This window comes from Streptomyces guryensis, from assembly GCF_021261325.1.
Classification (GTDB): Bacteria; Actinomycetota; Actinomycetes; order Streptomycetales; family Streptomycetaceae; genus Streptomyces; species Streptomyces guryensis.
In genome coordinates this window covers 1-179,912 of record NZ_JAJSBI010000023.1, presented here as the reverse complement: position 1 = coordinate 179,912, position 179,912 = coordinate 1, and the positions used below count along the sequence as shown (strand labels likewise).

The following is a 179,912-nucleotide window of genomic DNA, read 5'->3' as shown; positions in this document are numbered from 1 at the left end:
GTCTCAAGCGCCACCGGGCCGTCGCCACTCGTTACGACAAACTCGCCGTCCGCTTCGAAGCGACCGTGCTGGTCGCAGCCATTAACGAGTGGCTGTGACCAGCACTTTCGCAACAGGCCCTAGGGCCCCACCCGTCGCCAGTCCGTCACAGGGCCGGGGTCTGTGTGGTCCGCAGGGGTGACCCAGAAGGCTTTGCCCAGCTCAGCGCTGAAGTGGGCGCCTGTTCGGCCGTCCCCGGAGGAGCGGCCCGTCAGGCGGCGGCCGATCCACGGCAGCAGGTGCTGCCGGGCGAAGCGGACGTCCGCCACCCGACGGCTGGCCCACCCCGGGGGCGGCGTCATCGCCAGCGGTGTGCGCCACTCCGCGTCCTCGGGGTCGTAGCCAAGCGTCTGCCAGACGGCCTCGGCGACCCTGCGGTGCCCCTCCGCCGTCAGGTGCAGCCGGTCGACGTCCCACATCCGCGGGTCGGCGAGCGACGGAGCCCCGTACAGGTCGACGACCACCGCGCCGTGCCGTTCGGCGAGCTCGTCGACGGTGGCGAAGAGTTCCTCCATGCGGGGCCGGAAGCGCTCCAGGACCGGTCCCTGGCGGCCCGGGCTGCGCATCAGCACCAGTTGCTCGCAGGCCGGGGCCAGCCGCTCCACGGCCTCGGTGAGCAGGCCCCGTACCCTCCCCATGTCGCATTTGGGCCGCAGCGTGTCGTTGAGGCCGCCCACCAGCGTGATCACGTCGGGCCGCATGGCGGCCGCCACGTCGACCTGCTCGTCGACGATCTGCTTGATCAGTTTGCCGCGGACGGCGAGGTTGGCATACCGGAAGCCGGGCGTGACGGCCGCCATCCGGCCGGCGAGGAGGTCGGCCCAGCCCCGGTAGGAGCCGTCCGGAAGCAGGTCCGACATGCCCTCGGTGAAGGAGTCGCCGAGCGCGACCAGGCTGGTGTGTATGGGGTTCTTCTGCATGGCGGAAGAGATGGTATCCCGGATGCATACCCGTCGGTCGGTCGGCCCGGCTCTCCCGCCGGACGGTTCAGGCCCGCTGCCCGAACAGCTCCTGCAGCACGTCCTCCATGGTCACCAGCCCGGCCAGCCGGCCGTCGCCGCCGAGCACCGCCGCCAGGTGGGTACGGCTGCCCCTCATCGCCGTGAGCACGTCGTCCAGCGGTGTGCCCTCCCGTACCCGCGCGATGGGCCGCATGTCCCGGACGCGGAACGGCACGTTCCGGCCGGGGGCGTCCAGCGCGTCCTTGACGTGCAGATAGCCGACGATGCGGCGACCCTCGTCCACCACCGGGAAGCGGGAGAAGCCCGACTGGGCCGACAGCCGCTCCAGCTCCTCCGGCGTGACGCCCACGCGCGCGTGGACGACGCCTTCCAGCGGGAGCACCACGTCGCGCACGGGACGACGGCCCAGTTCCAGAGCGTCGTGCAGCCGCTCCAGCGCGCGGTCGTCGATCAGTCCCGCCTCGCCCGAGTCCCGCACGATCCGGGCGAGCTCGGCGTCCGAGAAGGTGGCCGCGACCTCGCCCTTGGTCTCCACGCGCAGCAGCTTCAGAAGGGTGTTCGCGAAGGCGTTGATCGCGAAGATCACCGGGCGCAGCGCCCGCGCCAGGGCGACCAGCGGCGGCCCGAGCAGCAGCGCGCTGCGCACCGGCTCCGCGAGCGCGATGTTCTTCGGCACCATCTCGCCGAGCAGCATGTGCAGATACGTCGCCAAGGTCAGGGCGATCACGAAGGACACCGCATGGCCCGCGGACTCCGGGACGCCCACGGCGTGGAACACCGGCTCCAGCAGATGGGCGATGGCCGGCTCCGCGACCACGCCCAGGACCAGGGTGCACAGGGTGATGCCGAGCTGCGCGGCCGCCATCAGCGCGGACACGTGCTCCAGGCCCCACAGCACGCTCTTCGCCCGCCGGTCGCCCTCCGCGTCTCCCTCCACATACTGCTCGATCTGTGAACGCCGTACGGAGATCAGCGCGAACTCGGCGCCGACGAAGAAGGCGTTGACGACGAGGGTCGCCAGGCCGATCAGCAGCTGTACGGCGGTCACTTCGTGCCCTCCCGGTCCGTCGTCCCGTCCTCGGACGGCGCGTGCATCAGCACCCGCGCGGCCCTGCGCCCAGCGGCGTCCACCACGTCGAGCCGCCAGCCGCCGACCTCGACGGAGTCGCCCACGGCCGGGATGTGGCCGAGTTCCGCCGCGACGAGGCCGGCCAGCGTCTCGTACGGCCCCTCCGGCGCCCTGAGCCCGACGCGCACGAGCTGGTCCACCCGGGCCGAGCCGTCGGCCGAGTACAGCGTGCGGCCCGCGTCGTCGCTGCCCGCCGGGGCCAGGTCGGGCGTCTCGTGCGGGTCGTGCTCGTCCCGTACCTCGCCGACGACCTCCTCGACGATGTCCTCCAGCGTAGCCACGCCTGCCGTGCCGCCGTACTCGTCGATGACGACGGCCATGGTGCGTTTGCCGGACAGCCGGTCGAGCAGCCGGTCGACGGTCAGCGTCTCGGGGACGAGGAGCGGTTCACGCATCAGTTCGGAGACGTGGGTGTGTCGGCGCCGGTCGGCCGGTATCGCGAGGACGTCCTTGATGTGCGCGGTGCCCACGACCGAGTCGAGGCTGCCGCGGTAGACCGGGAAGCGGGAGAGCCCGGTCGCCCGGGTCGCGTTCGCCACGTCCTCGCAGGTCGCCTGGACTTCGAGGGCGATGACCTGGACGCGGGGCGTCATCACGTTCTCCGCGGTCAGGTCGGCGAGGTTCAGGGTCCGCACGAACAGCTCCGCGGTGTCCGCCTCCAGGGCGCCCTCCTTGGCGGAGTGCCGGGCCAGCGCGGCCAGCTCCTTGGGGCCGCGCGCCGAGGCCAGCTCCTCGGTGGGCTCCAGACCGAAACGGCGTACCGCGTGGTTCGCCGTGTTGTTGAGGTGGCTGATGAAAGGACGGAAGGCCGAGCTGAACAGGCGCTGCGCGTTGCCCACCCGCTTGGCCACGGCCAGCGGTGAGGAGATCGCCCAGTTCTTGGGCACCAGCTCGCCGACGACCATCAGGAACACGGTCGACAGGGCGGTACCGAGTACCAGGGCGAGTGAGCTCGCCGTGGAGTCCGGGATGCCGAGCGCCTCCAGCGGGCCCGCGATCAGCTTGGCGATCGACGGTTCGGAGAGCATGCCGACGACCAGGTTGGTGACGGTGATGCCGAGTTGCGCGCCGGAGAGCTGGAACGTCAGGCTCCGTACGGCCTTGAGGGCGCCGGCCGCACCCCGCTCGCCGCGCTCCACGGCCCGCTCGAGGTCGGCCCGCTCGACGGTGGTCAGCGAGAACTCGGCCGCGACGAAGGCGCCGCAGGCGAGCGACAGCAGGATCGCCACCAGCAGGAGGAGCACTTCGGTCATCGGGTCACCTCCGTCCCATCGTCGGACAGGGGCGGGAGGAACGCGCGATGTCGTGTGCTGCGCGCACTACTGGGAGGCTCGCCCATGGGCGGACGCTCACACCTTTCATCGGAGGGCCGGAAGGGACCCGGATACTGTCCTCCAATAGTAAAGGACCGGCAAAGGTGGTCAGGGTGTGAGGTGCTTCGCCCAGCGCCGCCGGTGCTCCTCAGGCGTGTACCCGGCCGGCCGCCAGGCATGCTGCCCGGTCTCGTTGCGCACGAGCACCACCGTGTCCCCGCGCCGTCCCCCGAGCCGCACGAACCGTTCCTCGGCCGCGGCCGGCAGGGCCGAGCCGATGCCCTGGCGGCGGCGGTCCGGGCCCACCGGCAGCCTGCCGGTACAGATGGCAGCGCCAGCCGTCGAATGCTTGCTGCTCACAAGATCGCCTACAGCGGCTTGACCCAGCGTCGCCAGTGGTCCTCGCGATGGTAGCCAGCCGCGGCCCAGGTGTGGTGGGCCTGCTCGTTGGCTTCCAGGACCATGGCATCGACGCGTCGTCCGCCCAGGGTGGCGAAGCGTTGTTCAGCTGCTTCCAGCAGGGCGGTGGCGATGCCTTGCCGACGGTGGTCCGGGTGTACGGCGAGTCGGTAGGCGGAGCATCGCCATCCGTCGAAGCCGGCTATGACGGTTCCGGTGAGGACGCTGTCGCGCTCTGCGAGGAGCAGGGCTTCGGGGTCTCGTGTGATGAGTCGGGCCACTCCGTCCTGATCGTCACTGATGCTCGTTCCTTCCGCGGCGTCGCGCCAGAACTGCAGCACGGTATCGATGTCCGAGAGGGTGGCGCAGCGGATGTGAAGATCGCTCATGGGGTGAGCCAAGCAGAGCGCCGGCCTGTCTGGCGAACGGGTTTCCGTGCCGGGGAACCGAGAGAGGGACGGAGTTGCTTCCGGGGTCGTACAAGCCACGAGCCGTCCCGACGAGCACAAATAAGGTCACCTCGACCTGAGTTCGTGGCAGAGGCTGCGCAGCCAGGGCTCGGCGAAGGCGGGCTCCGGGCGGAAGGTCCGAACGAGACGCCGCCGCACCGTTCGTGTCCGCCCCGCCTCGACCAGAGCGAGGGCGGTGGCGAGGGCGCGCGTGGGACCGTCCCCTCGGACGGGCACGCTCACCGAGTCGTCGTGCCAGCGCTGGGGCGGGAAGGAGGGTGCGGTCTTCGGCTCGTGGTCTCCCAGCAGGTGCCACACACTCTGGTCGAGGGAGACGTTCTGTACCGCCCTCGTCGGCAGATCCGTGGTCCAAGGGTGGTGCTGCCGCCAGCGCCAGGTCTTGGGGCTCGTCCTGGTGCGCGCGGTGATGCCCAGATAGCGAAGCCTTCTCCGAATGACCGGCCAGGGCTCCCTGGACTCCTCGACCCAGTCGCGTAGGACCGTGTGCAGGGTGGTGAATGTACGTCCGGCCCAGACCAGGTCGACCAGGGCCAGTGGGCGCCGCCGTCGCGCCAGGTCGCACGGGGCCATCCCCGCAGCCGCGAGGTGCTCGCGCATCCGGCCCACGTCACGCCGCGACAGCTCCGCTGTGCCACCGGCGCACGACAGCGGCAGGCGACCGAGCCGCCCGGACCAGGAGGTCTCCGCGAGCGCACCACCGAGCAGGTCGAAGACACTGTCCGCCGACCGTCCGACAAACCGCAGGTCCGCCCCACCGGAGCGGGCGACGACCTTCGCCGCACACACCGTCAGCTCGTCCAGGTACCAGAGGTCCGGCTGTTCAACGCCATCCAGCAGTGTGCCGAGCTGGTCAGGGCGCAGCAGGTCCCAGCGGTGCGGCTGGGGCGGATTGCTTGTGGACATGCCTACCAGTTCAGCATCGGCAGGCCGCTGGTCACACCCGGTTTTCCCAAGCCCGCTGTTGCCTTCGCGTGGGTGCGCGGCGAGCCTGTCGCCACTGCTTGCCGTCGCGTCGTCGGACAGGTCCGAAGCCACCAGGAAGCCCGGTCCCGGCCTGCACCGGGACCGAGCTCATGGGCCGTCTGGCCGTTACGGACGAGGTTGTCAGCAGGCGCAGGGTCCCAGCCCGGCCCGGTGCGCACGTATGCCATGTCCGCCACCCAGAGCTGGTCGGGCCTGCTCGCGCCCGGAGCGGCCGGGATCCCGGTGGTGTTCTTCACCGTGACGTAGCTGTCGTTCCCCGCGCTGCGCCAGGAACCCGAACTGAATCGAGGGACACCTTCACCGGTTTGCCCCTGCGGGCGTAGAGCGTCACCGATGTTCTGCCCGACACGTTCACGACCCGTGCGCCGATGGTGTCGGTGCCCAGGCCGGTGGCGGCGCTCTCGTACTGTCGGTCATCGCGAGGCAGCGCCCCGACGGCAGGCTGATCCGCTTGCCGGACGTGACGCTGTACTTCTCGCCGGAAGGTATGGCGAGGACGGTGACCGTCGTCGCGACCTTGGCGCCGTCCCGGCCCGGCGTGCTGACGGTCAGTGAGCCGACGCCGCTCGGGCGGACGCGCGGGAACGAACAGCGGCGCCGGCGCGGCCACGCCGACGAAAGCGAGCGACATCCGGACGCGCGCTCATCAACCTTCACTCCGGACCTCCGAAACCGGCCAATCGCAAGCCCTTTCAACCGCCGCCCGTCCTTTCAACTGCCGCTTCAGTGCGTGGGGTTCAGGGTGACGACGGCAACTTGTTACCCGGGCGTAGCGGATGTCCATCCGTCACCTCTAAGCTCTGCACGTCCACCGAGCACCATGAGAGGGATCTGACATGCTCATGATCCGCCGAAGGATCCAGGCTGCACTTCTGACGGCTTCGGCCGTGCTGCTCGGTGCGGTGGCGATGCCCGCCGCGCACGCCGGCGACGTCGGCGGGCAGACGCTGGCCGGGGTCTCCGGCACGGGCATCCACAACACGTACAACGACAAGTCCCCTTACACCTACCTGGCCGACGCCCTGGACACCGGCACCTCCCTGGTCGAACTCGACACCTGGCACAACGTGTTCAACGGCAAGTGGGACGTGAGCCACAGCAACCCCCTGGGCAGTGACAACAACTGCGTGCAGGCGAGCACGGCCGCCGACCTCCACACCGGCGACCGCAACCAGAACCTCGACAGCTGCCTCGACGACATCCGGATCTGGCTCCAGGCTCACCCCACGAGCCACCCGGTCATGGTCAAGATCGAGATGAAGAACGGGTTCTACAGCACCCTCGGCATGACGCCGACCACCTTCGACAGCTACGTCAAGACGCACCTCGGCAGCGTCCTCTACACGCCCGCCGACCTGCTCACCAAGAGCGACGGCTCGCAGTACGCGGATCTCGACACCGCAGCGAAGGCGAACAACTGGGCGGGCTACGGCTCGCTCGCCGGCCGGGCGATCGTGGAGATCATCCCCGGCACCTTCGAGCAGGCCGTCAGCCCCGCCTCCTCGTGGTCGGACGTGGTCTACGCCCAGCACCTCAAGGACCTGGCAGCCGCGGGGAACATCAGTCAGGCGGCGGTCTTCCCGAGCGTCCTCGGCGCCCAGGCCGTCGACCCGCGCACCCGCTACAGCGACACCACGCTGCGCCCCTGGTTCGTGGTGTTCGACGCGGACGCGGGCGCCTGGGTCGGCGACGGCAACACCGAGTGGTACCACACCAACCACTACCTGACGGTCGTCACCGACGCCTACGACGTCTCGCCCGCGCTGAGCTCCTCCGCGCCGTCACTGGCCGACGCCGAGGCCCGGGTCGCCCTGCTCGCCGCCGACGGGGCCTCGTACATCTCCTCGGACTGGATCACCGCCCCGGCCGACGGCGTCCTCAGCGACGTACTGCTCCGTGGCTGACGCCCGGCGCCCGCGCGCGCTCCTGCGAATCCTCACCACGGGTGCCGCGGCCCTCGCGCTCGCCGTGTCGGGCCAACTGGCCGGCGCGGCGGGGGCCGTGGCCGCGACCGATCCCGTGTCGCTGGTCAACCCGTACATCGGCACCGGCGGCAACGGTGACTTCAGTGCCGGGAACACCTTCCCGGGCGCCGACGTGCCGCACGGCATGCTTCAGTGGTCGCCCGACACCTCGTCACGCCCCAAGGGCGGCGGATACAACTACTCCGACTCGGCCGTCTCGGGCTTCAGTCTCACCCATGTCTCGGGCGTCGGCTGCGACGCGGCCGGGGACCTGCCGATCCTGCCCGTGGTCGGTTCGCTCGGCTCGGACCCCGCCTCGACGACCGAGTCCTTCGCGCACTCCGACGAGACGGCCTCGCCCGGCTCCTACTCCGTCAGCCTGGGCAACAGCACCAGCGTCGCGCTGACCACCGGCACGCATGCCGGCATCGGCCAGTTCACCTTCCCGTCCTCCACCCAGGCGAGCCTGCTCCTCAAGGTGCAGGACACACAGACGCCGTACGCCTCTTCGACGCTCGGCCTGTCCGGCGGCGACACCGTGACCGGGTCGATCACCAGCACCGGCTTCTGCGAGGACACCACCCCGATCACACTCCACTACGCGATCACCTTCGACCACCCCTTCACCGCCACCGGCACCTTCACCGGCGGCGAGTACCTGACGTTCGACACCACGAGCAGCAGGACGGTGGAGGCCCGGGTCGGCATCTCCTACACCTCGGTGGCGGAGGCCGCGGCCAACCGGGACGCCGAGGTGACCGGGAAGACCTTCGCGGCCGTCAAGTCGGCGGCGTCTTCGGCGTGGAGCGCCGAGCTGTCGAAGATCGCCGTCACCGGCGGCACCCCGGACCAGCAGGACGTCTTCTACACCGCGCTCTACCACGCCTCGCTGTTCCCCGCCGTCATCAGCGACGCGGACGGCTCCTACCGGGGCTTCGACGGCGCGGTGCACAAGGTGGGCACCGGTCACTCGGCGAAGTACGCCGACTTCTCCACCTGGGACACCTACCGCTCACAGGCCCAACTCACCGCGCTGCTGGACCCGTCGGCCGCGTCCGACATGGCACAGTCGGTCGTCGACGACTACCAGCAGGGCGGCACGCTCACCAAGTGGGGTATGGAGACCGCCGAGACGCACATCATGGTGGGCGACTCCGCCGTACCGCTGCTCGCCGGCTACCACGCCTTCGGCGCGCGGAACTTCGACACGGCGACGGCCCTGTCCGCCATGGTCAGGGAACAGACGACCGACACGGACGTCACCCCCGGCGTGACCTACCTGGACTCCTTCGGCTACCTGCCCACCAACTCGCCCTACGGCTGCTGCCACGAGTACGCCACGACATCCACCCAACTCGAATACGACACCGACGACTTCGCGCTCTCGGCGTTCGCGGGCGCGCTCGGTGACACCGCCACACAGAAGAAGTTCCAGGACCGGGCCCAGGACTGGGAGAACATCTACAACTCGTCCTCCGGCTACCTCCAGCCCCGGCACTCCAACGGCCGCTGGATGGACGGCTTCAACGCCAAGCTGATCACCGGCACCTCGTCCAACGACTTCGCCGAGGGCGACGCCTTCACCTACACGCCGATGATCCCCTTCAACCTCGCCAGGCTGGCGTCCCTGGAAGGCGGCAACGCGTCGATGGCGTCGTACCTGGACAGCGTGCTCAGCGGCTACCAGGGCCTGGGCAGTGTCATCGGCACCCAGTCCAACATGGGCAACGAGCCCAGTATCGGTCTGCCCTGGGAGTACGACTGGGTCGGGAAGCCGTACAAGACGCAGTCCACCGTGCGGGCGGTCCAGGACCAGCTGTGGACCAACACGGCGGGCGGGCTGCCCGGCAACGACGACCTCGGCGAGATGAGCGCCTGGTACGTGTGGTCCGCCCTCGGCCTCTACCCGGAGATCCCGGGCACCGCCGACCTGGCCATCGGCAGCCCGCTGTTCACCTCGGCTGTCGTCACGGCCGGCGGACACACTCTCACCGTCAACGCCCCTGCGGCGGCGGACGGTTCGCCCTACGTCCAGTCGCTGAGTCTCAACGGTGGCTCCTGGAACAAGGCGTACGTACCTGCGTCGTACCTGAGCGGCTCCGCAGAGCTGGACTTCACCCTCTCCAAGTCCGCCAACACCTCCTGGGCCGCGGCCGGTTCCGCTGCTCCGCCGTCCTACGACGGCACCCCGGGCACCGGAGTGGCGCAGCCCAGCGGCGCGCTCACCGAGACCACCACCGGCAAGTGTGTCGACGACGCCGGCTCCGGCACCTCGAACGGCACCGCCATTCAGATCTACACCTGCAACGGCACCACCGCGCAGACCTGGAAGGTCGCCCCGGACGGCACCCTCCAGGTGCTCGACGACTGCATGGACGTGGCGGGCGGCGCGACCACCTCCGGCACGAAGGTCCAACTGCACACCTGCAACGGCACCCAGGCCGAGCAGTGGCGGGCGAACTCGTCCGGCGAGATCCTCAACCCGGCCTCCGGCCTCTGTCTCACCGACGCGAGCAACGGTGCCGCCGACAAGACCCAGCTGACCATCGCCACCTGCACGGGTGGTGCCGGTCAGCGCTGGACGGTTCCGTCGTCCGCGTGACGCGTGTTGAAGAAGTGCCAGAAAACACCCGGCGTGTGGTGTCAGCGGTTCCGGCGTTGTGCTGCGATGGCCGACGCCGGAACCGCTGCCGCTTCGGGCCCACCCTCGCTCTGCGCCAGCGCAAGCGGTTCCGCGAAGACGCCATGCTGTTCGTGGACGGCACCGTGGTTCCCACCCGCGACCACGGCATCGCCGAGCGTTCGAAGAACTACCGGTACTCCACCAACCACCAGGTCGTTATTGACACCGGCCCCCGGCTAGTCGTCGCCGTCGGCCGGCCCCTGCCAGGGAACCGCACGACTGCAAGGCACGGGAGCTGTCCGGCGCGGAGGCCGCCGTTTGCAGGACAACCGTGATCGCTGACGGCGGTTACCGCGGTGCCGGCCTGGTCATCCCGCACCGCCGTGAACGGGATCAGGCCGGACTAGGCAAGGACTGGTCGAGAGTGCACGCGCAGATGCGGCCTGTTGGCTTTACAGGGATGGACCAGGGCCTGTCCGGTCGGCGGGGAGGAGACCGGACGGGCCCTGGTGGATTCAGGCGGTGCGCAGCCAGACCGTGGTGTCCGGGGGCAGCAGCCCGTCCTGGTCCAGGGGCCCGGAAGCGAGGAGCAGGTCGTGGGCTTCGGGGAGAGCCATGGGCCGGTGGGAGAGGTTGACGGCGCACAGCAGTCCGTGGCCGCGTTCGAAGAGGAGTGTGCCGTCGGGGCTGTCGAGCCAGCGGAAGTCCTCGCCGCTCAGGGCCGGGGCGGTGCGGCGCAGGCGCAGGGCGTCCCGGTAGAGGTGGAGCATGGAGGCGGGGTCGGCCTGGTTGGCTTCGGCGGTGTACGACTTCCAGTTCTCGGGCTGGGGGAGCCAGGGGGTGGAGCCGGGTGGGCCGAAGCCGAAGGGTGGGGTGTCGCCGCTCCAGGGCAGGGGGACGCGGCAGCCGTCGCGGCCGCGGGCCGTGTGGCCGGAGCGTTCCCAGGTGGGGTCCTGGAGGACGTCGTCGGGGAGGTCCTCGACTTCGGGGAGGCCGAGTTCCTCGCCCTGGTAGATGTAGGCGCCGCCGGGCAGGGCCAGCATGAGCAGGGCCGCGGCGCGGGCGCGGCGGGTGCCCAGGTCCAGGTCGCAGGGCTGGGTGTGGTCGCGCAGCGGGGCGGTCACACCGGTGTGGGCGCGGCCGTAGCGGGTGACGTGGCGGGTCTCGTCGTGGTTGGACAGGACCCAGGTGGCGGGGGCGCCGACGGCTGCGAGGTCGGTGATGCTGCGGTCGATGACCGTGCGCAACTCGTCGGCCTGCAGGGGGCATTTGAGGAAGTCGAAGTTGAAGGCCGTGTGGAGTTCGTCCGGGCGGAGGTAGCGTGCCAGGCGTCCGGGGCGGACGTGGGCCTCGGCGACGAAGACGCGGGGGTCGGGGTAGCTGTCGGCGATGGCGCGCCAGCCGCGGAAGATGTCGTGGACGCCGTCGCGGTCCCAGTGCGGGTGGTTCGGCCGGTCCTCGTGGGCGATGACGGAGAACTCCGGCAGGCCGAGGTCGGGGAGTGCGGGGTCCTTGGCCATGCCGTGGGCGACGTCGATGCGGAAGCCGTCGACGCCGAGGTCGAACCAGAAGCGCAGGATCGACTCGAACTCGGCGCGGACCTCGGGGTTGTCCCAGTTCAGATCGGGCTGCTCGGGGGCGAACAGGTGTAGGTACCACTGGCCGTCGGCGGTGCGGGTCCAGGTGGGTCCGCCGAAGGCCGCGTGCCAGTCGTTGGGGGGCTCGGATCCGTCTTCGCCCTTGCCGTCGCGGAAGACGTACCTGTCGCGCTCGGGCGAGCCGGGGCCGGCGGCGAGTGCCTCCTTGAACCAGGTGTGCTGGTCGGAGGTGTGGTTGGGGACGATGTCCAGGATGACGCGCAGGCCGAGTGCGTGGGCCTCGGCGATGGACTGCCGGGCCTGGTCGATGGTGCCGTAGGCCGGGTGGATGTCACGGTAGTCGGCGACGTCGTAGCCGCCGTCGGCCAGCGGGGAGGGGTACCAGGGGGTGATCCAGATCGCGTCGATGCCGAGGTCGGCCAGGTAGGGCAGGCGGGAGCGGAGGCCGGCGAGGTCCCCGGTGCCGTCGCCGTCAGCGTCGGCGAAGCTGCGTATGTAGACCTGGTAGATCACGGCGGAACGCCACCAGCTGTCGGGTGTTGTGCTCACGGTGTGCCGGGTTCCTGACTGTTCGTTGTGCAGGTGGGGGGTGTCGCCGGTGAGAGCCTCGTGGCTCGGGTCAGCCCTTGACGGCGCCGCTGGTCAGGCCGCGGACGAAGTACCGCTGCAGGAACAGGAAGACCGCGAGCGGGACGAGGACGGAGAACAGGCCGGCGGCCGTGACGAGTTCCCAGCCGGTGCCCTGCTGGTTCAGCAGGTTGCTGACGGCGATGGTGACCGGCTGCTTGTCGCCGGGGCCCACGAAGACCAGGGCGACCAGGAGGTCGTTCCACACCCAGAGGAACTGGAAGATCGCGAAGGAGGCCAGCGCGGGGGCCGACATCGGCAGGATCAGCCGGTGCTCGGCGACTGGGCGGGAGCCTCCGGTCAGGTCGACTGGATGCCCGACGGGCACCCCCGCGAACGGGTGGAGACCGTGCTCGACGGACTGCGCGCCGTAGTCCCCGCCGACTGGACGGTGACGCACACGCGCGGAGCCGACATCGAGGTCCTCGTCCCCGACCCCCGGGGCTTCTGGCCCGACGGCCTGCCGCGGCCGCCCATCTTCAGCCCCGCCCCGACCGATGAGGCACAACTCCGCCAGGCCGTCACCGACGCGGAGGCCGCCGACTACGCCGTGGTCGTCGTGGGCGACACCCTCGCCCTCACCGGTGAGGAGAAGTCGACGGCCACACTGGACCTCCAGGGTGGCCAGATCGCTCTGCTCGACGCGATCGCCGCCACCGGCACACCCATGATCGTCGTCCTGATCCAGTCCAAGCCCAGCACCCTCCCGGACTCCGCGCTCAACGCGGCAGCGCTCGTCGAGGCGTTCAACCCGGGCATGCGCGGCGGCCGCGCCATCGCCGAACTCCTTCTCGGACTCATCGAGCCCAGCGGACGCCTGCCGATCTCCTTCGCACGCCACGTCGGCCAGCAACCCGTCTACTACAACCAGGTACGCGGCCAGCACGGCACCCGATACGCCGACCTCACCCAGGACCCGCTGTTCGCCTTCGGCGAGGGCCTCAGCTACACCACCGTCACCTACTCCGCCCTCACCGTGCGCGACCAGGACGTTCCCGCCGACGGCACGATCCATGCGACAGTACGCCTCACGAACAACGGCAGCCGCCCCGCCCTGGAAACCGTCCAGGCCTACGTCAGCGACCTCACCACCAGTGTCACCTGGGCCGAGCAGGAGCTGAAGGCGTTCGTCCAGACCGAGATCCTCCCGGGCGAGAGCGTCGACGTCGGCATCGCCATCCCCGCCTCCCGCTGTTCCCTCGTCACTGCCGGCAACCAACGAGTCGTCGAACCCGGGGAGTTCGAACTACGCGTCGGGCCCAGCTCACGGCACCAGCACCAACTCACCGCGCGCTTCCGCCTCCAGGATTGAACGCCCACCCCTGGAATGCGCCGTCCTGGGGCGGGGCCCCTGTATCGATGATTGGCTGGGTCGGTTCGACGGGGTGACCGTTCCGGACACTCCCGCGCGCGCCTACCTCAGCACCAGCTTGATCTCCCCGGGCGGCATGCTGTGCTTCAGCTCACGTATGGCGACACTGTGAGCTGGGGATCTGCGCGGTGTCTCACGTCGTTTGCGGCCATGTGGTCTCATCGCCGGGGTCGAAGGGACTGTAAGACGTTCGGTGTAACTCCCGATCATGGAAGATGCATCGATGACCAGTGAGAACGCAGCAGGCCGAGGATGCCGGCCTGCCGCAGATCGGCCCGATCGATGTGCCAGGTTCGGTGGCGGGCGACCTCGCGGGTGGACCAAGTGACCGTGTCAGGCGACCAGCCGGTCGCGGTCGATGTCGCCCCGTTGGCCATGATGCCTGCTCACAACGTCACGCCCGCCCGTCCCGGACCCGGATCCAGCATCCGGACGGACCGGAGTGTCAGCGGCCGCCCAGCTCCGCGATGACCGGCGCGAAGGCCTCCATGTACGGCTCCAGGACCGTCAGATACGTAAAGCCGTACCGCTCGCGCTGGGCCAGCACCTGGGCGACGATCTGCTCCACGGTGCCGACCAGCAGGATCGGCAGCTCCAGTGCCCCCTCCACGGTCGCTCCCGGCACCCGCTCCACCAGCGGCCGGACCGCGGCGGCACGATCGTCGGTCACGGTCACCTGCTGGATGAGCAGGTTCAGTTCGGCCGGTTCCTTGCGGCCCTCGGCCAGTCGCCGATAGCGCGCCACGCTCTCCTGGAGTTCCCCGGCCCCGACCGGCAGCAGCTGCCCCGTACTGCTGCCCGGCACCAGGCGCGCACCGGTGAACGCCGCGATGTCCGCGTGCTCGGCGGTGAGCCTCAGCGTGCGGTCGCCGTTGCCGCCGATCAGCAGCGGCACCCGTTGCGAATGGGGGAGTTCGCCGGAGCCGAGCAGCCGGTCCAGCTCCTCGATCGTGCGCTCCAGACGGTCCACGCGCGCCCGTGGAGAGCCGAACGGCAGCCCCGCCCTGTCGTGTTCGGCCTGTACGTAGCCGGTGCCGAGCCCGAGTTCGAGGCGGCCGCCGGTCAGGGCGTCCGTCGTGGCCACCTCGCGGGCGAGCAGCGTGGGGTTCCAGAAACCCGCGTTGAGCACGGCCGTGCCCAGCCGTGGCCGTTCGGTGACCGCAGCCGCGGCGACCAGCGCCGGGAACGGCGCGACCATGCCGAGGTGGTCGGGAACCTGGATCACGTCGTAGCCGAACTCCTCGGCCCGGCGGCACCTGGCCTGCCACTCCCCAGCGGGAGCCGGGTCGAGCAGGTTGACACCGAAACGGAACGGACGCGGCATGAACTCTCCTCAGCAGTAAGCGACTTGAGCCTCTGCCGCGATTCCATCACTCGTGCGCGATGGCCGCCAGCACATTCATGCGGGATGCACGCAACGCGGGCAGCAGCGCCGCCACGATGCCCACCACCGCGGAGCCGATCACCACCGCGACGATCGTGGTCCAGGGGATCGCCAACGCCTTCATGCCCTGCAGGGCCAGCACCTGCTGGGTGCACACGCCCCAGACCAGGCCGAGCGCCAGCCCGAGGACCGCGCCGAACACCGCGATCACCACCGACTCCAGCCGGATCATCCGGCGCAGCTGACGCCGCGCGAGCCCGATGGCCCGCAGCAGGCCGATCTCCCGGGTCCGCTCCACCACCGACAGGGCGAGGGTGTTGACCACGCCCAGCACCGCGATGATGATCGCCAGCCCCAGCAGCGCGTACACGAGGTAGAGCAGCACGGCGATCTGGTCGTGCACCAGCTTCTTGTAGTCGGCCTGGTTGCGTACCTGGACCTGTGGATACGGCTTGAGCGTGTGCTCCAGGTCCTTGCGCAGCCGCTCGGCGCTCGTGCCGGAGGCCTTGTCGACGTACAGCGCGGAGTCCTGCCCGCCGGGTACGTACTTCTCGACCGTCGCGATCCCGAAGAACAGCCCGCCCTGCATGCCGAAGCCCTCGGCCTGGTCCTGGTCGGTGAGGGCGCCGACCTTCAGCTCGGTCCGCCTGCCGGCCGGGAACTCGACGGGGATCGTGCTGCCGATCCTCACGTCGTGCGTCCTCGCGAACTTGACGTCCATGCCCATGCTGCCGCCCGCGAGCGCCGCCGCCGTGTCCCCGGCCGCGTACGTCACGTGGGCGACGTCGTCGACCCGGTCGTCGTAGCCGGCGGCGGTGGTCTCGATGCGCCTGCCGTCCGGGAGGTGTACGGCCACCGGTGCGAACCGCTGTCGTACGACGAGGCCGACGCCCTGCGTGGAGCGCACCTTGTCGGTGACTTCCTTCGAGAACGGCACGAAGTTGGTGTTCTGGACGATGAAGTCGGCGCCGAGCGTCTTGTCGATCTGCTGGTCGAAGGACTTCGACATGGAGGCGCTGGCCACGGACATCCCGCCGACCAGGGCGAGACCCACCATCAGGGCGGCCGCGGTGGCGCCCGTGCGGCGGGGGTTGCGCAGGGCGTTGCGCTGGCTCATGCGGCCGATCGAGCCGAAGAGAGCCGGGAAGGCGCCGCCGAGGACCCGGATCACGGGCCGCACCAGGAGCGGCCCGGCGATGACGGTCGCGATCAGCGTCAGCAGCACGCCGAGGCCCAGCAGTGAGGCAGACGTGGCCGTCCTCGTCGCCGTGGCGCAGCCGACGAGGGCCGCCGCGCCGAGCACTCCCACGACCGAACCGACGATCGCCCGCACTCTCAGCGGCTTGCCGATGTCGGCGCTCTCCGCGTCCGCGAGCGCCGCCATCGGCGAGACGCCCGCCGCCCGCCGGGCCGGCAGATAGGCCGCCACGAACGTGACACCGAGGCCGACGACGTACGCCGCCACGGGGGTTCCCCATCCGACGACCATCTCCGTGGTCTTCAGGTTCATCCCGAACACGCTCATCAGCTTGATCAGCCCGGCCGCCAGTCCGATGCCCGCCGCCAGGCCCAGGGTCGAGCCGACGAGTCCGAGCATGACCGCCTCGGTGAGCACGGACCGCCGCACCTGCCGCCGGTCGGCGCCGAGAGCCCGGAGCAGGCCCAGCTCACGGGTGCGCTGGGCGATGAGCATGGAGAAGGTGTTGACGATCAGGAAGACACCGACCAGCACGGCGATCCCGGCGAAGCCGAGCATCACGTACTTGATGACGTCCAGGAATCCGCCGAGGTCCGAGGCGGCCGACTTGGCCTGCTCGTCGGCGGTCTTCACGTCGTAGGTGCCGGTGCCGACCACGGGGGCGATCCGGCTCTTCAGCTGGGCGTCGCTCACGCCTCTCGCCGCGTTCGCCTGGATGCTGGTGGCCTTGCCCGCCGAGCCGAGCAACTGGGTCGCCGCCGTCTTCGGGTCGAGGAAGACGAGGGCGGCACCCGGGTTGGTCGTGGTGAAGGTCGCGATGCCGACGATCCTGACCTTGAAGGTGCCCGGTTGGGCGAGCACGGTCAGGGTGTCGCCGATCCTGACGTGCTTCTTGTCGGCGGTGTCGGCGTCCAGGAGCGCCTCGCCGCCGCCCTGCGGCGCGTGGCCGGAGGTCAGCTTCACGGGGCTGCGGTCGGTGAGGTACCAGTCGGAGGCGATGGTGGGCGCCCCGGTGGTGGGGCCGACCGACTTGTTCCTGCTGTCGACGACGGTGATGTTCTGGACGCTCACGTCCGCGTGGGCCGAGGCCACCCCGGCGACCTTCGCCACCCGGGCCACGAGCGAGGCGGGCACGGTCTCGGCCGCCCCCGTGGGCACCTGGGACCTGAGGTCCTGCTTCGGCTCCACGGTCACGTCGGCGGAGGTGGAGTGGAAGAGCCGGTCGAAGGTGCGGGTGACCGTGTCGGAGAAGATCAGGCTGCCCGCGACGAACGCGACGGACAGGACGATCGCCAGCGCGGAGAGCAGCAGCCGCCCCTTGTGGGCGAGGAAGCTGCGGAGCGTCGCCTTGAGCACGGTGTCAGTCCTCCTCGGCGGGAGCGGCGCCCTCGTCGAACTGGTCGCGGACCACGTCGAAGCCGGGAGTCTGGGTGTTTCCCCCGGCAAAGAGGCGCATCCGTTCCAGAACCGCTTCCGCCGTCGGGTGCTCCATCTCGTCGACGATCTTGCCGTCCCCGAGGAAGACCACAAGGTCGGAGTGGGCGGCGGCGCCGGGGTCGTGGGTGACCATGACGACGGTCTGGCCGAGGCTGTCGACGGCCTCGCGCAGGAAGGCGAGCACCTCCAGCCCGGCCCGTGAGTCGAGGTTGCCGGTCGGCTCGTCCGCGAAGATCAGCTCGGGCCGGGAGGCCAGCGCCCGCGCGCACGCCACGCGCTGCTGCTGACCGCCGGACAGCTGGGACGGCCGGTGCTTGAGCCGGTCGCGCAGCCCGAGGGTGTCGATGACCTGGTCCAGCCACTTCTCGTCGGGCTTCTTGCCCGCGATGTCCATGGGCAGGGTGATGTTCTCGGCCGCGTTCAGCGTCGGGATGAGGTTGAACGACTGGAACATGAACCCGATCCGGTCCCGGCGCAGCCGGGTCAGCTCCCGATCCTTGAGCCCGGTGATCTCGGTGTCGCCGAGCCACACCTGGCCTGCCGACACCGAATCGAGCCCCGCCAGGCAGTGCATCAGCGTGGACTTCCCGGACCCCGACGGTCCCATCACCGCGGTGAAACGGCCGCGCGCGATGTCCACGTCCACCGAGTCCAGGGCCAGCACGGTCGTCTCGCCCGAGCCGTACGCCTTGGTCAGACCGCGGGCGCGGGCCGCGATCCCGTCGGCCGACGCATGGTCGCGGGCGTGCTCCGCAGCAGGTGTGGACAAGGCTGCCTCCTCGCTCACGTGGACGTACCGACTTCTTCGTCCCGGCCGAGCCTAGTGTGATCCCGCCCACACCGGATATCCGCCGAAGGTCGTGGGTGGTCTCCGCCGCAGGTCGGGTCCCTGATTCCGGTGTAAGGGACACGCTCCACCCGTAGGAGGAGCTCTTGTCGTGCTAGCGTTTCGGCGCTAGCTTCGACGTATGGCGAAGACCCAGCTGAACGTGAGAGTGGACGAGGGTACGGCCCGTGCCGCTCGCGAGCGCGCTCTGGCCCGCGGCATGAGCGTCAACCGCTACATCGAGGAACTCGTGAGACAGGACACCGGGGAGGTCGGCCAGACGTTCGTCGACGCCGCCGCCGACTTCATGAAGCAGTACGAGGCGGTCTTCGCCGAGGAGTTCGCCGGTGAGGACGAGAGCGCGCGCGAAGGTCGCCGCTGATCCCTTGAGCAACCTCAGCATCGATCTCGCCTGGCTCCTCATGCTCGCCGAACAGAAGACGCCCGGAGACCCCCAGGTCACCGACTGGGGCGCGCTCGTGGCGGCCGTCGCGCGCCACGAGGCCGAGATATTCGACGTCCCCGTCTACGACGACCCGCACGCGCGCGCGGCGGCCCTGCTCCAACTCCTCATCCACATCCCCGCGCTGGAGCGCTCGAACGCCCTCTTCGCCTCGGCCGTCGCGTACGCCTACCTCGTCGCCAGCGGCCTCAGGGTCACCACTTCGCCGGTGCAGGTGCGCGACCTGGCCCGCCTGGTCAAGAAGGGCAACGCCACGGTGTACGACATCGCGGCGGAGCTGCGCGGCTGGACCATGTGAGCAGGGCGTTCAGGTGTCCGTCCCGGCGGGCTCCGGCCGCCACGCCGTACCCAGCACGCAGTACGAGGTGGGCAGCCTCGGCCCCGTCTGAGGCATCAGCATCCGCCGGTAGGGGCCGAGCTCGAACCCGGCGTCGCGCAGCGCGGCGACCGGGTCGCGGGCCAGATGGCAGCCGCCGTTGAGGGGCGGCCACAGTGTGCGGTCCAGGGCGCGCTGGGTGAAGGTCATCGCCGGTCCGCCGCCCCGGCCGTGCTCGAAGAACCGCACCTCGCCGCCCGGCCGCAGCACCCGCCGGACCTCCGCGAGCGCGCGCGGCACGTCCCGCACGCTGCACAGCACCAGCGAGATCACCACCGCGTCGAACGCCTCGCTCTTGACGGGCAGCGCCTCGGCGGCGCCAGGAGCGACATCCACGGGCACCTCGCAGCGGCGGGCGGCGTCGAGGGCCAACTGCCGCAGCCGACGCTCCGGTTCGATCGCCACGACCTCCGAGACGGTCCTCGGATAGTGCGCGAAGTTCAGTCCGTTGCCCGCGCCGATCTCGATCACCCGGCCGGACAGTCCGGACAGGAGCCGGTCGCGGACGCCGCCCATGCCCATCCGGGTCTCGGCGGCCACGCTGATCCGGGCGTAGTAACGGGCGAACAGCGGATGGTGCACGGGATCCCGCGCCACCTTCGTGGCGCCCGGGGACCGTAGCGGCATGAGGACCTCCTCGGCAGGACGGGCCTACCTCGATTCTCCCCCGTACGGGCCCCGCGCACCCCCGCTGGTTCAGGCGCGGCTCATGCGATGAAGTTCCGCACCTGCTCGTACACGCCGTGGTCGTTGTTCATGTCGGTGTGCGAGATGCAGCCCGCGTCGACGTTGGTCGCGCCGGTCAGGAGCGCCGAGCTGTTCGGGACGACCGCGGCGTCGCAGTCCGACCAGTAGCTGGCGTAGGACACGGCGCCCGGTGTCTCGTCGCCCGAGTTCAGGGCGGTCAGGTACGAACTGCCGGTCTGCATCTCCTTGCAGGACGTGTACAGCCACGCGCACCACGAGGCGACGGACGTGCCGTGGTTCACCCCGGCGACCGAGACGAAGTCGTCGACGTACGACGTTCCGCCGAGGTTCTTCAGGTAGTACCGGGAGCTGAGCACCCCCATCGAGTGAGCGACGATGTCGACCTTGGACGCACCGGTCTTCGCCAGCACGCTCTTGACCTCGGTGGCCAGCTGCTGCGCCGTGGTGGCGTTGGACTGCCCCCAGTCGTAGGACCAGGCGTACAGCTCGGAGGACGAGTAGCCGTCAGCCTCGAAGTCCGCGATCCAGTCGTTCCAGCCGCTTGCGTCACCGCTCAGGCCGTGCACGAACACGATCGGGTCGTGGGTCGCCGCCCGAGCGGGGGCGGCGGCCAGGGAGAGGGACAGCAGGAGCGATGCGACCAGGGCCGGGAATGCCGTGGCGATACGACGCTTGTGGCGCTGCATGATGCCTCCTGACAAGGGTGGGGTCGCCAGGAGTGTCAACTCGGGTCTACGCGCGACGCATCGGCGAAATCGCCGGTCTTTACGGTTCAAGTAACCCACCAGTAACGTCAGTTGAGTGGTGACTCCGGTGAACCCCCCGCCTCTCGACCGCACTTCGCCACCGCGGCGCACGGCGTCCGGGCTTCCCGAGGGCGTCCGTGTGCGGGTCCTGTACGCCGTGTACGGCGATCCGCGCGCCGCCGCCGAACTCGTACCGCTGCTGACCGACCGCCAGTCGGCAGGCCTCGACCCGCTGCCGACGGAACCGTCGGAACTCGCCCCCGATCTGCTGCGTTCGCACCGCGCGGAGATACGGGCCCTCCCGGACGGCGCTCGTCTGCTCCTGCTGCTCGCCGCGGCGGACCAGTACCCGGTCGCCACTCATGCCTTCCTGCGCGCCGTCACGGCCGTCCGCCTGGACACCCGCCCGCTGGAAGCCGCCGAGGCGGCCGGGATCGCGCAGGCGGGAGCGGGCGGCGTCGTCTTCCGGGACGCCTGGACGAGGATCGCGGCGTACGAGACGGGCTCCCCGGCGGACCGCCGTGACGTCCACCGGCTGCTGGCACGGGTCCTGCACGGCGCCGGTGAAACACCCCGTCGCTCCTGGCACCGGGGAGCGGGCGCCCTCGGCCCGAGCGCCCGCCTGGCGGCGGAACTGGGCGCCGCGGCGGAGCAGGCCCGCGCCGCGGGCCAACTCACCCTGACCCGCGCCCTGTTGGAGCGTGCCGCCCTTCTCAGCCCCACGCCGTCCGAACAGTCCCGCCTCCGCGCCCGCGCCGCCACGGCCGCCTGGCACGCGGGCGCCCCGGACCACGCCCGCCGACTGGCGGCCACGGCGACACCCGACGACGGGCTGACGGGCCTGTTCGCACTCCGCGCGGGCAACGCTGCGGAGGCCTTCGACGCGCTGCTGACGGCGGTGGTCGAGGGCGGTGACGGGGAGGCCGGCCAAGGGAGCGGGAACGGACTCGCGGACGCCCGTCACGAGTCCCGGGGCGCCGTCTCGGAGGAGGGCGCGCGAGGTGGGCGCGGCGGAGGTGTGCCGGGACGCGGAGAGCGCGGTGGCGCCGGTGCGCCGGGATCGAGAGGGCAGGGCGGTGCGGGTGCGCCGGGATCGGGAGGGCTGGGCGCCGTCTCGGAGGAGGGCGCGCGAGGTGGGCGCGGCGGAGGTGTGCCGGGACGCGGAGAGCGCGGCGGCGCCGGTGCGCCGGGATCGAGAGGGCAGGGCGGTGCGTGGGCGCCGGGCGGCGTGAGTGTCTGGGGCAACCGGCAAGCCTCGGGGACCGCGGCAGTGCCGGGCGGTCCGGAGCGCCGTGAGGGAGCGCCGGGAGCGGGTGGCGACGCGGGGTTGCGCGACGGTGCGGGAGGGCGTGGCGCTGCGGGGATACGCGGCGGTGCGGGAGCCCCCGGTAGTGCTGGAGCGCCTGGCGCGGACATGCCGGGCGCCATGTCCGCGCAGGCCGGCCCACGTGCCGCAGAGGTGGGAGGAACGCCGCGCAGCGCGGGGGCGGTTCGTGGAGCCGTGCCCCCAGCCGCCGCTGCGGACGTCATCTCCGCGCCCGGCCTCCACCTCCTCGCCCGGGCCACCGAAGCCGCGATCTACACCGGTGACCTGCGTCGCTGCCGGGAGGCTGCCGTGGTGGCCGGGCGGCTGGGGGCCGGGATGCCCGGCACGTTGGGCGGGCTCGCCGCCGCCTTCGAGGGACGGTACGAGGATGCGAGGGGGCTGCTGGAGGCGGCGGCCGGCAGGTGTGGGCCGGGAGGCGACCCCACCCTGCTCGTGCACGCCGGTATCGCGGCGCTGATGCTCGGCGACCACACCCGCGCCGCCACCGCCACCGTCCGGGCGGCCGCCTCGGCCCGGGCGCGGGGCGCGACCGCCACCGTGGCACAGGCGCTGGAGTTCCGCGCCTACGCCGACTTCTGGACAGGGCGCCCGCAGGCCGGCGCGGCCACCGCCACGGACGCCCTGCGGCAGGCGTACGCCACCGGGCAGGACAACGGCGCCTGCCATCTGCAGGCCGCCCTGGCGATGTTCGCGGCGGTCACCGGAGACGCCGACGCCTGCCGCGAACGCGCCGCGACCGCACGGTCGTACGCCCTCGCCCGCGGCCTCGGCCTGCCCGCCGCGCTCGCCCAGTGGGCGCTCGCCTTCCTCGACCTCGCCGACGGCCGCTACGCCGGCGCCGCGGCCCGGCTGCGGGCCCTCGCCGGCTTCGGCCCGGGCCACGGCCACCGAGCCATCCGCCACCTGGCCACCCCGCACTACGTCGAGGCCGCCGTCCGCACGGGCGACACCCGCGTCGCCCGGGCCGCCCACGCCGACTACCACCGCTGGGCGAGTGCCGTGCGAAGCACCGACGACCTGGCCCTCAGCGCCCGCTGCCGCGCCCTGCTCGCGCCCGGCGCCGAGGCCGTCGAGCACTACCGCACGGCACTCGACCTGCATGCGCGGGGCGACCGCGACTTCGAACGCGCCCGCACGGAGCTGCTGTTCGGCAGCGCGCTGCGTCGGCTGCGCCGCCGCACAGAGGCCCGCGACCGGCTGTACAGCGCCCTGGAGGCGTTCGAGTACTTCGGCGCCCCGCACTGCGCGACGCAGGCCCGCGTCGAACTCCGCGCGCTGGGCGCGCCCGCCACCCCGGCGCGCGGCCGCAGCGACGATCCCGTCACCCGCCTGACGGCACAGCAGCTCCTGATCGCCCGTATGGCCGCCGACGGAGCCACCAACCGGGAGATCGCCGCCCGCCTCGCGCTCAGCCCCCGCACGATCGACCACCATCTGCGAGGCGTGTTCAGCCGGTTGGGCATCCGCTCACGGATCGAACTGGTACGGCTGCTGGGCGACGACGGGCAGGTGCGATGACGCTACGCCGCGGATCCGTGAGAGGCAGTCGGCCGTCTGCGGCATCGTTGTGGCTGGTCGCGTGCCCGCGGCGGTGCCGCATACCGATACCGCCCCGCGCCCCTGTGGGGCGCCGACGAACCCGCTGCGGACCACACCGGGGCCGCTTGACCGGCGATGCAGCGGATTTCCGGGTGGCCGCACGGGGGCCCGTACGCCCGCCACCGCCGCGTCCGCGGGGGTCAGGCCCGACCGGCAGGGACAGCGCTCCTCGCAGCTGCGGAGCGAGCGTCACCAGGTCGGTGAAGGAGAGGCGCCCGGCGTCGGCGAGCCGCAGACAGTGCCGCCCGCCGCGCAGGTTCTCCGGGGACGCGGCCGAGGAGTCGTCCGTGTTCAGGCCGTCGTGGACCGCCGTGTCCATCTTCACGAACGGCCGGTCGAGGCCGCGCTCGACCACCGGCCCGAACAAGCGGCCGTCCAGGTTGCCCCGGCCCGCACCGGGGCGTCCAGATCCAAGACGACCGCTGCCGCCGCGCGCCCCGCGAGCCCCGAGCCGTATGGATGGCCGGCCGTGACCACGGTTTAGCCCCATGACACGAGTTGCTCGGCGAGGAGGGTGCTGAACGCGCGGTCCTCGGCGTAGCCCGGCGAGTAGAGGAGCCCGGGGCGGAGGCTGCCCCGGGCCGCGGGCCCCGCGGTGTGCGTCGTGGCCGGCGCGAAGGCGGCCGGCGGGCCGCCGTAACGCGCCTTCAGCGCAGCCTCGGAGCCCTCCTGCTGCCACGGCGGCCGCGGCTCCCCCGAGAACCGATCCCTGGTCCGATGCGGGACAGCAACGTGAGCGGACGGCCACCGTGACCTTGTCCGGCGACCGAGTGTCCGGCCGCGCGATGCAGCCGGCGAAGCGGCTCGCCCGGATACGGGAGCGGTGGCCGCGACGGGGACGATGCGGCGTCGGCGGCCAGTGCTCCGGGACCACCGGCCAGCAGGGCACGGCGAGTTGGGCGAAGGGCCGCGACAGTGGCCAGTCCCGCAGCCGCACCCCTCCGAGCCCGCGGCCGCCCAGCCGACAGCTCATCCGAATGGCGGATATGTTGCTAATTGTCATGATTTCAATACAGGCTGCGGCGATCTTCGCGAAATACGCTGCCCTTCGCGAGCGTGTGGACACGCCGCGCCACGACGGTTCACTCGAGGAACGACGAAGGGCCGCGACATGACAGACCCAGGCCGCTCGGTGCGGCGTCCGTCCCGGATCGTTCTGGGTTCACTCGCCGCTGCGGCCGCGCTGCTGGCGGCCGGCCTGCCGCAGTCGGCGCCCGCCGCCGCGGCACCGTCCACCGCCGTCACGGCCGCCGCCGCGGACGGCGGTGCTCCGGCCGACGACGTCAGCACGCTCTCCACGGGATGGCAGACCCCCTGGGAAATCAAGTTCATGCCCGACGGAGGCTCGGCGCTGGTGACCGAGCGGCTCACCTACCAGGTCTACCGCCTCGACCGGGACGGCACCAAGAGGCTGGTCGGCGAGGTGCCGAACACCGTCCCCGAACCCTATGACGACGGCCCCGGCGGCCTGTTGGGCGTCGCTCCGTCACCGACCTGGAACGGCACGACCGACAAGCAGGTGTTCTTCGTGCACACCACGAGGACCCGCACCCAGGTCGTCAGAATGGACTACGACGGCAGTTCGCTCTCGAACTACAAGGTGGTGCTCGGCGGAATCAAGCGGGTCGGCAATCACAACGGCGGCCAGATCGCCTTCGGCCCCGACGGCTACCTCTACGTCACCACCGGCGACGCCTACCAGCCGAAGCTCGCGCAGGACAAGAAGTCGCTCAACGGAAAGATCCTCCGCATCACCAGGACCGGCGCCGCCGCCCCCGGCAACCCGTTCGGCACCCGCGTCTACAGCTATGGCCACCGCAATCCGGAGGGCCTGGCCTGGGACCGCAACGGCCGTCTGTGGGAGACGGAGGTCGGCGATCAGACCTGGGACGAGATCAACCTGATCAAACCGGGTGCCAACTACGGCTTTCCCGCCTGCGAGGGCGGCTGCGACGTCAAGGGCATGACCACCCCCAGGGTCGTGTTCCACCCGGAGTGGGGCGTGCCCGCCCAGCTCGTCGTCGTGGACAACGTCATCTACGTGACATCGCTGCGCGGCAAGCGGCTGTGGCGCATCCCGATCGACGGGAACAGCGAGTTCACCGGCACGCCCGTCGACTTCTACCCCGGCCGGTTCGGCCGCCTGCGCGCCATCGCCAAGGTGCCCGGCGCGGACGAACTGTGGGTGGGCACCAGTGACCTCGGATACGGCAAGGACAAGATCCTCCGCGTCTCCCTCAAATGACCCTCCCTGCACACCCGGACATCCCACCAGAGAGGACGTACCACCCATGAACGAAGCCACGGAACAGCTCAAGCCGGTCGAGCAGACCGCCTCGAAGGAGACGGACAGGGCCACCTGGCAGGCGCCCGCCTACGAGGTCGTCGACACCGCGCTCGAGGTCACCGCCTACTCCCTCAGCTCCCGCTAGCCGACGCCATGCTGCTGCTGGTACTCGGCACTGCCGCCGGCGGCGGCATCCCCCAGTGGAACTGCGCGTGCTCCGGATGCTCCGGGGCACGCACCCACCCGGGCCGACGCCGCCGTCACGCCTCCCTCGCCGTACGGACCGACGACGGCCGCTGGTACATCGTCAACGCGACACCCGACATCGGCGACCAGATCGAATCCCGGCCCGAACTCCACCCGGGGCCCGGCCCCCGCCGGACGCCGGTCGCCGGACTGGTCCTCACCGACGCCGAACTCGACCACACCCTGGGCATCGCACGGCTGCGCGAGGCCGACGGCCTCCAGGTGATCACCACGGCCCCGGTCCGGCAGGCGCTCCTGGACCGTCTGCACCTCGGCGACGTGCTGGCGCCGTACACCTCCCTCACCTGGCGGCAACTGCCGCCGCGCGGCGCGGAACCGCTGGACCGAGACGCCTCGGGCCTGCGGATCAGCGGCATCCCGGTGTCCGGCAAGCGCCCGCGGTACGCCGCCGACGCCCCGGACGACGACGCATGGGTGGTGGCGCTGCGCCTGTACGACCCGGCCTCCGGCGCCACCGCGCTCTACGCGCCCGCCCTGGCCGCCTGGCCGGACCGCTTCCAGGAGGCCGCCGCCGAGGCCCACTGCGTCATCGTGGACGGCACGTTCTGGGACGACGAGGAGCCCCGCCGCGCGGGCATCTCCGAACGCACCGCCACCGGCATGGGCCACCTGCCCATCGAGGGACCGGAGGGCACCGCCGAACGCCTTGCCCGCCTCTCCGCCCGCTGCCTCTACACCCACCTCAACAACACCAACCCCCTCGTCGACCCGGCCGCGCACCAGCACAAGCGGCTCGCACGGCTGGGCCTCGAGGTGGCGTACGACGGGATGGTGATCGACCTATGAGCACGACAGCACTGAATTCGACCGCCCTGAACAGGGCACCCGACCCGCTCGCGGAGCCCTGGCGCCCCGCCGAGTTCGAGGCACGACTGCGCGCGGTGGGGGAGGAGCGGTACCACGACAGCCACCCCTTCAACCTCCGTATGCACAGCGGCGATCTCAGCCAGGACGAGCTGCGCCGCTGGATCGTCAACCGGTTCCACTACCAGCGCCACATCCCCGTCAAGGACGCCCTGATCACGGCCAAGCTGGACACCCCGGTGCTGCGCCGGATGTGGCTGCGCCGCATCCAGGACCACGACGGGCTGCAGGACCGCGAGGGCGGCATCGAGCGGTGGCTGCGGCTGGGTGAGGCGGCCGGCGTGCACCGTGAGACGCTGCTCTCCGGTGACAGCGTGCTGCCGGGCGTACGCCTCGCGGTGGACGGATACGTCAACTTCTGCCGGCTGCGCACTCCCCTCGAAGCCGTCGCCGCGTCGCTGACCGAACTGTCCGCCCCGGATCTGATGCGCACGCGCATCGAGGCCTTCCAGCGCCACTACCGGTGGATCGAACCCCAGGGCCTCGCCTACTTCCGCACCCGGGTCTCCCAGGGCCGCCGCGACAGCCGCGAGGCACTGGACCTGGTGCTCGACTGGGCCCGCAGCCGGGACGACCAGGAACGGGCCGTGGCCGCACTGCGCTTCAAGTGCGATGTCCTGTGGTCGCTGCTCGACGCCGTGGACCAGGCGGGCCGCCGGGAGCAGGAGTGACGGCGACGTCGGTGACCGACTGGCGGCCCGTGCCGGCCCCCGCCGTCCTCCTGCGCCACGACCACACCCGGGACAGGGACCTGCTGCTCCTTCCCGAACGTGTCGTCGTTCTGCAGGGCGGGGCCGGCACGGTCGTCGGCCTGTGCGACGGCGTCCGCAGTGTGCGCGACATCGTCGACGAACTGGCCGAACGCTTCCCCGGCGCCCCCGTGGCCGCCGACGTGCCTCCCTTCCTCGAACGGCTGCGGCACAAGGGCTGGCTGCGATGACCCTCACCGATCCGGCCGCCCCCGCCGCTCCGGCTCCCGCTCCGGCCCGCCCCTGGGCGCTGCTGGCCGAACTCACCCACGCCTGCCCGCTGCACTGCGGGTACTGCTCCAACCCGCTGGAGCTGACGCGGCGTTCACACGAGCTGACCGCGGAGCAGTGGACGGACGTGATGGGCCAGGCGGGAGAGTTCGGTGTGGTGCACACCCATCTGTCCGGCGGTGAGCCGCTGCTGCGCCGGGATCTGGAGCGGATCGTCGCCGCGGCCGAGGCCGCCGGGGTCTACACCCAGCTGGTCACCAGCGGGGTGGGCCTGGACGGGAAGCGGCTGTCCGCGCTCACCGCCGCCGGCCTGCGCAGCGTCCAGCTGTCCGTCCAGCACGCCGACCCGCGCGCCTCCGACCGGATCGCCGGACGCCGCTCCTTCGGCGAGAAGGAACGGGCCGCCGCGCTCGTACGGGCCGCAGGCCTTCCCCTGGGCCTCAACGTCGTCCTGCACCACGAGAACCTCGACGCCGTCGACGCAGTCGTCGAACTCGGCCTGTCCTGGAGCGTGGACCGCATCGAACTCGCCAACGCGCAGTTCTACGGCTGGGGTCTGCTCAACCGCGCCGCGCTGCTCGCCACCCGCGACCAGCTCGCCCGCGCACGGGACGCCGTCGAGCGGTGGCGGGAGCGGCTCACGCCGGACGGCCCCGAGCTGGTGTGGGTCGTCCCCGACTACTTCGACGGGGTGGCCAAGCCGTGCATGGGCGGCTGGGGCGCGATCTCGCTCACCGTCGCCCCGGACGGCACCGTCCTGCCCTGCCCGGCCGCGGCCTCCCTGCCGGATCTGGACCCGCCGAACATCCGCGACCGTTCGCTGGCCTGGATCTGGGACCACTCCCCGGCGTTCAGCCGCTACCGCGGCACCGACTGGATGGCCGACCCCTGCCGCACCTGTTCCCGCCGCGAGGAGGACCACGGCGGCTGCCGCTGCCAGGCCTACGCCCTCACGGGCGACGCAGCCCGCACGGACCCCGCATGCCGGCTCTCCCCCGACCACGGACTCGTCCGGGCCCTGGCCGAGGACAGCGCCGACGAGAGACCGGCCGTCAGACAGCGGGCACCGGGCCGGCCGGAGAAGGCACGGCGGCTACCCTGACCGCGGCGTGAGACCTTGCCGAGGGCTACGTTGGCTTCATGTACTCGTCGCAGGTCTCACGGCACATGCAGGCCGCGCCCCGGGCGGTCTACCGGGCACTGCTGGACGCCGACGCGATCGCCGCATGGCGTGTGCCGGACGGTATGAGCAGCCATGTGCATGAATTCGATACGCGCGAAGGCGGGCGGTTCCGCGTCTCGCTCACCTACGACGCGCCGGCCGGCACCGGCAAGTCGGCCGTGCACACCGACACCTACCACGGCCACTTCGCGAAGCTCGTGCCGGACGAGCAGGTCGTCGAGGTGCTCGAGTTCGAGACCGAGGACCCAGCGCTGCGCGGCACGATGACGATGACCACCACGCTCACCGCCGCGGACGGCGGCACCGACGTCCTCGTCGTGCACGAGGGGATCCCCGACGCCGTGCCTGCCGCCGACAACGAGACGGGCACGCGCATGGCGCTGGCCAACCTCGCCCGGCTCGTCGAGGCGAACGAGCACTCCGGCTGAACCATCCGGCCTGCGCCGTCGCGTCTACGGCGCCTCCCGCCCCCGGAACGCCTCCGCGTCCCACGTCCCGTCCAGCCGCGGCGCCAGCCAACTCGATGCCGCCGTACGGAAGTCGGCGGGGGCCAGTGAGCCCGCTCCGGCGGGCAGGGCGCCCAGCAGAGGTGCGTCGGCCACCTGCGGCAGGTCCGCCACGTTGCAACGGGAGGCGAGGTCGGGGGTGTCGGGCCAGCTGCCGATCACGATTCCGGCCAGGTCGAGCCGCCGGGAACGGAGTTCACGTGCCGTCAGTTCCGTCGTGTTCAGCGTGCCCAGGCCCGCCGACGCCACCACCAGCACCGGCGCCTTCAGCGCCTCCGCCGCGTCCGCCAGCGTCCCGCCCGCCGGGTCGAACCGGACGAGCAGTCCGCCCGCGCCCTCCACCAGCACCAGGTCGTGCTCGGCGGCCAGCTTGGCGGCGGCCTCGGCGACGTCCTGCGGACGCACCGGGGCCATGCCCGCCCGTCGCGCGGCCGTCTCCGGTGCCAGCGGCTCGGGAAAGCGGGCGATTTCGGCCGTGGTCACGGCGCCCGCGAGCCGGGCGACCTCGGCGGCGTCCCCGGGCTCGTCCGGCCGTACGCCCGTCTGCGCGGCCTTCAGCACGGCCACCGACCGGCCGGCCGCGAGGGCACAGGCGGCGACCGCGGCGGTCGTGACCGTCTTGCCGACCTCCGTGCCGGTGCCGGTGATCACCAGGACCGTCATGCTCATCCCTCCCGCGCCGCCGCGCACACCGCGCGCGCGATCCGTGCCACGTCGGCGTCCCCGGTGACGTACGGCGGCATCGTGTAGATCAGGTCGCGGAACGGCCGCAGCCACACGCCCTCGCGCACGGCTGCCTCCGTGGCGGCCTTCATGTCGACGGCGTGGTCCAGCTGGACGACGCCGATGGCGCCGAGGACGCGTACATCCTGCACGCCCGGGACCTCGCGAGCGGGTGCCAGCCCCTCCCGCAGTCCCGTCTCGATCCGCTTGACCTCGCCGAGCCAGTCCTGGCCGAGCAGCAGCTCGATCGAGGCGCAGGCGACGGCCGCGGCGAGGGGGTTGCCCATGAACGTCGGGCCGTGGGCCAGGACCGGCACCTCGCCCTGCGAGATGCCGTCGGCCACACGGGACGTGCACAGCGTCGCCGCCATCGTCATGTAGCCGCCGGTCAGCGCCTTGCCCACGCACATGACGTCGGGCGTCACGGCCGCGTGGTCGGCCGCGAAAAGGGCGCCCGTACGGCCGAACCCGGTCGCGATCTCGTCGAACACCAGCAGGACGTCATGCGCGTCGCACGCCTCGCGCAGCACCCGCAGATACGCGGGGGAGTGGAAGCGCATCCCGCCCGCGCCCTGCACCACCGGCTCGACGATCACCGCGGCCAGTTCGTGGGCGTGCCGCTCGATCGCCGAGCGCAGCTGCTCCGCGTACGACTCCTCGTACTCGGCCGGGGGCGCGTCCACGAACACCTGGCGCGGCAGTACCCCGCTCCACAGTTCGTGCATCCCGCCCTCGGGGTCGCACACCGACATGGGCTGCCAGGTGTCGCCGTGATAGCCGCCGCGCCAGGTCAGCAGCCGCTGTTTGCCGCTCCGGCCCAGCGAACGCCAGTACTGCAGGCACATCTTGGCCGCGACCTCGACCGACACCGAACCGGAGTCGGCGAGGAAGACATGCTCCAGACCGTCCGGCGACATGTCGACAAGATGCTTCGCCAGCCGGACGGCGGGCTCGTGGGTGAGCCCGCCGAACATCACATGGCTCATCCGGCCGAGCTGGTCACGGGCGGCCTCGTTGAGCACCGGGTGGTTGTAGCCGTGGATGGCCGACCACCAGGACGACATGCCGTCGACCAGCTCCCCCGAGCCGTCCGCCGGCCGCAGCCGCACCCCGCTCGCCGACTCCACGACGAGCGGTTCGACACGGCCGGGCATCGGCCCGTACGGATGCCACACATGCCGCCGGTCGAGCTCCAGCAGCTCGGACACGGGCAGATCAGGCATTGGGTGCGAGATCCGTACCCACGCCGCGGTGGCGCATGGCGACCAGATCGGTGCGGGGCTCGGCCGACGGCGCCGAGGCAGCCGTACCGCAGACACCGCCGTCCTCGTGCGACCCGCAGCCGCCGTCCTGGTGGGACCCGCAGCCGGCCCCGGCGTGCGAACCACAGCCGCCGCCCGACGTGGCCCGGTGCTCCGGCAGGGTCACCTCGCCCGCGCCCTCCACCTCGAACCCGGCGTCCGCGATCATCTCCAGGTCGGCCTTGCCGGCCTGGCCCTCGCTGGTGAGGTAGTCGCCGAGGAAGATCGAGTTGGCCAGGTTCAGCGCCAGGGGCTGCATCGTGCGCAGGTGGACCTCACGGCCGCCCGCGATACGCACCTCGACGTCCGGGCACACGAACCGCACCATCGCCAGGATCCGCAGGCAGCGCTGCGGGGTGAGGTGCCACTCCTTGGCGAGCGGAGTGCCCTCCATCGGGATCAGGAAGTTCACCGGCACCGAGTCCGGGTCCAGCTCGCGCAGCGAGAAGACCACGTCCACCAGGTCCTCGTCGCTCTCGCCCATGCCCGCGATCAGACCGGAGCAGGCGGACAGACCGGCCGCGTGCGCCTTGGTCACGGTGTCCACCCGGTCGGCGTACGTGTGCGTGGTCGTGATGTCCCCGTACGTCGCCTCGGACGTGTTCAGGTTGTGGTTGTAGGCGTCCGCGCCCGCCTCACGCAGCCGCTCCGCCTGGCCGTCGGAGAGCAGACCGAGGCAGGCGCACACCTCGACGCCCTCGTTCTGATCCTTGATCGCCTTGATGGTGCCGGCGACCCGGTCCACGTCCCGGTCGGTCGGCCCGCGCCCGGACGCCACCAGGCACACCCGCTTGGCGCCTCCCGCCAGTCCGGCCGCCGCGGCCTGCGAGGCCTCGTCCGGCTTGATCCAGGTGTACTTCAGGATGTCGGCCTTGGAACCGAGCCGCTGGGAGCAGTACGAGCAGTCCTCGGGACACAGTCCGGACTTCAAGTTGACGAGGTAGTTGAGTTTCACCCGTCGGCCGAACCAGTGCCGGCGCACCTTTCCGGCCGCGGCCACCACATCGAGCACGTCGTCGTCGGAAGTGGCGAGGACGGCCAGAGCTTCTTCACGGGTCGGCAGCTCGCGCCGAAGCCCCTTGTCCACCAGCGTGTTCAGCAGGTCCATGAGAGCCGATCCTGTCTTACGGAAGCGCTCCCGGCCAAGGAGAGAATGAACAACAGCGGCACTTCGTCGTGTGTGTATTGCCACACCATGGGGTGCGGCCCGTCCGGCTAGTGTCTGTCCACTGCCTACAAAAGCCCCGGAGGAGCAATGGCGTTCGGCTGGATGGACGAACAGGCGGAGCTGCGCCGCCGCGCCGGACTCGTACGGACCCTGCGCCCGCGCCCGGCCGACTCCCCGCTGCTGGACCTCGCGAGCAACGACTACCTGGGCCTGACCCACCACCCCGAGATCGCCGAGGGCGCGGCCGAGGCCGCGCGGACCTGGGGCGGCGGCTCGACCGGTTCGCGGCTGGTCACCGGTACGACGGAACTCCACACCGAGCTGGAGCGCGAGCTGGCCGGCTTCTGCGGCTTCGAGGCGGCACTCGTCTTCTCCTCCGGCTACGCGGCCAACCTCGCGGCGGTCACCGCGCTGGCCCCGCACGGCTCGCTGATCGTCTCCGACGCGGGCAACCACGCCTCCCTCATCGACGGCTGCCGGCTGGCCCGGGGGACCACACAGGTCGTCGGGCACGCCGACCCGGAGGCGGTGCGCAAGGCGCTGCAGACACACGAGGACAGCGCGGCCACGGCGGTCGTTGTCTCCGACACGGTGTTCTCTGTCGACGGGGACGCCGCCCCGCTGGCAGAACTGGCCGCCGCCTGCCGGGAGCGCGGCGCCGGACTGCTGGTCGACGACGCCCACGGCCTCGGCGTCCTCGGCGAAGGGGGCCGCGGCGCCGCGCACGCGGCGGGCCTCGCGGGCGCCGACGACGTCGTCGTGACGGCCACGCTGTCCAAGTCGCTCGGCAGCCAGGGCGGGGTCGTCCTCGGCCCGGCCCGGGTCATCGAGCACCTCGTCAACGCGGCCCGCACCTTCATCTTCGACACGGGACTCGCCCCGGCCGCGGCGGGGGCGGCTCTCGCGGCGCTGCGGCTGCTGCGCCGCGAGCCGGAGCGGGCGGCACGCGCGCGTGCGGTCGCCGCCGAGCTGCACGCACGCCTGACCGCCGCGGGTCACGAAGCGGTACGTCCGGACGCCGCGGTCGTCTCCGTGCGCGCTCCGTCCCCGGAGGGGGCCGTGCAATGGGCGGCCGACTGCCGTACGGCGGGCCTCGCCGTGGGCTGCTTCCGTCCTCCTTCCGTGCCCGACGGCATCTCACGGCTGAGGCTGACCGCCCGCGCGGACCTCTCCGAGGCACAGATCGAACGCGCTGTACGTGTGATCGGCGAGACGCGACCATGAGTCGGCGTGACACGGCCGTGTGCCGCACGATGCGGAACTGATCAGGACTGATCAGGGTCGATCGAACTGATCAGGACCTGAATGCGGCCGTGAAGTCCGTCCAGCTCTCGGGGGAGAGGAGCAGGGCGGGCCCGGACGGGTCCTTGGAGTCGCGCACGGCGAGCAGCCCGGCCCAGGGGCCGGAGCACGGCCGTGCCGTCTCGACACAGTTGTTCGCACCCGTGCTGTAGCTGCTGCGCAGCCACCGCACGTCGTGCAGATCGGTACTGGAAGGTACGTTCCGAGGCAGTGCGGACATGGTGCCTCCTTACGCGCCGTCACCTATCCCGGCGATGTAATCCAACGAGTCCTCGGGCGAAAGGGCGTGGATCTGAAGGGCGTTGAAGGCCTCGGTGTAGGCCCGGAGGTCTTCTTTCCGTTCGAGGTAGAGGCTACTCGTCAAGTGGTCGAGAACAACCACGTCCAGATCAGAAGTGCTCGAAAATGAGAAGATTACGAAAGGCCCGGTGACGCCGACATGCGCCCCGGCCGCGAACGGCAGTACCTGAAGCCGCACTTGAGGCAGACGCGCCGCTTCGAGGAGCCGATCGAGCTGCTGCTCCATGACGCCGGGTCCGCCGATCTCCCGGCGCAGCACCGCCTCGTCCAGCACCGCGCTCAGCTCCAGCGGCGGATCCGCACGCAGCACGTCCTGCCTGGCCAGCCGTACTTCGACCAGGGCGTCCAGCCGCTCGTCGTCCAGTCCGCCGACCGCTGCCCGGGTCACCGCACGCGCGTATGCGGGCGTCTGCAGAAGGCCGGGCACGACGGATGTCTCCAGCGTGCTCATCGCGCTCGCCTGGGACTCCAGACTGATGAAATCGCGGTAGGTCGGCGGCAGTACCCCGCGATAGGCGTGCCACCAGTGGTGCCGGCCGCCTCCCTCGTCGGAACCGGCCAACACCAGCAGCAACTCACGGAGTTGGGCGTCGGCCACGGCGTAGGCGTCCAGGAGTAACCGCACATCGGCCGGTTTCACCCCGCTGGCGCCCGTCTCGATCCGGCTCACCTTCGACTGGTGCCAGCCCACGAGCCGGGCCGCCTCACCACTGGTGAGCCCCGCGCTCGTGCGCAACGCACGCAGTTCGGCGCCCAGCTTCCGACGGCGCACCGCGGGACCGTGTTGCATGCGCTTCTCCTTACTCCTTCCGGGCCACCCAAATACGGTCTCCCGTCGCAGAGTTCACCGCTTTGAGCGACAGATATATGCACATCTTGGTGGATCGCCACCCGTGACGGGCGCGGTAATGGCAGTCTGGCGACGAAGCACCAGTCCGGGACCGTACTCGAACCATCCGCTTCGTGTCGGACTCCGGTCCCGTGGGAAAGGGACGACCGCGCCATGGCAGACCATCTGGAAGCATCCGTCACTCTGCCGAGCGATCCCGCCTCGGTCTCCGCGGCCCGCGGCTTCGTGGTCAGCACGCTGGCCGAGTGGGGGCTGCCGGCGGACACGGAAGCCGCCGAGACCGTCCGCCTCATCGTCTCCGAACTCGCCACCAACGCCGTACAGCACACCTTCGGTCAGTCACCCACCTTCACGGTGGACATCGACCTCCACCGTGACGAACGGCTCCGCATCGGCGTCACGGACAGCCACCCCCGCTTCCCCAAACGCCTGCCGGCGGCGGTCCAGCAGGACAACGGCCGCGGCATGGTGATCATCCGGTGGCTGGCCGCCGAATGCGGCGGCCGACTTCATGTCCGCCCCACCCGCGAGGGCGGCAAGACGGTCACGATCGAACTTCCGTGGACGGTGCGGGGGCAGCCGGTGACGGCTGCGGGGCAGCAGGAGCCGTAAGTCGCTCAACAATGCCCGGAGTGCGAGGTGCCGTCGGTCGTCTGTGGAGTCGTCGTGGCCGGTCGCGCAGTTCCCCGCGCCCCTTCAGGGGGGCTCTGATGGCCGTGTAAGGCCCCGCGGGGGCGGCGGCGTGTCAGGTGCCGGCGCCCCCGCGGGAGAGTCAGCTGACCCGGCCGTACCAGACGCTGGAGGTCCAGATCTTCTGCAGCTTCACGACGTCCCCGGTCTTCGGGGCGTGCCAGATCTTGCCCTTCCCGGCGTAGATGCCGACGTGGTAGACGTTGGAGCCCGAGTGGAAGAACACCAGGTCTCCGGCCTCCCGGTTCTTCGCGGAGATGTGCCGGGTCTTGTTGTACTGCTGGGCCGCCGTACGGGGCAGCGTCTTGCCCGCCTTCTTGAACGAGTACAGCGTGAGCCCTGAGCAGTCGAACCGGCGCGGTCCCGAGGCGCCCCACTTGTACGGGGAACCCTTTTTGGAAGCCGCGATCTGGAGCGCCTTCGTCGCCGACGTGGCGGCCGCGGCGTCGGAGGCGACACCCGGGACCACGATGGAGCCGCCCACTGCGGCGATGGTGAGAGCCGAGGCCGTACCGGCCCGGACCATCAGCGACGGGACACGATTGAGCGCAGTCATGCGCAACCCTTCGTCAGCCGCCTGTGAAGGATGACCTGTCGGATTCGGGCTGGCGAAGTTGCCCGGCCGCTGCTGCGGCTTCACCCCAAGGGCTGCTCGGCCCGGTCATGGCGTGACCGTTCCGGCGACCCGTCTTGCTCGGGTCCTCCACTCCTGCCGATCCACTCCTGTCGACCGGTCATCCGGGCGGCGGCAGGACTCGGCGTCCGCCCGGATCGCCCCGCCGCTGCGGCGGGGGCTTGTCGTCAGACAGGGATCTTCGCCCACACAAGTCCGAAAATCCCAATGGAACCGGGGGTTTGTGTCGTTACTCACCACTCACCCGTTCGGGTGGACACCCCTGTGTTCGAGGGAGTGTTGAGGCCCCCGAGGAGCCTCGGACCAGCGGTGGAGCGCTTCATTCCGCCATTGGGGCAGGCGCGTTGCGCAACCCTGACGGTCGCGAAAAAGGAGCCGCGGCTACGCCAAAAGGGGGTACGCCATTTGGTCCGTTTGAACTCCGGCCCGGACGCTCCGCCGACGGGGCGGGAGGCCCGGACCGGCCGCAGGTGCGTCAACTGTTGGACTGCGGCGGCATCGTGACCCGGGCGGTGCGCCGCTCCCCGTCCAGCACCCGCAGGGCGCGCCCCAGCGTCGGGGCGTGCAGTTCGGTCTCGCCCCGCTGGTGCATCAGCGCCAGGGCGTCCCGCAGCTGTGCCGCCTTGCTCACCAGTGCCTGCGCGGCCCGCAGCCCGCGATACGTGTCGCCGTGCTGCGCCGGGTTGATGCGGCCGAGCAGGTCGACCACGTCGAGGTAACGGTCGATCAACTCGCCCTCGGCGCGCGTGAGGGCGGGCAGCGGCGGAAGTTCGGGTGGCAGCACCGGCCGCTCACCGCCCGGTGGGCGGGGTGAGAGTGGACTTGCGGCTGGGGATGATCCGGTCCACCAGTCCGTACTCCACGGCTTCTTGGGCGTCCAGGATCTTGTCCCGCTCGATGTCGGCGCTCACTTGCTCGGGGCTGCGTCCCGTGTGCCGGACGAGCATCTCCTCCAGCCGGGCCCGCAGCCGGCCCAACTCCGCCGCCTGGATGGCCAGATCGCTGGCCTGTCCCTCGACGGGCTCGGCCAGGAGCGGCTGATGGATCACCACGCGCGCGCCCGGCAGCGCGAACCGCTTGCCCGGCGTGCCCGCCCCCAGCAGCACCGCGGCGGACGAGCCGGCCTGCCCCAGGCAGATCGTCTCCACGTCGCAGCCGACGTACTGCATCGTGTCGTAGATCGCCGACATGGCGGTGAACGAGCCGCCCGGGGAGTTGATGTAGAGCGAGATGTCCCGGTCCGGGGCCTGGTACTCGAGGTGCATGAACTGCGCCATCACATCGTTCGCCGAGGTGTCGTCGATCGGTGTCCCGAGGAAGACGATCCGTTCCTCCAGCAGCTTGGAGTACGGATCCATCGTCCTGGTGCCGGAGCTCGTGCGTTCGGTGAACTCGGGCAGGACGTAACGGGCGGACGGTCGGGTCATCGGTACCCCTCCTTCTGCGTCTGTAAAAAATGTACAGGACGTACATGACGTTATGATGGGGGTATGGCCTACGAGATTCCGGTGACGCAAGCCAGGGCTGAGCTCGCCGACCTGATCAACCGGGTGGTGTACGGCGGTGAGCGCGTCGTCGTGACACGGCACGGAAAGCCCCTCGTCGCCCTGGTCTCCGCCGCTGACCTGGAACGACTGGAGGAGCTCCAGGAGCTGCCGGAGCCTGCCGAGGAGCAGGTGATCAGCTCGGTCTCCACCGTCCGCGAGGTGGCGTCCGCTCCCCGCGAACAGCAGCGTTTCGGCATCGCGGCGCATCATCGGGGCACCGGCGCGTCGTAGGGAAGACGAAGACCGTGCATCCCCGTCCGCTACAGGGGGGTGCACGGTCGCTTCGGTGTGACGGCGGTCAGCCGACGGGGGCGAGGTCCCGTTCGGGGACGGGCTCGGTGGCCTTCCCGCGTGCCTTCAGCACGCGGCCGAGCAGTACCGCGCCAAGGCCCAGCAGGGCCCACCAGGAGAGCGTCAACGCGGGGCCGGTCGCCGCCGCGCCGTCGAAGAACGACACCGAGCGCAGCAGGGTCGTACTCGCCCCCGGCGGCAGCCACTGGCCGATCGTGCCGACAGGCTCGGGCAGCATCTGCGGGGCCGAGGGCGCACCCGAGAAGGGGTTGCCGAAGAGCATCACGGTGCCCGCGGCGATGCCGAGCCCGGCCCGGCCGAACAGGGCGGCGAGTCCGGCGACGGCGGCGCTCACGGCCAGTGTCGCGAGGCCCAGAACGCCGGCCTCCGCCCACCAGTTGCCCGCGAGCACCCCGAGCCAGCTGTGCGCGATGCCGGCCGCGGCCGCGCCGACCGGCGCGGCGGCTCCGATGAGCGCGGCCACGGCACGCGCGCCGCGCAGTCCGGTCATGGTCACCAGCGAGCCCGCCGCGATCCCGGCCAGGGCCAGCGGCAGCACACTGGCGTTCAGGGCTGCGCCGCGAGGGTCGGTCGCCGGGGCGGCCACGACGTCGACCGTACGGATCTGCGCGCCATGGGCGGCTGCCTGCCGCGCGACCGCCTGCTGGAGCAACTGTGCGACCGTCGGGCTCGCGGCCGACGCGGTCAGCAGTTCGGGGCCCTGGGGCGTCACGACGACCGCGCCGTATACGGCCCGGTCCTTGATCGCGTTCCGGCCGGCGGCTTCGTCGGCATAGCGGTGGATCTCGAACGCGCCCCTCTTCTGCTCCAGCTGCTTCTCCACCTGAGCCGCCGCGGCCGGGGGGCCGGCCACGCCGAGCGGCAGGTCGCGGGGCGCGGTGCGGGCGGCGGGCCAGGCGAAGGCCCACAGCGCCAGGGCGGCGAGGAGGGGGGCGAGGACGGCGACTGCGACCAGGCGGCGGGTGGGCATGGGAACTCCCTGACGGGTGCGATCAAAAAGAAGGATCGTTCGTTTTAGTTGTACGGCCACCGTCCTGCGACACGGCCTTCTTGTCAAGAAAGAACGTTCGTTTTACTGTGGGAACCATGGCCCGCGTATCCCAGGAACACCTCGACGCCCGCCGCCGGCAGATCCTCGACGGCGCCGCACTGTGCTTCGCACGCAATGGCTTCCACGCCACGTCCATGCAGGACGTGCTGAAGGAGGTCGACCTCTCCGCGGGCGCCGTCTACCGCTACTTCAGCGGCAAGGAGGAGCTGATCGCCGCGATCGTCGCGGAGGTGCTCGGTCAGGTCCACGACGGCTTCGAGGAGGAGGCCCGCAACAGCCCGCCCCCGCCCCCGGACATCCTCGTGGCGTCGGTGCTGGGCCGCGTCCTCGCCACCAAGGAGTCGCTGACCGTGGACGGGCGGCCCGCGTTCCCGCGGCTGGTCGTCCAGGTATGGACCGAGACACTCCGCAACGACGAGCTCGCGGGCCTTCTGCGTGAGGGCTACGGCGCCGTGCAGGCGACCTGGACGCGGATCGTGGAGGCGTACCAGGAAACCGGGATGATGAGGCCGGACGTGTCACCGGACCGCGTGGCCCGCACGATGATGGCCGCCGCGATGGGCTTCCTCGCTCAGCAGGCCCTGTTCGGACCTGCGTCGGCCGAGGTCCTGGGGGACGGTCTGCGCGCCTTGATGAGCGTGCAGGATCACAGCTCGGTTAACTTGCTTGAAACTCGGTCCAACTAGCCTGCCGATCCACGCCACCAGGGACTTTGCCCCGTGGCCGCGGCAACCGGACCCCGCACGGTCCGGGTGAGGACTGTGAGGTGGGACGTGCAACTGACCCCGCACGAGCAAGAGAGGCTGCTCATCCACGTGGCGGCCGACGTCGCCGAGAAGCGCCGGGCCCGCGGGCTCAAGCTCAACCACCCCGAGGCGGTCGCCCTCATCACGTCGCACATCCTCGAAGGCGCCCGTGACGGCCGTACGGTCGCCGAGCTGATGGCCTCCGGGCGCAAGATCCTTACCCGGGACGACGTCATGGAGGGCATCCCCGAGATGATCCACGACGTCCAGGTCGAGGCCACCTTCCCGGACGGCACCAAGCTCGTCACCGTCCACGACCCGATCGTCTGAGGAGGCCCCGATGATTCCCGGCGAGATGCTGTTCGCGGACGGGCCCGTTGTGTACAACGACGGCCGCGAGGTCACCCGGCTGACCGTCCTCAACTCCGCCGACCGGCCCGTCCAGGTCGGCTCCCACTACCACTTCGCCGAGGCCAACCCCGGCCTGGACTTCGACCGCGCCGCCGCCCGCGGCAAGCGGCTCAACATCGCCGCGGGTACGGCCGTGCGCTTCGAGCCCGGGATCCCCGCCGACGTCGAACTCGTCCCGCTCGCCGGCGCCCGTGTGGTGCCCGGGCTGCGCGGGGAGACCGGAGGTGCCCTCGATGCCTGAGATCTCGCGTGCCGCGTACGCCGACCTGTTCGGCCCCACCACCGGCGACCGCATCCGGCTCGCCGACACCGACCTGATCGTCGAGATCGAGGAGGACCGTTCCGGCGGGCCCGGACTCGCCGGCGACGAGGCCGTGTTCGGCGGCGGCAAGGTCATCCGCGAATCCATGGGCCAGTCGCGTGCCACGCGAGCGGAGGGCACCCCGGACACCGTCATCACCGGCGCGGTGATCATCGACCACTGGGGGATCGTCAAGGCCGACGTCGGCATCCGCGACGGCCGGATCACCGGCATCGGCAAGGCCGGCAACCCCGACACCATGGACGGCGTCCACCCGGACCTGGTGATCGGCCCCGAGACCGAGGTCATCGCGGGCAACGGGCGGATCCTGACCGCCGGCGCCATCGACGCACACGTCCACTTCATCTGCCCGCAGATCGCCGACGAGGCGCTGTCCGCAGGCATCACCACGCTGGTGGGCGGCGGCACCGGACCGGCCGAGGGCTCCAAGGCGACCACGGTGACGCCCGGCCCCTGGCACCTCGCGCGGATGCTGGAGGCGATGGAGCAGTACCCGCTCAACATCGGCTTCCTCGGCAAGGGCAACACCGTCTCGCACGAGGCGATGCTGTCGCAGATCCGCGGCGGGGCGCTGGGCCTGAAGCTGCACGAGGACTGGGGCTCCACGCCCGCCGTCATCGACGCCTCGCTGACCGTGGCGGACCGGACGGGTATCCAGGTCGCCATTCACACGGACACCTTGAACGAGGCCGGGTTCGTCGGCGACACCCTTGCGGCGATCGCCGGGCGCGGCATCCACGCCTACCACACCGAGGGCGCGGGCGGCGGGCACGCGCCGGACATCATGACCGTCGTCTCCGAGCCGCACGTACTGCCGAGTTCGACGAACCCGACGCGGCCGTACACCGTGAACACCGCCGAGGAACACCTCGACATGCTGATGGTGTGCCACCACCTCAACCCGGCGGTGCCGGAGGACCTGGCGTTCGCCGAGTCGCGGATCCGGCCGTCCACCATCGGGGCGGAGGACATCCTGCACGACCTGGGCGCCATCTCGATCATTTCGTCGGACGCCCAGGCGATGGGGCGCGTCGGCGAGGTCGTCATGCGGACCTGGCAGACCGCGCACGTGATGAAGCGGCGTCGCGGAGCGCTGCCGGGTGACGGGCGGGCCGACAACCGGCGGGTACGGCGGTACGTGGCCAAGTACACGATCAATCCGGCGCTCGCGCAGGGGCTTGCGCGGGAGGTCGGGTCGGTGGAGACCGGCAAGCTCGCCGATCTCGTGCTGTGGGAGCCCGCGTTCTTCGGGGTCAAGCCGCATCTCGTCGTCAAGGGCGGGCAGATCGCCTACGCGCAGATGGGCGACGCCAACGCGTCGATCCCGACGCCGCAGCCGATCCTGCCGCGGCCGATGTACGGGGCGATCGGGCGGGCGCCTGCCTCGAACTCCTTCAACTTCGTGGCGCCGCTCGCCATCGAGGACGGGCTGCCGGAGCGGCTCTCGCTCGGGAAGCGGTTCGTCGCGATCGAGTCGACGCGCGGGGTGACCAAGGCCGACATGCGGGAGAACGACGCGCGGCCCCGGGTACAGGTCGATCCCGACAGTTTCGCCGTGCACATCGACGGGGAGCTGGTCGAGGCGACGCCCGCTGCCGAACTGCCCATGGCCCAGCGGTACTTCCTGTTCTGATGACTCTTCCGGTGACTCTTCTGACGGCGTGGTCGTGATGTCGAGGGCAGCTCTTCTCGTTCTGGCCGACGGGCGCTTTCCCGCCGGAGGGCATGCGCATTCCGGCGGGGCCGAGGCGGCCGTGAAAGCCGGGCGGATCACTGGGGCCGCGAGCCTTGAGGCCTTCTGCCGGGGGCGGCTGCACACGGCGGGGCTGGTCTCGGCCTCGCTCGCGGCCGCTGCCGTACTCGGTGTGGATCCCGCGGCGTTGGACGCGGCCGCGGATGCGCGGACACCGTCGCCCGCGTTGCGGATCGCCGGGCGGAAGCTGGGGAGGCAGCTGATGCGGGCCGCCCGGGCCACCTGGCCCTTGGGTGAACTCGAAGCTCTGGCACGGGAGTTCCCCAAGGGGGCGCATCAGCCGGTGGTGCTCGGGCTTGCCGCTCGGGCTGCGGGGTTGGAGGCCGTGGATGCGGCCTACTGCGCGGCGTACGAGAGTGTGAGCGGGCCGGCGAGTGCGACGGTGCGGTTGTTGAGCCTTGATCCGTTCGATGCGACGGGGGTGCTGGCTCGGGTGGCACCGGAGGTGGATCGTGTCGCGGATCGGGCGGTCGAGGCGGCGCGGCGTGTCGTCGACGGCGGGGTTGATGCCTTGCCTGCGGCTTCCGCGCCGTTGCTGGAGATCTCTGCGGAGGTGCATGCCGCCTGGGCTGTGCGGCTGTTCGCGTCGTAGGGGGAGTCTCGCCCCCGCCGCCCCTTCCCGTTCCCGACCCTGGGGGCTTTGCCCCCAGACCCCCTTATCGGCCTGAACGGCCTCGTCCTCAAACGCCGGACGGGCTGGAGGGCGCCGGACGGGCTGACATCTTGGAGCCATAGTCATGCATCTGGAACACCACCACGACGGTCCCGGTGCCGTCAGTGCCGACGCTCGCCGGCCCGACGGTGCGCGGCGCGCGCTGCGGATCGGGCTCGGGGGGCCCGTGGGGTCCGGCAAGACCGCCACCGTCGCGGCGCTGTGCCGGGCCCTGCGCGACGAGCTTTCCCTCGCCGTCGTCACCAATGACATCTACACCCGCGAGGACGCCGAATTCCTGCTCCGCGAAGCGGTGTTGCCGCCCGAGCGGATCACCGCCGTGGAGACGGGGGCCTGTCCGCACACCGCGATCCGGGACGACATCTCCGCCAACCTGGAGGCGGTGGAGGATCTGGAGGACGAGGTCGGGCCGCTGGATCTGATCCTGGTCGAGTCCGGTGGGGACAATCTCACCGCGACCTTCTCCAAGGGGCTCGTCGACGCCCAGATCTTTGTCATCGATGTGGCGGGTGGTGACGACATTCCCAGGAAGGGCGGGCCGGGGGTGACCACGGCCGATCTGCTCGTCGTCAACAAGACCGACCTCGCGCCGTACGTCGGCTCCGATCTGGAGCGGATGGCCGCCGACGCCAAGGCTCAGCGGGCCGAACTGCCCGTCGTCTTCCAGTCGCTCAGGAGCGAGGCCGGGGTGGCGGACGTCGCCGGCTGGGTGCGGGCGCAGCTCGCCGCGTGGACGGCGTGACCATGAGCGGGGTGCGGGCCACCGCTCGGATCGTCGCCAGGGACGACGGGAGGGGCGGTACGGCCCTGCCCGTGCTGGAGGGGGACGGGCCGATCGCCCTGCGGCGGACACGGGGCAGTGGTGCCGAGGCGCGGGTCATGCTCGTCGGGGCGATGAGCGGGCCGCTCGGCGGGGACGAGTTCGCCGTCGAGGCCGAGGTGGAAAGCGGGGCCCGGCTGCGGGTCGGGTCGTCCGCCGCCACCATCGCGCTGCCCGGGCAGGCGAAGGGGGAGGCACGCTACGACGTGCGGCTCCACGTCGGCGACGGCGGTGAACTGGAATGGCTGCCCGAGCAGTTGATCTCCGCGCAGGGGAGCGATCTGTATGTCAGGACCAGAGTGGAGCTCGGCGGCACCGCTCGGCTCGTGCTGCGCGAGGAGCAGGTGCTCGGACGGGTCGGGGAGCAACCCGGGCGGCTGAGCAGTCGTCTTACGGTGTGTGTCGAGGGGCGGGCGCTCCTCGACCAGGAGCTGGCCTGCGGGCCCGGAGCCCCGGGCGGGTGGGACGGTCCGGCCGTGCTGGGCGGGCATCGCGCCGTGGGGCAACTGGTCGTCGTACGGCCCGAGTTCGGGATGGAGCCCATGGCGGCCCGGGTGGTGGGGGAGGGTGCCGTGGTCATGCCGCTCGCGGGGCCCGCCGTGCTCGTCAGTGCCGTGGCGGCCGATGCCCTGCGGTTGCGGCGACTGCTGGACGAGGCGCTCGCCGCCGTAGCGTGAGTTTCCGATGAGCGGGACAGGCTCACCGTTTATCGGATTGGTAAAGAAGGTCAACGCCCCCTGTTCTCGGCATGTACACAGCCGAAAGGATCGCCCCTGACAATCGCAATGACGTTGGGGGAGGTCCCACTTGAGGGATATGAGACGAAAGAAGCGGGCCACCGCGCTCGGCTCGGCCGGAGTGCTCGCCGCGGCCACGCTGATAGCCGGTGCCGTCGCGGCGCCGAGTGCCAGCGCGACCGCGGGCTCCCGGCCCGGGCAGGACCGCGAGGCCCGCGGTGCCGCCATCGCGGCCGAGCGCGCCGCGAAGGCCGGCATCGACTGGCAGGACTGCCCCGCCGACTGGGGGTTCGCCAAGCCCATCCAGTGCGGGTACGTCAGCGTCCCGCTCGACTACGCCAGGCCGTACGGCAAGCAGATCAGGCTCGCCGTCGACCGCATCGGCAACACGGGGACCAAGGAGGAGCGCCAGGGCGCCCTCGTCTACAACCCGGGCGGCCCCGGCGCGTCCGGTATGCGCTTCCCGACGCGGGTCACCAACAAGAACCCGATCTGGGCCAACGTGGCCAAGGCGTACGACTTCGTGGGCTTCGACCCGCGCGGTGTCGGCCACTCCGCGCCCATCTCCTGCATTGACCCGCAGGAGTTCGTGAAGGCCCCCAAGGCCGACCCGGTGCCGGACTCCGAGGCCGACAAGCTGGCGCAGCGCAAGCTGGCCGCCGAGTACGCCAAGGGCTGCGCCGAGCGCAGCGGCAAGGCGATGCTCCAGCAGATGACCACGCCCAACACGGTGCGCGACCTGGACGTCATCCGTGCCGCGCTCGGTGAGAAGAAGCTCAACTACCTGGGCGTCTCCTACGGCACCTACATCGGCGCCGTCTACGGCACCATGTTCCCGGGCCACCTGCGCCGCATGATCGTGGACAGCGTCGTCAACCCGTCGCGGGAGAAGATCTGGTACCAGGCCAACCTGGACCAGGACGTCGCCTTCGAGGGCCGCTGGAAGGACTGGGAGGACTGGGTCGCCGCCAACGACGCCGCCTTCCACCTCGGCACCACGCGCGACGCGGTCCAGGCGAAGTGGCTCGAACTGCGCGCCACCGCCAAGAAGAGCCCCCTCGGCGGGGTCGTCGGCCCGGCCGAGCTGATCTCCTTCTTCCAGAGCGCCCCGTACTACGACTCCTCGTGGGTGCCGGTCGCCACCGCGTTCAGCAAGTACTTCGCCGGCGACACCAAGGCGCTCGTCGACGCGGCCGCCCCGGACATGTCCAACACCGCGGGCAACATCTCCTCGGAGAACGGCAACGCCGTCTACACGGCGGTCGAGTGCACGGACGCCAAGTGGCCCACCAGCTGGAAGAAGTGGGACAGGGACAACACCGAGCTCAACAAGAACTACCCGTTCATGACCTGGGCCAACGCCTGGATGAACCTGCCGTGCGCCACCTGGCCGGTCAAGCAGCAGAGCCCGGTGAACGTCAGGACCCACAAGGGTCTGCCGCCGGTCATGATCGTGCAGTCCACCCGTGACGCCGCCACCCCGTACGACGGCGCCGTCGAACTGCACCACCGCTTCAAGGGCTCCCGCCTGATCACCGAGAAGGACGCGGGCTCGCACGGTGTGACCGGCCTGGTCAACCCGTGCATCAACCAGAAGGTGGACGACTACCTCCTGAGCGGCAAGCTGGACGCCGCGGACGTGACCTGCACCCCGCACGCCACGCCCAAGCCGTAACCGGCAGTCGCACGAGGTGAGGGGCGGCCGGAACACTCCGGCCGCCCCTTCCTCGTGCTCGACCCCTGCTACCCCAGCGGCATCCGCGGGAAGCGGCGCTCCTTCTCCGCGGCGCCTGCCGCCTCCGTCTGCTGCGCCTTGACGACGGCCGCGTACTCGTCGACGTACTCCTGCTCGGACAGCGACAGGATGGCGTACATGATCTCGTCGGTGATGGCGCGCAGGATGGCCTTCTCGTTCTCCATGCCCTCATAGCGGGAGAAGTCGAGGGGCTTGCCGAAGCGGATGACGACGGGGTGGACGTTCGGGATGACCTTGCCGGGAGGCTGTGCCTCGAAGGTGCCGATCATCGCGCAGGGGATGACGGGCACCTGGGCCTTCAGCGCCATGACCGCGACGCCGACCTTGCCCTTGTAGAGGCGGCCGTCGTGCGAGCGCGTGCCCTCCGGGTAGATGCCGAGCAGTTCGTCCTTGCGCAGCACGCCGAGGCCTTCGCGGATGGCGGCCTGGCCCGCTTCCTTGCCGGTGCGGTCGACCGGGATCTGCCCGGCGCTGCGGAAGAAGGTCGCGGTGAGGCGGCCCTTGATGCCGGGACCCGTGAAGTACTCCTTCTTCGCGAGGAAGGTGATGCGGCGCTTGAGGATCGCCGGCATCAGGAAGTGGTCCGAGAAGGAGAGATGGTTGCCGGCGACGATCGCCGGACCTTCGGCCGGTACGTGTTCGAGGCCTTCGATGCGAGGCCGGAAGACCAGTCTCAGCAGAGGTCCCAGCAACACGTATTTGAGCACATAGTAGAACAAAAGGTCGCTCCTCACTCCGGCGGATCGCCCGTGCCGCCGCGTTCCAGCAGGTCAACCGGCGTGTTGTGGGGCCGCCAGTCTATGTGCAGGCGCAGTTCGCCGGAACACGGCGGACGCCGCGTCGCGCGGGTGGGGACAACTGCCGCACCAGCCTCCAGTTACCGATCGGTAGACAGCAACCTGATCAGGATTCATGGCGTGATCACGCTCAACTGCTGGCGCACGCCCGGCCCTTGCGGCGCGCCGCCCCGTCTGCTCGCTCACAGCCGCACGATGACCAGGGCGGTGTCGTCGGTGGCGCCCCCGGGCGGCAGCAGCTCCAGCAGCACCGCGTCCGCCAGTCGTTCCGGGTCCTCCGTGCGGTGGCGGGCGAGGGAGTCGGCGAGGCGGGCCAGGCCGGTGTCGATGTCCTCGCGTCTGCGTTCGATCAGGCCGTCGGTGTACAGGACGAGGGTGGCGCCCTCGTCGTACCGCGTGCAGGCCTCGGGTCTGGGGATCGGGTCGGGACGGGCGTCGAGCGGCGGGTCGGTGGCCTGGTCGAGGAACTCGATGAGGCCGTCGGCGTGGGCGAGGAGCGGCGGGGGGTGCCCGGCGCTGCTGTAGGTGATGGTGTGCTCGTCGAAGTCGATGAACGTCGTGACGGCGGTGGCGGATTCGGCGCCGTCGACCACGTTCGCATACCGGCCCAGGACGTTCAGCGCCTCGGCCGGGCCCTCGGCGACCCGGGAGGCGGCGCTCAGGGCGCTGCGCAGCTGGCCCATCACCCCGGCGGCCGCCAGACCGTGCCCGACCACGTCTCCCACCGCCACGCCGATGCGATGGCCGCCCACCAGGTCGACCAGGTCGTACCAGTCCCCGCACACGTTGAGCGAGCCGACGGCGGGCCGGTAGCGCACGGCGGCGTGCTGGTGGCCGGCCTGCCGGCGGGCGGGCAGCATCGCCTCCTGGAGTGCGATGGCCACCTCGCGCTCGCGGGCGTGGGCCTGCCGCAGCCGGTCGTTGAGCTCCTGCAGTTCCCGCGCGCGGGTGTACAGCTCGGCCTCGAACACCCGGGCCCGGCTGCTGCGCGGGCTGCCCCGGGCCTTGATCAGCTCGGTGACCTCCTCGACGCGGTGCACGAGCAGCACCACCTTGCCGTCCGGACCGAGCACCGGCGCGTTGACCGGGCTCCAGTAGCGCTCCTCCCACTCGCCCGGCCGGTCAGGGTTCTCGACGTCGTAGCGCTGCAGGGCCATGGCATCGCGCTCGCCGGTCTCCAGTACCCGCTGCAGCGAGGCTGCCAGATTGCGCATGCCGGAGGCGGTGGAGTCTTTCGGGTTGTCGGGGAAGACGTCGAACAGATAGCGGCCGACCACCTGCTCGCGGGTGCGGCGGGAATTCCGCAGGAACTCCTCGTTGGCGTCGGCGTACACCAGCTCGGGCGTCAGCAGCGCCACCATTCCCGGCAGGCACTGGAAGACTGCCGCGTAGTCGATCGCCCCATCGTTCATGGCTGCCGCCTCACCGCCGGGTTCACGCCATTTTCCCACGTGATGCGACGTATGTGCGGTATCGGTGTGTCAGGCCGGGGGATCCGTCAGGGACTGCTCGGCCCAGATGACCTTCCCCTCGGGGACGAAACGAGTCCCCCACCGCTGGGTGAACTGGGAGACCAGCAGCAGCCCGCGGCCGCCCTCGTCGGTGGTGCGCGGATGGCGCAGATGAGGGGCGGTGGCGCCGCCGTCGGAGACCTCGCAGATCAGGGCGCTCTCCCTGATCAGGCGGAGCCGGATGGGCCCCTCGGCGTACCGGATGGCGTTGGTCACCAGCTCGCTGACCACTAGTTCCGTGGTGAAGGCCAGCTCCTCCAGGCCCCACTCGGCCAGCTGCCGGGCGGCCTCCTTGCGGGCGTCGGCGACGATGGCCGGGTCGGCGGGCAGGTCCCAGTCGGCTACCTGGTCGGCGCCGAGCAGCCTGGTGTGGGCCATCAGCAGAGCCACGTCGTCGTCCGGGCGGTCCGGCATCAGCGCGTCGACCACGGCCCGGCAGCGCAGGTCGAGCGAGGGCGCGAGCCGCTCCAGGGCCCGGCGCAGCCGGTCGCGGCCCGCGTCGACGGGCCGGTCGTCGTCCTCGCGGGCCAGCAGCCCGTCGGTGTGCAGGGCGAGCGTGCTGCCCTCGGCGAGGGCCAGCTCCACCGCCTCGAAGGGCCGCCCGCCGACACCGAGCGGCGGCCCCTGCGGCAGGTCCACGAAGCTGACGCTGCCGTCGGGCAGGACGACGGCGGGCGCCGGATGGCCCGCGGCGGCCATCGTGCACTGCCCGTCGACGGGGTCGTAGACGACGTAGACACAGCCGGCCCCCGCGACCTGTGCGTCGACGGTCTCCGGAGTGCCCGGTTCGCCGCCCTCCTCACGGCCGCTCCGCGCGACCAGGTCGTCCAGATGCCCGAGCACCTCCTCGGGCGGCAGATCCAGCGCCGCCAGGGTGCGTACGGCGGTCCGCAGGCGCCCCATGGCCGCGGCGGCGTCGATGCCGTGCCCCGGTACCTCACCCACGACGAGGGCGACGCGGGCGCCCGACAGCGGGATGAGGTCGTACCAGTCGCCGCCCAGGCCGGTCAGCTCGTCGGCCGGCCGGTAGCAGGCGGCCACCTCCACCGCGTTCTGCTCGGGCAGCCGGCGGGGGAGCAGGCTGCGCTGCAGCACCAGCGCCGCAGTGCGTTCGCGGGCGTAGCGGCGGGCGTTGTCCACGCAGACCGCCGCCCGCGAGACCAGGTCCTCGGCCAGGCTGAGGTCGTCCTTGTCGAAGGGCTCCTGACGCCGGCGCCGGAAGAACGTGGTGATGCCCAGCGTGACGCCCCGCGCGCGGATCGGCACGATCATCACGGTGTGCAGCCCCAGTTCCAGGAACGTGGCCGTCCGGTCGGCGGGCAGGTCGGTGGCCCACTCCCTGGCCAGGGGGTCGAGCCGCTCCTCGCGCCAGGACAGTCCGCCGGCCAGGCAGCGGACCGGCGGCGATCCGGGCAGGTAGGCGGCCACCGCGCCGATCTCGACGACGGCCTCGGGGACGCCGGGGTTCACCGACTGGTGTCCGGCCCGCCGCAGGGGCACCGCCTCCGTGGGGCTGAGCGGTCCGGCCGGAGGCTCCGCGCCGCGCAGCACCCACTCCAGCAGGTCGACGCAGACGAAGTCGGCGCAGCCCGGCACGGCCACGTCGGCCAGCTCCTGAGCGGTCCGCACGATGTCCAGGCTGCGGCCGATCTGCTCGCCGGCCCGGTCGAGCAGGGCCAGCCGCTGCCGGGCGCGGTGCCGCTCGGTGATGTCGACGACCGTGTAGTAGACCCCCATCGGGTGGCCGTGGTCGTCATCGAGGCGGGTGAACGACATCATGTGCGCCGTCTCCCGCATCGGTGCGGAGCGCACATGGCCGACGTGCTCGTACCCGACCACCGGCTGCCCGGTCTCCAGCACGCGCCGCATCTGCGTCTCGATGCCCTCGGAGTCGATGCCCGGCTGGATCTCCGCCAGCCGCCGCCCGAGCCGCTCCCCGGGGGAGCCGCCGCCGAACCGCTCCAGGGCCGCGTTCGACCAGACGCACCGCAGATTCGCGTCCACGACCGCTATGCCGACGGGGGAGCCGGTCACCATCTGCTCCAGCACCGCACGGCTCATGTCCCAGCCGCGTGCCCCGGCCATGTCGGAGAGCAGCACCAGCCAGTGCGCCCCGCCGCCGGGCCCCACCGCCGGAGTGATCCGGACCATCACCCGGACCTGGTGCCCGTCCTTGTGCCGGGCGGTCAGCAGTCCCGCCCAGCCGCCGTCCCGGCGGCACCGCTCGGCCACCTCGGGCACCCGTGCGGCGTCCTCCACGGCCAGCAGGCCGGTCACCGGGGTGCCGACCACCTCGGAGGCGGTGTAGTCCAGCAGCCGCCGGGCGTCCCGGGTCCAGCTGGTCACCACGCCCTGGGCGTCGAGCAGCAGAGGCGCGGCATCGGCCACGTCGAACCGCTGCCGGGCAAGGTCCTGCTCCTCGTCAGTGCCCACGGCCGACCTCTCTGTCGCTGAGAGTGGTCTACCACCTCTTGTCCCCATCTTCACCCTCCGGGCAACCGGTGAGGACGCAGAGAAAAGTGGGGGGCGGCATCCGGCCGCCCCCCACCCCGGTCAGGAACCCAGGACCTTCTCCAGCGCCCCGAGCGCCGACCGCAGCTCCTCACCGGTGATCGTCAGGGGCGGCGCCAGCCGGATGGTGGAGCCATGGGTGTCCTTGACCAGAACCCCCTCGCGCTGGAGGCGTTCGCTGATCTCACGGCCGGTGCCGATGGCCGGGTCGACGTCGACGCCCGCCCACAGGCCGCGGGCGCGGAAGCCGGCGACGCCCTTGCCGACCAGGGCGGCCAGGCCACCGCGCAGGACCACGCCCAGCTCGGCGGCCCGGCGCTGGTACTCGCCCGTCTCCAGCAGCTCCACCACGGCCGTGCCGACCGCGGCGGCCAGCGGGTTGCCGCCGAACGTGGAGCCGTGTTCGCCCGGACGCAGCACGCCGAGCACGTCCCGGCGGGCGACCACCGCGGAGACCGGGACGATGCCGCCGCCCAGCGCCTTGCCCAGCAGCAGGACGTCCGGGACGACCGACTCGTGCTCGACGGCGAGGGTGCGCCCGGTGCGGCCGAGGCCCGACTGGATCTCGTCCGCGATGAACAGGCAGCCCTTGCGGCGGGTCAGCTCGCGTACGCCGGTCAGGTAGCCGTCGTCCGGGATGACGACACCCGCCTCGCCCTGGATGGGTTCGATCAGCACCGCGGCCGTGGTCTCGTCGACCGCCGCCTCCAGCGCCGCCAGGTCGTTGTACGGCACGATCCGGAAGCCAGGGGTGAAGGGGCCGAAGCCCGCCCGCGCCGTCTCGTCCGTGGAGAAGCTGACGATCGTCGTCGTACGGCCGTGGAAGTTCTCCGCCGCGACCACGATCGTCGCCTGGTCGGCCGGGACGCCCTTGACCTCGTACGCCCACTTGCGGGCCACCTTGATACCGGACTCGACCGCCTCGGCGCCCGTGTTCATCGGCAGCACCATGTCGAGACCTGTCAGCCCGGCAAGCCGCTCGGCGAACTCGGCCAGCCTGTCGTTGTGGAAGGCCCGGGAGGTGAGGGTGAGGCGGTCCAGCTGGTCGTGGGCCGCCTGGACGAGCGCCGGGTGGCGGTGACCGAAGTTGAGGGCCGAGTAGCCGGCCAGCATGTCGAGGTAGCGACGGCCCTCGACGTCCTCCACCCAGGTGCCCTCGGCACGGGCGACGACCACGGGCAGCGGGTGGTAGTTGTGCGCCAGGACCGGTTCCTCGGCGCGGATCAGCTCGGCGGACGAACGCGTGGTCACGGGAGCGGTCATGAACGGATCTCCTGAGTGCAGCACTTGATGCCGCCGCCTGCCTTGCGGAACTCGGACAGGTCGACGGGCACGGGGACATAGCCGCGGTCGGCGAGGGTGGTGGCGAGGGACTCGGCCTGGGGCGCGATGAAGACGTTGCGTCCGTCGGAGACGGAGTTGAGGCCGAAGGCCAGCGCGTCGTCCAGGGTGGCGAGCACCGCGTCCGGATACAGGCGCGCCAGCACCTCCCGGCTGCCCGGCGAGAACGCCTCCGGGTAGTAGGAGACGTTGTCGTCGTCCAGGACGAACAGCGCCGTGTCCAGGTGGTAGAAGCGCGGGTCCACCAACGTCAGGCTGATCACCGGGTGGCCGAAGAACTCCTGCACCTCGCGGTGCGCCTCGCGGGTCGTACGGAACCCGGTGCCGGCCAGCACGTACCGGCCCGTCCAGACCAGGTCGCCCTCGCCCTCGCAGACGGCCTCGGGACGGTGGACGTCGAAACCGGCCGCCTTGAACCACGTGTCGTAGTGCGTGGACTCCGGGCGCCGCTCGGGCGCGTGGAAGAGGGCGCCGAAGACGCGGCCGTCCACGACGACCGCCGAGTTCGCGGCGAAGACCATGTCCGGGAGACCGGGTGCCGGCTCCACGACGTCGACGGTGTGACCGTGGGCCCGGTAGGCGGACATCAGCGCCTGCCACTGCTCCTGGGCCAGGTCCACGTCGACGCGGACATCGGGTTGCATCCAGGGGTTGATCGCGTACTGCACGGCGAAGTGTCTGGGTTCGCAGACGAGGAAGCGCCGCCGGCGCGGCACACGGGAGTCGGACACAGAGGGGTTCCTCCGCTTCCTGCGGTGTCGAGGGTGGGTTGACACCAAGGTAGGAAGTGACGGAGGTGGTCGACAAGGAACGAGAATTGCGTGTCCGCGCAGGAATGCTGCGTCTTGAGCCGGTTCTGCGCAGTGCTGCTGCGCGTTCGGACGTTTATTCGGGGGCGGGCTGGGTGGCGCCCGCCTCCGGGCTCTCCGGGAGCAGATGGGACAGCACCATCACGCTGATCGTTTTCCGGATGAAGGGTTCGATGCGGATCCGCTCCAGCACCTCCTCGAAGTGGTCCACGTCCCTCGCCCGCACGTGCAGCAGCGCGTCCGCGCCGCCGGTCACCGTCATCGCCGCCGTGATCTCCGGATGGTTGCGGACCACCTCCGCGAGGCGCCGCGGCGGGGCCGCGCCCTCGCAGTAGACCTCGACGTACGCCTCCGTGCGCCAGCCCAGCGCCGCCGGCTGCACCGTGGCCGTGAACCCGGTGATCACGCCCGTGTCGCGCAGCCGGTCCACCCGCCGTTTGACCGCCGTGGACGACAGCCCGACAGCCGCACCGATCTCGGCGAAGCTCGTCCTGGCGTTCGCCATCAACGCGGTGATGATCTTCCGGTCGAGCCCGTCGAAGGGGGCCGTCCTGCTGTTCATGCCGGCACTGTATCCAGCGGGGACGTCCACACCTCGGCGCATGTCCACACGTGCGGATTCCACCTACACTCCGGGTTCATGCTGCGCGCCCTCGCCGTCGACGACGAACGCCCCTCGCTGGAGGAACTGCTGTACCTGCTGAACGCGGACCCCCGCATCGGCAGCGCGGAGGGCGCAGGCGACGCGACCGAGGCGCTGCGCCGCATCAACCGCGCGCTGCAGTCCGGTCCGGGCGGGCCGGAGGCCATCGACGTCGTCTTCCTCGACATCCAGATGCCCGGTCTCGACGGCCTCGACCTGGCCCGGCTGCTGACCGGGTTCGCCAAGCCGCCGCTGGTCGTGTTCGTCACCGCCCACGAGGACTTCGCCGTGCAGGCCTTCGACCTCAAGGCCGTCGACTACGTCCTCAAACCGGTCCGCAAGGAACGCCTCGCGGAGGCGATCCGCCGGGCCGCCGAGCTCACCGGTGCCGCCGCTCCGCGCATCCCCGTGCACGAGCCCGACCCCGACCACATACCGGTCGAACTCGGCGGCGTCACGCGCTTCGTCGCCGTCGACGACATCACCCACGTCGAGGCCCAGGGCGACTACGCCCGCCTGCACACCGACAAGGGCAGCCACCTCGTACGGATCCCGCTGTCCACCCTGGAGGAACGCTGGCGCTCCCGCGGCTTCGTCCGCATCCACCGCCGCCACCTGGTCGCCCTGCGCCACGTCGGCGAACTCCGTCTGGACGCGGGCACGGTGAGTGTCGTGGTCGGCGCCGAGGAGCTCCAGGTCAGCCGCCGGCACGCGCGCGAACTGCGGGACCTGCTGATGAGGAGGCCATAACCGTGCCCAGCCAGGACCCCGCCGAGCGCCGCGTCGTCGTCACCGGCCCGCCCCGCCGCACCCTCCCCCACGCTCGGCTTCGGTCGCGCGGGCGGTACCCCCATGCGTCCGGCTACTACCGCGCGCGCACCGAGATCGACGAGCAGACCACCCTCGGCCACACCTACGTCCGCTCCCTCATGCGCACCCAACTACGCGCCGCCCTCGCGGTGTTCGCGTTCCTCGGTCTGCTGATCGGCCCGCTGCCCCTGGTCTTCGCCGCCACACCCGGCGCCCGCCGCCTGGAATGGGTGATCCTCGGCTTCTGCCTCTACGCCCCGATGGTCCTGCTCGCCCTGTGGTACGTCCGGCGCGCCGAGCGCAACGAACGGGACTTCGTGCGACTCGTAGAAGACCGATGAACTCGGGTTACGCCGTCCCGGCAGTGGCCCTGGTGGTCGTGGCGACCGTCCTGGTCGGCGCCTTCGGCCTGCGCATCTCCCGTACCACCTCCGACTTCTACGTCGCCTCCCGCACCGTCGGCCCCCGCCTCAACGCGGCCGCCATCAGCGGCGAGTACCTCTCCGCCGCGTCCTTCCTGGGCATCGCGGGACTGGTCCTGGTCCAGGGGCCCGACATGCTCTGGTACCCGGTCGGCTACACCGCCGGTTATCTGGTCCTGCTCCTGTTCGTCGCCGCCCCGCTGCGCCGCTCCGGCGCCTACACGCTGCCCGACTTCGCCGAGGCCCGGCTGGCCTCGCATGCGGTACGGCGGCTGGCCGGGGCCTTCGTCGTCGGCGTCGGCTGGCTGTATCTGCTGCCCCAACTCCAGGGCGCCGGGCTGACGTTGACGGTTCTGACCGGTGCGCCCGGCTCGCTCGGCGGGCTGATCGTGGCCGTCGTCGTGGTCGCCACCGTCGCCGCCGGCGGGATGCGCAGCATCACCTTCGTGCAGGCCTTCCAGTACTGGCTCAAGCTCACCGCCCTGCTGGTGCCCGCCCTGTTCCTGGTGCTCGCCTGGCAGGGCGACGGCGCGCCCCGCCACGCCTTCGAGGAGCCGGCGACCTTCCGTGAGCAGCGCGACGTACGCGTCGACGACAGCCTCGACCTGAAACTGGACCGGCCGCTGACGGTCACCGTGACCGGCACGGTCGACGGCCGCACCCACGACGCCGGGCGGATCCGACTCCCCTCCGGCACCCACCACATCGAGCGAGGCACCCGGCTGGCCTTCGCCAAGGGCACCACCGTCCCGGCCGCCGACCGCGGCACCAACGGCGGTATGTCGACCTCGCTGGCCGCGAGCCGCGAGGAACGCCCGCTGTACGCCACCTACGGGCTGATCCTTGCCACGTTCCTCGGCACCATGGGCCTGCCTCACGTCGTCGTCCGCTTCTACACCAGTCCGCACGGCGTCGCCGCCCGCCGCACCACCGTGGCCGTGCTCGGCCTGATCGGCGCCTTCTACCTCCTGCCGCCCCTGTACGGCGCCCTCGGCCGCCTCTACACCCCCGAACTCACCCTCACCGGCGACGCGGACGCCACCGTCCTGCTGCTGCCCGACCGCATGATCGGCGGCGTGGGCGGCGACCTGCTGGGCGCACTGGTGGCGGGCGGCGCCTTCGCCGCGTTCCTGTCCACGGCGTCCGGGCTGACCCTGGCCGTCGCGGGGGTGCTCACCCAGGACGTCCTGCCGACGCGGGGCGTACGGCACTTCCGCCTCGGCACCGTGCTGTCGATGGCCGTGCCGCTCGCCGCCAGCGTCCTCGTCGGCGGACTTCCGGTCGCCGATGCCGTCGGCCTGGCCTTCGCCGTGTCCGCGTCCTCCTTCTGCCCGCTGCTCGTCCTCGGCATCTGGTGGCGCAGGCTGACCCCGCCGGGCGCGGCCGCAGGCATGCTGATCGGCGGCGGTTCGGCGTTCGTCGCGGTGGCCGCGACGATGGCGGGCTTCCCGGGCACGGGCCCGCTGCACGCCTTGCTGGCCTGGCCCGCCCTCTGGTCGGTGCCGCTGGGCTTCCTCACCATGGTGCTGGTGTCGTTGGCGACGCCGGGACGGGTGCCGACGGGAACGGAGGCGATCCTGGCTCGGTTCCATCTGCCGGAGGAGCTGAGCGCTCCGCTGAGAGCGCGATGATGCGTCTGCGGGCCGGTAGGGGCCGGTCGCGCCCGCCCGGTGGAGCCGCACATCGATACCGCCCCGCGCCCTGCGGGGCGCGGCACAGCGCCGGAGAAGCACCGCGCGCGGAGGTGAGGGCATGAGCGGATTCCTCGCCGGACTGTGCGTGGCCGTCCTGCCGTTGCTGGCCGCCGGGTTCTGGATCGGTCGGCGCACGGCCCGCCCGGCAAGCCTCGGCGATCTCGGCACCCCCGTGGAGCACGCCACCTTCCAGACCCTGCACACCGCCTCCCTGGCCGCACCGCCGCTGCGGGCCGGACTGACGGAGGAGACCGCCCGCAAGTCCGCCCGCCGGCTGCGCACCCTCCTCGGCACGGACGCCCTGTGCCTGACGGACCAGAAGGAGGTCCTGGTCTGGGACGGCGTCGGCGGCCACCACCGCGGCGAGATCATGGAACGCCTCGCCGGACCGCTGGAGACCGGCCGCGGCGAGGCCTTCCACCTCAAGTGCCCCGACCCGGACTGCCAGGTGCGCTGGGCGGTCGTCGCCCCGCTCACCGTCGACGACCGCGTGCACGGCGCGCTGGTCGCCTGCGCACCCCGCGAGTCCGCCGTCCTCGTCCGGGCAGCCGGCGAGGTCGCCCGCTGGGTGAGCGTCCAACTGGAGCTGGCCGACCTCGACCAGTCCCGCACCCGCCTGATCGAGGCCGAGATCAAGGCCCTGAGGGCCCAGATCTCCCCGCACTTCATCTTCAACTCGCTCGCCGTGATAGCGAGCTTCGTCCGCACCGACCCCGAACGCGCCCGCGAACTCCTGCTGGAGTTCGCCGACTTCACCCGATACTCGTTCCGCAGGCACGGTGACTTCACCACCCTCGCCGACGAACTCCACGCCATCGACCACTACTTGGCGCTGGTCCGGGCACGCTTCGGCGACCGCCTCTCCGTCACCCTGCAGATCGCCCCCGAGGTCCTGCCGGTCGCCCTGCCGTTCCTCTGTCTGCAGCCGCTCGTCGAGAACGCCGTCAAGCACGGCCTGGAGGGGAAAACCGACAAGAGCCACATCAGCATCACCGCGCAGGATGCCGGCGCCGAGGCCCTGGTCGTCATCGAGGACGACGGCGCCGGGATGGACCCCGCCCTGCTCCGCCGTATCCTGGCCGGCGAGGTCAGCCCCTCGGGCGGCATCGGACTGTCCAACGTCGACGACCGCCTCCGCCAGGTCTACGGCGACGACTACGGACTCGTCATCGAGACCGCCGTGGGAGCAGGCATGAAGATCACCGCCCGGCTGCCCAAATACCAGCCCGGGGTGCACTCGGCCGGCCGGCTGAGCGAGGAGTGAACGGCACGTGGTGCGGATGCGTCACGTGCTGCGGGAGGCGACCATCCCGAGGGTGAGCAGACCCAGCACGACCCAGCCGAACCACAGCCAGCCGTTGGAGCCGAGAGCCACCGTGTAGGCGGTCACCACCACGAGGCCGCCGACGGTGATCGCCCCCATCGCCTTCGTAGAACCGTCCGTAGAACCGGGCATCGCAACACCCTCCTCAGGATCCGTCTCCCCCCATGGTGCCCCCGTTCTGCTTCCGGACGGTGCACACGACGAAATGCGTGCCCGATTTCCAGGCGCCCTGGCTGGTCCAGGAGCCGGAGGTGTAGACCGACGGGTCGAAGCCGTAGTCCCGCGGCGGCACGTCCTTCGCGCAGGCCGCGTCCGACCGCGTACGGGCCTCGGTGAGCGTGACGCCCTTGCCCAGCCGGGTGAACCCGAGGACCTGCTCGTCGTGCGGGCCGCCGCAGGACACCAGCCGAGCGTCCCGGTCGGAGCGGGTCTGAAGGCAGTCCCGGCGCTGCATGTTCGCCGTGTCGGTGAAATCCGAACCGTTGCGCCGATCGCCGAGCGGCCCGTAGACCGGCCCGTGCGCACCCAGCACCAGACAGGCGGTGCGTCGCCCCGCGGCCTCGAAACCGGCCCCGGTCGGCACGACGGCGATGCTGCGGACGTCCGCCAGCCGCTCCCGGACCTCCTGTGTCCGCTCCTCGCACCGGGCCGGCCCCAGCCTGCGCGCCTCGTCCGCGGACGCGGCCGTCACGAACGCCATCACCTGCCCGTCGGGAGCCTTGTCCTGGCAGGACGGATCCGGCGTCAGCCGCGGCACACCCTGGAAACGGGCGCCCGGCCAGTCGGCGAGCACGCACTCACCGTCCTTGAGGGGCGCTGAGAGCCCCACGGCCGAACCGTACGGCGAGGCCGCCCCGTCGCCGCCGCTCTTCTGGTGTGCCATGGCGTACCAGACGCCGCCCAGGGCCAGTGCCAGGCCGAGCGCGGCGGCGAGGACCGCCCGCAGGGCCCGCGGGAGCCCGCTGCGGCGGTGGGCGGGCACGGAGATGACGACGGGCTCGAAGCCGTCGGCCCCGGCCGCCGGGCCGGGCGGAGCAGGGACCGGCGGCGCTGCCACCCCGGTCCAGGGCGGCTGGGAACCCAGATCGGTCTGCGCACGGGCGTACCCCTCGGCCTGCGGCGTCACGATCCGCGACAGCGCAGCCTCCGCCTCCGTCGCGGACGGCCGCAGCCCCGGATCCTTCACCAGCAGCGCCCGCAGTACGGGGCCCAGCGCACCGGCGCGCACCGCCGGACGCGGCTCCTCCATGACCACCGCGGTGACCTCGGCGAGGTGCGACTCGCGCTCGAAGGGGCCGTGGCCCTCGACGCCGTGGTAGAGCGTGCAGCCCAGCGAGAACAGGTCGGCGGCCGGGGTCGGCGGCCCACCCGTGGCCCGTTCCGGCGCCAGATAGCCCGACGTCCCCACCAGTACGGACGCCAGCGTGTACCGGGTCTCGCCGGCGTCCGGCTGCACCGATATGCCGTAGTCGGTGAGCAGGACGCGCCCGTACGGCGCCCCGGAGCGGTCCGGCGCGAGCAGGATGTTCGCCGGTTTCACGTCCCGGTGCATGACGCCCCGCTCGTGCCCCGCGGTCAGCGCGTCCAGTACGGCCAGCCCGATGCGGGCGCACTCCGCGGGCGCGAGCGGACCGCGCGTCTCGACCAGCTCCCTGAGGTCGACGGCGCCCGTGACGTACTCCATGACGATCCAGGGCAGCCCCTCGTGCTCCAGCACGTCATGCACCGTCACCACATGCGGATGGCCGCGCAGCCCCGCCGCGTGCCGGGCCTCCGCACGCGCCCGCGCGACGCGGGCCTCCCGCTCGTCACCGGTCGGGTCCGGGTCCCGGAACGCGATCTCCTTGAGCGCGACCTCGCAGACGAGTCTCTCGTCGTGGGCGAGCCACACATGGCCCATGCCGCCGCTGCCGAGCCGGTTCAGCAGCAGATAGCGGCCGGCGATGACCCGGCCCACTCCCGACGTCGGTGATCCTGAATGCATCCGGTGACTCCCGGGCTCTGCGGAGGCGCTACGTGATCGCGATCGAGGCGGGCCCGGAGCTCACGGGCCTCCTCGTGGCGGGTGTGCCGCTCGCCGGCTCGCTGGTGGCCGGGGCGCTCGTGGCCCCGGGCGGCGGGGCGCTCGCGGTGACCGGGGCGCTGGGCGGGGGCGCGCTGGTGGTCACCGGTTTGCCGGGCGGAGCTGCACTGCTCGTCGCCGGTTTGCCTGGTGCCGGAGCGCTTCTCGTGGCCGGGGCACTGGTCGCGGGCGAACGGGTCGTCGTCGACGGCGAACTGGGAGGCGCACTCGACGGGGGCGATGTGGAGGCCGGCGCGGAGAACGACGGGCCGGTCCTGCTGCTCGCTGGGGAGGACGGCGATGACGGCGGTGCCGAGGGCGGCCCGGAGGTCGTGGGCGGCGGGGGAGTGGACGACCCGCCGGACGCGCCACGGGACCTCCCCTCGGCCACGCTCAGCGTCACGTACGCCCCGAACCCCAGCCTGCTCCCGGCCGGCGGATCCGACGCCGTCACCCGTGCGTCGTCCGGGGGCCGTGCATTCCCGCCGTACCCGACCGCCAGCCCCGCGTCGGCCAGCCGTCGGCTCGCGTCCCCGAAGGTGGTCCCGGCGAGCTCGGGCACGGCACGTTCCTTGCGCGTGTCGAAGGTCTTGTCGTGCGCCCCCGTCGTGCCGACCGGCCGGTCCATGCCCCGGGCGGGATCACCGACGTCGACCAGCACGAGCCGCTGCATTTTCCGTGGCGCCGGCTGCACGGCCACCACGGAGGAACGCTCATATCCCCGCCACTTCTTGTTCCCGCCCTCGAACTCGACCGAAATCCTGTTCGTGTCATCCGTGAAGGGACGCAGTGGATTTCCGCACGAGCACTTCACAGCCGGAAGTCCCTGTTCATTGACGAGAACGGCGATTCCCGCCTGAAGCAGCGAGTCGAAGGAAACGGCATTTCCCTTCTTGTAGTCGTGATTCTGTACGAGAGTGTCGTGACGCAGGAGAACGGGAGTGAGCCGGTCCAGGTATCCCGGAATCTCATCCGTGGTGATGTGCAGCGCCGTCGCCCACGCCTGCGCCTTCTGGTGATTCGTGGGGTCCGTGAGGAATGCCTTGAGCTGCTTGACGTCGCAGACGGTCGGCTTCCTCGTGCCCCCGTACAGCCCGGGCGTGTCCCCCTGCTGCAGACTCCCCTGCACCGTCTGCGGCCTGATCGCGGCGTCGTGGCCCAGCCCGCTGCCCTCGTAGAAGAAAGGCGCGAGAGAGGGAACTCCCGCGGCCACCGCCTTCACGGCGAGCAGCGGTGTACTTCGACCACAACCGCTCAGCGCCAGTACGAGAACAATCAGGACGGCGACCTTGCGAATCGCCGTTTTCCCGGCCCCTTGCATAAATGCGTGAAGTGTCATCACCGCTCCCCCCGGCGGTTCCCCCGATGCACTTCATGCTACTGAATGCTTCCGAATGGCGAGGCCTTCAACGCCCGTGTGCGTTCAATGAGGCCAAATAGGCGTTGTATGCCTCGAGTTCCTTGTCGCCGTCGCGGTCGGCGGCCCGGTCCTGGCGCCTGGCCTGCCGCTGCTCGGAGCCGTACCACTGGAACAGCAGGGCGAGCAGCACCAGCACGGAGGGAACCTCGCTGAACGCCCAGGCGATGCCGCCGGCCGCGGTCTGGTCGGAGAGCGCCTCGATACCGAGCGAGGCGGGCGGGTTCTTGAACGTCTCCACCATCGGCGTCGACGCCATCATCAGCGCGATGCCGAAGAACGCGTGGAACGGCATGCCCGCGAAGAGCTCCAGCATCCGCATCAGATAGCCCGGACGCTGTGGCCCGGGATCCACCCCGATGATCGGCCAGAAGAACACGACACCGACGGCGAGGAAGTGCACCATCATCGCGATGTGCCCCGCCTTGGAGCCCATCAGGAAGTCGAAGATCGGCGTGAAGTACAGCCCGTACAGGCTCGCGATGAACAGCGGAATGGTGAACGCCGGGTGCGTGATGATCCGCATGTACCGGCTGTGCAGCAGCATCAGCAGCAGCTCGCGCGGCCCCTTGCGGCCCTTCCCCGCGGTCGGCAGCGCGCGCAGCGCCAACGTGACGGGGGCGCCGAGCAGGATCAGGATCGGCGACAGCATGCTGATGATCATGTGCTGCACCATGTGCACGCTGAACATGACCATGCCGTAGTCGTTGAGCTTCGTGCACATCACGAGCCCGATGGTCAGCACTCCGATGACGAACGACACCGTCCGGGCCACCGACCACGCGTCCCCGCGCCGCCGCAGCCGCACCACGCCGTACGCGTACAGCCCGAGCCCCACCAGGCAGGCCACGAGGAAGAACGGGTCCGCCGACCACTGAAGACCCCGCCCCAGCGTGAACGGCGGCAGATCCATGGTCATGCCGTGCCCGCTGTGATCCATCCAACGGCTCCTGATTCGTGGGGGTTGTGCGCTGTCTGTCCGGACCCAGAGTAGAACCGCCCCCGGCCGCTGCTGCGACCGGGGGCGGACTCTTCAATTCCGTACGAGATCAAATGCGCCTTACAGAACGCACTCCGCCTCGTCGTACCGCTCAGAGGGAACCGTCTTCAGTGTCTCGACGGCCTCGGCCAAGGGCACCATCACGATGTCGGTCCCCCGCAGCGCGGTCATCTTGCCGAACTCCCCCCGGTGCACCGCCTCCACCGCGTGCCAGCCGAAGCGGGTGGCCAGCACACGGTCGTACGCGGTCGGCGTACCGCCGCGCTGGACGTGCCCCAGGATGACCGGCCGCGCCTCCTTGCCGAGCCGCTCCTCCAGTTCGATGGAGAGCTGGCGGGCGATCCCGGCGAACCGCTCGTGGCCGTAGATGTCCTTGCCGCCCTCGTCGAACTCCATGGACCCGGCCCTGGGCTTGGCGCCCTCCGCCGCCACGACGATCGCGAAGCGCTTGCCGGCCTCGAACCGCTCGCCGACCCGCCTGGCCAACTCCTCGATGTCGAAGGGCCGTTCCGGTACGACGATGGCGTGGGCGCCGGCCGCCATGCCGGAGTGCAGCGCGATCCAGCCGGTGTGGCGGCCCATGACCTCCACGACCAGGACCCGCTGGTGGGACTCGGCGGTGGTCTTCAGCCGGTCCAGCGCCTCGGTCGCGACTCCGACGGCCGTGTCGAAGCCGAACGTGACGTCCGTGACCGCGATGTCGTTGTCGATGGTCTTCGGGACACCGACGATCGGCAGCCCGCTGTCGTACATCAGCCGGGCCGCCTTCAGCGTGCCCTCACCGCCGATGGGGATGATCGCGTCGAGGCCGAGCTCCTCGACATGGCCCTTGGCCCGCTCCACCCCGTCGCGCAGATGCGAGGGCTGGACCCGGGAGGAGCCGAGGATGGTGCCGCCGCGGGCCAGGATGCCGCCCACCGCGTCGAGGTCGAGCTTGACGTAGTCGCACTCCAGGAGGCCTTTCCAGCCGTCCCGGAAGCCGATGACCTCGTCGCCGTGGTCGACGACGGCGCGGTGCACGACGGACCGGATGACGGCGTTCAGGCCGGGGCAGTCGCCGCCGGACGTGAGGACACCAATGCGCATAGCCCGAAAGAACCTTCTCAACGTGGGCCGGGACCGGACCACGTCGTCCGGCACGAACCCCGCCACCCTAGCGGCAGGAGGGGGCGGGGCAGCAGCATGCGTCCGCCTGCTGGACGACCCCGCTCACCTGTGCGGAGGGGCCGTCAGACGGGCCGCTCGGGCCGAGCTCGAATCCAGGTGTCAGGCGGGCTGCTGGGCCGCTGCGATGCGCTCGTTGCGCAGCGCCTCGTACCAGCGGTCGTCGGTCGGGGGCAGCGCGTTCACGTCGAGCGCGAGCTTCAGCAGCAGGTCGGCGATCAGCGGGTTCCGGGCCAGCACGGGGCCGTGCATGTAGGTACCGAACACCGTGTCGTTGTACGCGCCCTCCGTGCCGTCGCCCGTGCCGTTGCCGTTGCCCAGGCGGACCTGGGCCAGGGGGCGGGCCGTCGGGCCGAGGTGGGTGACGCCCTGGTGGTTCTCGAAGCCGGTCAGCGGGGGCAGGCCGAGGCGCGGGTCGATGTCGCCCAGCACGTCACCGACGCAGCGGTCGCCCTCACCGCGCACGGACACCACGTCCAGCAGCCCGAGGCCGGGCTCGCGCTGGCCGAGGTCGTTGATGAACTCGTGGCCGAGGATCTGGTAGCCGGCACAGACCGAGAAGACGATCGCGCCGTTCTCCACGGCCCGGTGCAGTCCGCCGTCCCGGCGCAGCCGCTCGGCCGCGAGCCGCTGCGGACGGTCCTCGCCGCCGCCGATCAGGTAGATGTCGCCGGAGGTCGGGATCGCCTGGTCGCTGCGCACGTCGAGGCGCGCCACGTCGAGGCCGCGCTGCCGGGCCCGGCGCTCCACGACGAGGACGTTGCCCTGGTCGCCGTACGTGCTGAGCAGGTCGGGATAGATCCAGACGATCCGCAACTGGTTGTCGCTCACAAAAGTCCCCTGAGTGTCAGTTGCCGACGCGGCGGCGCAGGTCCTGGAAGGCGGTGTAGTTGGCGATGACCTCGATGCGCCCCGGCGGGCTCATCTGTACCGCCTGGTCGAGGTCCTCGCAGACCTGGAAGTGCTGGTTCGCGACCTCCAGACGCACCGCGAGGTCCAGCTTCCGGTCGCCGATCACACAGATCGGGTGGCCGGTCAGACGCGTGTAGTCGACGTCCCACAGCCAGGAGGTGTCGGTGCCGTCGGCGCCGCGTGCGTTCACGGAGAGGATCACCGGGGTGGGCGGAGGATCGATCAGGCTGAACGTTTCGAGCCAGCCCGCCGGGTTCTTGGCGAGCAGCAGCCTCAGGTCGCGCTGCTGGAACTGCACCACGTCGTAGCGTCCGGCGACGGCCTGCACCTGGTACATGCGTTCCAGGGCGACCTGCGGCGGCACACCGAAGACGGCGGCCACGGCGGCGGAGCTGGCGGCGTTCGCCTTGTTGGCCCGGCCGGGCAGCTGGAGGTGGATGGGCCAGGCGGACCCGTGCGGATCGAGCACATGATCACCGGAGAGCGCCCAGCTCGGCGTGGGCCGGCGGAAGCCGCACTCACCGCAGAACCAGTCGTCGCCCGGGCGCTGCATCACACCACCGCAGGACGGGCAGGACCAGGCGTCGTCCTTCCACATCTGCCCGGCGGCGACCCAGATCACATTGGGGGAGGAGGAGGCGGCCCACACCACCAGCGGGTCGTCGGCGTTGGCGACGATGACGGCCTTCGACCCGGCCAGCCCTTCACGCCAGTTCTCCGCGAGCATGCGGGTCTCGGCGGCGCGGTCGAGCTGGTCGCGGGAGAGGTTCAGCAGGGCGATGCACTTCGGGTCGGTGTCCCGGGCGACCCCGGCGAGGTACTTCTCGTCGACCTCGATGACACCGAACCGGGCGTCCGAGCTGCCCGCGAGGGCCGAGGTGATACCGGCCGGCATGTTGGCGCCGAGCGCGTTGGAGACGACCGGGCCCGCGGCGCGCAGCGCCTCGGCGATCAGCCGGGTGGTGGTGGTCTTGCCGTTGGTCGCCGAGACCAGGGTGACGTCAAGGTTCTGGGCGAGCCGCGCGAGGAGGTCGGGGTCGAGCTTGAGCGCCACCCGGCCACCGATCACCGAACCGCTCCCGCGCCCCGCGGCGCGCGATGCCGCCGCGACCGCCTTGCCCGCGGTCACGGCCAGCTTGGCCCGCGGCGTGAGCGGGTCCGAGTTGCCTGCCATGAGTTCTCGATCCTCCTTGCGTACGCGCCGCGCCTCTGCCTGACGGCAACGTGGTGTGGACCTCAGCCTATCGAGATCCATTCACAGTCCCGAACCGCCGTACCCTGACGGCCATGCGAAACAGCTCCATTCCGGGCGCCCGAGGGCGCGTCCGGCCCCTCACCCTGCTCGGAGGCCCCCTCCTGCACACCCCGTGCGGGGAGGTCACCGACTTCGGCCCCGGACTCGCGGCTCTCGTGGAGAACCTGTTCGCGACGATGTACGCGGCGCAGGGCGTCGGTCTGGCGGCGAACCAGATCGGTGAATCCTTGCGCGTGTTCGTGTACGACTGCCCCGACGACGAGGAAGTCCGTCACGTCGGCCACGTGGTGAACCCCCGCCTCGTAGAGAAGGACGGCGTGGTGATCCGCGGCCCGGAGGGCTGCCTGTCCCTCCCGGGCCTGGAGGCGGGAACGGAGCGCTACGACCATGCGGTGGTGGAGGGCTTCACGGTGACCGGAGACCCGGTCACCGTCCATGGAACCGGCTTCTTCGCGCGATGCCTGCAACACGAGTGCGACCACCTCGAGGGCAGGGTCTATGCGGACCACTTGACGGGCTGGCGACACCGCAGGCTGATGCGCCAGGTGACGCGAGCGTCATGGCGCCGGTGAGTGCAGGGCAGTCAGGGGCGCGCGGAACTGCGCGACCAGCCCCCACCCACCCGCAGGCGGAGTGCAACCGTCAGAACCCCGGACCCCCGACCTTGTCACCGGCCGCAGCCAGCCGCCCCCACAGCAGATCCGCCAGACTCCGCACCAACTCGGCCCGAGAACAAGGCCGTTCCCCCAGCCACCAGTCCCCGGCGGCATGCATCATCCCGACTATCCCGTGCCCCCACACCCGAGCCAGCTGCTGCCCCCCGGGCCCGAGATCCAGCCGGTCCTCGATGACCTGCGCCAACTCCTCGCCCATCCGCCGAAGCAGCGGAATCGCGTGCTTGCCGACGTCGAAACCCTGCTCCCCGCCCGGGCTGCCCTCCGCCGGATGCATCAGGAACCGGTACACCTGCGGACGCGCCTCGATCGCCGCGAGGTAGGTGTCGAGGGTGGCCTCGACCCGCTCCCGCCGGTCCGCCGGGGCGTCCAGCGCTGCCCGGAGCGAGTTCAGCAGCGCGTCGGTGTGCCGCTGGGCCAGAGCGGCGTAGAGTCCGCTCTTGTCGCCGAAGTGCCGGTACAGGATCGGCTTCGTGATACCGGCCTCCGCGGCGATGGCGTTCATCGAGGCCTGCGGTCCGTCGCGCAGCACCACCCTGTCGGCGGCCTCCAGCAACTCTCGCCGACGTCGGTCGGCGGACCGCTGCTGCTCGGTCCGCTGTGTGGTGTCCATGAGCTCTCCCCACCCGTGCTTATTCGGTGACGCCTGCGCAAACTAACACTCAACATGTCCCCTGCATCGAACGGGCTGCCGACCCGTCCCGACCGTCATCAGGAGTTGACTTTTCCTACCCGCGAGTAACACACTGGAGTTACCGCTAGTAACACGCAAGAGCACTGCCGCCGCTGGAGGGGTCATGGCCGAGTTCACCATGGAGCTCAACGACGAACAGAAGGAGGTCCGGGACTGGCTGCACGGCTTCGCCGCCGACGTCATCCGCCCCGCGGCCGCCGAATGGGACGAGCGTGAGGAGACTCCCTGGCCGGTCATCCAGGAGGCCGCAAAGGTAGGCATCTACTCCCTCGACTTCTACGCCCAGCAGTACTTCGACCCCACCGGCCTGGGCATTCCGATGGCCATGGAGGAGCTGTTCTGGGGCGACGCGGGCATCGCCCTGTCGATCGTAGGCACCGGTCTGGCCGCCGTGGGCGTTCTCGCCAACGGAACCGAGGAACAGATCGGCACCTGGATCCCGCAGATGTACGGCGACGCGAACGACGTCAAGGTCGCCGCGTTCTGCTCCTCCGAGCCCGACGCAGGCTCCGACGTGGCCTCCATGCGCACGCGTGCGGTGTACGACGAGGCCAAGGACGAGTGGGTGCTCAACGGCACGAAGACCTGGGCGACGAACGGCGGCATCGCCAATGTCCACGTCGTGGTCGCGGTCGTCGACCCGGAGCTCGGCTCCAAGGGCCATGCGTCCTTCATCGTCCCGCCGAACACGCCGGGCCTGTCCCAGGGCCAGAAGTTCAAGAAGCACGGCATCCGCGCCTCGCACACCGCCGAGGTCGTCCTGGAGAGCGTACGTGTCCCCGGCTCCTGCCTCCTCGGCGGCAAGGCGAAGCTCGACGAGCGCCTCGCCCGTGCCCGGGAGCGGGCCAAGGCCGGCAACGGTGAGCGCGTGAAGAACGCCGCGATGGCCACGTTCGAGGCGAGCCGTCCCGCGGTGGGAGCCATGGCGGTCGGTACCGCCCGGGCCGCGTACGAGGTGGCTCTCGACTACGCGATGACGCGGGAGCAGTTCGGGCGGCCGATCATCGACAACCAGGGCGTGGCCTTCCAGCTCGCGGACATGCGCACCTCGATCGACGCCGCCCGACTGCTGGTCTGGCGCGCGTCCTGGATGGCGGTCAACGGCAAGCAGTTCACGGCCGCCGAGGGTTCCATGTCGAAGCTGTTCGCGAGCGAGACGGCGAAGAAGGTCACCGCGCAGGCGGTGCAGATTCTTGGGGGCAACGGTTACACCCGGGAGTACCCGGTGGAGCGGATGCACCGGGACGCCGCGATTTACACCATCTTCGAGGGTACGAGTGAGATCCAGCGGTTGGTGATTGCCCGGACCTTGTCGGGGATGCCGATTCGGTAGCGCCGCAGGAGGGGGCTGCGTGATTCGGTCTGCGGGCTGAGTGCGGTTGACCGCGCCCACGCGGCGGAGTCGCATATCGACACGGCCCCGCGCCCCTTCAGAGCGCTTGCCTCACCGGTGTTTCAGGGGCGTGAGTTGTTCGATGTCGTAGCGGCGGCGCAGGTCCTCGATTGCCTGGTGGTCCGGTGGGCCGCCGCTGCCCAGGATCTCCAGCAGTTCCTCGAAATAGCGCTCGTGATCCGGAGGCGGCGACGCCTGGAAGAACATCTTCGCGGGGGTGTCCGTCGGGTTGGCGAACGCGTGCGGGCAGCCCGGTGGTACGACGATGACCGTGCCGGGGGTCGCCCGGACCACGCGGCTGCCCGAACTCGACTCCCAGCGCTGCCAGTTGTCGGGGGTCCGTACCCGCGGCTCGAACGCGAGGACGTCCAGTTCGCCTTCGAGCACGTAGAACAACTCCTCGCTGCGCGTGTGCACATGGGCGCCGACGTCGAAGCCGGGCGGTACCTCCACCTCGAAGGTGGACGCCGTGCGCGAGTGCGTGCCGGTCACCTTGAACGTCACGCGCTGCGCCGGGGTCTCCACGACCCGGCCGTGGCCCGGCGGTACCAGCAGGCCCTCCGTCGCCGTCACCGGCTGCTCACCATGTGACCGGCAGGGCTTCGGGACCGCGGATCAACGCACCCTTCTTGAACGGCACCTGGCCGGGCGGTACCGCGAGCCTCAGGCCCGGAATCCGGTCCAGCAGCGCGTCGACGAGCAGTTGCGACTCCAGCCGGGCCAGCATGCCGCCCGGGCAGTAGTGCGGGCCGAAGCCGAACGACACATGGGGGTTCGGGGCGCGGGTGAAGTCGATCGTCTCCGGGTCGGGGAAGACGTCCGGGTCGCGGTTGGCGGCCAGGTAGGAGACGTAGATCGGGTCGCCCGCGCGGATCCGTACGCCCCTGATCTCCACGTCCTGCATCGCGATGCGCGAGAGACCGACCGCGTTGCGGTGCGGGATGTAGCGCAGCAGTTCGTCGATGGCCTGGGGACGGGTCTCGGGCTCCGCGCGCAGGCGCTCGGCCAGGTCCCGGCGGGTCAGCAGGAGGTAGAACATCTGGCCGCTGTTGTTGGTGACCGCCTCGCCGCCGATCTGGAGGAGCACGGCGAGGCCCACGGCCTCCTCCAGGGTGATCTCGTCACGGCCGACGGCGGCACCGAGCAGGGACGTCACGTCCTCGCCGGAGCTGCCCTCCCGGAGCCCGATGAGGTCGGCGAAGTAGGCGCCCATCTCGTTCTTGGCCTTCTCGCTGACCTTCGCGCCGTGCGAGGAGGACAGGATCAGCTGCGTCCAGGTGTGCATGCCGTGCCGGTCGGCGGCCGGCACGCCCATCAGCTCGCAGATCACCGCGATGGGGAAGGGACTGAGCACGGTTGCGGTGAGGTCCGCGGGCGGCCCGTCCTGCAGCAGCTCGTCGACCAGCTCGTCCAGCAGCCGCCGGGACCGCTCGCGCACCCGCTCCACGCCCTTCGCCGTGAACGCGGCGGCCACCGAGCGGCGCAGCCGGGTGTGGTCCGGCGGATCGAGGAAACCGACCGCGCCGCGCTGCGGGATGAAGTGCGGGGCGAGCCGGGTGACCGGCTGGTCCATGACCGCCTCACGGCTGAAACGGGGGTCGTTGGTCACCATGCGTACGTCGTCGTAGCGCGTGACCAGCCAGGCCCAGCCCTCCCCGTTGGGCAGCTGGACGCGGGTCACGGGGCCCTCACGCATCAGCTCGGTCAGCACCGGGTCGAAGTCGACGCCGGTCAGGTCGAGGGCCGGCCAGTGCCGGATCGGGGGGAGGGTCTCGGTGAGGGTCTCTTCAGCCATGCGGTCCTCATGCCATCCTGTCGTCGGGACTGTGCCAGTGGCCCAGCGCCATCTCCGCGGTGATGCCGGGCCCGAACCCGGCCAGCAGCCCGCGCGCCCGGTGCTGCGCGCCGCCCTCGTCGAACATCCGGCGCAGCGCGTCGAGCACGACGGCGCTGGCGATGTTGCCGTACTCGGTGAGCGTGGCCCGGCTGAACCGGAACGCGTGCGGGTCGACCTGCAGAAACTTGCTGAGGTCGTCGAGAATGCGCGGGCCGCCGGCGTGGATGATGTAGAAGTCCAGGTCGGAGGCGTCCCAGCCGTGCAGACCGGCCAGCTCCTGCAGGGCCGGCGCGAGGGGTTCCATCGTGCCCGGCACCCGCTTGTCCAGCAGGAAGTGGAACCCGGTCTCCCGGACGTCGTACATGATCCACTCCTCGGTCTTGGGGATCAGGTACGAGCCGTTGCGCACCAGCTCGATGCCCTCGCCGCCCTGTCCGCGCACCACCGCGGCGGCGATCCCGTCGCCGAACAGGCCGTTGGAGAGCAGGGACCCGACGCCCAGGTCGGTGGGCTGATAGCACAGCGAGCAGAACTCGCAGGCCACGATCAGCGCGTTGGCGTCGGGGTAGGCGGAGCAGAAGTCGTGCGCCCGGTTGATCGCGGCTCCGCCTGCCGCACAACCGAGCTGGGCTATGGGTATCTGGCGGGTGGTGCTGTCGAAGCCCATCTCGTTGATCAGCCAGGCCGTGAGCGAGGGCATCATGAAGCCCGTGCAGGACACGTAGATGATGACATCGATGTCTTTGGTGAGGAGCTCCGCGTCGTCGAGTGCCCGCTGTATGACGGCGGGGACCCGGGCCTTCGCCTCGGCCTGGTAGACCTTGTTGCGCTCCTCGAAACCGGGATGCTTCAGCGTCTCTTCGATCGGCTGCACGATGTGCCGGGTGCGTACGCCGGTGTTCTCGATCAGCCGGAGGGCCAGCGGCAGTTGTGGATGGTCGGCGTGGCGGGAGCGGGCCAGCTCCAGCGTCTCCTCCATCGTGATCACGTGCTCTGGGACGGACACCGAGGGTCTGCACAAAGTCGCCATGAACCGTCCTGCTTTCGCCGTCCGGAAGGCTTTCGGCCCCCGGGTCGAAAAGGGTTCACCTCTGGGGGTGGTTCACCCACGATCACCCGACAAGGCGACGATCTCGCGCCGGACTACTCCGTATCGGGGACCCCGTGCCAAGGTCGAGGCAGGAGCCCCACATCCGAGCGCATGGAGGACGCAATGACGCGTACGGCCACGGAACTGCTGGAGACGACCACCGCGAAACTCGCCCCGGACCCGCAGGCCAACCCCATCGTCCCCCTCATCGCCCGGGGCGAGGCCTCCCGCGACACGCTCGCCACGCTGGCTCTGGAACAGCGCTGGGTGATCCCGGCGGACCGCCTTGCGTTCCTCCATCTGGCCCAACGCGCCGCGGAGGAACCGGAGGCCGCCGCGTTCTTCGAGATGCTCGCCGACGGCGAGGCGCTGGCAGCCGAACGGCTGCAGCCGTTCGCGGAAGCATGCGGCATCGACGAGGCGAGGACGATCGCCTACGAGCCCCTGCCGGGCTGCCAGGCCTACCCGTCCTACGTCGCCTGGCTCGCCCTCAACGCCTCCCCGACCGACGCGGTCCTGGCCATCACCGCCAACTTCTCGGCATGGGGCGGCTATTGCGCAACCATCGCCGAGTCCCTCCGCGTCCACTACGACTTCAGGGACGAGGCCTGCGCGTTCTTCGACTTCTTCGCCCGACCGGCCCCTGAGCTGGACCAGAGGGCGACGTCGGCAGTGCAGGCAGGCCTGGACACGGGATTCCTCAACGAGGACCGAGCACACGGCTACGGCCGCCTGCTCCAAAGCTACGAGTCACTGTTCTGGTCGACATTGCTGCAGCTGGCCCAATAGGGGCGCTGGGCTGTATCGATTTGCGGCTCCGCCGCGTGGGCGCGACAAGCCACATACGGTCTGCAGACGGCGTCATCAAAACCGCGACCCCTACGGCGCGCTCCCGCTGCTGTGAGCAATACACGCCACATCAATACGATCGGCCAGTTTCGCCAGCTCGATGGTCAACGCCGCCACCGTGTCCTCATCGAGTCCGTCCTCCCCGGTCTCGACCAGGTGCAGCCACCTCCCACCCACCGTCCGCAGAAGCTTGCTCACATCGACCGCAGCCACCTGCAGGACACCGCGGTCATCGACGATCAGAGGCAGAGTCACTTCGCGGTTCACAACCGGGATGTTAGCCGCGCAGCACTCACGCACCGTGCCAAACCGTCGTGATGTTGCAGAACTCCCGGATTCCGTGCCCGGACAGCTCACGCCCGTAACCGGACCGCTTGACCCCGCCGAACGGGAACGCCGGGTGGGAGGCCGTCATCCCGTTGACATAGACGGCGCCCGCCTCCAGATCCCGTACGAAGCGGTCCACCTCCGCCTCGTCCCGCGTCCACACGTTCGAACTCAGCCCGAACGGCGAGTCGTTGGCGATGAGCACTGCCTCGTCGAGGCTGGACGCGCGATACAGCGTGGCGACGGGCCCGAAGGCCTCCTCGCGGTGGATGCGCATCTCACGGGTGATGCCGGCGAGCACGGTCGGCGGGTAGTACCAGCCGGGCAGCTCGGGCCGGCGCAGCCGATGGCCACCGCACAGCACCTCCGCCCCGCTCCGCCGCGCGTCCTCGACCAGTTCCTCCAGGTCGTCCCGTCCCTGCTCGCTCGACAGCGGCCCGACGTCCGTGTCCTCCTCCATCGGGTCGCCGACCTTCAGCGCCTTCATGCCCTCGACGAAGCGTTCGGCGAAGGCGTCGTAGACGTCGGTGTGCACGATGAACCGCTTGGCGGCGATGCACGACTGCCCGTTGTTCTGCACGCGCGCGGTGACCGCGATCTGCGCGGCCCGGTCGAGGTCGGCGGACGGCATGACGACGTACGGGTCGCTGCCGCCCAGCTCCAGCACCGTCTTCTTGACCATGTCCCCGGCGGTGGACGCGACCGCCCGCCCGGCGGGTTCGCTGCCGGTGAGGGTGGCCGCCTTGACGCGTTCGTCGCGCAGGAGGTCGCCGACGGCGCCGGAGCCGATCAGCAGGGTCTGGAAGCAGCCCTCCGGGTAGCCCGCCTGGTGGAACAGGTCCTCCAGGAAGAGGGCGGTCTGCGGGACGTTCGAGGCGTGCTTGAGCAGGCCGACATTGCCCGCCATCAGCGCGGGCGCCGCGAACCGGATGACCTGCCAGAGAGGGAAGTTCCACGGCATCACGGCGAGGACGGGGCCGAGGGGCCGGTAGCGGACCAGGACGCGCGAGGCGCCGGAGTCCTTCACGTCGAACTCCGACGGATCCTCGTCCGCGAGGAGTTCCTCGGCGTGGTCGGCGTACCAGCGCATCGCCTTGGCGCACTTGGCGGCCTCCGCACGCGCCTGCCTGATCGGCTTGCCCATCTCGGTGGTCATGACGCGGCCGATGTCCTGCTGGATGTCGTCGAGGAGAGCGGCGGCCCTGTTCATGAGGCGGGCGCGTTCGGCGAAGGGCGTCGTCCGGTATGTGCGGAACGTCGCCTCCGCGAGCTGGAGCCGGCGCTCGAGCTCCTCCTCGCCCATGGCCTCGTACCTCTTGAGCGTCTCGCCGTTCGCCGGGTTCACCGTCGCGATGGGCATGGCTGACCTCCTGGGGGCGGGCTTGGTTCGACCTTCCCGCGCGCTGCCGGTGACCGCAACGCGTGGGCGGCCGTGCGGTTATTCGGGTTCGCCTCGCGATGTCCGCGCCGGCCACCCTGCTGTTCTGCTGTTCTGCCGGGGGTCCGGGGGCCCGCGGCGGAGCCGCTGACGGCACAGCCCCCGGAATCATGCAGTCTCCGAGTGCTCCGCCAGCCGGTCGAGAAACGCGGACTGCGCCTTGACGATCACATCCCGGGCGCGGTCGAGCCCGAACCACTCCACCCGGTCCAGTTCGGGGAACTCCCGGGTCTGCCCGGACCTCGGCGGCCACTCCATCCGGAACGTGCCGGGGGCGATGGTCGCCGGGTCGAGATCGGCCTCGACCGCCCAGGCCGTGACGGTCTTGCCGCCCGTCTGCCGGACCTCGCCCAGCGCCACCGGCGCGCCCTCGGGCGGCGCCAGCCCGAGCTCCTCCTGGAACTCGCGCCGGGCCGCGTCCCAGGCCGTCTCCTCCTCGGGCTCGTACTCGCCCTTCGGGACGGTCCACGCCCCAGCGTCGCGCTTGGCGAAGAACGGGCCGCCCATGTGACCGAGCAATACCTCCAAGCCGACCTCGGTGTGCCGGAACAACAGCAGGCCGGCGCTGCGCCTGCCGCTCATGGCTTCACCTCCGGGTGCGCGGCGAGCAGCGTCTCGACCGTGTCCGCCTCCTCCGGCCGCTTGTCCTCGCGGTAGCGGACCACGCGGGCGAAGCGGAGGGTGACGCCGGCCGGGTAGCGGGTGGACCTCTGCAGGCCGTCGTAGGCGATCTCGACGACGAGTTCGGGGCGTACGGTCACCACGTGGCCGTTGGTGTCCGTGGCCAGCTCCTGCAGACGCTCGGTCTGCCAGGTGAGCATCGCGTCGGTCATGCCCTTGAAGGTCTTGCCGAGCATGGCGAAGGTGCCGTCGGCGGTGCGGGCGCCGAGGTGCAGGTTGGAGAGCTTGCCGGTGCGGCGGCCGTGGCCCCACTCGGCGGCGAGCACCACCAGGTCGAGCGTGTGCACGGGCTTGACCTTCAGCCACGACGCGCCGCGCCGGCCGGCGCTGTACGCGGCGTCGAGGCCCTTCACGACGACGCCCTCGTGGCCGCGCTCCAGCGTGACGGCGAGGAAGCGCTCCGCCTCGGCCACGTCCTGCGGGCCGGACACCAAGGCCCGGCGGACCCGCATCGGCTCGGGGACCAGCCGGGCCAGTTCGGCGTGCCGTTCGGCGAAGGGCAGGTCGAGCAGGTCGCGGTCGTCGACGGACAGCGCGTCGAAGAAGACGGGGGAGACGGGGACCGTCTCGGCGGCCGTCGCCACGTCCACGCGCGAGCCGACGCGCCCGGCCGTCTCCTGGAAGGACCGCGGCCGCCCGTCCGCCCCGAAGGAGATCACCTCGCCGTCCAGGATGAACCGGCGCCCGTTCAACTCCAGTGCCGCGGCGGTGAGTTCGGGCAGCCGGTCGGTGATGTCGTCGAGGGTGCGGGTGTAGATCCGTACGCTGTCGCCGTCCCGGTGGACCTGCACGCGGATGCCGTCCAGCTTCTCCTCGACCGCGCACGCGCCGAGCTTGTCGACCGCCTCGGCCACCGAGGAGGCGCTGTGCGCCAGCATCGGCAGGACCGGGCGGCCGACGGTGAGCCGGAAGCGGTCCAGGGCCGCCGGCCCGTCGGCGAGCAGCGCCTGCGCCACCGTCTGCAGGGAGCCCGCGAGCATCACCGCCCGGCGTACGTCCGCGGGCGGCGCCTCGGTGGCCTGTGCGAGGCCCTCGACGGCGACGGCGTCCAGGGCGCCCTGCCGTACCTCGCCGGTGAGCAGCCCGAGCAGGTACCGCTGCTCGTCCTCGGTGGCCGCGCCCATCAACTCCCCTACCATCCGGGCTCGTTCGGCCTGCGAGCCGGTGCCCGAGACCTTGCCCAGCTCGCTGAGGAGGGCGTCCACCTCGCGCACGGCGAGGCTGGGTTCGCCGGCCGGGGCGACCGGGCGGCTGAGAACCTTCCAGCCGACGCCGAGCCGCCCCTGCGGGAGCCGTCCCGCCAGATACGGGATCACGATCGGTACGTCGTCCGCCTCGGCATCCCGGAACAGCTCGGCGAGCAGAGCGATCTTCCGGGACCGCGCCGAGGTGGCGGCGACCTCCTGGGACACGTGGGCCAGGCGGGCTAGCAGCATGCCAGCCATGGTGCAACGCGCTCCGCCGGGTTACACCCGGGGAAACGGGTCGGGTGTCGACGGCGGGTCCGTTGCGGCTGGTCGCGCCCACGCGGCGGAAGCCGCATATCGATACGGCCCCGCGCCCCTCAGGAGCTTGCGTCGAGGTCGGTGATCAGCAGCTCCCCGTTGAGCGTGGCGCCCGCGCGGTAGCCGCCTGCCGCCGCGTTCACGACCTGCTCGGCGAAGCCCATCACGTTGCCCACGGCCCAGACGCCGGGCACGGTCGTCAGGCCGGTCGGATCGACCACGGGGTACGCGCCGAACGGCGTCTCGTGGAGTTCGGCGCCGAGGCGTCGCAGCAGATCCGTCTGCGGGACCGCCCGGGGCGCGATGAAGACGACCTCGCGGGCGTGGGTCGTACCGTCCGCGAGCCGCACTCCGGTGAGCCGGTCGTCCTTCGTCACCAGTTCCGCGACCTCGCCGGGCACCACCTTCACCCCGGCCGCGGCGAGTCGGCGCAGGTCGTCGTCCGACAGTTCCTCCTCGGCCACGGTGTGGAGGAAGAGCGTCACGTCCTTCGACCACTGGGACACCATCAGTGCCTGGTGGACGCTCAGCGCGGTCGTGGCGAGCACGCCGAAGGCCCGGTCGCGGACCTCCCAGCCATGGCAGTACGGGCAGTGCAGTACGTCCCTTCCGAAGCGCTCGGCCACGCCGGGCACCGCCGGCAGCTCGTCCCGCAGGCCCGTGGCGATCACGAGCCGCCGTGCGCGCACGGTCCGGCCGCCCGCGAGGACGACCGCGAAGTTCGCGTCCTTCGTGACGTCCACGGCCCGGTCGCGCACCAGTTCCACGCCGTACCGTGCGATCTCCTCCCGGCCGATCGCCAGGAACCCGGCGGGTGGCATGCCGTCCCGTGACAGATAGCCCTGCATATGGGCGGCGGGCGCGTTGCGCGGTTCGCCCGCGTCGACGACGAGCGTGCGGCGCCGGGCCCGGCCCAGGACCAGCGCGGCGGAGAGCCCCGCCGCGCCCGCTCCGACGACGATCACTTCGTACTGCTCGCTGTGCTTCTCGGTCATGGGTGACCACCTCCACGCCCGAAGGTCTCCCGATGGCTGCCGTATTGACAAAGTCGTTTGCCGAAACTGCAATGTCCTCCATGAACGGCGACGACACGGACGAGGTGCTGGCGGAGGTCGGACCCCGGCTGCGGCGGATCCGCAAGGAACGGGGCGCCACGCTCGCCGGGCTGTCGGCGGCGACCGGCATCTCGGTCAGCACGCTGTCCCGGCTGGAGTCCGGGCTGCGCAGGCCCAGCCTGGAGCTGCTGCTGCCGATCGCGCGGGCGCACCAGGTGCCACTGGACGAACTGGTCGGCGCGCCGCCGGCGGGGGACCCGCGCGTACGGGGCAAGCCCCTCGTGCGACACGGCCGCACCTTCTGGCCGCTCACCCGGCAGCCCGGCGGCCTCCAGGCATTCAAGGTGCTGGTACCGCAGGGCACGGAGGAGCCCGAACCGCGCAGCCATGAGGGCTACGAGTGGCTGTACGTCCTGTCCGGGCGGCTGCGGGTCGTGCTGGGCGGGCACGACGTCGTCATGGCGGCGGGGGAGGCGGCCGAGTTCGACACCCGGGTGCCGCACTGGTTCGGGTCGACGGGGGAGGGGTCGGTGGAGTTCCTGAGCCTGTTCGGGCCGCAGGGGGAGCGGATGCATGTGCGGGCGCGGCCCAAGCGGTCGTGACGGGCGGGGTCGGTACGACAACTCGGCGCCGCAGCCCGGCCGTTGGCCCTTCCGGTACCAGCCGGCACCGGCCTGTGACTGCTGTGACGGGTGTTGCACACTGGGCCCATGACACGCATGAGGAAGATCGTCGCCGCGCTGTCAGCCGCATCGGCCGCGCTGCTCGCGACACCCCCCACCGCCTCCGCCACCCCCTCTTCGCACAAGATCCTCTTCAGAGAGAACTTCGACCGTCTTCCCCTCGGGCCGGTCACCGCGGGCCGTGGGTGGACCGCCGACACGTCCAACGGCTCGCTGACCGTCGAGCCGAGCGCCACCGGCCACGGACACGAACTGCGGCTCCACACGGAAGGCAACGGCCGCGCCTTCCTCGCCCTGTCCGGTCCCGCACCCGCGGGCAACAGCTTCTGGGCCCGGTTGCGGCTGCGCGTGGACCGCTTCCCCGCGGCTCCCGACTGGGCACACTGGACCATCGCCGAGGCCTCGGGCTCCGATGTCCCCACGCTGGTACGCCCGTTGGGCGGCCAGTACGTTCCCACCTCGAAGGCCAACTTCTGGGGGGTCGGCTCCGACCTGGGCCCCACCGGGGACTGGACCGCCTGGAACACCTCCGCTCCCGCCACGGCCGGGACCTGGCAGTGCGTGGAATTCCACCTCGACGCGACCGACAACCGGGTCACCGTGTATCTGGACGGCGCCGAGCGGCCCGAGTTGACAGTGTCGACAAAGCAACACGGCGGCACGGCGGGCGACTTCGTCTTCCCGCGCTTCGACAAGCTCAAGCTGGGCTGGCAGTTGTACCAGGCCGACCCCACTCCCTCCTCGTACGACTTGCACATGGACGACGTGGCGCTGAGCAGCAAGCGGGTCGGCGGGTGCGGCTCATGACGGGACGTCTGCCGCGCAGGGCGGTGCTCGGCGGGATCCTCGGCGGGCTCGCCCTGGGGACGTCGCCGGGCCCGTCCGCTGTCGCCGCCGTACCGGGTCGGGAGCCGTATGTGCCGCTGGCCGTGGGCCCCGGCGGCGGTCCCGCCGGGTCGGATCGGGTTCATGTGCTGAAGGTCGGTCCTGACGCGGCGCAGACCGTACTGGTGCTGGTCCCGGGCATGTTCGGGGCCGCGAACGACTTCCGGCTGCTCGCCCGGGACCTCGTCGCCGCCCTGCCCGGAGTGCAGATATGGGCGTTCGACCGGCGTGAGGAGAATCTGGCCGACCGCACCGGATTCGCCACGGCGGACCCGGCGGCGTACTACCTGGACGGTCACTACCGGTCGTTGGACCCTGCCGACGCGGGCTTCGCGGCACGCTGGGGTCTGGCCCGCACCGTGACGGATCTGCGCACCGTCGTGCGGGCCGCGGCCGGCGGGGGCCGGCGCCGGGTCGTGCTCGGCGGCCACTCCTGGGGCGCCACCACGGCGATGGCCTACGCCGCCTGGGACTTCGACGGCAGCCCCGGCCACCGGGGCCTGTCCGCCCTCGTCCTCGTCGACGGCGGGGTGCGCGGGGCCTTCGAGGGGACCGGGGAGCCGGTGCACAACTCGCCGGAGGAGGTGCACGAGCGGCTGGCCGCCATCGACGGCGGAGCGGTCTTCGACCTGACCCTGAGCGGGGTCGGGCTGGGCAGCCGGGCGGAGAGCACACAGATCTGGTACCAGCTCGCGGGCTGGTACGCCCACCGGGACCCGGAGGGCCGCTCGGTCCTGCAACCCCGGATGCCCGACGCCCTGCGGCCGCCGCAGCCCGTCACCAACGCCGGACTGCTCGGCACGCTGGTGGACGCCTCATTCGGCTGGCCGAACGACATCAGCGTCCACTCCGGTCACCTCGCCGCCAGCGGTGAGGTCCGCGACTGGGTCGACAAGGGAATCACTCCCGTCGCCCGGGTCGCGTCGGCGTACGCGGGCGGCCCCGAGCCGGCCGTGTGGCAGTGGTACTGGCCGGCGAGGCTGTCCGTGGACCTCGACGTCACGGATCCGTACACGGACACCGACCTGGCCCACTCGCTGGGCCTGAGGCTGCGGCACGCCTCAGCCCTGGACATCCCGCTCTACGCCTTCCAGACCAGCTACGCCAAGGGCACGATCGTGTCGTCGGCCCAGGAGGTCGTGGCCAACTCCCGTATCCCCTACGCGGCTTACGAGACGGACAACGGCATGAACCACCTCGATCCGCTGTTCGCCGCCGCGCCCCACAATCCCCTGACCCGCACGCTGGCACCCTTCCTCGCCGGGCTGCGCTGAGCACGAAGGGTCCGTACGGCCGGCCGGCTCACGGCAGCCTGATGAGCGCGATGCTCTCCGCCCGTGCGACGGTCAGCCGTGTGCCGTCGGCGTGGAGGGCGGCGACGGGGGCACGCGGCGACGACCGAAGCATGCGGGCCTGACGGGTACGCGGACCTCGGGCCACTCCGCGACGATGCGGCCGGTCGCCGTGTCGAGCAGTCGCGGCTGGCCGTGCAGGGACCCGACCTGATCGCGGCGGGGCAGGGGCAGCACACCCGGGTCGGCCTCGGGGACGGGGTTGCGGCGGAGCCAGTGGTCTGGCGGCCCTGTGGCGCCGGGCCGTTGGGGCCGCTCGTGGTCGGGTGCGCGATCAGCACAGTGGCTCCTTGCGGCGCCGCGCGCCGTTCATCGGCTGTTGTCGGCCGGGACGCGCGAAAGGTTCAGCGGTCGGCGGACGGGCCCCCGTCCGGCAGCGTGGGGGCACGGGAGGCGGTGCGCCGCCCGCGGGCCGGGGTCTTCCGGCTCGACGGCGGCGGCACCGTCGAGGCGCGAACGATGAGGTCGACCGTCGGACCACTCGGCGGCAAGGGCTCTGCCTGCGGGTTCTCGATGGCATGCACCAGCCGCTTGAGCCCTTCCTGCGCCACGGCGTCGAACGGTTGCCGCACCGTGGTCAGGGGAGGAGTCACATAGGCGGCGACCGGGATGTCGTCGAAGCCGACGACGCTGACGTCCTCCGGTACGCGCCGGCCGGCCTCGGTCAGCGCGCGGATCAGACCGATCGCCATGTCGTCGTTGGCGGCGAAGACAGCGGTGACGCCACCGTCCTCGGCCAGTTGCCGCCCCGCCTCGTAGCCGGAGGCGGCGGACCAGTCGCCCACGACGACCGGGGGTATGTCCCTGCCCTGTGCGGTCAGGGCCGCCTGCCATCCCTTCATGCGGTCCCGGGCGGCGTACCACCGCTGCGGGCCGGCCAGATGATGGACCGTCAGATGGCCCAGGTCCAGCAGGTGTTCGGTGGCCGTCCGGGCCATCAGGTCGACCCCGCCGCCCGCGGTCAGCACCATGGGCGCCGTGACGGACGGCGGTGCAGCGATGACGAGGACCGGAACGTCGAGGCGGAGGGAGAGTTCTCCGCCGTGGCCCTGCTCGTCGATCGGCTCGGAGATGACGATGCCGTCCACGCCCTGATCGAGGAGCGAGTCCATGGCGCCCGCGACGCCCGCCGGATCGCCCTCCATGGTGTTGACCACGCGGAGCGCGTAACCGGTGTCCCGGACGACGCGCTCGACACCCATGAGCAGCGAGGCGGGCCCGTACAGCGCCGTGCCCAGCGTCACCACGCCGATCGAGTGGGTGCGCCCGGAGGCCAGCGCGCGGGCGGCGTTGTTGCGCCGGTAGCCGAGCCGCTCGGCGGCGTCGAGAACCCGCCGGCGGACGTCGGCGGAGACGTACGGCTCGTCGTTGAAGACCCGGGAGACCGTCTTCTGCGAGACACCCGCGAGCCGGGCCACGTCCACACTGCGCACCGCGGCGGAGCCTGCGCCCCGCCCTGTTCCTCGCGTCATGGTGCCTCCCGGTGGCCGCTCGATCGAGCTCAATCATGCCATTCGCAGCCCGGCCGATCTTGCGTCTGACTGCGCTGTCATGTTTGCGTAGTCGTGTCCATGCGGGCATTGGGGTGGCGTCAAGACATCGGAACGTGTCCGGCACCTGGGGGTGGTGCAGCGGGCCGAGCCGGACCCGGCTCTACAGGATGCCGATGTTGGTGAGCGGGATGTTCCAGTCATTGCTCTCGACATCGCCACGGCCGTCCCGAGCCGCGGCCGGTACCGCGAACAGCATCAGCCCTGCGACGGCAACGGCCAGGGCGGCGGCGACACGACGCTTCACGGTTCCTCCTCCACGACGGCAGTGCCGCCCACCCTGCTCCGCGCCGGCGGCCCCGCCCGCCCGGACACGCCGCGCGACCCGAGGAATCAGCCGCTCGGTGGCGGCACCCTCTCGCCGCGCCGTCGCCGTCAGCGCGTCGACAGCTCGGACGCCGTGAAGCGCTCGAAACCCGCGTGGAAGGCCGTGCCCCGCGGGTCGGTCGCGCTGTAGTGGAAGGCGGCCAGACCGCAGCCCCGCGCGTCGAAGGCGGCTCCGGTGTACGAGGCGACCCGCTTGCCGTCCACGGCGAGCTCCACCTTGATCAGGCCGGCGCCGGCCGGCGAACAGATCATCGACATGTCGACCTGCTGCTGACTCTCCACCTTCAGCCCCACGTCCGCCAGGTCGGCCTCGACGACCCGGTCGTGCTGGAAGGCTCCCTTGAACCGGAACTCCCGGACGATCACAGCCTCCTGACCTGTCGTCAGGTAGGTCGCCCAGCGGGAGCCCCTCCGGTAGTCCCCCGAGCCGTTGCACCACAGCCCGACCCCGCCCTCGCCCCCGTACCACTCCGCCTGGGTGCTCAGCCGTACCGCGAACGACGACGGCTCGAAGGGCGCCTGCGGCCACACCTCCAGCTCGGTCCTGGGATCCACCAGCATGGTCCCGCCCTGGTGCGTGATCCTCGCCAGGGACGGGTCCTTGTGCGACCAGTCGCCCGAGTCCGTCAAGTCATCCGTGTACGAGAGGGGCTGGGAGCCCGCGGAGGTCGCGGACTTGGGGGAGTTCATGGACCTCCCCGACGACGCGGAGGAGGACGTGGCGGACGAGCCATGGGTGCCCCCGGAGGAGGTGGTGCTGAGCACGATGGCAAGCAGCACCGCCGCCGCGGCACTGCCGGCCGCGAATCCCCACAGACGCAGCTGCCTGCCGCTCGTGCCGGGGCCGGCGCCGCCCCTGCCGCGTCCGGACGGTGGCGGTGGCTGTGGAGTCCCCGACTCCGGCTGCGCGCTCTCCGTCCCCTCCGCCGCCCCCGCGAGCCGGGTGACGAGCTGGGCCGCCGTGGGACGCTCCGCCGGGTCCTTGCGCAGACAGTCGGCGATGACCGAGCGGACCGGCTCCGGCACCGCCGTGAGATCCGCGTCGCGCTCGCACACGGCGACGAGCACTTCGTAGCCACTCTCCCCCTCGAAGGGATGCCGTCCGGTGGCGGCGAAGTACAGGGTGCCGCCCAGCGAGAACACGTCGGTGGCGCCGCTGACCCGGAGCGACCTGACCTGCTCGGGCGACATGTATGCGGGCGAGCCGAGCACACTGCCCGGTGTGGTGAGCGCCGACTCGAGCAGCCGGTCGTCGCGGGCGATACCGAAGTCGATGATCCGCGGCCCGTCCGGGGAGAGCAGGATGTTGGACGGTTTGATGTCCCGGTGCACGACACCGACCCGGTGCACCTGGGCCAAGGCGTGGGCGACGGTCAGCGCCACGGAGTGGAGCCGCCCGGAGGTCAGCGGGCCGCTGGCCGCCACATGCTGGTGGATGGTCGGACCTTGGACGAACTCGCTGACGATGTACGGGTTCCGCCCGGACAGGTCGGCGTCCAGGACCCGCGCCGTGGCCAGTTCACCGACCCGGCTCGCCGCACCGAACTCCCGGCGTACCCGGGCCAGCGCGACCTCGTCGTACTCCTTGCCCGGCAGCAGGAACTTCACCACCACCTGCCGCCCGGCGCGGTCCCGGGCGAGCCACACCACCCCCTGCCCGCCCCGGCCCAGCTCGCGCTCGCAGACGTACCCGCCCACCGACAGCTGCATCCGTGGATCCATGCCCCCGCCCCCAAGCCCCGCCCCCGCTTCATGGCTCCTGTCCAGGGTATCGGCCGCCCCGGAGCGTGACAGGGCTCTTGGCCGGGTCTTTTGCGAGCGGAAGCCCCGGGTGACGCCGCCGTGACGTAAGCCGACGGCAGTCTGTGCGCCTCAGGTTCAGCCCAGACGCGGATCCACATGGATCTTGGGGCCGGGCCCGGCGGCGGGCGGGCGCTCGCCCGCGAGTACGGGGCCTGCGTCGTCGAGGCCCACGGTGGCGGCGACGAGCGGCCTGGGGTCGACGGATCCGGCGGCGTACGCGCGGATGGCGGCGTCGAGGCCGGGGGAGGCGGACAGGATGCCCACCGCGGTGACGTCCTTGAGGGCGAGCGTGCGGGTGTCGATCCTGCTGGGTTCGCCGGCCAGCCCTATGTACACGACCCGTCCGGAGGGCTCGACCGCCTCCAGGGCCCTGTCCGGCAGATGGGCCGCGTTCGAGGCGTCGACGACCGCGTCGAACGGCAGGTCCGGCAGGGACTCCTCCGCCCAGACGTGCTCGAAGCCCAGCTCGCGGGCGAAGGCGAGGGAGCCGTCGGTATTGCCCATGAGGTGGACTTCGGCACCGGCCGCACGGAGGAACATCGCGGCCAGCAGTCCGATGGTCCCCGGTCCCAGGACCAGAGCGCGGTCCCCGGGGCGCGGTGCGGCGGCCTGTGCGGCGCGCAGGGCGTTGCCGCCCGGCTCCACCAGCGCCCCGAGCACGGCGTCGACGGAGTCGGGCAGCGCGTGCAACGACGAGGCGGGGACCGCGAGTTGCCCGGCCAGGGCACCCGGCCGGTCGCCGCGCACGCCGACCTCCTGCCGCTTCTCGCACACGTGCTGGTGGCCGCGCAGGCAACGGCGGCACGCACGGCAGCCCAGCATGGTGTCGCCCATGACGCGCCGCCCGAGCCAGCCGCGGTCGACGCCGTCGCCGACCGCCGCCACACGCCCCGCCCACTCATGACCGAGCCGCATCGGGTAGGCGGCGTGGCCCTGGTGGAGATAGGCCATCGCGCCGGTGAAGAACTCGACGTCGGTGCCGCACACACCGACCCGCTCGACGTCGACGACGACTTCGCCGGCGCCGGCCACCGGTGCGGGGACCTCCTGCACGGCGTACCTGCCCGGCCCCGTGAGGACGAAGGCGCGCATGAGGCGAGTGCTCACCGGGGCCCGAGCACGTGCTGCCGCTGGGTGCCCAGGTGCTGGATGCCGAGTTCCATGACATCGCCCGGCTGGAGGTACACGGGTGGGGTGAGGCCCATGCCGACACCGGGCGGGGTGCCGGTGTTGATCAGGTCGCCGGGTTCGAGGACGAGGAACTGGCTGAGGTAGTGCACGATGAAGTACGGGTCGAAGACCATCGTCTTGGTGTTGCCGGTCTGCCGGCGGACCCCGTTTACGTCCAGCCACATGTCGAGCGCGAGGACGTCCTCGATCTCGTCGGCGGTGGCCAGCCACGGGCCCGCGGGGTTGAAGGTCTCCGCGGACTTGCCCTTGGCCCACTGCCCGCCCCGCTCCAGCTGGAAGGCGCGCTCGCTCACGTCGTTGACGACCACGTATCCGGCGATGGCCTCGCGGGCCTCCTCGACCGAGTCCAGGTAGCCGGTGCGCCGGCCGATGACGATGCCGAGCTCCACCTCCCAGTCGGTGCTGGTGGACCCGCGCGGGATCCGCACGTCGTCGTTCGGGCCGACCAGGGTGTTGGGCGACTTGGTGAACAGGATCGGCTCGTCGGGCACGGCCATACCGCTCTCGGCCGCGTGGTCACGGTAGTTGAGGCCGATGCACAGGATCTGGTGCGGGCGGGCGACGGGCGCGCCGATCCGCTCCCCGGCGAAGCGTGACACCTGCCCGGCCGCCGCCCGCTCCGTCACGACAGGGCGGACGCGGTCGAGGCCGCCTGCGCCGAAGAACGCCTCGTCGAAGTCGGTGACGACGTCGGAGAGGTCCACGTAGGTCTCGTCGTCGATGCGGGCGACGGGCTTTTCGGCGCCGGCGGCGCCGATGCGCATGAGGTACACGAGGTCAGTCTCCAGGGTGGGTTCGGGGGATTGAGGAGAGGGGCACGGGGGGCTTCAGTGGTGGGGCTCGCCGAGGGGACCGAGCAGGGCACGGATCTCGCCGGCCGCCTCGACCAGGGTGCTGAGCGACGTCCGGTACGCCAGGGCACTGACACTGACGGCTCCGGACGGCATCCGCGGCGAGGTCGCGTACACCGGCAGGGCAAGGCAGTTGACGCCCGGCTCGTTCTCCTGGTCGTCGAGGGAGTAGCCCCGTTCGCGTATGGTCCGCAGGTCGTGGTGCAGGTCCTCGGCGGTGCACAGGGTCTGCGGGGTGCGGCGCTCCAGGGGAGAGTCACCGATCCAGGCCTCGACCCCCTGCAGGGTCTCCAAGTGCCGGGCCATCAGCAGCTTTCCGACACCGGTGGCGTGCGCCGGGTTGCGGCCGCCCACCGTCGAGCTGAGCCGGACGGCACCGCTGGGCGGATCGACCTTGGCGCGGTAGACGACCTCACGGCCGTCGAGGACCGCGTAGTGCGCGGTCTCGCCGAACCGCTGGGCCAGCGCTTCCAGGACCGGGCGGACGCGGACGTGATCGGGCCGGGCCTCGTGGTGGGCGAAGGCCATCCGCAGGAACTCGTCCCCGAGCGCGTAGTGGCCCCGGGCGTCCTGGCCGGCGAGACCCGCCCGGCGCAGGGCCGCAAGCGCCCGGTGCACGGTCGGCTTGGGACTGCCGATCACCCGGGTCAACTCCTCAAGCCCCACGCCCTCGGGATACCGGGCGAGCTCCTTGAGAACGGCGAGCACCCGGTCCGACCCCACAAGCCGGCTGCTGTCGGCGCCGGTTGAGCCGTCCGTGCCGGGGTCTGTCGGTCCCCCGTACATCTGCGTACGCTTCATGATGTTCCGGACTCTAGAGCGCCGTACCGACTATTGGAAGAGGCTCCATGGTGACGCTCCGCAGCGCCCAGTGGTACGAGGGGCAGGACCGCAACGCCTACATCCACCGGGCCTGGATGCGGCGGGGCGCTCCCGATGACGCCTTCACGGGCCGCCCGCAGATCGCCATCGCCAACACCGCATCCGATCTGACCCCCTGCAACGCCCACCTGAACGAGGTGGCGGCCTCGGTCCGCAACGGCGTGTACGAGGCCGGCGGCATCCCGCTGGACCTGCCCGTGGTGTCGCTGGGCGAGACGAACGTGCGTCCCACGGCCATGCTGTGGCGCAACATGGCGGCGATGGCCACGGAGGAGATGCTCCGGGCCAATCCCATCGACGGCGTCGTCCTGCTGGGCGGCTGCGACAAGACGATCCCGTCGCTGCTGATGGCCGCCGCCTCGGTGGACCTGCCCGCGGTCGTCGTGCCCGGCGGCCCGATGCTCACCGGAACCTTCCGCGGCACTCCGCTGGGCTGCGGGACCGACGTGTGGCGGCTCTCGGAGGAGGTCCGCGGCGGCACGCTCTCCCAGGAGGAGTTCACCCGCTCCGAGTCGTCGATGATCCGCAGCCGCGGCCACTGCAACACCATGGGCACGGCCTCCACGATGGCCCTGGTGGCCGAGGCCCTGGGCACAGTCGTGCCGGGCACGGCCGGAACTCCCGCCCCCGACAGCCGACTTCTGGAGGCCGCGCACCGCACCGGCCGACTGGCGGTGGACATGGTGGGCGCCGACCGGCGGCCCGGAACCTTCCTCACCAAGGCGTCCTTCCACAACGCGATCGTCGCCCTCGCCGCAGTCGGAGGCTCCACCAACGCGGTGGTCCACCTCCTCGCCATCGCGGGCCGCCTCGGCGTCGACCTGACCCTCGACGACTTCGACCGCATCGGCTCCCGCGTACCGGTCCTCGTCGACCTCCAGCCGGCCGGCCGCTTCCTCATGGAGGACTTCCACCGCGCGGGCGGCCTGCTCGCCGTGCTGCGCGAGGTACGCGACCTGCTCGACCCCCACGCCCTGACCGTCACCGGCAGACCCCTGGCCGACTTCCTCGACGACGCCCCGATCTGGGACACGGACGTCATCCGCCCCCGCGCCGAACCACTCGTCGCCGAGGGCGGAATCGCCGTCCTGCGCGGCAACCTCGCCCCCGACGGGGCGCTGATCAAACCCGCCGCCGCCTCCCCGCACCTGCTCCAGCACCGGGGCCGCGCCGTCGTGTTCGACTCCATCGAGGACTTCCACGCCCGCATCGACGACCCGGACCTCGACGTCGACGCCGACAGCGTCCTCGTCCTGCGCGGCTGCGGCCCCAGGGGCTACCCCGGCATGCCCGAGGTGTCCAACATGCCCCTGCCGAAGAAGCTCCTCGAACAGGGCGTCCGCGACATGGTCCGCGTCTGCGACGGCCGCATGAGCGGCACCGCGTACGGCACCGTCGTCCTGCACGTCGCGCCGGAGGCGGCGGCCGGCGGCCCCCTCGCGCTGGTGCGTACCGGGGACGTCGTCTCCCTCGACGTCGAAGCCCGCCGCATCGACGTCGACGTACCCGCCGACGAACTCGCCCGCCGAACCCCGAACAAGGCCACCGTCACCGGCTTCGCCGACCCCCGCCGCGGCTGGGAACGGCTCTACGTCGACCATGTCCTCCAAGCCGACACGGGCGCCGACCTGGACTTCCTCGTCGGTTCCAGCGGCTCGGAGGTCACGCGCGAGTCGCACTGAGCGGCGCATCTCCTGGCCCGCCCGGCATGGATCAGTTCGGGCAGCGGTGTTGACACCCGGTTGTGCGAGGCCGAATCAGCTGGCCTGCACACATGACTTGAAACGTTTACGGTCCGTCGACAGTTGAGGTCGGCGATGTCGCACATCTCCCGCCGCTCCGCTCCGCGCTCCGCCATAGGTGCGGCCCTCGCGCCAAGCTCCTCGATCGGCGACGACCTCGGCGGTGGCGTCACCTGCCTCTGCGGGCGCCCCTCCGGGAGGGTGAGGGACGGCTGCACGCCATCGTGCCGCAGGCCGCCTCAGCGGCCTGCGGCTTCGCGCCCGCCTTCGGCATGCTGATCGGGCCCCGGCTGGTGCGGGGCCAAAGCGCGGCGGTGATGCAGCCGGCGTCCAAGGCGCTGATCCACGAGGCGCGCTGCAACCCGGTCCGGCGCAGCCGTGCGGTTTCAACTGGGCCCGCGGGCGGGGATCTGGTTCCGTTCTCCCGGGTCGCCCGCTCGCCGTGCCGGAGCCGCCCTTCGACGACTGAACGGGACAGATCGTCCATGCCCATGGGCGGTCTGGCCTCCGGGGTGGTCGAGGCGGGTGCCGATGATTTCGACGCCGACCGACGCCGACCGGATGCCCCGACGAGGAGCTGGAGCGGGTCGCAGGCCCCATCGAGGCCCACGGCTCACCAGAGGCGTTTCCCGGTGGGTCTGGCCCGGGCGGTTTACACGTGGGACACGCCCGCCGGTGCCTGAATCGGACGGTGTGTGGCGAGTGCCCGGTCGAGATCGGTCATCAGGTCCTCGGCGTCCTCCAGCCCGATGGAGAGTCTGACCAGGCCGGCGGCCGGGCGGGCGTCCGGGGCGACGGGCCGGTGCGTCAGCGACGCCGGGTGTTGGATCAGCGAGTCGACGCCGCCCAGGGAGACCGCGTGGGTGAACAGGCTGACCGTCGAGGTGACGTGCACGGCCTGGTCGAAGCCGCCGCGGAGGTCGATGGAGATCATCGCCCCGGTGCCCCTCAGCTGCCGGCCGAGCAGCCCCTGCGTGTCCCCCTCGATCCCGGGGAAGTGGACGCGGGCGACGCTCGGGTGGGTCGTCAGCCATGCGGCGATGCGCTGGGCGTTCGCCTGCTGGGCCCGTATCCGAACGGGAAGCGTGGCGAGTCCCCGGTGCAGGAGATAGGCACCCAAGGGGTGGAGCAGGCCGCCGGTGATCGCGCGGACCCGGCGCAGCGCGGCTGCCTGCTCGTGGCCGCAGGCGATCACACCGGCGATGACGTCGCCGTGCCCGCCCAGGTACTTGGTGGCGCTGTGCAGGACCATCGCGGCACCGAGGTCGACGGGATTCTGCAGGACAGGCGTCGCGAACGTGTTGTCGACGAGAACCGGAACGCCCTGGGCGGCCTCGACGACGGCACGGATGTCGACCAGTTCGAGGGTTGGGTTGGCGGGCGTCTCCAGCACGATCATCGCCGTGTCCGGGCGGATGGCGGCGGCGACGTCCGGCGCCGAGCAGTAGCTCACCTCGGCACCGAGGAGGCCCGAGGCCAGCAGGTGGTCGGTTCCGCCGTAGAGGGGGCGGACGGCCAGGACATGGCGGCGGCCGGTCTCCTTCATGGTCGTCAGGATCGCCGCCGTCATCGCCGCCATGCCCGAGGAGAACGCCACGGCGGCCTGGGCGTGTTCCATCTGGGCCAGCGCCGACTCGAACCGTGCCACGGTCGGGTTCCAGAGCCGCGCATAGACGGCTCCGCCGTCCGCGGTCGGCGTCCCTCCGCTCGCCATGGCCTCGTAGGACAGCCCGCCGGCCTCGATGTTCGGCAGCGGGTTGGTCGACGACAGGTCGAGGGGCAGCGCGTGGACGCCGAGCTCTGTCAGGTCCTCACGGCCGGCGTGGACGGCCAGGGAGTCGAGTTGCAGATACGCCGAAGTCATGCCCCAGAGGGTGAGGCGATCCACAATCTGTCGCAAGGGTTGTTGTGGAAGCCGTGACCTCGGTCGCAATATTGGTGCAGATTCACCAAGAGGAGGCCTTATGGCGGACCAGCAGCTGAAGAAAACACAACCCGCTCCGGCGGCTCTCGACGGCACCGACCTGGCCATTCTCGTCGCGCTCGTGGAGGACGGCCGGATGACCAACGCCGCGCTCGCGGCCCGGGTGGGCGTCGCCGAGTCGACCTGCGCATACCGGGTCCGTGCGCTGCGGGAATCGGGAGTCATCGCCGGGATCAACGCCCGACTGGATCTCGGCGCACTCGGCCACCCGATCCACGCCATCATCAAGGTCCGCCTGGGCAGCCACAGCCGCGAGCACGTCCGTAACCTCTATGACCGACTGGTCAAGGTGCCGGGAGCCCTGACGGTCTGGCACGTCGGCGGCGACGACGACTTTCTTCTCCATGTGGCCGTGGCCAGTCCGGAAGAGCTTCGAGACCTCATCCTGGAGCACGTGACCGTCCACCCGATGGTGCGCCAGACCGAGACCCAGCTGGTGTTCGAGGTCCGCGACGGCCGTGGCGTGCTGCCCGGGTGAACTCGGGCTGCCGCGGGAGAAGGTCACCTTCGTGCCGTCCGGCGCATGGGCGGGCTCGTCGTCGCCCACGCGCGCGTGCCGCACTCGAAGAGCTGATGGGACCGCTTCGCGGCGCGGTCGTAGTCGTACAACGGCTCGGTGCTGCCGCCGCGTGTGGTGAGGGCGTCAGTCGTGGATGCTCTGCGCAGGGCGGTCCCGCAGACCGGCCACCGAGGCGCAGCCCACGTCGCCGACAGCACCCGACCGGTGTTGTTCCGTGGGAGGTGTTTCCCGATGGGCAAGCGACCGCTTAGTATGCGATGGACCCCGGTCAGACAGAGCAGTCCCCTGGAGGCACCGCATGCAGGCATGGCAAGTGCACGAGAACGGCGAGCCGAGCGAGGTGATGCGGCTCGAGGAGGTGGAGCGGCCCACGCCCGGTGACGGCCAGGTGCTGCTGAAGGTGCGTGCCGCGAACATCAACTTCCCGGACGTGCTGATGTGCCGGGGCCACTACCAGGTGCGCCCGCCGCTGCCGTTCACGCCGGGCGTGGAGATCTGCGGCGAGACCGAGGACGGACGGCGGGTCATCGCCAACCCCGCCCTGCCCCACGGCGGTTTCGCCGAGTACGCCGTCGCGGACGCGGCCACCCTGCTGCCCGCGCCCGAATCGCTGGACGACGCCGAGACCGCAGCCCTGCACATCGGCTACCAGACCGGCTGGTTCGGTCTGCACCGTCGCGCTCACCTGGAAGCAGGCGAGACGCTGCTCGTCCACGCTGCCGCAGGAGGGGTCGGCAGCGCGGCCGTGCAGCTCGGCAAGGCCGCCGGCGCGAGGGTCATCGGGGTCGTCGGCGGTGCCGACAAGGTGGCCGCGGCCAGGGAGTCGGGCTGCGACGTCGTCATCGACCGCAAGAGCGAGGACGTCATCGCCGCCGTCAAGGAGGCCACGGGCGGCCGCGGCGCCGACGTCATCTACGACCCCGTCGGCGGCGAGGCCTACACCCAGTCGACCAAGGTCGTCGCCTTCGAGGGGCGGATCGTGGTCGTCGGCTTCGCCAGCGGGACGATCCCCAGCCCAGGGCTCAACCACGCCCTGGTGAAGAACTACTCGATCCTCGGCCTGCACTGGGGCCTGTACGGCGCCAAGAACCCGAAGCTGATCTCACACTGCCACGAGCAGCTCACCGAGCTGGCCGCCCGGGGCGCCATCAAGCCGCTGGTCAGCGAGCGCGTACCGCTGGCCGGGGCCGCGGCCGCCGTACAGCGCGTCGCCGACGGCGTGACCACCGGCCGGGTGGCCGTCCTGCCGTCCTTGGAGAACGGAGCCGCCGCATGACCGGAGCAGCCGAACTGCGCAGCCGTACACGGGAGTTGCTGGCCGCAAACCCACCGGCGACCACCGACCGCCTGGACTTCCTCAAGGCCCGCTTCGACGCGGGACTGGCCTGGGTGCACTACCCGGAGGGCCTGGGCGGGCTCGGCGTGCCCCGCTCCCTCCAGGCCGTGGTGGACGCAGAGCTGGAGGCCGCCGGCGCCCCCGACAACGACTCGCGCCGCAACGGCATCGGGCTCGGCATGGCCGCTCCGACGATCCTCAGGTACGGCACCGAGGAGCAGAAGCAGCGCTATCTGCGTCCCCTGTGGATCGGCGAGGAGGTCTGGTGCCAGCTGTTCAGCGAGCCCGGCGCCGGCTCCGACCTCGCAGCCCTCGGCACCCGGGCGGTCCGGGAAGGCGACGAGTGGGTGGTCAACGGGCAGAAGGTGTGGACGTCCGGCGCGCACAACTCCCGCTGGGCCATCCTCATCGCCCGCACCGACCCGAACGTGCCCAAGCACGCGGGCATCACGTACTTCCTCTGCGACATGACCGACCCCGGCGTCGATGTCCGGCCGCTGCGCCAGATCACCGGTGAGGCCGAGTTCAACGAGGTCTTCCTCACCGACGTCCGTATCCCCGACTCCCGCCGCCTCGGCGAGATCGGCGACGGCTGGCGGGTCGCGCAGACCACTCTGAACAACGAGCGCGTCGCCATCGGCGGCATGCGGCTGCCCCGCGAGGGCGGCATGATCGGCCCGGTCGCGAAGACCTGGCGCGAGCGCCCCGAACTGCGCAGCCACGACCTGCACCAGCGGCTGCTGAAGCTGTGGGTGGAGTCCGAGGTCGCCCGGCTCACCGCCGAACGCCTGCGCCAGCAGCTCGTCGCCGGACAGCCCGGCCCCGAGGGCGCCGGCATGAAGCTCGCCTTCGCCCGTCTCAACCAGGAGCTCAGCGGCCTGGAGGTCGAACTCCTCGGCGAGCAGGGCCTGTTGTACGACGACTGGACCATGCGTCGCCCCGAACTGGTGGACTTCACCGGCCGCGAGGCCGGCTACCGATACCTCCGCTCCAAGGGCAACAGCATCGAGGGCGGGACCAGCGAGGTCCTGCTGAACATCGTCGCCGAACGCGTCCTGGGCCTGCCCTCGGAGCCGCGCACCGACAAGGACGTCGCCTGGAAGGACCTGGCTCGATGACGGATCTTCTCTACTCCGAGGAGGAAGAGGCCCTGCGGTCCGCCGTGCGGGACCTCCTCGCCGACCACTGTGACGCGCCCGGCGTCATCGCACGCACCGAGTCCGACGCCCCGCACGACCTCGCGGCCTGGAAGGCCCTCGCCGACGGCATGGGCCTGGCGGGCCTGCTGGTGCCGGAGTCGAAGGGCGGCCAGGGCGCCACGCACCGCGAGGCCGCCGTAGTGCTGGAGGAGCTGGGGCGCGCGGTCGCCCCCGTGCCCTACCTCACCAGTGCCGTCGTCGCCACCGAGGCCCTGCTCGCCTGTGACGCCGACGACCTGCTCGCCGAGCTGGCCTCCGGACGGAAGATCGGCGCCCTCGCCGTCGCGCTGAGTGTCGCCCCGGGCGGCGTCCACAAGGCCGTACGGGTCGAGAACGGCGCCCTGTACGGCGAGCTCACCGGCATCGCGGACGCCGCCGCGGCCGACGTGCTGCTGGTGCCGGCCGAGGACGGCGGTCTCTACGCCGTCGCTGCGGACGCCGCGACCGTCACCCCGCAGACGTCCTTCGACCTCACCCGGCCCCTCGCGACCGTCACCCTCGACGGAGCGGCCGCCCGCCGTATCGGTGACGCCCAACCCGCCGTAGGACGTGCCCTGCGGGCGGGAGCCGGACTGCTCGCCTCCGAGCAGTTCGGGCTCGCCGACTGGGCGTTGACGGAGACCGTGCGCTACCTGAAGGAGCGCAAGCAGTTCAACCGGCCCGTCGGCGGTTTCCAGGCGGTCAAGCACCGCCTCGCCCAGCTCTGGCTGGAGGTCGTCAACCTCCGCGCCGCCGCCCGCAGTGCGGCCGACGCGCTCGCCACCGGCGAGGACGTCGAGGTCGCGGTCGCCGTCGCGCAGGCATACGCGGCGCCGGTCGCCGTGCACGCCGCCGAGGAGGCGCTCCAGCTGCACGCCGGCATCGGCATGACCTGGGAGCACCCGATCCATCTGAACCTCAAGCGGGCCAAGGCCGACTCGATCGCCTACGGCACGGCCGGCGCCCACCGGTCCGACGTGGCCGAACTGGTCGACCTGCAGGCACCCTGACGCCCCCTGGCCGTCACCCGGTGAAGCCCGCCCCACCTGGGGCGGGCTTTTTCCCGCGCCTGCGCGGAAGGAGTGAACGGACAGCGGCAGTCCGGCCAACTCCTGGCAGGCGCAGGTCCATTGGCGCTCTTCCCGCCCGATACTCCCTGTGGTCCGGACCCGCCCCACAGGGAGGCAGAACATGGCCCTCGGCACCCGCCGCGGAGCCCTCACCGCGTTCGGCGCCACGCTCGCGGCAGTGCTCGCCCCGCCCGCCGGCACCGCGTTCGCCGGCGGACACCAGCCCCGTCCCCCGCTGTGGCGCGCCCACGCCCACAACGACTACGAGCATCCGCGCCCCCTCTTCGACGCCCTCGACCACCGCTTCGGCAGCGTCGAGGCCGACATCTTCCTCGTCGGCGACCAGCTCCTCATCGGCCACACAGAGAGCGACCTCGACCCGACCCGGACCCTGGAGTCCCTCTACCTCGACCCGCTGGCCGAGATCGTCAAGGCCAACCGCGGTTCCGTGTACCGGGGTTACCGCAGGCCGCTCCAGCTGCTCATCGACATCAAGACCGAGGGTTCGTCGACGTACCTCGAACTCGACCGCCACCTCCAGCGCTACACACACCTGTTCACCACCTACGCGCACGGGTGCGTCCACCCCGGCGCGGTCACCAACGTCATCTCCGGCGACCGGGCGGCCCGTACACCCATGGAGGCCCAGACCGTACGGCGGGCCTTCTACGACGGTCGGCTCACCGACCTCGGCACCTCGGCGCCCGCCTCCTTCGTCCCGCTGATCAGCGACAACTGGCAGCTCAACTTCACCTGGCTCGGCGAGGGCGCGTTCCCCGACGCCGAGCGGCAGAAGCTGCGCGGCATCATCGGCCAGGCGCACGCACGCGGGCAGAAGGTGCGCTTGTGGAACACCCCCGACCTGGCCGGCCCCGCCCGCGACGCGCTCTGGACGGAACTGCTCGCCGCGGGCGTGGACTACTTCAACACCGACGACCTCGCCGGCCTTGAGGCGTTCCTGGACGCCCACCGGTCGGCGTAGACACCACACGTTCGGCGGACAGGTCAGCCGCCCGGACGAACCCTCCGCTACGCCACACTTACGGCCGAACGCCGCGAACCGGAAGTGGCGGCGCAGCGGAGGAGGTTGACAATGGCGATTTCCATCTCAGTGGTGGTGCTGCTGCTGGTCCTGGCGGTGATCTTCACCCGCAACGGCGGACTGAAGATCTCCCACGCCCTGGTGTGCACGCTGCTCGGCTTCTACCTGGCCGGCACCAACATCGCGCCCACCATTCACAGCGGCGTCACGGCGACGGCAGGCATCGTCAGCAGCCTCAGGCCCTGAGGTCCAGGAACTCCTTCTCAGGACGTCGAGAACACCCCGATGCCGTTCGGGACCGGCCGTTCCGCGTCGCCGGACGGATGATTCCGTACGGAGACCGTGGCCGCCCCGGGCACCCGGGCGACCAGGGTCGTCGATCCGCCGCCGTCCAGACTGAAGGCGTCGGTCGAGCCCAACGCCCGCATGGTGTCGGCCACTTCGGCGATCGTCAGGCCCTTGCGGTAGGCGGGCGCACCGTCCAGTGCGAACAGCAGCAGCCGCTTCCCGCCGTTCGCGATGCCGACGGCCGTGCGTACGGCCCCGGCCTTGTCGTCGAGGCCCGCGAGTGGTTCGCCGCCCTTCAGGACCGGGTAGCCGCCGAGCGCGAAGCTGTACGCCTTCCGGGTGGTGGCGGAGACCAGCCCGTGCGTCACCGTCACCGGCTCGCCCTTGAAGAACTTCCGCAGCCGCTGCGCGCCCGCCTCCCGGCCGACGAGCACCGTGGTCCCCGCGGCGATGGCCCCCTTGCCCGGAGTGCCGGAGGTGGAGACGACGCGGCCCTTGCGGACCGTCACCTCGTAGGTGTCCGAACTGCAGGCGGCCGCCCGGTCGGCGTCCGCGCCGCAAGTGGCGCGGACCCGGGAGACGCTGCCCCAGTCGGAGGTGAAGGCGCCGACCGAACCCTCCGGCAGCGCGAACTGGTTGAACCCGCCCAGCGGCAGCCGCCCCGCCGGAGTGCGGACCGATCCGGAGAGGGCCAGACGGTCCAGCCGGGCCCTGCGGTCGACGCCCACGCCGAGCACGTCCCGGGTGGTCGTTCCTGGAGGCAGTTCCGGCCCGAAACGCTGCCCGTCCGGCACCGACGCCTTGAGCACATGCCCGTTCGCGATCGCCGGTCCGTCGGTCGAGCCCGTCACCTCGACGCCCGGGTGCTGGCTCTCGGAGATGTTGAAGAAGTCGCCGTTGATGCCGGCGACAGCCCCTTGCGCGTCGGCCATCCTGGAGACGGCGGCACGTGCGGCCACGGCTCCGGGATACAGCAGGCCGAGGCGTACGTGCCTGTTGCGCAGGTCCACGGTGAGCAGATGGGCGTGGGTCACGCCCCTGGCCCCCTGGACGTCGAACTGCTTGTAGGTGACTCCCGGCGCGAGCGCGGTGCCGCTCTCCACACCACTGGCCGGTGCCGCCCCCACCAGGGCCGCACCGGCCAGCGCGCCGAATGCCGTGAGAAACGCCAGTGCCGATCTGACCGGCGTCCGAACCGCTTCCTCGGATCTGCCTGCTGCGAAACGCTTTTGACGATGCTTCACAGTTCCCCCTGAGGGATCGTCAACTGTCTCAGGTCTCAGGGGAAGTGCATCAGATCGCGGTGGACCGCGGGACGCCTATGCGCCGACTACGCGAGAACGGGTGAGAAAACGCACCCCCTCGGGTGCTTCCAGCGAGAAACCGCTGCCGCGGCCTGCTACGACGTCCACGATCAGCCGGGTGTGGCTCCAGACCTCGTACTGGCTGCGCGCCATCCAGAACGTCACCGGCTCCGGCACCCCGTCGACCTGCAGTTCCGCGAGCAGCACGTCCGAGCCGCCGGTGCGGAACTCGCCATCCGGGTAGCACATGGGCGCGCTGCCGTCGCAGCAGCCGCCGGACTGGTGGAACATCAGCGGGCCGTGTGTGGCACGCAGACGGCGCAGCAGGTCGGCGGCCGCGGGGGTGAGTTCGACGCGTGGGGTCTCCTCATGCATGGGATCAGGGCACCACGGCGGAGGTTGCGAGAGGGTTGCAGCCCCCTCGCCTCACTGGGAGTGGCGCGCCGCCACGAACACACTCAGCCGGTACGTGGTCGGCTGCCTCAGCCGTCCGCAGAGCGTGTCCACGCGAGCCGTCGACCAGTTCATCCGCCGGTCCGTGGCCCGCAGACGCCGGAGCTGCGCCCGCCATTCGGACTCGTCCTGAGTCTCGAAGACGACCTTCCAGTGGCCGGGCTCGAGAGCGTCACGTTCGGCTGCGTGCCGCCGTTCTTCCCGTTCCCGGTGTTTTCGCTTTCGCTGCCCTGGCACCGAACCAGTATCGTCTGCGCACCCCACCGCAGTAGGACGACTACGCTTGCCCGGGCGCCGCGTAGCACCGGACCGACACCGTCTGGTCCGGTGCCCAGTGCTGCTCGACGACATCGAGCAACTCCCAGCCCAGGCGCTCGTACAGGGCCGTCGCCGCGGTATCGGAGTCGACGACGTCGAGCACGGGGTGCAGCGCCAGTGTCCGGGCCTCCTCGACGGCCCGCGCCAGCAGCGCGGCCCCCAGCCCGTGCCCGCGTGCGTCCGGTGATACGAACAACCGGCCGACCACGGCGGTGACGTCGACGCCCACCCCCGTGCGGGCGGCCCATACTCCGGGTGCCCCGTCCCCCTCGGCGGCCCGGGACAGGCTGAGATGCCCGACCACACGGCCGTCGAGCTCGGCCACCCACGCCGCCAGCAGAGCGCGCGGGGTCAGCCAATCGGCCGGATGGTCGGGCCAGTTGACGGGATAGCCGCTGTGGCGGTGCACGGCGGCGAGACCCTCGACGCAGGCGGCGAGGTCACGGTCGGTCCGCGGCCGGACGAGACCGGACGGGCCACCCTGCGGCGGGTACGGCTGGGAGGTCCTCATGATCAGCCAGTATCAGGTACGGGCATGGACCGGCTGCGGCGTCAGGCGTTGGTGCCCCTTGCGGTCGTAGTACCGCGTCATCGCGAAGCCGAAGAGCAGGCCCAGTGCCGCGCCGATCGCGATCATGATCCACGAGCGGATCAGGCCGGCGTCCCCGCGGGCCTCGAAGTACAGGATGGCGCGGACCCCGTCGCTGAGCTGGCGCATGGGCTCGAAGTGGGACAGGAAGCGGTAGAACCCGGGAATGGCCTGGAGCGGGACGGTGGCGCCCGAGGACGGCAGACCCAGGACGATGAACACGAACATGGACACCAGCTGGCCGATGCCGCCGAAGGCCGCGTTGATGGCCTGCACGCCCAGGCCGACGGCGAGGGAGGCGCAGTAGGAGTAGATCCACAGCAGCGGGATGTGGCTTGCGTCCATGCCCAGCAGGACGATGGTGGCCAGCATGACCAGGGAGACGCTGATGACGGTGATGCCCGCGGTCATCGCCATCTTCAGCAGCAGTGTCTGCGTGCGGTTGATCGGGACGGTGGGGCGCCGGGTGTGCCAGGGGCCGATCTCGTTGTCGGCGTAGCCGAGGGCGGTGTCGACGGCGTTGCTGATGACGTTTCCGCCGAGGAAGCCGGCCAGGACGAGCAGCAGCGTGTAGTAGAAGGCGCTCAGCCCGAGGCCGCTGTGGCTGCCGATCGGGTGTCCGACCTGGGTGACGACGTTCACCGGGTCGGCCAGCAGCAGCTTGGTCGTGGAGTTCGCCTGCCTCCCCGCGGCCGCGGTGAGTTGTTTTCCGATGGTCTGCGAGGCCTGGTGCGCCGTGGCCGTGGTGATCTGACTGGCGAGGGACGAACCCAGGCTGCCCTTGCCGGGGTTGGTGAGCACCGTCATCGTCGGGCGAGCGGTGGCCCCGGGCGTGGTCAGTGCGGTGATGGACGCGGTGAAGTCGGAAGGGATGACCAGGGCGCCGTAGACCTTGCCGGAGTCGAGGTCGTCCTGGGCCTGGGCGAGGGTGCGCGTGCGCCACTGGGCCTTGTCGCTCGACCTGTCGGCGGTGATGGCGGCGGCGATCTGTGTGCCAGCGTTCTGCCTCTGCCCGGCCGGCGGCCTGCCGGTGTCGGCGTTGACCAGGGCGATGGGCAGATGGTGCAGATCGCGCTGCGGGTCGACGATGCCGCCCATGTACAGCAGGGCCAGGAGGAAGGCGAGCAGTCCGGTCAGGACGGTGGGCATGAGCCACAGCTTGGGGCGGCCCAGCAGTGTGGCGGCACGGGCCTGGGGGCTGGCGTCGGCCATGGTTCTCCGTAGGTCGGGGGACGGAGCGTCCTAGCAGGGCGGGTGGCGCCCCGAGGGGCAGCAAGCAGAGCCTACGGAGGAGCGTGGGCCCAGGGAGCCAGGCCGCGCGCGACAGGCCGGAACCGGACGGCGGCGTGACTCCTCGCAGGCAACCCACAGTCCCACCGGCCCCTCATATCTGTTGACGCATCAGTCGGACGAACCCGTGAGGAGTGTCTGTTGGACGGCATCGAGTCCTCCGCCGCACCCACCGGCCCGCCCGGGGACACAGGCACCTCACGGCACGCGGTGTCCCGCCGGCGGTTCATGGTGTACTCCCTGGCCGCCTCGACGCTCACCATCGCGGCCCCGCTCGCCTGCGACACCTCCCCGGCCCAGGGCTCCGAGCCCGCCCGCGGACCGTCCGACGTACTGGTGACGGGCGCCGACGAGGAGATGCTCGTCCTGGAGGTCACCCAGGCCAACAAGATCGTCGTACGGCTGCCGCGGGTCGAGGTCGGCCAGGGCATCACGACCGCCGTCGCCATGATGATCGCCGAGGAACTGGACGCCCGCCTCGCCGACGTCGAGATCCCCCTCGCCGACGCCCGGACCAAGGGCAACCAGTACACCGGCGGCTCGAACTCGGTCGTCTCCCTGTACGGCCCCGCCCGCCGACTGGCCGCCACCGCACGGGCCCGGCTGGTCACCGCAGCCGCCAGACGCTGGCATCTGCCGGCCTGGACCCTGCGTACCGGCGACACGACGGTGATCGCACCTGACGGCCGCACCGCCACCTTCGGCTCGCTGAGCGCGAGCGCCGCCCGGATCCGCCGTACGTCCGTGTCCGCCAAGCCCAAACCGGCCTCCCGGCACAAGGTGATCGGCCGGCCCACGACCCGTATCGACGCCCGGGACATCGTCACCGGCAAGGCGAAGTACACCGGCGACCTGTCGGTGGCCGGGGCGAAGCCGACCGTGGTGGCCCGGCCGCCGACGCTCGGCGGGAAGCTCCTCTCGGTTGACGACCGGGCCGCCCGCGCCCTGCCCGGTGTGCACGCCGTGGTCAAGGTCCCGGGCGGGGTCGCCGTGGTGGCCGAATCCTTCCACCACGCCTTCCAGGCCCGCGACGCACTCAGGATCAAGTGGGCGCCGGGCCCGCTGGCCTCGCTGTCCGACGCGCAGATCCGCTCCCGGCTGAAGGCCGCGGTCCCGCACCTGGGCGCCCCGCCGCGCGGATCGACCCAGGTCGAGGCCGAGTTCGAGTTCGCCTTCGTCAGCCATGCACCGATGGAGGTGCTGACCGCGATCGCGGACGTACGCGCCCACAAGGCCGAGATCTGGTTCTCCTCCCAGACGCCGACGGACGCCCGGGACAGCATCGCCTCGGCGACCGGACTGCCGGCGTCCGCGGTCACCGTCCATGTGCTGCGCGGCGGCGGCTCGTTCGGACGGCGGCTGAACTTCGACGCCGCCATCGAGGCGGCCCTGATCTCGAAGGCGACCCACCGGCCGGTCAAGCTGATGTGGAGCCGGGGCGACGACACCCGCCACGGCCGGATGCGCCCGGCCAGTCACCACCGCTTCCGGGCCAGCCACGCAGGCGGCAAAGTGGTCGCCTTCGGCCATGCGATGGCCGAGGTGGGCGAGTCGCACGGCAAGAAGGGGACCGCGAGCCAGGCGGCCTTCGTACGGCCGGGGCGCGTCCAGGCGGCCGGTCCGTTGCCCAGCGACTCCGGGCTCTACGACTTCGGTCGCCTCTCCGGGGACTCCGGCGGTATCGAACTCGCGATCCCGCTGGGCGCCTGGCGGTCGGTGGGCTCCGGGACGGTGCGCACCGCCGAGGAGATCGTCGTCGACGAGATCGCCCGGAGCCTCGGCAAGGATCCGGTCGCCTTCCGTCGTACGGCGCTGCGCAGCAAGACCGTCACAGCGGTCCTCGACAAGGCGGCCGCCGCCGGGAACTGGGGACGGGCCATGCCCGACGGACACGCGCAGGGCGTGGCCGTCCACGAGGAGTACGGCTCCTGCGTGGCCTGTCTGGCCGAGATCGACGCCACCGATCCGAAGCACCCCCGGGTGACCAAGGTGGTGATGGCGGCCGACGTCGGCACCGCCGTCAATCCCCGTGGCTTGGAGGCCCAGCTCATGGGCACCGCCGTCGACGGGATCTCCACCGTGCTGCAGGCCGGCCTGCACATCGACCGCGGAGCCGTGCGCGAGGGCAGCTTCGCCGACTTCCAGTGGGCCCGCCAGAGGCATGCCCCGCTGCACTTCGAGGCGCACATCATGCCGTCCCAGGGGGAGCCCGGCGGCGCCGGTGAACTCGGCGTGCCGGCCGCCTCCGGAGCCGTCGCCAACGCCTACGCCCGGGCGACCGGCACCAGGCCCCGCCGCTTCCCCGTCAACTTCTGACCGCCGCCGGACCAGCCTTCGAGAAGGTACCGATGCCCTCCTACTCCTTCACCCTCAACGGCGAGAAGGTGACCGTCGAGGCCCCCGCCGACATGCCGCTGCTGTGGGTGCTGCGCGACCTGCTGCACGTCACCGGCCCCAAGTACGGCTGCGGCGTCGGCGTCTGCCGCGCCTGCACCAGCCATCTCGACGGTGAGGAGATCCAGCCCTGCGTCGTCAAGGTCAAGGACTGCGTGGACCGCGAGGTCACCACCATCGAGGGCCTGGCCGACGGCGACACCCTGCACCCCGTGCAACAGGCCTGGATCGACTGCGACGTCTCGCAGTGCGGCTTCTGCCAGCCCGGCCAGATCATGGCCGCGGCGGCCCTGCTGAAGAAGACGCCCGAGCCGACCGACGCCGACATCGACGGCATCGAGAACGTCTGCCGCTGCGGCACCTACTCGCGCATCCGTGAGGCCATCAGGAAGGCGGCAGCCGGCCGAGGGGGCGCCTGATCCCCCGACCGACTTCCCGGCCCGCACGACGACACGCAGGGGGAGTGGCCCGGCTCACATGGCCAGAAGGGCATGTCACCGACACCATGGGGGACGTCATCCGCAGGCTGAAGGGAGCGGCGATGTTCCGCAAGGTGCTGGTAGCCAACCGTGGTGAGATCGCGATCAGGGCGTTCCGCGCAGGCTACGAGCTGGGCGCAAGGACCGTCGCCGTCTTTCCGCACGAGGACCGAAATTCGCTGCACCGGCTCAAGGCCGACGAAGCGTACGAGATCGGTCAGCCGGGCCACCCGGTACGCGCGTATCTCTCCGTCGAGGAGATCGTGCGTGCGGCGCGGCAGGCGGGCGCCGACGCCGTCTACCCGGGCTACGGCTTCCTGTCCGAGAACCCCGAGCTGGCCAAGGCCTGCGAGGAGGCGGGCATCACCTTCGTCGGGCCGAGCGCTCAGACCCTCGAACTGACCGGCAACAAGGCCCGCGCGGTCGCCGCCGCCCGCGCGGCCGGCGTCCCGGTGCTCGGCTCCTCCGCGCCCTCCAACGACATCGACGAACTCGTCCGCGCGGCCGAGGAGGTCGGCTTCCCGGTGTTCGTGAAGGCGGTCGCAGGCGGCGGCGGGCGCGGTATGCGCCGCGTCGAGGACCCGGCCCAGCTGCGCGAGTCCATCGAGGCCGCGTCCCGTGAGGCGGCCTCCGCGTTCGGTGACTCCACCGTCTTCCTGGAGAAGGCCGTCGTCGACCCCCGCCACATCGAGGTGCAGATCCTCGCCGACGGCGAGGGCAACGTCATCCACCTGTACGAGCGGGACTGTTCCGTCCAGCGCCGCCACCAGAAGGTCATCGAACTCGCCCCCGCACCCAACCTCGACCCGGCCCTGCGCGACCGCATCTGCGCCGACGCGGTCCGCTTCGCCCGCGAGATCGGCTACCGCAACGCGGGCACCGTCGAGTTCCTGCTGGACCGCGACGGCAACCACGTCTTCATCGAGATGAACCCGCGCATCCAGGTCGAGCACACGGTCACCGAGGAGGTCACCGACGTCGACCTCGTCCAGTCCCAGCTGCGCATCGCCTCCGGCGAGACCCTCGCCGACCTCGGGCTGTCCCAGGAGACGGTGAAGCTGCACGGCGCGGCCCTGCAGTGCCGTATCACCACCGAGGACCCCGCCAACGGCTTCCGCCCGGACACCGGCCGTATCAGCGCCTACCGCTCGCCCGGCGGCTCGGGCATCCGTCTCGACGGCGGAACCACCCACGCCGGTACGGAGATCAGCGCCCACTTCGACTCGATGCTGGTCAAGCTCACCTGCCGGGGCCGGGACTTCAGGGCCGCGATCGGGCGGGCCCGGCGCGCCGTCGCCGAGTTCCGCATCCGCGGTGTCTCCACCAACATCCCGTTCCTGCAGGCGGTGCTGGACGACCCGGACTTCCAGGCCGGGCGGGTGACGACGTCGTTCATCGAGCAGCGCCCGCACCTGCTCACCTCACGCTCCTCCGCCGACCGCGGCACCAAGCTGCTCACCTACCTCGCCGACGTGACGGTGAACAAGCCGAACGGCGAGCGCCCCGAGCTGATCGAACCCGTCAGCAAGCTGCCGGCGTTGCCCGCCGGCGAGCCGCCCGCCGGTTCGCGTCAGCGGCTGGTCGAACTCGGCCCGGAGGGGTTCGCCCGCGCGCTGCGCGAGTCGCCGACCATCGGCGTCACCGACACCACCTTCCGCGACGCCCACCAGTCCCTGCTCGCCACCCGCGTCCGCACCAAGGACCTCCTCGCGGTCGCCCCGGTGGTCGCACGGACCCTGCCCGAGCTGCTGTCCCTGGAGTGCTGGGGCGGTGCCACCTACGACGTCGCCCTGCGCTTCCTGGCCGAGGACCCCTGGGAGCGCCTCGCAGCACTCCGGGAGGCCGTCCCCAACATCTGCCTCCAGATGCTGCTGCGCGGCCGCAACACCGTCGGCTACACCCCGTACCCGACCGAGGTGACCGACGCCTTCGTCCAGGAGGCCGCCGCCACCGGCATCGACATCTTCCGCATCTTCGACGCCCTCAACGACGTCGGCCAGATGCGCCCCGCCATCGACGCCGTACGCGAGACGGGCACGGCGATCGCCGAGGTCGCCCTCTGCTACACCTCGGACCTGTCCGACCCGAACGAGCGCCTGTACACCCTCGACTACTACCTCCGCCTGGCGGAGCAGATCGTCGAGGCGGGCGCCCACGTCCTGGCCGTCAAGGACATGGCGGGTCTGCTGCGGGCCCCGGCCGCCGCCAAGCTCGTATCCGCGCTGCGCCGCGAGTTCGACCTGCCGGTGCACCTGCACACCCACGACACGGCGGGCGGCCAGCTGGGCACCTACCTCGCCGCGATCCAGGCGGGCGCGGACGCGGTGGACGGCGCGGTGGCGTCGATGGCGGGTACGACGTCCCAGCCCTCCCTGTCGGCGATCGTCGCCGCCACGGACCACTCCGACCGCCCGACCGGCCTCGACCTCCAGGCGGTCGGCGACCTGGAGCCGTACTGGGAGAGCGTCCGCAGGGTCTACGCCCCCTTCGAGGCGGGCCTCGCCTCCCCGACGGGCCGCGTCTACCACCACGAGATCCCCGGCGGCCAGCTCTCCAACCTGCGCACCCAGGCCGTGGCGCTCGGCCTCGGCGACCGCTTCGAGGAGATCGAGGACCTGTACGCCTCCGCCGACCGGATGCTGGGCCGCCTGGTCAAGGTCACCCCGTCCTCCAAGGTGGTCGGCGACCTCGCCCTGCACCTGGTGGGCGCCGGCGTGGACCCGGCCGACTTCGAGGCGGCCCCGAACCGGTACGACATCCCGGACTCGGTCATCGGCTTCCTGCGCGGCGAGCTGGGCACCCCGCCCGGCGGGTGGCCGGAGCCCTTCCGCACCAAGGCACTTGAGGGCCGGGCCGAGCCCAGGCCCGTGCAGGAGCTGAGCACGGAGGACCGCGAGGGTCTGGCGAAGGACCCTCGCGCCACCCTCAACCGTCTTCTCTTCCCCGGCCCGACCCGGGACTTCGACACCCACCGCCAGGCCTACGGCGACACCAGCGTGCTGGACAGCAAGGACTTCTTCTACGGGCTGCGCCCGGGCAAGGAGTACTCCGTCGACCTCGAACCCGGCGTCCGGCTGCTGATCGAACTGGAGGCGGTCGGCGAGGCCGACGAGCGTGGCATGCGGACCGTGATGTCCACCCTGAACGGCCAGCTCCGGCCGATCCAGGTGCGCGACAAGGCGGCCGCCTCCGACGTCCCGGTGACCGAGAAGGCCGACCGCACCAACCCGGGCCACGTCGCCGCCCCGTTCGCCGGCGTCGTCACTCTCGCGGTCTCCGAGGGCGACGAGGTGGACGCCGGTGCGACCGTGGCCACCATCGAGGCGATGAAGATGGAGGCCGCGATCACCGCCCCCAAGGCGGGCACCGTCGGCCGTCTGGCCATCAACAAGATCCAGCAGGTGGAGGGCGGGGACCTGCTGGTCGAGATCGGCTGAGGCGGGCACTCCGCGGCGCGGGCGGGGGGGCGATGCCGACGGCATCGCCCCCCCGCCCGCTGCCTCGTCGTCCGCCGGCCGCACAGGTCGCTGTACTCAGGCCGGTGCCTCGGCGAACCCCGGCTCGCCAGGGCGCGTCCACGCGCCGAGGCCCGCCTCCATCGCTGCGATTCGCTCCTCGGACGCGGGCGCGAACCCCAGCCACCGTGCCTGCCGGGCGGCCTCGCCGGCCCGGTCGCCCGCCCGGTGCGGCAGCCCACCACCGTTACCGGGCCCGCCCGAAGGCGCCCCCCGGAGAGACGGCGACCCCGCGCCCGCCGGGAGGGCGGACGCGGGGCCGTTGGCAGTGCCTCAGCGGGAGGTGAGTTTCCACAGGTGGTCGGCGGTGCCGTTGTCGGTCCACTGCAGGACCTGGGCGCCGGAGCTGGTGCTCATCTGGTCCACGCCGAGCAGGCGGCCGCTGTTGTAGTTGGCGATCTTGTCGTAGCCGCCGGGGGCCGGGATGACCTGCCAGAGGTGGTCGGCGGTGCCGTTGTCACCCCAGATCAGGGCTGTGTTGCCGTCGGCGGTGCCCGCGTTGGTGATGCCCAGGAGCAGACCGCTCTTCTGGTTGACGATCTTGTACAGGCCGTTGCCGGCGGCCACCAGGGTCCAGTTCTGGTCGGTGCCGGTGGTGGAGGTGGCCTGGACGACGGAGGTGCCCTGGGCGGTGCCCGCGCCGCTGGTGTCCAGGGCGAGGCCGCTGTTCTTGTTGGTGATCTGGTAGCGGCCGGCCAGTGAGGTGTTGGTGCCGCTGGGGGTGACGACCAGGTGGTAGCCGTCGGAGGCGTTCATGGTCACCGGCACGGTGATGGAGCCGTTGGAGACGGTGTAGTCGGTGTCGGAGATGGTGACCGGGCCGGAGGAGGCGGTGGTGCGGCCGGTGTCGGGGCTGTACTCGAGCTTGACGTGGACGGTGCTGCCGAAGGCCGACAGGGAGTTCAGGCCGTTGACGGTGACCGCGCAGGAGCCGGTGCAGCCGCCCGCTATGACGCTGATCTGGTTGCGGGAGCCGTTGAGGGAGGCGAGTCCGTCGATGCCGGTCTGGGCGGGGGGTGTGGTGGTGAGCATGTTGCCGGACATGTCGCCGTACCACTTGTACGTCCAGTACGAGCCGTTGGGCGAGCCGCCGGTGTCGGTGAGGGTGTCGCCTAGGGTGCCGTAGTGGTTCCAGAAGGCCAGTTCGGCGTTGCGGATGCCGACGCGCTCGAACTTGGCGGCGTAGCCGATGAGGGCGCCCGAGTTGCCCATCTGGGCGGGCGTGCCGTACTCCTCGATGTCGATCGGGCGGGGGCTCAGGCCGAGGCTGGACTCCAGGGCGCGGTAGTCGGCGACGTGCGCGGCGATGTTCGCACTGGTCTGCAGCTCGTGCCAGGCGATGACGTCGGGGACGGCGTGGTTGGCGATGGCGTCCTGGAGGAACGTCTGCATCTTGGCACGGGTGTACGTCGCGAAGCTCGGACCCTGGATCGGGGTGGTGGTGTCCTTGGAGCGGATCTCCTTGTACGTCGTGCTCCAGGCGGTGTCGAAGGGACCGGCCTTGGCGGTGTCCCAGTTCCCGTCGGGCTCGTTCCAGATGGCCCAGGCGGAGATGTTGGTGACGCTGGAGGCCTTCACGGCGGCGATCTGCTTGTCCACGGCGGACAGCCAGTCGCTCATGCTGACCCACTTGTAGGGGAAGTTCGGGTACCAGTCCGGCATACGGGCGACGACCTTCGCCCCGGCGCGGGCGGCCTTGGGCGCCACGACAAGGGCGTCGCCGGCGGGCTTGGGCTCGCCGTTGGGCAGTTGGGAACCGCCCGGCGCCATCTGCACGAAGGTGTTCGGCTTCAGCGCGTTGACCAGGCTGTCGGAGGGAGTGCTGTCGTCGGCGAGGCCGTACAGGCTGCCCGTGCCCACATGGGTGACGGGCCGCAGGGTCTGTGCGGCGTTGACGACCAGGGTGGTGGAGGACGAGGGGGTGGCCTGGGCGGACGGGCCCGACAGGGCGACGGCGGTGGTGGCCAGGGCCGTGGCGAGGGCGGCGGCGCTCGCGCGGCCGAGGGTTCCTCTGTGGCGGTGGCGGGAGCTCAGGTATGACATCAGCGGCTCTCCTGGGCTGGAGGGGGACTTGCCGGGGGCGCGGTGCGCCGGGGGGCGGCGACGGCTCAGGGGCCGGCCGGTTACGTGGGACGGGGGCCCTCGTGACGGAAAACAGCTCTGCGTGCTGTGTGGGCGGGACGGGGCGGAGCGCGGTCCCCCCGCGTCGGTGGGCCGCGGGCGGCGGGCATCCGGTATCAGTCCTTGACGGCGCCGGAGGTGACGCCGGCGGCGACGTAGCGCTGGGCGAGGACGAGCAGGACGGCGGCGGGGAGGGAGGCGACGACGGCGGTGGCCATGATCGCGTTCCATTCCTGGTTGTTGTTGCCGATGTAGTGGTAGATGCCGAGAGTGATCGGGCGCCAGTCGCCGCTGCTGTCGAGGGTGTTGGCGAAGACGAAGTCGGACCAGGCCCACAGGAAGCTGAAGAGCGAGACGGTGACGATGGCGTTGCGGCTGACCGGCAGGACGACGGACCGGAAGGTGCGGAAGGTGTTCGCGCCGTCGATGCGGGCGGCGGCGATGAGTTCGCCGGGGATGCCGGACATGAAGGCTGTGAAGATCATGACGCCGAAGGGGACGGCGATGGTGGAGTCGGCGATGATCAGTCCCCACCAGGAGTTGAGCAGCCCGAGGTCGAGGAAGATGCCGTAGAAGCCCATGGCCATGACGATGCCGGGGATCATCTGGGCGATCAGCAGGACGAGGCCGAGCAGCCCCCCGCCGTAGGGCCTGAGTTTGGCCAGGGCGAAGCCGGCCGGGGCGGCCAGGAGCAGGGTGAGGGCGACCGTGCCGAGCCCGATGAGCAGGCTGGTGCCGAGGTAGGGCATCTGGTCGTTGAGGACGGCGCGGTAGCCCTCGAAGGTGGGGTGCAGGGGCAGCAGGTCGGGTGGGCTCTTGCGCATGTCCTGCTGCGGGGTGAGGGACACGTTGAGCATCCAGTACACCGGGAACAGCATCAGGGCGGTCAGGACGAGACCGATGACGGTGTAACGGCGTTTTCCGGTACGGGACTTCACGCTTCCTGCCTCCTCTGGACGCGGATGTACAGCAGCCCGAAGACGAGCGCGATGAGGATGAGGATGTTGCCGACGGCGGCGCCGGGGCCGAACTTGGGCAGCAGGGTGCCGAAGCCGAGCTGGTAGGACCAGGTGGCCAGGGTGGAGGAGGCGTCGCCGGGGCCGCCCTTGGTCATGATCCAGATCAGGTCGAACACCTTGAGGGTGTAGACGAGTCCCAGCAGCAGGGTGATCGCGGAGACCGGGCGCAGCAGCGGGAAGGTGATGCGGCGGAACTGCTGCCAGGAGCTCGCCCCGTCCAGGGACGCCGCCTCGTACAGCTCGCCGGGGATGTTCTGCAGGCCGCTGTAGAGGATGACCAGGTTGAACGGGATGCCGATCCAGATGTTGGCGATGATGACCGAGGTCAGTGCCCAGTGCGGGGAGTCGAGCCAGTTGACCGGGGCCACGCCCGCCAGGTGGAGGGCGTAGTTGAGGACGCCGGACTCGCTGTTGAGCATCCACGACCAGGTCGACGCCGACACGATGAGCGGCAGCAGCCAGGGGATCAGGAAGAGGGCCCGGAGTGTGCCGGCCAGCCGGAAGTGCCGGTTGAAGAAGACCGCGAGGGCGAGCCCGGCCGCGTACTGGAAGACGATCGACACGAAGGTGAAGATCATGGTGTGGCGCATCGCCGGGCCGAACGTGGGGTCGTCGAGGACGGTCCTGAAGTTGTCCAGCCCGGAGAAGGGCGCGTCGCCCGCGACGAACGAGCGGACGGTGTAGTCGCGCAGGCTCAGGTCGAGGTTGCGGTAGAGCGGGTAGGCGTAGAAGGCGGCGAGGTAGAGGGCCAGCGGCGCGAGGAAGGCCAGCGCGGTGAGCCGGCTCCTGCGGCGCTGTCGGCGGCGGAACGCCGAGGCGTCCGTCCGGTCATCGGTGCCGGTCGCCGCGAGCTTGACCGGTGACCGCGGTGAGCGGTGGGCGGCGCGGGCGGTGGTCATGCGAACTCCTGGATGCGGGTGGCCTGCCCGGGGCCTTGGCGGTGTCCGGGCGGTTGCGGGTGCCGTGCGGTTCTCGGAGGAAGGGCCCCGGGGCGTGCCACGAGGGCGTCGGGCGTCAGTTGCCCTTGCCGGCGGCCGTCTGCGCCGTGTCGAGGGCGTCCTTGGGGCTCTTGCCGCCGGAGAGCGCGGCCTGGACGGCCGTCCACATCGGCTGCGAGATGGTCGGGTACTTGGTGCCGAGACCGCCGCTGGTGCGACCGCGTGCCGCGGCCACCGCCTTGACCCACGGTTCGAGCTTGGGGTTCGACTTGACCTGTTCGGCCTGCACCGCCGAGGTGGGCGCGACGTACGTCAGGGTGTTGTCCGTGGCCAGCAGGTTGGCGGAGTTGGTCAGGCAGGTGACGATCTTCTTGCTGACGTCGTAGCGAGAGGTGTCCTTCTGTACGGGGACCGTGACGAACTCGCCGCCGGTCGGCACGGGAGCCGAGCCGCCGTTCTGGCCGGGGATGCTGATGACGCCGTAGTCGAAGCCGGCCTTGTCGGCGTTGCCGAGCTGCCAGGTGCCGTTCTCGCCGAAGGCGTACTCACCGGTGGCGAACTCCTGCCAGCTGGTGGTCTGCGTGTTCTGCAGGACGTCCTTGGGCGCGTAACCGGATCCGACCCAGTCCTTCCACAGGGACAGCGCGGCCACGCCCTTGTCCGAGTTCAGCTTGGTGAGGTCACCGCCGGCGCCCCAGAACCAGGGCAGGAACTGGAAACTGCCCTCTTCCGTGTTGATCGCGGAGAAGGTGATTCCCTTCTTCCCGGCAGACTTGACCTTCTTCAGGGCTGCCGTCAGCGAGGCCCAGTCCTTGATGGAGGCCGGGTCGACGTGCGCGGCGGTCAGGACCTTCTTGTTGTAGTAGAGGGCCAGCGTGTTGGCGCCGATCGGCACACCGTAGGACGCGCCGTCGATCTCTCCCGCACCGAGGATGTTCTTCTGGATCGGCTTGGTGTCCAGGCCGAGGTCACTGGTCTTGTTGAGGATCCCCGCCTCCACCAGCGTGGACACGACCGGGTTGTCGACGAGCATCACGTCGGGCGCGTTGCCCTGCTGGGCGGCGAGCAGCGCCTTGTTGCCCAGGTCCGTGGTGTCCATACCGGTGCGCTTGACCTTGACCCCGGCGTCGGTGCCGCACTTGCTGACCAGCTTGCCCCAGGCGGAGGAGGCGTCGAACTGCGGGTACGGGTCCCAGAAGTTGTACGTCCCCCCGGCCTTGCCGGACCCGGAGGCGGAGGAGTCGGAACCCCCGCCGCAGGCGGCTACGGAGGTGAGCGCGCCGATGGCGGCGATGGCGGCGATCAGGGTACGGCGGGTGTCTCTCACGGTGACCTCGTTGTCTCGGGGTGTTTCACAGGGAGCGGGGGAGGACGGGGGGCGGAGCGGGGTACAGCCGTGGGGTTCAGGAGGTGGGCAGCCAGACGCGCATGCTGCCGTCCTGGCGGTTGGCCCACGCGTAGTAGGGGATCGCGGTCAGTTCGAGGGGCTCGTCGGCCGGCGGCGCGTCGGTGGCCTCCGCGCTCCGGTACGGCCACCAGCCCGCGTCGGGGATCTGCCGGCGGTGTCCTGCGGCCACGACGGTGGTGACTCCGCCGAGCAGCTCCGGACGGTGCTTCACGGCGAGCGGGCGGTTGGTGTCGAGGACGATGTCGTCCAGGCCGCCGCCGGGGTGGTCGACCTGCTCCAGGCAGTACACGAGCGGCCCGCGCTCGATCGCCACGCAGCCGCGTACGGCGTCCACCCGCGGATCGGCGGCCGTGAGGCGGGGTTCCAGGCCGAGTTCGAGGACGACCTGCTCGCCGGGTGCCCAGGTACGCTCCAGCCGCAGCCAGCCGTCGCTGACCGGTGCGTCGGTGCGGTCGTACACCGTGTCCCCGCACCGGACGCGGAACTCGCCGCACCACTGCGGGATGCGCAGCGAGAGGGTCCAGGAGCGGTCGGCCGGCGTCTCCTCCACGGTCAGCCCGATCGTGCCCTGCCAGGGGTAGTCGGTCTCACAGCGGACGGTGACGCCGCCGGCGGCGTAGCGGCCGGTGACGTACTGGTGGATCTGCAGGCCATCTCCGTCGCCGCTGGCGAGGTAGTGCTCCAAGGAGGCCAGCAGGCGCATCACGTTGGGTGGGCAGCAGGCGCACTTGAACCAGCGGGTGCGGCGGGCGGACTGGTCGCCGCCGGGGTCGGTGTGGCCGTCGCGGACCTGGAGCGGGTTGACGTACAGCCAGCTCTCGCCGTCCAGCGAGACGCCCGCGAGGAAGCCGTTGAACAGCGTGCGCTCGACGAGGTCGGAGTAGCGGGCCTCGCCGGTCAGCAGAGCCATCCGCCAGCTCCACTGGATCGAGGCGATCGCGGCGCAGGTCTCGCAGTAGGCGCGCTCGTTGGGCAGCTCGTACGGATCGCCGAAGTCCTCCTCGTCGTGGTGCGCGCCCAGTCCGCCCGTCAGATGCGTCTTGGTGGCGGTCATCGCCGACCACAGCCGTTCCGCCGCGGCGCGCAGTTCGGCGTCCCGGGTCTCGGTCGCCAGATCGGTCGCGGCTGCCAGCAGGTACAACTGGCGTACGGCGTGCCCTTCGACGTCGGTCGCCTCGCGCAGCGGGACACGGTCCTGGCAGTACGCCTCGCCGCCGAGCAGGCCGTGACCGAAGCGGTCGACGAAGTAGCCGGCCAGGTCGAGGTAGCGGCGTTCGCCGGTCTCCCGGTACAGCTCCACCAGGGCGGTCTCGACCTCGGGGTGGCCGTCGACGCCGTCGATCGGCTTGCCGCTGCCGGGGAGGCCGAAGACCGAGTCGATGTGGTCGGCGAACTTCACGGCGACGTCGAGGAGTTCGGGGCGTCCCGTGGACCGGTGATGGGCCACCGCCGCCTGGATCAGGTGCCCGGCGCAGTACAGCTCGTGGCCCCAGCGCAGGTCCTTGTACCGCTCGCCGCCCTTGAGCAGCTGGAACCAGGTGTTGAGATAGCCGTCGGCCTGCTGCGCGTCGGCGACCAGGGAGACGATCCGCTCCACGTCGGCCGCGAGCGGGGCGTCGCCCTCGGGCGTCTCCTGGGCGAGCTGCCAGGACGCGGCCTCCAGCCACTTGTACACGTCCGAATCCACGAACGGGTACGCGCCCTGGAAGACGCCCTCGGCGGCGCCCGCCACCACGCGCAGGTTCTGCAGGTTCCCCGCCGACTCCAGCAGCCCGGGGCCCTGGGGGATGGAGGTGCGCGCGTTGGCCTCCCGCCGGGCGCCCCAGAAGCCGGCACCCACCTCGACGGTGGCGGGGACGAGGGCCGTCCCGGCACCCGGACGGAGGCGAACCGGGCCCATGGGGGCGCGCCCCGTTTCGGGCGAGGCCGAGGACGTGGAGGAGGGCACGGCGGAACGCGGACGGGGCATGGCTCTCCGAAGAGGTAGAGGGGGAGACGGGTGGAGTCCGGCGCACGTCGGATGTCATGCGTCCCGGGAACGGACCGGCGGCTCACCGCTCCTCGAACCCGTTTGAGCAAACGATTTTCTGCGGGAAACGTAGGTAGCGGGCGAGCCTGAGTCAAGAGGGCCGTGGGAAGTTTTTTCCGGCTCGCCGTCGGGACTGGCCAGCGACCGGGAAGGATGCCAGGATGTGCGTCGCCGACGTCATCTAGGAAAAGGATTGCGCGTGACCGCCGTGTCAGGGTCCTCCCAAGTCGGGCGGGCGAAGCTCGCCGATGTCGCCAAGCTGGCCGGCGTCAGCGTGGGGACGGCCTCGAAAGCGCTCAGCGGCAGCGGCAGGATGCGGCCCGAGACGCGGCAGCGGGTCCTGGCCGCCGTCGAGACGCTCGACTTCCGGCCCAACCAGCATGCGCAGAGCCTGCACACGGGCCGCAGCTGGACGGTCGGGCTGATGACGACCGACGGCATCGGCCGCTTCAGCACGCCCGTGCTGCTCGGCGCCGAGGACGCGCTGGGCGCCGGGAAGATCTCCGTGCTGCTGTGCGACACCCGCGGCGACACCATCCGCGAGCAGCACCACCTGCGCAACCTGATGGACCGCCGGGTCGACGGCATCATCGTCACCGGCCGCCGCACCGACCCCCGTCCTCCTTTGACGGGCATCGAGCCGATACCGACGGTCTACGCACTCTCGCCGTCCACCGACCCGGACGACATGTCCGTCGTGTCCGACGACCGCAGCGGAGCGCAACTGGCGGTCGAGCATCTGCTGGCGACGGGCCGCACCCGGATCGCGCACGTGACCGGCCCGGCCCATCACGCGGCGGCCCGCGACCGCGCCCAGCACACCGTCGACCTGCTCGAACGCTCCTCGCTGGAGCTCTCCACCGGCCGGGTCCACTTCGGCGAGTGGAGCGAGGCATGGGGACGCCGCGCCGCGGACGCGGTCCTGCGCACCGCACCGGACACGGACGCCTTCTTCTGCGGCAATGACCAGATCGCCAGGGGCGTCGCCGACAGCCTGCGCGAGACCGGCGTGGACGTCCCCGGCAGGGTGGCGGTCGTGGGCTACGACAACTGGGACGTCATGGCCCTGGCCTGCCGTCCGCCGCTCACCACGATCGACACGGCCCTCGCCGAGATCGGCCGACAGGCCGCACTGCGGCTGCTCGACGCCATCGGAGGCAAGCCGGAGCCGGGCGTACGCAGCGTTCCCTGCCGCCTGGTGGTCCGCGAATCGAGCTGAGCCGCCTGAGCCGCCGCACGAACCGGGCTGAGCCGCTGCGAGGGCGCGTAGGGGACCGGCCCGGCGGGTACAGGCCGGCCGGACACGCCGGGTGCGAAAGGTCCGCACGATGGCGCCCCCTGCCGAGGTGCGAGGCCGGAAGTCATGTCCGGCGTCCGTCGACCGATCGACGAGCCCCCTCCGGGACACACCGTGCGTCTGCTGCCGCACGTCTGCGGCAGGGCACCTTGCGACCAGGCTGTCGCACTTCTCCACCTGTCGTCATCCCCGACCCGACCTGGGGCCGGGAACGCGGAAGCACACGGAGGGGCGGACTGCCTCCGACCCATGTCGGGCCGGACGAGGCCCGCCCCCGGAGAGGCTGCGGGTACGACCGGTCGCACGGAGGCGGTGCGCCCTGTCGCGTGCCCCGCCCACGGATCAGTTTGGGCAAACGTTTTTCTACCTGGAAAGGCAGAAAGAGGGGAAGCGTGAGTCAAAAGGTGCGCGCAGGTATCCTCGGTCTGGGAGTCAGGGCAGGTCCGCAGTCGTCAACGGGGTCAGGATGACGTCGCCGAGGCCATCCAAGAAAAGGGTTGCGCGACACCGTCACTTCAGGTTCTGCATCGTGCGGGCGGGCAAGGAATCCACTCTTTCCGGCAGGGCGGGTAAGGTCTGTGGGATGCCGAGAGTCAAGGTCAGTGTCGTCGTGCCCGTGTACAACACCGGGAAGTACATCGACGAGTGTGCGCCGTCGCTGCTGGGGCAGTCCCTCCCCGCCGACGAGTACGAGGTCATCTACGTCGACGACGGTTCGACGGACGACACCCTGGCCCGCCTGGAGAAGCTCGCGGCGAAGCACCCGAACGTGCAGGTGCACACCCGCCCCAACTCGGGCTGGCCCGGCGCACCGCGCAACCTGGGTATGAGCCACGCCCAGGGCGAGTACATCCAGTTCGTCGACCACGACGACACCCTCGGCCCCGAGGCGCTGGAGCGGCTGTACGAGTTCGCCAGGCGCAACGACGCCGACGTGGTGCTCGGCAAGATGTCCAGCACGATGGTCCGGCCCCGACGGCTGTTCCGGCACACGGTGGACGCCTGCACCATCGAGAACGACGAGCTCATGCAGAGCATGTCGCCGCACAAGATGTTCCGGCGCGCCTTCGTCGAGGAGCACGGCCTGCGCTTCCCCGAGGGCCCCTGGATCCTGGAGGACCTGCTCTTCGTCAGCGCCGCCTACCTCAAGGCGGAGCGGATCTCGGTCCTCGCCGACTACCCCTGCTACTACTGGATGAAGCGGGACGACGGCGGCAACAACACCCAGCACCGGTTCAACTCGCGGCACGGCTTCTGGCCCAACTGCCGCACCATCGTCCGCCAGATCAAGGACGGCACCGAGGCCTCCGACGACATCGACGCTCTGCAGAACCGCCTCCTCCACCGCCTCTACCACGTCGAGATCCTGTCCCGCACCCGCGAGCCGGAGATCCTCCGCGAGGACCCGGGCGAGCAGAAACAGCGCTTCGAGGCGGCCCGCGAACTGGCGCTGACGGAGTTCCCGGCGGCCGTACGCGAAGGCCTGCCCACCGTGTCCCGCCTACGCTCCGAGCTCCTCGAACGCGGCGACTTCGACGGCGCCGTGGTGCTCGCGGAGCGCGTCCGCGAGGTGAAGGCCCGCAGCGAGGTCGGCGGGCTGCGCTGGGAGGGCGGCCGGCTGGTTGCCGACGTCACCCTCGACCTGCTGCGCGGTGACGGCGAACCGCTGGTACTCGTCGAGCGGGACGGCAGGCGATGGCTGGACCCCGAGCTGCTGGCCGGCGTGCCCGGCACGGAGGACGGCTGGGAGGTCCGCGACCCGTTCCGGCTGGCGTACGCGGAACTGGTGGTCAAGGACCGGGACCGGGAGGACTGGTGGTACCCCGAGGGCGACCTGGAGGTGCGCCTGGAACCGCTCGGCGAGGGCCGCTCACGGCTGGTCGCCTCCGGACGGCTGCTCCTCGATCCCGAGCGTCTGGCCGGCGGCCGTCCGCTGGAGCGCGGGGTGCACGACGTGTGGGCGTACGTCCAACTCCTCGGCGTGGACCGGATGGCCCGCGTCATAGGCAGCGGCACCCCGGGCGCCCCGGCCACGGGCCCGGCGCTGACCGGCGGCCGCCTCGCGCTCCCGTACTGGACGGCCGGCCGCCAGCTCGCCCTCGACATGGACCAGCGCCAGCGCAGGCTCGGCCCCGACACGGCCGACGCCGCCGCGGCGAACACCGGACGCGGCGGACGTTCGCTCCCGCTGCCGTTCGTGGCGACGGGGTCGGGCGGAGCCCCGGCTCGCATCAAGGTCACGGTCTCCGCCCTGACACTGGACGCCGAGCTGATCCCCGCCGCCGACGGCACAACGGCCGAACTGCGCCTGCCCGCCCGTCTCGCCCTCCCGGCCGGCCGCCACCCGGTCACCCTCCCGAAGACGCAGACGCCGGTCGCCCACGCCGTCGTCCGCGACGGCGCCCTGCTCCGCCTGGAGGGCCCGGCGTACCAGCCCGGCACCGGCCGCCGACTCCTCGACTCGGTCGCGGACAACGGGCAAGTTCGTCGGGTACGGCGACGGTTGGGCCGCTGAGTCTCCGGCTTCACCGGGTGCCCGACTGGACGAGCCTGAAGAAGAGCCGCGCCCCGGCCCGTCGGGCGGACTGACGCAGACGGACGGCGGGGGACTGGGCCGGAGCCGACACCGGGCCGCCGCCCAGGCGCGGGAACAGGGCTTCGGCGTTGCTGCGGTTGACGGCCACCAGCGTGCCGGGATCGCGCCGGTGTCCAGGCCGTCCGCGAAGTACTGCCCGGCCGCGGTGAGGGCGAAGGGCCAGTCGCTGCCCGGACGGGTGAAGCTCACTGAACCCTCAACGATGCTCCGTGATGGCAAGCCTCGCAGATGGGAAGCAAGAGCGGGGTGCAGGACTGGCCACTGAGAAGCGGCAGGTGCCGGCCGAAGACCCCGAGTCGGCCGGGAGGACGCCATCGTCCCGGGGTAATGAGGGCGCCCACCCCGTTCGCATCTCACGCGTGCGGAACGCGACAACCCCGTTGGGGTCCAGACGTGTTGGGCTGGTCAGCCGACCGTAAGGGAGGCCCAGCTCCCCAGCGGGTGCAGGACGGCCCAAGAAGCCAACGCCGGCCGCCGAAAGGCAGCAGGAAACCGGGACACAGCATCGGCACCTCCGCCGAGTCCCGCATAACTGGCCGGATACGGGCGGATGCCCGGACCCGAAAAGGGTGCCGACCGTGGGCCGGGTGAGCCCGTGAATGGGAGCGATGGCTGCGGGGCACCCGCCAGGCGATCACCTATCGCGGGATCGACACGTCGGACGGGGCGTAGCTCCGTCTCATCCACTCGGCCTGCGGCACTGCACGTCTGTGAGCCTCTGGGGCTTGCTTGCGCCGAGCTGCGGGAAAGCCCACACGGCCGGTTCTGAGGGGGGACCGTCGCAGCAATGCGACGGTCCTACCCGACTGGCTGGGTACAACTAGCCAACGCAGTGTTCGCCCTTCCAGGGCCAGTTGAAGCTTCCAGGCTTGACCAGGGCGACGTTCCAGTAGGGAAGAGCCGCGCAGGAGTCGATCCACAGCTGGGTCGCAGGGAATCTCCCGGCGGTCCTGCTGTTGAACAGAAGTGGCCCACCGGAGTACTTATAAATCTTGACGTTGTGGTCGGACGCGAGCGTGATGTAAGCCCTGGGCTGAGCCGACGTCACGTGATTCGGTCCGAACTCATCCACGAGAACACCTTTGTAGTAGATGAGCGCGTTGGCATAACTGCCCATGCAAAGCTTTGCGACAGCCCCGCGCTGTCCAGCAGTGGACACGATGCACTTCCCGACGGTCAGCTTCTGACCGAGGTTCAAGTGGTACTGCCCAGCTGCAGCGTCAGCCTGAGTGGCTGGCGTGAAGATGGATGATGCCCCAAGCAGAATCCCGGCAATCAGGACGCTCCGCATATTTTTGCGAATCCCCATGTCGTCCAATCCTTTAATCCCGAAGATCACTGGACGCGCAACGTACCGGGGCGTTCAGGGCCGCGTCAAGATCGATACATCAGAGGGTTTCGCTCCCCAGGGCCCCGGCGTGTGCCCGGCTCGCCCCGGCTTAGTACTCCAGTCGCAGTTCGCTATTCCTGCTGGTCAGGAGCGTGTTGGTGAGTGTACTTGGCTGATATGCCGTCAGGTGGCGGGAGTTCGTGACTTCGGGTGCGGCGGACCGTTGTGTTTGTCGTGCAAGATGACGTGCGGCCCGATGTCTGGTTGGCGGAACTGGAAGAGCTGCTGGTGCGGATCGGTCACCGCTTCGGGCGGGTGGATCTTCGGCGGCGGATGCGGGCCTACGTGCACGGCCTGCTCGGACCGGTAGGCCGGAAGCACAGCTGGCAGTTGGCCGAGCATGCCGGTCACCACACCCCCGCAGGATTGCAGCATCTGCTGGGCCGGGCGTGTTGGAACCCCGACGAGGCCCGCGATGACCTGCAGGGATACGTCGCCGAGAAGCTCGGGGAAACCGCCGGGGTGCTGATCATCGACGACACCGGGTTCATCAAGAAGGGCACCGTCTCAGCCGGGGTGCAGCGGCAGTACTCCGGCACGGAAGGGGCCCGTATTTCAATAAGTGCTCGGCAGAGGGGTGTTGGTGGGAGTCTGAGATATGACTCCGTGTCTGTCGGGCCGCGTTGCCGCTCATGCTCTGCGGGCCAAGTTCGATCAGATCCTGCCGCACCTTGATGAGCGCCGCCGTCGGTTGTACCTGGCCAGTGAGGCGACGGCCCTCGGCCGCGGCGGGATCGTCCGGGTCGCCGCCGCCTCCGGCACCGGCACCGGCACTGCAACCATCGCGCGAGGCATGGCCGAGTTGGCCGGTTGCCCCGCACCGACCCTGCGGGTCCGGGCTCCAGGTGCGGGCCGCAAGCGGCTGACAGACACCGACCCTGGTCTGCTGCCCGCGCTGGAGTCACTGATCGAGCCGCACACCCGAGGCGACCCCGTCTCCCCGTTGCGGTGGACCACGCTGTCGTTACGGGCCCTGGCCTCGGCCCTCACCACACAGGGCCACCCGGTCAGCGCTTCAACCGTCGGACACCTGCTGCACACCCTGGGCTACAGCCTGCAGGGAACCGCGAAGACAACAGAGGGCATCAGCCATCCGGACCGCGATGCCCAGTTCACCCACCTCAATGCCACCGCCGCCGCGTTCCTCAACGATGCCCAGCCGGTGATCAGCGCCGACACCAAGGCCAAGGAATGGCTAGGCAACCGGGACCGCGAAAGGGGCCTGACCCGGCTGGCCGTCCCGACCCTGGTGCCGTGGGGCGCGGCGGACAAGGTCAACCGCCCGCAGGGCGGGCTCATGCTGGCCGAACGCATGCCCAACTGCGACCTGTACATGGTCGCGAACACCGGTCACTGGGTGCAGTGGGAGCGCGCCGAACTGTTCAACCGCCTGTGCGCCGACTTCCTGGCTGGCCGGCGATGACCACTGATTCCTCCGTCTTCGGCGCCGTCCACCTCGGCTACCTCGTCATCGAGACCAACCGCTTCACCGACTGGCAGCGCTTCGGCACCGACGCCATCGGCATGCACCACGACCCCGTCTCCCGCGACCTGATGCGCTTCCGCCTCGACGAGCAGGAGTGCCGCTTCCTGGTCCAGCGCGGCCCCGCCGAGGACGTCGTGGTCACCGGCTGGCACATCGGACGACCACGGCAGCTTCGAGCAGATCGAGGCGCGGATACGGGCCCACGGTGTCCCCTGCGTCGAAGGCAGCGCCGAGGAAGCCGGCCTGCGCGGAGTCGAACGCCTCCTGCGCTTCCCCGGTCCCAAGGGCATCACCCAGGAGATCTACACCACCCCCGTGCAGTCGCCCGCGCCGCTGCGCATGCTGGCCTCGGGCTTCGTCACCGGTGACCCCGGCATGGGCCATGTCGCGATCACCTCCACCAAGCCGGCCCAGCTGCGCGGTTACTTCAACACCGTCTTCGACGCCCGCCTCACCGACTACATCGACGAGACCATCAGCGGAGTCAAGCTCAAGATCCGCTTCCTGCGGGTGAACGAACGCCATCACGCCATCGCGATCGCCGCCGTCCGCGGCCTGCCGATCGACCCGGTCCGCACCCGCGTCCAGCACCTCAACATCCAGACGGCCACTCTCGACGACCTTGCCCAGAGCTACCGGCGCGTGTGCGAACTCGGCTTCGACATGGCTCTCTCCGTGGGACAGCACACCAACGACAAGGAGCTGTCCTACTACGCCCGCACCCCTCGGGCTTCGAGTGGGAGGTCGGCTGGAACCCCCGTCGTCATCGACGAGACCACCTGGCAGCCCACCACCCACCACGGCATCAGCATCTGGGGCCACACCCCCGTCGGCCGGACCATCGTCGACAAACTCGACCAGTTCCGCCTCCGCGCCCGCTCCCTCACCCGGCCGGAGGCCACTGTTCCGGCCCTCAGCGGCGCCGGCATCCCGGACGACTGACCCTGCGCGGTCGAGCCGGACTACCCGAGCCAGGCCTTGACCTTGTCGGGGTTCGCCTCGGTCCACTTCTTCGCCGCCGCCTCCGGCGTCATCCTGTCCACGGCGATGTACTTGGCCACGGTGTTCTGGTCGGCGTTGCTCCACCTGAAGTTCTTCACCAGGTCGTAGGCCGGGCTGCCGGACTTGGCGAAGCTCGTGCTGACGATCTTGTCGAGGTCGAACACGGGGTAGTCGCAGGCGACCTTCGCCGGGTCGGCGTCACAACCCGCCGTGTACTTGGGCAGCTTGACGTGGACCAGGGGTACCTCCGAGAAGAACCACTGCGGCTCGTAGAAGTAGCCGATCACCCACTGCTTGTTCTTCTCGGCGGTGCGGAAGGCCTGGATGAGCGCGGTCTCGCTGCCCGCGTACACCACCTTGAAGTCCAGCTTCAGGTTCGTCACCAGCGCCGCGTCGTTGGTCTGGTACGAGGCGTCGCCGTCCAGCAGCTGGCCCTTGCCGCCCGACTCGGAGGTCTTGAATTGGGCCGCGTACTTGTTGAGGTTCTTCCAGTCGGTGATGTCCGGGTGTGCCTTGGCCAGCCACGGCGGGATGTACCAGCCGATGATGCCCTTGTTGCCGGTCGGGCCGAGGCCGACGGCGGTCTTCTGCTGGGTGATGTACTTCTTCTCCAGGTCCGGGTGGCCCCAGTTCTCCAGGATGGCGTCGACCTCACCCGTCTCCAACCCCTGCCAGCCGATCTCCGCCTTGAGGTCCTTCCTCTCGACCTTGCAGCCCAGACTGTGCTCGGCCACGTAGCCGACGACCGCCGCATCGGCCTCGTAGCCCACCCAGGGGTTGACCGCGAGGTTGAAGGTGCCGCACCTGCCCGGGCTGCTGCCCGCGCCGGCCGCGCTGTCACCGACCTTCGCGCCGCCGCAAGCAGTGAGGGTGAGGCCGAGTACCGCCATGCCCGCCGAGCCGGCGCGTCGGCGCGCTGTTCTCTTTGCCATGGTCCTGCTCCTTGTACGGCGATGCGTCGCGCCGTTGTCCGAGGGATGAAGTCGATGAGTGATCAGGCCATGTCCAGAGCGCACCGGAAGCCCACGTTGCCGGTCGCCGAGTCCGGGGGCAGGCCCTGCCGCGCGGCGACCCGGTAGCGGCGGCAGTAGGACGCGTGACACAGATAGGAGCCGCCCTTGGTGACCCGCAGCTGTCCGTTCAGGGAGGGGGAGAAGAGGTCTTCGCACCACTCCCATACGTTGCCCGTGGCGTTGTACAGGCCGAAGCCGCCCGGTTCGAAGGCGTCGACGGGGCAGGTGCCGTACCAGCCGTCGGCTGTCGGATGCCGCTGGGGAAAGGCGCCGTGCCAGACGTTCATCCGGGGGCGACCGCCCGGTTCGAGCTCGTCGCCCCAGGGGAACACCTTGCCGTGCCGGCCGCCCCGGGCGGCGCGCTCCCACTCCGCCTCGGTGGGCAGGCGCTTGCCGGCCCAGGCGCAGTAGGCGCGGGCGTCGTCCCAGTCGACGTGCACCACCGGATGATCCGCCCGGTCCTCCCAGGTGGAGTGCGGTCCGTCGGGATGCCGCCAGTCGGCCCCCTCGACCTGCCGCCACCAGGGCGCGCCCACCACCGCCCGGGTCGGCGGGAAGTCGTCGGGCAGCAGACCGGCGAAGACGAAGGACCAGCCGATCCGCTCCACGCCGGAGCGGTACCCGGTGTCGGCGGCGAAGCGCGCGAACTGCGCGTTCGACACCGTGCAGGCGTCCATCCGGAAGGCGTCGACGAAGACCGTGCGCACCGGGCCCTCGCCGTCGGCGGGGTAGGCGAGCGCGTCCTGGCTGCCCATGAGGAACTCGCCGGCGGGAACGGCCACCATGCCCTCGGTGCTCGCCCGGTGCAGGGTGGCCGGCCGGGGCGAGGGCAGGTCTGCCGACCGGTCGCCGGACGGCGTACAGCAGCTCACTGGGCCCCCATGACCCGGCGGTGCAGCCCGCCGTCGTAGTCGGGCGATTCGGCGGTGGCGCCGTCCAGGTCGATGCGGACCGTGTGGATGGCTCCGGTGAACTCGTTGTCCAGGGCGGGGTAGTCGTCCGTCACCGGTGTGCTCAGGTCCGCTCCTACGTCGAGGGTCTCGTCGAAGGAGAAGTAGTACGGGATGGTGCGCTCGATCCGTCCGGTCGCCTGCTTCACGCCGTCGACCATGAGGACGGCGGTGCCGCCCTTGCCGAGTCCTCCGCCGTCGTAGTCGAACTCGAGCCGGATCTCGTGCCGTCCCGGCGCCAGGGGCTCGGCGGCGCGCACGGTGTACACGCTCATCCCGAAGTAGTTGTAGGCGTACGCCGGCTTTCCGTCCGTGACGTACAGGGTCCAGCCGCCGAACCGGCCGCCCTGTGCGATGAGCACGCCCTCGGCCGCCGCGTCGCCCGGTATGTCGACGTCGGCGGTGATGCTGTGCGAGCGGTTCTTGATGTTGGGGGTGGTCTCCTCGGTGAACCGGCGCATTCCGGCGCGGTAGGTGACGGACGTCCGGTGGCCGAGCAGATCGATGCGGCCGGCCACGGCGGGGTTCTCCCGCTCGGTGACCCGGTCGTCCAGCGGGAAGACCTGGTACTTCGCCGCTTCGATCAGGAACAGGTCCTGAAGCCGGCGCAGCTTGTCGGGGTGCCGGGCGGCGAGGTCGCGTGCCTGGCTCCAGTCGTGGTCGAGGTCGTACAGCTCCCAGACGTCGTCGGCAAACCGCTTGCCCCCGTCCGGCAGCATCTCCCAGGGGATGCCGTGCCGGGTCACGGCCATCCAGCCCTCGTGGTAGATGCCCCGGTTGCCGCACATCTCGAAGTACTGCGTACGGCGATGCTCCGGCGCCCGGGGATCGGCGAGCGTGCGCCACATGCTCGTGCCCTCCATGGGCTGCTGCGGCACCCCGTCGACGCTGAACGGTGCCGGAATCCCCGCGCAGTCCAGGATCGTCGGCAGCACGTCGATCACATGGGAGAACTGGTGACGCAGCCCGCCGCGTTCGGGGACCCCGCCGGGCCAGTGCAGGATCATGCCGTCACGGGTGCCGCCGAAGTGCGAGGCGACCTGCTTGGTCCACTGGTAGGGGGTGTTGAGGGCCAGCGCCCAGCCCGCCGGGGCGATCGGGTAGCTGCGCGGGCCGCCGATCTCGTCGAGGTGTTCGATCATCTCGTCCGGGTCGTCCACCACGCCGTGCCCGAGCCGGTGCTCGACGACGGTTCCCTCGATGCCGCCTTCGCCCGAGGCGCCGTTGTCGCCGAGTATGTAGAGGACGACGGTGTTGTCCAGCTCGCCGAGTTCCGCCAGCGCGTCGATGAACCTGCCGACCTGTACGTCGGCGTGTTCGGTGAAGGCGGCGAATGTCTCCATGAACCTGGCACCCAACCGGCGCTGGTTGTCGGTGAGCTCGTTCCAATGGGGGACGCCCTCGGCCCAGGGGGCAAGCTCCGCGTCCTCGGGCACGACACCGAGTTCCTTCTGCCGCCGCAGGGTCACCTCGCGCTGGTGGTCCCAGCCGTGGTCGAAGCGTCCGCGGTATTTCTCCTGCCATTCCCGGCCGACGTGCAACGGAGCGTGTGCGGCGCCGAGCGCGAGGTAGGTGAAGAACGGGCGGTCCGGAGTGAGCGTGCGCTGGGTGCGGACCCAGTCGATGGCGTGGTCGACGAGGTCCTCGGAGAGGTGGTAGCCGTCCTCGGGGCGGCGGTCCGGCTCGACCGGAGTGGTGCCCTGGTACAGCAGCGGGTACCAGTGGTTCATCTCGGCGCCCATGAAGCCGTAGAAGGTGTCGAACCCTTCCCCGGTGGGCCAGCGGTCGAACGGGCCGACCGCGCTGATCTCCCGCGGCGGGGTCTGGTGCCACTTGCCGAATGCGGCCGTGCTGTAGCCGTTGCCCTGCAGGATCTGGGCCATGGTCGCCGCGCTGCGCGGCCTGAAGCCGTTGTAGCCGGGGGCCGCGGTGGTCATCTCGGTGGTGCCGCCCATGCCGACCGAGTGATGGTTGCGTCCGGTCAGCAGGGCCTGCCGGGTCGGTGAGCACAGGGCCGTGACATGGAAGCGGGTGTAGCGCAGCCCCCCGTCGGCGAGTCGTTCGGCGGCCGGCATCTCGCACGGTCCGCCGAAGGCGCCGGAGGTACCGAAGCCGAGGTCGTCCACGAGCACGATCACCACGTTGGGTGCGCCCTGCGGTGGAGGGACCGGACCGATCGGAGTGAAGGCTGACTCCTGGTCGTGGACGTCCATCGCGGTCGTCAGGGGCCGGCGGGCGTCCGGCCGGGGGAGTATGTGCCGTCCGGCGTCGAACTCGGTCATGTATTTCTCCGTTGGGGTCTGCCGCGGAAATGTCACACGCTTTTTTCCTCGCCGAATTGTCGGCGTGATGGGGCTGGACTTCCGGCCGGTCTGCCAGCGGTGGAGTAAAAATGGCATTCGCCGTCGAAGCCGGTCAACAACAGAGCGTGAATCCGCCTGAACCGGTTTTGAATGAAGGCGGTAGAAAGCTTCTATGCCTAAAGGTTCTCTACCTGCGGAGGCGGCGGGGCGGGGGAGGATGCCAGGTCCACGAACGCCTGGGCCGCGGGCGACAGCGGGCCCGAGCGCCAGACCAGCCGTCCGTGGCGCAGCAGTCGTGGACGGTTGGAGAGCATGCGGGCCCCGCGGAGTGCTGCGTCCTGGGCCATGGAGGTGGGCAGCAGGGACGCGCCGACGCCGGAGAGGACAAGCGGCACGATCATCGCCCGGTGCGCGGTCTCCACCACGATCCGCGGCGCAACGCCGAGCGCGGTGCACACGTCGTCCAGCGCCGCACGGGTTTCGGTGCCCGGCGGGGTCACGATCAGGTCCAGCGCGGCGAGTTCGCGCGAGGTGATGGTGGGGCCGGCCGGATGCGGGTGGTCCGGGGGCAGGACGACATGCATCTCCTGTGCCGGCAGGTCGATGCTGCTCAGGTCCGCCGTGGGCACCGAGGCGTCCACCAGGCCGAGCTCGCACCGGCCGGCCGCGACCATGAGGGCCACGGCGGCTCCCCGCTCCGGATCGACCACGCGCACGGAGACCTTGGGATGCGCGCGGTGAAAGCGTCCCAGCAGGCCGGCGAGCGGATCGACCGACAGGGTCGTCTGCGAAACGATGTCGAGCCGGCCGCCGCTGAGTCCGAGGACCTCGCGGACCAGCGCGCCGGCCGTGGACAGATCCCGCAGCACCTGCTGCGCCGGTTGAACCAGCGCCTCACCCGCCGCGGTGAGTACGACGCCGTGCGGCAGCCGGTGAAAAAGGCTGCCGCCGAATTCTCGCTCCAGCGCCCGGATCGCATGCGACAGGGAGGGTTGTGCGACATGGAGTGCAATGGCCGCGGCTGTGAATCCGCCGTGTTCGACAACGGCGATGAAGTATTCCAGCTGGCGTCGTTCCATCGGCTCTCCGTAAATTCCGGGCAACGCTATCACCGGTCGGGCGGCGACGGCGCCGGTCGAACGGCGCATCCGAGACCTTGACCCCCGGTCGGCGCTCCACGATGCTGTGTTGCGGCACATGAGATGTGTGCCGCATTGAGCAACTTCTGACTCAGATCTCGTACCATCCGAGGAGTGGCCATGACGCACCAGGTCCGTGGAGTCGTCGCGCGGGGCAAGGGCGCCCCCGTCAGCCTGGAGACGATCATCGTGCCCGACCCCGGACCGGGCGAGGCGCTGGTGAAGGTCGAGGCCTGCGGGGTCTGCCACACCGATCTGCACTACCGCGAGGGCGGCATCAACGACGACTTCCCCTTTCTGCTCGGCCACGAGGCCGCGGGCGTGGTGGAGTCGGTGGGGGAGGGTGTCACCGACGTCGCCCCCGGTGACTTCGTGATCCTCAACTGGCGTGCCGTGTGCGGGCAGTGCCGGGCCTGTCTGCGCGGGCGGCCGTGGTACTGCTTCAACACCCACAACGCCAAGCAGAAGATGACCCTGGAGGACGGCACCGAGCTGTCCCCGGCGCTGGGCATCGGTGCGTTCGCGGAGAAGACGCTGGTCGCGGCGGGGCAGTGCACCAAGGTCGACCGGTCCGCGTCCGCGGCCGCCGTCGGACTGCTGGGCTGCGGCGTGATGGCGGGCATCGGTGCCGCGATCAACACCGGCAACGTCGGCCGCGGCGACAGCGTGGCGGTCATCGGCTGCGGTGGCGTCGGCGACGCCGCGATCATGGGGTCGAACCTGGCGGGCGCCGCGAAGATCATCGCGGTGGACCTGGACGACCGGAAGCTGGAGACCGCCCGCCGGCTGGGCGCGACCCACACCGTCAACTCCAAGGAGACCGACCCCGTCGAGGCGATCCGCGAGCTGACCGGCGGCCACGGCGCCGACGTCGTCATCGAGGCGGTCGGCCGCCCGGAGACGTACAAGCAGGCCTTCTACGCCCGCGACCTCGCCGGCACGGTCGTCCTGGTCGGTGTGCCCACCCCGGAGATGAAGCTGGAGCTGCCGCTGCTGGACGTCTTCGGCCGCGGCGGCGCGCTGAAGTCGAGCTGGTACGGCGACTGCCTGCCCTCCCGCGACTTCCCGATGCTCGTCGACCTCTATCTGCAGGGCCGTCTGAACCTGGACGCCTTCGTCACCGAGACCATCGCCCTGGACGAGGTGGAGAAGGCATTCGAGCGGATGCACGGCGGCGACGTCCTGCGCTCGGTGGTGGTGCTCTGATGGCCGCCCGCATCGAGCATCTCGTCACCTCGGGCACGTTCTCGCTGGACGGCGGCACCTGGGACGTCGACAACAACGTGTGGATCGTCGGCGACGACCGCGAGGTCATCGTGATCGACGCGGCCCATGACGCCGGGGTGATCGCCGAGGCCGTCGGCGGCCGGACCCTGCGGGCCGTCGTGTGCACCCACGCCCACAACGACCACATCGACGCCGCCCCCGACCTCGCGGCCCGTACCGGCGGCCCGGTTCTCCTCCACCCCGACGACCTGCCGCTGTGGAAGCAGACCCACCCGGAGCGGGCGCCCGACGCCGAACTGGCCGACGGTCAGGTCCTGACGGTGGCGGGCGTCGACCTGACCGTGCTGCACACGCCCGGCCATGCCCCCGGAGCGGTCTGTCTGTATGCTCCGGCGCTCGGCGCGCTGTTCAGCGGTGACACGCTCTTCGCCGGCGGGCCAGGGGCCACGGGAAGGTCGTACAGCCACTTCCCGACCATCATCGACTCCATCCGGGAACGGCTGCTGTCCCTGCCCGGCGACACCGTCGTGCACACCGGCCACGGGGACACGACCACTATCGGCGCGGAGGCCCCGCACCTGCAGGACTGGATCGTGCGCGGTCGCTGACCTGCTGACCTGCTCGAAGGCACTGATTCCGGTGTCGGCCCCTGCCCTGAGATTGTTGCTTATCGCGCCCCAAGTTGCGCGAAAAGCAACATCTGGCAGGGGTCATCAGGGCCTCTGAACTCCTTGACAAGGGTTCAGGGCGACCCCAGACTGATGTTGCGCTTACCGCAATCCGTTTCGTTATACGCACCGAGGTGTCATGATGATTCCCGTGTGCCGTCTCGTGGATCTTCCGCGAGGTGAGGCCTTCCGGCTCGACATCGATCCGCCGGTCTCGGTGTTCCATACCGACGACGGCGAGGTCTTCGCCATCGACGACACCTGCACCCACCAGGACGCCTCGCTCGCCGACGGCTGGCTGGAGGGCTGCGAGGTGGAATGCCCGCTGCACGCTTCGAAGTTCGACCTGCGAACCGGCGCCGTCGACGCCCCGCCGGCCAAGCTGCCGGTGCGGACGCACGAGGTCGTGGTCGAGGACGGCATGATCTACGTCCAGGTGTCGACCGACGCTCCCAATCTGCCGCCCTGCATCGCCTCCCGCCTGGCCGGGGGTCCCGCGTGAGGACGGTCGCCGTGGTCGGCGCCTCGCTGGCCGGGCTGTCGGCGGCGCGCTCACTGCGCAAGCAGGGCTACGACGGGCGGCTCGTCGTCATCGGCGACGAGACCCACCGTCCGTACGACAGGCCCCCGTTGTCCAAGGAGTTCCTGGCCGGCACGATCGGCGAGGCCGACCTCGTGCTGGAGACGGACGACGAGGACCTGCGGGCCGAGTGGCTGCTCGGCGCCCGCGCCACCGGACTCGACCGCATGCGGCGCGCCCTGCGGCTCGCAGACGGCAGTGAGCTCCGGGCCGACGGCATCGTCATCGCGACCGGCGCAGCCGCGCGCACTCTGCCCGGCGCCGAGGGCCTTTCCGGAGTGCACACCCTGCGCACCCTGGACGACGCCCGCGCCCTGCGCGACGAACTCGGCCGCGGCGGGCGGCTGGTGGTGATCGGTGGCGGCTTCATCGGCGCCGAGGTCGCCTCCACCGCCTACGCCCTCGGGCTCGACGTGACGGTGATCGAGGCGGCACCGACGCCCCTCGCCGGCCCGCTGGGCGAGCGGATGGGCGCCATCGTCTCCGCGCTCCATGCGGATCACGGCGTACGGCTGTTGTGCGGCGTGGGCGTCAAGGGGCTCAGCGGTGAGCGTCAGGTCGACGCGGTGCTGCTGGAGGACGGCCGCAGCGTCCCCGCCGACATCGTCGTCGTCGGCGTGGGTGCGCGCCCGTGCGTCGAGTGGCTGGAAGGCTCCGGCCTGGCGCTCGACAACGGCGTGAAGTGCGGAGCGGACGGCCGCACCAGCCTGGCCGGCGTGGTCGCGGTCGGCGACTGCGCCAACTGGTACGACCCCCGGGCAGGCGCCCATCGCCGCGTCGAGCACTGGACGGGTGCGCGCGAGCGCCCGGACGCCGCCATCGCCACGTTGCTGGCGGGCGGCGCGGTGGAGCCGGGTGTGCCCCGGCCGCCGTACTTCTGGTCCGACCAGTACGGCGTGAAGATCCAGTTCGCCGGTCATGCGGCCGGCGCCGACAGCGTGACGGTCGAGGAAGGCGCTGCGGACGACCGCGACGTCCTGGCCGTCTACCGGCGTGCCGGACAGCCGGTCGCCGTGCTCGGGATGAACCAGCCGCGGCTGTTCACCCGCTGGCGCAAGCAGCTGAGCGTTTCGCTGTGAGTGCCGTGATGTGTCGTCTTTCTTCTGCGGCGCCATTTTGGCTGGTCGCGCCCACGGGGCGGAGCCCCGTATCAGTACAGCCCCCGCCACTGTGGGGCGCCCCTACCACGACGTCCCCGAGGAGTGCACCGTGACCTCGACCAGCCTGCCGGACAGCCTGATCGCCACCCTTCCCGGCTCCTCCTACACGGATCCGGCGATCTTCGCCCAGGAGCAGGAGCGCATATTCGAGACCATGTGGTTCTGCGTCGCACGCTCCTCCGAGCTGGCCAAGCCCGGCGCCTTCCGCACCGTCGACGTCGGCCGCGAGAGCATCCTCGTCACCCGCGCCCGTGACAACTCGATCCGTGCGTACTTCAACGTGTGCCGGCACCGCGGCGCGAAGCTGTGCACGGAGGAGTCCGGCGAGGTCAAGCGGGCGTTCCAGTGCCCGTACCACGCCTGGACGTACGACCTGAACGGCAAGCTGGTCGCCGCGCCCAACCTCACCAAGATGCCCGACGTCGGCCGCACCGAGTACGGCCTGGTGAACGTGGCCGTGCGCGAATGGCTCGGCTACGTCTGGGTGTGCCTGGCGGAGAACCCGCCCTCCTTCGAGGAGGACGTCATCGGCGAGGTGATCTCCCGCCTCGGCGACGTGGAGTCGATCGAGCACTACGACATCGACAACCTCTCCGTCGGCAAGCGGATCGTCTATGACGTCAAGGCGAACTGGAAGCTCATCATCGAGAACTTCATGGAGTGCTACCACTGCGCCACGATCCACCCCGAACTCACCGAGGTGCTCCCCGAGTTCGCCGACGGATACGCGGCGCAGTACTACGTCGGGCACGGCGCCGAGTTCGGTGAGGAGGTGCAGGGCTTCACCGTCGACGGGTCCGAGGGCCTGGACCGTATCCCGGGGGTCGCCGACGACCAGGACCGCCGCTACTACGCGATCACGGTCAGGCCGCAGGTCTTCATCAACCTCGTCCCCGACCATGTGATCTTCCACCGGATGTACCCGGTGGCCGTCGACCGCACCATCGTCGAGTGCGACTGGCTCTACCTCCCGCACGTCGTCGAGAGCGGCAAGGACGTCAGCCGGTCCGTGGAGCTCTTCGACCGCGTCAACCGCCAGGACTTCGACGCGTGCGAGCGCACACAGCCCGGCATGAGCTCCCGGATGTACGCCAAGGGAGGCGTGCTGGTGCCCAGCGAGCACCACATCGGAGCCTTCCACGACTGGGTCAACGAGCGTCTGGGCCTCTCCCAGGGGTGACTCAGCCCAGGTAGCCCATGCGGTGACTGATCTCCTCCGCACCCTTGATCAGCACGGGCGCGAGCTCGCGCATCCGCTCCTCCGTGAAGCGGTACGAGGGCCCGGAGGCGGTGACCGCCGCGATGACCTCGCCGTCCCGGTCCAGGACCGGGGCGGCCATGGCGTGCAGACCGATCTCCAGCTCCTCCATGGTCCAGGCGTAGCCCGCCTCCCGCGCCTCGGCGAGATGCTTCTCCAGCTTCGCCTTCGCGGTGATGGTGTGCGGAGTCACCTTCTTCAGACCCGCCTCGGCCAGCAGCGCGGCGCGCTCCTTGGCGGGCAGGTATGCGAGCAGGACCTTGCCGCTCGACGTCGCGTGCAGCGGGGTCAGCTGACCGACCCAGTTGTGCGCGGTGACCGCTCCGGGGCCGCGCACCTGGTACAGGTTGATCGCGTAGTGCTCCTGCAGCACCGCGATGTTCACCGTCTCACCGATCTCCTCGGCGAGCCGCTCGCAGACCGGGCGGCCCTGCTGGGTGATGTCGATGCGTCCCGTCACCGCGCCGGCCAGGCGTACGATGCCGAAGCCGAGCCGGTACTTGCCGCGCTCGCCCGCCTGCTCCACCAGACCGCGCGCCTCCAGGGCGCCGAGCAGGCGGAAGGCGGTGGACTTGTGAACATCGATCTCGGCGGCCACCTCGCTGACTCCTGCCTCGCCGCGCTGCGCGAGGATCTCCAGGACGCTGATGGCTCGGTCGACCGACTGCACTCCGCCGGCCTGCGAATTTGACGTTTCGGTGCCTTGGCTGTGGTTGCTCACTCCGAAACTATACGCGCAGTAAACAACGCCACTGCAAGTAACCGTGGCGCAATGAACACCCCGTAAGTTGCGTGGCTCGCAACCTAGTGCGTATAGCGCTACTGGTACTAGCATGCCTCGCGTATCTACGGCGCGAGCGAGACGAGGCACCATGGCTCCCCAATACGACTTCGTCATCGTCGGCGGCGGTTCGGCCGGCAGTGCACTGGCGAACAGACTCTCAGCCGATCCGGCGAACAAGGTGCTGGTCCTGGAGGCAGGCCGCTCCGACTACCCCTGGGACGTCTTCATCCACATGCCCGCGGCACTGACGTACCCGATCGGCAGCCGCTTCTACGACTGGAAGTACGAGTCCGAGCCCGAGCCCCACATGGGCGGCCGGCGCATCTACCACGCGCGCGGCAAGGTGCTCGGCGGCTCCAGCAGCATCAACGGCATGATCTTCCAGCGCGGCAACCCCATGGACTACGAGCGCTGGGCGGCCGACCCCGGCATGGAGACCTGGGACTACGCGCACTGTCTGCCCTACTTCCGGCGGATGGAGAACTGCCTGGCCGCCGACCCGGACGACGAGTTCCGCGGCCACGACGGCCCGCTCGTCCTGGAGCGCGGCCCGGCCACCAACCCCCTCTTCGGCGCCTTCCTCAAGGCCACCCAGGAGGCGGGCTACGCCCCCACCGAGGACGTCAACGGCTACCGGCAGGAGGGCTTCGCCAAGTTCGACCGCAACGTCCACCGCGGACGCCGTCTTTCGGCCTCGAAGGCGTACCTCAAGCCCGCCAGGAAGCGGCCCAACCTCACCGTCACGACCCGCGCCCTGGTCACCCGCGTCCTCTTCGAGGGCAAGAAGGCCGTCGGCGTCGAGTACCAGCGCGGCAAGGGCGCCAAGCAGCAGGTGCGCGCCAAGGAAGTCATCCTGTGCGGCGGCGCGATCAACTCCCCGCAGCTGCTGCAGCTGTCCGGCGTCGGCAACGCGGAGGAGCTGCGCGCCCTCGGCATCGACGTCGTGCACGATCTGCCGGGCGTCGGCGAGAACATGCAGGACCACCTGGAGGTGTACATCCAGTACGCCTGCAAGCAGCCCGTCTCGATGCAGCCGTATCTGGCCAAGTGGCGTGCCCCCTTCATCGGCCTGCAGTGGCTGTTCCGCAAGGGCCCGGCGTCCACGAACCACTTCGAGGCCGGCGGCTTCGCCCGCAGCAACCAGGACGTGGACTACCCCAACCTGATGTTCCACTTTTTGCCCATCGCGGTCCGCTACGACGGCTCCGTGCCCGCCGGCGGCCACGGCTACCAGGTCCACGTCGGCCCCATGTACTCCGACGCCATCGGCTCCGTGAAGATCAAGAGCAAGGACCCGCGCGAACACCCGGCGCTGCGCTTCAACTACCTCTCCACCGAGCAGGACCGCAGGGAGTGGGTCGAGGCGATCCGCGTCGCCCGCAAGCTCCTCAACCAGCCCGCTCTCGCGCCGTACAACAACGGCGAGGTCTCGCCCGGCCCGTCCGTGGAGACGGACGAGGAGATCCTGGACTGGGTCGCCAAGGACGGCGAGACCGCGCTGCACCCCTCCTGCACCTGCAAGATGGGCACCGACGAGATGTCCGTCGTCGACCCCGCCAGCATGCGGGTGCACGGCGTGGAGGGCCTGCGGGTCGTCGACGCGTCGGTGATGCCGTACGTCACCAACGGCAACATCTACGCCCCGGTGATGATGGTCGCCGAGAAGGCCGCCGACCTGATCCTCGGCAAGGAGCCGCTGGCCCCCTCGAAGGCCGCGTACTACCGCCACCGCGACGCCCAGAAGCAGGCCGGGTAGGCCTTGGACGCCACCGGGCTGAGGGCGCTGCTGGACAGCGTCCGCTACGAGGTGCTGCCCGCGAAGGCCACCGAGGACAAGGTCCTCGCCCATGTCCCGCGCGACGTCGTGGTCACGGTCACGGCGTCGCCGGTCAAGGGCCTGGAGCCGACCCTCGACCTGACGGACCGGCTCGCGGCGCACGGCTACCGCGTCGTGCCGCACGTGCCCGCACGGCTGCTGCGGGACGAGGTGCATCTGAAGGAGGTCGCCGAGCGGCTGCGCGCGGCGGGCGTGGACGACGTCTTCGTGCCGGCGGGCGACGCGGACCCGCCGGCCGGGGCCTACGACGGGGCCCTGCCGGTGCTGCGCAGGCTCGGCGAGCTGGGTGACCCCTTCGCCCACGTGGGCATCACCGGCTACCCCGAGAGCCACCCTCTCCTCCACGACGACATCACCATCCAGGCGATGTGGGACAAGCGCGCCCATGCCACGTACATCGTCAGCAACCTCTGCTTCGATCCGCGCGTGCTGGGGGACTGGATCGCCCGGATACGGCGGCGGGACGTCGCCCTGCCCGTGTACGTGGGTGTCGCCGGGCCCGTGCAGCGGACCAAGCTGCTGGCGATGGCGACGAAGATCGGGGTGGGGGAGTCGACGCGGTTCCTGACGAAGCACGCGTCGTGGTTCCTGCGGTTCGCTGCCCCGGGGGGCTATTCACCGCAGCGGCTGCTGGAGCGCAGTGAGGGGGCCCTCACGGCGCCTTCGGCGGGGGTGGCCGGGCTGCACCTGTTCACGTTCAACCAGATCGCGGAGACGGAGGCGTGGCGCTGCGCGCTGCTGGAGCGGCTCGGGGGTTGAGGGGGGTGCAGTGGGCGTGCTGGGGGCTGCTGCCCCCAGGCCCCCGCTTCGGCCTGAACGGCCTCGTCCTCGAACGCCGGACGGGCTGGGTGCAGCAGGCCGGCGGCTGTATACGAACGGTGGGCGGAGCTGGAAGTCCAGCTCCGCCCACCGCCGTGTCGTACCGCTCAGCGGAAGACCACCGTGCGGTTGCCGTCCACCATCACGCGGCTCTCGCTGTGCCACTTCACCGCGTGCGCGAGCACCTGGGCCTCCACGTCCCGGCCGACCGTGACCAGCTCGCCGGGGTCGAGGGAGTGGTCCACGCGGACCACGTCCTGCTCGATGATCTGGCCTTCGTCCAGGTCCGAGGTCACGTAGTGCGCCGTCGCGCCGACGAGCTTCACTCCGCGGTCGTAGGCCTGGACGTACGGGCGCGCGCCCTTGAAGCTGGGCAGGAAGGAGTGGTGGATGTTGATGGCGCGGCCTTCCAGCTGCTTGCACAGGTCGTCGGAGAGGACCTGCATGTAGCGTGCGAGCACCACGAGGTCGACGTCCAGCTCGCCCACCAGTTCCAGCAGCCGCGCCTCCGCCTCCGGCTTGGTCTCCCTGGTCACCGGGATGTGGTGGAAGGGGATGCCGTAGGTCTCCGCCAGGCCCTCGAAGTCCCGGTGGTTGGAGACGATCGCGGGGATCTCGATGTTGAGGGCGCCGGTGCGGCGCCGGAAGAGCAGGTCGTTCAGGCAGTGGCCGAACTTGGACACCATGATCAGCGTCCGGGTCGGGGTCGAGGCGTCCCACAGCTTCCAGGAGATGCGGTAGGCCTCGGCGACCGGACCGAACCTGTAACGCAGGGTTTCCAGATCCGCGTTTGGATCGGAAACGTCGAAGTGGACCCTCATGAAGAAACGGCCCTGGAGTCGATCATCGAACTGCTGGCTCTCCAGGATGTTGCCGGAGTTCCTGACGAGGAAGCCGCTCACGGCATGGACCAGTCCCGCGCTGTCGGGACACGAGAGGGTGAGGACGAACTCACGGCCAGGTTGCGGGCGAGGGGACATGTGCGGCCTCCATCGGTGCGTATTGCACAACAAGGTGAGCGATACGCAACATGGTCAGCCCGGTGGGCTCCTCGGTCAAGAGAGGAAGGGGCATTGGGCCCCTTGCGAAATCGTCATCCGCCAACCTCTTGACGTCTGTCTGGTCATTCGTCAGGGTGTTCCACCACAAGCAATTGAATGCACGATGCGCAACGAATTTCAGTTGAAAGGCTTGGCGCGTGGCAGATCTGTATGTGGACGGAGAGTGGCGCGAGCCGGTGGCCGGCGGGCGCCGCGAAATCCGCTGCCCCGCCGACGGCACCCTCTCGGCGACCGTGGCGGAAGGGACGCGTCCCGACACGGAGGCGGCGATCGCCGCGGCCCGCCGGGCCTTCGACGAGGGCCCCTGGCCCCGCACCCCCGAGCGTGAGCGCGGCGCACTGCTGCTGCGCACCGCCGACATCCTCGAGCGCGACGCCAAGGAATTCGCCCGCGCCGAGTCGCTGGACACCGGCAAGCGGCTGGTGGAGAGCGAGTACGACATCGCCGACGTCGTCTCCTGCTTCCGCTTCTACGGCGGGATCGGCGGCACCGACGCCGGACGGGTGATCGACACCGGCCGCGACGACGCCGTCAGCCGGGTCGTGTACGAGCCGGTCGGCGTGTGCGGACTGATCACCCCCTGGAACTACCCGCTGCTGCAGGCCAGTTGGAAGGTCGCCCCGGCGCTCCTCGCCGGCAACACGATCGTTCTGAAGCCCAGCGAGCTCACCCCCTCCACCTCCATTCTGCTGATGAAGGCGCTGGAGGAGGCCGGGCTCCCGGCCGGCGCCGCCAACCTCGTCCTGGGCACCGGCCCGGAGGTGGGCGCCCCGCTGTCCGAGGACCCGCGCGTCGACATGGTCTCCTTCACCGGAGGCCTGGAGACCGGCAAGCGGATCATGGCCACCGCCGCCGCCACCGTGAAGAAGGTGGCGCTGGAGCTCGGCGGCAAGAACCCCAATGTCGTCTTCGCCGACGCCGACTTCGAGACGGCCGTCGACTTCGCCCTCACCGCGGTCTTCCTGCACTCCGGGCAGGTCTGCTCGGCCGGCGCCCGGCTGATCGTCGAGGACTCGCTGCACGACCGCTTCGTCGACGAGGTCGTCAGCCGCGCCCGGCAGATCCGCCTGGGCGGGCCCTTCGACGCCGACGCCGAGACCGGAGCGCTGATCTCCGCCCAGCACCTGGCGAAGGTCGAGGCGTACGTCGCCGCGGGCATCGCCGAGGGCGCCGTACTGCGCTGCGGCGGGAAGCGGCCCGCCGACCCCGGCCTGGCCGGCGGCCACTACTACCCGCCGACCGTGCTCGACGCGTGCACGCAGGACATGCGGGTGGTGCACGAGGAGTCCTTCGGACCCGTGCTGACCATCGAACGCTTCACCGACGAGGACGATGCCGTACGCATCGCCAACGACACCGAGTACGGACTCGCCGGCGCCGTCTGGACGCAGGATGCCGGCAAGGCCCAGCGCGTCGCCCGGCGGCTGCGCCACGGCACGGTGTGGATCAACGACTACCACCCCTACGTGCCGCAAGCGGAATGGGGTGGCTTCGGGCACTCGGGCACGGGCCGGGAGCTGGGGCCGACCGGCCTGGACGAGTACCGAGAGCCCAAACACATCTGGCAGAACATCCATCCCCGGCCGCAGCGCTGGTTTAGCGGCTGAATGCCGAAAAGAGGTCGATCGTGACCCCAACACAGACCGAGGTGGCGCACCGAAGCGGCACGCCCCAGGACTCGGAGGACACTCCGGTCATATCCGTGCGCCGGCTGTGGAAGGTGTTCGGGCCGAAGGCCGAGCGGGTGCCGGACTCCGAGGAGCTGTGCGGCCTGACCCGCCGCGAGCTCATGGACCGCACCGGCTGCACCGCCGCCGTACGCGACGTGAACTTCGACGTCCGCAAGGGCGAGGTCTTCGTCGTCATGGGCCTGTCCGGCTCCGGCAAGTCCACCCTCGTACGATGTCTGACCCGGCTGATCGAGCCCACCTCGGGCGAGGTCGTCTTCGAGGGCCAGGACATCCGCGAGGCGGACGCGGCCCGGCTGCGCGACCTGCGCCGCCGCAAGTTCTCCATGGTCTTCCAGCACTTCGGGCTGCTGCCCCACCGCCGGGTCGTGGACAACGTGTCCTTCGGCCTGGAGATCCGGGGCATGAGCAAGGCGGAGCGCACCAGGCGGGCCATGGAGGTCGTCGAGCTGGTCGGCCTGGCCGGCTACGAGAACTCCTACCCCGACCAGCTCTCCGGCGGTATGCAGCAGCGCGTCGGCCTCGCCCGTGCGCTGGCCGGAGACCCGGACGTGCTCTTCTTCGACGAGCCGTTCTCCGCGCTCGACCCGCTGATCCGCCGCGACATGCAGAACGAGGTCATCCGGCTGCACCACGAGGTCGGCAAGACGATGGTGTTCATCACCCACGACCTCTCCGAGGCGCTGAAGCTGGGCGACCGCATCCTGATCATGCGCGACGGCAAGATGGTCCAGTGCGGCACCGGCGACGAACTGGTCGGTGCCCCTGCCGACGACTACGTCCGCGAGTTCGTCAAGGACGTGCCGCGCGGCGACGTCCTCACCCTGCGCTGGATCATGCGGGCGCCGGAGGACGGCGACGCGCTGGACGGCCCCGAGCTCGGCCCGGACGTCGTGGTGAAGGAGGCCACCCGGGCGGTGCTCGCGGCCGACAAGCCGATCAAGGTCGTCGAGGACGGCAAGCTGCTCGGCATCGTCGGTGACGAGGAGATCCTCGCGGTGGTCGCCGGGCAGGAAGGCGGCGCGTGATGACCGTCGCCATCGAGAAACCCGAGCAGACGGAGACAGCCGAACCGGCCGCTCCCGTCAAGGCGGCCCGCAGGATCAGCCGGCCCATGGTGCTCGGCGCGATCGTGGTCGTCTGGCTCGTGCTGTTCGCCGTACTGCGCGGCAAGCAGACGCTGACGCTGGCGGCGGCCGACCTGACCGATCTGCACCGGTGGATCAATGACTTCAACGACTCCATCGGCGCCAACCGCAACTCCAACCCGCTCTTCCTGTACTTCTTCAACGAGATCCGGCTGGTCATCGACAACCTGGTGACCTTCATCCAGCACCTGATCTCGCAGCCGTCCGGGGCCCGCCCGGTCCCGGAGATCGGCTGGCTCGGTGTCGTCGGCATCGCCGGCTACGTCTCCTGGGCCGTGGGCAACTGGCGGGTCGCGCTGCTGGCCGTGGCCGGGTTCACCTTCTTCGGGCTGCAGGGACTGTGGCAGGAGAGCATGGACACCCTCTCCCTCACCCTCTCCGCGGTGTTCGTGGCGCTGCTGTTCGCGATCCCGATCGGGGTGTGGGCGGGGCTGTCGGACCGGTTCAACCGGATCGCCACGCCCTTCCTGGACTTCATGCAGACGATGCCGACCTTCGTCTACCTGGCACCGCTGACCCTGTTCTTCCTCATCGGCGGTGCCTCCGCCACCATCGCCACCGTGATCTACGCGGCCCCACCGACGATCCGCATCACCGCGCACGCCATCCGCAACGTCTCCAAGACGACGGTCGAGGCGGCCGACTCCCTCGGCGCCACCCGCCGCCAGTCGCTGCTGAAGGTCCTGCTGCCGATGTCCAAGCGGACCGTGGTGATGGGCGTCAACCAGACCATCATGGCCGCCCTGGCCATGGTGACCATCGCGGCCCTGATCAACGCCCCCGGGCTCGGCCCGGTCGTCCTCCAGGCGCTGCAGTCGCTCGACGTCGGCACCGCCTTCAACGCGGGCCTCGCCATCGTCGTCATGGCGATCGTCCTGGACCGGGTCACCACCGCGGCCGCCGCCCGTGAGGAGAACGCGCGCAACGCCAAGCACGACTTCGCGAAGTGGCGGAGGCCCCTGCTGGGTGCCGGTGCCGCCGTCACGGCGGTCCTGATCTATCTGTCGCACACCTACCTGTGGGCGGCCGACTTCCCCGGTGACGGCACCGTCGGCAGCCACATCGCGAGCGCGGCGGACAGTGCCACCAACTGGGCGCAGGACAGCCTCTCGGGCCTCACCAACACCATCCGTGACGTCATCACCAACGGCCTGCTCAACCCGTTCCAGACGCTGGTCACCGACTCCCCGTGGTGGCTCGTCGGCGCGGTGCTGGTCGCGCTGGGCGTGGTGCTCGGCGGCTGGAAGTCCGGGGTCACCACGGCCGTGTGCGTGGGCCTGCTGGTCGGCACCGGTCTGTGGTCGGACGCCATGACGACGCTGGCCTCGACGCTCGTCGCGACGGTGCTGGTGATGGTGCTCGGCATCGTCTTCGGGGTGTGGATGGGCCGCAGCATGATGGTGGACCGGCTGATCCGGCCCACATTGGACGCGGCCCAGGTCATGCCGCCCTTCGTCTACCTCGTGCCGTTCCTCGCGCTGTTCGGCCCCACGCGCTTCACGGCCATCGTCGCCGCGATCGTCTACGGGGCCCCGGTCGCCATGAAGATCATCGCGGACGGGATCCGGGCCGTGCCCGAGACCACCGTGGAGGCGGCCACCTCCGCCGGGTGCAACACCTGGCAGATCATCACCAAGGTTCAACTGCCGATGTCACGCAGTGCCCTGACGCTTGCGACCAACCAGGGCCTGATCTACGTGCTGTCGATGGTTGTTGTGGGCGGCCTGGTAGGTGCGGGCGCCCTCGGCTACGACGTCGTGGCCGGTTTCTCACGGGGGGAGCTGTACGGGAAGGGGCTTGCCGCGGGTCTGGCCATTGTCCTTCTCGGAGTCATGTTCGACCGGATCACTCAGGCCGCGGCGCGCCGCGCCACCGCTTAAGGAGCACGACACCATGGCAAGACACTGGCGAGCCGGCGCGGCCGGCCTGGCCGTCCTCGGCCTCACCCTCACCGCGTGCGGCGGGGCGAAGGTCGGAGACAGCTCCTCCGCGGGCTCGGGAAGCTCGGGCAAGTGCGGCACCTTCAACCTGGCCGTCAACCCGTGGGTGGGCTACGAGGCCGACGCGGCGGTCGTCGCGTACGTCGCCCAGCACAACCTCGGCTGTACGGTCAGCAAGAAGAACCTCAAGGAAGAGATCGCCTGGCAGGGCTTCGGCTCCGGCGAGGTCGACGCGGTCCTGGAGAACTGGGGCCACGCCGACCTGGTGAAGAAGTACATCAGCGGCCAGAAGACCGCCGTGGACGCCGGCCCGACCGGCAACAAAGGCATCATCGGCTGGTACGTGCCGCCGTGGCTGGCCAAGGCGCACCCCGACATCCTCGACTGGAAGAACCTCAACAAGTACGCGTCGAAGTTCCAGACCTCCGAGTCGGGCGGCAAGGGCCAGCTCCTGGACGGCGACCCGTCGTACGTCACCAACGACGCGGCGCTGGTCAAGAACCTCAAGCTGGACTTCAAGGTGGTGTACGCGGGCAGCGAGACGGCGCTGATCCAGGCCTTCCGCACCGCCGAGAAGAACAAGCAGTGGGTGATCGGCTACTTCTACGAGCCGCAGTGGTTCCTCTCCGAGGTCCCGCTGAAGAAGGTCGCCCTGCCCGCCTACAAGACGGGCTGTGACACCGACACGGCGAAGGTCGCCTGCGACTATCCGGTCTACAACCTGAACAAGGTCGTCAGCGCGAAGTTCGCCAAGTCCGGCAGCCCCGCCTACAACCTGGTGAAGAACTTCAGCTGGACGAACGACGACCAGAACGAGGTCGCCAAGTACATCGCCCAGGACAAGATGACGGACGACGCGGCGGCCAAGAAGTGGGTCGAGGCCAACAAGGACAAGGTGGACGCCTGGATCAAGTAGCCCGGCCCCACGGCCGGACTCGGCGGACGGTCGAACATGCCCGGCGGGCGGCGTGCACTGGTGTGCGCCGCCCGCCGGGCATTGTCGTGCTCCGGGCGGGTGTTCCGGCCCGTTTTCCGACGTCACGGACCCCTTGACACCCCCTCCCGCGACAGGCACGCTGAGTTGCGCAACCTGAAGCACGTTGCGCAGAAAGCAACTCAACGGTTTTGATTTTCGGAGGTGCGGCGATGGCGGGACCCCGAGTGGTGATCATCGGAGCGGGCGTCGTGGGAGCGGCCCTCGCGGACGAGATCTCCGCACGAGGCTGGACCGAAGTGACCGTGGTCGACCAGGGCCCGCTCCCCGCGACCGGGGGCTCCTCGTCGCACGCCCCGGGCCTGGTCTTCCAGACGAACTCCTCCAAGACCATGACCGAGCTGGCCCGCTACACGGTCGAGAAGTTCTGCTCCCTCGACGTCGACGGCAAGCCCTGCTTCCTGCAGGTCGGCGGCCTCGAAGTGGCGACCACCCCGGAGCGCCTCGCGGAACTGCACCGCCGCCACGGCTGGATCACCGCCTGGGGCATCGAGGCCCGGCTGCTGACCACCGACGAGTGCCTCGAACAGCACCCGCTGGTCAACCGGGACAAGGTCCTCGGCGGCCTCCTCGTCCCCACGGACGGCCTGGCCAAGGCGGTCCTCGCCGTAGAGGCGCAGATCCGCCGCGCGACCGAGCGCGGCGTGACCTTCCTGGCCCGCCACGAGGTCCTGGACGTCCAGCAGGCCGACGGCCGCGTCACCGGCGTCCTCACCGACCAGGGTGAGATCGCGGCCGACATCGTCGTGTGCTGCGCCGGCATCTGGGGTCCGAAGATCGCCCGCATGGCCGGCATGAACCTCCCGCTGACCCCGCTCGCCCATCAGCTCGCCTGGACCGGGCCGGTCCCGGCGCTCGCGGGCCAGACCGAGGAGGCGGTCCGCCCGATCCTGCGCCACCAGGACGCGGACCTCTACTACCGCGACCGCTTCGACGGCATCGGCATCGGCTACTACGGCCACCGCCCGATGCCGATCACCGCCGACGAGATCCTCTCCTTCGACGAGGCCGCGCCCATGCCGTCGGTCCTGAAGTTCACCGAGGAGGACTTCGAGCCCGCCTGGGCCGAGACCCAGTCGCTGCTCCCCGCGACGCAGGAGGCCAAGGTCGAGGAGGGCATCAACGGCCTGTTCTCCTTCACCACCGACAACTTCCCGCTGCTCGGCGAGTCGACGGACGTCAAGGGCTTCTGGGTCGCCGAGGCCGTGTGGGTCACCCACTCCGCGGGCGTCGGCCGGGCGATGGCCGAATGGCTGGTCGACGGCTACTGCTCCTCCTTCGACCTGCACGAGTGCGACGTCAACCGCTTCGAGCCGCACCAGCTGTCCCCGGAGTACGTCCTGGCCCGCGACTGCCAGAACTTCGTCGAGGTCTACGACATCCTCCACCCCCTCCAGCCGTCCGGGAAGCCGCGCCCGATCCGCACCAGCCCCTTCCACGCCCGCCAGCAGGAGCACGGCGCCTTCTTCCTGGAGGCGAACGGCTGGGAGCGCCCGCAGTGGTACGAGGCCAACGCGTCCCTGGCCGAAGGCCGCAACATCCCGACCCCGGGCGACTGGGCGGCGCAGTTCTGGTCGCCCATCGTCGGCGCGGAGGCGCAGGCCACCCGCGAGACCGTGGCGATGTACGACATGACGGCCCTCAAGCGCCTGGAGGTCAGCGGCCCCGGCGCCGCCGACTTCCTGGAGAAGCTGGTCACCGGCAAGGTCGCCAAGTCCGTCGGCTCGGTGACGTACACCCTCCTGCTCGACCACGACGGCGGCATCCGCAGCGACGTCACCGTCGCCCGCCTGGCCCGGGACCTCTTCCAGGTCGGCGCCAACGGCAATCTGGACCTCGACTGGTTCACCCGCCACCTCCCCGCCGACGGCACCGTCCAGGTCCGCGACACCACCCCCGGCACCTGCTGCATCGGCCTGTGGGGCCCGCTGGCCCGCAAGGTCCTGCAGCCGCTGACGGACGAGGACTTCTCCAACGACGGCCTCAAGTACTTCCGCGCCAAGCGCGCCTACATCGGCTCGGTGCCGGTGACCGCGATGCGCCTGTCGTACGTCGGTGAACTCGGCTGGGAGCTGTACACCACCGCCGACCAGGGGCAGAAGCTCTGGGACACCCTGTGGCAGGCCGCCAGGCCGCTCGGCGGCGTCATCGCCGGCCGCGGCGCCTTCAACAGCCTCCGCCTGGAGAAGGGGTATCGGTCCTTCGGCACCGACATGACCTATGAGCACGACCCCTACGAGGCCGGCGTCGGGTTCGCCGTGAAGCTCGACAAGGGGGACTTCATCGGCAAGGCAGCGCTTGAGCGCCGCAAGGAGAACGTGCGGCGCAAGTTGACCTGCCTCACCATCGACGACCCGCAGTCCGTCGTCCTCGGCAAGGAGCCGGTGTTCGACGGTGAGCGGGCGGTCGGATACGTCACGAGTGCCGCGTACGGCTACACGATCGGCAAGGGCATCGCGTATGCGTGGCTGCCGGCCGAGGTTGCCGTGCCCGGCAACACGCTGCACATCGGCTACTTCGATGAGCGCATCGAAGCGGTCGTCGCCGAGGAGCCGTTGTTCGACCCGACGATGTCCCGGCTTCGTGGGTGAGTGGTTCGTGGTGCCGCGATTGGTCGTCGGTCGGCTGCGGGTTCGTTGTGGCTGGTCGCGCCCCGCGGCGGAGCCGCTGACCGAAACAGTCCCGCGCCCCTTGGGGGCGCTGCAGCTGAGCCCTGTTGGAAGGAGCACCGTCGGTGACCGCAGAACTGCTTGACGGCAAAGCCACCGCTGCCGCCATTCGGCGTGAACTCGCCGAGCGCGTCGCCAAGTTGACCGCCACCGGCGGGCGGCCGCCCGGGCTCGGTACCGTCCTCGTCGGCGACGACCCCGGCAGTCATGCCTACGTCGGCGGGAAGCACCGGGACTGTGCGCAGGTCGGGATCGCGTCCATCCGCCGTGATCTGCCCGCGGACGCGACGCAGCAGCAGGTCGAGGACGTCATCGACGAACTCAACGCCGACCCGGCCTGCACCGGCTACATCGTCCAGCTCCCGCTGCCGCGGCACCTGGACGCCAACGCCGTGCTGGCCCGTATGGACCCCGCCAAGGACGCCGACGGACTGCACCCCGTCAACCTCGGCCGGCTCGTCCTGGGCACCGAGGCGCCACTGCCGTGCACCCCGCGTGGCATCGTCGAACTGCTCCGCCGCTACGAGGTACCCCTCGCGGGCGCCCGGGTGTGTGTGATCGGTCGCGGGATCACGGTCGGACGGCCCATCGGCCTGCTTCTGACCCGCCGTTCCGAGAACGCCACCGTCACCCTCTGCCACACCGGCACCAAGGGCCTGTCCTGGCACGTGCGCGAGGCGGACATCGTCATCGCGGCGGCCGGCTCGCCCGGACTGATCACCAAGGACATGCTGCGCCCCGGCGCGGCCGTCCTGGACGTCGGCATCACCCGCACCGAGAACGGGCTGGTCGGCGACATCCACCCGGAGGCCGCCGAGGTCGCCGGCTGGCTCGCGCCGATGCCCGGGGGCGTGGGCCCCATGACCCGCGCGATGTTGCTGGCCAACGTCGTCGAGGCCGCCGAGAGGAACGCGAACGCCGTATGAACGCGCTGAACACCCCCCTGGCGGAGCTGGACCCCGAGGTCCACGCCGCCCTCGCTGCCGAACTCCACCGTCAGCAGTCCACCCTCGAAATGATCGCCTCCGAGAACTTCGCGCCCACCGCCGTGATGGAGGCGCAGGGCTCGGTCGCGACCAACAAGTACGCCGAGGGCTACCCCGGCCGCCGCTACTACGGCGGCTGCGAACACGTCGACGTCACCGAGCGGCTGGCGATCGAGCGCATCAAGTCGCTCTTCGGGGCGGGCTACGCCAACGTCCAGCCGCACTCGGGCGCCCAGGCCAACACGGCCGTCTTCTTCGCGCTGCTCCAGCCCGGCGACACCATCCTCGGCCTCGACCTCGCGCACGGCGGCCACCTCACCCATGGCATGCGCATCAACTACAGCGGCAAGATGCTGAACGTGGTGCCGTACCACGTGTCCGAGGCGGACAACCTGATCGACATGGACGAGGTCGAGCAGCTCGCCAAGGAACACCGCCCCAAGATGATCATCGCGGGCTGGTCGGCGTACCCCAGGCAGCTGGACTTCGCGGCCTTCCGCCGGATCGCCGACGAGGTCGGCGCCCTGTTGATGGTGGACATGGCGCACTTCGCGGGCCTGGTGGCCGCCGGACTGCACCCGAACCCGGTCCCGCACGCCCACGTCACCACCACGACCACCCACAAGACGCTCGGCGGCCCGCGCGGCGGAGTCATCCTCACCAACGAGGCCGACCTCGCCAAGAAGATCAACTCGGCGGTGTTCCCCGGCATGCAGGGCGGCCCCCTGGAGCACGTCATCGCCGCGAAGGCGGTCTCCTTCAAGGTCGCCGCGTCCCCGGAGTTCGCCGAACGCCAGGCCCGCACGCTGGCCGGCTCCCGCATCCTGGCCGAGCGCCTCACGCAGCCCGACGCGGCTGCCGCAGGCGTGAAGGTGCTCACCGGCGGTACGGACGTCCACCTGGTCCTGGTCGACCTGCGGCAATCGCCGCTGGACGGCCGCCAGGCGGAGGACCTCCTCCACGAGATCGGCATCACCGTCAACCGCAACGCCGTCCCCTTCGACCCCCGCCCGCCGATGGTCACCTCGGGCCTGCGCATCGGCACCCCGGCACTGGCCACCCGCGGCTTCACGGAGGAGGACTTCGCCGAGGTGGCGGATGTGATCGCCCTCGCCCTCCAGCCGGAGCCGGACGTCACCGCCCTGCGCGCCCGCACCGAGGCCCTGGCCGCCAGGCACCCGCTCTACCCGCACCTTTCCGGTACTTCAGGAGACGCCCGATGAGCCCCACCACCCCCGGCGCCGACCTCCCCGACCACCCGGACTTCCTCTGGCGCACGCCCGAGCCGAAGCGCTCGTACGACGTCGTGATCGTGGGCGGCGGCGGCCACGGCCTGGCCACCGCCCACTACCTGGCCAGGAACCACGGCATCACCAACGTCGCCGTACTGGAGAAGGGCTGGCTCGCGGGCGGCAACATGGCCCGCAACACCACGATCATCCGCTCCAACTACCTGTGGGACGAGAGCGCCGGCATCTACGAGCACGCCCTCAAACTGTGGGAGGGCCTGGACGAGGAGCTGGACTACCCGATCCTCTTCTCGCAGCGCGGTGTCCTCAACCTCGCCCACAGCCTCCAGGACGTCCGCGACAGCGTCCGCCGTGTCGAGGCGAACCGCCTCAACGGCGTCGACGCCGAGTGGCTCGACGCCGAGCAGGTCAAAGAGGTCTGCCCGATCGTCAACATCTCACCCGACGTGCGCTACCCGGTCCTCGGCGCCACCTACCAGCCCCGCGCAGGCATCGCCAAGCACGACTACGTGGCCTGGGGCTTCGCCCGCTCCGCGGACGCGGCAGGCATCGACATCATCCAGAACTGCGAGGTCACGGGCCTGGACGTGGTCGGCGGCCGGGTCGTGGGCGTCCAGACCAACCTGGGCCCGATCGCGGCCGGCAAGGTGGCCCTGTGCTCCGCGGGCCACACCTCGGTGCTCGCCGCCATGGCGGGCATCGACCTCCCGGTCCAGAGCCACCCGCTTCAGGCTCTGGTCTCGGAGCTCCTGGAGCCGGTGCACCCCACCGTGGTGATGTCCAACGCCGTCCACGTGTACGTCAGCCAGGCGCACAAGGGCGAGCTGGTGATGGGCGCGGGCATCGACGCGTACAACTCCTACACCCAGCGCGGCGCGTTCCACATCATCGAGGAGCAGATGGCGGCGGCCCTGGAGCTCTTCCCGGTCTTCGCCCGTGCGCATGTGCTCCGCACCTGGGGAGGCATCGTCGACGTCAGCCCCGACGCCTCGCCGATCGTCGGCCTCAGCCCCGTCGACAACCTCTACCTCAACTGCGGCTGGGGCACGGGCGGCTTCAAGGCCACCCCGGGCGTCGGCTGGGTCTACGCCCACACCATCGCCCACGACACCCCGCACGCCCTCAACGCCCCCTTCTCGCTCGACCGTTTCACCACCGGCGCGCTCGTCGACGAGCACGGCGCTGCCGCGGTGGCCCACTAGGGAGCCCGAACCATGCTGTTGATTTCATGCCCGTGGTGCGGGCCCCGCGACGAAGCCGAGTTCCACTACGGCGGCCAGGCGCATGTGGCGTACCCGCAGGACCCCTCGGCGTTGACCGACGAGGAGTGGGCCAAGTACCTGTTCTTCCGCGACAACCCGAAGGGCCCCTTCGCCGAGCGCTGGAGCCACTCGGCGGGGTGCCGCCGCTGGTTCAACGCCGTCCGGGACACGTCGACGAACGAGATCCTGGCGGTGTACCGGGCGGGGGAGGAGCGCCCGGCGACCGCCGAACCAAAGCCGGCCCGTCCGGCGTTTGAGGACAAGGCCCCTTCAGAGCCGATCGGGGGTCTGGGGGCGGAGCCCTCAGCAGGGGTCCAGGGGGCGGGCCCCCTGGTTTCGGGAAGGGGCGGGGTGGGGGAGAACCAGCCGTTCCGCCTGCCCACCGGCGGCCGCGTGGACCGAGAAACCCCCCTCACCTTCACCTTCGACGGCACCGAATACCAGGGCTTCCGCGGCGACACCCTCGCCTCGGCCCTTCTGGCCAACGGTGTGATCCAGGCGTCGACCAGCATCAAGCTCGGCCGCCCCCGAGGCATCTTCTCCGCCGGTGTGGAAGAACCCAACGCCGTCATCCAGATCGAGGAACCCTTCCCCGAGCCCATGCTCCCGGCCACCACCGTCGAGCTCCACGACGGCCTGGTCGCCACCAGCCTCCCCGGCCAGGGCCGCCTCGCCACCCAACCGGACCCCGCCCGCTACGACGCCGTACACACCCACTGCGACCTGCTGATCGTCGGCGCCGGCCCGGCCGGCCTCGCGGCGGCAGCGGCCGCGGCGAGCAGCGCCGCCCGCGTCATCCTCGCCGACGACCGCCCGGAACTCGGCGGCAGCCTCCTGGGCACCGGCGAACTCCTCGACTGGGCCGACGAGTTGGGCACCCGACTGGAGTCCGCTCCCGAGGTGCGCGTGCTGCGCCGTACCACCGTCTTCGGGTACTACGACGACAACCACCTCCTCGCCGTGGAGCGCCGCACCAACCACCTCGGCGCCCAGGCGCCGGAGAACGTGTCCCGCGAGCGCGTCCACCGCATCCGCGCCCGCCGCGTCGTCCTCGCCACCGGCGCCCACGAGCGCTCGCTGGCCTTCGCGGACAACGACCGGCCCGGCATCATGCTGGCCGCCTCGGCCCGCACCCATCTGCACCGTCACGGCGTCCTGCCCGGCCGTCACGCGGTCGTGTTCACCACCAACGACAGCGCCTACGCCGCCGCACTGGACCTCGCCGCGGCGGGCGTCCAGATCGCGGCGATCGTCGACACCCGCCCCGCACCCGGCGAGTGGGCGGACCGGGCCCGCGCGGCAGGCATCGAGGTGCTGCCCGGGTACGCCGTGACCGGCACGGAGGGCGAGGCACGGCTGACCGCCGTGAGCGTGGCGCCGTACGGGGAGACCGTGGCGCAGCGGGAGTTCGCCGCCGACCTGCTGCTGGTCTCCGGCGGCTGGAACCCGGTGGCGCACCTGTTCAGCCAGGCGGGCGGCAAGCTCCGCCACGACGAGGCGCTGGGCACCTTCGTGCCCGATGTCGTCCGTCAGGCCGTCGAGGTCGCGGGCAGCGCGAACGGCACCTTCGACCTGGCCGCCGTGCTCGCCCAGGGTGCCGCCGCCGGTGCCCGGGCGATCGAGGCCGAGGGCTACAGCCCGGACGCCCCGGCGCTCCCGGCCGTGCCCGTCCAGCCGCGGACCACGCCGCCCATGCAGGTCTTCACCGTCCCCGGTCGCGACGGCGCCCCGCGCTTCGTCGACCTCCAGCGCGACGTCACCATCGACGACCTGGCCCGCGCGACCGGCGCCGGCATGCGCTCGGTCGAGCACACCAAGCGCTACACCACGGCCGGCACCGCCAACGACCAGGGCAAGACCTCCGGCGTCCTGGCCGGCGGTGTGGTCGCCGATCTGCTCGGCGTGGACATCTCCGCGCTCGGCACGACCACCTTCCGGCCGCCCTACACGCCCGTCTCCTTCGCGGCCCTGGCCGGCCGGGACCGGGGCGTGCTCAGCGACCCGATCCGCACCACCGCCCTGCACGGATGGCACGTCGAACACGGCGCGCTGTTCGAGAACGTCGGCCAGTGGAAGCGCCCCTGGTACTACCCCCAGGACGGCGAGGACATGGATACGGCCGTGCTGCGCGAGTGCGCGGCCACCCGCGAGAGCGTGGGGTTCATGGACGCCTCCACCCTCGGCAAGATCGACGTACAGGGCCCGGACGCCGGCGTCTTCCTCGACCTGCTCTACACCAACATGATGAGCACCCTGAAGGTCGGCATGATCCGCTACGGCGTGATGTGCAGGCCGGACGGCATGGTCTTCGACGACGGCACGGTCATCCGCCTCGCCCCCGACCGGTTCCTGGTCACCACGACCACCGGCAACGCGGCGACCGTACTGGACTGGATGGAGGAGTGGCTGCAGACCGAGTGGCCGGAACTGAAGGTCCACTGCACCTCCGTCACCGAGCAGTGGGCCACCGTCGCCCTGGTCGGCCCGAAGTCCCGCGACGTCCTCGGCTCGCTCGCTCCCCAACTCGCGATCTCCAACGACGACTTCCCGTTCATGGCCTGGCGGGAGACGACCGTCGCCGGGATCGACGCGCGCGTCTGCCGGATCAGCTTCTCCGGTGAACTCGCCTACGAGATCAACGTGTCGCCGTGGGAAGCCCTCGCCCTCTGGGAGGCCCTGTACGAGGCCGGTGCCCCCTACGGCATCACCCCGTACGGCACCGAGACCATGCACGTCCTGCGTGCCGAGAAGGGCTACCCGATCATCGGGCAGGACACCGACGGCACGATCACCCCGCACGACCTCGGTATGAGCTGGGCGGTGTCGAAGAAGAAGCCGGACTTCATCGGCAAGCGCTCCTTCGCCCGCGCGGACGCCGTCCGCCCCGACCGCAAGCACCTGGTCGGGCTGCTTCCGGAGGACCCCGGCACGTTCCTCCCCGAGGGCACCCAACTGGTCGCCGAGAGTGAACTGCCCGCGCCGCCGGTCCCGATGCTCGGCCACGTCACCTCCAGCTACCGCAGCGCAGCCCTCGGCCGCACCTTCGCGCTGGCCCTGATCAAGGGCGGCCGGGAGCGCATCGGCGAGCGGCTGTACGCCGTCGTGCGCGACCGCCTGGTCCCGGTGACCGTCGCCGGCCCCGTCCTCTACGACCCCGAGGGAGCCCGCCGCGATGGCTGACACCGCACTCACCGCCCCGCCCCGCAGTCCGCTGTCGCATTACGCCGACCGCCTGGCCGCTGCGACGCGCACCTCCCAGGGTGCCGTCCGGCTGGCCGAACTCCCCTTCCTGGCCCAGGTGAACGTCCGCCTGGACGCCAAGGGAGGAGCGGCCGACGCGGTCGGGCTGGCACTGGGCCTGCAGCTGCCGCTCGAACCCAACACGGCCATCCGCGCGGGCGAGTCGACCGCACTGTGGCTCGGCCCGGACGAATGGCTGGTGGTGGGCCCGCCGGGCAGCGAGCGGGACCTGGAGACCCGGATCAGGGCGGCCGTCGGAGAGGAGCCCGTCTCCGTAACCGACGTCTCCGCCCAGCGCACCACCCTCCTCGTCTCCGGCCCCGGTGCCCGCGACCTGCTGGCCCACGGCTGCGCGCTGGACCTGCACCCGCGCGCCTTCGGCACCGGCCGCTGCGCCCAGACGACGCTCGGCCGCACACAGGTCGTCCTCGTCGCCAGGGACGAACCCGGCGCCGGATTCTGGGTGCTGGTCCGCTCGTCCTTCGCCGGCTACCTGACGGACTGGCTGCTGGACGCGGCGACCGAGTACGTCTGACGCATACCGGTCGGACGTGGTCTGCGCCCTCCGGGGCGGAGACCACGTCCCGCCTCGCAAGCACCGGCGCATCCCTCGCCGTCCTCGGCTACGGCGGTTCCTGGCCGGCCCTGCACCTCGTGTCCGGCGCGCTGAGGAAGCTGAGTGCCGGGGCATGGCCGAGGGCGGTTCGTCCGGGCCGGCCTGGTGGTCCGACACCTGGGGCTACCCACACGGCAGCACCCCCGCCGGGCTGCTGGTGGCCTCACCGCACAGTGAGACGACCCTGTCGATCGTGGCCAACACCGGCCTGGCCATCGCTGTCCTGGCCGCCTTCCTCGCCGCGGTCGACGCCTTCCCGCGCTTCCACCGGTCGGCCGGCCCACCTGGTCATCGCGGTCGGAACGGTGTCCCTGACGGCCCATGCGTTCCCATCGTCGGCATCCACTTCCTCGGCATCGAGGAACTGCCCGGCTCCCCGCTGCACATGCTGCTCGGCTTCGTCGTCGCCGTGACCGTGTTCGCGAGGCTGTGGGCCCGGTACTTCCGGCGCGGGCCGTTGGAGTGGCTGCCGGGCAGGGCGACCAGGGCCGCGGAACCGGTCCGCTGAGCGGGCGGTGCGGGGGCCGTGCCCCCGCACCGGGGCCCGTACGGGCCGCTACATCCGCTGCCACAGGGCCGGAGTGCCCTCCGGCGACCAGGCACCCTGCGCCTGGTGGGTCTGCAGGCACTGGTAGCGCACGCCCCCGACGGTCACCGTGGCGCCGACCTCGTAGACACGGCCGACGGCCCATGCGTTCGCCGTGGCGGTGCCCTGCGCGGCGGGCGGGCCGGTCTGCACGGACGCCGTCTTCAGGGTGAGGCCGAAGGTACTGAGGATGGGGTTGACCGGCTGGTAGAAGGTGGTTCCGCCGGCCGTGCAGTCGCCCGAGCCGCCGGAGGTGACGCCCTGCGCCTGTGCGCCGGAGACGAACGAGCCGCCGGAGTCACCCGGTTCGCTGCACACCGTGGTCCGGGTCAGGCCGTCGACGGTGCCCTGGGCGTAGTCGACCGACGCGTTGTGCTGCTGGATGGTGCCGCAGTGCCATCCGCTGGTGGAGCCGGAGCGGCAGACGGACGCCCCGACGAGCCCTTGGACCGAGCCGCCGACCTGGGTGTTCCTGCCGCCCGACCCCTTGACGTCGGGCGTGGCGGTCCAGCTGCTGTTGACGGCCACCCAGGACATGTCCTTGCCCGGGAACGTGGACGCCTGGAACGTGCCCTGGTCGGCCTTGTTGACCCCGGTCGTCTTGTCGCCGGGCTTGCCGCAGTGGCCCGCGCTGACGAAGCCCTGCTGCTGGCTCTTGGTGACGGAGAAGCCGATGGAGCAGCGGGCCGCGTTGTTGATGTAGTAGGCCTCCCCGCCGACGAGGTCCTCCATCAGCCGCGGCCGGTCCTTCGTCAGCCGGACGGCCACACCCTTGTCCTGCACCCCGGCGGCCTTGAGGAAGGCGGTGGCCGCCGACTGCCTCGTCGCCTCGACGACGACCCGGTTGCCCGGCACGTCGACGTACCAGACCGGTGTGTCGTGCGTCTTCACGCGGACGGCGGCCGAGTCCAGCTTCGCCTTGACGGCGTCGAGGGCGCTGAGCGGCGCCTTGACGACCACGGCCTTGGCGCCCTGCGCCTTGATGGCGGGCACGTCCTCCGCGTGGGTGGTCGCGACGGTGAGGTCGGCGGAGGTCTTCCCGCTCACCCAGGCGCCGGCGAAGTGCCCGCCCAGGGCGTTGTGCAGACGGCCCGCGCGGGTGCCCGCCTCCTCCTCGTTGACCAGCCGGGCGGCCGCCTGCGCCCGCGTCAGATGCAGGTCGCGCTGCATGGCGCTCAGGATCTGTGTGGACGGTTTGTCGGAGCCGAGCGTCCGGGACGCGGCGGGCAGGGGCCCCGGCGCGGGCGGCGGGGCGGCCGCCGCGGCCGCGGGGATCGCGGTGAGGACGAGGGTGCCGAGTGTGGTCAGGGCGGCGCGGCGCCTGCCCGCTGCATGTCTGCCGACCATGCGGTGTACCTCCTGCTGAGTACGGAGACTGAGGCGAATCCGTAGGCGGCCTTGCCGCAAAGGCCCGGAACGATGTCAAAGGCGAAGGTCTTTCGCGCTTTGGGGGACGCCTGGGGTGCCATGTGCAGTACGACGGGCAGGGGTGACCGCCGGGCGGAGTTCAGTGCGAGAGCGGCCGTCTCGGCAGGAACACCTCGTGGCGGCCGGACCCGTCCGCTAGAGGCTGACGACGACCAGCGCGGTGTCGTCGGTGTTGCCCGTGGCCGGCAGGAGGTCGGCCAGCAGGGCGTCGGCCAGGGCCTCGGGGGCGGTCCCCCGGTGACGGGTCAGGCAGTCGGCGAGGCGGCCCAGACTGGTGTCGACGTCCTCGGTACGGCGCTCGATCAGACCGTCGGTGTACAGCACCAGGGTGTCGCCCCCGGCGAAGGGGACACGGGCCTCGGGGCGGGCGACGCGGCCGGGGCGCGCGTCGATCGGCGGGTCGGTGGCCTGGTCCAGGAAGGACACGGTGCCGTCGGAGTGGAGCACCGCTGGCGGGGGATGGCCTGCACAGCTGTAGGTGATGCTGCGTCCGCCCCAGTCGATGATGGTCGTCGCCACCGTGGCGGACTCGGCGCCGTCCACGGAGCAGGCGTACATGTCCAGGGCCTCCAGGGCCTGAGCGGGTCCGTCGGCGAGGCGGGTGGCCGCGCTCAGCGCGCTGTGCAGCTGCCCCATGGCGCAGGCGGCCGCCAGCCCGTGCCCGACCACATCGCCGACCGCGACCGCCATACGGTCGCCCGGCAGGTCCACCAGGTCGTACCAGTCGCCGCAGACGTTCAGGTCACCGATGGCGGGCCGGTAGCGCACGGCCGCCTGATGAGGTCCCAGATGCCTGGGGGTGGGCATCATCGCCGTCTGCAGGGCCAGGGCGACCTCACGCTCATGGGCGTGGGCCCTGCGCAGCCGCTCGTTGACCTCCTGCAGTTCCCGGGCCCGGGTGTAGAGCTCGGCCTCCAGCACGCGGGCCCGGTCACTGTCGGTCCGGCTGCCGGCGCGCAGGAGTTCGGTGACCTCCTCCACCCGGTGCACGACCAGCACGACCTTCCCGTCCGTGCCGAGGACCGGGGCGTTGACCGGGCTCCAGAAGTGCTCCTGCCAGTGGCCGGGCCGCTGGACGTCCTCGATGTCGTAGCGGAGCACCGCCATGGTGTCCCGCTCGCCCGTGGCCACCACGCGCAGCATCGACTCCCGCGTCTCCCGCATGCCCGCGGCGGCCGGATCGTTCGGGTTCTCCGGAAAGACGTCGAAGATGTAGCGGCCCAGCAACTGCTCGCGAGTACGCCCCGCCAGGTGCGCGAAGTCGTCGTTGACGTCGACGTAGACCAGCTCGGGCGTCAGCAGCGCCACCATGCCGGGCAGGGCCTGGAAGACCGCCGCGTAGTCGATCGGTTGCGGTTTCCTCATGTGCTGCCTGCCTTGGCGCCAACCATCAGTGTGTTCCCACGATAGAAGCGATTGCGGCGGGCGGCCGTTCCACGGCACCGGGCGAAGCGCCGGCCGGGACGGTTCGGACGGGGGCGGCGAGGCTGTCATACGGGTCGCCGCGTCGTGCAGCAGCCGCGCGTGCAGCTCGAACATCGCCACCAGGTCGACGGCCTCACCGTTGACCTCCCGGTGCACGAACAGCCCGTCGGCGCCGGCGACGGGGTAGCTGGTGAGGGTCTGTACGCCGGCCTCGGCCAGGTCCGGGAACAGCTCCCCGACCACCTCGGCCGTCCGCTGGCGGGCGATGTCGTGCACCTGGAGGAACACCGTCCGGCCCCGGGGCTCCGTGGGGCGGCGCTCCAGGGCGAGCATCGGGCCCAGACGCAGGAAGCCGGGGACGTCGACGAGCGCCTTCGCGACGTTCGCCGCCATCCCCGTCACCCGCTCAAGCGGCGTACCGTCCTCGTCGCCCGGCAGCGCGACGGCCGCCGGCCAGCTCTCGAAGCCGCGCTCGATGACCGCGGCGATCAGGGCGTCTTTTGTCCTTGAAATGCCAGTAGATCGAGCCGGCGGGCAGCACGCACTTGGCGCCGGCCGCCGCGATGGACGTGCCCTCGTAGCCGCGCTCGCCCGCGATCTCCACGGTGGCGTCGAGAACGCGGGCGGCGTTGTCATGTCCTCGCGGCGGTCGGAGGCGGACGCGAAGGCGTCGCCCCTGGAGGGGCATGGAGCGCGGAGGCCGCTCGGCCATGCGGGTCCTTGTCCGCAAGGGGCAGCCCGACTGCGCATGGTGGCACTAGCTCTGGCCCACCAGCTCAGGCGCGGCGGCTATCTGCTGGAGCAGATCGCCCCGCTCATCGCCCAGGTGCGGGCGGCCGGCGGGCTGGAGCCGCTGGAAGGCCGCACTGTGCGACTGGCGCGGTCGGCTGTCCGCCCGCGGGCGGGCGATGCTGACCGGGGCCGCGGAGCTGGAGGCGTACCTCCGCAAGCGTGGCTGAGACTGCGGTGTCGCCGGGGCACCGGTGGAATGCATCAGGGGTCGCCGGGCATCGTGGTGCCATGTGCTGGAGCGCGACGGCTGATCTCGTCGCGGGTGCCGGGATCACCTGCGTCGGTGTGGCCTGCGTGGCGCGCGTGCACCGGCCCGGCGATCTCCCCCTTGCCGCGCTGCCTTTGCTGCTCGGCGTCCATCAGCTGGTCGAGGCCCGGGTCTGGCAGGTGGGGGGCGGCACCGGATGGGCCACCGTCGCCTGGGCCGTGATCGCGCTTCCCCTGCTCGCTGTGTGGGTGCCGCTGGCCGTGCTGTGCGCCGTACCACGCCATGCCGCAGCGCGGCTGACGATTCCTGTGGTGGCCGGTGGCGCGACCGCGGCCGTGCTGGAGTACGCCATCGCCACCCGGCCCGTGCGGGCCGATATCCGCGGGCACACCGTCGGCTACGTCATCGGGCTGCCCCACGGGTGCGTGCTCATCGCGGGCTATCTGCTGGCCACGGTCGGCGCGTTGCTGCTGTCCGGCGACCGCCGGCTGGTGGGGCTGGGCGTCCTGGCCGGGGTGGGCGCGGTGGTGTGCTGGGCGCTGTGGCGGCTGGAGTTCGTCTCGACCTGGTGCGCGTTCGCGGCGGCGTGCTCGGTGGTGGTGTTCGGGTGGGCGGCGGACCGGCGGCCGAGGTCGCACGGCACGGTTCGGCACACCCGCGACACGGTGTGAAGTCGGGCGCCGAGGGCGGGTCCGGGGAGGGGAGACGCGGGTCACATTCGGACATGTCACAGGGGGCCGGGTCGCCCCGTCTCAGAGGGTGTGGCCACCGACGAGCGCAGAGGAGCACACCCGTGAGCAAGGTCGAGGAGTTCGAGGAGCTGCGGCCGCTGCTGTTCTCGATCGCCTACCGGATTCTGGGCAGTGTGAGCGAGGCCGAGGACGCGGTGCAGGAGGCATGGCTGCGCTTCGACGGTTCGGCGACCCGGCCCACGTCGACCAAGGCGTATCTGTCGGCCGTGGTGACCCGGATCTCGATCGATGTGCTGCGCTCGGCGCGGGTCCGGCGCGAGGAGTATGTCGGGCCGTGGTTCCCCGAGCCGCTGCTGAGCGATCCGTATGAGGATCCGGCGCGGGCGGTGGAGCTGGCCGACTCGGTGTCGATGGCGGCCCTGGTGCTGCTGGAGCGGCTCAGCCCGCTGGAGCGGGCGGTGTTCGTGCTGCGCGAGGTGTTCGCCTTCGGGTTCGGCGACATCGCGGCGGCGGTGGGGCGGTCGGAGGCGGCATGCCGGCAGCTGCTGGTCCGGGCGCGGCGGCACATGCAGGCCGGACGGCCCCGGTTCGCGGCGGACCGTGAGGACCGCGAGGAGCTGGCGACACGGTTCTTCGACGCGCTGAAGAACGGTGATGTGGGCGGGCTGCGGAACCTGCTGGCCGCCGACGTTCAGCTGGTCGGGGACGGCGGCGGCAAGGCCCCGCAGCTGGCCAGGGCCGTCACGGGCGCGGAGAACGTGGCGCGGCTGCTGGGCACGGTCTTCCCCTGGCTGATCCGGGTCGACGTGACCTTCGAGCCGCGCGAGGTCAACGGCCAGCCCGGTGCGATCTTCCGCGACCGGGACGGCAAGGTCCTGCACACCATGGTCCTCGAGGTGCTCGACGGCCGGATCCGGACCATCCGTACGGTGATCAACCCCGACAAGCTCGGCCACCTCGGCCCGGTCGGCGACGCCTGGGCCGTCGACCGCGAGGTGAAACAGGCCCGCCGGCAGAGCAACTGACCTCGCCGGGGGCGCTTCGCTCGTTCGGCGACATTGAGCTGCCCGGGTCAGTGCCAGCCGAAACGGCGGTCCACCAGTGCCGCGAACTCCTCCAGGGTCAGTACGGCGTCCCCGTTCCGGTCGGCGGCGTCGAACAGGGCGGAGGAGGCGTCGGCGTCCCCCAGGGCCCAGAACGGCAGGTCCCCCGAGGCGGCCAGGGTCGGGCCCTTCGTCCGCAGGGCGATGATCACCTCGTCGCGGGTCAGTGTTCCGCTGTGGTCGAGGTCAAGCGCCTCGAACAGCTTGCGTGCCTTGTCGCTCATCTTGTCGCCCCCGTTCCTTTCACGAATGAGAACGCCTCTCCCGTCACCGGGGTTCCCCGCCGAACCGCCTAGCGGGCGCGGGCGACGAGCAGGGCGACGTCGTCGTGGTCCTCGGGGTGGCGCAGGCCGTAGAGCAGGAGGTCGCAGGTCTCCTCCAGGGGGCGGTGGGGTTCGTCCAGGAAGCCGAGCAGGACGTCGAGGCGGTCGTCGATGGGGTGGTGGCGGGTCTCGACGAGGCCGTCGGTGTAGAGGACCAGCAGGTCGCCGGGGTCGAGCCGGGCCGTGGTGGTCTCGAAGGCGATGCCGCCGACGCCGAGCGGGGCGCCGGAGGGCAGGTCGAGCAGTTCGGGCGCGCGGCCTGGGCGGGACATGGCGGGCGGCATGTGGCCGGCGTTGGCGAACTGGCACCGCCGTGTGTGCGGGTCGTACACCGCGTAGAGGCAGGTGACGATGTAGTGCTCCAGATCGCAGGTGATCTTGTCGAGGTGCTGGAGCACGGACTCGGGAGCGAGGTCGAGGTCCGCGTAGGCGCAGGTGGCGGTGCGCAGCCGGCCCATGGTGGCGGCGGCGTCGATGCCGTTGCCCATGACGTCGCCGACGACCAGGGCGGTCCTGTCGTCGCTCAGCGGGATGACGTCGTACCAGTCGCCGCCGACCTCGCTGGTGGCCTGGGCGGGCTGGTAGCGGGAGGCGAGTTCGAGTCCCGCGTGCTGCGGCGGGTGGTCGGGCAGCAGGCTGCGCTGGAGGGTGAGGGCGGTGTTGCGCACGCTCTGGAACCAGCGGGCGTTGTCGATGGCCACGGCCGCGCGCCCGGCCAGCTCACTCGCGAGGACGACGTCGTCCTCGTCGAAGGGGAGCGGGTTGGTGGTGCGCTTGAGGTCCAGGGCACCGAGTATCTCGCCGTGGGCGATCAGCGGCACGGCCAGGTAGGAGTGCACTCCGGCCCGGGCGAGCAGCGAGCCGGCCTCGGCGTCCCGGGCGATGCGCGGCAGATCGTGGTCGCCGACGTGCCGCACCAGGACCGGCCGGCCGGTGTGCACGCACAGGGTGACCAGGCGGTCTCCGTCGTAGGCCGCGAGGCCGCCGGGCGGGTCGGCCGCGCGCAGTGCCACGGTCGGCTGGGCCGCCTTGAGGGCGAGTGCGCGGAAGAGCTCCGGCCCGTCGTCAGGTCTGCGTGAGCGCCGGCAGGCCAGGGCGGAGTCGAGGACGTCCACGGCGACCACGTCGGCGAGTTGCGGGACGGCGATCTCGGCCAGTTCACGTGCGGTCTCCTCCACCTCCAGCGTGGTGCCCACGCGCACCGAGGCGTCGGCGATGAGGGCGAGGCGGCGCCGGGCCCGGTCGGCCTCGGCGGCCGCCCGGTGCCGTTCGGTGACGTCGACGACGGAGGCGGCCGCACCCAGCACCCGCCCGCCGGGGTCCTCCAGCCGGTAGAAGGACAGCGACCAGGCGTGCTCGTGGTCGGGGTCGGTCGGCGGGCGGCCCACGTGGTACTGGTCGAGCAGCGGGGTGCCGGTGGTGAGCACCTGGAGCAGCGCGCTCTCGATGGTGCCGACGTCGGGCAGCGGCAGCGTCTCCCGCAGGCGGCGGCCCACATGCTCCTCGGCGGGGATGCCGTCGATGCGTTCCAGCGCCGGGTTGACCAGGAGGTACCGCAGATCGGGGTCGAGCAGCGCGAGGCCGATCGGGGACTGGTTGATCAGCCGCTCGCACAGGGCGAGGTCGGTCTCGACGCGCTGGAGCAGATTGTGGTCGGCGGCGATGCCGAGGGCGTACACGTCGCCGAGATCGTCCTGGAGCCGCATGTTGCGGAACTCCATCAGGCGGCTGCTGCCGTCCTTGTGCAGGATCGGGAAGGCGCCCGCCCAGCTCCGGCCGGTCTCCAGCACCTCAGTGAACAGCTTGACCACCGCCTTCAGATGCTCGGGGTGGATGAACAGCCGGGCCGCGTACTTGCCGAGCGCCTCCTGTGCGCTGTATCCGAACAGTTCCTCGGCCTGCGGGGTCCAGAACACGATGCGTCCGTCGGCGTCGACGACCGTCGCGGCCACGCTCAGGACATCCAGCAGACCGGTCGGCGGGGGCGACTCGAAGCCGGCCGTCTCACTGTCGGGCTGGAAGGATTCGGCTGTCATCCCGCATCCACCTCCACCGTTCGGCGGGATCCGCGGACCCCGGCCGGTGTCGCCGCCGTCCGGGTTCCGACCAGCGGCACTTCCATGCTCCCTCCGGTCCGGGTGGGGCGGAAGCGGTGCGGGCCGGGCCGGGGCGCCCGCCAGGGCCGTGCACATCGGGCGGACAAGCAGGAACATGGTCGTGTAGAGGACGGCACCCGGATGGCATCCATGGATCCTGCGCGAGAAGCATCCGACGGGCCGACGCCCCAAGGGCCGCGCGAACTCCTCGACGCGTCCACCGACGCGGCGGCGGTCGTGTCCGCGGCGGGCGTCGTGCTCGGCTGGACCCGGGGTGCCGAAGCACTGCTCGGCCGCCCGGCGGCCGAGGTGGTCGGCGCCTCCGCCGCGCGGCTGGTGGCGATGCCCGACGACCCGGCACGGGTGGCCGGTGTGGCGGCGCGGTGCCGTGCCGGAATGGGGTGGAACGCTCTGATCTCCCTACGGCACCGCGACGGCCGGAGCCTCGACGTCGACCTGCGGGTCTCCGCGGCCTTCCGGATCGGCGAGGACGAGTGCTTCCTGATGTCGGCGCGGGAGCGGCGGCAGCAGTGGTCGGTCGGCCAGTCCGTCCTCGACGGGTTCCTGACCCGTTCCCCGATCGGCATGGCGGTGATGGACCAGGAACTGCGCTACGCATGGCTCAACGACACTCTGGAACGTTTCGGCGGAGTGCCCCGCGAGCAGCGGCTGGGACGCCGCCTGAGCGAACTGCTGCCCGGCCTGCAGGCTGCCGCCATCGAGGGACTGATGCGCAAGGTCCTGGAGACCGGGGTCCCGGTCACGGACTACGAGTACCTGGGCTGGAGCTGGGCCGATCCGCACCGCCAGCACGCCTACTCCACGTCCTTCTTCCCGCTGGTGGACGCCGACGACTCCGTCACCGGGGTCTGCTACATGGTCCAGGACGTCACCGAGCGGTGGACCGCCCGCCGGCTCCTGACGCTGGTCAACGAGGCCGGAACCTGCGTCGGTACGACCCTGGACGTGCTGCGGACGGCTCAGGAGCTCGCCGACTTCGCCGTGCCCCGCTTCGCGGACTTCGTCGTCGTGGACCTTCTGGAACCCGTGCTCAGCACCGAAGGGCACGGCGCGTGGCTGACGGACGCCGGGCCGGCCTCGGTAGAACCGGTGATGCGCCGCGCCGGAATGAGCTCGGTGCGCGAGGGCTGCCCGGAGGCCGTGGCACGGATCGGCGACAGGGCGGCCTTCCTGCCTCCGGCGCACGACATGAACCTGCTCATCGACGGAGAGCCGATCCTCCTCCCGGTCCTCGATCCGTCCGACGACCGATGGGTCACCGAACAGCCCGAACGGGCGCAGAAAATAAGGGAGTTCGGAATGCACTCCCTCATCTCCGTGCCGATGCGGGCACGGAACACCGTCCTCGGCCTCACCACGTTCCTACGGTCGCTCAATCCCGTCCAGTTCCAGCCCGACGACGTCCTGCTGGCCCGGGAACTGGTGGCGCGGGCGGCCTTGTGCGTCGACAACGCCCGCCGCTACACCCGGGAGCACACCGCGGCCGTCACCCTGCAGCGCAGTCTGCTGCCGCAGGCCCTGACCGGCGGCACCGCGCTGGAGGTGGCCTCGGCCTATCTGCCGGCGGATCCGACCGACGGTGTGGGCGGCGACTGGTTCGACGTGATCCAGCTGTCCGGGGGCCGGGTCGGCCTTGTCGTCGGTGACGTGGTGGGGCACGGCATCACCGCCGCCGCGACCATGGGCCGGCTGCGCACCGCCGTGCACACCCTCGCCGACATGGAGCTGCCCCCCGACGAACTGCTGGCCCACCTGGACGATCTGGTGCTCCGGCTGAGCGCCGAGAAGAGCGACGACGAGACGGCCCACCGCAGCACCGCCGCCTTCCTCGGGGCGACCTGCCTGTACGCCGTCTACGACCCGGTCACCCGGCGGTGCGCGATGGCGCGCGCAGGGCACCCGCCCCCGGTCGTCGTCGCGCCCGACGGGCAGGTGTCCTTCCCGGAGCCGCCGGCCGGGCCGCCGCTCGGGCTGGGCGGGATGGCGTTCGAGGCCGCCGAGATCGAGCTCGCCGAGAACAGCCTGCTCGGCCTCTACACCGACGGCCTCATCGAGGGCGCCGACGGCGACATGGAACTGGGCATGACCCGGCTCGGCAACCTGCTGGCCCGCTCCGGCCTCGACCTCTCCACGCTGTGCACATCCGCGGTACGGCAACTCGTCCCCGTACCGCAGCCCGACGACATCGCCCTTCTCCTGGCGCGCACCCACGCCCTGGGCGCCGACCACGTCGTCTCGTGGCAGGTGCCGGTGGACCCGGCCGCCGTTGCCGACGTCCGCGCCCGCGCCACCCGCCAGGTGGCGGTCTGGGGGCTGGACGACCTGGCCATGACGACGGAACTCGTGGTCAGCGAGCTGGTCACCAACGCGATCCGCTACGCCGAGCCCCCCATCCGGCTACGGCTCATCCGTGACTCCCGCCTGACCTGCGAGGTCGCCGATGCCAGCAGCACGGCCCCCCGGCTGCGGCATGCGCGGAGCACGGACGAGGGCGGCCGCGGCCTGTTCCTGGTCGCCCAGCTGACCGATCGCTGGGGCGCCCGGTACACGCCCGACGGAAAGATCATCTGGGCCGAGCAGGACATTCCCTGACGCGGTGCGGCGGGCCCCGTGGCTTCCGGAGGCTGCCGCGGGGGTGACTCCCTGACGGCTGCGGGCGGGCGACTCCTTGACAAGGGGTGAGGGCCACCCGAAACTGGCGTTGCGCTTCGCGCATTCAGTTCCGCAATACGCACCGAGGTGGTCATGAAGCTTCCCGCGTGCCGTCTCGCCGATCTGCCGCGAGGCGAGGCGTTCCGGCTCGAGTCGGACCCGGCCGTCGCCGTGTTCCACACCGAGGACGGCGAGCTCTACGCGATCGACGACACCTGCACCCACCAGGACGCCTCGCTCTCCGAGGGCTGGCTGGAGGGCTGCGAGGTCGAATGCCCGCTGCACGCCTCGAAGTTCGACCTGCGCACCGGCGCCGTCGACGCCCCGCCGGCCCGGCTGCCCGTCCGCACCCACCGGGTCCTCGTCGAGGACGGCACGATCTACGTCGAACTGTCCGACGCCCCGCCGAACCTCCCGCCGACCTGCGTCGCGGCCCGCCTCCGGGGGGCCGAGCCCGCGGGAGGGGTCGCGTGAGGAGCGTGGCCGTCGTCGACGACGCGCTCCATCGTCCCAGCGGCCGGCGGCCGGTCTGCGAGGCCGCTGAGCGCTCCGCGGCAGGTGCCGCGACGGGGCGTGGATCGTCTGCGGGCCCGCCGTCGCCGGTCGCGCAGTTCCCCGCACCCGTTCAGGGTGCTGCCGTAGCGCAGTCGACTTCGCCGGGACCGCTCGGGCCGTGCGTCGAGCACCGAGCCGGTGCGGGCGACCGGTTCGCCGTGGCCGGCTCCTCGTGACCGCCATGGTCCAGGCGACCGCCCCGGCGCGCCCCGGGACGCCGGAGCTCCATCCGCACGGGCTGCCGCGGCCCGGCCGGACGCTGGTCATGGGCGTCGTGAACGTCACCCCGGACTCGTTCTCCGACGGCGGGCTGTCGTTCGCCCCGGAAGCTGCCGTCGCGCATGGACTTTCGCTGATCGAGCAGGGGGCGGACATCGTCGACGTGGGCGGGGAGTCGACCCGTCCCGGCGCGGAGCGGCCGACGGCCGAGGAGGAACTGCGGCGTGTCCTGCCGGTCGTCCGGGAACTCGCCGCGGCGGGCGCGGTCGTCAGCGTCGACACCATGCGGGCCGGGGTCGCCACCCGCGCGCTCGACGCGGGCGCACGGCTGATCAACGACGTCTCGGGCGGCCTGGCCGACCCCGCGATGCTGCCGGCCATGGCCCGCGCCGATGCGCCGTACGTGCTGATGCACTGGCGCGGCCACGCCACCGCCATGCAGGCGAACGCGGTCTACGGCGACGTCGTCACCGACGTGGTCGGCGAACTGCGCCTGAGGGTCGAGGCCGCTCTGCAGGCGGGCATCCGGCCCGGCTGCCTGATCGTCGACCCCGGGCTGGGCTTCGCCAAGGAGGCAGAGCACAACTGGCAGTTGCTGGCCCGCCTGGCGGAGGTCCGCGCCCTGGGACATCCCGTCCTGGTGGGCGCGTCACGCAAGTCGTTCCTGGGCCGTCTGCTGGCGGATCCGACGACCGGCCAACCCCGCCCGGCCCAGTCGCGCGACGCCGCGACCACCGCCGTGTCCGTACTCGCCGCCGCACAGGGCGCGTGGTGCCTACGAGTACACGACGTGACGTCGACACTCGACGCGGTACGGGTAACGGCCCGCTGGGGCGCCGAGACGCCTGCCTGACAACCGCGGTTCGGCAGCGGCTCGGTTTTTCAGGGGCGCGGGGCTGTACCGATATGCGGCTCCGCCGCGTGGGCGCGACCAGCCACGACGGCGCCGCAGACGGAATACGGCACACCCGCGGCCAGCCGCGCAGCGCCTAGCCCAGATACCCCATCCGATGGCTGATCTCCTCCGCCCCCTTGAGCAGCACCGGTGCCACCTCCTGCATGCGCTCCTCGGTGAACCGGTACGCCGGCCCGGACGCGCTGAGCGCGCCGATGACCTCGCCGTCGCGGGAGCGGATCGGGGCCGCCATGGCGTGCAGTCCGATCTCGAGCTCCTCCAGCGTCACCGCGTATCCGCGCTCCCGGGCCGTGGCGAGGTCCTTCTCCAGCTTCGCCCTCGCCGTGAGGGTGTGCGGCGTGAGCTTCCGCAGCCCGGATGCCGCGAGTACGGCAGCGCGCTCCTGCGCCGGCAGATGGGCCAGCAGGATCTTGCCGCTGGACGTGGCGTGCACGGGGGTGAGCTGTCCGACCCAGTTGTGGGTGCCGACCGCCCCCGGGCCGCGCACCTGGTAGAGGTTGACGGCGTAATGCTCCTGCAGGACCGCGATGTTGACGGTTTCGCCGATCTCCTCACTGAGCCGCTCGCAGACCGGCCGGCCCTGCTGGGTGATGTCGAGCCGGCCGGTGACCGCGCCGGCCAGCCGCACGATCCCGAAGCCGAGCCGGTACTTGCCCCGCTCGGCCGTCTGCTCCACCAGACCGCGTGCCTCCAGCGCGCCGAGCAGGCGGAACGCGGTCGACTTGTGGACGTCGATCTCGCCGGCCACCTCGCTGACGCCCGCCTCGCCGCGCTGGGCGAGGATCTCCAGGACGCTGACCGCACGGTCGACGGACTGCACCCCGTTCACCGCGGGAGCCGATGTCTCGCCGTCTGCCGTGTAGTTGCTCATGGCGCAACTATACGCATTCGGTGTCGGGCGTCAGCGGAAGACGACGGTGCAGTGCCCGTTGACCAGGACGCGGCTCTCGCTGTGCCACCGCACGGCACGGGCGAGCACCTGCGCCTCGACGTCGCGGCCGATGGTGACCAGGTCGTCCGGGTCGCGCGAGTGGTCCACGCGGACCACGTCCTGCTCGATGATCGGGCCTTCGTCGAGGTCCGAGGTGACGTAGTGCGCCGTGGCCCCGACGAGCTTGACGCCGCGCCGGTGCGCCTGGACGTAGGGGCGGGCCCCCTTGAAGCTCGGCAGGAAGGAGTGGTGGATGTTGATGGCCCGTCCGTCGAGCTGCTTGCACAGGTCGTCGGAGAGGATCTGCATATAGCGGGCGAGGACCACGAGGTCGATGTCGAGCTCGTCGACGAGGCGCAGCAGATGTGCCTCCGCCTCCGCCTTGGTCTCCTTCGTCACCGGGATGTGGTGGAAGGGGATGCCGTAGCTCTGCGCCAGCGGCTCGAACTCGCGGTGGTTGGAGACGATCGCCGGGATCTCGATGTCGAGCGCGCCCGTGGACCTGCGGAAGAGCAGGTCGTTCAGGCAGTGGCCGAACTTCGACACCATGATCAGCGTGCGGGTCGGGGTGGCGGCGTCGCGCAGCTGCCAGGTGATCCGGTACGCCTCGGCGACCGGGCCGAAGCCGCTGCGCAGTCCCTCCAGTGAGACGTCGGGCTCCGGGACGGCGAAGTGCACCCGCATGAAGAAGCGGCCCTGCAGTCGGTCGTCGAACTGCCGGCTCTCCAGGATGTTGCCGGAGTGGCTCACGAGAAACGTCGTCACGGCGTGGACCAGGCCGGCCTGGTCGGGGCAGGAGAGGGTGAGGACGAACTCGTGGCCCGGCTGCGGTTGAGGAGACATTGACATCCTCCAGGGGTTGATGTGTACGTGTGCGGCCCGGGTTCGGGCTGTTGGACGTGCGCGGGGCTCAGACCCGGCGCAGATGGCCGAGCCGGGCCGAGATCCGGTCGGCCGCGGCCCGGACCGTGGCGGAGATCTCCGGCAGCCGCTGCTCGGTCAGCCGGTAGGACGGTCCCGATGCGCTGAGTGCGGCCACGACCTGCCCGTTGAAGGTGAAGACCGGTGCGGCCACCGCGTTCAGGCCCGTCTCCAGCTCCTCGACGCTGTAGGCGCAGCCGTCGGAGCGGACGCTCGTCAACTGGGCCCGGAGCGCGCCGGGTTCGGTGACGGTGTGCGGGGTGTAGCTCTCCAGCGGCGCCGCCAGCCTGCGGTCCAGTTCGGGCCCGGTCAGATGTGCCAGCAGGACCTTGCCGCTGGAGGTGGCGTGCAACGGCGTACGCCGCCCCAGCCAGTTGTGCGTGGTGATGGCGGAAGGGCCCAGCACCTGGTCGACGTTGATGGCGGCGCCGCCGTCGAGGACGGCCAGGTTGATGGTCTCCGCGACCTGCGCCGCCAGCTGCTCGCAGACCGGACGGCTCTGCTGGGAGAGGTCCAGCCGGACCGTGGCCGCGCCCGCCAGGCGCACCAGGCCGAGGCCGAGGCGGTACTTGCCCCGCTCCTCCGTGTGCTCGATGAGCCCGCGCAACTCCAGGGCGGTGGCCAGCCGCGAGGCGGTCGACTTGTGCACGCCCAGTTCGGCGGCGATCTCCGTGACGCCCGCCTCTTCCCGGTGCCCCAGATATTCGAGGATGCTCACGGCCCGGTCGACCGACTGCACCGGGGACTCCGGCTGGTACGAGGAGTCCGCCATCACGCGACCTCCTGCATGACTGTCCCCCGTGGATACATGACTGCCCCCCGCTGACGGCTACTTGTAGATGACGAAGACCTTGCGCAGCGTCTCGTGGATGGTCCGCGTGCCCTGCCAGCCGATCGGGAACACCGCGGTGGTTCCCGGGCCGACCTCGGTCGTGGCCCCGCCCTTCTCCTCGCAGGTCATACGGCCGGACAGCACATGGATGACCTCTCCGCGGTCGGCGAAGTCCCAGACCGACTCGCCGGGTTCGCACTCCCATGTCCCGCTGACGATCCTGTCGTCGTCCGAGGTGAAGATGCGCCGGCTGCGGGTCTGCATGGGGCCGCCGAGCGGCGTGGCCGTCGGCGGGGCCAGATCCCTCTTGTCCTCGAGCTCCTCGGAGGCCAGGGATCCGGCGTTGAGGCTGATGGTCATGGTCTTCCCCTTGCACGGTCGCGAGACTGGTGTTGTCTCTCTATATAAAACACGCTTCGCTATGTGCAACATCTTGGATGCGTGCTGAGGTGCCGTCAAGAGTCGGCAAGAGCTTCTGCGGCTTGTCTTGACGCCGGCACGCTATCGATGTTCCGTTGCGTAGGGAGAAACGCGTTCACGTGAGCGCAACAATCGCCGCAGCCCCCCGTCCCCCATCCCGGGAGTCCAGATGACCATCCGTGCCGTCGACGAGGCGCCACTGAACAAGTTCCATCGCAAACTCACCTGGGCCTGTGCCGGCGGCCCCTTCCTGGACGGATACCTGCTCAGCATCATCGGTGTCGCGCTCGTCGGCATGAGCAAAGAGCTGCATCTGAGCACCGGGGACGAGAGCCTCATCGGCGCCGCCGCCCTGGTCGGCATCTTCGTCGGAGGCCTGTTCTTCGGCGCCCTCACTGACAAGCTCGGCCGTGAGGCCATGTACACGATCGACCTGGCGGTCCTGGTCGGCGGCTCCATCCTGTCGGTGTTCGCCAACGAGACCTGGCAGTTGGTGCTCCTGCGCTTCGTGCTCGGCATGGCCATCGGGGCCGACTACCCGATCGCCACGTCCCTGCTCGCCGAATGGGTGCCGAACAAGCACCGTGGCCGACTGCTCGGCATCCTCATCCTGGCCTGGTATGTCGGCGCGGCCGCCGCCTATGTGATCGGCTACGCGATGGCCGAGATCGGTGGCACCGGCACCTGGCGCTGGATGCTCGCCTCGGGTGCCGTGCTCAGCGCCGTGATCCTGCTGCTGCGCATCGGTACGCCCGAGTCCCCGCTCTGGCTCGTCAACAAGGGCCGTACCGCCGACGCGCAGAAGGCGATCAAGAAGGCGCTCGACCGCACGGTCTCGATCGACGACCTGCTCGCCGCGTCGGCCGACGAGCAGGCGGTGGAGCAGAGCGGGTTCCGGGACCTGTTCCGGGGCGCCTATCTGCGCCGGACGCTGTTCTGCGGGCTGTTCTACATGTGCCAGATCACGCCGATGTTCGCGCTGTACACCTTCGGTCCCACCATCCTGGGCTCCTTCGGTCTCGGTGAGGGCAACGTCAGCAACCTGGGCTCCGGGCTGATCAGCGTCGTGTTCGTGCTGGGCTGCATCCCCGCGCTGCGTCTGGTGGACCGGGTGGGGCGCCGCCCCGTCATCGTGTGGTCGTTCGCCCTGATGGTGGTGCCGCTCGCGGTGCTCGGCGGCGGCTCAGCGCTCCCCGTCGCCGTGGTCGTCGCGTGCTTCTGCGCCTATGCCCTCTTCTCCGGTGGGCCCACGGTGCTGGAGTGGACGTACCCGAACGAGCTGTTCCCGACGAGTGTCCGGGCCACCGCGGGCGGCGTGGCGACCTCGATCAGCCGCATCGGAGCCGCCGCGGGCACCTATCTGCTGCCCATCTCCCTCGACAGGCTGGGTATCGGTACGACCATGCTCATCGGCGCCGGCATCACCGTACTGGGCTGGCTGGTCTCCTTCGCCTGGGCCGAGGAGACGCGCGGACGCACGCTGGCGGAGACCAGCGCCCTGCCCGGCTCCGGGCGGTCCGTGGCGGCCGGCGGGGAGCGCAGTGACGCCCTGCGCAAGAGCGGGCTGTGACGGTTCTGGCGGTGTGACGACGCCGAATCCGGCGACATGCAGCGGCCGGCCCCGGCAGGGCCGGCCGCTGCATGTCGCTGCCCGCCGCCAGGTGTCCAAAGGCTGTCGAAATTGTGCGAAGTTCGCCCCTGGCGACCCCTTGACAGTGGTTGCCCGCGCGGAACACAGTTTCATTGTTGCTTATAGCGAGGTTTGATGCGTAATACGCAACAGAATCCTCGACCCTCAGAGATGTCGAGCACGTCTCGCTCCGCGGGAGCGATCGACCGGCCACGCCCTACGAGCCCCGCCGTCCAGAACACCCGGCCGAAGGCTGCATTCGGCCCTCCCCCTCATCGAGGAGATCGACCGTGACACACGAGGTACGCGCCGTCGTCGCCCTGGAAAAGGGCGCCCCGGTCTCCGTGGAGACCGTTTTGGTGCCGGACCCCGGCCCGGGTGAGGCGCTGGTGCAGGTGCAGGCCTGCGGCGTCTGCCACACCGACCTGCACTACCGCGAGGGCGGGATCAGCGACGAGTTCCCGTTCCTGCTCGGCCACGAGGCCGCGGGCGTGGTCGAGGCGGTCGGCGAGGGCGTCACCGACGTCGCGCCGGGCGACTTCGTCGTCCTCAACTGGCGTGCGGTGTGCGGTACTTGCCGGGCCTGCCGCAAGGGCGAGCCGTGGTACTGCTTCGCCACGCACAACGCCACGCAGCCCATGACGCTGGCCGACGGCACCCCGCTCTCGGCGGCCCTGGGAATCGGCGCCTTCGCCGAGAAGACCCTGGTCGCCGCCGGCCAGTGCACCAAGGTCGACCCGACCGCCCCGGCCACCGCCGCGGGCCTGCTCGGCTGCGGTGTGATGGCGGGTTTCGGCGCCGCGGTCAACACGGGCGGCGTCGGCCGCGGCGACTCGGTCGCGGTGATCGGCTGCGGCGGCGTCGGTATGGCAGCCGTCGCGGGCGCCAAGGTGGCCGGCGCGAGCCGGATCATCGCCGTCGACGTCGACGAGCGGAAGCTGAAGTGGGCAGAGCAGTTCGGCGCCACCGACACCGTCGACTCCTCCCGGACCGACGCCGTCGAGGCGATCCGAAACCTCACCGGCGGCTTCGGCGCCGACGTCGTCGTGGACGCGGTGGGCCGTCCCGAGACCTTCAAGCAGGCCTTCTACGCCCGCGACCTGGCCGGAACCGCCGTCCTGGTGGGCGTCCCCACCCCGGGCCTCACCCTCCACCTGCCCCTGCTGGACGTCTTCGGCCGCGGCGGGGCCCTGAAGTCCTCCTGGTACGGCGACTGCCTGCCCTCCCGCGACTTCCCCGCCCTGATCGACCTCTACCTCCAGGGCCGCTTCGACCTCGGCGGATTCGTCAGCGAGGTGATCACCCTGGACGAGGTCGAGGAGGCGTTCGCCAGGATGCACCACGGCGAGGTCCTGCGCTCGGTGGTGGCCCTGTGACCGCGCGGATCGAGCACCTGGTCACCTCCGGGACCTTCCGGCTGGACGGCGGCAGCTGGGAGGTGGACAACAACGTCTGGCTGATCGGCGACGACCGGGAGGTCCTGGTCATCGACGCCGCTCACGACGCCGAGGCCATCGCGGCCGCCGTCGGCGACCGGCGCCTGGTCGCCATCGTCTGCACCCACGCCCACAACGACCACGTGGGCGCCGCCCCGGCCCTGGCCACCCGCACCGGCGCGCCCATCCTGCTCCACCCGGCCGACGAGGTGCTCTGGAAAGCGGCCCACGCCCCACGGGTGCCCGGCTACTGGGAGCTCATCGACGGCGAGGAGCTGACCGTCGCCGGCATCCGGCTGCACGTGCTGCACACCCCCGGACACTCTCCCGGTGCGGTCTGCCTGTACGCGCCCGAGCCGGCCGCCCTGTTCTCCGGCGACACCCTGTTCCAGGGCGGCCCCGGCGCCACCGGCCGCTCCTACTCCGACTTCGACACCATCATCGGCTCCATCCGCACCCGGCTGCTGACCCTCCCCGCGGACACCACCGTGCACACCGGCCACGGCCCCACCACCTCGATCGGGGCCGAGGCGCCCCACCTCGACGACTGGATCGCACGGGGCCACTAGGCGCTCCGCGGGCAGTGCCGCACATCGATGCGGCCCCGCGCCCCGTCAGGGCGCGGCCGAGCGGCAGCGGACCATGCCCGACCCGCTCAGGCCTGGCAGGCCCCAACTGCCGTCACAGCAAACGAATCTGGAGGAAGGCCATGGCGACACAGCCGAAGGTGGTCATCATCGGCGCCGGCATCGTCGGGTGCGCGCTCAGCGACGAACTGACCGCACGCGGCTGGACGGACGTCACCGTCCTGGAGCAGGGCCCGCTCTTCGCCACGGGCGGCTCCACCTCGCACGCCCCCGGTCTGGTCTTCCAGACCAACGGCTCCAAGACGATGACCGAGTTCGCCCGCTACACGGTCGAGAAGTACAACGCGCTGACCCTGGACGGGCAGTGGTGCTTCAACCAGGTCGGCGGCCTGGAGGTGGCGACCAGCCCCGAACGGCTGGCGGAGATCCAGCGCCGGCATGGCTGGCTCACCTCCTGGGGAGTGGACAGCCGCCTGCTCAGCCCCGAGGAGTCCGCCGCTCTGCACCCCCTGCTGGACGTCGAGCGGATCGTGGGCGGCTTCCACATCCCCAGCGACGGCCTGGCCAACGCACTGCGCGCGGGCGAGGCGCAGGCCCGCCGGGCGATCGCCCGCGGCGCCCGCTTCCACGCCCACCACACCGTCACCGGCATCGAGACGACCGGCGACCGGGTCAGCGCGGTCGTCACCGACCAGGGCGTCTTCCGGGCGGACATCGTGGTCTCCTGCGCCGGGTTCTGGGGCCCGGAGATCGGCCGCATGGTCGGGCAGCCGGTGCCGCTGGTGCCCCTGGCCCACCAGTACGCCCGCACCACGCAGCTCCCCGTACTCGCCGGGCGCAACGACGAGGACACCCAGGCGTCCCTGCCGATCCTGCGCAACCAGGACGCGGGCCTGTACTACCGCGAACTCGTCGACCGCATCGGCATCGGCTCCTACGCCCACCGGCCCATGCCCGTCTCCCTGGACGAGGTCGCCCACCCGCGGGACGCCGTCATGCCGTCCTCGCTCCGCTTCACCGAGGCCGACTTCGAGGGCGCCTGGACCGACTCCGTCTCCCTGCTGCCCTCCCTGTCGGACGCGAAGGTGGAGGAGGGCTTCAACGGCATCTTCTCCTTCACCTCCGACGGCATGCCGCTGATGGGCGAGTCGGCGAAGGTGCAGGGCTTCTGGCTGGCCGAGGCGGTCTGGGTCACCCACTCCGCCGGCGTCGCGAAGGCCATGGCCCAATGGCTGGTCGACGGCAGGCCCGGCACCGACGTCCACGAGTGCGACATCAACCGCTTCGAAGAGGTCCAGCTCACCCCCTTGTACGTGCACGAGCGCAGCTGCCAGAACTTCGTCGAGGTCTACGACATCCTGCACCCGCTGCAGCCGGCCGAGTCCCCGCGCCCGTTGCGGATCAGCCCCTTCCACTCCCGTCAGGAGGCCCTCGGCGCGGTCTTCCTGGAGGGCGGCGGCTGGGAGCGCCCGCACTGGTACGAGGCCAACGCCTCGCTGCCCGAGGTGGCCCGTGTCCCCGGCCGCAACGCCTGGGCGTCGCGCTACTGGTCGCCGATCGCCGGAGCCGAGGCACTCGTCACCCGTGAGCGCGTGGCCCTGTACGACATGACCCCGCTCAAGCGGCTGGAGGTCACCGGCCCCGAAGCGCTCGCCTTCCTCCAGGAGTTGACGACCAATCAGCTCGACAGGCCGGTCACCTACACCCTGTTGCTCGACAGTGCCGGCGGCGTCCGCAGCGACCTGACCATCGCCCGTCTGGAGGCCGAGCGCTTCCAGATCGGCGCCAACGGCAACCTCGACCTGGACTGGCTGCGTCGGCACCTGCCCGGCGACGGCTCCGTGCAGGTTCGGGACATCACCGCCGGCACCTGCTGCCTGGGTGTCTGGGGCCCGCGCGCCCGCGATCTCGTGCAGCCCCTGACCGACATCGACTTCTCCCACAAGGGCTTCGGCTACTTCAAGGCCAAGCAGGCCCACCTCGGCGACGTCCCGGTCACCGCGATGCGGCTCAGCTACGTGGGCGAGCTCGGGTGGGAGATCTACACCACCGCCGACCTCGGCGCCCGACTGTGGGACACACTGTGGCAGGCCGGACAGGACGTGGGCATCATCGCCGCAGGCCGCAGCGCCTTCAACAGCCTGCGCCTGGAGAAGGGCTACCGCTCCTGGGGCCATGACATGACCACCGAGCACAACCCCTACGAGGCCGGCCTCGGCTTCGCCGTACGCCCCAGCAAGCAGCACTTCACCGGCAGGTCCGCCCTGGAGGGGATCACCGAGGACACGGTCGCCCGCCGCCTCGTCCCCCTCCTCATCGAGGACCAGCAGTCCGTGGTGCTGGGCCACGAACCGGTCCATGTGAACGGCCGCCCGGTCGGCTACGTCACCAGCGCCGCCTACGGCTACACCATCGACGCCCCGATCGCCTACGCCTGGCTACCCGCCGAGCACACCGCTCCCGGAACCCGGGTGGAGATCGAGTACTTCGGCACCGGGATCGCGGCCACCACCGCAGCCGAGCCGCTGTTCGACCCGGAGATGTCCCGCATCCGCCGCTGACCCGAGCCCCGAAGGGGCGCGGGGCTGTATCGATTTGCGGCTCCGCCGCGTGGGCGCGACCAGCCCCCACCGGCCCGCACATTCATCACACCCAACACCGGCAAGACTCCCAGGAGATGGACACATGCCCCCTTCGTACGACGTAATCGTCGTAGGCCTGGGCGGAATGGGCAGCGCAGCGGCCTATCACCTCGCCAAACGCGGCCGGCAAGTGCTGGGCATCGACCGCTTCGGGCCGGCCCACAACCTCGGTTCCAGCCACGGCGGTTCGCGCATCTACCGGCAGGCCTACTTCGAGGACCCGGCCTACGTCCCGCTGCTGCTGCGCGCCCACGAACTGTGGGAGAAGCTGGCCGTCGACTCCGGCCACGAGGTCTTCACCGAGACCGGTGGTCTGATGATCGGCCGCGAGGACAGCGAGGCCTTCGCCGGCACCCTGCGCAGCGCCCACGAGTGGGGCCTGGACCACGAGGTCCTGGGTGCCTCCGACATCCGGCGCCGCTTCCCCACCTTCAACCCGGCCGCCGAGGACGTTGCCTTCTACGAGCGCAGGGCCGGCATCGCCCGGCCCGAGGCGACCGTCACCGCCCATCTGGACCTGGCCCGGGCCCACGGCGCCGAGCTGCACTTCGCCGAGATGGTCCTCGGCTGGGAGGCCGACGGGCCGGGCGGCAAGGCCTGGGTGGTCACCGACCGCGGTGCCTACACCGCCGAACGACTGGTCATCGCCCCCGGTGCCTGGGCGCCGAAGCTGCTGTCCGACATCGGCGTGCAGGTGACGGTGGAGCGGCAGGTCATGTACTGGTTCCAGCCCGAGGGCGGCACCGGCCCGTTCACCGCCGACCGGCACCCCGTCTACATCTGGGAGGACCCGGACGGCACCCAGATCTACGGCTTCCCCTCCCTCGACGGCCCCGAGGGCGGCGCCAAGGTCGCCTTCTTCCGCAAGGGCGTCCCCAGCGACCCCGACACCCTCGACCGGCGCATCCACCCGGACGAGATCGAGGCCATGGCCGCCCATCTGCGCCCCCGCATCCCCACCCTGCCCGGCAGCTTCCTCAAGGCCGCGGCCTGCATGTACACCAACACGCCGGACGAGCACTTCGTCCTCGCCCACCATCCCGACCATCCGCAGGTGACCGTGGCCTGCGGATTCTCCGGCCACGGGTTCAAGTTCGTGCCCGTGATCGGCGAGATCCTCGCCGACCTCGCCACCGAAGGCACCACCGAGCACCCCATCGCCCTGTTCGACCCTCGCCGTGTGCGCGTCTGACATTTCCCGAGTCCGACATTTTCCGAAGGTGACCTGATGACCATGATGGATCTGCCCCCCAGTCTGATCTCCACACTGCCCGGGGAGTACTACACCGACCCCGAGGTCTTCGCCCTGGAACAGGAGCGCGTCTTCGAGGCCATGTGGTTCTGCGTGGCCCGCGCCCCGGAACTGGCCAGGCCGGGCCAGTTCCGCACCTTCCAGGTGGGCCGGGAGAGCGTGTTGGTCTCACGCTCCCGGGACGGCTCGGTCAAGGCGTTCCTGAACATCTGCCGGCACCGCGGCGCGAAGCTGTGCACGGAGGAGTCCGGCGAGGTCAAGCGCGCCTTCCAGTGCCCGTACCACGCCTGGACCTACGGCCTGGACGGCAAACTGGTGGCCGCGCCGAACCTGACCTCGATGCCGGACATCGACCGGACCGCCTACGGCCTGGTCAACGTCCATGTCCGGGAGTGGCTCGGCTATGTGTGGGTGTGCCTGGCCGAGAAGCCCCCGTCCTTCGAGGAGGACGTGCTGGGCGCGGTCGTCGAGCGGCTCGGCGACGTCGAGTCCATCGAGCGGTACGGCATCGAGAACCTCCAGGTGGGCCGCCGTATCACCTACGACGTGAAGGCCAACTGGAAGCTCGTCATCGAGAACTTCATGGAGTGCTACCACTGCGCGACCATCCACCCCGAACTCACCGAGGTGCTCCCGGAGTTCGCGGACGGATACGCGGCGCAGTACTACGTCGGGCACGGCGCGGAGTTCGGGGCGGAGGTCGAGGGCTTCACCGTCGACGGCTCCGCGGGCCTGGACCGTATCCCGGGGGTCGCCGAGAACCAGGACCGCCGCTACTACGCGATCACCGTACGGCCGCAGGTCTTCATCAACCTCGTCCCCGACCACGTGATCTTCCACCGGATGTACCCGATATCGGCCGACCGCACGGTCGTCGAGTGTGACTGGCTGTATCTCCCGCACGTGGTGGAGAGCGGCAAGGACGTGGAGCGTTCCGTGGAGCTGTTCCACCGTGTCAACCAGCAGGACTTCGACGCGTGTGAGCGCACCCAGCCGGCGATGAGCTCGCGGGCGTACGCCAAGGGTGGCGTCCTGGTGCCCAGTGAGCACCACATCGGCGAGTTCCACAGCTGGCTGCAGGGCAGGCTCGACGCCCAGCCCGCCGGCTGAGCCCGGCCACCCCGATACCGCCCGTCCGCCTGCCGTTCGGCGGCCCCCTCCGGCAGGTGGACGGGCTGTCACTGCTGGACAGGGGGCAGCTGAGCCGCACCGACCATTACTGGGGTATGGCCAAGTCCAGATCCCGGCGGTCCGCGCCAGTCGGCCCTGGAGGTGGCCCACCGCTATCTGCCCGCCCAGGCCGGAGTGGGCGGGGACTGGTTCGACGTCATCCCGCTGCCCGGCGCCCTCAACCTGGCTGCCGGCGAACTCCTCGGCCCTGGACGCAGCGCCGACCGGGCTCGACGAGACCATGGCCGACCTGCTGCTCGACCAGTGGGACGAGCCGACGCTGTAACCCCTGTTCCAGCCCTCCTCAAAGTTGCGCATAGCGCAACCTTCTGCGCTATTGCGCACTGATGCCGCCCGTCTATTGACAAGCCCCCGACCTCGCCCCAAGCATGTTGCGTATAGCGAGCATTGTTGTGTAATTCGAGACACCCGGTCGGGTACCCGCAACCCGGAGGTTCCCCATGAGCATCACCGTCGTCGGCGCGTCGCTGGCAGGCCTGAGCACGGTCCGCGCGCTGCGCGCAGAGGGCTACGACGGCGAGATCGTCGTCGTGGGGGAGGAGCGCCACGCCCCCTACGACCGCCCGCCGCTCTCCAAGGACTTCCTCAAGGGGGACATCGACGCCAACGAGCTCGCACTCGGTGACGCCGACGAGTACGAGGCCCTCCAGGTCACCTGGCTGCTCGGCGAGCGCGCCGTACGCCTCGACCCCGCGGACCGGTCCGTCACCCTGGCCGGTGGACGCCGGCTGCGCAGCGAGGGCGTCGTCGTCGCGACCGGCGCCGGCCCCCGGCTGCTGCCCGGCATGGACGGTATGGCCGGTGTCCACACCCTGCGCACCCTCGACGACGCCGAGGCCCTGCGCGCCGAACTGCTGGACGGACTGCCCCGGGTCGTCATCATCGGTGCCGGCTTCATCGGCGCCGAAGTGGCCTCCACCGCCCACCGGCTCGGTCTCCACGTCACCGTCGTGGAAGCCGTCGACGTCCCGCTGGAACGCCAACTGGGGCGCGAGATGGGCCTGGTGGTCTCCTCGCTGCACACCGACCACGGAGTGCGTCTGCTGTGCGGAACCGGCGTGGCGGGACTCACCGGCGAGGACCGGGTCACCGGGGTACGGCTGGCGGACGGGCGCCTGCTGCCCGCCGACATCGTCGTGGTCGGGGTGGGTGTACGGCCCGCCACCGCCTGGCTCGCCGGGTCCGGCGTGCAGGTGGACGACGGCGTGGTGTGCGACCCCGGCGGCGCGAGCAGCGTCCCGGGCGTGGTCGCCGTCGGCGACGTCGCCCGATGGCCCAACCCGTTCACCGGACGCCACGCCCGCATCGAGCACTGGAGCAACGCCACCGAGCAGGCGAAGACCGCCGCCCGGACCCTGCTCACCGGCGAGTCCGCCGCGCCCGCCCGGGTCACCGCGCCGTACTTCTGGTCCGACCAGTACCAGGTGCGCATCCAGCTCGCCGGACACGTCGCCCCCGGCGACCGGCCCGAACTCATCGAGGGCAGCCTCGATGGCCGCTCCTTCGTCTCCGTCTACCTGCGCGAGGGCACCCCCGTCGCCGTGCTCTCCCTGAACCAGCCGAAGCTGTTCAACCGGCTCCGCCGCACCCTCGCCCCCGCCACCGCGGCCGCCGTGTCATGAGCCCCGCCTCCCGACTTCCCCTGCGAGGGCGGCAGACGACCGCCCCGAGCATCCCGCGGCACCTGCGCTACACATGGGACCACGAGTGGCTGGTCGTGGACGAGGGCAACGCCACCGTCGGCATCACCGCCTTCGCGGCCGAGACCCTCGGCGACGTCGTCCACCTGCGGCTGCCCGAGGTCGGCAGCCGCGTCGAGGCGGGCGAGAGCTGCGGAGAGATCAGGTCACGGACCGCCGTCAGCGGCCTGTACGCCCCGGCCTCGGGCGAGGTCCTGGAAGTCAACACCGCGCTCGCCGACGCGCCCGGCGTCGTCAACACCGCCCCCTACACCGTCGGTTGGCTGTTCCGGCTGCGGGTCGAGAACATCGCCGGCGCCCTGTCCGCCGACGCCTACGCAGCCCACTGCGCCCACACCCGAGGAGACCGCCGATGACCCTGCTCAACCAGTCGCTGCGCACACTGGACCCGGACATCGCCGCCGCGGTCGACGCCGAGCTGCACCGTCAGCAGTCCACCCTCGAGATGATCGCCTCGGAGAACTTCGCGCCGCTGGCCGTCATGGAGGCGCAGGGCTCGGTGCTGACC

151 protein-coding genes, 12 pseudogenes and 1 riboswitch are annotated in these 179,912 nt (G+C 71.0%); of the genes and pseudogenes, 85 read left to right on the top strand and 78 right to left on the bottom strand.

All coding sequences use genetic code 11. From position 1 onward, the window contains the following. Positions 1 to 98, top strand: a pseudogene (locus LJ657_RS49405) (IS5 family transposase); the annotation flags it as partial. Between the two features lie 21 nt (positions 99 to 119). Here LJ657_RS49405 and LJ657_RS35395 read toward each other — a convergent pair. The 6 genes and pseudogenes from LJ657_RS35395 to LJ657_RS35370 all read right to left on the bottom strand — a co-directional run bounded on the left by LJ657_RS35395 (position 120) and on the right by LJ657_RS35370 (position 5,215). After that, positions 120 to 959, bottom strand: a complete 840-nt coding sequence (locus LJ657_RS35395; RefSeq protein WP_232653005.1) for an SGNH/GDSL hydrolase family protein — start codon at positions 957 to 959, stop codon at positions 120 to 122. A gap of 67 nt (positions 960 to 1,026) precedes the next feature. Next, entirely contained in the window at positions 1,027 to 2,049 is a 1,023-nt protein-coding gene (locus tag LJ657_RS35390) for a hemolysin family protein (RefSeq protein ID WP_232653004.1), read from the bottom strand. Then, entirely contained in the window at positions 2,046 to 3,383 is a 1,338-nt protein-coding gene (locus tag LJ657_RS35385) for a hemolysin family protein (RefSeq protein ID WP_232653003.1), read from the bottom strand. Before LJ657_RS35385 ends, LJ657_RS35390 begins: the two co-directional genes overlap by 4 nt. A gap of 168 nt (positions 3,384 to 3,551) precedes the next feature. After that, positions 3,552 to 3,789 (bottom strand): annotated as a pseudogene (locus tag LJ657_RS35380) (N-acetyltransferase); the annotation flags it as partial. A 22-nt stretch (positions 3,790 to 3,811) separates the two neighbouring features. Further along, positions 3,812 to 4,231 carry a GNAT family N-acetyltransferase gene (locus LJ657_RS35375; RefSeq protein WP_232653002.1) on the bottom strand — a complete coding sequence of 140 codons (420 nt, stop codon included), beginning with the start codon at positions 4,229 to 4,231 and terminating at the stop codon, positions 3,812 to 3,814. A 126-nt stretch (positions 4,232 to 4,357) separates the two neighbouring features. Then, positions 4,358 to 5,215 (bottom strand): hypothetical protein, encoded by an 858-nt coding sequence (locus tag LJ657_RS35370; RefSeq protein WP_232653001.1) that lies wholly within the window; start codon positions 5,213 to 5,215, stop codon positions 4,358 to 4,360. A gap of 923 nt (positions 5,216 to 6,138) precedes the next feature. Here LJ657_RS35370 and LJ657_RS35365 point away from each other — a divergent pair. From LJ657_RS35365 to LJ657_RS35355, 3 genes and pseudogenes are all read left to right on the top strand, one after another. After that, positions 6,139 to 7,200, top strand: a complete 1,062-nt coding sequence (locus LJ657_RS35365; RefSeq protein ID WP_232653000.1) for a PI-PLC domain-containing protein — start codon at positions 6,139 to 6,141, stop codon at positions 7,198 to 7,200. After that, the gene (locus LJ657_RS35360; RefSeq protein ID WP_232652999.1) at positions 7,193 to 9,862 is read left to right on the top strand and encodes a lectin; all 2,670 of its coding nucleotides are present in this window, start codon (positions 7,193 to 7,195) and stop codon (positions 9,860 to 9,862) included. The genes LJ657_RS35365 and LJ657_RS35360 overlap by 8 nt, the downstream gene beginning before the upstream one ends. Positions 9,863 to 9,957: 95 nt before the next feature. Further along, positions 9,958 to 10,313 (top strand): annotated as a pseudogene (locus LJ657_RS35355) (transposase); the annotation flags it as partial. An 85-nt stretch (positions 10,314 to 10,398) separates the two neighbouring features. On the opposite strand, the gene LJ657_RS35350 reads toward LJ657_RS35355, so the two are convergent. Together LJ657_RS35350 and LJ657_RS35345 are read right to left on the bottom strand one after the other, a co-directional pair. Next, positions 10,399 to 12,030: a glycoside hydrolase family 13 protein gene (locus LJ657_RS35350; RefSeq protein WP_232652998.1), complete on the bottom strand. Its 1,632-nt coding sequence runs from the start codon at positions 12,028 to 12,030 to the stop codon at positions 10,399 to 10,401. A gap of 70 nt (positions 12,031 to 12,100) precedes the next feature. Next, positions 12,101 to 12,376, bottom strand: a pseudogene (locus LJ657_RS35345) (ABC transporter permease subunit); the annotation flags it as partial. Here LJ657_RS35345 and LJ657_RS35340 point away from each other — a divergent pair. After that, positions 12,374 to 13,420, top strand: a pseudogene (locus LJ657_RS35340) (glycoside hydrolase family 3 C-terminal domain-containing protein); the annotation flags it as partial. The pseudogenes LJ657_RS35345 and LJ657_RS35340 sit on opposite strands and share 3 nt — an antisense overlap. A 505-nt stretch (positions 13,421 to 13,925) precedes the next feature. Here LJ657_RS35340 and LJ657_RS35335 read toward each other — a convergent pair. The 3 genes from LJ657_RS35335 to LJ657_RS35325 are packed head-to-tail and all read right to left on the bottom strand — an operon-like array spanning position 13,926 to position 18,268. Continuing rightward, positions 13,926 to 14,804, bottom strand: coding sequence for an LLM class F420-dependent oxidoreductase (locus tag LJ657_RS35335; protein WP_232652996.1), 879 nt, complete (start codon positions 14,802 to 14,804; stop codon positions 13,926 to 13,928). A gap of 46 nt (positions 14,805 to 14,850) precedes the next feature. Next, positions 14,851 to 17,418: an ABC transporter permease gene (locus LJ657_RS35330; protein ID WP_232652995.1), complete on the bottom strand. Its 2,568-nt coding sequence runs from the start codon at positions 17,416 to 17,418 to the stop codon at positions 14,851 to 14,853. A gap of 4 nt (positions 17,419 to 17,422) precedes the next feature. Then, the gene (locus LJ657_RS35325; protein ID WP_232652994.1) at positions 17,423 to 18,268 is read right to left on the bottom strand and encodes an ABC transporter ATP-binding protein; all 846 of its coding nucleotides are present in this window, start codon (positions 18,266 to 18,268) and stop codon (positions 17,423 to 17,425) included. A gap of 199 nt (positions 18,269 to 18,467) precedes the next feature. Between LJ657_RS35325 and LJ657_RS35320 the strand changes: the two genes are divergently transcribed. Beyond that, positions 18,468 to 18,707 (top strand): toxin-antitoxin system HicB family antitoxin, encoded by a 240-nt coding sequence (locus tag LJ657_RS35320; protein WP_232652993.1) that lies wholly within the window; start codon positions 18,468 to 18,470, stop codon positions 18,705 to 18,707. Positions 18,708 to 18,711: 4 nt separating this feature from the next. Continuing rightward, entirely contained in the window at positions 18,712 to 19,086 is a 375-nt protein-coding gene (locus LJ657_RS35315; protein WP_232652992.1) for a fic family toxin-antitoxin system, toxin component, read from the top strand. 9 nt (positions 19,087 to 19,095) lie between these two features. On the opposite strand, the gene LJ657_RS35310 is transcribed toward LJ657_RS35315, so the two are convergent. Both LJ657_RS35310 and LJ657_RS35305 read right to left on the bottom strand, forming a co-directional pair. Beyond that, the gene (locus tag LJ657_RS35310) at positions 19,096 to 19,791 is read right to left on the bottom strand and encodes a class I SAM-dependent methyltransferase (protein WP_232652991.1); all 696 of its coding nucleotides are present in this window, start codon (positions 19,789 to 19,791) and stop codon (positions 19,096 to 19,098) included. Positions 19,792 to 19,871: 80 nt separating this feature from the next. Then, positions 19,872 to 20,558 (bottom strand): esterase/lipase family protein, encoded by a 687-nt coding sequence (locus tag LJ657_RS35305; RefSeq protein ID WP_232652990.1) that lies wholly within the window; start codon positions 20,556 to 20,558, stop codon positions 19,872 to 19,874. Positions 20,559 to 20,685: 127 nt separating this feature from the next. Between LJ657_RS35305 and LJ657_RS35300 the strand changes: the two genes are divergently transcribed. From LJ657_RS35300 to LJ657_RS35265, 8 genes are all read left to right on the top strand, one after another. Continuing rightward, the gene (locus LJ657_RS35300; protein WP_232652989.1) at positions 20,686 to 23,463 is read left to right on the top strand and encodes a helix-turn-helix domain-containing protein; all 2,778 of its coding nucleotides are present in this window, start codon (positions 20,686 to 20,688) and stop codon (positions 23,461 to 23,463) included. Between the two features lie 1,192 nt (positions 23,464 to 24,655). Continuing rightward, positions 24,656 to 25,789 (top strand): PQQ-dependent sugar dehydrogenase, encoded by a 1,134-nt coding sequence (locus tag LJ657_RS35295; RefSeq protein WP_232652988.1) that lies wholly within the window; start codon positions 24,656 to 24,658, stop codon positions 25,787 to 25,789. 46 nt (positions 25,790 to 25,835) lie between these two features. Further along, the gene (gene pqqA / locus LJ657_RS35290; protein ID WP_232652987.1) at positions 25,836 to 25,976 is read left to right on the top strand and encodes a pyrroloquinoline quinone precursor peptide PqqA; all 141 of its coding nucleotides are present in this window, start codon (positions 25,836 to 25,838) and stop codon (positions 25,974 to 25,976) included. Positions 25,977 to 25,984: 8 nt separating this feature from the next. Further along, a complete protein-coding gene (pqqB, locus tag LJ657_RS35285; protein WP_232652986.1) occupies positions 25,985 to 26,884 on the top strand; it encodes a pyrroloquinoline quinone biosynthesis protein PqqB in 900 nt (299 codons plus the stop codon). Further along, the gene (pqqC, locus tag LJ657_RS35280; RefSeq protein WP_232652985.1) at positions 26,881 to 27,633 is read left to right on the top strand and encodes a pyrroloquinoline-quinone synthase PqqC; all 753 of its coding nucleotides are present in this window, start codon (positions 26,881 to 26,883) and stop codon (positions 27,631 to 27,633) included. Before pqqB ends, pqqC begins: the two co-directional genes overlap by 4 nt. Then, positions 27,630 to 27,902 (top strand): pyrroloquinoline quinone biosynthesis peptide chaperone PqqD, encoded by a 273-nt coding sequence (gene pqqD, locus LJ657_RS35275; RefSeq protein ID WP_232652984.1) that lies wholly within the window; start codon positions 27,630 to 27,632, stop codon positions 27,900 to 27,902. The genes pqqC and pqqD overlap by 4 nt, the downstream gene beginning before the upstream one ends. Next, positions 27,899 to 29,044, top strand: a complete 1,146-nt coding sequence (pqqE, locus tag LJ657_RS35270) for a pyrroloquinoline quinone biosynthesis protein PqqE (RefSeq protein ID WP_232652983.1) — start codon at positions 27,899 to 27,901, stop codon at positions 29,042 to 29,044. Before pqqD ends, pqqE begins: the two co-directional genes overlap by 4 nt. Before the next feature lie 38 nt (positions 29,045 to 29,082). Next, complete coding sequence (locus LJ657_RS35265) at positions 29,083 to 29,553, top strand: SRPBCC domain-containing protein (protein WP_232652982.1); 471 nt, start codon at positions 29,083 to 29,085, stop codon at positions 29,551 to 29,553. 24 nt (positions 29,554 to 29,577) lie between these two features. Here the strand turns inward: LJ657_RS35265 and bioD are convergent, their stop codons facing one another. From bioD to bioB, 3 genes are read right to left on the bottom strand one after another with little or no spacing between them, the layout of a single operon-like run. Next, complete coding sequence (gene bioD / locus LJ657_RS35260) at positions 29,578 to 30,294, bottom strand: dethiobiotin synthase (protein ID WP_232652981.1); 717 nt, start codon at positions 30,292 to 30,294, stop codon at positions 29,578 to 29,580. Positions 30,295 to 30,296: 2 nt separating this feature from the next. Further along, complete coding sequence (locus LJ657_RS35255; RefSeq protein ID WP_232652980.1) at positions 30,297 to 31,577, bottom strand: adenosylmethionine--8-amino-7-oxononanoate transaminase; 1,281 nt, start codon at positions 31,575 to 31,577, stop codon at positions 30,297 to 30,299. After that, positions 31,570 to 32,763: a biotin synthase BioB gene (gene bioB, locus LJ657_RS35250; protein WP_232652979.1), complete on the bottom strand. Its 1,194-nt coding sequence runs from the start codon at positions 32,761 to 32,763 to the stop codon at positions 31,570 to 31,572. Before bioB ends, LJ657_RS35255 begins: the two co-directional genes overlap by 8 nt. Positions 32,764 to 32,910: 147 nt before the next feature. Between bioB and LJ657_RS35245 the strand changes: the two genes are divergently transcribed. Beyond that, positions 32,911 to 34,047: an 8-amino-7-oxononanoate synthase gene (locus LJ657_RS35245; RefSeq protein WP_232652978.1), complete on the top strand. Its 1,137-nt coding sequence runs from the start codon at positions 32,911 to 32,913 to the stop codon at positions 34,045 to 34,047. A gap of 70 nt (positions 34,048 to 34,117) precedes the next feature. On the opposite strand, the gene LJ657_RS35240 is transcribed toward LJ657_RS35245, so the two are convergent. Both LJ657_RS35240 and LJ657_RS35235 read right to left on the bottom strand, forming a co-directional pair. Continuing rightward, positions 34,118 to 34,345 carry a DUF397 domain-containing protein gene (locus LJ657_RS35240; protein ID WP_232652977.1) on the bottom strand — a complete coding sequence of 76 codons (228 nt, stop codon included), beginning with the start codon at positions 34,343 to 34,345 and terminating at the stop codon, positions 34,118 to 34,120. A gap of 9 nt (positions 34,346 to 34,354) precedes the next feature. Further along, positions 34,355 to 35,215, bottom strand: a complete 861-nt coding sequence (locus LJ657_RS35235; protein ID WP_232652976.1) for a helix-turn-helix domain-containing protein — start codon at positions 35,213 to 35,215, stop codon at positions 34,355 to 34,357. Between the two features lie 213 nt (positions 35,216 to 35,428). On the opposite strand from LJ657_RS35235, the gene LJ657_RS35230 reads away from it, so the two are divergent. Continuing rightward, the gene (locus LJ657_RS35230) at positions 35,429 to 35,887 is read left to right on the top strand and encodes an ATP-binding protein (RefSeq protein WP_232652975.1); all 459 of its coding nucleotides are present in this window, start codon (positions 35,429 to 35,431) and stop codon (positions 35,885 to 35,887) included. 160 nt (positions 35,888 to 36,047) lie between these two features. Here the strand turns inward: LJ657_RS35230 and LJ657_RS35225 are convergent, their stop codons facing one another. From LJ657_RS35225 to LJ657_RS35215, 3 genes are all read right to left on the bottom strand, one after another. After that, positions 36,048 to 36,521, bottom strand: a complete 474-nt coding sequence (locus LJ657_RS35225) for a C40 family peptidase (RefSeq protein ID WP_232652974.1) — start codon at positions 36,519 to 36,521, stop codon at positions 36,048 to 36,050. 3 nt (positions 36,522 to 36,524) lie between these two features. After that, positions 36,525 to 36,658: riboswitch (cyclic di-AMP (ydaO/yuaA leader) on the bottom strand. 416 nt (positions 36,659 to 37,074) lie between these two features. Continuing rightward, positions 37,075 to 37,383, bottom strand: a complete 309-nt coding sequence (locus tag LJ657_RS35220) for a hypothetical protein (RefSeq protein WP_232652973.1) — start codon at positions 37,381 to 37,383, stop codon at positions 37,075 to 37,077. A 7-nt stretch (positions 37,384 to 37,390) separates the two neighbouring features. Next, complete coding sequence (locus LJ657_RS35215; RefSeq protein ID WP_232652972.1) at positions 37,391 to 38,026, bottom strand: ATP-dependent Clp protease proteolytic subunit; 636 nt, start codon at positions 38,024 to 38,026, stop codon at positions 37,391 to 37,393. A 63-nt stretch (positions 38,027 to 38,089) separates the two neighbouring features. Between LJ657_RS35215 and LJ657_RS35210 the strand changes: the two genes are divergently transcribed. Further along, positions 38,090 to 38,377 carry a type II toxin-antitoxin system Phd/YefM family antitoxin gene (locus LJ657_RS35210; RefSeq protein ID WP_123963640.1) on the top strand — a complete coding sequence of 96 codons (288 nt, stop codon included), beginning with the start codon at positions 38,090 to 38,092 and terminating at the stop codon, positions 38,375 to 38,377. Positions 38,378 to 38,444: 67 nt separating this feature from the next. Here LJ657_RS35210 and LJ657_RS35205 read toward each other — a convergent pair whose 3' ends face one another. Then, positions 38,445 to 39,428, bottom strand: a complete 984-nt coding sequence (locus LJ657_RS35205; protein ID WP_232652971.1) for an ABC transporter permease — start codon at positions 39,426 to 39,428, stop codon at positions 38,445 to 38,447. 116 nt (positions 39,429 to 39,544) lie between these two features. Between LJ657_RS35205 and LJ657_RS35200 the strand changes: the two genes are divergently transcribed. The 8 genes from LJ657_RS35200 (at position 39,545) to LJ657_RS35165 (ending at position 46,646) form a co-directional block, all read left to right on the top strand. Continuing rightward, positions 39,545 to 40,195: a TetR/AcrR family transcriptional regulator gene (locus LJ657_RS35200; protein ID WP_232652970.1), complete on the top strand. Its 651-nt coding sequence runs from the start codon at positions 39,545 to 39,547 to the stop codon at positions 40,193 to 40,195. Between the two features lie 87 nt (positions 40,196 to 40,282). After that, complete coding sequence (locus LJ657_RS35195) at positions 40,283 to 40,585, top strand: urease subunit gamma (RefSeq protein ID WP_190897035.1); 303 nt, start codon at positions 40,283 to 40,285, stop codon at positions 40,583 to 40,585. Positions 40,586 to 40,595: 10 nt separating this feature from the next. Beyond that, on the top strand, positions 40,596 to 40,907 hold the full coding sequence (locus tag LJ657_RS35190; RefSeq protein ID WP_232652969.1) for an urease subunit beta: 312 nt from the start codon (positions 40,596 to 40,598) through the stop codon (positions 40,905 to 40,907). Further along, positions 40,900 to 42,621: an urease subunit alpha gene (locus LJ657_RS35185; protein WP_232652968.1), complete on the top strand. Its 1,722-nt coding sequence runs from the start codon at positions 40,900 to 40,902 to the stop codon at positions 42,619 to 42,621. The genes LJ657_RS35190 and LJ657_RS35185 overlap by 8 nt, the downstream gene beginning before the upstream one ends. 37 nt (positions 42,622 to 42,658) lie before the next feature. Next, on the top strand, positions 42,659 to 43,333 hold the full coding sequence (locus tag LJ657_RS35180; RefSeq protein ID WP_232653011.1) for an urease accessory protein UreF: 675 nt from the start codon (positions 42,659 to 42,661) through the stop codon (positions 43,331 to 43,333). Between the two features lie 145 nt (positions 43,334 to 43,478). After that, the gene (ureG, locus tag LJ657_RS35175) at positions 43,479 to 44,156 is read left to right on the top strand and encodes an urease accessory protein UreG (RefSeq protein ID WP_232652967.1); all 678 of its coding nucleotides are present in this window, start codon (positions 43,479 to 43,481) and stop codon (positions 44,154 to 44,156) included. Then, positions 44,144 to 44,911 carry an urease accessory protein UreD gene (locus tag LJ657_RS35170; protein ID WP_232652966.1) on the top strand — a complete coding sequence of 256 codons (768 nt, stop codon included), beginning with the start codon at positions 44,144 to 44,146 and terminating at the stop codon, positions 44,909 to 44,911. The genes ureG and LJ657_RS35170 overlap by 13 nt, the downstream gene beginning before the upstream one ends. 139 nt (positions 44,912 to 45,050) lie before the next feature. After that, the gene (locus LJ657_RS35165; RefSeq protein ID WP_372488014.1) at positions 45,051 to 46,646 is read left to right on the top strand and encodes an alpha/beta hydrolase; all 1,596 of its coding nucleotides are present in this window, start codon (positions 45,051 to 45,053) and stop codon (positions 46,644 to 46,646) included. Between the two features lie 68 nt (positions 46,647 to 46,714). On the opposite strand, the gene LJ657_RS35160 is transcribed toward LJ657_RS35165, so the two are convergent. From LJ657_RS35160 to LJ657_RS35135, 6 genes are all read right to left on the bottom strand, one after another. Further along, positions 46,715 to 47,446 (bottom strand): lysophospholipid acyltransferase family protein, encoded by a 732-nt coding sequence (locus LJ657_RS35160; protein WP_232652964.1) that lies wholly within the window; start codon positions 47,444 to 47,446, stop codon positions 46,715 to 46,717. A 260-nt stretch (positions 47,447 to 47,706) separates the two neighbouring features. Continuing rightward, positions 47,707 to 48,936 (bottom strand): PP2C family protein-serine/threonine phosphatase, encoded by a 1,230-nt coding sequence (locus tag LJ657_RS35155; RefSeq protein ID WP_232652963.1) that lies wholly within the window; start codon positions 48,934 to 48,936, stop codon positions 47,707 to 47,709. 69 nt (positions 48,937 to 49,005) lie between these two features. Then, positions 49,006 to 51,468, bottom strand: coding sequence for a SpoIIE family protein phosphatase (locus LJ657_RS35150; RefSeq protein ID WP_232652962.1), 2,463 nt, complete (start codon positions 51,466 to 51,468; stop codon positions 49,006 to 49,008). Positions 51,469 to 51,588: 120 nt separating this feature from the next. Continuing rightward, the gene (rocD, locus tag LJ657_RS35145) at positions 51,589 to 52,809 is read right to left on the bottom strand and encodes an ornithine--oxo-acid transaminase (protein WP_232652961.1); all 1,221 of its coding nucleotides are present in this window, start codon (positions 52,807 to 52,809) and stop codon (positions 51,589 to 51,591) included. Further along, positions 52,806 to 53,618: a dimethylargininase gene (gene ddaH / locus LJ657_RS35140; RefSeq protein WP_232652960.1), complete on the bottom strand. Its 813-nt coding sequence runs from the start codon at positions 53,616 to 53,618 to the stop codon at positions 52,806 to 52,808. The genes rocD and ddaH overlap by 4 nt, the downstream gene beginning before the upstream one ends. Before the next feature lie 154 nt (positions 53,619 to 53,772). Then, on the bottom strand, positions 53,773 to 54,258 hold the full coding sequence (locus LJ657_RS35135) for an Lrp/AsnC family transcriptional regulator (RefSeq protein ID WP_232652959.1): 486 nt from the start codon (positions 54,256 to 54,258) through the stop codon (positions 53,773 to 53,775). Between the two features lie 78 nt (positions 54,259 to 54,336). On the opposite strand from LJ657_RS35135, the gene LJ657_RS35130 reads away from it, so the two are divergent. The 4 genes from LJ657_RS35130 to LJ657_RS35115 all read left to right on the top strand — a co-directional run bounded on the left by LJ657_RS35130 (position 54,337) and on the right by LJ657_RS35115 (position 58,529). Continuing rightward, the gene (locus LJ657_RS35130) at positions 54,337 to 55,089 is read left to right on the top strand and encodes a LytR/AlgR family response regulator transcription factor (RefSeq protein ID WP_232652958.1); all 753 of its coding nucleotides are present in this window, start codon (positions 54,337 to 54,339) and stop codon (positions 55,087 to 55,089) included. Between the two features lie 2 nt (positions 55,090 to 55,091). Continuing rightward, on the top strand, positions 55,092 to 55,490 hold the full coding sequence (locus tag LJ657_RS35125) for a hypothetical protein (protein ID WP_232652957.1): 399 nt from the start codon (positions 55,092 to 55,094) through the stop codon (positions 55,488 to 55,490). Further along, complete coding sequence (locus LJ657_RS35120) at positions 55,487 to 57,202, top strand: sodium/solute symporter (protein WP_232652956.1); 1,716 nt, start codon at positions 55,487 to 55,489, stop codon at positions 57,200 to 57,202. Before LJ657_RS35125 ends, LJ657_RS35120 begins: the two co-directional genes overlap by 4 nt. Before the next feature lie 121 nt (positions 57,203 to 57,323). Further along, a complete protein-coding gene (locus LJ657_RS35115) occupies positions 57,324 to 58,529 on the top strand; it encodes a sensor histidine kinase (RefSeq protein WP_232652955.1) in 1,206 nt (401 codons plus the stop codon). A 21-nt stretch (positions 58,530 to 58,550) separates the two neighbouring features. Here LJ657_RS35115 and LJ657_RS35110 read toward each other — a convergent pair whose 3' ends face one another. From LJ657_RS35110 to LJ657_RS35080, 7 genes are all read right to left on the bottom strand, one after another. Then, positions 58,551 to 58,721, bottom strand: a complete 171-nt coding sequence (locus LJ657_RS35110; RefSeq protein WP_030928253.1) for a hypothetical protein — start codon at positions 58,719 to 58,721, stop codon at positions 58,551 to 58,553. 13 nt (positions 58,722 to 58,734) lie between these two features. Next, the gene (locus LJ657_RS35105) at positions 58,735 to 60,573 is read right to left on the bottom strand and encodes a serine/threonine-protein kinase (RefSeq protein ID WP_232652954.1); all 1,839 of its coding nucleotides are present in this window, start codon (positions 60,571 to 60,573) and stop codon (positions 58,735 to 58,737) included. A gap of 28 nt (positions 60,574 to 60,601) precedes the next feature. Further along, entirely contained in the window at positions 60,602 to 61,972 is a 1,371-nt protein-coding gene (locus LJ657_RS35100) for a DUF6777 domain-containing protein (protein WP_308117105.1), read from the bottom strand. A gap of 85 nt (positions 61,973 to 62,057) precedes the next feature. Next, positions 62,058 to 63,008: a cytochrome c oxidase assembly protein gene (locus LJ657_RS35095; RefSeq protein ID WP_232652952.1), complete on the bottom strand. Its 951-nt coding sequence runs from the start codon at positions 63,006 to 63,008 to the stop codon at positions 62,058 to 62,060. 120 nt (positions 63,009 to 63,128) lie between these two features. Further along, the gene (locus LJ657_RS35090) at positions 63,129 to 64,154 is read right to left on the bottom strand and encodes a 6-phosphofructokinase (protein WP_232652951.1); all 1,026 of its coding nucleotides are present in this window, start codon (positions 64,152 to 64,154) and stop codon (positions 63,129 to 63,131) included. 180 nt (positions 64,155 to 64,334) lie between these two features. After that, positions 64,335 to 65,063: a type 1 glutamine amidotransferase gene (locus LJ657_RS35085; RefSeq protein ID WP_232652950.1), complete on the bottom strand. Its 729-nt coding sequence runs from the start codon at positions 65,061 to 65,063 to the stop codon at positions 64,335 to 64,337. A gap of 16 nt (positions 65,064 to 65,079) precedes the next feature. Further along, positions 65,080 to 66,318: a MurT ligase domain-containing protein gene (locus LJ657_RS35080; protein ID WP_232652949.1), complete on the bottom strand. Its 1,239-nt coding sequence runs from the start codon at positions 66,316 to 66,318 to the stop codon at positions 65,080 to 65,082. A gap of 113 nt (positions 66,319 to 66,431) precedes the next feature. Between LJ657_RS35080 and def the strand changes: the two genes are divergently transcribed. Then, complete coding sequence (gene def / locus LJ657_RS35075; protein ID WP_232652948.1) at positions 66,432 to 66,971, top strand: peptide deformylase; 540 nt, start codon at positions 66,432 to 66,434, stop codon at positions 66,969 to 66,971. A gap of 70 nt (positions 66,972 to 67,041) precedes the next feature. Here def and LJ657_RS35070 read toward each other — a convergent pair whose 3' ends face one another. After that, positions 67,042 to 67,686 carry a TetR/AcrR family transcriptional regulator gene (locus tag LJ657_RS35070; protein ID WP_232652947.1) on the bottom strand — a complete coding sequence of 215 codons (645 nt, stop codon included), beginning with the start codon at positions 67,684 to 67,686 and terminating at the stop codon, positions 67,042 to 67,044. Positions 67,687 to 67,870: 184 nt separating this feature from the next. Between LJ657_RS35070 and LJ657_RS35065 the strand changes: the two genes are divergently transcribed. Further along, positions 67,871 to 69,100 carry an acyl-CoA dehydrogenase family protein gene (locus tag LJ657_RS35065; RefSeq protein ID WP_232652946.1) on the top strand — a complete coding sequence of 410 codons (1,230 nt, stop codon included), beginning with the start codon at positions 67,871 to 67,873 and terminating at the stop codon, positions 69,098 to 69,100. Positions 69,101 to 69,211: 111 nt separating this feature from the next. Here the strand turns inward: LJ657_RS35065 and LJ657_RS35060 are convergent, their stop codons facing one another. From LJ657_RS35060 to LJ657_RS35050, 3 genes and pseudogenes are all read right to left on the bottom strand, one after another. Then, positions 69,212 to 69,733, bottom strand: a complete 522-nt coding sequence (locus tag LJ657_RS35060; protein ID WP_232652945.1) for a cupin domain-containing protein — start codon at positions 69,731 to 69,733, stop codon at positions 69,212 to 69,214. Positions 69,734 to 69,740: 7 nt separating this feature from the next. Beyond that, positions 69,741 to 70,955, bottom strand: a complete 1,215-nt coding sequence (locus LJ657_RS35055; RefSeq protein WP_232652944.1) for a cytochrome P450 — start codon at positions 70,953 to 70,955, stop codon at positions 69,741 to 69,743. Positions 70,956 to 70,962: 7 nt separating this feature from the next. Then, positions 70,963 to 72,039: pseudogene (locus tag LJ657_RS35050) on the bottom strand (type III polyketide synthase); the annotation flags it as partial. 171 nt (positions 72,040 to 72,210) lie between these two features. Here LJ657_RS35050 and LJ657_RS35045 point away from each other — a divergent pair. Continuing rightward, positions 72,211 to 72,876, top strand: a complete 666-nt coding sequence (locus LJ657_RS35045; RefSeq protein WP_232652942.1) for a thiaminase II/PqqC family protein — start codon at positions 72,211 to 72,213, stop codon at positions 72,874 to 72,876. A 90-nt stretch (positions 72,877 to 72,966) separates the two neighbouring features. Here the strand turns inward: LJ657_RS35045 and LJ657_RS35040 are convergent, their stop codons facing one another. The 5 genes from LJ657_RS35040 to LJ657_RS35020 all read right to left on the bottom strand — a co-directional run bounded on the left by LJ657_RS35040 (position 72,967) and on the right by LJ657_RS35020 (position 77,882). After that, positions 72,967 to 73,203, bottom strand: coding sequence for a DUF6213 family protein (locus LJ657_RS35040; protein ID WP_232652941.1), 237 nt, complete (start codon positions 73,201 to 73,203; stop codon positions 72,967 to 72,969). A gap of 25 nt (positions 73,204 to 73,228) precedes the next feature. Beyond that, positions 73,229 to 74,623 (bottom strand): NADP-dependent succinic semialdehyde dehydrogenase, encoded by a 1,395-nt coding sequence (locus LJ657_RS35035; RefSeq protein WP_232652940.1) that lies wholly within the window; start codon positions 74,621 to 74,623, stop codon positions 73,229 to 73,231. A gap of 186 nt (positions 74,624 to 74,809) precedes the next feature. Next, on the bottom strand, positions 74,810 to 75,283 hold the full coding sequence (locus tag LJ657_RS35030) for an NUDIX hydrolase (protein WP_232652939.1): 474 nt from the start codon (positions 75,281 to 75,283) through the stop codon (positions 74,810 to 74,812). Next, complete coding sequence (locus LJ657_RS35025; protein WP_232652938.1) at positions 75,280 to 76,818, bottom strand: ATP-dependent DNA ligase; 1,539 nt, start codon at positions 76,816 to 76,818, stop codon at positions 75,280 to 75,282. The genes LJ657_RS35030 and LJ657_RS35025 overlap by 4 nt, the downstream gene beginning before the upstream one ends. A 128-nt stretch (positions 76,819 to 76,946) precedes the next feature. After that, positions 76,947 to 77,882 (bottom strand): NAD(P)/FAD-dependent oxidoreductase, encoded by a 936-nt coding sequence (locus LJ657_RS35020; protein WP_232652937.1) that lies wholly within the window; start codon positions 77,880 to 77,882, stop codon positions 76,947 to 76,949. An 80-nt stretch (positions 77,883 to 77,962) separates the two neighbouring features. On the opposite strand from LJ657_RS35020, the gene LJ657_RS35015 reads away from it, so the two are divergent. The 3 genes from LJ657_RS35015 (at position 77,963) to LJ657_RS35005 (ending at position 80,784) form a co-directional block, all read left to right on the top strand. Further along, on the top strand, positions 77,963 to 78,544 hold the full coding sequence (locus LJ657_RS35015; RefSeq protein ID WP_232652936.1) for a helix-turn-helix domain-containing protein: 582 nt from the start codon (positions 77,963 to 77,965) through the stop codon (positions 78,542 to 78,544). Positions 78,545 to 78,652: 108 nt separating this feature from the next. Next, positions 78,653 to 79,432, top strand: a complete 780-nt coding sequence (locus tag LJ657_RS35010) for a LamG-like jellyroll fold domain-containing protein (RefSeq protein ID WP_232652935.1) — start codon at positions 78,653 to 78,655, stop codon at positions 79,430 to 79,432. After that, positions 79,429 to 80,784, top strand: a complete 1,356-nt coding sequence (locus LJ657_RS35005; RefSeq protein WP_232652934.1) for an alpha/beta fold hydrolase — start codon at positions 79,429 to 79,431, stop codon at positions 80,782 to 80,784. The genes LJ657_RS35010 and LJ657_RS35005 overlap by 4 nt, the downstream gene beginning before the upstream one ends. A gap of 422 nt (positions 80,785 to 81,206) precedes the next feature. On the opposite strand, the gene LJ657_RS35000 is transcribed toward LJ657_RS35005, so the two are convergent. From LJ657_RS35000 to LJ657_RS34975, 6 genes are all read right to left on the bottom strand, one after another. Further along, on the bottom strand, positions 81,207 to 82,334 hold the full coding sequence (locus tag LJ657_RS35000) for a LacI family DNA-binding transcriptional regulator (protein ID WP_232652933.1): 1,128 nt from the start codon (positions 82,332 to 82,334) through the stop codon (positions 81,207 to 81,209). Positions 82,335 to 82,515: 181 nt separating this feature from the next. Then, the gene (locus LJ657_RS34995) at positions 82,516 to 82,659 is read right to left on the bottom strand and encodes a hypothetical protein (protein ID WP_232652932.1); all 144 of its coding nucleotides are present in this window, start codon (positions 82,657 to 82,659) and stop codon (positions 82,516 to 82,518) included. Positions 82,660 to 82,787: 128 nt separating this feature from the next. After that, positions 82,788 to 84,449, bottom strand: a complete 1,662-nt coding sequence (locus LJ657_RS34990) for a serine/threonine-protein kinase (protein WP_232652931.1) — start codon at positions 84,447 to 84,449, stop codon at positions 82,788 to 82,790. 168 nt (positions 84,450 to 84,617) lie between these two features. Further along, positions 84,618 to 85,634 (bottom strand): zinc-dependent alcohol dehydrogenase, encoded by a 1,017-nt coding sequence (locus LJ657_RS34985; protein WP_232652930.1) that lies wholly within the window; start codon positions 85,632 to 85,634, stop codon positions 84,618 to 84,620. An 11-nt stretch (positions 85,635 to 85,645) separates the two neighbouring features. Beyond that, entirely contained in the window at positions 85,646 to 86,506 is an 861-nt protein-coding gene (locus LJ657_RS34980; protein ID WP_232652929.1) for a fumarylacetoacetate hydrolase family protein, read from the bottom strand. Positions 86,507 to 86,560: 54 nt separating this feature from the next. After that, the gene (locus tag LJ657_RS34975) at positions 86,561 to 87,385 is read right to left on the bottom strand and encodes an IclR family transcriptional regulator (protein ID WP_232652928.1); all 825 of its coding nucleotides are present in this window, start codon (positions 87,383 to 87,385) and stop codon (positions 86,561 to 86,563) included. Between the two features lie 47 nt (positions 87,386 to 87,432). Here LJ657_RS34975 and LJ657_RS34970 point away from each other — a divergent pair, with 47 nt between their 5' ends. Continuing rightward, a complete protein-coding gene (locus LJ657_RS34970) occupies positions 87,433 to 89,148 on the top strand; it encodes an IlvD/Edd family dehydratase (RefSeq protein ID WP_232652927.1) in 1,716 nt (571 codons plus the stop codon). 712 nt (positions 89,149 to 89,860) lie between these two features. Here LJ657_RS34970 and LJ657_RS34965 read toward each other — a convergent pair. Beyond that, the gene (locus LJ657_RS34965; protein WP_232652926.1) at positions 89,861 to 91,072 is read right to left on the bottom strand and encodes a trans-sulfuration enzyme family protein; all 1,212 of its coding nucleotides are present in this window, start codon (positions 91,070 to 91,072) and stop codon (positions 89,861 to 89,863) included. Positions 91,073 to 91,172: 100 nt separating this feature from the next. Here LJ657_RS34965 and LJ657_RS34960 point away from each other — a divergent pair, with 100 nt between their 5' ends. The 6 genes from LJ657_RS34960 (at position 91,173) to LJ657_RS34935 (ending at position 96,584) form a co-directional block, all read left to right on the top strand. Beyond that, entirely contained in the window at positions 91,173 to 91,670 is a 498-nt protein-coding gene (locus LJ657_RS34960) for an Lrp/AsnC family transcriptional regulator (RefSeq protein WP_232652925.1), read from the top strand. A 340-nt stretch (positions 91,671 to 92,010) separates the two neighbouring features. After that, positions 92,011 to 92,988 carry an NADPH:quinone oxidoreductase family protein gene (locus LJ657_RS34955; RefSeq protein WP_232652924.1) on the top strand — a complete coding sequence of 326 codons (978 nt, stop codon included), beginning with the start codon at positions 92,011 to 92,013 and terminating at the stop codon, positions 92,986 to 92,988. Next, complete coding sequence (locus tag LJ657_RS34950; protein ID WP_232652923.1) at positions 92,985 to 94,166, top strand: acyl-CoA dehydrogenase family protein; 1,182 nt, start codon at positions 92,985 to 92,987, stop codon at positions 94,164 to 94,166. The genes LJ657_RS34955 and LJ657_RS34950 overlap by 4 nt, the downstream gene beginning before the upstream one ends. After that, the gene (locus LJ657_RS34945) at positions 94,163 to 95,236 is read left to right on the top strand and encodes an acyl-CoA dehydrogenase family protein (protein ID WP_232652922.1); all 1,074 of its coding nucleotides are present in this window, start codon (positions 94,163 to 94,165) and stop codon (positions 95,234 to 95,236) included. Before LJ657_RS34950 ends, LJ657_RS34945 begins: the two co-directional genes overlap by 4 nt. A gap of 181 nt (positions 95,237 to 95,417) precedes the next feature. Continuing rightward, positions 95,418 to 96,278 carry a phosphatidylinositol-specific phospholipase C/glycerophosphodiester phosphodiesterase family protein gene (locus LJ657_RS34940; RefSeq protein WP_232652921.1) on the top strand — a complete coding sequence of 287 codons (861 nt, stop codon included), beginning with the start codon at positions 95,418 to 95,420 and terminating at the stop codon, positions 96,276 to 96,278. 111 nt (positions 96,279 to 96,389) lie between these two features. After that, positions 96,390 to 96,584 (top strand): hypothetical protein, encoded by a 195-nt coding sequence (locus tag LJ657_RS34935; protein ID WP_115914139.1) that lies wholly within the window; start codon positions 96,390 to 96,392, stop codon positions 96,582 to 96,584. A 17-nt stretch (positions 96,585 to 96,601) separates the two neighbouring features. Here the strand turns inward: LJ657_RS34935 and LJ657_RS34930 are convergent, their stop codons facing one another. From LJ657_RS34930 to LJ657_RS34910, 5 genes are all read right to left on the bottom strand, one after another. Continuing rightward, positions 96,602 to 97,753 carry a phosphodiester glycosidase family protein gene (locus LJ657_RS34930; RefSeq protein ID WP_232652920.1) on the bottom strand — a complete coding sequence of 384 codons (1,152 nt, stop codon included), beginning with the start codon at positions 97,751 to 97,753 and terminating at the stop codon, positions 96,602 to 96,604. Positions 97,754 to 97,945: 192 nt separating this feature from the next. Next, positions 97,946 to 98,305, bottom strand: a complete 360-nt coding sequence (locus LJ657_RS34925; protein WP_232652919.1) for a DUF779 domain-containing protein — start codon at positions 98,303 to 98,305, stop codon at positions 97,946 to 97,948. Between the two features lie 51 nt (positions 98,306 to 98,356). Then, on the bottom strand, positions 98,357 to 98,620 hold the full coding sequence (locus LJ657_RS34920; protein ID WP_232652918.1) for a hypothetical protein: 264 nt from the start codon (positions 98,618 to 98,620) through the stop codon (positions 98,357 to 98,359). Between the two features lie 40 nt (positions 98,621 to 98,660). Next, positions 98,661 to 99,212, bottom strand: a complete 552-nt coding sequence (locus tag LJ657_RS34915; protein ID WP_232652917.1) for a GNAT family N-acetyltransferase — start codon at positions 99,210 to 99,212, stop codon at positions 98,661 to 98,663. A 12-nt stretch (positions 99,213 to 99,224) separates the two neighbouring features. Beyond that, a complete protein-coding gene (locus LJ657_RS34910; protein WP_232652916.1) occupies positions 99,225 to 100,502 on the bottom strand; it encodes a YhgE/Pip domain-containing protein in 1,278 nt (425 codons plus the stop codon). Positions 100,503 to 100,808: 306 nt separating this feature from the next. On the opposite strand from LJ657_RS34910, the gene LJ657_RS34905 reads away from it, so the two are divergent. From LJ657_RS34905 to LJ657_RS34895, 3 genes are all read left to right on the top strand, one after another. Next, entirely contained in the window at positions 100,809 to 102,896 is a 2,088-nt protein-coding gene (locus LJ657_RS34905) for a xanthine dehydrogenase family protein molybdopterin-binding subunit (RefSeq protein ID WP_232653010.1), read from the top strand. A 32-nt stretch (positions 102,897 to 102,928) separates the two neighbouring features. After that, positions 102,929 to 103,393: a (2Fe-2S)-binding protein gene (locus LJ657_RS34900; RefSeq protein ID WP_232652915.1), complete on the top strand. Its 465-nt coding sequence runs from the start codon at positions 102,929 to 102,931 to the stop codon at positions 103,391 to 103,393. A 122-nt stretch (positions 103,394 to 103,515) separates the two neighbouring features. Next, positions 103,516 to 106,890: a pyruvate carboxylase gene (locus LJ657_RS34895; protein ID WP_232653009.1), complete on the top strand. Its 3,375-nt coding sequence runs from the start codon at positions 103,516 to 103,518 to the stop codon at positions 106,888 to 106,890. 351 nt (positions 106,891 to 107,241) lie between these two features. Here the strand turns inward: LJ657_RS34895 and LJ657_RS34890 are convergent, their stop codons facing one another. From LJ657_RS34890 to LJ657_RS34870, 5 genes are all read right to left on the bottom strand, one after another. Next, positions 107,242 to 109,011, bottom strand: coding sequence for an RICIN domain-containing protein (locus LJ657_RS34890; protein WP_232652914.1), 1,770 nt, complete (start codon positions 109,009 to 109,011; stop codon positions 107,242 to 107,244). A 194-nt stretch (positions 109,012 to 109,205) separates the two neighbouring features. After that, positions 109,206 to 110,027 (bottom strand): carbohydrate ABC transporter permease, encoded by an 822-nt coding sequence (locus LJ657_RS34885; protein ID WP_232652913.1) that lies wholly within the window; start codon positions 110,025 to 110,027, stop codon positions 109,206 to 109,208. Next, positions 110,024 to 111,007 carry a carbohydrate ABC transporter permease gene (locus tag LJ657_RS34880; protein WP_232652912.1) on the bottom strand — a complete coding sequence of 328 codons (984 nt, stop codon included), beginning with the start codon at positions 111,005 to 111,007 and terminating at the stop codon, positions 110,024 to 110,026. The genes LJ657_RS34885 and LJ657_RS34880 overlap by 4 nt, the downstream gene beginning before the upstream one ends. 115 nt (positions 111,008 to 111,122) lie before the next feature. Further along, positions 111,123 to 112,373 (bottom strand): sugar ABC transporter substrate-binding protein, encoded by a 1,251-nt coding sequence (locus tag LJ657_RS34875; protein WP_232652911.1) that lies wholly within the window; start codon positions 112,371 to 112,373, stop codon positions 111,123 to 111,125. A 76-nt stretch (positions 112,374 to 112,449) separates the two neighbouring features. Beyond that, on the bottom strand, positions 112,450 to 114,423 hold the full coding sequence (locus LJ657_RS34870) for a glycoside hydrolase family 127 protein (protein ID WP_372488012.1): 1,974 nt from the start codon (positions 114,421 to 114,423) through the stop codon (positions 112,450 to 112,452). 259 nt (positions 114,424 to 114,682) lie between these two features. On the opposite strand from LJ657_RS34870, the gene LJ657_RS34865 reads away from it, so the two are divergent. Together LJ657_RS34865 and LJ657_RS34860 are read left to right on the top strand one after the other, a co-directional pair. After that, positions 114,683 to 115,702 (top strand): LacI family DNA-binding transcriptional regulator, encoded by a 1,020-nt coding sequence (locus LJ657_RS34865; protein ID WP_232652909.1) that lies wholly within the window; start codon positions 114,683 to 114,685, stop codon positions 115,700 to 115,702. Between the two features lie 661 nt (positions 115,703 to 116,363). Then, positions 116,364 to 118,295 carry a glycosyltransferase family 2 protein gene (locus LJ657_RS34860; protein WP_232652908.1) on the top strand — a complete coding sequence of 644 codons (1,932 nt, stop codon included), beginning with the start codon at positions 116,364 to 116,366 and terminating at the stop codon, positions 118,293 to 118,295. 10 nt (positions 118,296 to 118,305) lie between these two features. On the opposite strand, the gene LJ657_RS34855 is transcribed toward LJ657_RS34860, so the two are convergent. Then, on the bottom strand, positions 118,306 to 118,464 hold the full coding sequence (locus LJ657_RS34855; protein WP_232652907.1) for a hypothetical protein: 159 nt from the start codon (positions 118,462 to 118,464) through the stop codon (positions 118,306 to 118,308). Positions 118,465 to 119,196: 732 nt separating this feature from the next. Beyond that, positions 119,197 to 119,685 carry a hypothetical protein gene (locus LJ657_RS34850; RefSeq protein WP_232652906.1) on the bottom strand — a complete coding sequence of 163 codons (489 nt, stop codon included), beginning with the start codon at positions 119,683 to 119,685 and terminating at the stop codon, positions 119,197 to 119,199. Between the two features lie 267 nt (positions 119,686 to 119,952). Between LJ657_RS34850 and LJ657_RS34845 the strand changes: the two genes are divergently transcribed. The 3 genes and pseudogenes from LJ657_RS34845 to LJ657_RS34835 all read left to right on the top strand — a co-directional run bounded on the left by LJ657_RS34845 (position 119,953) and on the right by LJ657_RS34835 (position 122,194). Beyond that, positions 119,953 to 120,441, top strand: a complete 489-nt coding sequence (locus LJ657_RS34845) for a transposase (RefSeq protein WP_443735572.1) — start codon at positions 119,953 to 119,955, stop codon at positions 120,439 to 120,441. After that, positions 120,365 to 120,979 (top strand): annotated as a pseudogene (locus LJ657_RS34840) (ISAzo13 family transposase); the annotation flags it as partial. The gene LJ657_RS34845 and the pseudogene LJ657_RS34840, both read left to right, overlap by 77 nt. Positions 120,980 to 121,185: 206 nt before the next feature. Next, positions 121,186 to 122,194: pseudogene (locus LJ657_RS34835) on the top strand (VOC family protein). 20 nt (positions 122,195 to 122,214) lie between these two features. Here the strand turns inward: LJ657_RS34835 and LJ657_RS34830 are convergent. The 4 genes from LJ657_RS34830 to LJ657_RS34815 form a co-directional block, all read right to left on the bottom strand. After that, a complete protein-coding gene (locus LJ657_RS34830; RefSeq protein ID WP_232652905.1) occupies positions 122,215 to 123,186 on the bottom strand; it encodes an ABC transporter substrate-binding protein in 972 nt (323 codons plus the stop codon). 62 nt (positions 123,187 to 123,248) lie between these two features. Then, complete coding sequence (locus LJ657_RS34825; RefSeq protein ID WP_232652904.1) at positions 123,249 to 124,139, bottom strand: formylglycine-generating enzyme family protein; 891 nt, start codon at positions 124,137 to 124,139, stop codon at positions 123,249 to 123,251. Then, the gene (locus LJ657_RS34820) at positions 124,136 to 126,499 is read right to left on the bottom strand and encodes an arylsulfatase (protein ID WP_232652903.1); all 2,364 of its coding nucleotides are present in this window, start codon (positions 126,497 to 126,499) and stop codon (positions 124,136 to 124,138) included. The genes LJ657_RS34825 and LJ657_RS34820 overlap by 4 nt, the downstream gene beginning before the upstream one ends. Positions 126,500 to 126,696: 197 nt before the next feature. Further along, on the bottom strand, positions 126,697 to 127,668 hold the full coding sequence (locus LJ657_RS34815) for a LysR family transcriptional regulator (protein ID WP_232652902.1): 972 nt from the start codon (positions 127,666 to 127,668) through the stop codon (positions 126,697 to 126,699). Positions 127,669 to 127,779: 111 nt separating this feature from the next. Between LJ657_RS34815 and LJ657_RS34810 the strand changes: the two genes are divergently transcribed. The 5 genes from LJ657_RS34810 to LJ657_RS34790 all read left to right on the top strand — a co-directional run bounded on the left by LJ657_RS34810 (position 127,780) and on the right by LJ657_RS34790 (position 132,474). After that, on the top strand, positions 127,780 to 128,865 hold the full coding sequence (locus LJ657_RS34810) for an S-(hydroxymethyl)mycothiol dehydrogenase (protein ID WP_232652901.1): 1,086 nt from the start codon (positions 127,780 to 127,782) through the stop codon (positions 128,863 to 128,865). Next, positions 128,865 to 129,494 (top strand): MBL fold metallo-hydrolase, encoded by a 630-nt coding sequence (locus LJ657_RS34805; RefSeq protein WP_232652900.1) that lies wholly within the window; start codon positions 128,865 to 128,867, stop codon positions 129,492 to 129,494. Before LJ657_RS34810 ends, LJ657_RS34805 begins: the two co-directional genes overlap by 1 nt. 199 nt (positions 129,495 to 129,693) lie before the next feature. Next, positions 129,694 to 130,056 carry a bifunctional 3-phenylpropionate/cinnamic acid dioxygenase ferredoxin subunit gene (locus LJ657_RS34800; RefSeq protein ID WP_232652899.1) on the top strand — a complete coding sequence of 121 codons (363 nt, stop codon included), beginning with the start codon at positions 129,694 to 129,696 and terminating at the stop codon, positions 130,054 to 130,056. Further along, positions 130,053 to 131,213, top strand: coding sequence for an NAD(P)/FAD-dependent oxidoreductase (locus LJ657_RS34795; protein WP_232652898.1), 1,161 nt, complete (start codon positions 130,053 to 130,055; stop codon positions 131,211 to 131,213). The genes LJ657_RS34800 and LJ657_RS34795 overlap by 4 nt, the downstream gene beginning before the upstream one ends. 130 nt (positions 131,214 to 131,343) lie before the next feature. Next, positions 131,344 to 132,474 carry an aromatic ring-hydroxylating oxygenase subunit alpha gene (locus LJ657_RS34790; protein WP_232652897.1) on the top strand — a complete coding sequence of 377 codons (1,131 nt, stop codon included), beginning with the start codon at positions 131,344 to 131,346 and terminating at the stop codon, positions 132,472 to 132,474. A 1-nt stretch (position 132,475) separates the two neighbouring features. Here the strand turns inward: LJ657_RS34790 and LJ657_RS34785 are convergent, their stop codons facing one another. Continuing rightward, positions 132,476 to 133,222, bottom strand: coding sequence for an IclR family transcriptional regulator (locus LJ657_RS34785; RefSeq protein ID WP_232653007.1), 747 nt, complete (start codon positions 133,220 to 133,222; stop codon positions 132,476 to 132,478). 202 nt (positions 133,223 to 133,424) lie between these two features. Here LJ657_RS34785 and betA point away from each other — a divergent pair, with 202 nt between their 5' ends. Both betA and LJ657_RS34775 read left to right on the top strand, forming a co-directional pair. After that, entirely contained in the window at positions 133,425 to 135,092 is a 1,668-nt protein-coding gene (betA, locus tag LJ657_RS34780; RefSeq protein ID WP_232652896.1) for a choline dehydrogenase, read from the top strand. A 3-nt stretch (positions 135,093 to 135,095) separates the two neighbouring features. Next, positions 135,096 to 135,932 carry a methylenetetrahydrofolate reductase gene (locus tag LJ657_RS34775; RefSeq protein ID WP_232652895.1) on the top strand — a complete coding sequence of 279 codons (837 nt, stop codon included), beginning with the start codon at positions 135,096 to 135,098 and terminating at the stop codon, positions 135,930 to 135,932. Between the two features lie 167 nt (positions 135,933 to 136,099). Here LJ657_RS34775 and purU (LJ657_RS34770) read toward each other — a convergent pair whose 3' ends face one another. Beyond that, positions 136,100 to 136,972, bottom strand: a complete 873-nt coding sequence (gene purU, locus LJ657_RS34770; RefSeq protein ID WP_232652894.1) for a formyltetrahydrofolate deformylase — start codon at positions 136,970 to 136,972, stop codon at positions 136,100 to 136,102. Between the two features lie 218 nt (positions 136,973 to 137,190). Here purU (LJ657_RS34770) and LJ657_RS34765 point away from each other — a divergent pair, with 218 nt between their 5' ends. From LJ657_RS34765 to LJ657_RS34715, 11 genes are all read left to right on the top strand, one after another. Then, a complete protein-coding gene (locus LJ657_RS34765) occupies positions 137,191 to 138,660 on the top strand; it encodes an aldehyde dehydrogenase family protein (protein WP_232652893.1) in 1,470 nt (489 codons plus the stop codon). Positions 138,661 to 138,680: 20 nt separating this feature from the next. After that, positions 138,681 to 139,769 carry a quaternary amine ABC transporter ATP-binding protein gene (locus LJ657_RS34760; RefSeq protein ID WP_232652892.1) on the top strand — a complete coding sequence of 363 codons (1,089 nt, stop codon included), beginning with the start codon at positions 138,681 to 138,683 and terminating at the stop codon, positions 139,767 to 139,769. After that, entirely contained in the window at positions 139,769 to 141,769 is a 2,001-nt protein-coding gene (locus LJ657_RS34755) for an ABC transporter permease (RefSeq protein ID WP_232652891.1), read from the top strand. The genes LJ657_RS34760 and LJ657_RS34755 overlap by 1 nt, the downstream gene beginning before the upstream one ends. A 13-nt stretch (positions 141,770 to 141,782) precedes the next feature. Next, a complete protein-coding gene (locus LJ657_RS34750; RefSeq protein ID WP_232652890.1) occupies positions 141,783 to 142,745 on the top strand; it encodes an ABC transporter substrate-binding protein in 963 nt (320 codons plus the stop codon). Positions 142,746 to 142,975: 230 nt separating this feature from the next. Continuing rightward, positions 142,976 to 145,414: a GcvT family protein gene (locus LJ657_RS34745; protein ID WP_232652889.1), complete on the top strand. Its 2,439-nt coding sequence runs from the start codon at positions 142,976 to 142,978 to the stop codon at positions 145,412 to 145,414. 143 nt (positions 145,415 to 145,557) lie between these two features. Beyond that, a complete protein-coding gene (locus tag LJ657_RS34740; RefSeq protein ID WP_232652888.1) occupies positions 145,558 to 146,418 on the top strand; it encodes a bifunctional methylenetetrahydrofolate dehydrogenase/methenyltetrahydrofolate cyclohydrolase in 861 nt (286 codons plus the stop codon). Then, positions 146,415 to 147,701 (top strand): serine hydroxymethyltransferase, encoded by a 1,287-nt coding sequence (gene glyA / locus LJ657_RS34735; RefSeq protein ID WP_232652887.1) that lies wholly within the window; start codon positions 146,415 to 146,417, stop codon positions 147,699 to 147,701. Before LJ657_RS34740 ends, glyA begins: the two co-directional genes overlap by 4 nt. Continuing rightward, complete coding sequence (locus LJ657_RS34730) at positions 147,698 to 148,930, top strand: sarcosine oxidase subunit beta family protein (protein ID WP_232652886.1); 1,233 nt, start codon at positions 147,698 to 147,700, stop codon at positions 148,928 to 148,930. Before glyA ends, LJ657_RS34730 begins: the two co-directional genes overlap by 4 nt. Before the next feature lie 12 nt (positions 148,931 to 148,942). Continuing rightward, positions 148,943 to 152,170, top strand: a complete 3,228-nt coding sequence (locus LJ657_RS34725; RefSeq protein WP_232652885.1) for a sarcosine oxidase subunit delta family protein — start codon at positions 148,943 to 148,945, stop codon at positions 152,168 to 152,170. After that, complete coding sequence (locus LJ657_RS34720; protein WP_232652884.1) at positions 152,163 to 152,765, top strand: sarcosine oxidase subunit gamma; 603 nt, start codon at positions 152,163 to 152,165, stop codon at positions 152,763 to 152,765. The genes LJ657_RS34725 and LJ657_RS34720 overlap by 8 nt, the downstream gene beginning before the upstream one ends. Before the next feature lie 154 nt (positions 152,766 to 152,919). Beyond that, the gene (locus tag LJ657_RS34715) at positions 152,920 to 153,354 is read left to right on the top strand and encodes a DUF418 domain-containing protein (RefSeq protein ID WP_232652883.1); all 435 of its coding nucleotides are present in this window, start codon (positions 152,920 to 152,922) and stop codon (positions 153,352 to 153,354) included. A 48-nt stretch (positions 153,355 to 153,402) separates the two neighbouring features. Here LJ657_RS34715 and LJ657_RS34710 read toward each other — a convergent pair whose 3' ends face one another. The 3 genes and pseudogenes from LJ657_RS34710 to LJ657_RS34700 form a co-directional block, all read right to left on the bottom strand. Then, positions 153,403 to 154,779, bottom strand: a complete 1,377-nt coding sequence (locus tag LJ657_RS34710) for an alpha-lytic protease prodomain-containing protein (protein WP_232652882.1) — start codon at positions 154,777 to 154,779, stop codon at positions 153,403 to 153,405. 216 nt (positions 154,780 to 154,995) lie between these two features. Continuing rightward, entirely contained in the window at positions 154,996 to 156,225 is a 1,230-nt protein-coding gene (locus LJ657_RS34705; RefSeq protein WP_232653006.1) for a PP2C family protein-serine/threonine phosphatase, read from the bottom strand. A 120-nt stretch (positions 156,226 to 156,345) separates the two neighbouring features. Then, a pseudogene (locus LJ657_RS34700) lies at positions 156,346 to 156,973 on the bottom strand (TetR/AcrR family transcriptional regulator); the annotation flags it as partial. Between the two features lie 75 nt (positions 156,974 to 157,048). On the opposite strand from LJ657_RS34700, the pseudogene LJ657_RS34695 reads away from it, so the two are divergent. From LJ657_RS34695 to LJ657_RS34685, 3 genes and pseudogenes are all read left to right on the top strand, one after another. Next, positions 157,049 to 157,244 (top strand): annotated as a pseudogene (locus tag LJ657_RS34695) (MerR family transcriptional regulator); the annotation flags it as partial. Positions 157,245 to 157,305: 61 nt separating this feature from the next. Next, positions 157,306 to 157,956: a DUF6629 family protein gene (locus tag LJ657_RS34690; protein ID WP_232652881.1), complete on the top strand. Its 651-nt coding sequence runs from the start codon at positions 157,306 to 157,308 to the stop codon at positions 157,954 to 157,956. A gap of 122 nt (positions 157,957 to 158,078) precedes the next feature. Beyond that, the gene (locus LJ657_RS34685) at positions 158,079 to 159,002 is read left to right on the top strand and encodes an RNA polymerase sigma-70 factor (protein ID WP_232652880.1); all 924 of its coding nucleotides are present in this window, start codon (positions 158,079 to 158,081) and stop codon (positions 159,000 to 159,002) included. Positions 159,003 to 159,049: 47 nt separating this feature from the next. Here the strand turns inward: LJ657_RS34685 and LJ657_RS34680 are convergent, their stop codons facing one another. Together LJ657_RS34680 and LJ657_RS34675 are read right to left on the bottom strand one after the other, a co-directional pair. Then, entirely contained in the window at positions 159,050 to 159,304 is a 255-nt protein-coding gene (locus LJ657_RS34680) for an EF-hand domain-containing protein (protein ID WP_232652879.1), read from the bottom strand. Positions 159,305 to 159,372: 68 nt separating this feature from the next. Further along, positions 159,373 to 161,439, bottom strand: a complete 2,067-nt coding sequence (locus LJ657_RS34675; protein ID WP_232652878.1) for a SpoIIE family protein phosphatase — start codon at positions 161,437 to 161,439, stop codon at positions 159,373 to 159,375. A 201-nt stretch (positions 161,440 to 161,640) separates the two neighbouring features. Here LJ657_RS34675 and LJ657_RS34670 point away from each other — a divergent pair, with 201 nt between their 5' ends. From LJ657_RS34670 to folP, 3 genes are all read left to right on the top strand, one after another. After that, the gene (locus LJ657_RS34670) at positions 161,641 to 164,112 is read left to right on the top strand and encodes a SpoIIE family protein phosphatase (protein ID WP_372488010.1); all 2,472 of its coding nucleotides are present in this window, start codon (positions 161,641 to 161,643) and stop codon (positions 164,110 to 164,112) included. A gap of 153 nt (positions 164,113 to 164,265) precedes the next feature. Next, the gene (locus LJ657_RS34665) at positions 164,266 to 164,646 is read left to right on the top strand and encodes a bifunctional 3-phenylpropionate/cinnamic acid dioxygenase ferredoxin subunit (RefSeq protein WP_232652876.1); all 381 of its coding nucleotides are present in this window, start codon (positions 164,266 to 164,268) and stop codon (positions 164,644 to 164,646) included. A 262-nt stretch (positions 164,647 to 164,908) separates the two neighbouring features. Then, positions 164,909 to 165,799 (top strand): dihydropteroate synthase, encoded by an 891-nt coding sequence (gene folP, locus LJ657_RS34660; protein ID WP_232652875.1) that lies wholly within the window; start codon positions 164,909 to 164,911, stop codon positions 165,797 to 165,799. Positions 165,800 to 165,935: 136 nt separating this feature from the next. On the opposite strand, the gene LJ657_RS34655 is transcribed toward folP, so the two are convergent. The 4 genes from LJ657_RS34655 to LJ657_RS34640 all read right to left on the bottom strand — a co-directional run bounded on the left by LJ657_RS34655 (position 165,936) and on the right by LJ657_RS34640 (position 168,906). Beyond that, on the bottom strand, positions 165,936 to 166,733 hold the full coding sequence (locus LJ657_RS34655; RefSeq protein WP_232652874.1) for an IclR family transcriptional regulator: 798 nt from the start codon (positions 166,731 to 166,733) through the stop codon (positions 165,936 to 165,938). 30 nt (positions 166,734 to 166,763) lie between these two features. Further along, positions 166,764 to 167,636 carry a formyltetrahydrofolate deformylase gene (purU, locus tag LJ657_RS34650; protein WP_232652873.1) on the bottom strand — a complete coding sequence of 291 codons (873 nt, stop codon included), beginning with the start codon at positions 167,634 to 167,636 and terminating at the stop codon, positions 166,764 to 166,766. A 67-nt stretch (positions 167,637 to 167,703) separates the two neighbouring features. Further along, a complete protein-coding gene (locus LJ657_RS34645) occupies positions 167,704 to 168,486 on the bottom strand; it encodes an IclR family transcriptional regulator (RefSeq protein WP_232652872.1) in 783 nt (260 codons plus the stop codon). A gap of 57 nt (positions 168,487 to 168,543) precedes the next feature. Continuing rightward, positions 168,544 to 168,906, bottom strand: a complete 363-nt coding sequence (locus LJ657_RS34640; RefSeq protein WP_232652871.1) for a cupin domain-containing protein — start codon at positions 168,904 to 168,906, stop codon at positions 168,544 to 168,546. A 229-nt stretch (positions 168,907 to 169,135) separates the two neighbouring features. Here LJ657_RS34640 and LJ657_RS34635 point away from each other — a divergent pair, with 229 nt between their 5' ends. From LJ657_RS34635 to LJ657_RS34595, 10 genes and pseudogenes are all read left to right on the top strand, one after another. Then, positions 169,136 to 170,536 carry an MFS transporter gene (locus LJ657_RS34635; RefSeq protein WP_232652870.1) on the top strand — a complete coding sequence of 467 codons (1,401 nt, stop codon included), beginning with the start codon at positions 169,136 to 169,138 and terminating at the stop codon, positions 170,534 to 170,536. Between the two features lie 350 nt (positions 170,537 to 170,886). Then, on the top strand, positions 170,887 to 171,972 hold the full coding sequence (locus LJ657_RS34630; RefSeq protein WP_232652869.1) for an S-(hydroxymethyl)mycothiol dehydrogenase: 1,086 nt from the start codon (positions 170,887 to 170,889) through the stop codon (positions 171,970 to 171,972). Next, positions 171,969 to 172,601, top strand: coding sequence for an MBL fold metallo-hydrolase (locus LJ657_RS34625; protein ID WP_232652868.1), 633 nt, complete (start codon positions 171,969 to 171,971; stop codon positions 172,599 to 172,601). Before LJ657_RS34630 ends, LJ657_RS34625 begins: the two co-directional genes overlap by 4 nt. Before the next feature lie 140 nt (positions 172,602 to 172,741). After that, positions 172,742 to 175,180 carry a GcvT family protein gene (locus tag LJ657_RS34620; protein ID WP_232652867.1) on the top strand — a complete coding sequence of 813 codons (2,439 nt, stop codon included), beginning with the start codon at positions 172,742 to 172,744 and terminating at the stop codon, positions 175,178 to 175,180. Positions 175,181 to 175,304: 124 nt separating this feature from the next. Continuing rightward, positions 175,305 to 176,453 (top strand): N-methyl-L-tryptophan oxidase, encoded by a 1,149-nt coding sequence (solA, locus tag LJ657_RS34615; RefSeq protein WP_232652866.1) that lies wholly within the window; start codon positions 175,305 to 175,307, stop codon positions 176,451 to 176,453. A 36-nt stretch (positions 176,454 to 176,489) separates the two neighbouring features. After that, entirely contained in the window at positions 176,490 to 177,623 is a 1,134-nt protein-coding gene (locus LJ657_RS34610) for an aromatic ring-hydroxylating oxygenase subunit alpha (RefSeq protein ID WP_232652865.1), read from the top strand. A gap of 141 nt (positions 177,624 to 177,764) precedes the next feature. After that, positions 177,765 to 177,956 (top strand): annotated as a pseudogene (locus LJ657_RS49145) (hypothetical protein); the annotation flags it as partial. Between the two features lie 188 nt (positions 177,957 to 178,144). Continuing rightward, positions 178,145 to 179,326, top strand: coding sequence for an NAD(P)/FAD-dependent oxidoreductase (locus tag LJ657_RS34605; protein ID WP_232652864.1), 1,182 nt, complete (start codon positions 178,145 to 178,147; stop codon positions 179,324 to 179,326). Beyond that, positions 179,323 to 179,760 carry a glycine cleavage system protein GcvH gene (gene gcvH, locus LJ657_RS34600; RefSeq protein ID WP_232652863.1) on the top strand — a complete coding sequence of 146 codons (438 nt, stop codon included), beginning with the start codon at positions 179,323 to 179,325 and terminating at the stop codon, positions 179,758 to 179,760. The genes LJ657_RS34605 and gcvH overlap by 4 nt, the downstream gene beginning before the upstream one ends. Continuing rightward, positions 179,757 to 179,912: pseudogene (locus LJ657_RS34595) on the top strand (serine hydroxymethyltransferase); the annotation flags it as partial. The gene gcvH and the pseudogene LJ657_RS34595, both read left to right, overlap by 4 nt.

Coding starts and splice junctions, on each gene's coding strand:
- LJ657_RS35395 (WP_232653005.1), bottom strand. CDS start 959: ATGCAGAAGAACCCCATACACACCAGCCTGGTCGCGCTCGGCGACTCC.
- LJ657_RS35385 (WP_232653003.1), bottom strand. CDS start 3,383: ATGACCGAAGTGCTCCTCCTGCTGGTGGCGATCCTGCTGTCGCTCGCC.
- LJ657_RS35375 (WP_232653002.1), bottom strand. CDS start 4,231: ATGAGCGATCTTCACATCCGCTGCGCCACCCTCTCGGACATCGATACC.
- LJ657_RS35370 (WP_232653001.1), bottom strand. CDS start 5,215: ATGTCCACAAGCAATCCGCCCCAGCCGCACCGCTGGGACCTGCTGCGC.
- LJ657_RS35365 (WP_232653000.1), top strand. CDS start 6,139: ATGATCCGCCGAAGGATCCAGGCTGCACTTCTGACGGCTTCGGCCGTG.
- LJ657_RS35335 (WP_232652996.1), bottom strand. CDS start 14,804: ATGCCGCGTCCGTTCCGTTTCGGTGTCAACCTGCTCGACCCGGCTCCC.
- LJ657_RS35320 (WP_232652993.1), top strand. CDS start 18,468: ATGGCGAAGACCCAGCTGAACGTGAGAGTGGACGAGGGTACGGCCCGT.
- LJ657_RS35310 (WP_232652991.1), bottom strand. CDS start 19,791: ATGCCGCTACGGTCCCCGGGCGCCACGAAGGTGGCGCGGGATCCCGTG.
- LJ657_RS35305 (WP_232652990.1), bottom strand. CDS start 20,558: ATGCAGCGCCACAAGCGTCGTATCGCCACGGCATTCCCGGCCCTGGTC.
- LJ657_RS35295 (WP_232652988.1), top strand. CDS start 24,656: ATGACAGACCCAGGCCGCTCGGTGCGGCGTCCGTCCCGGATCGTTCTG.
- pqqA (WP_232652987.1), top strand. CDS start 25,836: ATGAACGAAGCCACGGAACAGCTCAAGCCGGTCGAGCAGACCGCCTCG.
- pqqB (WP_232652986.1), top strand. CDS start 25,985: ATGCTGCTGCTGGTACTCGGCACTGCCGCCGGCGGCGGCATCCCCCAG.
- pqqC (WP_232652985.1), top strand. CDS start 26,881: ATGAGCACGACAGCACTGAATTCGACCGCCCTGAACAGGGCACCCGAC.
- pqqE (WP_232652983.1), top strand. CDS start 27,899: ATGACCCTCACCGATCCGGCCGCCCCCGCCGCTCCGGCTCCCGCTCCG.
- LJ657_RS35265 (WP_232652982.1), top strand. CDS start 29,083: ATGTACTCGTCGCAGGTCTCACGGCACATGCAGGCCGCGCCCCGGGCG.
- bioD (WP_232652981.1), bottom strand. CDS start 30,294: ATGACGGTCCTGGTGATCACCGGCACCGGCACGGAGGTCGGCAAGACG.
- LJ657_RS35255 (WP_232652980.1), bottom strand. CDS start 31,577: ATGCCTGATCTGCCCGTGTCCGAGCTGCTGGAGCTCGACCGGCGGCAT.
- bioB (WP_232652979.1), bottom strand. CDS start 32,763: ATGGACCTGCTGAACACGCTGGTGGACAAGGGGCTTCGGCGCGAGCTG.
- LJ657_RS35245 (WP_232652978.1), top strand. CDS start 32,911: ATGGCGTTCGGCTGGATGGACGAACAGGCGGAGCTGCGCCGCCGCGCC.
- LJ657_RS35240 (WP_232652977.1), bottom strand. CDS start 34,345: ATGTCCGCACTGCCTCGGAACGTACCTTCCAGTACCGATCTGCACGAC.
- LJ657_RS35235 (WP_232652976.1), bottom strand. CDS start 35,215: ATGCAACACGGTCCCGCGGTGCGCCGTCGGAAGCTGGGCGCCGAACTG.
- LJ657_RS35230 (WP_232652975.1), top strand. CDS start 35,429: ATGGCAGACCATCTGGAAGCATCCGTCACTCTGCCGAGCGATCCCGCC.
- LJ657_RS35225 (WP_232652974.1), bottom strand. CDS start 36,521: ATGACTGCGCTCAATCGTGTCCCGTCGCTGATGGTCCGGGCCGGTACG.
- LJ657_RS35215 (WP_232652972.1), bottom strand. CDS start 38,026: ATGACCCGACCGTCCGCCCGTTACGTCCTGCCCGAGTTCACCGAACGC.
- LJ657_RS35210 (WP_123963640.1), top strand. CDS start 38,090: ATGGCCTACGAGATTCCGGTGACGCAAGCCAGGGCTGAGCTCGCCGAC.
- LJ657_RS35205 (WP_232652971.1), bottom strand. CDS start 39,428: ATGCCCACCCGCCGCCTGGTCGCAGTCGCCGTCCTCGCCCCCCTCCTC.
- LJ657_RS35200 (WP_232652970.1), top strand. CDS start 39,545: ATGGCCCGCGTATCCCAGGAACACCTCGACGCCCGCCGCCGGCAGATC.
- LJ657_RS35190 (WP_232652969.1), top strand. CDS start 40,596: ATGATTCCCGGCGAGATGCTGTTCGCGGACGGGCCCGTTGTGTACAAC.
- LJ657_RS35185 (WP_232652968.1), top strand. CDS start 40,900: ATGCCTGAGATCTCGCGTGCCGCGTACGCCGACCTGTTCGGCCCCACC.
- LJ657_RS35180 (WP_232653011.1), top strand. CDS start 42,659: ATGTCGAGGGCAGCTCTTCTCGTTCTGGCCGACGGGCGCTTTCCCGCC.
- ureG (WP_232652967.1), top strand. CDS start 43,479: ATGCATCTGGAACACCACCACGACGGTCCCGGTGCCGTCAGTGCCGAC.
- LJ657_RS35165 (WP_372488014.1), top strand. CDS start 45,051: ATGAGACGAAAGAAGCGGGCCACCGCGCTCGGCTCGGCCGGAGTGCTC.
- LJ657_RS35155 (WP_232652963.1), bottom strand. CDS start 48,936: ATGAACGATGGGGCGATCGACTACGCGGCAGTCTTCCAGTGCCTGCCG.
- rocD (WP_232652961.1), bottom strand. CDS start 52,809: ATGACCGCTCCCGTGACCACGCGTTCGTCCGCCGAGCTGATCCGCGCC.
- LJ657_RS35135 (WP_232652959.1), bottom strand. CDS start 54,258: ATGAACAGCAGGACGGCCCCCTTCGACGGGCTCGACCGGAAGATCATC.
- LJ657_RS35130 (WP_232652958.1), top strand. CDS start 54,337: ATGCTGCGCGCCCTCGCCGTCGACGACGAACGCCCCTCGCTGGAGGAA.
- LJ657_RS35120 (WP_232652956.1), top strand. CDS start 55,487: ATGAACTCGGGTTACGCCGTCCCGGCAGTGGCCCTGGTGGTCGTGGCG.
- LJ657_RS35115 (WP_232652955.1), top strand. CDS start 57,324: ATGAGCGGATTCCTCGCCGGACTGTGCGTGGCCGTCCTGCCGTTGCTG.
- LJ657_RS35110 (WP_030928253.1), bottom strand. CDS start 58,721: ATGCCCGGTTCTACGGACGGTTCTACGAAGGCGATGGGGGCGATCACC.
- LJ657_RS35105 (WP_232652954.1), bottom strand. CDS start 60,573: ATGCATTCAGGATCACCGACGTCGGGAGTGGGCCGGGTCATCGCCGGC.
- LJ657_RS35100 (WP_308117105.1), bottom strand. CDS start 61,972: ATGCAAGGGGCCGGGAAAACGGCGATTCGCAAGGTCGCCGTCCTGATT.
- LJ657_RS35095 (WP_232652952.1), bottom strand. CDS start 63,008: ATGGATCACAGCGGGCACGGCATGACCATGGATCTGCCGCCGTTCACG.
- LJ657_RS35090 (WP_232652951.1), bottom strand. CDS start 64,154: ATGCGCATTGGTGTCCTCACGTCCGGCGGCGACTGCCCCGGCCTGAAC.
- LJ657_RS35080 (WP_232652949.1), bottom strand. CDS start 66,318: ATGGCAGGCAACTCGGACCCGCTCACGCCGCGGGCCAAGCTGGCCGTG.
- def (WP_232652948.1), top strand. CDS start 66,432: ATGCGAAACAGCTCCATTCCGGGCGCCCGAGGGCGCGTCCGGCCCCTC.
- LJ657_RS35070 (WP_232652947.1), bottom strand. CDS start 67,686: ATGGACACCACACAGCGGACCGAGCAGCAGCGGTCCGCCGACCGACGT.
- LJ657_RS35065 (WP_232652946.1), top strand. CDS start 67,871: ATGGCCGAGTTCACCATGGAGCTCAACGACGAACAGAAGGAGGTCCGG.
- LJ657_RS35055 (WP_232652944.1), bottom strand. CDS start 70,955: ATGGCTGAAGAGACCCTCACCGAGACCCTCCCCCCGATCCGGCACTGG.
- LJ657_RS35045 (WP_232652942.1), top strand. CDS start 72,211: ATGACGCGTACGGCCACGGAACTGCTGGAGACGACCACCGCGAAACTC.
- LJ657_RS35035 (WP_232652940.1), bottom strand. CDS start 74,623: ATGCCCATCGCGACGGTGAACCCGGCGAACGGCGAGACGCTCAAGAGG.
- LJ657_RS35030 (WP_232652939.1), bottom strand. CDS start 75,283: ATGAGCGGCAGGCGCAGCGCCGGCCTGCTGTTGTTCCGGCACACCGAG.
- LJ657_RS35025 (WP_232652938.1), bottom strand. CDS start 76,818: ATGCTGCTAGCCCGCCTGGCCCACGTGTCCCAGGAGGTCGCCGCCACC.
- LJ657_RS35020 (WP_232652937.1), bottom strand. CDS start 77,882: ATGACCGAGAAGCACAGCGAGCAGTACGAAGTGATCGTCGTCGGAGCG.
- LJ657_RS35015 (WP_232652936.1), top strand. CDS start 77,963: ATGAACGGCGACGACACGGACGAGGTGCTGGCGGAGGTCGGACCCCGG.
- LJ657_RS35010 (WP_232652935.1), top strand. CDS start 78,653: ATGACACGCATGAGGAAGATCGTCGCCGCGCTGTCAGCCGCATCGGCC.
- LJ657_RS35005 (WP_232652934.1), top strand. CDS start 79,429: ATGACGGGACGTCTGCCGCGCAGGGCGGTGCTCGGCGGGATCCTCGGC.
- LJ657_RS35000 (WP_232652933.1), bottom strand. CDS start 82,334: ATGACGCGAGGAACAGGGCGGGGCGCAGGCTCCGCCGCGGTGCGCAGT.
- LJ657_RS34990 (WP_232652931.1), bottom strand. CDS start 84,449: ATGCAGCTGTCGGTGGGCGGGTACGTCTGCGAGCGCGAGCTGGGCCGG.
- LJ657_RS34985 (WP_232652930.1), bottom strand. CDS start 85,634: ATGCGCGCCTTCGTCCTCACGGGGCCGGGCAGGTACGCCGTGCAGGAG.
- LJ657_RS34975 (WP_232652928.1), bottom strand. CDS start 87,385: ATGAAGCGTACGCAGATGTACGGGGGACCGACAGACCCCGGCACGGAC.
- LJ657_RS34970 (WP_232652927.1), top strand. CDS start 87,433: ATGGTGACGCTCCGCAGCGCCCAGTGGTACGAGGGGCAGGACCGCAAC.
- LJ657_RS34965 (WP_232652926.1), bottom strand. CDS start 91,072: ATGACTTCGGCGTATCTGCAACTCGACTCCCTGGCCGTCCACGCCGGC.
- LJ657_RS34960 (WP_232652925.1), top strand. CDS start 91,173: ATGGCGGACCAGCAGCTGAAGAAAACACAACCCGCTCCGGCGGCTCTC.
- LJ657_RS34955 (WP_232652924.1), top strand. CDS start 92,011: ATGCAGGCATGGCAAGTGCACGAGAACGGCGAGCCGAGCGAGGTGATG.
- LJ657_RS34950 (WP_232652923.1), top strand. CDS start 92,985: ATGACCGGAGCAGCCGAACTGCGCAGCCGTACACGGGAGTTGCTGGCC.
- LJ657_RS34945 (WP_232652922.1), top strand. CDS start 94,163: ATGACGGATCTTCTCTACTCCGAGGAGGAAGAGGCCCTGCGGTCCGCC.
- LJ657_RS34940 (WP_232652921.1), top strand. CDS start 95,418: ATGGCCCTCGGCACCCGCCGCGGAGCCCTCACCGCGTTCGGCGCCACG.
- LJ657_RS34935 (WP_115914139.1), top strand. CDS start 96,390: ATGGCGATTTCCATCTCAGTGGTGGTGCTGCTGCTGGTCCTGGCGGTG.
- LJ657_RS34925 (WP_232652919.1), bottom strand. CDS start 98,305: ATGCATGAGGAGACCCCACGCGTCGAACTCACCCCCGCGGCCGCCGAC.
- LJ657_RS34915 (WP_232652917.1), bottom strand. CDS start 99,212: ATGAGGACCTCCCAGCCGTACCCGCCGCAGGGTGGCCCGTCCGGTCTC.
- LJ657_RS34910 (WP_232652916.1), bottom strand. CDS start 100,502: ATGGCCGACGCCAGCCCCCAGGCCCGTGCCGCCACACTGCTGGGCCGC.
- LJ657_RS34905 (WP_232653010.1), top strand. CDS start 100,809: ATGGTGTACTCCCTGGCCGCCTCGACGCTCACCATCGCGGCCCCGCTC.
- LJ657_RS34900 (WP_232652915.1), top strand. CDS start 102,929: ATGCCCTCCTACTCCTTCACCCTCAACGGCGAGAAGGTGACCGTCGAG.
- LJ657_RS34895 (WP_232653009.1), top strand. CDS start 103,516: ATGTTCCGCAAGGTGCTGGTAGCCAACCGTGGTGAGATCGCGATCAGG.
- LJ657_RS34890 (WP_232652914.1), bottom strand. CDS start 109,011: ATGTCATACCTGAGCTCCCGCCACCGCCACAGAGGAACCCTCGGCCGC.
- LJ657_RS34880 (WP_232652912.1), bottom strand. CDS start 111,007: ATGACCACCGCCCGCGCCGCCCACCGCTCACCGCGGTCACCGGTCAAG.
- LJ657_RS34870 (WP_372488012.1), bottom strand. CDS start 114,423: ATGCCCCGTCCGCGTTCCGCCGTGCCCTCCTCCACGTCCTCGGCCTCG.
- LJ657_RS34860 (WP_232652908.1), top strand. CDS start 116,364: ATGCCGAGAGTCAAGGTCAGTGTCGTCGTGCCCGTGTACAACACCGGG.
- LJ657_RS34850 (WP_232652906.1), bottom strand. CDS start 119,685: ATGGGGATTCGCAAAAATATGCGGAGCGTCCTGATTGCCGGGATTCTG.
- LJ657_RS34830 (WP_232652905.1), bottom strand. CDS start 123,186: ATGGCAAAGAGAACAGCGCGCCGACGCGCCGGCTCGGCGGGCATGGCG.
- LJ657_RS34820 (WP_232652903.1), bottom strand. CDS start 126,499: ATGACCGAGTTCGACGCCGGACGGCACATACTCCCCCGGCCGGACGCC.
- LJ657_RS34815 (WP_232652902.1), bottom strand. CDS start 127,668: ATGCGCCGTTCGACCGGCGCCGTCGCCGCCCGACCGGTGATAGCGTTG.
- LJ657_RS34810 (WP_232652901.1), top strand. CDS start 127,780: ATGACGCACCAGGTCCGTGGAGTCGTCGCGCGGGGCAAGGGCGCCCCC.
- LJ657_RS34805 (WP_232652900.1), top strand. CDS start 128,865: ATGGCCGCCCGCATCGAGCATCTCGTCACCTCGGGCACGTTCTCGCTG.
- LJ657_RS34800 (WP_232652899.1), top strand. CDS start 129,694: ATGATGATTCCCGTGTGCCGTCTCGTGGATCTTCCGCGAGGTGAGGCC.
- betA (WP_232652896.1), top strand. CDS start 133,425: ATGGCTCCCCAATACGACTTCGTCATCGTCGGCGGCGGTTCGGCCGGC.
- purU (WP_232652894.1), bottom strand. CDS start 136,972: ATGTCCCCTCGCCCGCAACCTGGCCGTGAGTTCGTCCTCACCCTCTCG.
- LJ657_RS34755 (WP_232652891.1), top strand. CDS start 139,769: ATGACCGTCGCCATCGAGAAACCCGAGCAGACGGAGACAGCCGAACCG.
- LJ657_RS34750 (WP_232652890.1), top strand. CDS start 141,783: ATGGCAAGACACTGGCGAGCCGGCGCGGCCGGCCTGGCCGTCCTCGGC.
- LJ657_RS34745 (WP_232652889.1), top strand. CDS start 142,976: ATGGCGGGACCCCGAGTGGTGATCATCGGAGCGGGCGTCGTGGGAGCG.
- glyA (WP_232652887.1), top strand. CDS start 146,415: ATGAACGCGCTGAACACCCCCCTGGCGGAGCTGGACCCCGAGGTCCAC.
- LJ657_RS34730 (WP_232652886.1), top strand. CDS start 147,698: ATGAGCCCCACCACCCCCGGCGCCGACCTCCCCGACCACCCGGACTTC.
- LJ657_RS34725 (WP_232652885.1), top strand. CDS start 148,943: ATGCTGTTGATTTCATGCCCGTGGTGCGGGCCCCGCGACGAAGCCGAG.
- LJ657_RS34720 (WP_232652884.1), top strand. CDS start 152,163: ATGGCTGACACCGCACTCACCGCCCCGCCCCGCAGTCCGCTGTCGCAT.
- LJ657_RS34715 (WP_232652883.1), top strand. CDS start 152,920: ATGGCCGAGGGCGGTTCGTCCGGGCCGGCCTGGTGGTCCGACACCTGG.
- LJ657_RS34710 (WP_232652882.1), bottom strand. CDS start 154,779: ATGGTCGGCAGACATGCAGCGGGCAGGCGCCGCGCCGCCCTGACCACA.
- LJ657_RS34705 (WP_232653006.1), bottom strand. CDS start 156,225: ATGAGGAAACCGCAACCGATCGACTACGCGGCGGTCTTCCAGGCCCTG.
- LJ657_RS34690 (WP_232652881.1), top strand. CDS start 157,306: ATGTGCTGGAGCGCGACGGCTGATCTCGTCGCGGGTGCCGGGATCACC.
- LJ657_RS34680 (WP_232652879.1), bottom strand. CDS start 159,304: ATGAGCGACAAGGCACGCAAGCTGTTCGAGGCGCTTGACCTCGACCAC.
- LJ657_RS34675 (WP_232652878.1), bottom strand. CDS start 161,439: ATGACAGCCGAATCCTTCCAGCCCGACAGTGAGACGGCCGGCTTCGAG.
- LJ657_RS34670 (WP_372488010.1), top strand. CDS start 161,641: ATGGCATCCATGGATCCTGCGCGAGAAGCATCCGACGGGCCGACGCCC.
- LJ657_RS34665 (WP_232652876.1), top strand. CDS start 164,266: ATGAAGCTTCCCGCGTGCCGTCTCGCCGATCTGCCGCGAGGCGAGGCG.
- folP (WP_232652875.1), top strand. CDS start 164,909: ATGGTCCAGGCGACCGCCCCGGCGCGCCCCGGGACGCCGGAGCTCCAT.
- LJ657_RS34655 (WP_232652874.1), bottom strand. CDS start 166,733: ATGAGCAACTACACGGCAGACGGCGAGACATCGGCTCCCGCGGTGAAC.
- purU (WP_232652873.1), bottom strand. CDS start 167,636: ATGTCTCCTCAACCGCAGCCGGGCCACGAGTTCGTCCTCACCCTCTCC.
- LJ657_RS34645 (WP_232652872.1), bottom strand. CDS start 168,486: ATGGCGGACTCCTCGTACCAGCCGGAGTCCCCGGTGCAGTCGGTCGAC.
- LJ657_RS34640 (WP_232652871.1), bottom strand. CDS start 168,906: ATGACCATCAGCCTCAACGCCGGATCCCTGGCCTCCGAGGAGCTCGAG.
- LJ657_RS34635 (WP_232652870.1), top strand. CDS start 169,136: ATGACCATCCGTGCCGTCGACGAGGCGCCACTGAACAAGTTCCATCGC.
- LJ657_RS34620 (WP_232652867.1), top strand. CDS start 172,742: ATGGCGACACAGCCGAAGGTGGTCATCATCGGCGCCGGCATCGTCGGG.
- solA (WP_232652866.1), top strand. CDS start 175,305: ATGCCCCCTTCGTACGACGTAATCGTCGTAGGCCTGGGCGGAATGGGC.
- LJ657_RS34610 (WP_232652865.1), top strand. CDS start 176,490: ATGACCATGATGGATCTGCCCCCCAGTCTGATCTCCACACTGCCCGGG.
- LJ657_RS34605 (WP_232652864.1), top strand. CDS start 178,145: ATGAGCATCACCGTCGTCGGCGCGTCGCTGGCAGGCCTGAGCACGGTC.
- gcvH (WP_232652863.1), top strand. CDS start 179,323: ATGAGCCCCGCCTCCCGACTTCCCCTGCGAGGGCGGCAGACGACCGCC.